General features: G+C 47.6%; 160 protein-coding genes, 4 tRNA genes and 3 pseudogenes (1 of these 167 cut by a window edge). 48 read left to right on the top strand and 119 right to left on the bottom strand.

The features are described from left to right. Together QM717_RS04380 and QM717_RS04375 are read left to right on the top strand one after the other, a co-directional pair. Positions 1–3,719, top strand: the 3' portion of a protein-coding gene (locus tag QM717_RS04380) for a choice-of-anchor D domain-containing protein (RefSeq protein WP_415035229.1). 4,621 nt of this gene lie to the left of the window's left edge; only the last 3,719 of its 8,340 coding nucleotides appear in the window; its start codon lies beyond the left edge, outside the window; its stop codon occupies positions 3,717–3,719. 212 nt (positions 3,720–3,931) lie between these two features. Next, a complete protein-coding gene (locus QM717_RS04375) occupies positions 3,932–6,529 on the top strand; it encodes a LamG-like jellyroll fold domain-containing protein (protein ID WP_415035227.1) in 2,598 nt (865 codons plus the stop codon). Positions 6,530–6,604: 75 nt separating this feature from the next. Here QM717_RS04375 and hisS read toward each other — a convergent pair. The 3 genes and pseudogenes from hisS to QM717_RS04360 form a co-directional block, all read right to left on the bottom strand. After that, a pseudogene (hisS, locus tag QM717_RS04370) lies at positions 6,605–7,976 on the bottom strand (histidine--tRNA ligase). A 124-nt stretch (positions 7,977–8,100) separates the two neighbouring features. Continuing rightward, on the bottom strand, positions 8,101–9,831 hold the full coding sequence (locus QM717_RS04365) for an MGH1-like glycoside hydrolase domain-containing protein (RefSeq protein ID WP_415036003.1): 1,731 nt from the start codon (positions 9,829–9,831) through the stop codon (positions 8,101–8,103). Then, positions 9,788–10,777, bottom strand: a complete 990-nt coding sequence (locus tag QM717_RS04360) for a hypothetical protein (RefSeq protein WP_415035225.1) — start codon at positions 10,775–10,777, stop codon at positions 9,788–9,790. The genes QM717_RS04365 and QM717_RS04360 overlap by 44 nt, the downstream gene beginning before the upstream one ends. Positions 10,778–10,861: 84 nt before the next feature. Between QM717_RS04360 and QM717_RS04355 the strand changes: the two genes are divergently transcribed. Both QM717_RS04355 and QM717_RS04350 read left to right on the top strand, forming a co-directional pair. Then, positions 10,862–12,103 carry an ABC transporter permease gene (locus QM717_RS04355; protein WP_415035223.1) on the top strand — a complete coding sequence of 414 codons (1,242 nt, stop codon included), beginning with the start codon at positions 10,862–10,864 and terminating at the stop codon, positions 12,101–12,103. 85 nt (positions 12,104–12,188) lie between these two features. Continuing rightward, positions 12,189–12,551: a four helix bundle protein gene (locus QM717_RS04350; protein WP_415035221.1), complete on the top strand. Its 363-nt coding sequence runs from the start codon at positions 12,189–12,191 to the stop codon at positions 12,549–12,551. Here QM717_RS04350 and prmC read toward each other — a convergent pair whose 3' ends face one another. Next, entirely contained in the window at positions 12,552–13,394 is an 843-nt protein-coding gene (gene prmC / locus QM717_RS04345) for a peptide chain release factor N(5)-glutamine methyltransferase (protein ID WP_415035219.1), read from the bottom strand. Between the two features lie 248 nt (positions 13,395–13,642). On the opposite strand from prmC, the gene ribD reads away from it, so the two are divergent. The 3 genes from ribD to QM717_RS04330 are packed head-to-tail and all read left to right on the top strand — an operon-like array spanning position 13,643 to position 15,932. After that, a complete protein-coding gene (gene ribD / locus QM717_RS04340) occupies positions 13,643–14,719 on the top strand; it encodes a bifunctional diaminohydroxyphosphoribosylaminopyrimidine deaminase/5-amino-6-(5-phosphoribosylamino)uracil reductase RibD (protein WP_415035217.1) in 1,077 nt (358 codons plus the stop codon). Beyond that, on the top strand, positions 14,712–15,314 hold the full coding sequence (locus QM717_RS04335) for an HAD family hydrolase (RefSeq protein ID WP_415035215.1): 603 nt from the start codon (positions 14,712–14,714) through the stop codon (positions 15,312–15,314). Before ribD ends, QM717_RS04335 begins: the two co-directional genes overlap by 8 nt. Positions 15,315–15,320: 6 nt before the next feature. Further along, the gene (locus QM717_RS04330) at positions 15,321–15,932 is read left to right on the top strand and encodes an IMPACT family protein (RefSeq protein ID WP_415035213.1); all 612 of its coding nucleotides are present in this window, start codon (positions 15,321–15,323) and stop codon (positions 15,930–15,932) included. A 5-nt stretch (positions 15,933–15,937) separates the two neighbouring features. On the opposite strand, the gene QM717_RS04325 is transcribed toward QM717_RS04330, so the two are convergent. Continuing rightward, a complete protein-coding gene (locus tag QM717_RS04325; RefSeq protein ID WP_415035211.1) occupies positions 15,938–16,351 on the bottom strand; it encodes an acyl-CoA thioesterase in 414 nt (137 codons plus the stop codon). 201 nt (positions 16,352–16,552) lie between these two features. Here QM717_RS04325 and dnaA point away from each other — a divergent pair, with 201 nt between their 5' ends. The 4 genes from dnaA (at position 16,553) to QM717_RS04305 (ending at position 19,784) form a co-directional block, all read left to right on the top strand. Continuing rightward, a complete protein-coding gene (gene dnaA, locus QM717_RS04320; RefSeq protein WP_415035209.1) occupies positions 16,553–17,980 on the top strand; it encodes a chromosomal replication initiator protein DnaA in 1,428 nt (475 codons plus the stop codon). A gap of 2 nt (positions 17,981–17,982) precedes the next feature. After that, positions 17,983–18,450, top strand: coding sequence for a low molecular weight protein-tyrosine-phosphatase (locus QM717_RS04315; protein WP_415035207.1), 468 nt, complete (start codon positions 17,983–17,985; stop codon positions 18,448–18,450). Beyond that, positions 18,447–19,184, top strand: coding sequence for an SAM-dependent methyltransferase (locus tag QM717_RS04310; protein WP_415035205.1), 738 nt, complete (start codon positions 18,447–18,449; stop codon positions 19,182–19,184). The genes QM717_RS04315 and QM717_RS04310 overlap by 4 nt, the downstream gene beginning before the upstream one ends. 129 nt (positions 19,185–19,313) lie before the next feature. Continuing rightward, entirely contained in the window at positions 19,314–19,784 is a 471-nt protein-coding gene (locus tag QM717_RS04305; RefSeq protein ID WP_415035203.1) for a hypothetical protein, read from the top strand. Positions 19,785–19,830: 46 nt separating this feature from the next. Here the strand turns inward: QM717_RS04305 and QM717_RS04300 are convergent, their stop codons facing one another. The 5 genes from QM717_RS04300 to dapF all read right to left on the bottom strand — a co-directional run bounded on the left by QM717_RS04300 (position 19,831) and on the right by dapF (position 23,850). Next, positions 19,831–20,370: a peptidoglycan-binding protein LysM gene (locus QM717_RS04300; RefSeq protein ID WP_415035201.1), complete on the bottom strand. Its 540-nt coding sequence runs from the start codon at positions 20,368–20,370 to the stop codon at positions 19,831–19,833. Between the two features lie 333 nt (positions 20,371–20,703). Next, on the bottom strand, positions 20,704–21,462 hold the full coding sequence (locus tag QM717_RS04295) for a DUF2279 domain-containing protein (RefSeq protein WP_415035199.1): 759 nt from the start codon (positions 21,460–21,462) through the stop codon (positions 20,704–20,706). A 31-nt stretch (positions 21,463–21,493) separates the two neighbouring features. Then, complete coding sequence (mltG, locus tag QM717_RS04290; protein ID WP_415035197.1) at positions 21,494–22,537, bottom strand: endolytic transglycosylase MltG; 1,044 nt, start codon at positions 22,535–22,537, stop codon at positions 21,494–21,496. Positions 22,538–22,543: 6 nt separating this feature from the next. Next, positions 22,544–23,074, bottom strand: a complete 531-nt coding sequence (locus QM717_RS04285) for a GNAT family N-acetyltransferase (protein WP_415035195.1) — start codon at positions 23,072–23,074, stop codon at positions 22,544–22,546. Then, positions 23,068–23,850 (bottom strand): diaminopimelate epimerase, encoded by a 783-nt coding sequence (gene dapF, locus QM717_RS04280; protein ID WP_415035193.1) that lies wholly within the window; start codon positions 23,848–23,850, stop codon positions 23,068–23,070. Before dapF ends, QM717_RS04285 begins: the two co-directional genes overlap by 7 nt. Before the next feature lie 209 nt (positions 23,851–24,059). On the opposite strand from dapF, the gene QM717_RS04275 reads away from it, so the two are divergent. The 3 genes from QM717_RS04275 to QM717_RS04265 all read left to right on the top strand — a co-directional run bounded on the left by QM717_RS04275 (position 24,060) and on the right by QM717_RS04265 (position 27,683). Next, positions 24,060–25,454 carry a trypsin-like peptidase domain-containing protein gene (locus tag QM717_RS04275; protein WP_415035191.1) on the top strand — a complete coding sequence of 465 codons (1,395 nt, stop codon included), beginning with the start codon at positions 24,060–24,062 and terminating at the stop codon, positions 25,452–25,454. Positions 25,455–25,627: 173 nt separating this feature from the next. Continuing rightward, positions 25,628–27,076: a glyceraldehyde-3-phosphate dehydrogenase gene (locus QM717_RS04270; RefSeq protein WP_415035189.1), complete on the top strand. Its 1,449-nt coding sequence runs from the start codon at positions 25,628–25,630 to the stop codon at positions 27,074–27,076. A 130-nt stretch (positions 27,077–27,206) separates the two neighbouring features. Further along, positions 27,207–27,683 carry a DinB family protein gene (locus QM717_RS04265; RefSeq protein WP_415035187.1) on the top strand — a complete coding sequence of 159 codons (477 nt, stop codon included), beginning with the start codon at positions 27,207–27,209 and terminating at the stop codon, positions 27,681–27,683. Here QM717_RS04265 and QM717_RS04260 read toward each other — a convergent pair. Beyond that, positions 27,670–28,362 (bottom strand): hypothetical protein, encoded by a 693-nt coding sequence (locus QM717_RS04260; protein WP_415035185.1) that lies wholly within the window; start codon positions 28,360–28,362, stop codon positions 27,670–27,672. The genes QM717_RS04265 and QM717_RS04260 overlap by 14 nt on opposite strands. A 10-nt stretch (positions 28,363–28,372) precedes the next feature. Further along, positions 28,373–29,788 carry an APC family permease gene (locus QM717_RS04255; protein WP_415035183.1) on the bottom strand — a complete coding sequence of 472 codons (1,416 nt, stop codon included), beginning with the start codon at positions 29,786–29,788 and terminating at the stop codon, positions 28,373–28,375. Between the two features lie 127 nt (positions 29,789–29,915). Between QM717_RS04255 and QM717_RS04250 the strand changes: the two genes are divergently transcribed. Genes QM717_RS04250 through QM717_RS04240 form a run of 3 tightly spaced genes read left to right on the top strand, consistent with a single transcriptional unit; the run spans position 29,916 to position 31,823 of the window. After that, positions 29,916–30,284: a nuclear transport factor 2 family protein gene (locus tag QM717_RS04250; protein ID WP_415035181.1), complete on the top strand. Its 369-nt coding sequence runs from the start codon at positions 29,916–29,918 to the stop codon at positions 30,282–30,284. Then, positions 30,284–30,625: a YciI family protein gene (locus QM717_RS04245; protein WP_415035179.1), complete on the top strand. Its 342-nt coding sequence runs from the start codon at positions 30,284–30,286 to the stop codon at positions 30,623–30,625. The genes QM717_RS04250 and QM717_RS04245 overlap by 1 nt, the downstream gene beginning before the upstream one ends. A 10-nt stretch (positions 30,626–30,635) precedes the next feature. Next, positions 30,636–31,823 carry a serine hydrolase domain-containing protein gene (locus QM717_RS04240; RefSeq protein WP_415035177.1) on the top strand — a complete coding sequence of 396 codons (1,188 nt, stop codon included), beginning with the start codon at positions 30,636–30,638 and terminating at the stop codon, positions 31,821–31,823. 54 nt (positions 31,824–31,877) lie between these two features. Here the strand turns inward: QM717_RS04240 and QM717_RS04235 are convergent, their stop codons facing one another. After that, complete coding sequence (locus QM717_RS04235) at positions 31,878–33,443, bottom strand: DUF4832 domain-containing protein (RefSeq protein WP_415035175.1); 1,566 nt, start codon at positions 33,441–33,443, stop codon at positions 31,878–31,880. Positions 33,444–33,847: 404 nt separating this feature from the next. Between QM717_RS04235 and QM717_RS04230 the strand changes: the two genes are divergently transcribed. After that, complete coding sequence (locus tag QM717_RS04230) at positions 33,848–34,516, top strand: hypothetical protein (RefSeq protein WP_415035173.1); 669 nt, start codon at positions 33,848–33,850, stop codon at positions 34,514–34,516. Between the two features lie 49 nt (positions 34,517–34,565). On the opposite strand, the gene QM717_RS04225 is transcribed toward QM717_RS04230, so the two are convergent. From QM717_RS04225 to QM717_RS04215, 3 genes are all read right to left on the bottom strand, one after another. Beyond that, a complete protein-coding gene (locus QM717_RS04225; protein WP_415035171.1) occupies positions 34,566–36,830 on the bottom strand; it encodes an aconitate hydratase in 2,265 nt (754 codons plus the stop codon). Positions 36,831–37,071: 241 nt separating this feature from the next. After that, positions 37,072–38,172: an acyltransferase family protein gene (locus QM717_RS04220; RefSeq protein WP_415035169.1), complete on the bottom strand. Its 1,101-nt coding sequence runs from the start codon at positions 38,170–38,172 to the stop codon at positions 37,072–37,074. Continuing rightward, on the bottom strand, positions 38,169–39,290 hold the full coding sequence (locus QM717_RS04215; RefSeq protein ID WP_415035167.1) for an acyltransferase family protein: 1,122 nt from the start codon (positions 39,288–39,290) through the stop codon (positions 38,169–38,171). Before QM717_RS04215 ends, QM717_RS04220 begins: the two co-directional genes overlap by 4 nt. A 63-nt stretch (positions 39,291–39,353) precedes the next feature. Here QM717_RS04215 and QM717_RS04210 point away from each other — a divergent pair, with 63 nt between their 5' ends. Then, positions 39,354–40,448, top strand: coding sequence for a hypothetical protein (locus tag QM717_RS04210; RefSeq protein ID WP_415035165.1), 1,095 nt, complete (start codon positions 39,354–39,356; stop codon positions 40,446–40,448). Positions 40,449–40,452: 4 nt separating this feature from the next. Then, complete coding sequence (locus QM717_RS04205; RefSeq protein WP_415035163.1) at positions 40,453–40,746, top strand: DUF1905 domain-containing protein; 294 nt, start codon at positions 40,453–40,455, stop codon at positions 40,744–40,746. 3 nt (positions 40,747–40,749) lie between these two features. Here QM717_RS04205 and QM717_RS04200 read toward each other — a convergent pair whose 3' ends face one another. Both QM717_RS04200 and QM717_RS04195 read right to left on the bottom strand, forming a co-directional pair. Beyond that, positions 40,750–41,451: a LytR/AlgR family response regulator transcription factor gene (locus QM717_RS04200; protein WP_415035161.1), complete on the bottom strand. Its 702-nt coding sequence runs from the start codon at positions 41,449–41,451 to the stop codon at positions 40,750–40,752. Between the two features lie 3 nt (positions 41,452–41,454). Beyond that, positions 41,455–42,498: a sensor histidine kinase gene (locus QM717_RS04195; protein WP_415035159.1), complete on the bottom strand. Its 1,044-nt coding sequence runs from the start codon at positions 42,496–42,498 to the stop codon at positions 41,455–41,457. Positions 42,499–42,692: 194 nt separating this feature from the next. Between QM717_RS04195 and QM717_RS04190 the strand changes: the two genes are divergently transcribed. Then, positions 42,693–43,919, top strand: a complete 1,227-nt coding sequence (locus tag QM717_RS04190; protein ID WP_415035157.1) for a T9SS type A sorting domain-containing protein — start codon at positions 42,693–42,695, stop codon at positions 43,917–43,919. A gap of 2 nt (positions 43,920–43,921) precedes the next feature. Here QM717_RS04190 and QM717_RS04185 read toward each other — a convergent pair whose 3' ends face one another. From QM717_RS04185 to QM717_RS04170, 4 genes are all read right to left on the bottom strand, one after another. Beyond that, positions 43,922–44,875 (bottom strand): AAA family ATPase, encoded by a 954-nt coding sequence (locus QM717_RS04185; protein WP_415035155.1) that lies wholly within the window; start codon positions 44,873–44,875, stop codon positions 43,922–43,924. A gap of 74 nt (positions 44,876–44,949) precedes the next feature. Beyond that, complete coding sequence (locus QM717_RS04180; protein WP_415036001.1) at positions 44,950–46,383, bottom strand: peptidylprolyl isomerase; 1,434 nt, start codon at positions 46,381–46,383, stop codon at positions 44,950–44,952. Continuing rightward, on the bottom strand, positions 46,346–47,194 hold the full coding sequence (locus QM717_RS04175) for a hypothetical protein (RefSeq protein ID WP_415035153.1): 849 nt from the start codon (positions 47,192–47,194) through the stop codon (positions 46,346–46,348). The genes QM717_RS04180 and QM717_RS04175 overlap by 38 nt, the downstream gene beginning before the upstream one ends. Next, positions 47,194–49,155, bottom strand: coding sequence for a peptidylprolyl isomerase (locus QM717_RS04170; protein WP_415035151.1), 1,962 nt, complete (start codon positions 49,153–49,155; stop codon positions 47,194–47,196). Before QM717_RS04170 ends, QM717_RS04175 begins: the two co-directional genes overlap by 1 nt. 490 nt (positions 49,156–49,645) lie before the next feature. On the opposite strand from QM717_RS04170, the gene QM717_RS04165 reads away from it, so the two are divergent. Then, complete coding sequence (locus tag QM717_RS04165) at positions 49,646–51,235, top strand: peptide chain release factor 3 (protein WP_415035149.1); 1,590 nt, start codon at positions 49,646–49,648, stop codon at positions 51,233–51,235. A 146-nt stretch (positions 51,236–51,381) separates the two neighbouring features. Next, positions 51,382–51,603 (top strand): hypothetical protein, encoded by a 222-nt coding sequence (locus QM717_RS04160; RefSeq protein WP_415035147.1) that lies wholly within the window; start codon positions 51,382–51,384, stop codon positions 51,601–51,603. 128 nt (positions 51,604–51,731) lie between these two features. On the opposite strand, the gene QM717_RS04155 is transcribed toward QM717_RS04160, so the two are convergent. The 7 genes from QM717_RS04155 to QM717_RS04125 all read right to left on the bottom strand — a co-directional run bounded on the left by QM717_RS04155 (position 51,732) and on the right by QM717_RS04125 (position 94,380). Further along, on the bottom strand, positions 51,732–57,101 hold the full coding sequence (locus tag QM717_RS04155; protein ID WP_415035145.1) for a MopE-related protein: 5,370 nt from the start codon (positions 57,099–57,101) through the stop codon (positions 51,732–51,734). 482 nt (positions 57,102–57,583) lie between these two features. Beyond that, positions 57,584–67,150, bottom strand: a complete 9,567-nt coding sequence (locus QM717_RS04150) for a GEVED domain-containing protein (RefSeq protein ID WP_415035143.1) — start codon at positions 67,148–67,150, stop codon at positions 57,584–57,586. Between the two features lie 412 nt (positions 67,151–67,562). Further along, positions 67,563–78,734 (bottom strand): GEVED domain-containing protein, encoded by an 11,172-nt coding sequence (locus QM717_RS04145; protein WP_415035141.1) that lies wholly within the window; start codon positions 78,732–78,734, stop codon positions 67,563–67,565. A 142-nt stretch (positions 78,735–78,876) separates the two neighbouring features. Continuing rightward, positions 78,877–84,255, bottom strand: coding sequence for a T9SS sorting signal type C domain-containing protein (locus QM717_RS04140; protein WP_415035139.1), 5,379 nt, complete (start codon positions 84,253–84,255; stop codon positions 78,877–78,879). 674 nt (positions 84,256–84,929) lie between these two features. Continuing rightward, positions 84,930–85,355, bottom strand: coding sequence for a hypothetical protein (locus tag QM717_RS04135; protein ID WP_415035137.1), 426 nt, complete (start codon positions 85,353–85,355; stop codon positions 84,930–84,932). Between the two features lie 123 nt (positions 85,356–85,478). Continuing rightward, the gene (locus tag QM717_RS04130; RefSeq protein WP_415035135.1) at positions 85,479–90,239 is read right to left on the bottom strand and encodes a T9SS sorting signal type C domain-containing protein; all 4,761 of its coding nucleotides are present in this window, start codon (positions 90,237–90,239) and stop codon (positions 85,479–85,481) included. A gap of 199 nt (positions 90,240–90,438) precedes the next feature. Then, positions 90,439–94,380 (bottom strand): T9SS sorting signal type C domain-containing protein, encoded by a 3,942-nt coding sequence (locus QM717_RS04125; protein WP_415035133.1) that lies wholly within the window; start codon positions 94,378–94,380, stop codon positions 90,439–90,441. Between the two features lie 208 nt (positions 94,381–94,588). Between QM717_RS04125 and QM717_RS04120 the strand changes: the two genes are divergently transcribed. Then, entirely contained in the window at positions 94,589–95,020 is a 432-nt protein-coding gene (locus tag QM717_RS04120) for a hypothetical protein (protein ID WP_415035131.1), read from the top strand. A 223-nt stretch (positions 95,021–95,243) separates the two neighbouring features. Here QM717_RS04120 and QM717_RS04115 read toward each other — a convergent pair whose 3' ends face one another. From QM717_RS04115 to QM717_RS03945, 35 genes are all read right to left on the bottom strand, one after another. Continuing rightward, positions 95,244–102,809, bottom strand: a complete 7,566-nt coding sequence (locus tag QM717_RS04115; RefSeq protein WP_415035129.1) for a BNR-repeat neuraminidase N-terminal domain-containing protein — start codon at positions 102,807–102,809, stop codon at positions 95,244–95,246. Between the two features lie 306 nt (positions 102,810–103,115). Next, a complete protein-coding gene (locus tag QM717_RS04110; RefSeq protein WP_415035127.1) occupies positions 103,116–104,468 on the bottom strand; it encodes a flavin monoamine oxidase family protein in 1,353 nt (450 codons plus the stop codon). Positions 104,469–104,577: 109 nt separating this feature from the next. Then, entirely contained in the window at positions 104,578–108,318 is a 3,741-nt protein-coding gene (locus QM717_RS04105; RefSeq protein WP_415035125.1) for a MopE-related protein, read from the bottom strand. Between the two features lie 144 nt (positions 108,319–108,462). After that, complete coding sequence (locus QM717_RS04100; RefSeq protein WP_415035123.1) at positions 108,463–110,115, bottom strand: T9SS type A sorting domain-containing protein; 1,653 nt, start codon at positions 110,113–110,115, stop codon at positions 108,463–108,465. 29 nt (positions 110,116–110,144) lie between these two features. Further along, the gene (locus QM717_RS04095) at positions 110,145–111,401 is read right to left on the bottom strand and encodes a tail fiber domain-containing protein (protein ID WP_415035122.1); all 1,257 of its coding nucleotides are present in this window, start codon (positions 111,399–111,401) and stop codon (positions 110,145–110,147) included. A gap of 338 nt (positions 111,402–111,739) precedes the next feature. Continuing rightward, positions 111,740–113,380 (bottom strand): helix-turn-helix domain-containing protein, encoded by a 1,641-nt coding sequence (locus QM717_RS04090; RefSeq protein ID WP_415035120.1) that lies wholly within the window; start codon positions 113,378–113,380, stop codon positions 111,740–111,742. A 208-nt stretch (positions 113,381–113,588) separates the two neighbouring features. Continuing rightward, entirely contained in the window at positions 113,589–113,900 is a 312-nt protein-coding gene (locus QM717_RS04085) for a DUF3467 domain-containing protein (RefSeq protein WP_415035118.1), read from the bottom strand. A gap of 1 nt (position 113,901) precedes the next feature. Beyond that, positions 113,902–118,206, bottom strand: coding sequence for a DNA-directed RNA polymerase subunit beta' (gene rpoC, locus QM717_RS04080; protein WP_415035116.1), 4,305 nt, complete (start codon positions 118,204–118,206; stop codon positions 113,902–113,904). A gap of 95 nt (positions 118,207–118,301) precedes the next feature. Then, positions 118,302–122,114 (bottom strand): DNA-directed RNA polymerase subunit beta, encoded by a 3,813-nt coding sequence (rpoB, locus tag QM717_RS04075; protein ID WP_415035114.1) that lies wholly within the window; start codon positions 122,112–122,114, stop codon positions 118,302–118,304. 245 nt (positions 122,115–122,359) lie between these two features. After that, complete coding sequence (rplL, locus tag QM717_RS04070) at positions 122,360–122,746, bottom strand: 50S ribosomal protein L7/L12 (RefSeq protein WP_415035112.1); 387 nt, start codon at positions 122,744–122,746, stop codon at positions 122,360–122,362. Between the two features lie 142 nt (positions 122,747–122,888). Beyond that, positions 122,889–123,404: a 50S ribosomal protein L10 gene (gene rplJ, locus QM717_RS04065; protein ID WP_415035110.1), complete on the bottom strand. Its 516-nt coding sequence runs from the start codon at positions 123,402–123,404 to the stop codon at positions 122,889–122,891. An 18-nt stretch (positions 123,405–123,422) separates the two neighbouring features. After that, positions 123,423–124,112 (bottom strand): 50S ribosomal protein L1, encoded by a 690-nt coding sequence (gene rplA / locus QM717_RS04060; protein WP_415035108.1) that lies wholly within the window; start codon positions 124,110–124,112, stop codon positions 123,423–123,425. 3 nt (positions 124,113–124,115) lie between these two features. Next, a complete protein-coding gene (gene rplK / locus QM717_RS04055; RefSeq protein ID WP_415035106.1) occupies positions 124,116–124,559 on the bottom strand; it encodes a 50S ribosomal protein L11 in 444 nt (147 codons plus the stop codon). A 69-nt stretch (positions 124,560–124,628) separates the two neighbouring features. Beyond that, the gene (gene nusG / locus QM717_RS04050) at positions 124,629–125,180 is read right to left on the bottom strand and encodes a transcription termination/antitermination protein NusG (protein WP_415035104.1); all 552 of its coding nucleotides are present in this window, start codon (positions 125,178–125,180) and stop codon (positions 124,629–124,631) included. Between the two features lie 5 nt (positions 125,181–125,185). Next, positions 125,186–125,383, bottom strand: coding sequence for a preprotein translocase subunit SecE (secE, locus tag QM717_RS04045; RefSeq protein ID WP_415035999.1), 198 nt, complete (start codon positions 125,381–125,383; stop codon positions 125,186–125,188). Between the two features lie 13 nt (positions 125,384–125,396). After that, positions 125,397–125,467, bottom strand: a tRNA-Trp gene (locus QM717_RS04040). Between the two features lie 59 nt (positions 125,468–125,526). After that, positions 125,527–126,720, bottom strand: coding sequence for an elongation factor Tu (tuf, locus tag QM717_RS04035; RefSeq protein ID WP_415035102.1), 1,194 nt, complete (start codon positions 126,718–126,720; stop codon positions 125,527–125,529). Positions 126,721–126,777: 57 nt separating this feature from the next. After that, positions 126,778–126,849, bottom strand: a tRNA-Thr gene (locus QM717_RS04030). 356 nt (positions 126,850–127,205) lie between these two features. Next, positions 127,206–127,286 (bottom strand) — tRNA-Tyr (locus tag QM717_RS04025). A gap of 44 nt (positions 127,287–127,330) precedes the next feature. Next, positions 127,331–127,404, bottom strand: a tRNA-Thr gene (locus tag QM717_RS04020). Between the two features lie 93 nt (positions 127,405–127,497). After that, the gene (gene hpf / locus QM717_RS04015; RefSeq protein ID WP_415035100.1) at positions 127,498–127,800 is read right to left on the bottom strand and encodes a ribosome hibernation-promoting factor, HPF/YfiA family; all 303 of its coding nucleotides are present in this window, start codon (positions 127,798–127,800) and stop codon (positions 127,498–127,500) included. Between the two features lie 31 nt (positions 127,801–127,831). Beyond that, entirely contained in the window at positions 127,832–128,725 is an 894-nt protein-coding gene (locus QM717_RS04010; RefSeq protein ID WP_415035098.1) for a tyrosine-type recombinase/integrase, read from the bottom strand. Positions 128,726–128,794: 69 nt separating this feature from the next. After that, entirely contained in the window at positions 128,795–128,989 is a 195-nt protein-coding gene (gene rpsU, locus QM717_RS04005) for a 30S ribosomal protein S21 (protein ID WP_415035096.1), read from the bottom strand. A 354-nt stretch (positions 128,990–129,343) separates the two neighbouring features. After that, positions 129,344–130,237, bottom strand: a complete 894-nt coding sequence (locus tag QM717_RS04000) for a hypothetical protein (RefSeq protein WP_415035094.1) — start codon at positions 130,235–130,237, stop codon at positions 129,344–129,346. Positions 130,238–130,257: 20 nt separating this feature from the next. After that, entirely contained in the window at positions 130,258–131,112 is an 855-nt protein-coding gene (locus tag QM717_RS03995) for a hypothetical protein (RefSeq protein WP_415035092.1), read from the bottom strand. A gap of 248 nt (positions 131,113–131,360) precedes the next feature. Beyond that, on the bottom strand, positions 131,361–132,503 hold the full coding sequence (locus QM717_RS03990) for an acyl-CoA dehydrogenase family protein (RefSeq protein ID WP_415035090.1): 1,143 nt from the start codon (positions 132,501–132,503) through the stop codon (positions 131,361–131,363). A gap of 16 nt (positions 132,504–132,519) precedes the next feature. Next, on the bottom strand, positions 132,520–133,392 hold the full coding sequence (locus tag QM717_RS03985) for a ComEA family DNA-binding protein (protein ID WP_415035088.1): 873 nt from the start codon (positions 133,390–133,392) through the stop codon (positions 132,520–132,522). A gap of 47 nt (positions 133,393–133,439) precedes the next feature. Further along, positions 133,440–133,667: a PspC domain-containing protein gene (locus QM717_RS03980; protein ID WP_415035086.1), complete on the bottom strand. Its 228-nt coding sequence runs from the start codon at positions 133,665–133,667 to the stop codon at positions 133,440–133,442. A 127-nt stretch (positions 133,668–133,794) separates the two neighbouring features. After that, positions 133,795–135,156: a pyridoxal-phosphate dependent enzyme gene (locus tag QM717_RS03975; RefSeq protein WP_415035084.1), complete on the bottom strand. Its 1,362-nt coding sequence runs from the start codon at positions 135,154–135,156 to the stop codon at positions 133,795–133,797. Positions 135,157–135,356: 200 nt separating this feature from the next. Then, positions 135,357–137,294, bottom strand: a complete 1,938-nt coding sequence (locus QM717_RS03970; RefSeq protein ID WP_415035082.1) for a putative porin — start codon at positions 137,292–137,294, stop codon at positions 135,357–135,359. A gap of 127 nt (positions 137,295–137,421) precedes the next feature. Beyond that, positions 137,422–138,759, bottom strand: coding sequence for a T9SS type A sorting domain-containing protein (locus QM717_RS03965; RefSeq protein WP_415035080.1), 1,338 nt, complete (start codon positions 138,757–138,759; stop codon positions 137,422–137,424). Between the two features lie 131 nt (positions 138,760–138,890). After that, positions 138,891–140,237 (bottom strand): hypothetical protein, encoded by a 1,347-nt coding sequence (locus QM717_RS03960; protein ID WP_415035078.1) that lies wholly within the window; start codon positions 140,235–140,237, stop codon positions 138,891–138,893. 33 nt (positions 140,238–140,270) lie between these two features. Then, positions 140,271–140,822, bottom strand: coding sequence for a hypothetical protein (locus QM717_RS03955; RefSeq protein ID WP_415035076.1), 552 nt, complete (start codon positions 140,820–140,822; stop codon positions 140,271–140,273). Between the two features lie 18 nt (positions 140,823–140,840). Then, the gene (locus QM717_RS03950) at positions 140,841–142,625 is read right to left on the bottom strand and encodes a SusD/RagB family nutrient-binding outer membrane lipoprotein (RefSeq protein WP_415035074.1); all 1,785 of its coding nucleotides are present in this window, start codon (positions 142,623–142,625) and stop codon (positions 140,841–140,843) included. A 6-nt stretch (positions 142,626–142,631) separates the two neighbouring features. Next, a complete protein-coding gene (locus QM717_RS03945) occupies positions 142,632–145,760 on the bottom strand; it encodes a SusC/RagA family TonB-linked outer membrane protein (RefSeq protein ID WP_415035997.1) in 3,129 nt (1,042 codons plus the stop codon). A gap of 238 nt (positions 145,761–145,998) precedes the next feature. Between QM717_RS03945 and QM717_RS03940 the strand changes: the two genes are divergently transcribed. After that, positions 145,999–146,643 (top strand): ribonuclease HII, encoded by a 645-nt coding sequence (locus tag QM717_RS03940; protein ID WP_415035072.1) that lies wholly within the window; start codon positions 145,999–146,001, stop codon positions 146,641–146,643. On the opposite strand, the gene lipB is transcribed toward QM717_RS03940, so the two are convergent. Both lipB and QM717_RS03930 read right to left on the bottom strand, forming a co-directional pair. Next, on the bottom strand, positions 146,561–147,310 hold the full coding sequence (gene lipB, locus QM717_RS03935; protein WP_415035070.1) for a lipoyl(octanoyl) transferase LipB: 750 nt from the start codon (positions 147,308–147,310) through the stop codon (positions 146,561–146,563). The genes QM717_RS03940 and lipB overlap by 83 nt on opposite strands. Before the next feature lie 60 nt (positions 147,311–147,370). Beyond that, on the bottom strand, positions 147,371–148,114 hold the full coding sequence (locus QM717_RS03930; RefSeq protein ID WP_415035068.1) for a hypothetical protein: 744 nt from the start codon (positions 148,112–148,114) through the stop codon (positions 147,371–147,373). Between the two features lie 165 nt (positions 148,115–148,279). Here QM717_RS03930 and lysS point away from each other — a divergent pair, with 165 nt between their 5' ends. Together lysS and QM717_RS03920 are read left to right on the top strand one after the other, a co-directional pair. Beyond that, positions 148,280–149,992: a lysine--tRNA ligase gene (gene lysS / locus QM717_RS03925; RefSeq protein ID WP_415035066.1), complete on the top strand. Its 1,713-nt coding sequence runs from the start codon at positions 148,280–148,282 to the stop codon at positions 149,990–149,992. 66 nt (positions 149,993–150,058) lie between these two features. Beyond that, positions 150,059–151,555, top strand: coding sequence for a hypothetical protein (locus tag QM717_RS03920; RefSeq protein ID WP_415035064.1), 1,497 nt, complete (start codon positions 150,059–150,061; stop codon positions 151,553–151,555). 31 nt (positions 151,556–151,586) lie between these two features. Here the strand turns inward: QM717_RS03920 and QM717_RS03915 are convergent, their stop codons facing one another. From QM717_RS03915 to QM717_RS03900, 4 genes are all read right to left on the bottom strand, one after another. Continuing rightward, positions 151,587–152,546, bottom strand: coding sequence for a transporter (locus tag QM717_RS03915; protein WP_415035062.1), 960 nt, complete (start codon positions 152,544–152,546; stop codon positions 151,587–151,589). Positions 152,547–152,549: 3 nt separating this feature from the next. Next, positions 152,550–153,602 carry a cytochrome-c peroxidase gene (locus tag QM717_RS03910; RefSeq protein ID WP_415035060.1) on the bottom strand — a complete coding sequence of 351 codons (1,053 nt, stop codon included), beginning with the start codon at positions 153,600–153,602 and terminating at the stop codon, positions 152,550–152,552. Between the two features lie 179 nt (positions 153,603–153,781). Next, the gene (locus QM717_RS03905) at positions 153,782–154,588 is read right to left on the bottom strand and encodes an MbnP family protein (RefSeq protein WP_415035058.1); all 807 of its coding nucleotides are present in this window, start codon (positions 154,586–154,588) and stop codon (positions 153,782–153,784) included. Positions 154,589–154,667: 79 nt separating this feature from the next. Then, positions 154,668–155,042: a hypothetical protein gene (locus tag QM717_RS03900; protein WP_415035056.1), complete on the bottom strand. Its 375-nt coding sequence runs from the start codon at positions 155,040–155,042 to the stop codon at positions 154,668–154,670. A 117-nt stretch (positions 155,043–155,159) separates the two neighbouring features. Between QM717_RS03900 and QM717_RS03895 the strand changes: the two genes are divergently transcribed. Both QM717_RS03895 and QM717_RS03890 read left to right on the top strand, forming a co-directional pair. Beyond that, positions 155,160–155,597 carry a hypothetical protein gene (locus QM717_RS03895; RefSeq protein WP_415035054.1) on the top strand — a complete coding sequence of 146 codons (438 nt, stop codon included), beginning with the start codon at positions 155,160–155,162 and terminating at the stop codon, positions 155,595–155,597. Positions 155,598–155,659: 62 nt separating this feature from the next. Continuing rightward, a complete protein-coding gene (locus QM717_RS03890) occupies positions 155,660–155,983 on the top strand; it encodes a hypothetical protein (protein ID WP_415035052.1) in 324 nt (107 codons plus the stop codon). A 48-nt stretch (positions 155,984–156,031) separates the two neighbouring features. Here the strand turns inward: QM717_RS03890 and hemL are convergent, their stop codons facing one another. The 4 genes from hemL to QM717_RS03870 form a co-directional block, all read right to left on the bottom strand. Then, positions 156,032–157,318: a glutamate-1-semialdehyde 2,1-aminomutase gene (hemL, locus tag QM717_RS03885; RefSeq protein ID WP_415035050.1), complete on the bottom strand. Its 1,287-nt coding sequence runs from the start codon at positions 157,316–157,318 to the stop codon at positions 156,032–156,034. Between the two features lies 1 nt (position 157,319). After that, positions 157,320–158,330 carry a glucosaminidase domain-containing protein gene (locus tag QM717_RS03880; protein ID WP_415035048.1) on the bottom strand — a complete coding sequence of 337 codons (1,011 nt, stop codon included), beginning with the start codon at positions 158,328–158,330 and terminating at the stop codon, positions 157,320–157,322. Next, positions 158,323–159,222: a 1-aminocyclopropane-1-carboxylate deaminase/D-cysteine desulfhydrase gene (locus QM717_RS03875; RefSeq protein ID WP_415035046.1), complete on the bottom strand. Its 900-nt coding sequence runs from the start codon at positions 159,220–159,222 to the stop codon at positions 158,323–158,325. Before QM717_RS03875 ends, QM717_RS03880 begins: the two co-directional genes overlap by 8 nt. Before the next feature lie 83 nt (positions 159,223–159,305). Further along, positions 159,306–161,141, bottom strand: a complete 1,836-nt coding sequence (locus QM717_RS03870) for a T9SS type A sorting domain-containing protein (RefSeq protein ID WP_415035045.1) — start codon at positions 161,139–161,141, stop codon at positions 159,306–159,308. A gap of 207 nt (positions 161,142–161,348) precedes the next feature. On the opposite strand from QM717_RS03870, the gene QM717_RS03865 reads away from it, so the two are divergent. Then, a complete protein-coding gene (locus QM717_RS03865) occupies positions 161,349–163,346 on the top strand; it encodes a hypothetical protein (protein ID WP_415035044.1) in 1,998 nt (665 codons plus the stop codon). Here the strand turns inward: QM717_RS03865 and QM717_RS03860 are convergent. Beyond that, positions 163,335–163,667 carry a hypothetical protein gene (locus tag QM717_RS03860; RefSeq protein WP_415035042.1) on the bottom strand — a complete coding sequence of 111 codons (333 nt, stop codon included), beginning with the start codon at positions 163,665–163,667 and terminating at the stop codon, positions 163,335–163,337. The genes QM717_RS03865 and QM717_RS03860 overlap by 12 nt on opposite strands. 27 nt (positions 163,668–163,694) lie before the next feature. On the opposite strand from QM717_RS03860, the gene QM717_RS03855 reads away from it, so the two are divergent. From QM717_RS03855 to QM717_RS03840, 4 genes are all read left to right on the top strand, one after another. Then, positions 163,695–163,871 carry a DUF5522 domain-containing protein gene (locus tag QM717_RS03855; RefSeq protein WP_415035040.1) on the top strand — a complete coding sequence of 59 codons (177 nt, stop codon included), beginning with the start codon at positions 163,695–163,697 and terminating at the stop codon, positions 163,869–163,871. 202 nt (positions 163,872–164,073) lie between these two features. Beyond that, on the top strand, positions 164,074–166,065 hold the full coding sequence (locus tag QM717_RS03850) for a urocanate hydratase (RefSeq protein WP_415035038.1): 1,992 nt from the start codon (positions 164,074–164,076) through the stop codon (positions 166,063–166,065). Then, the gene (locus tag QM717_RS03845) at positions 166,065–166,235 is read left to right on the top strand and encodes a hypothetical protein (protein WP_415035036.1); all 171 of its coding nucleotides are present in this window, start codon (positions 166,065–166,067) and stop codon (positions 166,233–166,235) included. The genes QM717_RS03850 and QM717_RS03845 overlap by 1 nt, the downstream gene beginning before the upstream one ends. Positions 166,236–166,255: 20 nt before the next feature. Continuing rightward, the gene (locus tag QM717_RS03840) at positions 166,256–166,792 is read left to right on the top strand and encodes a DUF4136 domain-containing protein (RefSeq protein ID WP_415035034.1); all 537 of its coding nucleotides are present in this window, start codon (positions 166,256–166,258) and stop codon (positions 166,790–166,792) included. 47 nt (positions 166,793–166,839) lie between these two features. Here the strand turns inward: QM717_RS03840 and QM717_RS03835 are convergent, their stop codons facing one another. From QM717_RS03835 to alaS, 33 genes and pseudogenes are all read right to left on the bottom strand, one after another. Beyond that, entirely contained in the window at positions 166,840–167,103 is a 264-nt protein-coding gene (locus QM717_RS03835) for a hypothetical protein (RefSeq protein WP_415035032.1), read from the bottom strand. A 40-nt stretch (positions 167,104–167,143) separates the two neighbouring features. Continuing rightward, positions 167,144–168,316, bottom strand: coding sequence for an MFS transporter (locus tag QM717_RS03830; RefSeq protein WP_415035030.1), 1,173 nt, complete (start codon positions 168,314–168,316; stop codon positions 167,144–167,146). Positions 168,317–168,322: 6 nt separating this feature from the next. Beyond that, positions 168,323–170,416, bottom strand: a complete 2,094-nt coding sequence (locus QM717_RS03825; RefSeq protein WP_415035028.1) for a thiamine pyrophosphate-dependent enzyme — start codon at positions 170,414–170,416, stop codon at positions 168,323–168,325. A 184-nt stretch (positions 170,417–170,600) separates the two neighbouring features. Further along, on the bottom strand, positions 170,601–171,671 hold the full coding sequence (locus tag QM717_RS03820; RefSeq protein ID WP_415035026.1) for a branched-chain amino acid aminotransferase: 1,071 nt from the start codon (positions 171,669–171,671) through the stop codon (positions 170,601–170,603). 11 nt (positions 171,672–171,682) lie between these two features. Next, positions 171,683–172,964 (bottom strand): annotated as a pseudogene (locus tag QM717_RS03815) (dihydrolipoamide acetyltransferase family protein). 53 nt (positions 172,965–173,017) lie between these two features. Then, positions 173,018–173,614, bottom strand: a complete 597-nt coding sequence (locus QM717_RS03810; RefSeq protein WP_415035024.1) for a transferase hexapeptide repeat family protein — start codon at positions 173,612–173,614, stop codon at positions 173,018–173,020. Positions 173,615–173,675: 61 nt separating this feature from the next. After that, the gene (locus QM717_RS03805) at positions 173,676–174,428 is read right to left on the bottom strand and encodes an enoyl-CoA hydratase/isomerase family protein (RefSeq protein ID WP_415035022.1); all 753 of its coding nucleotides are present in this window, start codon (positions 174,426–174,428) and stop codon (positions 173,676–173,678) included. Positions 174,429–174,490: 62 nt separating this feature from the next. Continuing rightward, positions 174,491–176,986, bottom strand: a complete 2,496-nt coding sequence (paaZ, locus tag QM717_RS03800; protein WP_415035020.1) for a phenylacetic acid degradation bifunctional protein PaaZ — start codon at positions 176,984–176,986, stop codon at positions 174,491–174,493. Positions 176,987–177,042: 56 nt separating this feature from the next. Continuing rightward, on the bottom strand, positions 177,043–178,245 hold the full coding sequence (gene pcaF / locus QM717_RS03795) for a 3-oxoadipyl-CoA thiolase (RefSeq protein WP_415035018.1): 1,203 nt from the start codon (positions 178,243–178,245) through the stop codon (positions 177,043–177,045). 100 nt (positions 178,246–178,345) lie between these two features. Then, positions 178,346–178,750, bottom strand: a complete 405-nt coding sequence (locus QM717_RS03790) for a hotdog fold thioesterase (protein ID WP_415035016.1) — start codon at positions 178,748–178,750, stop codon at positions 178,346–178,348. Continuing rightward, positions 178,747–179,901: a 3-hydroxyacyl-CoA dehydrogenase NAD-binding domain-containing protein gene (locus QM717_RS03785; RefSeq protein WP_415035014.1), complete on the bottom strand. Its 1,155-nt coding sequence runs from the start codon at positions 179,899–179,901 to the stop codon at positions 178,747–178,749. The genes QM717_RS03790 and QM717_RS03785 overlap by 4 nt, the downstream gene beginning before the upstream one ends. Next, positions 179,902–180,681: an enoyl-CoA hydratase-related protein gene (locus QM717_RS03780; protein ID WP_415035012.1), complete on the bottom strand. Its 780-nt coding sequence runs from the start codon at positions 180,679–180,681 to the stop codon at positions 179,902–179,904. Between the two features lie 13 nt (positions 180,682–180,694). After that, on the bottom strand, positions 180,695–181,195 hold the full coding sequence (gene paaD / locus QM717_RS03775; RefSeq protein ID WP_415035010.1) for a 1,2-phenylacetyl-CoA epoxidase subunit PaaD: 501 nt from the start codon (positions 181,193–181,195) through the stop codon (positions 180,695–180,697). Positions 181,196–181,397: 202 nt separating this feature from the next. Beyond that, complete coding sequence (paaC, locus tag QM717_RS03770) at positions 181,398–182,150, bottom strand: 1,2-phenylacetyl-CoA epoxidase subunit PaaC (protein ID WP_415035008.1); 753 nt, start codon at positions 182,148–182,150, stop codon at positions 181,398–181,400. A 56-nt stretch (positions 182,151–182,206) separates the two neighbouring features. After that, entirely contained in the window at positions 182,207–182,488 is a 282-nt protein-coding gene (gene paaB / locus QM717_RS03765; RefSeq protein ID WP_415035006.1) for a 1,2-phenylacetyl-CoA epoxidase subunit PaaB, read from the bottom strand. An 11-nt stretch (positions 182,489–182,499) separates the two neighbouring features. Beyond that, positions 182,500–183,444, bottom strand: a complete 945-nt coding sequence (gene paaA / locus QM717_RS03760) for a 1,2-phenylacetyl-CoA epoxidase subunit PaaA (RefSeq protein WP_415035004.1) — start codon at positions 183,442–183,444, stop codon at positions 182,500–182,502. A 127-nt stretch (positions 183,445–183,571) separates the two neighbouring features. Next, entirely contained in the window at positions 183,572–184,645 is a 1,074-nt protein-coding gene (gene paaE / locus QM717_RS03755) for a 1,2-phenylacetyl-CoA epoxidase subunit PaaE (protein ID WP_415035002.1), read from the bottom strand. 74 nt (positions 184,646–184,719) lie between these two features. Next, positions 184,720–185,298 (bottom strand): TetR/AcrR family transcriptional regulator, encoded by a 579-nt coding sequence (locus tag QM717_RS03750; protein WP_415035000.1) that lies wholly within the window; start codon positions 185,296–185,298, stop codon positions 184,720–184,722. Beyond that, positions 185,298–185,915 carry a DUF4230 domain-containing protein gene (locus QM717_RS03745; protein ID WP_415034998.1) on the bottom strand — a complete coding sequence of 206 codons (618 nt, stop codon included), beginning with the start codon at positions 185,913–185,915 and terminating at the stop codon, positions 185,298–185,300. The genes QM717_RS03750 and QM717_RS03745 overlap by 1 nt, the downstream gene beginning before the upstream one ends. A gap of 102 nt (positions 185,916–186,017) precedes the next feature. After that, positions 186,018–186,665, bottom strand: a complete 648-nt coding sequence (locus QM717_RS03740; RefSeq protein ID WP_415034996.1) for a response regulator — start codon at positions 186,663–186,665, stop codon at positions 186,018–186,020. Continuing rightward, a complete protein-coding gene (locus tag QM717_RS03735; RefSeq protein ID WP_415034994.1) occupies positions 186,662–188,596 on the bottom strand; it encodes a tetratricopeptide repeat protein in 1,935 nt (644 codons plus the stop codon). Before QM717_RS03735 ends, QM717_RS03740 begins: the two co-directional genes overlap by 4 nt. Positions 188,597–188,708: 112 nt before the next feature. Beyond that, complete coding sequence (locus QM717_RS03730; protein ID WP_415034992.1) at positions 188,709–189,206, bottom strand: hypothetical protein; 498 nt, start codon at positions 189,204–189,206, stop codon at positions 188,709–188,711. Between the two features lie 171 nt (positions 189,207–189,377). Beyond that, complete coding sequence (locus QM717_RS03725; RefSeq protein WP_415034990.1) at positions 189,378–190,025, bottom strand: response regulator; 648 nt, start codon at positions 190,023–190,025, stop codon at positions 189,378–189,380. Further along, a complete protein-coding gene (locus QM717_RS03720) occupies positions 190,018–191,949 on the bottom strand; it encodes a tetratricopeptide repeat protein (RefSeq protein WP_415034988.1) in 1,932 nt (643 codons plus the stop codon). The genes QM717_RS03725 and QM717_RS03720 overlap by 8 nt, the downstream gene beginning before the upstream one ends. Before the next feature lie 43 nt (positions 191,950–191,992). Further along, entirely contained in the window at positions 191,993–192,280 is a 288-nt protein-coding gene (locus tag QM717_RS03715) for a hypothetical protein (RefSeq protein WP_415034986.1), read from the bottom strand. Between the two features lie 107 nt (positions 192,281–192,387). Next, positions 192,388–192,927, bottom strand: coding sequence for a hypothetical protein (locus QM717_RS03710; RefSeq protein WP_415034984.1), 540 nt, complete (start codon positions 192,925–192,927; stop codon positions 192,388–192,390). A gap of 86 nt (positions 192,928–193,013) precedes the next feature. Continuing rightward, positions 193,014–193,961 (bottom strand): GSCFA domain-containing protein, encoded by a 948-nt coding sequence (locus tag QM717_RS03705; protein WP_415034982.1) that lies wholly within the window; start codon positions 193,959–193,961, stop codon positions 193,014–193,016. A 7-nt stretch (positions 193,962–193,968) separates the two neighbouring features. Next, a complete protein-coding gene (locus QM717_RS03700; protein ID WP_415034980.1) occupies positions 193,969–194,421 on the bottom strand; it encodes a hypothetical protein in 453 nt (150 codons plus the stop codon). 14 nt (positions 194,422–194,435) lie between these two features. Further along, entirely contained in the window at positions 194,436–195,197 is a 762-nt protein-coding gene (locus tag QM717_RS03695) for a hypothetical protein (protein WP_415034978.1), read from the bottom strand. An 11-nt stretch (positions 195,198–195,208) separates the two neighbouring features. Further along, positions 195,209–195,985, bottom strand: a complete 777-nt coding sequence (locus QM717_RS03690; RefSeq protein ID WP_415034976.1) for a hypothetical protein — start codon at positions 195,983–195,985, stop codon at positions 195,209–195,211. A gap of 3 nt (positions 195,986–195,988) precedes the next feature. Further along, positions 195,989–196,768, bottom strand: a complete 780-nt coding sequence (locus QM717_RS03685) for a hypothetical protein (protein ID WP_415034974.1) — start codon at positions 196,766–196,768, stop codon at positions 195,989–195,991. Positions 196,769–196,866: 98 nt separating this feature from the next. Then, a complete protein-coding gene (locus QM717_RS03680; RefSeq protein WP_415034972.1) occupies positions 196,867–197,610 on the bottom strand; it encodes a hypothetical protein in 744 nt (247 codons plus the stop codon). 81 nt (positions 197,611–197,691) lie between these two features. Further along, positions 197,692–200,319 (bottom strand): alanine--tRNA ligase, encoded by a 2,628-nt coding sequence (gene alaS, locus QM717_RS03675; protein ID WP_415034970.1) that lies wholly within the window; start codon positions 200,317–200,319, stop codon positions 197,692–197,694. A gap of 153 nt (positions 200,320–200,472) precedes the next feature. Between alaS and QM717_RS03670 the strand changes: the two genes are divergently transcribed. The 5 genes from QM717_RS03670 to QM717_RS03650 are packed head-to-tail and all read left to right on the top strand — an operon-like array spanning position 200,473 to position 203,665. After that, on the top strand, positions 200,473–201,450 hold the full coding sequence (locus QM717_RS03670; RefSeq protein WP_415034968.1) for a M23 family metallopeptidase: 978 nt from the start codon (positions 200,473–200,475) through the stop codon (positions 201,448–201,450). Further along, positions 201,450–201,782 (top strand): MerR family transcriptional regulator, encoded by a 333-nt coding sequence (locus QM717_RS03665; RefSeq protein WP_415034966.1) that lies wholly within the window; start codon positions 201,450–201,452, stop codon positions 201,780–201,782. The genes QM717_RS03670 and QM717_RS03665 overlap by 1 nt, the downstream gene beginning before the upstream one ends. A 58-nt stretch (positions 201,783–201,840) precedes the next feature. Then, entirely contained in the window at positions 201,841–202,428 is a 588-nt protein-coding gene (locus tag QM717_RS03660; protein ID WP_415034964.1) for a LemA family protein, read from the top strand. A 5-nt stretch (positions 202,429–202,433) separates the two neighbouring features. Further along, positions 202,434–202,871, top strand: a complete 438-nt coding sequence (locus QM717_RS03655) for a TPM domain-containing protein (RefSeq protein WP_415034962.1) — start codon at positions 202,434–202,436, stop codon at positions 202,869–202,871. Next, complete coding sequence (locus QM717_RS03650) at positions 202,868–203,665, top strand: TPM domain-containing protein (RefSeq protein ID WP_415035995.1); 798 nt, start codon at positions 202,868–202,870, stop codon at positions 203,663–203,665. Before QM717_RS03655 ends, QM717_RS03650 begins: the two co-directional genes overlap by 4 nt. Positions 203,666–203,766: 101 nt before the next feature. Here QM717_RS03650 and QM717_RS03645 read toward each other — a convergent pair whose 3' ends face one another. The 5 genes from QM717_RS03645 to QM717_RS03625 form a co-directional block, all read right to left on the bottom strand. Continuing rightward, positions 203,767–204,684 (bottom strand): hypothetical protein, encoded by a 918-nt coding sequence (locus QM717_RS03645; RefSeq protein WP_415034960.1) that lies wholly within the window; start codon positions 204,682–204,684, stop codon positions 203,767–203,769. A gap of 1 nt (position 204,685) precedes the next feature. Beyond that, positions 204,686–206,122, bottom strand: coding sequence for an MBOAT family O-acyltransferase (locus tag QM717_RS03640; protein ID WP_415034958.1), 1,437 nt, complete (start codon positions 206,120–206,122; stop codon positions 204,686–204,688). 32 nt (positions 206,123–206,154) lie between these two features. Then, positions 206,155–207,465 (bottom strand): ribosome biogenesis GTPase Der, encoded by a 1,311-nt coding sequence (gene der, locus QM717_RS03635; protein ID WP_415034956.1) that lies wholly within the window; start codon positions 207,463–207,465, stop codon positions 206,155–206,157. Positions 207,466–207,671: 206 nt separating this feature from the next. Beyond that, positions 207,672–208,151 carry a hypothetical protein gene (locus tag QM717_RS03630; RefSeq protein ID WP_415034954.1) on the bottom strand — a complete coding sequence of 160 codons (480 nt, stop codon included), beginning with the start codon at positions 208,149–208,151 and terminating at the stop codon, positions 207,672–207,674. A gap of 11 nt (positions 208,152–208,162) precedes the next feature. Further along, complete coding sequence (locus QM717_RS03625) at positions 208,163–209,257, bottom strand: hypothetical protein (protein ID WP_415034952.1); 1,095 nt, start codon at positions 209,255–209,257, stop codon at positions 208,163–208,165. A gap of 281 nt (positions 209,258–209,538) precedes the next feature. On the opposite strand from QM717_RS03625, the gene QM717_RS03620 reads away from it, so the two are divergent. Continuing rightward, on the top strand, positions 209,539–210,021 hold the full coding sequence (locus QM717_RS03620; protein WP_415034950.1) for a hypothetical protein: 483 nt from the start codon (positions 209,539–209,541) through the stop codon (positions 210,019–210,021). 144 nt (positions 210,022–210,165) lie between these two features. Here QM717_RS03620 and era read toward each other — a convergent pair whose 3' ends face one another. Beyond that, entirely contained in the window at positions 210,166–211,047 is an 882-nt protein-coding gene (era, locus tag QM717_RS03615) for a GTPase Era (RefSeq protein ID WP_415034948.1), read from the bottom strand. Positions 211,048–211,186: 139 nt separating this feature from the next. Between era and QM717_RS03610 the strand changes: the two genes are divergently transcribed. The 3 genes from QM717_RS03610 to QM717_RS03600 all read left to right on the top strand — a co-directional run bounded on the left by QM717_RS03610 (position 211,187) and on the right by QM717_RS03600 (position 216,707). Then, positions 211,187–213,007, top strand: a complete 1,821-nt coding sequence (locus tag QM717_RS03610; RefSeq protein WP_415034946.1) for a cytochrome-c peroxidase — start codon at positions 211,187–211,189, stop codon at positions 213,005–213,007. A 327-nt stretch (positions 213,008–213,334) separates the two neighbouring features. Further along, on the top strand, positions 213,335–215,752 hold the full coding sequence (locus QM717_RS03605) for an alkaline phosphatase PhoX (protein WP_415034944.1): 2,418 nt from the start codon (positions 213,335–213,337) through the stop codon (positions 215,750–215,752). Positions 215,753–215,810: 58 nt separating this feature from the next. Next, positions 215,811–216,707, top strand: a complete 897-nt coding sequence (locus QM717_RS03600; RefSeq protein ID WP_415034942.1) for a leucine-rich repeat domain-containing protein — start codon at positions 215,811–215,813, stop codon at positions 216,705–216,707. Between the two features lie 12 nt (positions 216,708–216,719). Here QM717_RS03600 and QM717_RS03595 read toward each other — a convergent pair whose 3' ends face one another. Then, positions 216,720–219,839, bottom strand: coding sequence for a gliding motility-associated C-terminal domain-containing protein (locus QM717_RS03595; RefSeq protein WP_415034940.1), 3,120 nt, complete (start codon positions 219,837–219,839; stop codon positions 216,720–216,722). Between the two features lie 501 nt (positions 219,840–220,340). Here QM717_RS03595 and QM717_RS03590 point away from each other — a divergent pair. From QM717_RS03590 to QM717_RS03575, 4 genes are all read left to right on the top strand, one after another. Further along, positions 220,341–221,066, top strand: coding sequence for a hypothetical protein (locus QM717_RS03590; protein WP_415034938.1), 726 nt, complete (start codon positions 220,341–220,343; stop codon positions 221,064–221,066). Positions 221,067–221,137: 71 nt separating this feature from the next. Further along, positions 221,138–221,590, top strand: coding sequence for a DUF6932 family protein (locus QM717_RS03585; RefSeq protein ID WP_415034936.1), 453 nt, complete (start codon positions 221,138–221,140; stop codon positions 221,588–221,590). A gap of 11 nt (positions 221,591–221,601) precedes the next feature. Beyond that, positions 221,602–222,855 (top strand): helix-turn-helix domain-containing protein, encoded by a 1,254-nt coding sequence (locus QM717_RS03580; protein WP_415034934.1) that lies wholly within the window; start codon positions 221,602–221,604, stop codon positions 222,853–222,855. Between the two features lie 10 nt (positions 222,856–222,865). Continuing rightward, positions 222,866–223,960 (top strand): beta family protein, encoded by a 1,095-nt coding sequence (locus QM717_RS03575; RefSeq protein ID WP_415034932.1) that lies wholly within the window; start codon positions 222,866–222,868, stop codon positions 223,958–223,960. On the opposite strand, the gene QM717_RS03570 is transcribed toward QM717_RS03575, so the two are convergent. The 4 genes from QM717_RS03570 to QM717_RS03555 all read right to left on the bottom strand — a co-directional run bounded on the left by QM717_RS03570 (position 223,914) and on the right by QM717_RS03555 (position 229,937). Continuing rightward, complete coding sequence (locus tag QM717_RS03570) at positions 223,914–224,498, bottom strand: sce7726 family protein (protein WP_415034930.1); 585 nt, start codon at positions 224,496–224,498, stop codon at positions 223,914–223,916. The genes QM717_RS03575 and QM717_RS03570 overlap by 47 nt on opposite strands. A 139-nt stretch (positions 224,499–224,637) precedes the next feature. After that, positions 224,638–225,012 carry a helix-turn-helix domain-containing protein gene (locus QM717_RS03565; protein ID WP_415034928.1) on the bottom strand — a complete coding sequence of 125 codons (375 nt, stop codon included), beginning with the start codon at positions 225,010–225,012 and terminating at the stop codon, positions 224,638–224,640. Positions 225,013–225,196: 184 nt separating this feature from the next. Then, a complete protein-coding gene (locus QM717_RS03560; protein WP_415034926.1) occupies positions 225,197–225,700 on the bottom strand; it encodes a hypothetical protein in 504 nt (167 codons plus the stop codon). A gap of 160 nt (positions 225,701–225,860) precedes the next feature. Next, complete coding sequence (locus QM717_RS03555) at positions 225,861–229,937, bottom strand: T9SS type B sorting domain-containing protein (RefSeq protein WP_415034924.1); 4,077 nt, start codon at positions 229,935–229,937, stop codon at positions 225,861–225,863. 339 nt (positions 229,938–230,276) lie between these two features. Here QM717_RS03555 and QM717_RS03550 point away from each other — a divergent pair. Beyond that, a pseudogene (locus QM717_RS03550) lies at positions 230,277–230,686 on the top strand (hypothetical protein); the annotation flags it as partial.

The following is a 230,686-nucleotide window of genomic DNA, read 5'->3' as shown; positions in this document are numbered from 1 at the left end:
GTGCGACTTGTAGCTATTGCTATGAAGACGGATACGGTTCTGCCTGCGATGCTTCGGTAACGCTGGAAGACGGTGAATACTGTGTGAACTACAAAATTACGGGCCCGGTTGCATCCGATCCTGAAAACATCCACGGCGACTTGGCCTGGTACGATGGTTTGGACCACACACCAAGCGACGTCAACGGAAGGATGGCCGTATTCAACGCGAGTTTCGCTGCGGGTACTTTCTACGAAACCAGGATCGACGGGGTGATCCCGAACGTACCGATCTCGTACAGCTTCTTTGTACTCAACATCATGAGACAAAGCAATTACAGCGGCAGTATCCGTCCGAACATCACGGTGGAGTTCGTCGATTTGAACAACAACTTGTTGTCTTCGTTCAACACCGGTTACATCGGAAGATGTACGATGGATCCGAACGACAACTCTTGTGCGACGACCAACTGGTTGCCATTCTCGACTTCGGTCAACTTAGGCAACGTGACTTCATTCATCATCCGATTCAAGAACAACTCGACCGGTGGTGGTGGTAATGACTTGGCCATCGACGACATCAAGATCGTACAGAATTACATCGATACGGACGGTGACGGCATTGCCAACATCTTCGACCTCGATGACGACAACGACGGTATTCCAGATGTGGAAGAAGCAGGCTTCAAACATTTCAGCAACTATTTGTCGAAAATGGATTTGAGCAGCCCATTGACCTGGAGCGATGCCAACGGCAACGGATTGAACGACATCATCGACAGCTACATCAGCGGTGGATCTTATTCGATTCCGGATACAGACTATGACGGTGTGCCGGATTACCTCGACCTCGATTCTGACAACGATTCATGGTTTGATGTGGACGAGGCGGGCATCTACAACGGTGATGGCGACATCAACGGCGACGGAAAAGGCGACCTCGTGGATACCGACCGTGACGGAATCCTCGACCTGTATGACAACAATACCGGTTTTGGAACCAATCCTAGGGCATTTGCGCAGGACACCAACAACGACAACACCCCGGATTATTTGCAGCTTGACTCGGATGGCGATGGTTATTTCGACATCTTCAACAGTTTGTATTTGAGCCTTGACGCCAACAACGACGGTATGATTGACGGTTCATCGGATATGGACAAAGACGGTATTACCGATACTTTCGACACCAATACTTCGGCGATTGGCTCGCCAAGGGATTTGAACAGAAAATTGTTCCTCGAATTCGACGGAAGAAACGATTACGGCAGCGGCACTGGTGTCATGGGTGGATTGTCTACCTTGACAATAATGGCCTGGGTAGACCTCAACAGCGCCTTTAATGGCGAGGGTGTGGTAATTGGCCAGGACAAATTCCAACTCAAGATCGACAGCAACAGAAACTTGCAAGTGACCATGAACGGAAGCAGCATAACCTACAGCAGTGTTGCCTTGAATACGGGCCAATGGTACCATGTGGGTGCTACATTGGGTGGCGGTTTGCTCAAATTGTACCTCAACGGGGTCAACGTGTCTACACATTCTGAATCAGGAAGCGTACAAGCCGATGCCTCGCTGTTGACCATCGGTAAAAACCCAACGGCCAATAACAATTATTTCAAAGGCAAAATCGACGAAGTACGTATTTTCAACAAGAACCTGACCGATGCGCAGTTCCAGAGAATCGTTTACCAAGAGATGCAAAACAACAGCTCACAGGTCAGGGGTGCCATCATCCCGAAAGATGTGGGATCGCTTCCATGGGCCAACGTATTGCGCTATTACAGAATGGATGCGTACAAAGACGACATCATCGACGACTTGACTACCGCCTCGATTGACGTGGCCACTGGTATGAGAATCTACAACAACAAAATCATCCAGGTACAGCAGGCCCCGATGCCATTCCAAACCGAAAGACCAGGAAACTTCGCAGTTGCGGTCAACAGCCCGACACGTGAAATCCGCGGACTCGACATCATGGACCAGGACTGGTCGATTGTAGAAGTGAGACACAACATCACCGAGACGGCCAACAATGTCGATTTGGGCATGTTCGTCAACCCGACCGCTACCATTTCGGCAACCAACGACATCAAGATCCAGAACGACTGGTACTTGAAACTCGACGGAAAAATTGACCTCGTGGGCAAATCGCAATTGGTGCAGACTGCGCAGAGCGACCTCGACCCGACCAGTGCCGGTTCACTCGAAAGAGACCAACAAGGACAATCGAACATCTACAATTACAATTATTGGTGTGCCCCTGTTGGAGCAATCAGTGCGACTACCAACAACAACAATTATACGGTAAACGGGGTCATGAAAGACGGAACTACGCCATCAAACGTACAGAACATCAACTTTGTCACAGGCTACAACGGTTCGGCTACCTCGCCTATCTCGATCGCGAACTACTGGATCTTCAAGTTCCAGAACACCTCGCCGGTCTATGCGAACTGGACATCGGTCGGTGCCAACGGCACTTTGCTCGCCGGACAAGGCTACACCATGAAAGGAAGCGGCGCGGCTACGGCTACCCAAAACTTCACGTTCTCTGGCAAGCCGCACAACGCGACCATCACCAGCCCGATTGCAGCCAACAACCTGAACCTGAGCGGAAACCCATATGCTTCGGCACTCGATTCGGATGCGTTCATCCTGGCCAACGCGGCTTCGACAACCGGCGCCCTGTATTTCTGGGAGCATTACAGCACCAACAACTCGCACGTTTTGGTGAATTACCAAGGAGGTTATGCCGTCAGAAACTTGACGGGTGGAACACCTCCGGTAGCTCCGGCCGGCATCAGCGGTGCAGGAACCAGTACGAGAATTCCGGGAAGATTCATCCCGGTTGGACAAGGATTCTTCGTCAACGGTAGCGCGACTGGTGGAACCATCACCTTCAACAACAGCCAACGTTTGTTCGTCAAGGAAGACAACGCGAGCTCGAACTTTATGTTCCGTGAGGCCAATACCAACAGCGGTGCGCCTTTGACCAGGGCTTCAGTGGCCGAATTCAACAACGAGGAGGATTATTTCGAAGCGGATACTTTTGCCAGAATCCGTCTCGGGTACACTTCGCCGGAGAATTTCCACAGACAATTGCTGCTCGGTTTTATGGACGAACACGCGACCAGCGGAATCGATGTGGGCTATGATGCGCCGCATATCGACAACCAACCGAGCGATATGTATTTCATCAACGGTGAAACCAAATTGAACATCCAAGGTGACGGTTTCTTCAACGTGAACAACATCTACCCGATCGGGGTCAAAGTGGCCGCAGCGGGAACCATCAAGTTCATGCTCGACAATACCGAAAGTTTCGAAGAATCGCAGGAAGTGTACATCTATGACAATGTAACCGATCTGTACCATTCGATCCGTGGCGAAGAGAAGTTCAGCATCGAGCTTCCGGCCGGCACCATCGACAACCGTTTCTCGTTGCGATTCACCGACGGCACTTCATTGCATACCGATGATTTCGTTGCCAACGCCAACATCAATGCTTTCTTCACCAGCGATGACCGCATGATTACGGTACTCAACGGCACCGATGCAGAAGTTGAAGAAGTAATGTTGTTCAACATGCTCGGCCAGGTCGTAACGACTTGGGACGTCACCGATGTCAACCAAAAGAAAATCCAGTTACCGGTCCAAACAATCAGCACCGGAACGTACATAGTGAAAGTGCACACCTCGAAAGGCGATTTATCTAGAAAGATCATTATCAAGTAACGCCCTTTTTCCCCAAAAAAGAAAGAAGCTTCCCCAACAGGAAGCTTTTTTTATTATAAGATTATTTTTACAAATTCGATAAAAAAGTGTATTTTAACGATGATTTATGCATTTTATCGATAAAAAACTTTTTTCTTTCGATTGATAATTCTACTTTTGAATCGTCAAACAAAAGGATTGAGAAAACTCAGTCTGCATAAACTGAATCAGTTATGAAGACCTTTACCCAAAATCTACTTTTCACTATTGCCATGCTGTGGATTACAGTTTCTGTTTCTGCCGCAAACAAGCCGCCGCTGGAGATTGAAAATCCCAACGCAAAACAAAGTTTGGTTTTGAATGGCCTGAACCAATATGCCGATGTGCCACAAATGCTCGGCGGACTCAGCCAAGCCACACTCATGGGTTGGATTCGGATCAACGCCGACCTGACCGCCACCAGTTTCATCATGGGCCAGGACAATTTCAACCTCAAGATCGTAGCCGATGCAAACGGCAAAACATTGGTGGCCACCGCAAAGAACCATAGCATTGCTTTTGACCAAGCCTTATCGGCAGACCGTTGGTACCACATCTGTGTGGTCTACAACCAATCAGCAACCGAGAAACTCAAGCTCTACGTCAACGGGCGACAGGAAGCGGCCGCTGCGCCCAATGTCTTAACGGGCGCCTTATCTGCGAGCGCGGCCAAATTTACGATGGGCAAAAATCCATTGTCCAATACCGATTATTTTAAAGGTGCGATGGACGAAGTGCGTGTCTTCAATACCGCGCTCACCGATGCCATGATCCAGAAAATGGTCTACCAGGAAATCAAGCCCAACGGCACCCGGATCCGTGGGGAAGTCGTACCACGTGATATCGAAGGAACCAACTGGAGTTCGCTACTGGCCTACTTCCGCATGGATGTTTCGGCCGACGACAAATTGTTCAACCGCGCATCAACGGCCCAGGCCCAATTGTACAATGCGCCGGTCTTCGAAACACAAATGGCGCCGATGCCATTCGAAACTTCGGCAGCAGGCCGCATCGATGCAGTCGTGGGACAGAATAACTTTGTCAACGGCCGCGACCTATCGACCTACAACTGGTCGATCATCCAGGTGCACCACAACATCAATATTCCTTCGAACCAGATCAACCTCGGGATGATCATCGACCCGGAGGTATCGGTGAACCTCACCAACGACAACAAACTCGAGAATACGTGGTACCTCAAACTCGACGGAAAACTCGACCTCAAGGGCAAATCCCAGTTGGTCCAGACGATCGATAGCGAACTTGACCCTACAAGTGCCGGCTATATCGAAAGGGACCAACAGGGCCAGTCCAACCTGTACAATTACAATTATTGGTGCTCGCCTGTGGGCAATACCAACACCAGTTCGAACAACAACAGTTACAGCGTCAACAGCATTTTGCGCGACGCCACCAATCCCGACAACCTGCTCAACATCAACTGGACCAACGACCTCAACGGGGCACCGACTTCACCGATTACGCTGAGCGGTTTCTGGATCTTCAAATTCCAGAATACGACCCCGATTTATGCCAACTGGACAGCGGTAGGTCCCAACGGAACCCTGCTCCCAGCCCAAGGGTTTACCCTCAAGGGATGCGGCGCATCGACTCCGAAACAGAATTTCGCTTTCGTCGGCAAACCCAATAACGGAACGATTACCTCGCCCATCGCGGCTGGGAACCTGAATTTATCGGGCAATCCGTATCCATCGGCACTCGATGCCAATGCGTTCATCATGGCCAACAATTCGGTGATCAATGGAAGTTTGTATTTCTGGGAACATTTCAGCACGAACAATTCGCACAACCTGGCCGATTATCAAGGCGGTTATGCCGTGCGGAACCTCGTTGGCGGAACTGCGCCGGTATCGCCCGTCGGAACGAGTATGACCGCGGCGAGTAAAAAAATTCCGGGCCGTTTCATTCCCGTTGGACAGGCATTCTTTGTCAATGCCAACACCGTCGGCGGAAGCCTGACGTTCAACAACGACCAAAGGGCTTTCATGAAAGAAGATGCCACGCATTCGAACGTGCTGTTCAAGAATGGCACCGACCCGATCTCCGAACAATACGACAACAGCAATGACCCGGTAGAAGACGACAATTTTGCGCGCATCCGATTGGGATTCAACGCCGGTTCATTCCACCGACAAGTCTTGTTGGGTTTCATGAACGAATTTGCGACCAGCGGCATGGACATGGGTTACGACGCACACAACATCGATACGCAGCCCAACGACTTGTACCTGATGAACCTCAACTACAAACTGATCATCGAAGGAGAAGGTTATTTCAACGCGAACAACATTTACAGACTCGGTGTGAAAACCCTGGGCGTGGGCAATGTCGAATTTATCCTGGACGATGTACAAAACTTCGACGAAGACCAACCAATCTATATTTACGACAACGTCACCAACCAATACCACAACCTGCGTTGGGCACCGTTCCAGATTTACCTGCCGCAAGGCACCTATACCGAACGTTTCTCGCTTCGCTTTACGGGCGCACCGCTCGGCACCGGGACTTTTACCGCACCGACCCACGACATTGCATTGACTTTTGCGACCAATGACAACATGCTTACGATCGAAAACGGCAAACCCGAGGTCAATGTACAATCGGTACAGATCTTCGACATGCTCGGCCAATCGTTGGCGCTGTGGGACGTTCATGCAAAAGACCAATCCAAGATGCAAATCCTTGTACCTCCTATCAGTACCGGAACCTATGTGGTGAAAGCGCTGACCACCCATGGCGATATCTCCAAAAAGATTATCATCAAGTAACCCTTTTTTCCCCAAGAAAAAGTAAAGGCTTCTCCGCGAAGAGAAGCCTTTTTTTATCGAACCAAACCAGCCCTACTATGCTAATCTGTCTATTAATTCTGCTAAATTCACTGAAGTCTGCTCGCCGGAAACCAAATCCTTCAGTCCAAATTGTGCCGCTGCCATCTCTGTTTCGCCGGCGATGACCGCATAGCGGATGCCGCGTTTCTCGGCGTGCATGAACTGTTTGCCGAGCTTGACGTTGTCCGGATACAGTTCGACCTTGATGCCTTTGTCTCGCAATTGGCCGATGGCTTTCATCGCATACAAGGCTTCTTTCTCGCCATAGTTCACAAATAGCGCTTTCGAGCTAGAAGTGACCGTTTCGGGAAACAAGCTGAGTTCTTTCGAGCACGAGGTAAATCCGGTCCAGGCCAAACGAAATCCCGACGCCGCTCAAATTCGGGCGTCCGAAAATTCCGGTCAGGTCGTCGTATCGTCCGCCGCCGCCAATCGAGCCCATGGACACTGTTGCCGGGGCCGCGACTTCGAAAATCGCACCGGTGTAATAGTTGAGCCCGCGCGCCAAGGTCACATCAAGGTCGAGATTCGAATCCTTGAGTCCCAAGGTCTGCACATGGTCACAAATGAAACGCAGTTCCCTGATGCCTTTTTTGCCTTCTTCCGAAGCTGAAAGCAATAGCGACAATTTTTCTATTTTTTCCGAAATCGTTCCGGTGAAGTTGAACAATGGCTGTACTTTTTCAATCGCTTCGGCCGAAATGCCTTTTTCGATCATTTCTTTCTTGACACCGTCTTCGCCGATTTTGTCGAGCTTGTCGAGTGCCACGGTAAAATCGATCAGTTTATCCGAAGCGCCGATGACTTCAGCGATTCCCGATAATATCTTGCGGTTGTTGATCTTGATCGTTGTGCCTTTGAGTCCGAGCTGGCTAAAGGTTGAATCGTACAATTGCACCAATTCGACTTCCTGCCACAGGCTTTGGGAACCGATGGCATCGGCATCGCATTGGTAGAATTCCCTGAATCGGCCTTTCGCGGGACGGTCGGCTCGCCAAACCGGTTGGATCTGGTAGCGTTTGAACGGAAATTCGATCTCATTTTGATGCTGTACCACATACCGGGCAAACGGAACGGTCAGGTCGTAACGCAACGCCTTTTCTGAAATCTGCGCGGCCAATTTTAAACTGTCGCGATTGACCAGGTGCTTTTCATCTGCCTTGTCCAAAAAATCACCGCTGTTCAATATCTTAAAAATCAACCGGTCGCCTTCTTCTCCATATTTTCCCATCAAGGTTTCCGAATTTTCAAATGACGGCGTTTCGATGGGAAGAAATCCGAATTTCTCGAAATTACCTTTCATGATGTCGATAATGAATTGCCTTTTTGCAACTTCTGTGGGCGAAAAGTCTCTCGTGCCTCTTGCGGTACTGGGTTTCTGGGCCATGTGTAATTTTAGATTTATGATTTCAGATTTCAGATTTTCGATTGGTTTCAATCTGAAATCTGAAATCTAAAATCTGAAATAATGTGCAAATATCTTGTTTTTTGGGCGAAGTTGAAAGCGCGAATCAATCCAATTTGATGATGCGTAAATAATCGATCATCGCCTGATTGATGGCACCGTTCATATTTTCCTGCCAATCGAGCTGGAGCGCTTGCTTCCCTTCGGGCAAATGAACTTTCACACTGTTCGAAAAACCCCAATTGCTCCACTCCTGCACCCCGCGTTGTGGAAAAACAAATGTTCCCAAATTTGAATTGCCCAAACTCAAATCGCGGATGGCACATTTATTCTCGGTGTTCGTCGGGCCGTTTCCGTTGGCGTAACGGAAATCGATCGCATAAGTCCCGCTTTGGGCGACGTCAATCGTAAAACGCATTGGTTCGGATTGGCCTTTGGACGATTTGGCGGTTTCGACAAACCCAGTTCCTGAAAAACCTTTGTAATCATAATTCGCTTTGGGAGCAAAATCTTCGGCTTCGTAAATGTGGGCCGATTCGGGTTTGAAAACCGCAATGGGTTCGCTCGCGAAAGAAGCCATGTTGCTTTTATCGATGGCAACGACTTGGTATTCGGCGTAATTTCCCATGGCAATGTCGTATGCATTGGCCGTTATTCGGGCAACGATTTTTCCATTTTGGATGACCGCATACGCGACCGCATTGGGAATACTGGCCCAGGAAATTTTATTGTTTTCCAAAGTGACCAAAGGCGTCGGGAGCGAAAAATAATTCTCCGTTTTGTTGATCGAAGAAGGTTTCAAATCATTGTTCAAAACGATGTCTATCTTGTGCTTCCCGGTTAAGCTGGCCAAGATTTCGGTTTGGGCCTTTTTGCCATCGACCGTGAACTTCTTGATCTGGTTTCCGTAACCCGACAGGCTGATGTCTAAAATGGCGTTGCGGTATTTGAAATTGTTTAGTCTGCGTTGGCCCGCCAATGGTTTGGGTACAAACGGATGGAAAACCAAACGGTCCGCCTGCAACTCGATCCCGAAAAGCAATTTGTGCACGAGTGCGATATTCCCGGAAAGGCTCCACAACATATTGCTCGAATTGATGACCGTACCCGCAAAATCGCCATTGCCCGCGACAAAATTTTCCTTGTTGGTCAAAAACAAAGCCGCCGGTCTGTAAATCGCCGCAATCGATTCCATCGCCGAAGCCTCATTGCCCGCCTTGGCCGAAGCCAGTGCCCAATAGGATTGCACGAACGGCCAGACTGCGTCGTTGTGGTACGGCGGCAGGCCCGGAATCTGCGGATAGATACACGGAATCCCATACGCCAACTGTGGTGATTGGGCAACAATCGAAGCCGCTTTTTCTGCATCAGCTATACCGAATAGAATACACAGTGCCTCGCCCAATGCCTCGGCACGCGGCGACAGCATTTTGTAATTCCTGCCGTACAAATATTGGCCGTAATAGCCTTTGTCGGTAATCCACAAATGGTCGTTGATGCCTTTCTTGATCGATTCGGCGGTGCGCTCGTGTTTGGCTGCGATGGCTTCGTGTCCCAAGGCACGCGCCATTTTAGACAAAACCATATTGGCTTGGTAATGCACGGCATTGGTCCCCAGGTTTTGCGATTCGAAGATATCGGCCGGCTGCATCCATTTGGGATAGGTTTGCTCGCGCCAATCTAGGAAAGACGACTCGCCGCGCATGAGGTTGGTTTCATCATCAAATGCCATCCAGTAATCGTCGTCGACCGAATTTTTGATAATTTCATAAGTACTTTCGAGCCACTTTTGGTCACCCGTCGCCTTGTAAACTTCCCAGGCTGCCGTGGCCCAAATCGCACGGTCGGTTGAACACGGATAAGCGCCGCCGGTTCCCGTATCCTGGATGATTCGCTTGTTTTCGTTGACCTTGCGCATCAAACTGTTCATCGCCACCTGCGGTTGCAAGTAAGCCATCGACAAGATGATGCTGTAACTGATGTCGCGTGTCCACACGCCCGCCCATTCTTTCCCGGTACGGAAAGTGCCGTCGGGTTCTACGGCGTTGATCATTTCTTTCGAGCGAAAGGTTGTAGATCGCATCGGCCAAAACGTGGTCTGATTGGTACTGTGGAAAAGCCGTGGTGTTTCGGGTCATTTTCCAGTTCCCGTCGGTGGTCTTTTGGTCCTTTTTGGAATTGAATACCAATTTCGTTTCATAAATGCCATCGCCATCCGGGTCTTTCATTTCGAGTTCGGGCTTCTGGTGCAAATTGTCGAAATCCCAAGTCAACGGTGCGGTGGCCCCGGCAATGTAGACGTGTTTGAAATCGGCCTTGAAAATCCGGTCGCCGTTGAAGGTCGTGAAATAGCCTTTGGATTTAATTTCGGCCAAAACGGGACGCAGGTCTAACCGCACTTTAAGCGGCGTATCCGATGGAATCGAAGTTTCATTTTTATCGGTCATTGTTAACGGCTGGCCGAATTGAATCAGCGGCGTTTCTGTTTTTCCGGAAAGGTTGAACCAATGGTTGAGGCCCGGTTTCATTTCATTGTCTTTCTGGTTGATGCTGAATTTGAACTCGACCAGCGAAGAAACCGATTCGTTTTTGGGGCTTTGGTAATTCGACACCAATTCAGTGGACGAAACTGCTTTGGCCGAGAATGCCCCTTGCTTGACGCCATCCGAAAAAATAGTGTAATCGCTGGTTTGGTGGATGATTGCGCCATTTTGTCCTTGCACAATAGCCGCGGAAGCGAAAACCAAAAACAGCAACGCCGCTTGAAAAAAGAAACCTTTCATTGGAATAGAATTAAGCTACAATAATACCGCTTTTTATGCAAAATTGCGGCAGTTTTGCTTACTTTAGCAGAACAAAAACCAGCCATGTTTAAATTGTTCAAAGAGAATATCCGGATTGCGATGGGTTCGATCAAGACCCAGTTGCTGCGTACCATTCTCACGGTTTTGATCATCGCCATCGGCATCACGGCATTGGTTTGCATCCTGACGGTCGTGGCGGCGCTCGAGCACACGATTTCGAGCGATTTTGCCTCGATGGGCTCGAATACCTTCCGGATCGAGCAATACGACATTTCCGAACGCATGCACGGCGGCAACCGCAAGAAGAAAATCAACCCGATTATTTCGTGGCCCGAAGCCGTGGCTTTCAAGGAAAAATTCCGTTACCCGTTTACGCATACTTCCTTGTCATTTACTGCCACCACCAAGGCCGAGGCCAAGTTTGAATCGAAAAAAACCGATCCGCAAATCACCGTCATGGGCGTCGATGAATATTTTTTGTTGAATTCGGGTTCAGAAACGACACAGGGCCGAAATTTCACCGCTTTCGACATCCAAAACAACGCTTATGTTTGCGTCGTCGGGTCTGATTTTGAAAAGGATTTGCTCAAGGATGTCAACCCGATCGACAAGATCATCTCGATCCGCGGCGCGCGTTTCAAGGTCATCGGCGTGCTCAAGGAAAAAGGCTCGACCTTTGGCAACAGCCAGGATTTGCGTGTGTTGATTCCAATCCAAGTCGCGCGTTCGCTGTTTACCGCACCCAACATCAACTACACGATCAGTTCGATGATCGAAAAAAAGGAATTGCTCGATTACGCCATCGACAACGCCATCGGCACGATGCGGCGCGTGCGCAAGTTGAGCCCGGTGCAGGAAAACAATTTCGGGATTTCGCGCAGCGACGACCTCATCAACAAGATCCTCGACATCACGCAGTACCTCGGCATTTCGGCCTGGGTCATCGGTATCATCACGATTTTCGGTTCCTCGATTGCATTGATGAATATCATGCTGGTTTCGGTCACCGAACGCACACGCGAAATTGGTGTCCGCAAAGCATTGGGCGCCAAACGCAGCACGATTGCGATGCAATTTTTCATCGAAACACTCGTCATTGGGCAAATGGGCGGATTGCTCGGGGTCATCCTCGGAATTTCGGCCGGTTTCGGCATTGCCTTCTTGCTGGAATTTAGTTTTGTGACTCCTTGGACCGCCATCATTTCTGCATTCGTAACGACGTTTATTGTGGCGATTGTTTCGGGTTCGTATCCGGCGGTGAAAGCGTCGAGGTTGGATCCGATCGAGGCTTTGCGGTATGAATGACGATAAAAATTTAAGATTTACGGCAGAAAATCTGTAATCCGATTTCATTTCAAGTTGCGAAATTAGCCTACCGCAATTATTCCGAATGATGAAAGTTCAAGATTTACCCGCCTACCGATCGGCCGCTAAATTGGCGCAATCCATTTTTGAGATTTCCAAACAGTTTCCGCAAGAGGAATTCGAAATCGTCACCAAACCCATGCGGCTTTCTTCGCGGAATGTCTGTGTGCATTTGTCTGAGGCGATGCACCGGACAAAATTCGTCAAGTATTACCAGACCACGCTCATCGACGCCAATTCTGCGAACGGCCAAACGTATACCTGGCTCGAGCTGGCGGCCAATTGCAACTACATCGATGCCGAAACTTTAGCGCCGATGCTCAACCGTTGTACCGCCATTGGAACCATGATCCAACACATGATGGACCATCCCGAACGGTTTAAATAATTAAATCCTGCCGAAAACCATCCGGTGGTTTCCGTAAATGTCTGCCCGCAATTCGAGTTGGGAGAAACCTTTCTGCTCGAGTAGATCCATCATTTCTTTGCCCAGGTATTGGTTGATTTCAAAGTACAGTTGGCCTTTGGGCGAAAGATTTTGAAGCGCGAGATCTGCAATTTTGCGGTAGAACAACAGCGCATCGTGGTCGTCGACGAATAATGCCAGGTGTGGTTCGTGCTCGAGTACGTTCTTTTTGATTTCTTCTTTTTCGAGGTTTCGCACATAAGGCGGGTTGGAAACAATGATGTCGAAAGTTTCTTCCAGATTTTCGGTCTGTAAAATATTTCTTTGAATGAAATTCACTTTTGTTTCATTGCGCTGGGCGTTGCGCTTTGCAGTTTCCAAAGCTTCTTCGGAGACATCGATGGCCGACACCTGCGCATCGGGTAAATTTTTGGCGAGCGAAATGGCGATGCAACCCGAACCGGTTCCGATGTCGAGTATTTTGACATTGCCATTGGGATTGTTCGACAAAATCCACTGTACGAGTTCCTCGGTTTCGGGACGTGGAATCAGTACGTTGGGGTTGACCTCGAATTCGAGTCCGAAGAATTCGGTTGTACCTATTATATATTGTATCGGGACGAACTGTTTGAGTTGTTCGAGAATTGGGTTCCAGGTTTCGATTTCTGTTTGCGAAAATTCGCGGTCGCGATCGAGCGCCAAATCGATGCGTTTCATTCCCGTTTGGTGTTCGAGAATCAGATAGAAAAAACTTTCCGCTTCGGCGGCATCGTAGAGCGGCGTAAGGGTTTGGATGAAATAATTCCTGTAATCTATAATCTTCATTTGAACTTCTTTGTTCGATGTTCGTTAATCATCATTCGTTATTCAAAAATGAATGTCAAATGTCGAACAACGAACACTGAATATTGAACAGATGCACTAGCCCGGATTGAAACGGAAATCCTTTTTGAAACGACGAAAGGAGTTTTAAAAAGATTGCAGTGGAAAGCCGGAAAAGCTCCTAAACAAAATTATATTTAAATGTCGAACATCGAACAACGAATAGCGAATTTTGAAGTATTTTTACACACATGAACCACCAACTGTATATGCAACGCTGCATCGAACTGGCCCAAAATGGGCTGGGGACGACTTATCCGAACCCGATGGTGGGCAGCGTGATCGTGCACAACGGCAAAATCATCGGCGAAGGCTGGCACCAAAAATCAGGCGAACCGCATGCCGAGGTCAATGCCGTAAACGCGGTCAAAGACAAATCGCTTTTGAAAGAAGCGACGATTTATGTGAGCCTCGAGCCTTGTTCGCATTTCGGCAAGACGCCTCCCTGTTGCGATTTGATCATCGCCCATCAAATCCCGAATGTCGTCGTGGGCTGTGTCGACCCGAATGAAAAAGTGGCCGGAAGCGGAATTGCCAAACTCAAGGCTTCGGGTAAAAATGTGATCGTCGGCGTTTTGGAAAAAGAATGCCGCGAACTCAACAAACGTTTTTTTACGTTCCATAACAGGAAACGGCCTTATATCATCTTGAAATGGGCCGAAAGTGCCGATGGATTGATTGCCCCGAAAAAAAGATATGAACAAAAACCGGTGTGGATTTCTGGTATTTATGCGCGCCAATTGGTGCACAAATGGCGTTCGAAAGAACAGGCAATTCTCGTGGGAACCCAGACTGTTGTTGACGACAACCCGAAATTGGACGTGCGCGATTGGAGTGGTCCAAATCCCGTCAGATTAGTTATTGACAAAAGCAACCGGATTTCGAAAGAAAGTTATATATTTGATAGTCAGGTACGAACCATCGTGTTTGGCGAGAACGATTTCGATTGGAAAAAAGACAATGTCGATTGGATTGCCATTGACTTTGCGGCCCAGAAGGTTACGGGTTTGAATCCAGTCGAGGTCACGGCTATTCCGCAGCAAATTGCGGATGTCCTTTACAGGCAAAACCTGCAATCGGTGATTGTGGAAGGCGGACGCCAAACACTACAGTCTTTCATCGATTCGGGATTGTGGGACGAGGCGCGGGTTTTCAAGAGCCCGATTGTTTTGGGCGACGGCATCCCGGCCCCGGATTTCAACGCCAATTGGCAGCACAGACAAACCATCGGCAGCGACGAACTTTTAATATTCAGGCAGTATGATTAACACAATTATCTTTGATTTTGGTGATGTATTTGTAAACCTCGAGAAGGAAAAGTCGCTCGACCAGTTCCGCAAACTCGGGCTCAACGGCCCGAATGATGAATTGCTCGCGCTCAACGACGAATTTGAAAGGGGCAGGATTTCCGAAAACCAATTCATGGATGGCTTCCGCAAGCATTTGCCCGAAGCCGACATCGAGGCGATCCGCGACGCATGGAATGCCATTATTGGTGAATTTCCGCTCGAGCGGCTTGAGTTCCTGCAATTGCTTTCACACAAATACCGCTTGTTTTTGTTGACCAATACCGACGCGATCCACATCCGCCAGTTCGAGGAATTGGTGGGAGAATCGTTTGCAAGCGCGTTCTATCAGTGCTTTGAGAAAGTCTACTATTCGTATGAAATGGGCATGCGCAAACCCGATTGCGAGATTTTCAACTACATTATAAGGAAGCATGATCTGTCGCCGCGCAAGACCTTGTTCGTCGATGACAAGAAGGAAAACTGCGATGCTGCGGCCGAATGCGGGTTACAAGTCTGGAATTTGCAGCCAGGTGTGGAAGATGTCGTACATTTGTTCGACAAAAAACTACTGTAACCGCATTTGAAACCTGAAGATACTTACCAAACCCTTTCCGAACCTTCCGATGAGATATTATACAAGGAGAAGAACAGCAAGTTTTTCGGCTATGCTTTTCCCGTGACTTCGGAGGATGAAATCAAGAACCATCTCGAGACATTGCGCAAACGCCATTTCGGCGCGGTACATTTTTGTTATGCCTGGCAGATGGGCACGACGAAAATTGCCTTTCGCGCCAACGACGACGGCGAACCATCGAATTCGGCCGGCATGCCCATTTACGGACAGATCCAATCGTTTGGGCTGACCAATATCCTGATTGTGGTCGTCCGGTTTTTCGGAGGCGTCAAGCTCGGCGTCGGCGGATTGATTACGGCTTACCGTACGGCGGCGCAAATGGCTTTGGAAAATGCCGCTATCGTCGAGCGCACCATCGATGTGCATTTCCTGGTTTTATTCGACTACAAAAACATGAACAAGGTCATGCGTGTGGTCAAGGAAAAGAACCTCGAGATCATCGGCCAGAAAATGGAGATGAGCTGCGAGATCGAAATCGCGACGCGTCAAAAAAATGCGGCGATGATCCAGGAAATTTTCGAGTCGATGTTTGAAGTTTCGATCCAACCCAAACCTTAAAATTTTTACGCTTCTTTTTCTATTTTTTCGAGTATCGATTTGATGTAATCCGGCGGTGGAATCGGACGCCCGGTTTGGAAATTGACAAAGACCAACATAATGTACATCGTCGTCAATAATTCACCCTGCTCATTGACGATTTCACAGTCGAATTCGATCTTGACAGAACTTTGACTTTTGAAGGTCGTCTTGACTGTTAATAACTCATCATAGCGCGCCGGTTTTTTGTAGTTCAAAGTCAGCGAGGCAATCGGCAATCCGACACCATTTTCTTCCATCCATTTGTAGGAAACGCCCTTTTCGCGCAACCATTCGACACGGCCAATTTCGAAGTACGGCAAGTAATTGCCGTGGTAAACGACCCCCATTTGGTCTGTCTCAGAATATCTTACGCGAACTTGAACTTCGGATGTTTTCATATGGTTTTTTAATTAGAAATTTAGTACATTGCAATAGGGTAAGAAATGTCGTCTTACAATAATAATTTTAAAAAATCAACTCGATTTTTATTTTTTTTTAACGATTTTTGTTCACATATTTGTTACCCCGAAAAACAAGCAAAAACCCACTGTTTTTCTTGTAAGAGAACCTTTAATAAAAACACTAATTTATTACAATTTATGAGCAAAACTGCGCAATCAGTATGGGAAAATTGTCTCTTATTCATAAAGGACAATATCCAGGATCAGGCTTACAAAACCTGGTTTGAACCGATTAAGTCTGTTGAGCTCACCGATAATGCTTTGTACATCCAAGTTCCTAGTAAATTTTTCTATGAATGGCTGGAAGAACATTACGTCAAATTGTTGAAAGTGGCGCTTACGAAAGAACTCGGAAAAAACGCAAAGTTACTCTATAAAATCAAGATGGAAAACACTTACGGCAACAAACAACCGTTCACCGAACAGTTGCCCAGTGCGCACCGCTCGCCTGTCAAGTCGCAGGAAGTCGATGCTCCATTCAAAAACCTAAGTCCGGAACTCAAGAATCCGTTTGTGATTCCCGGCATCCGGAACCTCAAAATCGAATCCCAGCTCAACGCGAATTACAGTTTCGACAATTTCCTCGAAGGCGATTCGAACCGACTCGCGCGCTCTGCCGGTATGGCCGTAGCCAACAAACCGGGCGGAACCTCGTTTAACCCATTGCTCATTTTCGGAGGCGTCGGTCTCGGAAAGACACATTTGGCGCACGCGATTGGGGTCGAAATCAAGGACAAATATCCCGAGAAAACCGTGCTGTACATTTCAGCCGAGATTTTCACGCAACAGTATATTGATTCGGTCAAGAAAAACAACCGCAACGATTTCATCCACTTCTATCAATTGATCGATGTGTTGATTATCGATGACGTGCAATTCCTTTCCGGAAAATCAGGAACACAGGATGTGTTTTTCCACATCTTCAATTACCTGCACCAAAACGGCAAACAGGTCATCCTGACTTCAGACAAGGCGCCGGTGGACATGCAGGACATCGAGCAACGTTTGCTCTCGCGTTTCAAATGGGGATTGTCTGCCGAATTGCACCAACCCGATTACGAAACGCGTATCTCGATCCTCAAGAACATCTTGTACCGCGACGGTGTGGACATGCCCGAGGAAATCATCGAATACGTCGCGCGCAACATCAAATCGAATGTTCGTGAGCTCGAGGGCGCGATTATCTCCTTGATTGCGCAGTCTTCTTTCAACAAAAAAGAAGTGACGATCGAGCTCGCCAAACACGTGGTCGAGAAATTCGTCAAGAATGTCAAACGCGAAATCTCGATCGATTACATCCAGAAAATCGTATCCGATTATTTCCAGTTGGACCTCGAAACCCTGCAATCGAAAACCAGAAAACGCCACGTGGTGCAGGCCAGACAATTGGCGATGTTCTTTGCGAAGAAATTCACGAAGGCTTCACTGGCCAACATCGGTTCGCAAATCGGGGACCGCGACCACGCTACGGTATTGCACGCTTGCAAGACCGTCGATAACCTCGTCGCCACCGACAAGCAGTTCAAGAAATTCGTTGAAGACATCAACAAGAAACTCTCGCTTTAACAATGCCTGTTAAGATTTTAATGGTTTGCCTGGGTAATATTTGTCGTTCGCCTTTGGCAGAAGGACTGTTGGCATCCAAACTTCCGAAAGACCAATTCCTCGTCGATTCGGCCGGAACCGGTCATTGGCATGTGGGCAAACAACCCGACAGCCGTTCGATCGATGTGGCCAAAAGAAATGGATTGGACATTTCGGGCCAACGCGGCAAATTGTTCTCTGTTTCCGATTTTGACGCTTTCGATTACATCTATGTGATGGACAGCACCAATTATGACGATGTGCTGCGTATGGCCAAATCCGACGAACACAAAGCCAAGGTCAAAATGATCCTCAACGAATTGTTTCCGGGTGAAAATGTAGACGTACCCGATCCTTATTATGGATTGGCGAACGGTTTCGACAACGTTTACCAAATGCTCAACGAAACCTGCGACATCATTGCCAAAAAATTGATGGCCCAACACCCATGAAAGCTTTAGGCAAACTCTACTTGATTCCGGTTCCGCTCTGCGACCCGAACGACAGCGAACTGGCCAAGCAAAACGCCGCGGAAGTCTTGCCGCAAACCATCCAACGCACGATTGGTTTTATCGACGATTATATCGTGGAGAACGAAAAAACCGCACGCCGTTTCATCAAGGCCATCGAACCGGCCAAAGTACAAGCAACATTACGGCTTTCTGCCTTAAACAAACACACTGAAACTTCCGAGTACAACGCGATGATCCAACCTTGCCTCGAAGGCAAAAACGTGGGACTGATGAGCGAAGCGGGTTGTCCTGGCGTGGCCGATCCGGGTGCGGCGATTGTCAAGCTCGCGCATGAAAAAGGGATCCAGGTCGTGCCGCTAGTCGGGCCATCCTCTATCCTATTGGCGGTAATGGGTTCAGGAATGAACGGGCAGAGTTTTGCATTCAATGGTTATTTGCCGATCGACAAAGGCGAAAAGAAGTCGGCCTTGAAAAATTTTGAAACACTTTCCCAAAATAAAAACCAGTCGCAGTTGTTTATAGAAACGCCGTACCGCAACAACAAACTATTGGAAGATTTACTGCAAACCTTGCAACCCAACACGCATTTGTGTGTCGCTGCCGACCTGACCTTGCCGACCGAATTCATCAAAACGTTGCGCGTGCAGGATTGGAAAAAAATCAAGGTGGATTTGCACAACAGGCCGGCGATTTTTATCATCCACAAGTTTTGATTCGAGGGCGCGTGAGCGATTGCAGCGGTATCCTTTTGCGGACGCAGTCCCGACTCTACGGGACGAAGCCGTAAAAGATAAAGCGAAAAGCGCGACCCGCAGGGGCACGCCCAATAAAAATTAATCAATATGACTCCGATTCCTTTTATAATGATTGGCGGACTGTTGGCCATTCTCATTTGGAGCACCAAACAAGCCCATGATCGGGCAAAATTTCAACTGGACCAATTTTACGAGCGGTGCAAAGACCAAATTCTCGCAGAAAAAAAATCGGTAGCCTGTTCGACCTACACGGTAGGGCTCAAAAATAGCCGTTATTTGTTCCGGCGCTGCGATTTGATTTTCCTCGAAAAGGGTTTGGTCATCTTGCCGTTTTATAGGATTGGAAAATATAAGGTGATGGATTATCCTATGAGCATCAGTGACAACAGCCTGACTGCGATTGGGGCGCTCAAAAAATTTGACCTGAATTCCGATTCCGGAAATGTCTTTTTTGAATTTGGAGAAGCAGGGTTTACAACAACTTGCGTAGGAATTACCCTCAAGGGACTGACGCCGGAGGAAAAGGAACTCATTAAAGTCCTAACCTTTCAAAAATAAAAAAACCTGCCATTGCTGACAGGTTTGTATCAATTTTGTTTCAAAATTATTTGGCCTTGGCAGAACTGTCGGCGATGATTCCCTGGGTTTCATACCCGCCGAACATTTTCATATAACTTTTGACCGAAGTGCCGTAATCGTCCTTGCATTTCTTTTCGCCATTGCTGCACAGAAATTTCTTGACCGAGCCGACACCGCCGAGGTGGGCCGCCGCAAGGATTCCCGACTCGGTGATCTTGACGCCGCTGATGATCCTGCCGGAATATTTCTTGATCTCGTCGCGCAATTCCCATTTGTTTTTGGACAACAGGGCCACGAACGCTTTTTCCTGCAATTTGGGACTGCGCAAAAAAGCGAGGCTGTCGTGGATGCCGATCGATTTTAAGGTTTCACGGCCGAATTGGTATTTCCCCAGATAACCGAGCGTGTTGACTTTATGGTATTTGCCTTGTGATTCCTTGAAAGCAAGTGCTTCTTTAAAACCGATAAAGAATTTACCGGTAAAAGGAACGTTGAGGCGGATGTAATCGTTTTGTTCTTTGGAAGGAAGCGAATAGGTGATTTGCTCATTCGAATGGGTCTGCAACCATTCTTGATTTTGGAGCCTTGAAGGCTTAAAACCCGAACTCAAATAAGCGACTGAAAAGAGAATTGCAATATAAAAACACCATTTTTTAATCATACTTTGGTTTTCTTCCGAACCTGTCACGTTGCGGAAATTTCTGCGGTGCAAATATACGACAAATAACTAGTTACTGAAAATCAATCAGTTAAAGTTTTCTAAAAATAAAGGTAGCGGAATTTTGCCTTGCCGTCACCGCGCAATTCAATAGTCGGCGCGGGGATTTTGACGGTATTGAAAACCGAAAAAAGGGTCTTCAACACGTGCGATTTGGTTTCGATTTTGGTCAGGTCGGCGTCAAAACTGAAGTAAAATTGGCGCGTTCTTTCCTTTTCTTTCGAGAAAAACGGTATTGACCAAAACATCCTCGCCGGTGATCATCCCTTCGCCTCCATAACCGATCGCGACATTGAGCCATTTGGGTACTTTGACACTGGTGTTTTTGAGAAACGAATGCACATTGGCAGACAGCCAATAAGTCTGTCCATTGTAGTCCTTGAGGATTTGTTCGGGCAAGTTTTCTCCGAGCACGTTCGGGCGCGCCGAAGCATATTCGGTCGTATGGAATGAAAATTTTGGCGTGATGCGCTGCTCTTTCCACAGCAATTCCTGGCCGACAAACAAAGCCGTCCCGCCAACATTGGCCGCCATATCACCATACGAAAATCCCCAGTTCGAAGAATAGCCGTCCATGATTTCGACCGCGCTCAAATAGAGCAAACCCAGTCCGGGGCCGTAAACCAATTGTTTGGTCCGCGTTTCGCCCGACCATTGCAAGGCTTCCTTGCCCAGTCTTCCGAGGTGGTAAGCCGAGAAAACATGTCCGGCCTTATCGACCTGCAGCCACTCGGCATTGTCGTTGACGGTATGGAAATCGGTTTTGTCGTAATCGGAATACCAAGACTGGTTGAGCAAAGCAATCGAGCCACCGGCCAAAACACCCATAGAAATGGTCACGCCCAAAGCACGGGGTTTGCTTAAGGTATCAGCCGGGGTTAGGAAACGGTTTAGCCCGCTTTGTGCAAAGGAAGTGGCCATTGCGAAAAGCAGGATCAAAACGAATATGGGTCTGTTTGGTCTCAAATAATTATCTGGTAATGCCCTGGCTGCTGATCCAGGCCACATATTTTTGTCGGTTGACTTCATGCTGCGCCGGCGTTACGGCAAATTCATGGTAGCCGAAATTGGTCACACTCGCGCAAAAATAAATGTAATTGTGCTTTTCCGGATTGAGTACGGCGTCGATTGCAGTGATATCAGGCATCGCAATCGGGCCCGGCGGCAAGGTCGCGTACATATAGGTATTGTAAGGCGAATCGGTCGCCAAATCCTTGTTCAACACGCGTTTGATGACCTGGTTCCAGTCGCCCGAATTTTTCTTGACCGCATAAATCACCGTCGGGTCGGCCTCGAGTTTCATGCCTTTGCCCAAACGGTTCAAATAAACACCGGCCACGCGCGGACGCTCGTCTTTCTTGACGGTTTCCTTGTGTACAATCGAAGCCAGGATGGTTGCCTGAATTGGAGTCAAATTTTGCGCTTCGGCTTTCTTGACGCGTTCCTCTGTCCAGAACTTGCGAAATTCCTTGGCCATGCGGTCACGGAATTTGTTGGCATTGGTGTCCCAGAAAAATTCGTACGAATTCGGGATGCACATCGCCAGTACGTTGTCTTCGGTAAATCCGTTTTCCTTGAGAAATTCAGGATCTTTGAAAGCGGTGAGCAGGCTCAGGCTGTCGGCTTCGATCTGGTGCGAAATCCTGCCACAGAAATCTTCCAATCTTTCCTGGTTGTTGAATGTCAAATCGACCGGCACATTCACACGCAAGGCATTGACAATATCATTGCTGTTCATGCCTTTCTTGAGCAAAAACCGGCCAGCTTTGTTGTCGCGTTGCGGATAGGATTTCTTTTCCGCCACACTTTCGAAACGCTCCATATTGTCGACATAACCGGCCATGATTTTCTTGACGGCTTCATAATCGGAGCCGCTCGGAATAGTTACGTAAGCTATACTATCAGTAAATTTGGTGTTGTCCGCGAAGATGTTGCGGTACATGATATAGCCATAAACAATAAGGCCGGTGACAATAACAACGGAAGCGATTCCGATAATTCTTTTAGCTTTCAATGCAATTTATTTTGGTTTGATTAACTGGAACAGCGCTTCATCCTTGTAGATTCCGCCAACGAGATTCCATTGTTTCTTGACGCCGATTTCCTGAAATCCAAAATTAGTAAAAAGCTTCAGACTGGCGCTATTTTGTGTATCAATATTCGCATAAAGTTGGTGAAGCTCCAATTTGGAAAAACAATACCGGATCAACAGTTCGAGGCTTTCCGAACCCACGCCCGAATTCCGGTCGGCTTCGTCCTTGATCAAAATCCCGATTCCGGCGCGGTTGTTCTTCGGATCGAAATCGAAAACATCGATCAACCCGATCGGCTGGAAACTGTTTTGGCGGCAAATCGCGAGTCGCAATTGCTTGGCCTCATAAATATCCTGACGCGCATTCTTTAAATATTCGCGGATCAAAAACCGGCTGTAAGGCGTTTGTGTATTGCTGACTTCCCAAATGTTCTCGTCATTCTCGATCGCGTAGACAAACTCGAGGTCTTCAGGCTCGAGCGCACGCAGGAAAATATGTTTGCCCGACAAGGTTAGCATTCTGCGGTTCCTTTAAAGACAAAATCGGCCGGGCCTTTGAGAAAAACGTCGGTGAATTTACCGTCTTTTTCATGAAACGAAACCACGAGTTTTCCGCCTTCGACATTTAAATTGACCGATTCGGCGTTGGTTTTCCCGATCGCTTTCATCGCAATCGCAGCGGCAGTCGCGCCGGTTCCGCAAGACAAAGTTTCGTCTTCCACGCCGCGTTCATAAGTGCGGATCGAAAATGTATCTTCATTTTCCTGGTGCACAAAATTGACATTGCTTCCGGCCTTGCCGTACAAATCACTGTAGCGGATTTTGGCGCCGAGCGTTTTGACATCGAGATGCGCCAAATCGTCTTCTATCTGCACATGGTGCGGCGAACCGGTATCGAGGAACACATATTCGGCGGTGATGTCAACCGTATCGACATCTTTCATGTGGAGTGACACATTGCCGTTGTCCAGAATCGTGGCGTCGTGCAAACCGTCGGCAGCAATAAAAGTCGTTTGCCTTTCGATCATGCCGAGGCTTTTGGCGAATGAAACGATACAACGTCCGCCATTGCCGCACATCGAACTCGGGTTGCCGTCGGAATTGTAATAGACCATCCGAAAATCGGTTTCGGTGTCGTTTTCAAGCAAAATCAAGCCATCCGCCCCGATGCCGAAGCGGCGGTCGCATAGTTTTTCGACGAGCGCGGTGTTGTCTTTGGGGAAAAATTGGTCGCGGTTGTCGATCATGACAAAGTCGTTCCCGGTGCCCTGGTATTTGTAAAAAGTAAATTCCATCAGTAAAAAAATGTATGCAAAGATACGAATAAAACCTTCAATTGCGTTCTGTTAAAATCGTTCGCAAGCCTTTGTGAACCAACGATTGCCAACAAAAAGTTAATCCCTGTTAAACGAGCGTTAAACTGCTTTTTCGAAAATTTTTGTTTGCTAATTTTACGCTACCAAAAATTATAACAGACATTGTTCAACCCAAAGTTAATTTAAAAATGAAGAATTTTTCGAGTTTATTTTTAGTGTCCTTGCTGAGTGGTGCAACAACGCTCGGTGCTTATAAATTGTTTATTGAAAATGACGGGCTTTCGTCTAAAAAAAATATCGTCACTGTTGCAGAACCCAATTATACCAAAAACGTCGGACTCGGTGCCGAATCGGTTGATTTTACCGAAGCCGCCGACAAGACCGTCCACTCGGTCGTCCACGTAAAAAACACTTCTTACCGTACGGTTTCCAACCCGATGCTCGAGTTTTTCTACGGCTACAAAGGCGGCCAGCAGCAAGAACAGGTCGGTACCGGATCGGGCGTCATCATTTCGGAAGACGGTTACATTGTGACCAACAACCATGTGGTCCAGGACGCCTCCGAGATCGAAATCACACTCAACAACAAGAAAACCTACAAGGCCAAATTGATCGGAACCGATTCTAAAATGGACATCGCGCTTCTCAAAATCGATGCCGATACCAAATTGGAATACACCGTTTTCGCCGATTCGGACAATGTAAAAGTCGGCGAATGGGTTTTGGCTGTCGGTAACCCGTACAATTTGACTTCGACCGTAACGGCTGGAATTGTTTCTGCGAAAGCGAGAAATTTAGATTCTTCCGGCATCCAATCGTTCATCCAAACCGATGCAGCCGTCAACCCAGGAAATTCAGGTGGTGCGCTCGTCAATACCAAAGGCGAACTCGTCGGTATCAACACGATGATTTCTTCGATGACCGGTTCGTATGTGGGTTATTCGTTTGCGGTTCCGTCGAACATCGCGCGTAAAATCATCGAGGACATCATGGAATACGGCAATGTCCAACGTGGAATTTTGGGCGTAGAAGGCGGCGAACTCAACAGCAAAGCCTCCAAAGAACTCGGCGTTGCGGAAACCCAAGGTTTTTACATCAACCGCGTGACCAAGAATTCGGGAGCCGAGAAATCGGGCTTGGCCAAAGGCGACATCATCGTGAAATTGGATGACAGAAGCATTTCGACCTATTCCGAATTGGCTGCATACATCAACACCAAACGTCCGAATGATAAAGTCCAGGTGACTTACATCCGTGGCGGTAAAACTTACGCGGTTCCGGTGACGCTGACCAAAAATGAATTCGTGAGCACCGAACTTAAGGGCATGCAATTGGAAAACATCGACGCTACGGACAAGAAAAAATTCCGCATCAATTATGGCGTGCGCATCCGCGAGATCAACAACGACAACCTCAAGCCGTATTACGATGAACTCATCAACAACATCATCCTTAGCGTCGACAATGTCAAGGCTACCGATGTCGAAACCGTTTCGAGAATCCTGGGCAATAAAGACGAGAACCAAAGCGTTAGTATCGAAATGATCAACAAAGCCGGACAACGCATCCGCATTATTATCTAAGCGTTTAAGTTAGTTATTATATTCAATCAAAGCCGCCTTTTTCGGGTGGCTTTTTTTATTTCGGGCACTTCAACGGATATTTGATAAAAAACAACGAAAACGTTTTCGTCAATTACTATTATTCAGTAGTTTTGCAGCAATTTTAAAATAACACACTTAAATATTTTAACCCAATGAGTAACACGATTTTATACGAAAAGGAGGTTTCTTCCCAAGCGGCGCGCAGAAGAGCGGGCGTTGAACTAATTAAAATCATCAGCGATTTATGGTATGACAAGTCCATCGAAATGGTTCTTTTCAGAAACCAATTGATCGACAGAAACGTGAGCGAGATCATCAACCTGCACGAATATGCGGGCGAATTCGTCGGCAAACCGATTTCTGTTTTTGATTCGGTCGAAATTGCACGTGCCATTTATTCATTGGATTTGCCACCGGCCAAACTCGATTTGGGCAAACTGACTTACGAATTCCGCCTCGACGACAACAAGCACGACGACGCCAAAAGATTCGTGATCGACAAATTGGCCAACGCCAAGGATTCGAAAAGCAACAAGCCGAAAGATGTCGTATTGTACGGATTCGGTCGTATCGGACGTTTGCTCGCGAGAGAATTGATGTCAAGAACCGGAAAAGGAACGCAATTGCGCCTTCGTGCCATCGTGACACGCGATAAAAACGATGCGGTTTCTCTCGAAAAAAGAGCGTCATTGTTGCGTTACGATTCAATCCACGGTGATTTCAACGGTTCGGTTGTAGCCGATGTGGAAAATCAAGCACTCATCATCAACGGAACTACGGTTCACGTCATCACTGCAAATGGCCCGGAAGACATCGATTACACCAAATATGGCATCGACGAAGCTTTGGTCATCGACAACACCGGTGCTTTCACTACTAAAGAAGCTTTGGAAAGACACTTGACTTCCAAAGGAACCGATAAAGTATTGCTCACCGCACCTGGAAAAGGCGTTCCGAACATCGTTCACGGCGTCAACCAAAACGAGCACAACCCGGACGAAGTGACGATTTTCTCTGCGGCTTCTTGTACAACCAATGCCATCACTCCGATTTTGAAAGCCGTAGAAGATACGTTGGGCGTGGTAAAAGGCCACCTCGAAACAATTCACGCGTATACGAATGACCAGAATTTGGTCGACAACATGCACAAGAAATACCGTCGTGGACGTGCCGCGGCATTGAACATGGTCATCACCGAAACCGGAGCCGGAAGCGCTGTGGCGAAAGCCTTGCCGTCTTTGGCTGGAAAGTTGACTTCGAATGCGATCCGTGTTCCTGTACCGAACGGTTCACTCGTGGTGTTGAACTTGGAAGTGGGCAAAGAAACTTCTGTCGAGGAAGTCAACGCCATCATGAAAAAATACGCACTCGAAGGCGAACTCGTGGAGCAGATCAAATATTCGTTGAACAACGAATTGGTTTCTTCGGACATCGTAGGCACTTCTGCCCCGTCGATCTACGACAGCAACGCGACGATTGTTTCGGGCGACGGCAAAAACATCGTGATGTATGTGTGGTACGACAACGAATACGGCTACAGTCATCAGGTCATCCGCCTTGCGAAATACATCGCCAAAGTAAGAAGATATACCTATTACTAGGATTTTTATACTTAACTGCAAAAAGCGCTTTTGGAAACAGAAGCGCTTTTTTGTTGTCTTAAAAATCAGTTAATGAGCGGAAAGTGCAAACCGATTTTCGTTACTTTTAAAAATTCATCAAAAAAGAAACATGAAAGAAACCGCCCGACTCCAAAAAATGTTTGCCGATCTGTATGCCGGCGACCCGTGGCTCGATGTCACGATTACCGGGACATTGTCCAACCTCAACGCCCAGCAGGCGACTTACCGCCCCGGTGAAAACTGGAATTCGATTTGGGAAATCACGAATCACCTGATCCTTTGGCGCGAAAATGTACTGGAACGCATCAAAGGCCAAACGATGGTTTCGCCCGAGGACAATTATTTTCGCCCCGTGGCCGATACTTCCGATCGCGCCTGGGAATCCACACTCCAACAATTACAAAATACGCAACAAGCATGGATCGCTTTTCTCGACCAGATGCGCGAAGAAAAAATGGAAAAGGTTTATTCGATCAACCACATGACCTACGCCGACCACATCCATGGGATCATCCAACACGATGCGTATCATTTGGGACAGATTGTGATGCTGGCCAAACACGCCTCAAAAATTAATCAATCTTAAGCCCGACCACCTTGTCGCTCCCTTTAAGGAAACGCGCCAACATGGTCAAATGCTGGCCGTTTTTAAGTTTGCCGAAAATCACCACTTCAAAAAGCGATTTGCCTTTGAATTCCCCAACGTGAAATCCCGTGAACTCTAGCGCAACGATATCCGCAAAAACCGATTCGTTCTTGGCCACCAACGCACCGACAAAATCAGTAACGAAAGCCTGTTTGGGAAAAGCGGTCGTGTCGACAAAATCATCATACATCTTGTCATATTGCTTGGTCTTTAGGTTCGAAAAGAAAGCCTTCGACACTTCTGCGTATTTTTCGACGGCCTTTAGATCCTCTTGTTTGTATCGGTATTCGACAGTACGGCTTTGGGATACTATCTGGACATCGATGACCTCGCGTTCTGCACGTTCTTCATCGCTCAGGTTGTCGTAGAGGATTTTGGCCGAGTACGAAGCCAACAGTTCCGGATTGTAACTGTTTTTGTCAATTTGAGGCACATTCTTCATCACGATTTTGAATGATTCCTTACTGCCTTTGTTGGTACTGGCAAAATTCGACGTGCCGACAGTCACGTCGGATGTTCCGGCATATTCAGCTATCGCAGTTGCCGCTTTGGATAAATTTTGGAATTCGGCGCAACCCCCCAATAAAGCCACGCAAAAAATAAACAGATACTTTTTCATTGCCTTCAATTTATCCGATTTGACGGGATTTGGTAAGGTAATACACCGGGATTCCGGCCAACATAATCGCTACGCCCCAACCGCACGTACTGGTCTTGAAAACCAACAACGCCACCGACAAAGCCGCCGCCAAAACAATATAGAGCATCGGCAGGAATGGATAACCAAAAGCCTTGTAAGGTCGTTCGGCATCGGGCATGGTTTGCCGCAATTTGAAGATGCCGTAAATCGTCAGGATATAGAAAATCAAAACGATGATGACGACGAAATCGAGCAAATCGCCGTATTTTCCGGTCAAGCACAAAGCCGATGCCCAGATGCATTGTGCCCACAATGCCCAGGCGGGCACGCCCGCTTCATTGAGATGCCCGGCTTTTTTGAAAAACAGTCCGTCATTGGCCATCGTGTAATAAACACGCGCACCGGCCATGATGAGTCCGTTGTTGCACGCGAAAGTCGAAATCATGATCATGACCGCGATGATGTAAGTCCCGATGCTTCCGAAAATATGTTGCGAAGCCACTACCGCTACCCGATCCGATTCGGCGGTTGCCATTTCGGTCAGCGGCACGACGGCGAGGTACATCAGATTGGCCAGAATATACAGGATGCTTACAATCAAAGTCCCGAGAAACAAACTCAATCCCACGTTGCGTTTCGGGTTCTTGATTTCGCCTGCGATAAATGTCACGCCGTTCCACGCATCGCTCGAAAATACCGAGCCGACCATTGCTGCAGCGATTCCGGCCACAATCGTCGATCCGCCGATGGTCATCCATTCGCCGGTATCCTTGACGAAATTGCGGTTGGCCCAAGCATCGGTCCAGTTGGCGTCCCAGATTTCGGCTTTGGCGCCGAGTATAAATCCGAAAACAATCAAACCCAGCAAGGATGCGATCTTGATGATCGACAGAAAAGTCTGCAAAGTCTTGCTGTTCTTTACGCCGCGGCTGTTGAAATACGACAGCAAAATAATGGTCACGATCGAAACGAGCTGCGCCGCATTGAGATTGAAGCTGCCCATTTCATACAATACATTTTGATCGCTGAACGGTTCGTACAAATAGGCGGCGAACTTGGAAAAAGCCACACCCACAGCGGCAATCGTACCGGTTTGAATCACAGCGAAAAAACTCCAGCCGTACAAAAAAGCGGTTAGTTTTCCATAGGCTTCCTTGAGGTAGACGTATTGTCCGCCCGCCTTGGGAAACATCGCACTGAGTTCCCCATAACTGACGGCGGCTATGATCGTGATCAGTCCGGTGATGACCCACATCGCAATGAGCATTCCGGCCGAGCCGACGTTGCGGATCATGTCGGAACTGACGATAAAAATACCCGAACCGATCATCGAGCCCACGACCAGCATGGTTCCGTCTAATAATCCGAGTTCGCGTTTGAAATGTTCGTTTTCGTGGTTTTCCATATTTTGGTTTGGTTAGTTGGTTTAAAGATAGAAAAAGTTTTAAAGTTTCAAAGTCGAAACACTAAATGGAATATTTGTAAATGAAAGTTTGGGAATTTGATTACTTTTAGGTTCCAAAATCGAAAATATGTCAGCCAATAAAAGAACCGTACAGCAATACATGGACGGGTTCAACACCACCGACCATCAAAAAATCCTCGACTGCCTGACCGACGATGTCGTTTGGGTCATGCCCGGCACCTACCACCATGAAGGCAAAGCGGCATTTGACAAGGAAATCGAAAACCCTAATTTCACCGGAACGCCCGTGATCAAAATTTTCAAGATGATCGAGGAAAATGACATCGTCGTAGCCGAAGGACATGTGACTTGTTCCTTCAAGAACGGCGACATCCTCGATGCGGTTTTCTGTGACGTGTTTGAAATGCGCGACGAAAAAATCAAGAAACTTACGAGTTACCTCATGCAAATATCCATCACCAACCCCACCGCATAATGAACGAATACATTTTAATTTTTAGGCACGAAGACGCGAGCAAATCCATCTCGCAGGAACAAATGCAGCAATGGATGCAGCAAACCATGGACTGGATCAACGACATCGCTGCACAGAACAAATTCAGCGACGGCAAAGGACTGCTGTTTGACGAGGCACGCGTCGTGCATGGCGGCGACAAACGCGTTTCCGAGAAGGCTTTTGGCAACCTGCACGAGACGATCGGCGGCTACATCATCGTGCGCGCCGAATCGATCGAGGAAGCCATTGAATTTGCCAAGGGAAGCCCGGTTTTACAAGGCCAGCACAACTCGGTCGAAGTGCGTCGTATTGCCCGATAAATTTACTGTTATGAAAAAAACCGCGCTTTTTTTTGCCTGCCTTCTCGCAGGGCCGATACTGGCGCAAAGACCTACCGCCGATCTCAAGAAATTGGACGGCAGCACCATCACGCCCAAACAAATTGACGGCATCGCCGAGAAATTGATTGTTTATGGTAAGGTCGATGGTTTGTGTATTTCGGTCATCAACGGCAACAAGGCTTACATCAAACCGTACGGGTTCAAGGACAAGGAAAAAGACCAATTGCTCGATCCCGAAACGGCATTCGAAGCCGGTTCTTTGAGCAAGGCGGTTTTCGCCTATCTTTCGATGAAACTCGTGGAGGAAAAAATACTCGATCTCGACAAACCGCTTTTCGAGTATCTGGGCGATATTTCACAATACCCCAATTGGTCTCCCTTGGCCGAAGATGAAAGTTGGAAATTGATCACGCCCCGCATGTGTTTGAGCCATACCTCAGGTTTGCCTTATTCGCGCTTCACCAATCCGCAAACCGGTGCCGAAGACCAAACCGCCGCGCTCAAATTGTATTACAAACCCGAGACAAAGTACGTCTATTCGAACGAAGGTTTTAAGTTGTTGCAGTTGACCGTCGAAAAGATTACGGGAAAAAATCTGGAGGAATTGGCCATTGAAAAAGTATTCAAGCCATTGGAAATGTTCCATTCGGGTTTTGTCTGGCATTCTGATTTTGATGAAAATTACGCCATGGGTTATGATGAAAAAGGCAAACCGATGGCCAAAAAGAAAACCTCGACGCCCAACGCCGCCAATTCCATGGTGACAACGGTTGCCGATTACACGCGCTTCATCCAAAAGATTTTGCTTCACCAAGGGCTTCACCCCAAAGTGCGCAACGAGATGATTGCGCCGCAGATTGCCATCAATTCGAAATACCAATTTCCATCGGACCATCCCGAAACAACCGAAGACAACAAAGACATCCAGTTGTCGTATGCATTGGGTTGGGGATTTTTCAAGAGCAAATTCGGACGGGCGTTTTTCATAGAAAGCCATGACGGTGCCTGGCGCCATTACAATGTCAACTTCCCAGACAAGAATACCGCAATCATCATCATGACCAACAGCACAAATGCCGAACAGATTTTCAAGGAATTGCTCGAAAAAATCATCGGCGATTATGAAACGCCTTGGCAATGGCAGGGCTACATTCCTTTCAATTACATCAAAAAATAGCATAAAAAAAACTCCCGGTTACCCAGGAGTTTATATGCTGTCGGTGCCGGTCGATTACCAGCTTCCGGTCGATTTGTAGACTTTTTTGGTATAGACTTGCCCATTGCAGGTGATCTTGATGATCCAATAGCCTTTCTTGAGGTGTGAAATATCCATCGTGGTGGCTTTCAAACGGCCGCTGGTGTTGTATACCGCAACCGAGTAGTTTCCAACGGTACAAGACAGGTTCGATACCTGGATGATATCGTTCGCGCCCAGGATGATTTCCACCGGCAGCGGATTCGTCGGCTGTGTCGGTTCTGTAACCGGCGGCGTTACCACTGTTCCGTTTCCTACCACATAGGTCTGGTTCAAATTGTTGTATCCTTTGGCTTCGTCCCAAAGCCCATTGTTGGCGCAACGGATCGAATAGACTGGGTTGGCTGCCATTGCCAGATCAGGGATATTGAGGTACAATTGATAGGTACCATCAGACAAACCAGTCAGCGTATGCACGATACGTGTTTCGGCGCCGGCCATCCATAATCTTACATTGGTATTCAATTGGAATTGCGTCTCTGTCCCGGTCGCCGTATTGCGGCAAACCAGGTAAGCCTTGCGGTCGTTGATGACGTTTCCGAAACCGACGTTGCGCAGGTTCAGGGTCAATACGCCTGCATTGATGCTCGAGTTGAGCAATTCAAAACGGTAACCCAATCTTCTTTTGACCTCATCGAGGCAACCGTTCGACTGCCAGTTGTTGGTCACCGTCTGGTTGTAATCGGCATTGAGGTAATTGAAGTGGAATTTGGCCATCGTGGCCACAGCATTTCCGCAAGCCGAAAATGTGGTCAGGCTGCAGGTTTCACCACCGTCGAAGGTGTATTTGCTTTGGTTTTCAAGATACGTGTAATCGGTGGTCGTGTTGATGTATGTTCCCCAGTCGTCTGCACTCGATAAGAAACAGTCGTTGTGCGCCGCTACTCTTGAACGGATGCTTCCGTCAAAAGCAGTTGCCGCAGTGACAGTAGCAGTCCCGGCGATCTGGCGTTGGATGGTCGGTGTACGGAAAGCGACCATACGGTTGGGTGCGAGTTCCATGATCTTGGTACCCACTTCTACACGGTCGGCAATTTGCGCCGCAGTCAGGTTGTCCTGCCCGAAGTTGTTCGAAGCGTACCATTCGCCATAGTTCCCAATGAATCCGGCCTCTACAGAGGAAATCACCGATTCATTGGCTTGCAAAACAGGTTTGAGTTGGGCAATGTGCGCGAGGATTTGCGACTTTTTGGCATCGGTGCCATCGGTATTGGTGTAATTGAATCGAACAATACATTTTACACCGGCATTTTTCAAGGCCGTAAAATCGGCTTGCATTTTGGTCAGGAAGTCTTGTGAAATAGCGGTGGTCTTGAACGCATCGAGGCGAAATTCGCGCCAGATGAGTGTCACTTTTTCATTCTTCCTAAAATTCGTGAGTTCTGTTTGGTTCAACGGCTGATACGAACCTGAGCCGCTTGATCTGTAGTGGTAAAATCCGCGTTCCGGATTGGCAAAAATTTCAGTACTTGCAGTGTACGTTTGAGTCTGAGAATGCGCCCCCACTGCAAATAGCAGCGCCATCATGAAATACTGTTTCATAATACTAGTAGGTTAAGATTTAATGTTTTAAAAAAAGATTTATGGCATAGTCAAGTTATAATGAGTAGGGGGTTTCTATTATAACTTGGGTGCAAATTACACGACTAAGTGCACATTTCATCGACGAAGCGTTGATTTTAACATTTAAATCGATGAAGTGCACAAAATTGATGTATTTCGTAGGAATTCGATTAAACATTTGTACATACAATTAACTCGTTTGATGGCAGTTAGTAATCAATTTAACAGGATTATTTTTCCCATAATTCACAACAATTTGTAAAAATGTCGACGAATGGTGTTAAAGCCGGTAAAAAGTTGTTACAGTTAGATTGAAAAAGGTTCTATAAAACCCAAAAATTAGAAATCTGTTGCGTATCTTTTGTCGGTAATTCTCTGACAAAGTGAAAAGTAACTTGATCGTTTTCTTATTGTTTCTCTCGCAAATCATGATTGCGCAATGCCGATGCGACAGTTTGCCCGACCTTCAGGAGCTTCTTTCCTGCAAACCGACCCTTTTTAAGAACGGCGCTAAAATTTACCGCCAATACGATTGCGATTCGTCGTGGCTGGTTTTTGAAAATCCGCAAAAAGTCAAGCGGTTACTGACCTCTGAATACGGCGGTGATTTGTATTTGGCGGGACGAATCGGATTTGTCGACTGGACCGAATACAACAGCACATTCCTCATGATCGAAAGCACGGTTTCAGGCTGCTGCCAACCACCAAACGGCATCCTATTCGACAAAAATACCGGAACCAGAAAAAAAGACCTCGGCCCGATTGTCTACCAAACAGAACACATGGATTACCCATTCGTGGTCACTTTGGACAATGGAAACCTGCAGTTCCTCCACCTCGATTCTGGCAAAACCTTTCGCGTCAAACTTCCCAGAAACCGAATTGCCAATACCTTGCGTTATGCGGCCGTCATATTTCCGGAACGACTGTTTATTGAAAGTAAACTTGAAAACGGCGTAGTGACCTTGATTTATGGCTACCAGACATCTGAAAAAGAAGAAGATTGGCAGCATGACCAAGTAATCGTTGACCTCAAGAAACACCTCAAATAAAAAACTCCCGATTAAATCGGGAGTTTCTCTATAAAAAATCTAAAAAGAATTACTTCGCTTCGGCTGCAATCAGGTTGAGTGCAGAACCAGCCACAAACCAACCGATCTGGCCTTCGTTGTAGGTATGGTTTGCGATGATGATATCGGTCGTACCATCGGCGTGGGTGAATTCCAAAGTCAACGGAACGCCCGGTGCAAAATCGGTCAGGTTCGTGAAGTTGATCGTGTCGTCTTCCTGGATTTTGTCATAATCGGCTTCATTGGCAAAAGTCAACGCCAACATTCCTTGTTTTTTCAAGTTCGTTTCGTGGATACGTGCGAACGATTTCACAAGAACGGCTTTCACACCGAGGAAACGCGGCTCCATCGCCGCATGCTCGCGCGATGAACCTTCGCCATAGTTGTGGTCGCCCACCACGATCGATGGAATGCCTGCTGCCTTGTAAGCACGTTGCACCGCCGGTACTGCATCATATTCACCTGTCAATTGGTTTTTCACCGAATTGGCTTTGTGGTTGAACGCATTGATCGCCCCGATGAGCATGTTGTTGGAAATGTTGTCCAAATGTCCGCGGAAACGCAACCAAGGACCGGCCATCGAAATGTGGTCGGTGGTACATTTTCCGAATGCTTTGATGAGCAACTTCGCTCCGGTAATGTTCTTTCTGTCCCAAGGTTGGAAAGGCGCGAGCAATTGCAAACGCTCCGAAGTCGGGCTTACCTGAACCTGAACACTCGAACCGTCGGCGGCAGGTGCCTGGAAACCGGCGTCCTCTACGGCAAATCCGCGTGGCGGCAATTCGTTTCCGGTTGGTTCGTCGAGTTTGACTTCCATGCCGTCTTCGTTGATTAAGGTATCGGTGAGTGGATTGAAGGATAAATCTCCGGCGATGGCCAAAGCCGTCACCAATTCCGGCGAACCTACGAACGCCAAAGTGTTCGGGTTACCATCGGCACGTTTAGAGAAGTTGCGGTTGAACGAGTGTACAATCGTGTTTCTTTCTTCCTTCTCGGCTCCTTCCCTGTCCCACATCCCGATGCAAGGTCCGCACGCATTGGCGAAAACCGTTGCACCGATCTTGTCGAACGTGTCGATGAATCCGTCCCTTTCAATCGTATATCTTACCTGCTCAGAACCCGGCGTAATCGTGAACTGTGCTTTAGTTTTGAGGTTTTTCTCGGCAACTTGTTTGGCCAGTGAAGCCGAACGGGCAATGTCTTCGTAAGATGAATTTGTACATGATCCGATGAGTCCGACCTCGATTTGCAAAGGCCAGTTGTTCTTGATCGCTTCTTCTTTCATTTTCGAAATCGGCGTAGCCAAATCTGGCGTAAACGGTCCGTTCAGGTGCGGTTCCAATTCCGACAAGTTGATTTCAATCACTTGGTCGAAATATTTTTCTGGCTCAGCGTATACTTCCGGGTCGCCTGTCAAATACGATTTGATTTGGTTCGCCGCATCGGCTACATCGGCACGGTCGGTCGAACGCAGGTAGCGGTCCATCGATTCGTCGTATCCGAAAGTCGAAGTCGTTGCCCCGATCTCGGCACCCATGTTACAGATGGTTCCTTTTCCGGTACACGACATTGCGGTCGCGCCTTCCCCGAAATATTCTACGATTGCTCCGGTTCCACCTTTAACCGTAAGAATTCCGGCAACTTTCAAGATGACATCTTTAGGAGCGGTCCAACCTGATAATTTTCCGGTCAATTTGACTCCGATCAGTTTTGGAAATTTCAATTCCCAAGCCATGCCCGACATCACGTCAACGGCATCGGCACCACCGACTCCGATGGCCACCATTCCGAGACCTCCGGCATTTACGGTGTGCGAATCCGTCCCGATCATCATTCCGCCCGGGAACGCATAATTCTCCAAAACCACCTGGTGGATGATTCCGGCTCCCGGCTTCCAGAAACCGATACCATATTTATTAGAAACCGAAGACAGGAAGTCGAACACTTCGCTGCTCTGTGTTTTGGCACGTGCCAAATCGGTGGTTGCGTCTACTTTTGCCTGGATCAGGTGGTCGCAATGAACGGTCGTTGGAACGGCCACTTTGGGCTTTCCGGCGTGCATGAATTGGAGTAAGGCCATTTGCGCAGTGGCGTCCTGGCAGGCTACACGATCGGGTGCAAAATCGACATAATCCTTGCCTCGTGTAAAAGCTTTGGAAGGCATGCCTTCCCAAAGGTGGTTGTATAAAATTTTCTCGGTCAGTGTAAGCGGTCGGCCAACGATTTGACGGGCTGCGTCCACGCGTGTCGTCATGTTGGCGTACACTTTTTTAATCATTTCAATATCAAAAGCCATAATCAATTTGGATTTGTTTGTTTTTTGTGATGCAAATTTACGCAATTCCGATAAGAGATGAAAGATTTTGAATAAAACTAACGATTCAGAAGATTATTATTCCCAAATCGGCATTTTTAGTGATTATTATTAAATACTTTTTGGAAATGACTTAAAATATTAAGCGATTGTTAATTTAAAGAAGTTTTTTTGCCAAATTCGAAATCGATATCGTTTGCGCGCGAATTAGAACGTTTCTAAATTAGCGTTGCGCTTGTGCGAGGAGCCGTTTTTCGACGAAATGATGCAGCAGCCAACCGAATAAAATCGAGCAGCAAACATAAACCGCCGACATTAAAATGACTGCACTCGGGTTACCGAAATCGACTTTGAGCAAGTATTCGGCCAGCAGCAAAACGATGCTGAAATGAACCAGGTAAATGCCATACGCCATCCGGCTCATCAAAGAAACGGGACGCTGCAAGAAAGCGGGTGCCGTTTGCCAACCCGACAGCAACGGAAGAAAACAGGCCAAAATCAAAGAAGTCAACGGCAAATAAAAGATGTTCCAAAACATCGGGTGGGTTTCAATAGGCAACTGTAAAATACTGATCCCGAATGCCAAAAATGCGATCCCGGCCAAACCGACAAACAACAAAGCCCATTTTGCCTTTTCCCATATCGCAGACCGCTGCATAAAAATCCAACTGAAAAGCGTCCCGATAAAAACCGAATCGAAACGGTAAATGGCGACAGTCTTGAGCGTCACGTCCCAATTGGTGATTTCATTCGTTTCATGCTGACTGTGGTACAGCCATTTGGTCCACAGAAAAACGAGAATCAATCCGATGGTTGCCATCAAAAACACCATCGGTTTTTGCTTTTGGGTAAAAATCCGCGACAGCGAAGTCATCAAAAGCACCAACATCAGCACGCCAAAAACAATCACGGGCAATCCCCAGGATTCGGGAAAAAAGGCCGGTATGGGCTGCGAAAAATTCTGCAGGAAAAAGAAAAAGGACCACACCTTGCCGATTTCATAATCCATCAGGTAGGCGATCCCGATATTGGCCAGCAAAACCAAAACATACAGCGGTACAATGCGCAGCAGTTTTCTTTTGACAAAACGGATTGCATCGGCCGCAGCAAAATTTTCTGCCATGAAAATACCATAAAATGAATTCCCAAGCAGGAAACCGCACAACACAAAAAAGATTTCAAGCGACACCAAACCCAGAATCGGCGCAAATTGTGCCATGCCCGGATGGGCGATTTGAAACGAATTGAGCACATTGGCCAGCAACAGCAACAAAATGGCCGCTGCCCGGTACAAGTCCAATCCAAAAATCCTATAGTCTGTCATAATTTTTCCTCCCTGATTTTCATGAGTGGTTTCTCGAAGAATTCATACAAACTCCAACTCAACACAAAGGTCAACGCCAAATAGAGCGCGGTAAAGGTATGCAATTGCCAGATGTCCATATAAGTCGAATCGATGAAATATTTCATCAGGTACAACACGAAACTGTAGTGCAGCAAATAGACCGAATACGAGATCGCACCGAGGAATTGAACGGGTTGGCGCAGTCGTTCGGGCCCCGATTTCCATTCGGAAAAGAATGGCAGCATCAAGGCAGAGGCGATTGAAATGAGCGGTAGGAAAAAAATATTCCAAAACACCGGGTATTCGGCGATCGGCAGTTTGATAAAACCGACCAAAACCGCCAATGTCGCCAAAATCAATTGACTCAAAACCAAAGCAATTTTGACACTTTTGATCCAAAACTTCAAGAAATTGTATTGGATCCAACTGGCCAAAATCCCAATCATCACGGCATCGATTCTATACAAAGCCACCGATCGCAGCGACACGTTCCAATCGGCCAAATTGTGGTTCCGGGTGTGCCAATTGTATTCGACCTTGGCCAACATCACCGCGGCAATCGACCCTAAAATGGTCCACAAAAACAATCGGTTGCGGTTGCCATTTTTGATGCGTGCCAAAACCAAAAATACAAACGGCAGCAGGAAATAAGGGATTTCCTTAATCGACATGCTCCAGGATTCAGGAAAAAACGGCAGCATCGGGTGGATGAAATTCTGCAAAAAGAAGAAATATTTCCAAGCATCGACGACTTCATAACCGAGGTAACTGAACACGGCAATGTTCAAAATGAGCACGAACAAATAATTCGGCATGATGCGGAACCAGCGTCGTCTGAGGAAAATCGAGGCGAGTTTGTAATTGTAATCGGGATTAAGGAATAATTTGAGCAAGGATTTGCCGATCAAAAATCCGCTCAGCACAAAAAACAATTCGACGCCGATGAAACCCGAAAAATTAATCGCCTTCGTGAGCAAATTGCTGTAATCTTGGTAAATCCACAAAATGTGCGCGCACAAAACCAAAAGGATCGCAAGCACGCGCATGAGGTCGAGCCCGAAGATTTTATTCTTTTCCTTCAACTGGTCGTCAATCATCAAAAAGTGTATTTTTGTTTTATGAGGAAACCAAAGATATACAAAATTTTAACAGTTTTACTTTTGCTGCTGATTATTGGCGGAAGCATCTGGTATGCGCTTTTGCCGACCCGCCACAAGGCGATTGTCAAGACTGAATTCCTGCTCCGGACCGGACTCGTGGACAACCAATGGGTCGTGGACAACGCGACACAGCAATACCAAATGATCTCGCCCGCTTTCCTCATCGACGGCATCTACAAATCGATGGAAGGCCCGAAAGCGTCCAATTATGTGCAATTGTCGCAGGATTCGACTTTGCTTTGGATTACTGGTTTTCAAGTCAAGGCTTTGGATTCCAAAACCAAGAAACCCATTTCGAACGATTTCATCTGCCACACCAATGTCGATTTCAACGATGTCAATTATTTCAACAATTTCCATCTGCAGAATCGGATCGGCAAGCAATATCCAAGGATGACTTCGCTTTCGCACGGACTCGAACATTTCCGTTTTCCCAAAGGTTACGGCGTCCCGATGAAAGGCAACGACTGGCTGTTTGTGACCACACAATCGCTCAACCACAACCTGCCCGATGCCAATTACCTGATCAAGCACGAAGTCACGATCGAATACCACAAAGCCGACCAGCGCACCAAGCCGCTCATGAGCCGTACGGTGTTTGTCCAATTGCCGTATGATAAAAACGATCCGTTCAAGGAACCGCTCGACCCGGCCTCGAACCAATGCGTGCCCGTGGAAACCAAAAACCACAGTTACGACGACGGAAACGGGAACATGCTCTCGGGACATTGGGTCATTCCGAGCGGCAAGAAAACCTACCGCAGTTCGATCGATGCGCAATTGCAAATGAAGGATAGTCTGCGTTTGCACGCCGCGGCTATCCATGTGCATCCGTTCGCGACTTCGATCACTTTGTTCGACAAGACGACAAACCAACCCATTTTCACGAGCAAGATCACCAACCACAAAGACAAAATCGGGCTTTCGGAAATTGAACCTTTCAGTTCCGAGAAAGGCATCTGGCTGTACAAAACCCACCAGTACGATTTGGTTCTCGAGACGAACAATACCACTGCCATCGAGCAGGACATGATGGGCAGCATGTTTTTGTTTTTCTACGACCAGGAACTCGACGATATCTTGAAACGACCATAAAATCTTGGAAGGAAAAATCAAATACGAATTCACCGCCGAAATCTGGAAACACGGCTTCGGATGGTATTTCGTTTCGCTTCCGATTGTGATGTCAGCCGAAATCAGACAGCATCTCCGATGGCAGGAAGAAGGCTGGGGAAGATTGAAAGCGACGGCACAAATCGGCACAACCCAATGGCAAACGGCCATCTGGTTCGACACCAAGAACAGCACCTACCTGCTTGCATTAAAAGCCGACATCCGGAAAAAAGAAAAACTTGAAATGGGTCAAAATAGCAACGTGACCATTTGGGTCTGAAATCTACTTGATGCCCAAAGTTTGGTGCACCCAATCTTTGTAACTACGCCCAATCGGGATTTCTTTTCCGGCAATTTCGACATCGTTGGCGTCGATGAAATCGATCTTGAGACGGTTCACGATAAACGAACGGTGGATGCGCAGAAATACCGAAGCCGGCAATTCATTTTCCAATTCGCTGATCGGGTAACGCGTCACGATGGTCTTGTGGTCGGTCACGATCTTGACATTTTCGCGTTGGCTTTCGATGTACAGGATCGTGTTGACCGGAATCCGTGCCTTCTTTTTGTTGACGGTAAAAAATAAATCCTGGTTTTCCTCGGATACCGAAACCGGTTGGACAACCACATTGAGTCGGTCAAACGCTTTGTTGACGGCCACTACAAAACGGCTGAACTCAATCGGCTTCAACAGATAATCGAGCACGCTGTGTTCGTAACTCTGGATCGCAAATTCGTGATAGGCCGAAGTGATGATGACCAATGGCGGCGACTTGATGGCCGAAAGGAAATCCAATCCCTTGAGTTTGGGCAGATGGATGTCGAGAAACATCAAATCGACCCGGGTCGTATTGAGCAATTCCATCGCGGCAAAGGCATCGCCCGCCACGCCCACCAGTTCCAGAAACGGCACCTGTGTCACAAAACCCTTCATGACATCGAGCGCGAGCGGCTCGTCTTCCACAATAATGCATTTGATAGTCATCGGCTACTGGTTTAGGTCTAAAAGGAGTTTGGCCTTAAAAGTACGGCCCGTTATTTCGGTTTGCAAATCAAAATCGGGATACAGGATTTCGAGCTGGCGGCGCAGGTTTTTGAGTCCGATGCCTTGTGGTTTTTCCTCGGTTTCGTATTCGAAAGAATTGTCGACCTTGAACACCAAACGGTTTTGCTCCAATTCGAGTTCGATCCGGATGAATGCCTGCGAAGTGGTTTCGCTCGCGCCGTGCTTGAACGCATTTTCGACCAGCGGAATCAAAATCAACGGGACGATTTGTGCGTCGGGCGGGTCGGCCTTGTAATCGAATTGAACTTCCAACCGCTTGTCGTAGCGTATTTTTTCGAGCTCGATGTAATCGTTGAGGAATTGGATTTCCCTTCCAATCGTAATTTTCCTGGCTTGCGCCTCATACAACACAAACCGCAGCAATTTGGACAACTTAACCACGACGCCCGAAGTATCATCTGATTTTTGGAGTGCCAACGCATAAATGCTGTTGAGCGTGTTGAACAGGAAATGTGGATTGATCTGCGCCTTGAGAAAATTGAGTTCGGTTTCGAGTTTTTCCTGCATCAAAGCCTTTTCCCGTTGGATGAGCCGGTTGTTGTTGCTGTGCATCTTGAGTGCCAAGGCCACGCCTGCAATGAAAATGATGTCCATGAACGCATTGATGAGTCCTTGGAATTCGAAAAAATAAGGCGGGATTTCGAGCTGGTACACCTCAGGAAAGAAATAATTCACGATGATCGACCGCGACAGAAAAGAAAACACGACCAAGATGACCGAACAACTGCCCACCAACATTGGCCGGTTCGATCTGCGGCCCGCATAGCGGTTGAACATGTAAAACAACAGGTACACCATCGGGATTTTGACCAAAACCACCAACAATGTTTCGGCCGTCGCCGCAGCGGTAAAGGCGTGCTGCACCGTAAAATGGTGTTGGATCATGACCCACTCGAATTCGGTGTAAATCTCGAAGGCCAGGTAAAGCGTCCAAAACAAGATGTGGTTGATGTGCCGTTGCTTCATGGGTTAAAGTTACATTTTTTGGCATCAAGTCCTTGCTTTGGCTACCAACGACCGTTTTTTGTTGACGAACTGCCCAAAATCGGTCTTGAAAACATTCATCTCCAAATATTGGTTTTCGGTGTACCGATTCTGGATGTGTGGCCAAAGCAGGTATTTTGCTTCTGATTAAACCCTAATTTCAAAAGAAAAACACCATGAAACACCCGTTACTTTTTCCGATTTTATTGTTTACCCTCATGGCCGGTGCACAAACCTGGACTACTGCAACCGACATGACCGAACCGGTCCGTGCCGGCAATACCGCATCATATGCCACCGCCGATGATGGATTTATGTTTGTCATTTCTGGCCGCAACGCCGCCGGATTGATCAACAAAAAAAACCAACGCTACCAGATCAGCACCAATACCTGGACCGACATGGCCGATCATCCGACGGGACGGCTCGGAGCCGCATCGACCACCGTAAAGGACAGTATTTATACCATCGGCGGATTGGTCACGACGCCCGGCACCTTGAACCGCCGCGTCTACAAATACAGCATCCACCAGAACAACTGGACCCAGATGGCCATGCTGCCGCAAGGACTCACCGATGCATTGGCCGTCACCTATCAGGACAGCCTCATTTATGTTGTCGGTGGCTATACCGGCCTGACTTTCCTGTACAATACCCACACCAACCAATGGCGTTATGCGACGCCCATCCTGCCTAGCGGCGATCTTGCCTGGGGTGGATTTGCGGTCAAGGACAACAAATTGGTCTATGTGTGCGGCACCGACGGATTCCTCTCTCCCAACTATTTCAATACGGTGATGGTGGGCACGATCGACCCGAATGATCGTGCCGTCATTACCTGGAGCGAAGGCACGCCGTTTCCGGGTTCGACACGCACTTTCTTCAATGCACATGCCTGGAAAGACGGCATTATCATGACCGGCGGAAGCACCGACAACACCTTCGACACCCATTCTACGGAATGCTACCATTACAACACCAACACCGACACCTGGACGCAATTGCCTTCCAAGCCGACTTCGTGGAATACGGGCAACAGCGCCAGTGTACTGGCGGGTGGAGAATGGAAACTGATTTGTTCTGCTGGATATGCGGGCGGTTATCTGACGCAGACCGAAATTTTTACCGAAGCAGACGGTTTGGGAATCGGTGAAAACAAAAGCTGCTCCATCCGGAATTTCCAAATCACCGCATCTGAGATCGTTTTTTGCTCCGCGCAGGATGAACCGGCAACAGCGACCATCCATGATTTGCACGGACGCATCATCCAAACGGTAACGGTCAATGGAACCAAAGGTGAAAACCGACTCAACATCCCAAACGACAGCCTACCCAAAGGCGTGTATTTGTGTACGCTCAAGCAAGGCCAAATTTCGGCTTCGAAAAAATGGCTGGTGAATTGACCCTAGAAAAGTGAAGTGATGATCTTCTCGATCGTGATTCCTTCGGCGTCGGCTTTATAGTTCTTTACCACACGATGACGAAGGATTCCGGTCGCGACCGCCTTGACATCCTCGATGTCCGGTGAGTATTTGCCATGGAATGCGGCATTGGCCTTGGCTGCCAAAATGAGGTTTTGCGAAGCCCTTGGCCCTGCACCCCAATCGATATAATTCTTGATGTATTCGTTCGACAAGGCGTTCTCCGGGCGTGTCTTGCTGACCAAAGTCACGGCATACTCGATTACATTATCGGCTACCGGCACACGGCGGATCAGGTGTTGGAAGTCAATGATTTCCTGGGCTGAAAACAACGGATTGATGACTGGCTTGTCATCTGAAGTCGTGCTTTTGACGACCTGTACTTCCTCTGCAAACGACGGATAGTCGAGCTTGATCGAAAACATGAAACGGTCGAGCTGGGCTTCAGGCAACGGATAGGTTCCCTCCTGTTCGATCGGGTTCTGTGTCGCCAAAACAAAGTAAGGCAAATCGAGTTTGTAATTGTGTCCGGCAATCGTCACGGCGCGTTCCTGCATCGCTTCGAGCAAGGCGGCCTGTGTCTTTGGCGGGGTACGGTTGATCTCGTCGGCCAGGATGATGTTCGAAAAAATCGGCCCTTTGATGAATTTGAAGTTGCGGCTTTCATCGAGAATTTCACTACCCAAAATATCCGAAGGCATCAAATCGGGGGTGAACTGGATGCGTTTGAAATCGAGTCCGAGCGCCTGTGCAATGGTGTTGACCATGAGTGTTTTCGCCAAGCCCGGGACGCCCACCAAGAGTGCGTGCCCGCCCGAGAAGATGCTCAGCAAAATCTGGTCGACGACTTCCTCCTGGCCAACGATGATTTTGGCGATTTCCTTTTTGAGTTCGGCCCTTTTTTGAACCAGGTTTTGTATTGCAGCTACGTCAGACATGTTGTCGATTTTAGATTTTTGGATTTTAGATTTCAGATTTAGCAATTCTAAAATCTGAAATCATAAATCTGAAATTATTTCTTAAGCCAGTTGTTCGTGAATTCGCAATTCTTGTATTCGCCGTTGATCTGGATGTAGGTTTCCTTGATTTTCTCATCAAACCATTTGCCGATGGCGTTGAACTGTTTTTCCTTGAGCGCGAGGTCCTTGATCTTGATGTAATCTTTGGAATAATCAGCGGTGTGCTGTTCGATTCGGTTGGTTACCGTAACGAGTTTGTATTTTTTTCTTCCGGCCTGGTCCACATCGATTTGCGGCACCGAAACTTCGCCTTCCTTGAGGTTGGAAACCTGCGAGTACAAGGTCGGATCCATTTTGGTCAATTCGAAATGCGTATCCTGTGTTTTTGGATTGACGAGCAAACCACCGTTGTTGCGGGTCTCCTTCTCATCCGATTCGGCACGTGCGGCATCGGCAAACGAAATTTCCTTGTTGATGATGCGGGTGCGGATTTGCTCGGCCTTGGCCTTGGCATCCTTGAGCGATTGGTCGGACACCTGTGGAATCAACAGGATGTGGCGCAAATCCACTTCCTGTCCACGGATTTTTTCTACATAAATGATGTGGTAACCGAAAGTGGTTTCAAACGGTTCGGAAATCTCGCCTTCCGCCAGACTGAACGCGACATCCTTGAATTCTTTGACGAATGGGGTTTTGCGGTTCATTTTGTAAAACCCGCCATTGACCCTCGAGCCCGGATCTTCGGAATACAGAACCGCCTTGGTGGCAAAGCTCGATCCCTGCTGTACTTCTTTTTTGAACTCCTTGAGGCGGTCGATTACTTTTTGTCTTTCGACATCGGTGATCTTGGGTTCGATGACGATTTGGGCCACTTCCATTTCGGCCCCGAAAACCGGGAGTTCGTTTTGTGGAATTTTCTTGAAGAAATTGCGGACTTCCTCTGGGGTGATTTCGACCCCGTCGACAATTTTCTTTTGCATCTCGGAGGTGAGTCGGTTCATCTTGATGATTTCAAACAAATCGGTACGGAAATCTTCCTCATTGGATTTCTTGAAATACTTGATGACCTTCTCCATCGAACCGATTTGCTCGACCATATAACTGATCTGCTCTTCCATTTTACCCTTGACCTCATCATCGGTTACGATGATACTGTCCTGTACGGCCTGGTGCGCATACAATCGGTCTTCGAGCAATTTGCCGAGCATCTGGCAACGCGAAATACCGGCAATCGAAGTGCCTTGGCTGCTCATTTCCAAAAAGGATTTGTCGATATCCGAATCGAGTACATTGTAATCACCGACCGTGGCGATGACTCCATCTATCTTTTGGCGCTTGTGGCTCGTCGTCATTTTCTCAGGCTTGGCCGCAACCGAATCCTTGATGATTTCCTGCGCCTGGACGAAAGTGGTGGCCAACATTAAAAGGCAAAGGGCAAACGCCATTTTTTTATTTATAAATTTCATACTTCTGGTCTTTAACGGCATCATCAATGATTTCCTTTTCAAATTTCTTAATTAATTCTAACTTCCTTTTGTTCAATATCACTTCCCTGAGCGTCGGCTTGAGGTAGTCAAATGGCGCCACCTGGTTTTTGTCGATTACCGCGCGGATTTTCACCAGATACATATCGAGCGAATCGGCTTTCTGGATGCTCTTGCCCGAAACAATATATTCGTCGCGGTTGTCGGGATTGATGAACGGCAGCTTGCTGTACACTTGGTTCATTTCAACCCAAATCGAGTCGTTGAACGCAAAGCTCTTGAGCTGCAGCGCATAGGTATCCCAAAATTTCTGATCCGATTTCCGGTAATCGAAGAACTTGCTTTTGATGGTTTCGTACCTCGGATTCTCTTTGGGCAGGTTGATGTAACGCAACCTGACCAAGGTGCCGTTGGTCCTAAAATTCTCTTTGTTGGCCTGGTAATACTGTTTCAATTCCGTTTCCGAAACCGCCGTATCTACCGAGCGTTGTACAATTTCCTCGAGGTATGCTTTGGTATACAAATCGATTTTGTACTGTTTGATCAGGTCGTCGAAATCGGCCTTGCGCGCATCGCTCAGGTTAACCTCGGCTTTGCTGATCAATAATTTTTGCGAGGCCCAGCGGTCGATAAAACCACGGACGATCGCGATGCTGTCTTCTTTCGAAGTCCCTTTCGGAACCAAATTTTTGATGTCGTCCTTAAACAGGTAGGCGTCATTTACTCTTGCAATCGCCTGCGGCTTGGCTTCCGGCTTGAAAAAATTACAGGAAAACAGTAATAGACACAACCCTATATAAGGCAGCTTCGACATTATTTTTGGAGTTCCTTTTTGACCCTTTCGAAAACTTCGGGATTGGTCTTGACGGTAAATTCCGTTTTGAGATCATCTACCCAACGCTGTTCGAGGTATTGCTGGTAATCGTTGATGCACTTGCCTTTGCATTCCTCGAGTGTTTTGATTCCGGCCGGCAAAACTTTGTTGACTTTGGTCACGAAATAATACTGTCCGTCTTTGGTGATTTCCGAAATGCCTTCCTTGAATTGGAGTCCTTTGGGCAAAGCGTCGTTGCCTTCCTCGAAAGTTCCGGCATTGGTCATTACCTCGACTTTGTCTTTGGTGTTGAGCTTTTCCTTGATCTGGTCTGGCGTGCTGCCTTTCTTGAGCATTTTTTGCACTTCCTTGATCATTTTCTCATTGGTCGAAGAAATGATCACCACATCGGCGCGGTTTTTCCACTGGTAGTTGGTTTTGCGCGTGTCGTAGAAATTCTTGAGCCCGATCGTGTCGGTTTTCGATTTTTCCCAGATTTCTTTCTCCATCAAATCGAACAGCAACAAACCGTCGCGGTATTCTTCCATCACGGCCGCAAATTCAGGGAATTCGGTTTCGAGGTGGTCGTTGTAATAAGCGTTGAGCTGTTCATCTACGAATTTCTCATACATCTTGTCGACCATTTTACCCACCGGGCGGATGCCGCTTCCAGCTTTTTGCTGGGTCGCGATGAATTTGAGGAAATCGGTTCCGGTGACGTCTTTGTCCTGGATCGTGAACAATTTGCCATCGAATGGTTTGGTATCTTTGGGCAAATCCCATTTGTTTTCGTAGAAATCGGCGGTCACGGCCTTGGCAGCCGCTGCATACAGTTTCTCGTTTCTCTTGATTGGGTATTTTTTTCTGAGTTTTTCGTTGAGCGAGTTCGTGATCAGACGCGAACGGTCGTCCTTGCCTACTTTATTCTCGAGTTCCGGCTTCATTTCGTCGAAAGTTTTGAGCGGGAATCTTTCGATCAGCTTGACGATGTGCCATCCGAATTTGGTTTGGAAAGGCTGCGATACCGGCTTGTCTTTGGTCAATGAAAAAGCCACATTCTCGAATTCTTCCGAGCTCAATTGGCCCGAACCGAAACGATTCAACTGTCCGCCTTTGGAAGACGACGATTTGTCTTCGGAAAACTGCTTGGCCAGGTCTTCGAATTTCTCGCCTTGCTGCAATTTCTTGTAGATTTCGTTGATGGTATTTTTGGCTTTGTCCTTGTCGGTATCTTCCGGTTTCGGGTTCAGGATCATGATGTGCGCGACCTGGATTTCGCCACGGTTGTCACGGACGTCGTCGACCTTGACGATGTGGTAACCAAAACGGGTGCGGATTGGATTCGAGATTTTGCCTTTCGGGGTTTTGAACGCCGCCGATTCGAAAGCATACACCATTCTAAACGATGAGAAATAACCCAAATCTCCTTTGTTTTCCTTGGCCGACGGGTCCTGCGAATTTTCCTGCGCCAGTTTACCGAAGTCCTCGCCTGCCATCACGCGTTTGCGCAAATCGACGATCTTGTTGTAGGCTTTGAGCGTATCCTCGGGCGAGGCATTCTCATCAACGGTAATCAAGATGTGTGATGCCTTGACTTCCTTGAGCGAACGTTGGTAAGCCTCGTCCACCAATTCCTTGGTCACCTTGGAATCGGTGACATAGTTTTTCGAAAGCTGGGTGCGGTAGGACTTCAACTCATTTTGGTAAGTCGTCCCGTTTTGCAATCCGAGTTTATTGGCTTTGTTGATTTTGAGTTTGTACCCGATGAACAATTCGAGGTACTGGGTGAGGTCTTTTTGCGATTCGTCCTTTACAAGGTCAAGGTTTTTATTGTAAACCCTGGCGAATTCGTCCGTATAATAAGGTTTGTTATCAATTGTAAATAATACTTCCTTTTTGACATTCTGTGCGTAAGTTACTGCCGAAAAAGAGAGTAATAATCCGAACAACAATTGTTTCATTTTCATTATTTTAATTCCAGTTTGATTAATAAAATTCGAAAAAATATAAGTGCGTTTTGGTTGTACTTGGTTAAAATTCAGCCAACAAAAATAACAATTCACGCTCACAAAGCAAGAATAGCCCATACTATTAACAAAAAATTATAAGCGCCCAATATTACGACATTTTCGGCTATAAAAACGGTAAAAAATAGGGTTTTATCATCCGTTGGATTCAATTGTGGATTTTTTACGGATTTTCATTTGGAAACGACTGCCCTAGCCCCGATTAAAGTGGAAATCCTTTTACAAAAAAGATTGCCCGAAGCGCAGCGAAGGGCAATTTCTTTTTGTAAAAGATTGCAGCGGAAAGCGGGAATAAGCTCCTGAAAATTTTAAAACAATTATAGGAATTAAGATAATTAAGCAGCACTTCATAAAACTTAATCCCTCAATGGTTCAAAGAAATAAAGGTAAAATGTACTACTTTTGCAGTCCATTTACAGAAATTATGAGTTTTTTAAAAGAAATCCAGCGCCGCCGAACCTTTGGAATCATCTCGCATCCCGATGCCGGAAAGACCACCTTAACCGAGAAATTGCTCCTCTTTGGAGGTGCGATCCAGGAAGCGGGCGCGGTCAAGAACAACAAGATCAAGAAAGGCGCGACCTCCGACTTTATGGAAATCGAGCGCCAGAGGGGAATTTCGGTATCGACCTCGGTGTTGGCCTTCAATTACAAGGACAAGAAAATCAACATTCTTGATACGCCCGGGCACAAGGATTTTGCCGAGGACACCTTCAGGACCTTGACCGCCGTGGACAGTGTGATCGTGGTCATCGACGTGGCGAAAGGGGTCGAGGAGCAAACCGAAAAGCTCGTTTCGGTGTGCCGCATGCGCAACATCCCGATGATTGTGTTCATCAACAAGCTCGACCGCGAAGGAAAAGACGCCTTCGATTTGATGGATGAAGTGGAACAAAAATTAGGTTTGAAAGTCACACCGCTGAGTTTCCCGATCGGGATGGGTTATGATTTCCAAGGGATTTACAACCTGTGGGAAAAGAACATCAACCTGTTCAGCGGGGACAGCCGAAAAAATATAGAAGAAACGATTGCGTTCGACGACGTGCAAAGTCCCGAACTCGAAAAAATCATCGGACAGAAACCTGCCGACAAATTGCGCGAAGAACTCGAACTCATCGATGAAGTCTATCCGAAATTCGACCAAAACGAATACCTCGCCGGCCATTTGCAACCCGTATTTTTTGGTTCGGCCTTGAACAATTTCGGCGTACGCGAATTGCTCGATTGCTTTATCGAAATCGCTCCGGAACCACGCGAAAAGGATTCCGATACGCGTACGGTCAAACCGGACGAAACCAAAATGTCGGGCTTCGTGTTCAAGATCCACGCGAACATGGACCCGAAACACCGCGACCGTCTGGCGTTCGTCAAAATCGTGTCGGGCACTTTTGAAAGAAACAAACCGTATCTGCATGTCCGTCAAGGGAAAAACCTCAAATTCTCGAGTCCGAACGCGTTCTTTGCCGAGAAAAAAGAGATCGTAGATATTTCGTATCCGGGCGACATCGTCGGTTTGCACGATACCGGAAACTTCAAGATCGGCGACACCTTGACCGAAGGCGAACAGATGAATTTCAAGGGAATCCCGAGCTTCTCGCCCGAGCATTTCCGTTACATCAACAACGCCGACCCGATGAAGGCCAAGCAGCTCGACAAAGGCATCGACCAATTGATGGACGAAGGTGTGGCGCAGTTGTTTACCTTGGAAATGAACAACCGAAAGGTCATCGGAACCGTGGGCGCGCTGCAGTACGAAGTCATCCAATACCGATTGGAGCACGAATACGGCGCCAAATGTACCTATGAAAATTTCCCTGTGCACAAGGCTTGTTGGGTCAAACCCGATGATCCAAAGAATGAAGAATTCAAGGAATTCAAGCGCATCAAGCAGAAGTTTTTGGCCACGGACAAGTACGGACAGCTCGTATTTTTGGCCGATTCCGACTTTACAATCCAGATGACACAGAGCAAATATCCGAGCGTAAAATTATTTTTTACCTCTGAGTTTGATTAAATTCGCATTTTGCGTATTTTTATTTTTTGGAAGCCGATTCTCAGTTGATTACAAAAGTTGCGTTTGTGTAATTTTTAGGTAAAAATCGAGATTGTTGTTTTCATTTTAGAAAATGATTGCTATCTTTACCCCCAATTCGACCCAAGATGAAACAAAATTTATTCAAATTATATCTGCTCAGTTTCTTTATTTTGTCTGATTTTATCATGTTTGCCCAAGGCCCTGGTGACGATGATGACGATGGAGGATTGGAGGACGATGATCCGCCGGCAACACCAATCAACAGCAAGCTGATCTGGTTGTTGGTTGTCGCTTTGCTTTATGCAGCTCATACCTATTACAGAAACAGACGCGCCAAAAAAGCGTAATTTTCAACATATCAAAAAAGCCTTCCCGAAACGGAAGGCTTTTTTATTTGCCTCACTTTCAAAAAAAGACAAGACATAAAAAAACCTTTCCGGTTAAGGAAAGGTTTTCTGTTTATAGGATTAAACGTTTATCGTTTCACGGTACGCAGTGTTTTCACCACCGATCCTTGGGTTACAATCACATTGTAAACTCCCGAAGGATATTGGGCGCCCACTTTTTCCATGTTCAGGTCTTCGGCTTTCACTTCTCTTGACTCGATCAGTTTGCCCAGCATATCGTATACTTTGAGTTGTACGCTTTCTTGGCTTGAAGAAGTCAGTTCGATATTGAAGTCGGACGTAAATGGATTCGGATAGGCCGATACCTTGAATACATTTTCGTTGGCCGTTTCCTCGATCATATTTCCATTGGCTCTTGCGGTTGCACCCGGAGAGGTGATTTCGCAAACATCACCGAATGGAGACCAAGTTCCAGCCGTCATCACCGCAACCCTAACGCTGTAGAGCGAGGCCGGAGTGAACGCTGCCGGTGGAATCGAGTTGAACAAGAAGTAGTTCGTGTTTCTGTCGATGGTCGCCGTTGCGTTGTCCAATTGTCTGACGATTTGGAAACGGTATTGGGTTGCACCCGAAACGCTGTTGGCCGCTACTCTCGTAGTTCCCAAAGCAACCGTTCCGCCGCAGTTGATCAATGATGGAACCGCCGGTGAAGTAATTTCACATGGCGAACCAAAACCGCCGAAGTCGCCTGTGGTTTTCACCGCCACTTCGATTCTGTAGATCGTTCCGTAGTTGTAACGGGTCAGCATTTGCAAGCTGAACCAGTTTTGTGTACGGTCGATGCTTTGAACCGCATTCGGCCCAGAAGGATCGGTCAGGTTGGTTACACGGAAACGGTATCCGGTAACACCCTGGATGCTGGTAGTGGCAATCAACGTATTGATTTGGTTCAATGTTACCCCACATTGTGATGGAGAAACCGAAGCCGCTCCGCCTTCAGCCAAGATGGCAGGAGTAGATACCTGGCAGGCAGGACCGTAATAGCCCAACCAAACCCCGTTGCGTTGCAATTGGATTTCGATGCTGTACGTACTTGCATAGGCATGTGAAGGGAATTGTGGCATCGTGAAATGTGGTACATTTTTCTCGATCACCTGAACTTCGGCACCAAGAGTAGCACGGATTCTGTAACCGGTGATGCTGTGACCGCCCACGGTTTGGATTCCGATCAATGATCCGATAGAAGCCAAGGTCGCTCCGCATGATCCAGGCAACAAAGTTGTAGTCAACAAATGTCCTTCATCGAGGTTGCCATCGCAGTTGTCATCGACGCCATTGTACAATACTTCTGCATGACCCGGGTTGATCGCTGCAACAGAGTCGTTGCAATCAAGCATGGTGTTGGCCGCCAAATATCCGGTTGGGATTGTAGCGCCGTAGCACACTACTTGGCTTACCCCATTGGAATACCCATCGCTGTCGGCATCAATATACAAGGTCGCGCTTTGGAAAGCCGCAGCATCGCTGTCGTTGCAATCGGTGTTGTTCAAGGAATATCCGGTTGGTGGCGTGTTGGCATCAACGGCACAAACGCTAACCAAATCACCTGTTCCATAAGTATCGTTATCGGCATCCACATAGAATGAGAATGTGGTGTGGATGGCGGCGTTGTTGTCGTCGCAATCGGTTCCGTCCAATGAATATCCGGCTGGTGGCGTGTTGGCATCAATAGCACAAACCGCTACCAAGCTTCCGGCTCCGTAAGAATCACCATCGACATCCGCATAGAATGGGAATGTCGCGTGGATGGCGGCGTTGTTGTCATTACAATCGGTTCCATCCAATGAATATCCGGCTGGCGGTGTATTGGCATCGACTGCACAAACTGGCACCAAAGCACCTGCTCCGAAGCTATCGCCATCAACATCTGCATAGAACGAGAATGTGGCGTGGATGGCGTTGTTGTTATCGTTGCAATCGGTGTTGTCGACTACATAACCTACAGGAGCACCTGTACAAGATACTTGGCTTACCGCAGCGTTTCCGAAACCATCGTTATCGAAATCCTGGTAGTAAGTCACATTTTGCAATACGCTTACATTTTGCACATTGTTGTTTACGCAAGTATTGCCATCCGTATATGTATAAGTAATCGCGTGCGGTCCTACACCTGCAGTGGCAGGGTTGAAACTTGCGGTTCCGTTGCCGTTATCGGTGATGCCGGCACCCGAGAATGTTCCGCCTGCGTGGTTACCGGTCAAGGTGACCGCCGAAGCATCTTCGCAATAAGAAGCAGCCAATCCTGTGAAATTAACGGTAGGCAATGCATTGATCACATAGTTTACCGCTGTACGGCAACCAGCCACCGAAGTACATTCTACATAATAAGTAGTAATGCCTGGTGTATTGGTATCGGCAAGGCCAGAGTTAACAACACCTACCGGGTTGAAAGAAGAACCTGTTCCGATGGCAGTACCACCTGAAGAAACAGTATACCATTCGAGTTGCCCCGGAATTCTATAAGTAACGGTCAAGCTGATGTAATCCAAATTGGCCGTTCTGTTACCAAAAGTACTTTGTGTAACGGTAGCCGCGAAAGCCACACCAAAGTTAGACGCATTGACATCGGCAGGAGTCAAACTTACATTCCACAAATCAGCAACACCGCCGTAGCTTGCAGTAGCGGTAGAGCTCGTAGACCAGTTGCCTCCGGCCGCTTTGTTGTCGCCGGCCGCCGATCCGCCTTTCACCAATCGGATGGAATTGTCCTGGGCTTCCCCTCCAACAATACCGCCGCTTCTGAATTTACCAACCGTAGCCGATACCCCTTCAACGATGGCATTGGCAGGAATCGCAAAGTTGTACCCTGTAATGATGAGGGTTTGCGAAGTCGTGTTACCAGAGGTCGAACCGGTGATCGTGGTATACGAAGTATTGTCTGTATAAACATTGTTCGTAGCACTCCAAGCCGTTCCAGTTCCTGAATTGCTGGCTGCAGTCGGGAAGTTGGCCCCGGCATCCACCGATGGGAACGATCCACAACCTGAAGCGTTGAAAGCTGCACTTGGTTGTCCTTGACAAATCACCACATCAGCAGCAACCGGTACCGGACGAATAGTCAACACTTTGTTTGAAGTGATATTTCCGCAAGGCGAATTTCCAAAAGCGGTCAACGTCAAAGTAACGCTTCCAGCCAAGATATCGGCAGCACTTGGATTGTAGGTAGCCCCATTCAAAGTATTGTCGCCAGCAAAAGTTCCTGTTCCGTTTGACGTCCAAGCCACAGCAGAATAGTTGGTCGCCGTTGCTGTAGAAGAAATGTTGGTTGCACCTGCATTCGAACACATCGAAAGTGCCGATCCTGCATTGGCCGTAGCCGCACCCAATACATTAATCGTGTACGTAGCCTGTGCCGCAGGACATGGGTTGTTGGTCACGGTCATGGTCAAGGTCACGGTATTTCCGGCGTCACCCGCAGCAGCGGTGTAAGTCGGCGAAGTGGTTGTACCACCAGCAGTAATCGATCCTGCCCCGTTTTCAGTCCATGAAATGGTTCCGTTGGATGCCGTAGCCCCAACTACTTGGTGGGTTTGGTTTTGACAAATCGTCACGCTTCCGCCTGCAGATGCAGTAGGAAGTTTTCTGATGGTCAATGTCTTGTTGTTTGACGCGTTGGCACAAGGGCTGTTTCCGGTAGCGGTCAAGGTAAGCGTTACGCTTCCGGCCAAAATATCGGCAGCACTCGGCTCATAGGTCGCCAAAGTGAGTGAAGTATCGTTGGTAAAAGTACCCGAACCGTTAGAAGTCCAAAGCACGCCTGCATTATTGGTTGAAGTAGCACCGGTAGTAATATTGACCGCTCCTGCATTTTCACAAGTCGAAACGGCGGTTCCTGCATTGGCAGTCGCAGCACCGTTTACCTGAATCGTGTAAGTAGCCTGGGCAGAAGTACATGGGCTGTTGGCAACCGTCATGGTCAGCGTAACTGTGTTTCCGGCATCGCCAGCAGCCGGCGTATAGGTCGGTGCAGTAGTGGTTCCGTTAGCCGTAATCGATCCCGCGCCGTTTTCAGTCCAAGAAATGGCTCCGTTTGATGAAGTCATTCCAGAAACCACATGGGGCTGGCCCACACAAATTGTCGCGCTTCCGCCTCCAGTGGCCGTTGGCTGTTGGAAGAAAGTCATGACCTTATTGGAAGTCGCATTCCCGCATGGTGAATTGCCTGAAGCAGTCAAAGTGAACGTAACCGTAGCCGCTTCGCCTACACCCGGTGTATAAGTAGCGCCATTGAGAGAACTCGCACTGTTGATGGTTCCTGTTCCGTTGGAAGTCCAAAGGACGCCAGAATTATTACCGGCGGTCGCCCCTGTTCCAATAGCAATATTTGTATTCGAGATACAAGCATTGAAAGCTGATCCGGCAGATGCCGTCGGAGCAACTACAATCGTGAGGTTAGCCCCATTATCCGATCCGGTAGCCGGTGGGAAATTGGAAACCACGCGGATCCTGTAGTTTGAACCTGCTCCCTGTCCTGCAGGGATGGTAGCCGAAATAGAACCAGCAGTAGTAGCCGTTGCGGTTCCGATCGCGGTCGGCGATGAGAAACTTCCCGCCGAGCTTGAAAGCTGGGCAGTAAAGACGTTTCCTGTCGCATATGTTCCTGTGATGGTATAAGGCACCGAAATGTTGCTTCCGGCGCAAATAGGTCCGGTCACCGTTCCCGTAGAAATCGTTCCTGTAAATCTTCTGAGTGCAATCAATATCGCACCGTTAGTGGTTGAAGCACCCAAATTAGAAGCGGCATTTCCGGTCGCTCCAGCGGTTGTTCTGGTTCCCCAAGAAGAAATGATTCCCGTATCGAGGTTGCTGTTGTCAAAATCTTCGTCATACAATTCGGTCCAGCTCGAAGGGTTTGTAGCCGAAACAACACCTCCATTGGTGTCATTGGCCATCATCCCGAAGAAAATAACCGCCGCATTGGCCGTCGAAGTCGTAATTCCGTTCGCATTGAGCTGGGAGTCAGCCGCAATGTTGTTGTAAGCGTTGCCTGGATCCACATCAAACGGACCGCCCGCTGCGCCATTCTCATTCAAGCCTCCGGCAATGTCTACTCCGGAAAAGGCAGAAATACCACCTTGCCCGTCGTCTGAATCACCATCTAAAGTAAAAGCAAAGCTGGTCGCCGCGACATCGGTAGCCGTAGCGATTTTGTACAAAATGGTACCGCGGTATCTGCTATTTCCCGAAGGGTTCATATTGCTTCCCGCGACAAATGTCCATCCGGAACTCGTGGCATCGTTAAAGGCAGAACCATCGGTCCCGCTTTGCATAATTTGCGCAAGCATCACATCACCAACAACAAGTCCCGCAGGTTTGTTAATGGTCACTGTAGTACTTGTGGTTGTAGCTGTAGATGAAGCCCTCAACGCAATCTGTGCGACTGCATGGTCCGTAAAAAACAAACTGGCGAGCAACATTACAAATACAACGAATTTCATTTTCCTTAATGAAAAGGAATTGGGCTCACGATCCTGGGAACTTTCCCACAACCTGCCGGTTCGTAGTAATGTAGTTTTCATATTCATAGGTATTTAATTTTGAGGATTACTCATTTATACGTTGCAAATAGGCACTTTCTCCTAATTAAATGTAAAGTAACTCCGTATTGAAATCTCAAAAAAAAATACTCGACCAAAAACCGTAAAACACGTTTAAACACTGGGCGTTAGCACTTTAACCCCCGAAAGATGCATTTCACCTATTCCGTTTGTTTTTTGGGGCTTCATGTCAAAAAATTGACTATATTATTAAGGAGTGGATTTTGCCAATCCTGTAAGAAAAACCTAGCTCAGTTGATGAAATTCGAAAAATACGACGCCTCAATCCGATCCCGCAGCGTGAAATTACATTGCACCAGCATACCAAATAAAAAAAGCCCCTCCGTTTCCGAAGGGGCTTTCTATTAAAGATAATTTAGGTTTTATCTCTTGATCACGCGAAGCGTCTTCACGACATTATCCTGCGTCACAATCACATTGTACACGCCCGATGGATAGTTCGATCCGATTTTCTCCACGCTCAGGTCCTCAAGCTTGACTTCCCTCGACTCGATCAACTTGCCGAGCATGTCGTACACCATCAACTGCACGTTGCCCTTGTTCGATGTCATGACATCGATGCCAAAGTCGGCAGTGAATGGGTTCGGCATCGCCTGGGCCCTGAACAGATCAGATGAGCTCTGTCCTGTTCCCGCAGCCACCTTGGCCGTTCCGCCTGGGGCCGTGATCTCGCAGGCATCACCGAACGGCGACCAGGTACCGGTAGTCATCACCGCAACACGTACGGTATACAGTGCGCCGGCCGTGAAGGCTGAAGACGGAACTGCATTGAAGACGAAGTAGTTGGTACTTCTGTCGATCGTGGTCGATGCGTTGTCTGACTGTCTGGTGATCTGGAAGCGGTACTGGGTAGCACCCGATACGCTCGTGGCGGCAATGGTCTGTGTTCCGGAAGTCGCAACACCACCACAGTTCACCAGTGAAGGCACCGCTGGGGATGAAACCTCACATGGAGATCCGTATCCGCCATAGGTTCCCGTGGTCTTCACGGCCACCTCGATGCGATAGGTCGTACCGTAGTTGTAACGGGTCAGCATCTGAAGGCTGAACCAGTTCTGCGTACGGTCGATCGTCTGCACCGCATTAGGGCCAGAGACGTCGGTCAGGTTGGTCACGCGGAAACGGTATCCGGTAACGCCCTGGATGCTCGTGGTCGCGATCAAGGTATTGATCTTAGGCAATGTGATGCCACACTGCGAAGGAGATACCGCCGCCGCTCCGCCTTCCTCGAGGATGGCTGGGGTAGACACGAAACAGTTCGGGCCGTAGTAGCCCAGCCACACGCCGTTGCGCTGCAGTTCGATCGCGATGGTATACGTGGTCGCATACGCATACGATGGGAACTGAGGCATGGTGAAGTGCGGCACGTTGGTCTCTATGGTCTGTACCTGTGCTCCGTTGGTCGCACGGATTCTCCATCTGGTGATGGTCGAGGCCGGTGCGATCGTCTGGATACCGATCAGTGAACCGATAGAGGTCAAGGTCGCCCCGCAAGAGGCCGCCAATAACTGGGTCACCAGTTGGTTGCCCTCGTCGAGGTTGCCGTCGCAGTTGTCGTCCACTCCGTTGTACAATACCTCGGCATGGCCTGGGTTGATCGCAGCAACGGCGTCGTTACAGTCGCCGCCTACGGCTGCATAGCCCGTAGGAGGTGTAGATGCGCTGGCAGCACACAATGATACAGGGGCTCCGGTTCCGTAGTGGTCACCGTCAACATCCACATAGAACGGATAGAATTGGTTCACCGTAATGGTAGTCGCAGCGCTGGTCGCTGGACATCCGGCCGATGAACTTACCGTGGCCGTATAAGAGGACGTCGTCGCCGGTTTGGCATAGACCGTAGCCGCCGGACCGCTCACGTATGGAACGGTTGCACCGGCGTCGGTGTAAAGTCCCGCCGCAGGAGACCAGGAAGGAATCAGCGAAGTCGTGAATCCGAATCTCATGTTAGGTCTTTGGTTACTAGCACCATTGACGCCATAAGTAGTTTGGCTATCAAATCCAGCAATACCTCCAGTCACGCTGTCTTTAGCACCATAATAAACCGTATTGGTTGCAGTAGTGGTGTTAAAGGTTGTTGTACCTGAACCGTTTCCTCCGTTTCCAGCATTGTGGACTGTTTCCACAACAAGGTTTGAAGTACCGTTCCAAGTATAAGGCGTAGTCAATGTAAAGGTTACCAAGCCTGTAGCAGAAGGAGTGTAGGTCGTAGGACCGTACACTGCCGTCGTTCCTGTAACAAATCCGGTCAAGGCAGTCAAGGCCGTGTTACCCATTCTGATGGTGAGGTTGGCACAAGCAGCGGCAGTAAATGCGCTGATGTTGAACGACACCGAGGTGATGTTTGAACCAGCAGCCAATCCCTGTGCAGTCAATTCAGATGCCGTGATGATCATCTGGTGTTTGGCTCCACCATAGAAACCACTGAACGGGTTTGGATAAGACAAGGTACCCTGTGAAGTAGTTCCCGCACCAAAAATTCCAGTTCCAGTCGTAGTACTCGACGTACCGATATTCAACGGAACAATATCACCGTTACAGATGGTAGTACTTGCCTGAGAAATCACAGGCGTCGCTGGCGTAGGATTTACTGTCAAGTTGAAAGCCGCAATGTTCTGACACAAGTCACCTGAAGATTGCACCCCAGTCAACGTATATGCAGTCGATGACGAAGCATTGAAAGTATAACCTGTAGCAGCCGTTCCGGTTACACCAGTTGAAGGCGTCCAGAAGTAGCTGTCGAAGTTGGCCAACGGCGAAGTGATGGTCACCAAGTTAGATGGCGTTCCTGAACAGATCGTTGCAGCCGCAGCACTGATGGTCAAAGCAGGCGGTGCAGTTACCGTAGCGGCAACTGTCGAACGTGCAGAAGAACACAATGTACCGTCGAAGATGATGTTCATACGGTTCACCGAAGTGGTTCCTGTTGTTGGAGCAACCGCATTCGACCATACTACAGTGTTTCCTGCAGTCGCTGTATAATACGTTTGCGAGTTGTTGATGTTGTCTGCTCCACTGTGTGAAATCTCAACAATTACGTTAGACGTACCGTTCCAGTCGAATGGCGTATTGAATGTAATTTTATTCAATCCCACTGCATGCGTATAGGTCGCAGGACCAAATACGGTTGGCAAACCAGTTACGAATGTTGTCGTTAATGTCGAACTCGCGGTAGTTCCCATTTTTACAATGAAGTTTGCGTTGTTCGCAGAATCTCCTAATGTTGAAATGTTCAAGGTAATCGATGTGATTTTTCCAGCAGTCAGACCCGCAGCAGTCAATTCTGCAGCAGTAAATACATGCTGGGCACGGTATTGCGGCCAACGGTTACAGAAAGCAGTCGGTTGTTCGGTTGCGACTGTCAAAGTCGTAGCTGTACCTACTTGTCCGTATCCTGCACCTCCTGCCGTTTCAGCCGCTACGTAGTAGTTGGTAGAAGCTGCAATCGAAGGTGTAGTGAAGTTGGTTCCTGTAAATAATGGCGCACCACCTGAAGCGGCGGCATACCATTTCAACACCGTTCCAGGCGAAGCAGTCGCGCTGAGTGCCACTGTACCGGTTCCACAACGGCTTCCAGGAGTGGTGGTCAATACCGCTGGCGTTACCACGTCGATTGTTTTAGACGCAGTATCTGCGAAAGCACCACCATTGGCACAAGTTACTCTCAAGTAATAAGTCTCAGGAGCAGTCAATACCGGTGTGGTATATGTTGGATTCGTAGCAGTCGCAATAGCACCACTTGAGTTGTACCACTGCAAGCTGATTCCATTTTGGTTTGTACTGTAGCCTGTTGCAGTCAAAACAACCGAACCGCTGGTACAAACGCTGTCCAAAGAAGCGCTGATGGTTCCGGCAACCGGAGTAGAACACTCTGGCAATGGAACGATATTTACATAGTAATCTTCGGCTTCACCGTCTGAGTCACTTGAAGCACCACAAGCTTGGGTAGCAGTCAAAACAGTGTCTTCACCACCTCTAACCCTCATTCTGGTTTTTCCAAGAACCGCTCCGGCTGGAATCGGAATAGCAATGACGCTGGTTCCGTTGGCCGTTGTTGCTCCTGCAGAAGCTGCAGTCGACAAGAACGCTTCCGAAGTATCGAAAACACCATTTTGGTTGAAATCCACCCAGATACCACAGTTGTTGGTCGTATCGTTACCAAAAGTAACCGAAACGTTTACCGTAGTCGAACGGGTAAAGTCAGGAATATTGACGTTTTCATAAACGGTATAGTAAGGAGACGGCAACGAACCTGTTGGGTTGTTCAAAGTTCCTACCGATACGTTGGCAATTTGATCCACAGTACCAGGTCCTGCGCCGTAAGTTGGCAAGCAGTAGTTGTTGATGGTCAATTGTCCTCCGTTAGAGTTCGAAGAACAGCCCACCGGTGAAGAAACAACAGCCCTGTAGTAACGTGCCGAGCTAACCGCAACGGTACCGCTGGTCACCACTGACAAAGTCGCGGTCGTAGCGTTGTTGTAGGTTACACCAGCAGGTGTACCGTTTACAACGTTGCTGTAAGGACCAGCCAATGCCGTAGCATATTGCCACTGGTAAGTTGGCGAACCTGCAGAAGTACCTACGGTAAAAGTAGCAGTGTTGCCACCGAAAACCGAAGTATTGGCCGGTTGTCCGGTAATAGCAGGTTGGTTGATGATCAATTGCGCGCCTTGTGACGGTACGTTGGCACATGGAGCCGTAGCATTGACCATTGCACGGTACAAGTAATTTGCTACTGGTGTAGCCGCAGTCGTATTGACGGTCAAATTCGCAGAAGAAGCGCCGGTGTAAGTAGCTCCGACTGGTGTGCCGTTTGCCACTGCGTTCCAGCTACCACCTCCGTTGGTTGACAATTGCCATTGGTATGATGCGATTCCACCTGAAGCACCTACGGTAAATACCGCAGAACCTCCTGTGTAACATACGGATTGTGCAGTAGGATCTGTATCGACAGAAGCCGATTCGATCACGAACAACGATGCAGGGTTAGACTCTGCCGTTCCGTTTCCGGTAACGATACATTTGTATCTCCAGGTGTTGTTAACCGAAGTTACGCCTGTCAATGTCAAAGTAGCCGTAGTAGTTCCTGAATACATGCCCGCATTAGAAAGGTTTTGCCAGTTGTCCCCACCTTGGTCTTCTTGCCATTGGTAAGTTTCAACATCTGGAGAACCTTCTACGGTGAATTGGGCCTCACCTGTTCCTGAATCACAGATCGTTACATTCGAAGGATGTGTTACAATACCAGTCTCACCCACGATCAAGATTGCAAGGTCAGAGATAACCGAGTTACAAACGCCGGTAACCACACACTGGAAGAAATAGTTGTTGAATGAAGCTGGTACATCGGTCAAGTTCAAGGTAGCCGTTGTAGCACCACTGAAATTGGTTCCGTCTACCACATCAGTAAACGTTTCACCGGTTTCGTCGGTATTGACTTGCCATTGGTAAGTCAAACCTGGGTTTCCAGTACCTGAAGCCACTACCGAGAACGAAGTGTTGCCCCCGATTGTCGTGGTTTGCGTTGGTGTACTTGAAACGATTTGAACCGGCTCGCTGATGGTAAGGTCATAGGTTTTAGCCGTGCTGCAACCTGTAACCCCATCGGTGACGGTGTAGGTGATGGTCACTGCACCAGTATCAACCGGAGTGACAACCCCAGATCCGCTTACTGTAGCGATGTCGATATCCGATGAACTCCAAACCCCTGTAGGCGTTACGTTAGACAAAGTCAACGTATCTGGCATACAGATGTTGGTTGCGTCTCCAGGTGCAGTAATGTCTGCCACTGTTGGCGCTGCATTAACCGTAAATGTACCGGTGCTTGCAGCCATCGTGTTCGGATCGGTCACCGTGATGAATCCGGTAGCGCCAACAGAAGCCGGAGCTACTGCCGTAATTTGTGTATTGCTGTCCACGTTGAAGCTCACAGCAGGTACACCGTTAAAGTCTACCCCTGTTACGTTGGCCAACATGGTACCAGTAATTACCACTGTTCTTCCGGCTGCGTCAGCATTTTGACAAACAGACATAGGAGCGAAACTGGTAATGGCCGGCGGAGCAGCGATCACGGAAATATCATCTACGAACAAATAGAATCTGTCCGCAATTGAATAGGCATTGAATCCGATGTAGTAAACGCCAGTTGCAGTAGGCGTGAAATCTACGGTATTCGTTACCGGAACAGAGAAGTTCACATTCGGATGGTCTGCAATTGCATTGGTCATCGCAGCGTTACCCGGAGAAGTGCCATAAGCTACCTTGAGTCTTTCCACAAAAGTAGTTCCGGTACCTCCGTAACGGTAAGAAATTCTATACGTTGTGTTGGCAGTCAAGTTCAATCCTCTGGTATACCACCAAGCATTGGCAGCGCTAGAAGAATTGTAAACATAGTTCAACGCATTGCTCAAGAAGCCATACGAAGCGCCATTGGTTGAACTGGTGATCCAGTTGTTTCCTGTACCTGCATTCTCGATAGTCGTACAAGTCGGAATAGCCGGAGCTGTTGTAGATTCAAAGTTCTGGGTGTATGGAACGTTGGTCGCATCACAAACTGTTGAGAACACATATCCGGTGCTCCAGTCGCTGAATACGCCAGTGCTGCACTCGCTTCTTACATACAAAGTGTATGAAGTCGCAGCAGTCAAACCAACCACATCATCGTTCAAATCACCTGTCAACGTCGAGCCTGATGCAGTTGCACCACCTGAACCTGGCGTTCCTGAAGTTCTCACTTCATATTGGTATCCTACTCCAGCCGCCGCAACAGATCCCCAAGAAACGGTAGCTGTTGTAGTAGTGAGCGCTGAAGCTCCCAATCCTGTCGGAGCGACACAAGTGTTCATTACAGTGAAAGAAGTCTCGTTGGCAGCACCACAAGTTGGCATACCGTTCGCATTTTTAGGAACTACATACCAATAGTAAGTGGTAAGGCTGCTCAAAGCCTGACCTGCAGTCAAAGTATACGAAGTCGAAGTGGCACCTGTTGTACTGGCCAACAAAGTAGTCGGACCTGAAGTAGTACCCAAATAGATATCGTAACCTTCCGCATAAGATACCTGAGCCCATGACAAGGTAGGTGTAGTGCTTACCCCAGTCGCCGCGTTAGACGGCGAAGAATTCGTCGTACAAGTCGGGATCGGGTTGAAGAAGCAAATAGAGAATTGGCTGTTGCTCACCGGAGCGCCGCTCACCCCAGAAGGATGACGGTATACCCTGATGTAATACTCCTGACCTGCAGTTGTAGTCAAAACCACTTGCTCGGTCACGCCTGTACTTCCGCCGTTCACACAACCAATCGGTGTCAACACCAAGTCGTTGCCGCCACAAGTTCCAGAAGCGATCGTATAGCCTTGCAAAGCCACGTCGAATCCAGGAACCGCTGTAACGGTAGCCCCGTGCGTGCTTGAAGTAGCAGTAAACTTGAACCAAACGTCGTTTACAGTAGCCGCACCACTACAAGTTGGTGTAGTCACCCCATTTGAAGTCGTGTTGGTCGCATTCAAAATGCTGGTTGTACTGGTCACCGCCGTATCATTGTATGGTGTACAAGTTGTAGATGGTGTCAAGGTAATAGCCCCACAAGGATTGTCGTTTGCCGGTGGAGGCACCACAAGGCTCACGCAGATGGAGAAGTCAGGCACACCACCAGAAGTAGTATTACCAGTTGCAGGAGCTGCTGTGTTGGCTCCCGTACCTGCATGATAAACCCTTACATAGTAAGTAGTGTTGGCCAACAATCCTGCTGCTGTCAGCGTTTCTGTAAATCCTTCAGCAGTCGCGTTCACGCAACTGATGCTGGTCGTACCTGCATCGCTGAACAATTGAACTACCGCATTGTATCCGCCACCGCCCAACAATTTGATGGTGTGGTCGGCCACGAAGTTGCCTGTGGTAAACTTGAACCATACGTCGTCGTCAGGTGTACCTGGCGTACCCGCGGTACAAGCCGTGATACCCGCCGAAGCAGTTGCCCCGTTTGACGTATAGTACGTTCCGCAATAAGTTGTACATGGAGAAGAATTGACGCCCAAGGTGATCGCACCTGCCGGCTCATCATTCAACAAAGTTGGCGCAGAACCTGCCCCGCTGTAGTTGCCCGGTGTGAACGTATACTTGACGTTACAGTCCAGGAAGCGGTCGAGGTTGTTTTTGGCCACGTTCGAGAAGTTTTGAACATTGTCAACCTGTTGTGATTGGAGTTGAACTACTGTCGGGCTGGCGCTTACAGTTGCTCCGTTCAATCCAATCGTATAACCGTAACCATAATTTGCGGTACCGTTGAACAATTCCATCGTTCCATAAACATATTCAACAACTCCAGTAGTTTCGTAAAGCTTAACCTGGAAATTGAGGTTTGGACCTGCGTTGTTGAACGTTTCCGAACCAATCCATTCTACCGTAAATACGCGGTTTGGAGATGATCCTGTAGTCAAATATTTAATAGAAGCCTGCAAACCTGCGAGTGTACCCGGGTTTCCAGCAGTTACCAAATCTTCATAGAATGGCGCCAAGGTCAAATAAGTTCCTGACGATGTAGCTGTGAATGTATTGTTCTCATAATTGTACGGAGCAGTCGTATTTCCGATAGATGAAGTTCCTGTATTAAACGTAACAAAACCGTTGGTAGAAACCAATACGTTCTGGTAAGTTCCTCCTTTGTAACTGAAGTTGAACCCAATCGGCACGTTATTACTCATGTTGTCATCGGTATTGTTTCCGTTTCTCCAACTTGAGATTGAGCTACCGGTTGCGGCAATTGACGTAAATGTCGCAGCCGTTTTGGCAATATCAAACGAACAGTTGACACTGCTCGCCGTCGCTACGTTGGTGTAATCGAATGCACCGCCGTTGGTACAAGTCACTTTGGCCCTGTAGTATCTGGTAGCCGAAAGTGTTGGTGGTTGATAAGTCGCGCTCGTAGCACCTGAACCGCCTACGGCATTGGCCCATGGATCACCTACTCCATTATCATCTGATTCTTCCCATTGGAAAGCAATGTTGGCTACACCTGTCGAATAACCTGTTATGCTGATGGCTCCTGGTGCAGAACCCGAACAAAAACCAATAGCCGAAGGAATAGTTCCCGGTGTAGGCGTACCTGCACAAGAAGGTGGCGGAGACCAAGTGAAAGTCAAGCCTGATGCCGGCAAGATGGTATTCAACGTGGTCATCGTGGCACTGTTAGAAGTACCCGCAGTCGAAGAAGCCCAGTTTGTCGTTGTCGTTCGGTTGTTGTAATCGGCAGCCGAACCACCTCTCAAACCTGTTTGGAGCGTGTAAGAAGTCGTGCTGGTCGCCGTACAAGTTCCGTAACGGATTTGAACCTGGTTGGTTCCTTCATACAAACGAATCTGAAAATTCATCACGTCACCCGAAATGGCGCCAAGGCTGTACCTTCTGGCGTTGTTCCATTGTATAACGAGTACACGGTTTGGCGAACTTCCCTCAATCCCTGAAACTACAGTAGATGAGTTGCTGATCAAGTCGCGGGCAAAAGCCGCAACCGCACCGTTATAGGCCGTTGCATCTGACAATGGCGTGTACAGCGTAGTAGAAGAAACCGTTGTTCCAAAAGTCAGATACCCGTTCGAATTGACACTGACAGAGGTGAAGTTGCCTCCATTGTAAACAAAGGTAAATGGAATACTTACGCTTGCCACATTGTCATCCCAGCCCGAAGCATGAACGGTTGCCGGAGATCCACCCAACGGAACATAGGTTGCTGTGGATTGTGCAAATGTGTAACCTGAAATCTGAGCTTGTAAATTGCCTCCAGCCAAGAGGCCAATCAGCAACAACAAACTCGTCAGCCACGTCGTTCGTGACCTTTTCCAGGGAATGGTTGGCGGCGAGCCAATGACATCCCCCACATCTTTTTTGAGCCAGGTATCCCTACCATTTCTCAAAGAATTGTAGTTTATAATCATAAATTAAAAAATTGGGTTAAAATAAGTTACTGAATGTAGAAAAATTTTATTTAAGACTTTCTTAACACATAAAACTAATCGTTAAAGTGTTGTGTTTTATCGATAAAAAGCGTTAAAATTAACAGGTTTTTATTACATATATATTTAAAAAATAAGCGAAACCCTTAGCAAACAGTAAACTGTACCCAATATTATTACATTTTAGAAAGGCTTGATAGCCAATTTTTAATCCATAAAACCAGGCAGAACAAAAACAAAAGCCGGTTTTAATTTGATTCATTCGGATTGTCTGAAAAAGAATTCTCCAAACAACAATATAAAATTCTTGTCCATTGCATCTGAAACAATCGCTGTTGCACAAAAAAAGCCCCTCCGTTTCCGAAGGGGCTTTCTATTAAAGATAATTTAGATTTTATCTCTTGATCACGCGAAGCGTCTTCACGACATTATCCTGCGTCACAATCACATTGTAGACACCCGATGGATAGTTCGATCCGATTTTCTCCACGCTCAGGTCCTCGAGCTTGACTTCCCTCGACTCGATCAACTTGCCGAGCATGTCGTACACCATCAACTGCACGTTGCCCTTGTTTGATGTCGTGACATCGATGCCAAAGTCGGCAGTGAATGGGTTCGGCATCGCCTGGGCCCTGAACAGATCAGATGAGGTCTGTCCTGTTCCCGCAGCCACCTTGGCCGTTCCGCCTGGGGCCGTGATCTCGCAGGCATCACCGAACGGCGACCAGGTACCGGTAGTCATCACCGCAACTCGTACGGTATACAGTGCGCCGGCCGTGAAGGCTGAAGACGGAACTGCATTGAAGACGAAGTAGTTGGTACTTCTGTCGATCGTGGTCGATGCGTTGTCTGACTGTCTGGTGATCTGGAAGCGGTACTGGGTAGCACCCGATACGCTCGTGGCGGCAATGGTCTGTGTTCCGGAAGTCGCAACACCACCACAGTTCACCAGTGAAGGCACCGCTGGGGATGAAACCTCACATGGAGATCCGTATCCGCCATAGGTTCCCGTGGTCTTCACGGCCACCTCGATGCGATAGGTCGTACCGTAGTTGTAACGGGTCAGCATCTGAAGGCTGAACCAGTTCTGCGTACGGTCGATCGTCTGCACCGCGTTAGGGCCAGAGACGTCGGTCAGGTTGGTCACGCGGAAACGGTATCCGGTAACGCCCTGGATGCTCGTGGTCGCGATCAAGGTATTGATCTTAGGCAATGTGATGCCACACTGCGAAGGAGATACCGCCGCCGCTCCGCCTTCCTCGAGGATGGCTGGGGTAGACACGAAACAGTTCGGGCCGTAGTAGCCCAGCCACACGCCGTTGCGCTGCAGTTCGATCGCGATGGTATACGTGGTCGCATACGCATACGATGGGAACTGAGGCATGGTGAAGTGCGGCACGTTGGTCTCTATGGTCTGTACCTGTGCTCCGTTGGTCGCACGGATTCTCCATCTGGTGATGGTCGAGGCCGGTGCGATCGTCTGGATACCGATCAGTGAACCGATAGAGGTCAAGGTCGCCCCGCAAGAGGCCGCCAATAACTGGGTCACCAGTTGGTTGCCCTCGTCGAGGTTGCCGTCGCAGTTGTCGTCCACTCCGTTGTACAATACCTCGGCATGGCCTGGGTTGATCGCAGCAACGGCGTCGTTACAGTCGCCGCCTACGGCTGCATAGCCCGTCGGAGGTGTAGATGCGCTGGCAGCACACAATGATACAGGGGCTCCGGTTCCGTAGTGGTCACCGTCAACATCCACGTAGAACGGATAGAATTGGTTCACCGTAATGGTAGTCGCAGCGCTGGTCGCTGGACATCCGGCCGATGAACTTACCGTGGCCGTATAAGAGGACGTCGTCGCCGGTTTGGCATAGACCGTAGCCGCCGGGCCGCTCACGTATGGAACGGTTGCACCGGCGTCGGTGTAAAGTCCCGCCGCAGGAGACCAGGAAGGAATCAGCGAAGCGGTGAATCCTAAACGGATGTTCGGTCTTAGGTTGCTCGCACCGGTATTGGTGTATGGAGCAGCTCCGTCAAATCCTGAGATTCCTCCAGCCACACTGTCTTTGGCGCCGTAGAAAACCGTATTGGTCGCGGTAGTTGTTGTCAAAGCCCTGGTGCCTGAACCGTTACCGCTGTTGCCTGCGTTGTGGATCGTCTCGACGATGATGTTTGAAGTTCCGTTCCAAGTGAAAGGCGTAGTCAGCGTAAAGTTAACCACACCGGTAGCGGTAGGCGTAAATGTAGTAGGGCCGTACACTGCAGTAGTTCCCGTCACAAATCCGGTCAAGGCGTTGAGTGCAGTATTACCCATTCTGATGGTAAAGTTCGTACAAGCCGCATTGACAAATGCACTGATGTTGAATCCGACAGAAGTAATGCTACTTCCAGCCACCAATCCCTGTGCAGTCAATTCAGATGCCGTGATGATCATCTGGTGTTTGGCTCCACCATACCAGGCGCTGAATGGGTTCGGGAAAGAAGTCGTTCCCGGAGCCGTAGTTCCAGTTCCAAAGGTAACTGCTGCAGAGGTTGTGCTTGATGTTCCGATGTTCAACGGCACAATGTCACCATTACAGATGGTAGTGCTAGCCTGAGAAATTACAGGCGTCACAGGCGTAGGATTAACCGTAACATTGAATGTCGCCGAGTTCGTACACTGACTACCCGAAGATTGTGAGACATTCAACGTGTAGTTGGTGCTTACCGAAGGATTGAAAGTAAATCCTGTAGCAGCGGTTCCGCTCACACCAGTGGCCGGGGTCCATACATAAGTATCATAATCTGCAACGTTAGAAGTCACATTGACTACAGGTGTAGAACTTCCTGAACAGATTGTAGCAGCAGATGAACTGAGCGTGAATGCCGGAGCAGTATTAACTGTCGCAGTCACCATGGTTCTTGCCGAGGTACATCCGTTGGAGAATACCCAACTGTAAAGACCCATCCAGTAATTCTGGTCGAAACCATTTCCTGTGATGCTTGCTACGGCAGAAGTAACCGGATATACCGCACCTGTCGTATTCCTATTGATACCGCCTGTAGGCAATGTATCGGTGTACAGGTTGTAAGTACCTGGCGTCAATGGTGTATTCAACACAATGACCTGAGGTGTTGCACCACCACTCACATTTGTGGTATAATTGGTCGTTGAAACAACCGTACCTGTCGTAGAGGTTCCTTGTCTTACGGTAATCACACCATTTTGACCAGAAGTCGATGGATAGATGGTTACCGATTGAATGGTCGTTGCAGCCAAAACATTAAAGTTGATGTTCCAAGCCACCGTTTGTGAACCAATCGTACCGCCTTGAGCCGTTGGCGAAGCAGGGCCCATCGTCACGCTACCGCCTCCTGTTGAAGCGTCAACATAGTAGTTGGTAGTGGTTGAAATAGACGGTGTCGTGAAGTTGGCACCCGTGAACAATGAAGCACCACCTGATGAAGCCGCATACCAGTTCAGGGTCGTACCTGCCGATCCGGTTGCACTCAAGGCTACAGTTCCAGTTCCACAACGTGCACCCGGAGTAATACCGGTCACCGATGGATTATTGACCGTAATCGTCACTGGAGCAGTATCCGAGAAACCACCACCGTTGGTACAAGTCACCCTCAAGAAATAAGAAGTAGTGGTTGTCAAGGTTGGTGTGGTAAAGGTCGGATTGGTTGCCCCGCTGATCGGTCCATTGCCATCATGCCATTGGATGGTTACCCCAGTTACCCCTGGCGCATAACCTGTAGCAGTCAAGACGCTGGTTCCTGAAAGACACAATTGCGATTGAGAAGCCGAGATGGTTCCAGCAACCGGGTTTCCGGTACAGGCTGGTTTAACCAAAACGGTGAAGGAATAATCTTCCACTTCCCCTCTTCCCGATCCAAACGGACCGCAAGGGTTTGCCGGACTACCCGTATTGAAATCCATCAAGATACGCATTCTGGTGGTACCCGGAAGGGCTCCAGCCGGAACGGTAAAGGTTCCATTGTGCGGCGTAGTGCTGGTGAAAGTACTCGTATTGTACATTCTTTCCGAAGCATCAAAAACCAAATCCTGGTTCCAGTCTACCCAGATGGCCACCCCTACAGAAGTTCCTACCAGAACTGCGCTGAAGTTGATCGGATCGCCTTGGTACTGGGAAGCACCTTGTGCAATGAAGTTTCCATAACCCGAGGTCGAGAAACCGGTTGTTGGATTGCTGATGTTAGACACTCCACCGGTTGTTGAGAAACCGTTGAAATAAGAAGATGTGCTTGTAGCAGCCACTGGTGTACAGTAGTTTACAATTGTCAATTGTGCGCTGGCCGAAGTCACCGAACATCCCACCGGGGAAGAAACGATCGCCCTGTAGTAACGGGCAGTACTTGCCGCAGCAGCGGTTGTAGTGACTACACCAAGGGTCGCAGTATTGGTTCCTGTATAAGTAACCCCCGCTGGCGTACCGTTGGCAACAGCCGTCCAAGGACCACCGGTTGCCGTAGCATATTCCCATGCATAAGCTGGTGCACCAATCGTATTGGCCGAAACCGTAAAACTGGTTGAAGCTCCTGCATTCACCGAAGCGTTGGCTGGCGGTGTCGTGATGCTTGGCGTATTGATCATCATTTGTGCAGGTCCCGAAGTAGCAGGTCCACAAGGCGCCGCACTGTTCACAATAGTGCGGTAGAAGTACGTACCCGCTGTTGGCGTTGCCGCTGTAGTGGTTACGTTCAGAGTTGCCGTAGCCGCACCTGTATAGCTCGCTCCTACTGGCGTACCATTGGCTACTGTGTTCCAAGGGCCAGATGCCGAAGTCGAATATTGCCAAACATAAGAAGCAATATCCCCTGAAGCAGCGACATTAAAGCTAGTCGAACCACCTGTGTAACAAACATATTGTGCGGTTGGATCGGTATCAATAGTAGCAGCCGACACGACGTTCAAAGTCGCCGGGTTGGATTCTGCCGTACCATTACCGGTCACGATCACTTTGTATCTCCAGTTGTCGTTGGCAGAAGTCACGCCGGTCAACGTCAAAGTAGCCGTGTCCACACCTGAATAGATTCCGCCGTTGGAAAGGTTTTGCCAGTTGTCACCACCTTGGTCTTCTTGCCATTGGTAGGTTTCCACATCTGGCGATCCAACTACCGTAAAGCTCGCAACAGCGGCACCATTGTCGCATACCGTTGGCGGCTGCGGATGCTCGATGATTCCTGTTTCCCCAACGATCAAGATCGCAAGGTCAGAAATTACTGTGTTACAAGCCCCAGTAACGATACACTGGAAGAAATAGTTGTTGAAAGAAGCTGGCACATCGGTCAAGCTCAAGGTAGCCGTATTGGCACCACTGAACACACCTCCGTCAACCACATCGTCGAAAGTTTCACCGGTTTCATCAGTGTTGACTTGCCATTGGTAAGTCAGGCCCGGTGTTCCCGTACCCGTAGCCACAACTACAAACGAAGTATTGCCGCCGATAGTGGTGGTTTGTGTAGGTGTACTTGAAGTAATTTCTACCGGAGCATTTACCGCCACCTCATGGGTTTTAACGGTAGAACATCCATCGGCAGTGACGGTGTAAGAAATGGTAACCGTTCCTTCGGCAACCGGAGTCACGATACCTGAAGGGCTAACCGTTGCAATCTCAACATCCGAAGAACTCCAAACTCCCGTAGGGGTAGGATTGGAAAGCGTAATCGTGTTGGTATTTGGCAAACATACCGAAGAATCGCCAGTGATGTCCGCTACCGTCGGGTTTCCGAGGGTAACAGATACGTTCTGGGTCGAGCTACAATTCGCTGTATTGGTTGCTGTCGCGGTGTAAGTTGCCGGCGCAGTCAATTTAGCATAAACCGTATTGGTTACCGTACCGGTGTAAGCGATTGTAGCCGCCGCATCGGTATACAAATTGGCAGTTGGAGACCAAGTGATTGTAGCCGGAGTAGCCGGTACAAATGAATATGTGGTTCCACTTGGAAGATTAGTCTCGGTTACAGTCGTATTCTCGGTAGTTGTAGAAGAAGTCGAAGCACTTGGCGGAGAAGCCGGCGTCATACTTCTGTAAGTACCTACAGCACCAGAGTAGCCCACTGAAGCACCTGCAGTCAACGTAGCACTCCTAGGTCCGTAAATGAATTCGATTCCTCCGGTGGCTTCATACAATCTTAATTGCATCGAAAGGGTCGGAGAAGTTGTCGAACCGGTAGAACCTACGTGCATGTCTGTCCATTGGACCGTCAAAACGCGGTTTCCGGCTGAACCTGTAGTCAGGTATTGCAATGAGCCGCCTACCGTATTGTTGTCATCCCAGAATGGCGCAATGATGTTGGCTCTTGTGGCCAATGCATTCGTAGATGGTAGCCATCCTGACTCTGTATTGTTGACATAAGACAAAGTACTGCCCAATTCGATGAATCCATTCGAAGAAGCGGCAAATACCGTATATGGATTACCGTTGTAATTGAATGTAAATCCGATTGGAAGGTTTCCTTGTGCAAAATCGTCACCGATTGCCGTGGTAGCCGTTCCCGAAATCGGGGTATATGTACCAGCGCTTCCGGTAAATGCATAGTTAGGGAAAGCCACCGAAGGCGTTGCTGCCGTCAAGGTGCTCACTTGTCCTGAACAAATGGTTGCAGGTGTAGCCGTTGCCGATGTAATTGTCGGAGCCGCCACAACGCTCACCAAAACCGAAGCCGTGTTCGTACACAAGCTTCCGCTGGTTTGGCTGGCTGTCAAAATGTAATTGGTTGAAACCGAAGGACTGAAGGTATAACCTGTAGCCGCAGTTCCGCTTACGCCCGTGGATGGCGACCAAGAATACGTATCAAAATCAGCAACGTTCGAAGTGATGGTCACCAATGAACTTGAACCTCCCGCACAAGCATTGGCCGTAGAAGTACTCAAAGTCAATGCCGGAGCCGGGTTTATCGTAGCCACAATTGGCTGACGTGAGCCCACACAAGCAGAAACACCATTAAACGTGATGTTCAAACGTTTGTTCGACAATGATCCGGTTGTACCAATGGTACCCGTAGTACTGTAAATAACGGTATTTCCGGCAGTTGCAGTATAATAGGTAACCGAGTTGTTGGTGGCATTGGCACCCGCGTGCGAAACGTCAACCACCAAATTAGACACCCCATCCCAGTTGTACGGTGTTGTCAAGTTGATTGTGTTGATTCCAACCGCATGCGTATAAGTGACTGGACCATATACCTGGGTCAAACCAGTAATGTAAGTCGTGGTCAAGGTGGTACTGGCCACAGTTCCCATCGAAACGATGAAGTTCGAATTCGTAGCCGCATCACCCAAAGTAGTGATGTTGAACGCAATCGAATTGATCTGGCCGCCATAAATACCCGCAGCATTCAATTCGGCTGGTGTAAATACGTACTGTCCTTTGTAGTTTGTCCATCTGTTGCAGAAAGCCGTTGGCTGCTCTGTCGCACTGGTCAATGTCGTGTCACCACCAACAGTAAGCGAATAAGACGTTGGAGGCGTACTGGCCGCAACATAGAACGTGGTCGTTCCAGTGATGCTTGGTGTTACAAATGGTGAACCCGTTGCCAATGAAGTACCGCCCGAAGCGTTTGCATACCACATTACTGTATCAGCCCCAGCAGCAGTAGCCTGTAAAGAGACCGTACCTGCCCCACATCTTGTGCCTGGCGTGGTTGAAACCAGCGTCGGGCTATTGACCGTGAAAGAAATAACGTTAGAATAACTCACCAAAGCACCGTTCACACATTCTACTTTCAAACGGTAAGAAGTGTTGGCCGTTACCGTTGGGCTAAGGTTCGTGTAAGCGCCAGATGGTGATCCGATATCTACTGGTGAGGCAAATCCTGGATCAGCAGATGACTGCCACAGGTAAGTAGTTCCTGAACCAGATGAAAAACCAGTCGCAGTAATTGTAGGAGTACCTGTTACACAGAATGAAGTTGGGCCAGAAGAAATGGTTCCTGCTACCGCTGTTGTACATCCAATAGCAGCTCCGGCAAATTCATCCGCCCCGATATCAGGGGTAGTAGCATTACGCGCATCTCCATCAAAGTCATCGGTTACAATGGCTATGCTGGCTCCGCCGCCTTCGGCATAAGTCGGAGTGCTGGTATTGATGTGAAGAAAAGTAGCATCCGAACCGGTTGTACTCACGAAAGTAGGCAATTCGGTCACTGAAGCCTGATCGCGGGTTACCATCCTGATCTTGAAGGCCGCCAATGTCTGGTCAGAATTGGTTCCGTCAAAATAAATCAGGTTATTGGCTCCCGGCGTACCTGCATAAAGCAAGTTTCTATTCGAAGCACTATCATAGGTACCCAAAGTTGTGGACGAACGTTGGTAAGCGATCGCTTTACCGGTTCCGTTTGGCGTCGATTGGTTGCTGAAAATGTTATTTCTCAGATTAACCGTACTGCCTGTATTGGCATACACCGCAGCCGAACCAAAGTTTGTTCCTCCAGCACCCGTAACGTGAATCGTATTGTTGTAGGCATTAAATGTTCCTGTGGTTCCTGAAAAATTCAAACCAACAACAGACGCGGCTGGTGCTGTAAGACCAGAGGCTGTAGCCGTAAGACCACCAACGAGATTGTTGTAAATATTGTTGGTCGTTCCAGATTCAACCGAAATACCATTTACAATTGATCCGGCACCCGTAGAAGCGGTCAAACCGTATACTTTATTTTTGAAAATATTGGTCGGTGCACCCAGCAGGCTTCGGATTCCATAAACCGTAGCGCTACCAGTTGTGGCGTTCGAATAGTTCAAATTGTAAAACGTATTGCCACTAATGTTCTTAACAGCCGATGCAGTGGTATTCGTGTAAAAACCTGCAACCATGTTACTTGTCGCTGCAGCGGTATTGTTAACCGACATCGACAAATTGTAAATCTGATTGTTGGTCAAATTCTCTACGGTTGGCGAACCGAAGTTGTAGTAACCATACAAAATGGAAGCACTTGTACCGCCCGAACCGGTCGCCGTAATTGCATTGTCGAAAACCTGGTTGCCCGACACCGTTGCCTGTGTTGTTGTTGCGCGCAAACAGTGCATCGTAGCGATAGCTGTAAAAATCGTATTGCCGCGTACAATGTTATTGTTCATGGTCAATGTGGTAGGCGTACCCGATTCGTAGATTCCCGTAAAAGTACTTGTTCCCGTACTTGCAGCAGCACCTATAGAAATCGAATTGGCTGTTGCGCTACCGATGTTGTTATTGCTGACTGTTCGGGCTGTTGGCGAACCTGAAAAATAGATTCCATATACTACATAACCGATTGTCGCTCCACCCGTTGCGGTAATCGAAGCCACAGTGTTGTTTCGCACATCGAGTGATCCAGCCGATGCACCTACAATACCGGTTACCCAACCACCCGATGTAGTAGAGGTTACAGTAATCGATCCGTTGCCCGTTGAAGAACCAATCGTGTTTCCGGTAACTGTTCCTACATTGACCGTTCCGGCTGTAATGTTGATTCCACTAAAAATTCCAGGAGAAGTGGTGGTTCCGCTGGAAGTGGTCAAGGCGATGTTGCGCACCACGTTATTTTGCACATTAGAAACGGTTCCGGTACCTGCGCTCAAGGTAATACCCCTGAACAAAGTGGCTACAGTTCCGCCCATTGTATAGGCAGTACTTCCCGCACTGGCAGCCGTACCTCCGATAAAGTTTCCAGAAATGGTATATCCACTTCCGCCGCTTCCGTTGGTAATGTTAATTGCTGTATGCGTGTTGCCAGTGGTATAAGTGCGTGATGCCGTTTGATAAACGCTATTTCCAGTGATGGTCCAACCGGCATTACCCGAAGCCACCAAAATACCATTGGTCGCATTGCCGGCACTAAAGAAATTGTAGATGTTACAATTCGTTACCGTGTTGTTGTCATTGTAAGTTCCAGCATTGGTAGTGGTTCCGGCAGAATAAATTCCGTTGGCCGGCGTGGCACTGCTGTCCTTGATGTCGCAATTCTCGATCGAGTTGTTGTCGTTACCTCCTGTTCCTGTAGTCGTACCAAAGACAATGGTTCCGCTGGTTACAGAAGTGTTGGCACTCTGGATCGAGCAATACTTGATGACGTTGTTTGATGCATCATTGACGAATTGCACCGCATAACTGGTACCTGCATTCGTATTGGCAATGACCAAATCCATCGGTCCGGTCTGGTTGACACGTCCGTCTATGGTAACCTTACTTGAATTGTTTAAGTTGAGCGTGCCAGTGGCATTGTTGCTCGTAATAGACAATCCGGATACGATTGGATACACTTTTACATTGAACGTACCCACCGAAGCAGTGTTAGAACCTACAATAGGGTAAGTTTCTGGTGTAGCTGGATAACCCGTAGCCAAACGCAGTTCAATGTTGCCGGCCAATCCGTTTGAATTGATGGCGGCAAACGCCTGCGTCAAGTTGTCGTAATCTCCGCCTGTCCCAATGGTTTTAAGACCGGAAAGGGTTCCTGCTGTGGTCGATGCCGAAGCAGAGGTAGCCGCACTCGGCACTTCCGCTATTGCGTTCACCCGCCAGAAATAATTCGTTCCCACCGACAATCCGGTGGCGTTGTAAGTAATCGCATTGGCTGCCGTTGTGGTAATCAAAGTGTAGTTGATCCCATCGGTAGACCTGTAAATCGAAAAACCAGTTTCATTGGCCGAATTATCAGCCCAGTTCAAGGTCATTCCCGTAGCCGTGATTGCCGTGAAGTTCAATCCTGATGGTGCTGTAGGAGTTGTCGGTGTAAAAGTATAAACCCTTCTGCTTCCATTGGTCAAGGAACCAATATCAGAAAGCAATGGCGAACCTGTGGTAGTTCCGCTTCCTGCCGCAAAAGTAGTAGTTGCTAATGTGGCATTCGGAACAAATGTTGGAGATGCCCCAATCACAACATGTCCTGCAGTCGTGGCTGTATTGCTCGATGCAATATAAACGCCTCTTGCAGCAGTACTCGAGTTGGCATTGTAGATGGCGCCGTAAACATAATCGATTGCATTACTGCCCTCGCTCAACCAAGCCTGCATGTTGCCTGCGTTGGTAAGGCTAAACGACCATCCAACATAAAACGCGGTCCATTCAATGACCAACTTTCTGTTCGGAGCTGTCCCGATTACTTTCATCAACATTCCGTTATTGACTTCATTGTCTCCCGAAAAGGCGGCCAATGTATTGACACCTGAGGAATAAGAAGTAATACCTGTTGTTCCAATGGCCGTATCACCTGCAGAAGTATGCAGCTTCACCTGACCATTTGAGTTGGCACTAAAATGGGTATATCGCACCCCCATAAACCAAAAATCGAAACCAATCGGCTGCACCGTAGTGGATGCCGAATCGTTGTTACCGGTCATAATTGAAGTGGCACCGGTTGTCAAATCTTCCAAGCTACCGGTAGTAGACGTGGAAAACACATAATTGGCTATGCTTTGTGCTTTGACCAGTTGACTCGTCGTCAACGATAAAAACACAATCATACAAGCAAGCCAACGCGTCAGCTTGCTTCTCCAGGAGCCCCCAGGCGGTGAGCCAGTGAGGTCTCCTACGTCATTTTTGAGCAAAGTATCCCTACTACCGCCCAAAGAATTGTAGTTTATAATCATAAATCAAAAATTGGTTAAATAAATAAAAAAGGAATATTATCTTAATTGGGATAAGGCGACATGGCCGCTAAAGGAAATGACTCCAGAGGAAAAAAAACCTCCTTTCTTACGGAAAGGAGGTTAGTCAAATTTCCGCTGAAATTTAATAAACTATTTTCTTCGTTACGATTACGTTGTCAGTCGAGGTGATTTGAACCAAGAGCACTTGTTGGGCAGCCAACAGATTGGATATTTCCGTTTTGCTGCTGTTGATGTTGTCTTTGGTCAGGATTTCGCGTCCTCTCAAATCAAAAACCTTAACCGATTTCATCGTGATGTTCGAAGTCTCCACATGGATGGTTTGTTTGTCTTTGTAAACTACAACCGCATTTTCGTCAAATGTTGGGTTGGTTACCGCCAAAGTGCTTCCCGAGAAACGCAATGCGAAACGGGTGTTGACTGTACCGGTTTCGGTAGTAAATGTATAAGCACCCTGCTTGAGGTCATGGACTACATTGAGGAGTTTGTCTTCAAGATAAACCGCTTCGGTGGTAAACAATCCATCGAGATCGGCGATGGCGATTTGGAAGGTACCAGCAATGTTGCTCCTGTAACCCAATGGGATTTCTTCGGTATCATTGAACGGCAATGCCCTTCCTTGGATCGTCAATTTCGTATTGTCCACAATCGAGTACAAGGCAATAACATTACCCGCCTCAACGAGTTCCCCATCAAAACCAGGGTCGATGTTATTGGTTGCATTTTGGATGTATCCGACGAGCGCTTGCTTGTAAGCCCCTTGCTCGTTTTTCATTTCGAGCCATACACGGTGTCTTTCCATTCCGTCCTCGGTAGACACGGCATTGTTGTTTGCGGCACCTTGACCCATTCTGTAGAAACGATCATTGTTACCCGCTACACGCATCGAGTTTTTGAAGGTAACGTTACCGCTGGCTGCCACCTTGACCATGAAGGATTGTCCGGCAGCGATATTTCCGTTTGGCGCCAAGTTGTTGCAAGTTGGGCAACCTGCCGAAGCAGCCGGGCTTCCAGTTCCTACCCCACCTGAATAGTTCCAGCTTGCATAGTCATCCTGCGTATACTGTAAGGCGGTAATTGGTGTGTTGTGTGTCCAGAAATACAAAGTCGTTCCTGAACCCAAGGCTGCCGTATTGGAAACATCCGAAATAAACAAGTTGGCACTGATCGCACTCGGATAAGGGTTCCCGATACAATCCAAATCTTGGGTTGGGCTGTTGCGACCCACCGATACTACAATATTTCCGTTGTTTGGTGTACCACCGCCGTGGACCACGCCATCATAACCAAAGAAAGTACTGAATGGTTGCGGGGTAGCCGTAAAACTTTGCGGAGCACGAATGATGTAGCCTCGACCCACCGTCATTGTGGTACTTCCAGGTGCCGCAACCGATGTCCATTGGTAGGTACCGGTATTGAACCAGAAATATTTATCTGCTAAAGTACCCAATGATACTTTGGACAGGATTTGCGCATTGACCGGCGAAGACCAATAGGTATAATCGTAAATGCGCATTGGCGTCGTGATTCTTCTGTAAATCATGTCTCCTGAATTCGGCACGGCGCTGTTTACTTGAAGCAAGCTGGCATCATCCTGGAAAATCAGGTTGGCAGCAGCGTTGATTGTCACTGCATTCTGTACAGTGAAAGTAACCCCTGAATTGACGGTTACCGTACCGGCCTGAACATCAACCGAACATGCGCTCATGTTGGCCGTCATCGTATAGTTTCCGGTGAAAATAACCTGTGTATTGATGTTTGGCAAACCGTTGGACCAAACCGAACCATTGTAAGTCGTCGATGGAACAGTGATCGTATGCACTTGCGAATAAGCATTGGCGCAACCACCTACACTGATAACCGCCCTGTAATAACGGGTCGCTGTAAGTGTTCCAATGGTAGCTGATGGCAAAGTAGTAAGACCTGCAGTACCCGGAATATTGGTGACTCCAACCGTAAAGGCGGCATCGCTGGCATATTGCCAATAAAGCACGCTCCCTACCACAGTTCCCGTTGTAATGACGATATCGGCTGCCGCTCCCCCACCGCAAACGGTCTGGCTGGTTACTGGCATCGTACCACCGCTGATTGGCGTAACGGTAATGGTCGCGTTTGTACTGGTTGTACAACCCAATCCGCTTTGTGCACTGGCGGTATAAACTGTCGTTGTCGAAGGCAAGGCATATACGGTTAATGCTCCCGTTCCTGCTACGTATTCTGTCCCTGGCGTCGCTGCTGCCGTGGTGTACAAACCAGTCACCGGAGACCAGGTGATTGAAGTGGTCGCACTTCCTGAAATCACAAAGTTATCGATACCCCAACCCCAATCCCAGGTTGCGTCGTATTTGAATCTCACGTAAGCAGTCGCATAAGTTGTATAAGGAGTCAAATCAAGAACCGAATTGACCCAGTTGGTTTCGGTACCCAAATCACCGGTATTGCCATAAACCTGTAACGTTGTCCATGGCCCTGCGATGTTGTTGGCAATCTGAACCGTTCCGCCTTCGGGACCATTGAAATAATTATAAAACTGCCAGAAACTCAACGAAGCCGTGGTATAACCCGTAAGGTTGATTGGCGGTGAAGTCAATGTAGTAGCCGTAGTCGTTCCAATTCCCGGCGCATCACTTTCGGTGAACGCAAACTGGGAATTGTCGTTACTGTGCAGCGCGGTAATAAACGGAAAATATCCGTCAGGCGCCAATACCCAGTCGGCTGATGCTGGGTTACCACCTGATGTAGCATTGGTCGTTGTCCAACCAGGTGCCGTTCCATTGAAGTTTTCGCTGTAAATCGATACCCCAGAAACGATACCGCCACTGGCCGTCAATTGTTGCGCCACCTGCCCTTGGCATACGGTTGCCGATGCCGGCGTAATCGTAATTGGTGTAGGCGGTTGGTTAACGGTAATGGTAATTGAAACCGTAGTGGTTTGGAATGTGGTCGTGTTGAAACCAGTCAACACATAAGTATTGGTCGAAGTCGGCGTAAAGGTATAGTTTGGCGCTGTACCTGAAATTCCACCATTTGGTGACCAAGAATATACGTTGTAATTCGACAAAACTGACGTAATGGTAACCGGTACCGAATCTCCACTACAAATCGGCGGAGGCGTTGCACTCAATGTCAATGCCGGTGGTGCAGTGGTCACGAAGATGCTGTAATCCTCAAAAGCCATGTACGGGCCTGTTCTACAAGGTGTCAATGCTGGCGGGAAAATCACCCCGTCGTCAATTCCTCCAATTCTCAATCGGTGTTGTCCAAGAATCGCAGCACCAGGTACTGTAAAGCTTAAGTTCAAGGTTGCTGGGTTGGTGCCAAGGGAAACGCCCGAAGCCACTTCTTCACCTGCATCGACAAAGTCACCGTCATTGTTCCAGTCTACCCAAATTTTGGTCTCATAGGTAAAACCAGTTCTGTAGGTAATCGAAACCGGAACAACAGCACCTTGGTAAACCGTCGTCGACAAATTGGAATAGTTGCCATAGTTTCCTGGCTCAATGCCTGTGTTGTTGTTGATCGTACCCATGGTCACGTTCGTGATACCATTCGGATCTTGAGAACCCGTTCCGGCCGGGGTACAATAGGTCACTGACGGCACACTTGCCGTAGTAAATGTTCCCATCACCGACCAACCGCTATAATCCCCACTTCCACAGTTGGAACGAACCCAGAAGTAATAAGTGGTTGCTGGTGTCAATGAAGCCAAGTTCGCGATTACGGTTCCAGCCCCCACAGAACCCGTAGGTGTGGTGCTTCCCGTAGGCGGTGTTGATGATGTACTTACATAATAGTTGTAGCCGCTTCCCGGAGCCAAAACTGGCGCCGTCCAGTTGATGGTAGCCGAAGTACCCGTCAAGGCACCTGCGTTCAAGGCCGTTGGAGCAATACAAGTAGATTCTCTCAAATCGATATCATCCAGTAAGAGCGTAGCATTGCCCGCAAGACTGTAATCATTGAAACCAATGTAATAAACACCCGTAGAGGCCGGCACGAAATTGATTACGTTGGTAAAAGGACCGTCCTTGACCGTTGGATGGTCCGCCAGAGATGTACTCGTTGCGGCCACATAAGGCGCAGAATACATACGCACGGACATACTTTGCTCGGTGGTAGGGAATTCGTTGGATGCACCATATTTATAAGACAGTCGGTAGGAAACTCCCCCGGTAAGTTGGATTCCTTCTATGAAATAAGTCGTATTGTTGTCAAAAGAACCTCCGGTGGTACATTGTGCATGTCGCGTGAGGAATCCATAAGGTCCTGGCGACGGGATAGCCGTATTGGTCACCCATCTTCCCAAAGGCGCCACTTCCCCGGTCAAATCCTCTACCTTGTTACAAGGCGGAATGGCAGGAATAACAAAACCTGATTCAAAATTCTGCGTATAAGGCAACGGTGCGTATGGTGTACACAATGTGGTAAAACTACCCGCAGCACTCCATCCACTCAAGCCGCCACAATCTGAACGCACATAAATATAATATAAGGTATTGGCTGTTAAAGCCGAAACCGGTGTAGTAAGAACACCTGCCCCTACTGTACCGGTCGCTACCGTACCCGCTACCGGATAGGTCATGTTGATGTTGTTCGGTGCCGTTGTCGTCACCAAATATTGGTATCCATTGGCAGGAACCGGGTTTGGTGCCACCCAGGTAATCGTTGCCGAATCATACGAAATCAAAACCGGCGTAGCTCTGGCCGTACGTGGTGCAAAACAAGTCGGAGGTGTCCAGGTCAATCTGGTCACAGCCGTGATACAGGCCGCAGCAAATCTTGTCGTTACCGTCTGCGTGTTGAGTGTTCCTCTGGCAAAAACCGGGCTGGCCGTAGCCCATGCCCCGCTTACCGTATAGTTTTTATTGTTGAAGTCTGTGTTGTTTTCACCACGAAGCCCGACCTGCCCGGTTTGCGCAACGGTCTGTGTCGCATTCGTACCTGAAATATTGTACTTGATATCAATAACACCTGGATCGGTTACGTTAGCCGGATCCGATTCATGCAAGATGATCTGCATGTTGATTGGCGTATTGGCAATGGTCGATCGGTATGCCGTCCATTGCACTGTAAAAGTTCGGTTGCCGACCGCCCCTTGGGTTTGACGCAAAACGTCAACGCCGGCACCTTTTAAATCTTTCGCATAAGCGGCAATCACCCCTTCATAATTATTGATTGGTGCCGAAATCGGCGTCCAGTCACCTGTTGGAGCCCCGGCAGCAGCAGCCGCTGGCGCAGAACCGAAAGTGATGAATCCGTTGAAGGAAATGTAACAAGTCGTATAGACTTTGCCATTGAAATTGAAATTGAACCCAAGCGGGATGGCGCCCGAAACAGCATTGTCTAACGTTGCCGCTACGTTGGTTCCAAAAACACCTGTTGCAGCAGGTGTCACAATCGCCGTGTAGGTTTGTCCCACCCCGGTTCCTGTCGGAACGTACGAACTCACTTGTGCCTGGAGGCCAAAACCGGCCATGCAAAACAAGGCGAGCAATATGCTCTTCAAATGAAACAATCGGGGATTACTTTTTTCTGCGGGACTACAAAAAGGAGTAAGTAATTTTGAATTCATAACTTTTTTATTTTTTTGGTGGTATGTTGTGGTATTATATAGGTTGAAAAAGCGGTCTAAAATCGACTGGTCTTCAATTCTTAATGCAAATTTAATGGTGGAAATTTGGCATTGTGGCGCATAAATTTACATTAAAACTTTGTATCTCATAATTAATACTCTTAAAATGTGCATTTTGTCGATTAAAAGTAAATTTCATCGGTAAAATACATATTTTACCAAAGTTCTCCTTATCCGAAAAACGAATGGCAAAAGCGAGTTATGGTATGCAATCAATGAGTTACCCCACTCAAAATTAATAAATTTTTAATGCAAGCATAATGAAAGGTAATAAATTTATTAACAGTAAGTTGCAATTGGAAGAAATGCCAAACTCTTGTAAGAAATCGCATCACAAAAAGGAGCGCCTGGCCAAATAAAATAAAAATAAAAAAGCCCCCCGGGGACCAACCGGAAGGCTTTTTATCCTAATCTAACTAATATAAAATAAAAAAATTTATGCTATCGTGCTTTGGTAATTGGCGGCCTTCTTCAAAAACGCCTTGATCAACAAACGATTTGGAGCAATTCCGGCATTGATCATTTGCTTTTTGCTGCTCACGGCACCGTCATTTGAAATGGTCGCCTTTGGCGTTTGCTTTCGAACCCATGAACCATGAAACCATGTTCATATTTGAGTTAGACTCAGCCCCTACAGTTGCAACAGCCGCAGTAGTATCAGCCGCAACAGTGATTTCAAAATCAACAGAAACCGATGGAGTCGTTTCAACTGACTGAGCAGACATGCCTACACTTGACAAGAACAAAACGAATAAAGCAACGAGCATTACTTTAGAAGTAGCTTTTTGATTTGCAGTATTTGGAGTCAAGTTTTTCATGGTTTCAGCGTTGTTGTTTTTTGCTTTCTGATTACATGTCAAAACTATAGCATCCCCAACCGCCCATAAAATATTTTCGTTGAAGTCAACCAAAAGTCGTTGAAGCGCAAAAAAGCGGTATTTTTTTGCAGTTCGGCTAAAAAAAGTGCATTTCAAGGAGTAAAATTGGGCTCTTAATCGGTTAAATACACGACGAAAAACACCTCTTTCCACCCAATCACAACCAAAAAAGCCCGTAACACAAGGAAACGGGCTTTTTTTACTATAATAAAATAAGTGCTAGTTCACTATTTTGCGTGTCACTTCTTTACCGCCTTCCGAAACGATCTTCACAATCAACACCTGGTTGGCGGTCCCTGCAAACAATTTGGTCTCGGATGCACGTACTTTGTCTTTCGAGGTGATCAATCTGCCACGGATGTCAAATACTTTTACCTGATCCATTGTCACCCTTCCCGTATTGACCACAATCTCCTGTCCTGATTTGTAAACCACCACTTGGTTGGCATCCCATACCGGATTGTTCACGCCCAACATATTTTGGTAAACCAATTCGAAACGGCCATTAAAGCTGCCGGCCTCAGAAGCAAATGTATAATTGCCCAATCGCAGGTCATGGATTGACCCATCATTGTTGTCCTTCAGGAAGATGGGCTGCGACACATCGGCAAACAAACCGTCGGCATGATCGAGCCCGATTGTATATGTTCCAGCATCGATGGCCTTGAATCCCAACGGCACCACATCGGTATTGGCAAAAGGCAAGGCGCGTCCTTGGATGGCATATTCGTTTTCCCCGATCATCGAAGTCAACGCCAATTGGCTGTCGTTAAAATACAAACCATCGATTGTTGCATCCACGTCCTGGGTCGCCCCGGTCATGTACGAAACCATCGTCTGGCTGAAAATCCCCGATGCATTGGTCAGGTTGAGCCAAATGCGGTTGCGCTCGATCTGGTTCGTACGGAAGAACTGTCCGTTGGAATCCGTACGCATACTGTTGTTGAACGACAGCGTACCCGAAGTCGATCTGGCGATGAAACCTTGACCCGGCATAATCGTTCCGTCCGGGGTCAACAACATAGGGTCGCCACCTCCATTCGAAGAAGTACCGACTCCTCCCGCAGTCGTATAAGTTGCGTAAGAAGTAGTCTGGTCGTTGTTGGTTTTTCTCCAAAAGTAGAGCGCCTCAGTCAGGCTGTTTTCACTGATGAACAAATCAGCATCAATCGCCGAGGCGTATGGATTACCGACAGCATTATACGTATTGTTGGCCACCGCAATATCCACATCCCCATTATTCAATACGCCGCTGAACGTTCCGTTCCAGACAGTAGGTGTCGTCGGATGCGTATTCGGCATACGGATTAGGTAACCCGTTCCTTCTGCAAAACTGGTCGAAGAAGGCACGACGGTATTGTACAAATCAGTCGATGGATTGTAGATGTAGAAACGGTTCGTATTGGTCGCTGGCGAGAAACCCAACAGGTTTTGCCCTGCTACTGGTGATGACCATAAAATGTAATCGAGACGCATGAGCGGGTTGGTCGTTTTCTTGACCACCGCATTGATCGTATTGTCCACATCATTGACCTGGATCAGGTTGGCATTGTTCTCAACCGTAAGCACGGCCGTTCCCTGTCCATTGATTACATCCTCTACCGTAAGGCTCGAACCCGATTGCACCGTTAAGGTAGTTCCGGTTTCCATCGTCAAAGTATTGGCAAAAGCCGCAGCCGACACGATCGGTTGGTTGGTCACCGCCGAAATCGTCACATGGATGTCTGTTGTCGGTACCACACCACAAGACCAGTTGGCCGCATCGGTCCAAGAGGTGCTGTTGGCTCCGGTCCAAACCGAATTGATATTGGCAGTAATGGTCGCCGCCGCAGAATAGACTGCTGGACAAGTACCGCTGGCAATCACCGCACGATATGAAGTGGTTGCGGTAAGGTTCGAATAATTTTGTGTCGTTGTTGTATTATTAATAGGTGTACCTGCTGTTGCGAAATTGTCCAAAGAAGATTGCCAGCCTGTAATCGTACCGGTGTATCCAGACAAGGTCAAGCTGCCACCGTTGTTGCCATAGCAAACCGTCGCACTTCCGTTGACGCTGCCTCCAACGGCCACATTGTCCACATTGACTACCGCTACCGAAGAATTCGCCGATCCGCACACACCGCTGGTGACCACCGCACGGTAATAAGTCGTTGCCGCAAGGTTAACGTAGCTCAAGGTCGTAGAAGTGTTCGGAATATCGAGTACCCCAACGCTGAAATCGCTCACATCCGAAGATTGCCATTTGGTCACATTGCCCACATGGCCGCTCAACGTGAGGCTACCACCATTGGCTGCCGCACAAACAGTAGTGCTTCCAGAAACGGTTCCGCCCACAGAAGCCGGATCCACCATTACCGTCACTACCGACGAGGTCGCCGAAGTACAAACCCCACTGGTTACCACTGCACGATAGTAACGTGTCGCAGTCAAATTACCGATGGTCGCGCCAGACAACGTGTTGGCAGTTTGTCCTCCTATATTATTAAAGGTGTTGTTGTCGGTGGAAGATTGCCACTGGATGGTTCCGGTGCTTGTACCAATGGTGATGTTGGCCGGTTGTGAACCCGAACAGATCACCTGGTTTCCAGAAACTGCTCCCGCCACCGAAGTCGGATTCACCGTGACGGTCACCACTGCCGAATTCGCCGCAGCACAAACGCCGCTCGTTACTACCGCACGGTAATAACGCGTCGCAGTCAGGTTGCCCATCGCAGACCCTGGTAAAGTATTGCCCGTTTGTCCCCCTATATTATTAAAGGTGTTGTTGTCTGTTGAAGATTGCCATTGGATGCTTCCGGTGCTGCTACCGATAGTAAGGTCGGCCGGTTGCGAACCTGAACAGATGGTTTGGTTGGCCGAAACAGCACCCGCCGCCGAAGTCGCACTCACCGTTACGGTCACCACTGCCGAATTCGCCGCAGCACAAACGCCGCTCGTTACTACCGCACGGTAATAACGCGTAGCGGTCAAGTTGCCGATGGTCGCACCGGACAAAGTATTGGTCGTCTGGCCTCCTATATTATTAAAGGTGTTGTTATCGGTGGAAGATTGCCACTGAATGGTTCCTGTACTGGCTCCAATCGTAATGTTGGCCGGTTGCGAACCTGAACAGATGGCCTGGTTGGCCGAAACCGCCCCTGCTACCGAAGTCGGATTCACCGTGACGGTCACCACAGCCGAATTCGCTGCAGCACAAACGCCGCTGGTTACGACTGCACGATAGTAACGCGTCGCGGTCAGGTTGCCGATGGTTGCGCCGGACAAAGTATTGGTCGTTTGTCCTGCTATATTATTAAAGGTGTTGTTGTCTGTCGAAGATTGCCACTGGATGGTTCCCGTACTGGCTCCAATCGTAATGTTGGCCGGCTGTGATCCCGAACAGATGGTCTGGTTGGCCGAAACAGCCCCCGCCACCGAAGTCGGGTTGACCGTTACCGTAGTGGTTGCGGTCGTGGTACAGCCGTAGCTGTTGGTTGCCGTTACCGTATAAGAGGTTGTAACGGTTGGTGCAACATTGGTCGGATTTTGCACATTCGATGTAAATCCTGCCGGGGTTGAAGTCCATGTATAGGTTGGTGCGACCGGAGTGGTTCCGCTGATCGTTACGTTATCGATCGCCCAATACCAATCGTAAGTCGCATTGTATTCAAAACGAACATAGACGGTGGCTTGCCCCAAATAGCCGTTCAATGAAAAAGTGCCTAGTGCAAAGTTGTTGCGCGCTCCTTGGGTCGACTCATAGGTTTCGAGTGTATCCCAGTTGGTTCCATCTGTTGAAACACGTACCCTGGCGGTTTCGCCGTCGTTGTATCTGAAGTAGTGGTAGAAATTCAAAGAAGCCGAAGCCAAGCCAACCGTACTGAACGAAGGCGATTGCAAAATGGTTGCCGTAGTTGTGTTGTTGCCTTGCGCATCACTATTCGACAAATAAAATTGCGTCGCATCGTTACTGCTGATTGCTTGTGAGGGATTATAATTGTTCGGGCGTAAAGTCCATGCAGCATTGACCACCGTTCCACCGGTACTGTTGTTTACCTTGATCCAGTTGTTGGTCGCCGCGTTAAAATTCTGCGTCAAAATCGTCGTTGGTGTAGTCACATTGGAATTAGCCGAAGCAGTCAGGTTGACCGTTGAACCCGTACAGATTACATTGGCACTTGGTGTTGCCGTTACTGCTGACGGACTCGGATTGAATGTCAAACTGGCCGCACTGGTTCCATAACCATAATCGTTACTAACCTGAACAGTACCCGCCGTCGTTCCGGGAGCAATGGTCGCCGTGATGGAAGTCGCGCTGTTTACCGTAAAGGAAGATACCGCCGTTCCATTGATCGACACACCGGTGGCTCCGGTAAAATTGGTTCCTGTAATCGTAATATTGGTTCCCGTACAAACCGGACCCGCAGGCGTAAAGCTCGTCACCAATGGTGTCGGGTTACCCGTTAATACCGCATTGTCGATATACAACACTCGGCTGTTGCTGTTGGCATCATTGACTTTGTACAATTCGATGATGACTGCCGCCTGGTTGCTTAGTGATTCCGGAAATACAATACTACTTACCGTTCCATTGGTTGTGCCTGGCGTAAAAGTAGACACCAAGGTAACCCAGTTGACCCCGTTATCGGCCGAACCGCGGATCAAAAAAGTACCGATGGTTGTCGCATCTGCCCTACCGCAAAGCGAAAACACCATGTTTCCGTATCCGGTAGTATTGACATTGAAACGATAGTAATCGCCCGTATCCCAGTTTTCAGCCGAACGCAAACGCAAGTTCAAACAGGGGTTGGTGGTCGAGTATCCGGCATTGGTCACACCATTGGCCGTAAAGGTCGGGGTTCCTACCGCAGTTTCCGAAGTTACGTTGGTAGAATTTTCAAAATCAAAACGAAAAATTTGTGAAAATGAAGATTGTGAAAACAAAACAAAAGCGCAAACGAACATCACTTTTGTAAAAAAAGAAAGTAGAGTTTTTCTCATAGAGCAGGTCCTTTTAGATAAGTTTGATTGGAACTGCAGGCAAATCTAATCGCAATTGTCTGAGCATTAAGAATATTGTCGTTTAAATACACATATATCCGACAAATGAAACGAAACACCCATTCAGGCAGCGCGGATCAAATAAAAAAAGCCTTCCCGTTGTCCGGAAAGGCTTTGATTATAAAATATTGGGATAACTTTAGTTCATTACTTTTTTGGTCACTTCCTTGTTGTCGCTTGAAATGACTTTCACGAGCAATACCTGATTCGAAGTCCCGACGAACAATTTGGTTTCAATGCCATTGATGTTTTGTTTTTCGGCCAACAAACGACCGCGCAAATCATACACCTTAACCGCCGCCATATTCACATTTCCTGAATTGACGATCAAATCCTGACCTTGTTTGAAAACGACCACCTGGTTGGCATTCCAAACCGGATTGCTGAGGCCAAGCGTCGTATGGTAAACAATCTCAAAACGGCCGTTGAACACACCGGCTTCCGAAGCAAAAGTATAATTGCCCGCACGAAGATCGTGTTCGGTATTGTTCAGGTTGTCCTTGAGGATGATTTCCTGTGCAGGATTTTCAAACAATCCGTCCACGTGATCGAGACCGATGGTGTACGTTCCCGCAGTCAAGACTTTGAAGCCCATCGGGACGACATCGGCTGTGGTAAATGGCAATGCACGTCCTTGGACTGCATATTCTGTTGCGTCGATTAATGATGTCAATGCCACTTGGCTGTCGTTGAAATACAATCCGTCGATGGCTGCGTCAACACCTTGGGTCGCGCCAGTCATGTAAGACACCATCGTCTGGCTGAACACGCCTTCGGTATTGGTCAGGTTGACCCAAAGGCGGTTGCGTTCTACTTCGGCGGTTCTCAAGAATTGACCCGCATTGTTTCCGGTTCTCATTCCGTTGTTGAAAGACAAAGTTCCTGAAGTTGAACGCGCGATAAAGCCCTGCCCTACCTGAATGGTTCCGTTTGGCGTCAGGTTCAATGGATCGCCTGCATTGGCACTCGTTCCAGCCCCACCGGCCAAAGTATAGGTCGCATAAGAAGTCGTTGCGGCATTGTTGGTTTTTCTCCAGAAATACAAGGCTTCGGTCAGGCTGTTTCCGGTGATGAACGCATCTGCGCTGATGGTCGATGGATAAGGGTTACCCACCGCATTGTAGGTGTTGTTGGTCACCGTGATGTCCACATCACCATTGTTCATTTCACCTGTAAATTCCCCTCCCCAAACCGTCGGAGTAGTCGGATGGTTGTCCGGCATACGAATCAAATAACCCGTTCCTTCTGCAAAATCAGTAGTCGAAGGCGTAACCGAATTATACAAATCGGTTCCCGGATTGTAAACATAAAAACGAGTGGTTACCGTATTGGGTGAAAAATCCAACAGGTTTTGGTCGGCTACCGGTGAAGACCACAACGTATAGTCGAGACGCATCAACGAAGCACTGTTGCGCTGAACAATTGCCACACCACTGTTATCCACATCATTGACCTGGATGACATTCGCATCTACCTCAATGGTCATCGAAGCTGTCGCGTCGATTGAAATCGCATCGGTCACCGTCAAATCGTAACCGGTTTCTACAGTCAAGGCCGCACCTGCTGCCAAAGTCAGGCTGTTGATGGTGACATCACTCGAAATAACCGGGTTGTTGGTCACGTCTGTAATCGTAATATCCTGAGCAAAGCCCGGTACTGCATTACAGCTCCAGTTGCCCGCGGTGTTCCAATCGCTGTCGATTGCCCCGGTCCATGAATTCTGTTGAACCGTAAGCAATGCCACCGATGAATAAACCGGTGAACAAACGCCATTGGACAATTCCACTCTATAATAAGTATTCTGTGCGACATTGGTGTAATTGTAATTGTCAACGGTCACGGCAATATCTGTAACGTTGGCGCTGAAATCACTGGTTGTTGAAGACTGCCATTTCACGATGGTTCCGCTGTGGCCAGTCAAAGTAAGCGTACCCGAGTTTCCGCCCACGCAAACCGTAGCGCTTCCGCCCAAGGTTCCGCCTACCGGAGCCGCATCGATGGTTACCGAAGCACTGCCTGTCATGGCCAAAACCACATTACAGGTCCCATTTGAATTGTGTGCTTCTACCGTATAGTTTCCGGAAACGGTTTGATTCCCGAAATTCAACGCGCTGCCTGTTCCCGCCACTGGCGAACCTACATCTGAACCATTGCGTTTCAATTGATAGGTCATGATGCTTTGCGAACCGGACAATCCCACGGCAACACCCGAAGCTGTTGAGCAAGCGGTTCCGCCACCGGTAACGGTGAATAGTTGTGGATTGATACAGGTTACGTTTCCGTTTACAGTAATATTATCCAATCTAAGATCTCCAGTATTACTGCCTCCCCAACCATAAATTCTAAAGGTAACGGTTCCTGTCAAATTGCTGAATGGAATTCCTCCCAAAGTTACAGACTTATTAGCCGAACTGGTTCCAACAGAAAATGGTGCTGTCAAATCAGCCGCATAACCATCCACACTTGAACGTACAGTAGCATTTTGAGCCCCTGCCGCACTACGCAAATGATCAAAGGTAATTGAACTCAAATCCAGATATGATCCTGTTGCCGGAGTAATAGCCACTTGCACATAACGTGTTGCGCTAAAAGCTGTACCCCAACTTGTTCCTCCAACACTGTAAGAAGTACCACTATTATTGTTACAGGTTTCTCCGGTTACGCTTGCGTTGGTAAAACTAACATTAGAAACGACGCTGCTTGCCGCCAAAGCTCCTGCTGAACATGCCGTTCCTGTAAAAGTATAAACACCTAATGCCACTGGCGCAAGGTTAATTGTAATATTCCCACTCGTAGCCGGGGTCAATGCACCCGAAGCAACTGAAAGTGTATATGTTCCAATGGCGTCAAATTGCGCAGTGCTGAAACTAGCCACACCTGCCACTGCCGCTACAGTTAAAGTCCCTGAAAGTGTTCCTGGACCTGATGCTTTAGAAATGGTAACATTTCCTGTGTAATTGGTATCCACACTGTTGTCTGCTCTCCTGGCTTCTACAGTGAACGTACTGATTGCCGTGTTGATATTTCCACTTGGTGGTACGCCTACAAATTCTAAATGATTGGCAACCTGTAATGTTGTAAATGTAGTAAGCGCTCCATAAGTGTAAGTTGTACCATTATATACGTAAGCTTTGAATGAATAACCCGTTCCCGGAGTCAAACTAGACAACGGCAATGTATAAGCACCCGTTGCTACGCCAGCTACGGGAGTAGTTGTAACTCCTGTCCCGCCATTCAGGGGATCGGCATTGGTTGCTGTAAGGGAATAGACAAATCCTTTTTGTGTTGTGGATGGACAAACCCCCAAGGCCGTCACGTTTCCGTTCAATGTGGCAATGGTGTTGTTGATTGCGCTGGCCGCAGCGGAAGAAACTGTTTGTGTAACAGGCGTAGTCCCCGTTCCAGTCAATCCACTTGTAGGAGAATTACTGCCACCTGTTGTGCTACTGACGGTAATAGTCGCCGATTTCGCTCCGGCACTTGACGGCGTAAAAGTTACATTATAAGTTACCGTTCCGCCTGAAGCTGCAACCGAAGTATTAGAAAGGCCACTCACCACAAATTGCGGATCATTAGAAATAACCGTCAATCCGTCTGCTTGTGCAGCACCCGAATTCGTAATCGTATATTGTACCGGAGTTGCCGAAACTGTCGGACAAACAGTACCGTGGTCAGTAGGTGTTCCAGTAATCGCCAATAACGGTGTTGCCGGAGCATTGATGGTAAACGTTTGTGTATTTGAAGCAGACGGCGCACCCGTATTGGTCACGCCTACGTTGGCAGTTCCCGGTGAAGCAATATCCGTGTTGGGAATGGTAGCTGTTAATTGTGTCGCATTTACAAATGTTGTTGAACGGTTCGATCCATTCCAAGTGACCGTTGAAGTCCCTGAAATAAAATTGGTTCCGTTTACAGTTAATGCAAATCCTGCTCCTCCTGCCGTAGCTGAAGATGGAGAAATGGAAGTTGTGGTTGGCGTTGGCACTGCAGCAGCAGCGGTTACTGTAATCGTTGAGCCGTTCAGCCATCTCACTGTTGTACCTGCTGCACCAGTTCCTGATGGAATTAAATAAAGTACCAAAGATGTTCCTGCCGCAACATTAACCGTCCCTGTAAAAGTATTTGAAGCAGTATTTGTTCCAGCAGAGCCGAATGTAGTTACTGCCCCGCCATTATTACTATATTGAACCGTAAATGTCCCACTTCCGGAGCTTAAAGTAGTATCCCACTTAACCGCATTAAGCGAAAAAGTATGCGTAGCATCGGCTGTAATGGTTACACTGTAAAATTTGTTTGCCGTAAATGAAGCCGCAGCGCTGGCGGTATTAAAACCGCTTCCGCTTAAACCGTTGTTAGCACTTCCACAGCTTACACCTGAGCCTCTCGACCAGTTGGAAAAAGTAACACCAGTTGGTGGTGTTGTCCAAGTTGCTGTTGGAGTCGCCGGACAAGTAATAGTAGCTCCCCCACCAACAGTAACAACCGTTTGTCCTGTCATCTCGGAAACATTGCATACCAATGCCAGCACTAAAAGAAATGACGCTTTTGTAAAATTGCTCTTTGGTCCAAGCAACATTTTAAGTAGTAGTTTTTTCATAAGTGGTATTGTATTTAGTCAGATTCTTGCGGTTTGGGATTCTGATTCAAACAGCGCAAGCAAACAAAATTACATAAAATCTACTCTTTTAAAAGCACTTAACGAATTATTGCGAATTTTTTAATAATAGCTTTAAACTGTCAAGAAAAAAAGAAAAACTGCAGTATTTGTTATTCATTTTCCAATAAAAAACCTTTCGAAACAATTTTACTGCAACCTCAGCAATGGACGAATGATTTGATTTTAAACCACTTAAGAAAGGCATTCCTTACACCAAATCGCAAATCGCCCCAAAGCAAAAAGCCCCTCCGTTTCCGGAAGGGCTTTTCTATTGATTATTCCAATGGTTATCGCTTGATCACGCGAAGCGTCTTGACCACATTATCCTGGCTTACAATCACATTGTAAACACCCGATGGATAATTGGCTCCAATTTTCTCGACGCTCAAATCTTCGAGTTTAACCTCTCTCGATTCGATCAGTTTGCCGAGCATATCGTAAACCTGCAACTGTACATTGCCTTTGGCAGAAGTCGTCACGTCAACCCCAAAGTCGGCCGTGAATGGGTTTGGATAAGCTTGTGCCTTGAACAAATCGCTTGAAGTTTGGGCAGCACCCGTAGCGATTCCTTTGGCCGTTCCGCCTGGAGCAGTAATCTCACAAGCATCCCCGAAAGGCGACCAAGTACCGGTCGTCATCACAGCCACACGGACGGTATACAAAGCACCCGCCGTGAAAGCAGTAGACGGAACCGCGTTGAAGATGAAGTAGTTGGTACTTCTGTCGATTGTCGCGCTCGCGTTATCAGACTGTCTCGTGATCTGGAAACGGTATTGGGTCGCTCCAGAAATACTTGGCACAGAAATCGTCTGGGTTCCTGAAGTAGCCACCCCACCACAGTTGGTCAATGAAGGTACAGCCGGCGACATGATTTCGCAAGGCGCGCCATAACCACCATAAGTTCCTGTAGTCTTGACTGCCACCTCGATACGGTAAGTCGTTCCGTAGTTGTAACGGGTCAGCATTTGCAGGCTGAACCAGTTTTGAACACGGTCGATGGTCTGCACCTGATTCGGGCCAGAAACATCGGTCAAGTTGGTGATGCGGAAACGGTATCCGGTAACACCCGCAATACTGGTAGTCGCAATAAGCGTATTGATCTTAGGCAAGGTCAATCCGCATTGTGATGGAGAAACCGAAGCGGCTCCGCCTTCTTCCAAGATCGCCGGAGTCGACACGAAACATGGTGTTCCCCAGCTTGCCTGCCAGATGCCTGCGCGCTGCAATTGGATCTCTACGGTATAAGTCGTCGCATAAGCATACGATGGGAATTGCGGCATGGTGAAGTGCGGTACATTTTTCTCGATGACCTGTACTTGCGCACCGTTGGTCACACGGATTCTGTATCCGGTGATTGGGTGTCCGCCTACGGTCTGGATTCCGATCAAGGATCCGATCGAAGTCAGCGTAACGCCGCAAGACGAAGACAACAAGGTCGTGGTTACTGTTCCGGTTTCGTCGATCGCGTTGTCGCAGTCGTCGTCTACGCCGTTGTAAGGAATTTCAACTGCATTCGGGTGGATCGCAGCCACCGAATCGTTGCAGTCAATGGCGGTAAGCGAGGCCACAAATCCAGCAGGAACCGTCGCGCCGTAGCATACCGTTTGTGAAGCACCCGAAGTGTATCCGTCGCTATCTGCATCTACATAAAGCGTAGCACTTTGGTAAACCGAATTGTCGCTGTCGTTGCAATCGGTGTTGTTCAACGAGTAACCGGTTGGTGGCGTAGTGGCATTGGCTGCACAAACGCTCACGAGGCTTCCCGCGCCATAGGTATCGTTATCCGCATCCACATAGAATGGGAACGATTGGTGCAAGGCGTTGTTGGTATCGTCGCAATCTTCACCGTTTGAAGTCGCAGTATAACCTACCGGAATGGTTGCTCCATAACAAACCGACTGTTGGGCTCCCACGGTATATCCGTCGCCATCGGCATCTACGTACAGCATGGCGCTTTGGTAAATGGCGATGTTGTTGTCGTTGCAATCTTCACCGTTTGATGTCACGGAATAACCTGTTGGCGTAGTCGCGCCGTAGCAAACCGTTTGCTGGGCACCTACGGTATAACCATCACCATCGGCATCCACATAGAACAAGCCGTTTTGGTAAATCGCTACGTTGTTGTCGTTGCAATCGGTATTGTTCAACGAATAACCTACCGGTGGTGTGTTGGCATCGACCGCGCAAACCTGAACAAGGCTTCCTGTTCCGTAAGTGTCGTGATCGGCATCCACATAGAATGGGAACGTTTGGTGGATGGTGTTGTTGTTGTCGTCGCAATCGGTGTTGTTCAACACATAACCTGCCGGTGCAATACCGGTACAAACCACTTGTGAAACTGCTGGGTTACCAAAAGTATCCCCATCAGCATCGGCATAGTATGTCACGTTGGTATTGATCGTGAACGTAGTGGCTGTACGACAGTTCGGATTCAAAGAACAAGCTGCATAATAAGTCGTGGTTCCTGCGGTATTGGTATCAGCCAATCCTGAGTTGGCCACACCTACCGGGTTGAATGAAGCTCCCGATCCAATTGGTGATCCACCACTGGCTGCGGTATACCAATCGATGGTACCAGTACCCGGCAACATGATTTGTGCTCCGGCCGGTGGCGTGATGGTCCATCCGAATGAACCGATGTAAGTTCCCGAAGAAGAACCATAATTGGTTGAAATCAAAGTATAAGTAACGCCTTGGGTAAGGGTTGCCGTCATGATTGGCTCATTCGAACCACCATCGTCATCCCCTTTGATCCAAGTACCGCCGCCAGAACAGTTGCCTGGAACGAATGCGCCGGTCACGATATAACCCATACCATCAAACGAGGAACTGTTGTTCATGGTGAACGTATAGTTTCCGGTAGCCGAAACTTGGAAGTTCGTCGCTACATAGTTTCTCGTGATCGTAGTATCGAATGAGCAAGTCGTGGTATTCGAAATCGAAGTGGTCGGTCTGAGCGCAATTGGCGTCGCTGCCCAGGTTCCCGAAATTGTCGTTCCCGAATTTATAAATCCATTGCAAGATCCAGAAGCGGTCAAGTTGCCCGTTCCGCCTTGGCAAATCGTCACACCAGTAGTTGCCGGTGGCGCAGGATTTACAGTCAAGGCTACTGCATTCGAAGTCACCGAACAAGGAGCCGCAGTGCTGACCACCACATCATAGTTGCCCGCATTGGCTTCTACCGGATTGGTAATGGTCAATGTGGCTGTATCTGCACCGCTGAATGGCGCAGTGTTCGACAAGTTCACCCCGTTTCTTCTCCATTGGTAAGTCGCAGCGCCTGTAGCAGCAACACTGATTGTTGCCACGCCAACGCCTGAGCATTGTGCGGCTGGTGCCGCCGGCTGTGTAGTGATTACAGGCAATGGATTTACATTCACCGTGATCGAAGCTGTAGCGGTTTGCAAACAAGCGTCGGTTACAGTCAAATCGTAAGTGGTCGTAGTAGCAGGCGTTACCGCGAAAGAAGCAGCCGTGCTGACTTCCGTGGCGCCCACTTTCCATGAATAGACATATCCGCTACCGCCAGTCAATACGGTCGTAGCCAAGGTAACCGAAGTACCTTCGCAAACCGGTGTGTTTGGCGTAGCCGATGACGAAATCGTCAAGGCGCTTCCGATTTGAAGTACGGCAGCCGTACGTCCTGATGGACAAGCGCCGTTGATTACTTCGGCATAATACGTATGCGATCCCGGGGTATTGCTGTCTGGCACTGCCGGATCAACACCGATTGGATTGAATGGTGAACCAGTTCCCACTTGCGTTCCTCCTGTAGAAGCAGTAAACCAACGCACATTGGCAGGATCTGGATACGTATAATTTACCGTTACCGAGGCTACTGCTGTTCCTGTTGGGAAAGTAGCATCGGCACCCGAAGTGACATCGTTGGTATCATCCCAGTACAGCAAGTTCACGGTACCGCCGGCTGGAGTCGCCGTGATGCCTGTAGTAGCCGTACGGGTATAATTGAAAGTACCGGCCGAGTTGGCAGATCCTGTTCCTGATGCCGCAGCATTGACCAAAGCACCGCTGAGTCCGAGTTTGATGTCGGATCTCCACGAACCGCCGTTGGCCGTAAGGTTGTTGTAAGCAATGGTTACCCCTGTCACAGTAGCTCCCGCAGGCAAGGCATTCATCGTCGCGCTGGCCACGATATTTCCTGGTGCCGACTGGGTTTCGACCGGCTGTCCCGCCACATCAAAATTGATGACTTGGCTACCAGTTGTCGTAGGTGCACCCACTGCAGTACTGGTCAATCCTTGTCCTGAAGGAATCGTACCACCCAAGCACATGCTGTAACCTGTAGTAGTCGGTGCCACCGGTGTAGCAGTTACAGCTACCACCACTGATGAAACCACCGAAGTACATCCGTTGGAAGTCACGGTCAAATTATAAGTACCTGCATTGGCCGCAGTCACGTTGGCAATCGATGGATTCTGGTCGGTCGAGGCAAAACTGTTCGGACCGGTCCATGAGAAACCTGTTCCGAAGTTTGTGCCGCCCGTCAGGTTCAAGGTATTGCCTGAACAAACCGGTGAGTTGCTGCCCGCAGTCGCACTTGGTGTTGGGAAAGCACTAACAGTTCCCGATGGAGCCGTTACGGTTGGCGTACCGCCTCCGGCAGAAAGCGCTACTGCAGTAAATTCGGCATCGAGTGCAGGACCTGTAACGGTTCCGGCCAAGTTGTACACCAACCAGAAATAGTTGGTTCCTTCCGAAAGCGTCACCGTTCCTGAAGGCGTTACCACAATGTTTGAAGTGGTCAGTCCGGTTGTGGCCGCGATGATTGGCGTTGCCGTACTGAACGTTGCGCTGGTTCCTGTATAATAGATGCGGTATGTCGCTACATCCGAAAGGTTGCTCGTTCCGTTTCCGTTGATGGTAAGGCTGGTCAAGGTCAGTGGAGATACCGCATTGGTCGTTACCACTTCCATTCGCAATACCGGTACATTCGTAGCCGAAGTACAGACCGAACCGGTCAACTGGGCTGACGTACTCGAAGTGTAAACCATTACCGGCGCAGAAGTAAAGTTGCCTGCATCGGCACCGATATCTACCGGTGTCAAGCCAGAACGCGTTTGTCCGTCGAAATCATCGGTAACCGCAGCGATTGAAGCTCCGGCTCCTTCTGCAGGAGTCGTAATCGAAGGATTGATGTGCAAATCTGGAGTCGCTGGATTCACAAACTGCGGATCGGAATTGAAACTCAGTGCATCCTGCCCGACATTGGTTTTCCAGTTCGCAAAACTCGTCACATCGAGTGAATTGAAGAACCCGAAAACACTTCCGGTTCCGGTTCCGAAATAGACGTTGTTGTTGATGGTCAATCCCGATGGGTTGGCCGTCGTTCCGCCCACGCGTACGATGTAGTTCTTACCTGTAGCGCCGCTGTTCGAACGGTTGTTGACAAAAATATTGTTGCGGAATGCTCTTGTACTTGAAGTGACTGTACTTTGGAACGCATATGAGTTTCCGGTACCGGCCGTTGGCGATCCACCGATGTAGACACTGTTGTGGTAGAAGTTGTCGGTTCCTGAAGTTTCGACAATTCCGTTGACCTGAACCGCATTGGCTACGCCTGTACCCAAAGCAATCATGTTGTTTTTGTAGGTCGTCGTTCCACCTGCCACACGGATACCGCTGACTTCAGCCGTCGCGCTGGTTGAAGCAGCCGAAAGGCTATGGATAAAGTTTCTTTCTACGGTGTTCGTCAAACCCACGACATACATCCCCAAAACCACGCTGGCTGCGGAAGCATTGGTATTCGACAAATTGGATACCGTACTTTGTGAAATGGTACTGTTCTGTGTATTGGTCACCCCGATACCGATCATCGAAGCGCCCGATGTGGTTCCCGTACCAATATTGGTCGTCAGGTTTCTGACCGTGTTCGAAGTTGCCGACATCGGCGCATTGAGTGTACTCAAACCTACGAGCTGCGAAGAAGTACTTGTTGCCGACAATTGGATTGAATTGGCAACGGTTCCACCGATCGTATTCGAATTGGCCGTCCAGGCAACAGAAGACAAGGTATTGGCCCTCAACGGACACAAAATTGTCGTTCCAGACCCTGTGTTGGTCGCCGAAATACCGCCAATGATGTTGTTGTTGGAAGTCCAGATGTTCGAGCTGAAATTGTAGATGCCGTACACGTCGGTTGAACTGGTCGTGTTGGTCGAATAGACCAGCGAACCGGTCGCCGATTGGCTTCCGATGGTATTGCCGTTGGTAACGCCTACTCCTTCCTGGAAAAACAACGCCGCGAAAGGTGTACTCGATGTCGTCCCTGATCCCGTTACACCCGTCACACTGATTCCCGCAATGGTGTTGTTCGAAATCGTGGTTACATCTGATGAACTGCTAGAGATTCCATTGAAATGGATCCCGATGAAACGCGCACCGCTTCCTGCACCCGTCAACGTATAAGTTCCCGTTTGTGTATCCGATGCAAATCCGATGGTGTTGCCCGTAATGGTAAATCCTTGGGCGCCTTGCGTTGCCGTGGTAGGTGTAATCCAGATCGGCGTGTGCTGCGAACCTGTTGTCCAGGTGCGCGATGCCGTTTGGTAAAATTTGTTGTTCGTAATCGACCAACCATTACAACCACCCGCGGTATGGATCCCGGCGCTGCTTACTGCCGCCCCGAAGAAATCGTAGATATTGTTGTTGTTGATGATAATCCCACTGTTTCCGATGGCCTTGGTCGTAGTCGAACCGTTGCCATAAATCGCTTTCGAAGGCAAGTTGGCACCTGCTGGTCCGATGTTGCAATTCGAAATCGTGTTGTTGTCGTTTCCGTTGGCCGTTGTACCATCGGTACTGAAGAAAATCGTTCCGCCATTGGTACCCACCGCCATTGACGATGAACCCAGAATGGTACAGTTGGTAACGGTGTTGCTGGTTGCCCCTCCGATGAATTTAATCGTCGAAGTACCCGACGTGGCCGAGTTGCTCGTGTTGGAAATCGTCAGCGAGTTGCCGCCGGTATTCAAACCGTTGATCGTTACGTTGTCGGCTCCGTTGAAAAGGATCATTTCGGTCGCCATGCTCCCGGTTACCGTTCTTGCACCTGTCGGCGTGATGGTCATTACCGTGTATGAAGCCGATCCTGCACCACTCGCATTCAGCGAAGCAATCGCCGTCTCTGTCGTATTGCCCGAAATTTCAATGTTAATCGAACCGGTATGCGTTCCTGCATTGACAGCATCGAACGCTCCTTTCAAAGTAGTATACGACGCAATCGCCGTTCCGCCCGTCGAAGTCACAAAAACCGGATTGGTTCCCGTTACGGTAAATGTCGCCTTGTAGTTGGCGCTTCCGTTGCTTGAGAAATGCGTTCCGCTTCCGCAGCCCGTGTAGGTCGATTCGGAATACACCTCGAGCGTATAACTGCCCGGCGCAAGCGAAGCAATCAGGTTGGTTGCCCCTGATGTCCCCTGCCAAATCTGGTCTCCTGGATTGGCCATGTTCGAATCGAAAGGCAAAGCGATCGAAACAAAGGAACCTGGCGTGTTTCCTGTTTTGTAGACCCTGTAATAGAAAGTACTGCCTGTGATGTCACAGCCACCATTCTTGTAAGTCTTGTTCTGACCTCCTTTGACAACCAAGGTATTGGTTCCAAAGGCAAAGGAGCCCAGATTGCTTCCCTGAAAATCAGGGTTGCCTGTAGTGGCCTGCATGTCATAATAGGCATTGGCGCCGCCATTGATGCTTAGAATGGCATAACTTTCAAAGATACCGCTCGATTGTGCATGGACCAGACCGGTCAAAAACACCATCAGCAGCGGCAACAGTAACCCGACCTTTTTGGGGACAAGATTACAACCAGCAAAATTGAGTATAACTCGCTGCATAAATTAAAAGAATTAATGATTAATAATGAAATTGAGACTCGTGGTATTTTATGACATCGCAAGAATGAACGCACTTATATTCCGAATTTATAATTTATTGTGCAGTACATTTTGCTAAATCACAAAAAGCCAAGCAATTTAGAGCTATTTTAATATTGTATTTAAAGTTTTCTTAACCTATTCGACAAAAAGCAAAAAAGTCCGACGAAATACCTAGTTTATAAGAAATAGAATACTAAAAAAATCAAAACTTAACGTTTGTTGAATGATTCTGAGCCCTTTATTCGTACGAGTTTTTGCACTAAATCAAATCAGTTCCGCCGCCGATTCGCCTGTTTGGATTGCACCTTCCATAAAACCTTGCCAATCAGCGAGATGTTCCCCGGCAAAATGGGTGTGCAAAAACGCCTGAGCGAGCTTGGGCCTCAAACCAAACCACTGTCCCGGCCCGTACAGCGCATAAGCACCCTGCGAATAATCGTTGTTTCCCCAGTAAAAGTTTTCCTGCCTCAACAACAGCGATTTGATCTCCCCAAAATGCGGCTCCAAGGTCCTGCTGATTTCTCCCGCATTCCAGGCAGCGCTTTGATTCGCAACTACCGCAGCCTTGTCGCCAATCGAATACGAAATCAAAACGCCTTTCTCCGAAAGTTGGTTCTTGGTCGCGTGGTAGAAATAATGCGGCAACTGGTCGGTGACCAAATCAAAACTTTCGGCTTGCCAGAAGCGCTTGCCGAACAACATCGCGTGTTTGTTGATGCGTGCGTATTGCAAAGCATGGATCGCTTCGACTTTTTCAGGCGGCAATTCGGGTTGCCAATCGATTTTCTTGATCGCGAAAGTCGGCAGCGTACAGATGATTTTGTCCGCCTCGAACATCTTGCCGTTGTCGCAAAACACCTGTACCTTGTCTTTCTGCTGCACGATGCGGCCCACCTTGTGCTGCAACAGTATATTTTGCAAACCGATTTTTTCGGCGAGTTTCTTGGCCAACATCCCGTTGCCCCCGGCAATCTTGAGATCCATTTCGTTCTTTTCGCTGCTTTCGGCATATTCGGCCAAGGCGGCAAAAGCCGAAACATGACGGATGCTTTCCCCGAAATCGGTGCTGTCGGTGAGTTCGCGCAGATCGAGGTCACGGCCTTCGCATCCGTTGTTCACGAGAAAATGCCACCAGTCGTATTGGTCGAGCTTCCGCTTGTCGTCTTCCGAAAACTGCTGGTAGTCTTCGATGATTTTCTTGAATTTGCGTTGCCAATCGTCCGAATAACCCCATTTTCCTGCCGCTGCATATTCGTCTTTGTAGATCAGGTGCGAATCCATCTGGTTGTTTTGCAATTCCAGTTGGAATTCACCGCACAATTCGCGCATCCGCGTATGCGACTCGCCTACCCATTCGCCGCCCAACTCGATGACCAATCCATGGTCGATCGGAAACGAAAAGACACGCCCGCCAAAACGGTTCTGGCTTTCAAGAATTGTAAAATCAATCCCTTTCTGTTTGAGCTTATGGGCGGCCGCGAGCCCGGCCAATCCCGCACCGATAATGATGACTTTGGTTTTCTTGGTCGAAATGGGCTGGGCCAACAACGCAGGCGACAGCCAAATTCCGGCCGCCGTCAAAGCGCCTTGCTGGAGGAAAGTTCTTCTGCTGCTCATAAGGATTTTTTTGATTAAACCAAAGCTAATCAATATTTTAAACCATTGTACGGGCGCAAAATAAAAAACCCCACCGTTTCCGATGGGGCTTTCAAAACGTTTTGATTTGCTATCTTTTGACGATGCGCATGGTTTTCACTGCCCCGCCTTGCGTCACAATCAAATTGTACACGCCCGACGGATATTGGCCTCCCATACGGATTTCGTCCTTGCTATTGGCTGTTTGGGTTTCCATCAATCTTCCGAGCATGTCGTAGATTTTAACCTGCATCGGCATTGGGCTTTCGGAAGTAATCCCGATGCCAAAATCTGCCACGAATGGATTCGGCGAAACCGAAACCTTGATCGCAGCCGAAATGTCCTGGCTTGTTTTCGCAGCCGGCGTTCCCGGAGAAGTCACCTCGCAAATATCGCCATAAGGCGACCACGAACCGTTGGTCATCACGGCCACGCGTACATTGTACAACACGCCAGGCGAAAAGGCAGCCGGCGGAATCGAGTTGAAAATAAAATAGTTCGTATTGCGGTCCATCGTGGTCGTCGCATTGTCGGATTGGCGCGAAATCTGGAAACGATACTGCGAGGCACCCGAAACGCTAGTCGCCGCAACAGCCGTGGTTCCCGAAGCAATCGTGGCTCCGCAGCTCAACAAAGACGGTGGCGGTGGTGAGGTGATTTCGCACGGACTGCCATAACCGCCATAGTTACCGGTGGTTTTTACCGCGACTTCGATCCGGTAAGTCGTTCCATAATTGTAATGTGCGAGCATTTGCAGACGGAACCAGTTTTGGGCGCGGTCGAGCGTCTGTACGACATCTGGATCTTGTGGATTGGTCAGGTTGGTCACGCGGAAACGGTATCCGGTAACGCCCGCGATGCTCGATGTCGCGATCAAGGTGCTGATGCTCGGTAAAGTGATGCCGCATTGCGAAGGCGAAATCGAGGCCGCGCCACCTTCCTGTAAAATGGCCGGGGTCGAAATTTGGCAAACCGGGCCATAATAACCGAGCCAGATGCCATTGCGCTGCAATTGGATGTCTACGTCATAAGTCGTGGCATAGGCATAATTCGGGAATTGCGTAATGGTAAAGTGCGGCACGATCTTGTCGATGGTTTGTACCTGCGCCCCATTGGTAATCCTGATCCGATAACCTGTAATGTTGTGTCCGCCTACGGTCTGGATGCCGACCAGCGAACCGATGGCCGTCAGGGTCGTGTTGCAAACATTCGACAACAAGGAAGTCGTCAACGGCGATTGCTCGTCCATGAAACCGTCGCAGTTGTCGTCGACTCCATTGTAAAGGATTTCCGTACGCGAAGGATTGATCGCCGCGATACTGTCGTTGCAGTCAATCGCTGTGAGTCCTGTCACATAACCCACAGGCATCGTCAATCCGTAGCAAACCTCAGCCGTTACACCCGAAGTGTAGCCGTCGCTATCGGCATCGGTGTAAAAAGTTCCGGTACGCCAAACCGCGGCATTGTTGTCGTTGCAATCCTCGCCGTTGGTCGTGGTCGAATAGCCCAGCGGTGTGTTCAATCCGTAGCAAACCGTTGCCTGTCCGTTGGTATACCCATCGCCATCGGCATCGATGTAGAAGATTCCGGTTCTGTAAATCAATCCGTTGGTGTCGTCGCAATCGTCCGAAGTCAACACATAACCGGTGGGCTGTGTACAGGCATTCGAAGTCGAATTCGGGTTTCCGTGTCCGTCGCCATCGGCATCGGCATACCACAACTGCGGCGTATTGACGGTAATCGTTACACTCGCACAGGCACCCGGCGTGATGCATCCACCTTCACCCCTGACAAAATAGGTAGTGGTTGCTGTTGGAGACACGTTAATGGAAGTCCCGCTTCCGACAGAGGTGCCGCCGCAAGAACCGGAATACCATTGCCAATTTTCGGCGCTGTTCAAAGATCCAGAAGCGATGCTCAAGGTCGTTGCCTGTGTCCCGCAATTCGTAGTCGAGGAGGCGTTAATCGTGGCCACTGTCGGATCGGTACAAACCGATTGGCCCGTGCCCAGGGTCAGGATGCCGAGCGCCACAGGTACATCGGCTGTAGAGGTAATGGCGCCCGAAGCGATGGTACCTCCGAGCGAAGTCGCTGTAGAAAGCAAGGCCGGTGCGTATCCGATCACGTCGGTTGCCGAAAGATTGCTGTCCGATAACGACACCGTACCGACGGACAATAAGTTCGCCGCATTCGAAGTCACCGATGTTTCCCAATAATGACTCGTCCTGATGTCCGAAATCGTTCCATCGCCTGTGCTGTTGGCATTGGTTTCCACGACAACGGCACGCAGCACCACACTGCCCGAACTGCCCGTCGTTACACCGTTGAACGAAAGTGCTCTCGACACCGAACCGCCAATCGGCCACAGGTAATCTCCCGCGCTGGTGTTGGCTGGAATGGTTTGCTCAAAAATGCCTGTACAGTAAGACGAGGACAATTCTTGCAGGGTATTGCTTGCTGCGCCACCAGTGACCCTGATCGGCGCACCTGGATTAAACAACTTGCCTTTCCTGAATGCAATACCGCCCGTGGATATTCCTGTTCCGATGGTAGCCGTTCCGTTGAGACGGTTCATCGTGAGGCTGGCCAATACAGGCGTACTTGAAAAAACCAGTGTACCGCCCAAATCGCCAGAACCATTGATCTGTAAAATCGCGCCTGAATTACCCACTAATCTTGAATTTCCAGCAGCCACCGCACCATCGATGGTAAGCGTCTGTACCGATCCGGTCGTGATTTGAAGCGAGGCCGTACTGGCTTGGGAAAGTGTCCCGCCAATACGCAACGAACTGAGCATCGTAAATGCATTGCTCGTGCGGTTATTGGTGAAATTGCGAATGGTATTCGAACCGCCCGCATTGGTGTTGCCCAAATCGAAATACATACTCGCGGCCCCCGATCCTCCGATGGTCAGATCCGAAGTGCTGCCTCCGGTAATGCTGCCGTTGATGTTTCCTGAAACTGCACCGTTCAAGGTCAGTGTGCTGTTGCCGATTGAAAATTCCCCGGCCGTCAGTGTAAATGCTCCGGCCACGGTCAGGTTGTGTCCCGTTCCGAGCCCGACACTACAGAGGTTGCGCGTCATCGTAAAATTATTGATCGTGAGCGGCCAGGTATTGCTGATGAACGGACTCAAGTCGGTATTGGTCCACGAACCGCCCAAACTGAGTGAACTGCCCGAGGACAGTGTCATCTTTCCGCTGTTCCGTGTAATGCCATTTCCAGCCGAGGAACTCCCTACCGTGAGTAGGAAATTGCCGACCACCAAATTATTGGCCGTGAGCGTCAGTTGATTGTTCACCGTGATGTTGGTCAGCATTGTTTTGTTTCCGGATCCCGCAATATTGAGGTTGTAGAAAGGCTGGGACGACGACAAGTTTTGTGCGCCGCCGGTAAGCCCGACCGTTCCGGTGCCGTTGACCGTTCCGCCCGTGATCGAAACCACGCCCGTTCCACCCGAAGTGATGTTGAGCGTCCCGTTGACGGTCAATGTGCCGGCCGTCATGTTCAACGAGGTGACCGTTAGCGTCGAACCTGAATTGATGATCAAGGTACCGGCCGAAATGTTGAGCGCACCCGCATTGGCATTCGAGGCAACCGTAATGGTTCGGCCGCTGCAGCTCATACTAACGGTATGCCCTGTCGTGCTTGGGATAGACAAGGCCGAAGATCCGGCGCAACTGGCTGTTGACCAGGAGGCACCCGCTCCCCAATTGTTGCTGGCGATGGGATAATAGGTTTGGGAAAAGCCCTTCAGGCTGCATAAAAACAACAAAATTGTTGCATACCGGGCCAAGTTTCGCATGGCCCGTGTGGTGAGTTTGTTTTGCATAGGGTGTTTGACTTTGTATGTGAATGAATGTGGTATTAAAAAAGCAATATAGTATTCGGACAGCGATATTTCTATTCTTATCGGCAAAACGAAATAAAAGCCGTTGAATGCAACTTTTCTGATATTTTTTTAACAATTATCTGTTTATCTTTTGACAATTTTTCGGGTGGCCGTTTGCTGGTTTTGTCCCTTTATCTCAACCGAATAGATGCCGCTTGCCAATGCCGAAATATCGATTGTGTTTTGATTGGCGCTGAATTGTACCAATTGCCCGAACACCGAATACAGGTTGATGCTTTCTATTTCGTAATCAGTATCGACATGGAGTTTGTTCTCCACCGGATTGGGGTATAATTTAATTGCCGATTGGCTAAAACCTGTTACACCGAGCGGCTGTGTGTACGTAAAGGTCAAATACGGGTCGTTGGCATCCCAACCATCGGCGATAAGATATTCACCTGCGAAAAAATCTCCCTGCGGCATAAATCCGATGGAAAAATAATTGGCAGCCAAACTGCTGGCGATGTCGCTTTGCAGCGTGACCGACGTCAACGTATGGGCTTTCCATCCGATGGAATTAATGGCCGCCGTGACAAAAGGCCCGTAACCGAATTGCCCGATGGCGTCATACAAAGTGGCTCCTGTTGCCGTCACGGGATCTAAGGTTAGTTTGGAGAACACCAATTCATGCCCGTTCGCCGGCGCGTAATCTTCAGAACCGCCAGAGATGTAGAAATTGACCGTTACGCCGTTGGCAATAACCGCGTCCTCCGGCAATGAGGCTGTGTTGAATCTGGCCCAACCCCTTAAAAAGTCTTCAACGCCGTTGTTGTCGTTGAACCTTCCAAAACCGATGGTTGCAGTTTCCTTCAGATAGTCGGAAGAAAATACGCTGCCCGTATGGTAATTGGCCGCCGTTGGATACACCGTTACCGTCGGATCGACCGTGATGGGAAAAACCCGGTCAGGACTCAACAGCCAATTGGCTTTGATCTTTGTGGCGATCGTCAAGGTGTTTCCTTGTGCCGATACGGTCATCAAGGTGTTGTCGCAACGCAGTTTGATGCCCGTGGCGTCATAGGAGAATGGATTGCCGTATAGGTAAATGGGCTGCTGCTTGTCATCTTGGATCAAAAGTCCGTTTTCAGTATTCAGATACGACCAATTGGCGGGCATTTTTACTTTTTCGGTAAAAACAAAATAACTCGCGTTGGCAGGCGCATCGGCAATTGCATTGGTATGGGTGAGAATGTAATTGAGTTTGCGTTTCCCATTCAATACGACGAATTCTGCGTTGATCGCTTCATACAGACCGTTGTAATACCCTTTGTTGTCTTGTGCCGTGAACGCGACATTGGCGCTTTGCCGTTCGTTTACCTTCAGGCCGTCGACTTCCCAATGTATCGCCGTTTCCAGGAATTCCGACACCTCGCCCTCTTTGGTTTTATTTTTTACACCGTGGTGTGCAGTGGTGCCAAAGTATGATTCCATCAGATTCTCTATATTGGCGTGGGCGTACCCGCTGACCGCAGCAGGCCGTATCGTGTTATCGATGTCCGAAAAAACACCCGAATGCTCGTAATGGATCGGACCCGACGCGATGGCTGCCGTATAAGAGCCGTCCTGATTCAGGAAATGCTTGGAAAACAAATCCCGCTTTTGGATCAACTCGTTTTCGTGCCGATCGTAGATTGGGCTTCTCGATGTCGTTTGCGCAAAATTCAACCCGCTGAACGCCAACGCTGAGGCAAGAAACAAACGGCATGATTTGGTGGATTTCGTAATTTTTTCAATCATTGGTGACGGCTTTTAGGTAGGGTGAAAATTTATTTTTCCAGTTTCTTTTCCAGTTCGGTGACACGGGCGTCCAATTCCTTGATCGCTTCCAATAAAACTGGGATCAATTGGCTGTAATTGACTACTTTGTATTTCGTCGCATTGGTATCGGTAAAGTCAAATTGGGCTTCGCTGATCATGTCGGGAAACAACTTTTCGACTTCCTGGGCGATTACGCCGTATTCTTTTCTGTTGTGTGGCGTCGAGACCAATTGGCCGTCCTTGTCGGTGTATTTCACTTCGAAATTGATGTCGTATGAATTCCCTGAAAGTGCTTTGAGTTTTTCTGTTGCGTTGGTGATCTTCCGGATGTTCGATTTCAGACGCTCATCCGACGGCACATAGAATCCAGTCGTCGAAAAGGTATAACCGTTGAAATAGCCCGCATAACCCGTATTGGCATAACCCGCCAAGATCTCTCCCCAGATACCGACAAATCCCCTACCGTACGTTCCGATTCCGTTGCCCGTTCCCAGCGCATTGTAATTTTCTCCCCACAGGCCATATCCCAGCCTGTAATTGGTTTCGCCGACCACGCCATTGAATCCTCTGCCCCAAACGCCGTGGCCGCCGTTGGTTCTCGCATTGACGCCGTAAACGGCTGCCCGAGAAGTCGATGCGGCATCAGTTTGGCCGACCACGCCGAATCCTGCACCGCCAGCCAATCCCAAAATCCCGGCAGTAGTATTGTTGGCACTGTTGCTGCGCCCCTGGATTGTGGAAAACGCATTGTTACCCGTGAAGCTGTTGGTGGCACGGATCGTTGTACCGGTGCTGTTCTGATCGGCATAAATGGCATAAGAGTCTGCGATGTTGGTGTTCAATCGCAAGGCAATGGTATTGGCGCCGGAATTGGTAATTTCGACCGGCCCGCTGTCGGCGGTGATTTGGCGTCCGGCACCGGGACCTCCTTCATCGTATGCCTTGTCCAACGTATTGTGTGTGGTCGTGCCTTCTGCCGCCATCCGTACCCAAATGCTCCCGTTCCAGTAGTAATAGCCAGGCGTTACATCATTGATGGATTGCGTATTGTAGACGATTGTACCTGGAAAAAGGGCCGTTCCGTCGGGATTGACCACTGGTGCGCTCAGGGTGGTGCTGGTCAATGCGACTTGCGGCGTCAGGAAACCGTTGGTCGCCGAATTGACCTCTAAGGCCGCCCTCGGATTTACGGTCCCGATTCCCACTTGGGAAAAAGCCATGGGAGCTACCGAAGAAAAAAGCAGGAGTAATGTTTTCTTAACCATTTCTTTTTTTTTGACAATGGACTTATTCACAGACATCTTTTGACGTCGGCATCCAAACTTACCGGCAAGAAACTAAAAAAAAAACAGTGGCGGAAAAAGTCGTCTATCCGTATTCCGCAATTTGGATAGATTGTATTTTTTTTAATGCTGATTATCAGCAATTTAAAAAAAAATAAGTATGATCACACTTGTTGATTCGCGTGCGCCCGACGAAAGAAGAAAGGGGATTTCGTTACTATTTAAATGGTAATTTTGTTAAATATTTTCCATTTTTAACGCAAAGTTCAAAGTTCCTTTGTATAATTCCAAATGAAGGAATGAATGCCCAAACATAAAATCTACGACTGGTCGTAGGTCTCCTGTAAATCAGCTCCTTTATTTTTTTCGAAATAATGGATGAATTCCGAAGGCGATACACCGACGGTATTCTTGAATACGGTTCCAAATTTGGAATGTGAAGAAAAACCGGCTTCTTCTGCCAGGACATTTATTTTGTATTGTCGGTAAAGCGGATTGTCGTTTATTTTTTGTACGATGTAATTGATCCGCAAATCATTGATGTACTTGTTGAAATCCTTGCCTTTGTGCTTTTTGATGATGTAGGATAGGTATCTGGTGTTGCTCTCGATTTCGGCCGCAACAAAAGACAGCGATACTTTTCGCTCGAGATAGAGTTTTTTTTCTTCGAAATGGTGCAGCTTTTCGATTAGATTTTTCTCGGCTTCGGCGGGCATGAAGATTTTCTCCCCTTCTTTTTCATCATTGGTTACGGTCTGATCCGTTGTCTGCAATACGTCGTTGAAATCGTCGTGCCGTTCTTTCAGTTTTTCCAATATGGACTCGATTTTTTTGATTTGGTTTTGCTTTTTTCGTTTATAATGGAAGAAAAAAGACGCGCCCAAAACCATCAAAACGATACTAGACGATATATACATCAACGTTTTTCGCATGGCATCGTCCAAAAATTTCTTCTTCTGGCTGGTAACGGTGCTTGTCAGTGCGGTATCCACAGCTTTCCTGTCGCTACTGTTGATGCTGTCGTTCAATGCGGTGAATAGCCCGAGATATTTTTTCGAATTTTCTGTCTTGTTCAATTCTAGATAGGACTTCGATAGCGTCTCGAAAAGATCCCGCCTGATTTGTGGAAAGCTCGCCTGTTTTTCCAGTCCCATTCCCAATTCGGCATATTTGATTGCCTTATCATACTGCTTTTCCTTGTAATAAAAGAAACCCAGTTGGCTCAGCAACACGACGCGTTCCACCAAAAGCGTCGGTTTTCCGTTGTGAATCTCGAGCGCCCTCAAGTAGTAATCTTCTGCCAACCTGGCTTTTTGCAATTTGGAATGCTCGTTGGCCAAAATCATGTACGAATAGGAAATGAGACTGTATTTGCTGGATACATCGGCACTATTTTGTTCGGTGATCTGTTCGGCCTGCGCAATGCTTTTATTGATGTTCGAAAAGATGGAGTCCTCAATAGCCTCGCCTTTGATGTAACTTCCCGCCCGGTTGCTGTAAATCAAGCTCATGGCATAGTGCCTCTTGTTCCCGACGGCGATTCTTTTGGCATATTTCAAAGCTTGGAGCAGTTCCTCCCCGCCTTTGTCCAAAAGCCCCAATTCTGAATACGCACAACCCTTCAATCGGTGGATGTGAGAAAGTTTGGCGTAATCTTCAATCTCAATTCCTGTTTTGAGATAGACGTCGTCGAGCGTAATCACTTTCTTATAATTGCCCGTATTGAAATAAATGATGGCCAGGGTGTGGCCTACTTTTGTAATACCCTGCTTGTAACCGATGCGCTCGCATTCTTGTTCGATCTTTTCCAATAATGGGATGGCTTGCTCCGGATCGCCGGTGTTGACGTAAAGATTGGCCCGTTCAAATTCTTTGTCTATTTGATCGGTCGTTGCCGGCCTTTGTGCCGATACGAAACCGGAGCACAAAAGCAACAAAAAATAAACGCGCTTTGCAAGCATATCAATTCAAAATTACCGTCTATAAATGCTCAAAATGGTGTTCGAAATCCAAACCGGCGGAACGCCAAATTCCATCTCCCTTATTGTGAATAATCTTAATAATGTTCCAAATATACAAAACCAGACGGTAATCGCGTAATGCTCGACATTTCAAAAAAAAAGCGAAACGGGCAAAAAAAAAGCCCCCCATTGCTGAGAGGCTTTCTATTTAGGCTTGTCCTGCAGGACCAAAGTTCAAAGGAATGGGCGGCTGCTCACTGTCTTTGATTTCGCCGTGGGCGGATTCAAATCTATGGACATTCTCTCCCAAGGCTTTGACCAATCTCTTGGCGTGCTGCGGGGTCAATACGATGCGCGATTTCACCTTTGCCTTGGGCGTGCCAGGCATGATGCATACAAAATCCATCACAAACTCCGAAGCCGAATGGTTGATGATCGCGAGGTTGGAATAGATTCCTTCTGCGGTCGCCTCATCGAGCTCGATGTTGATTTGTCCGGGTTGTTGTTTTTGCTCGCTCATCTTAGTAGATGTATTCTTCTTTGTTCGCCATCATTTCGTTGTAGTCTTCTTTCGATCCTACAATCGTTTGGTCGTATTCTCTCATACCGGTTCCGGCAGGGATTCTGTGACCTACGATTACGTTTTCCTTCAAACCTTCGAGCGTATCGAGTTTGCCCGCTACTGCAGCCTCGTTCAATACTTTCGTGGTTTCCTGGAACGACGCAGCCGAAATGAACGACTTGGTTTGCAATGACGCTCTCGTGATCCCTTGCAATACCGGTGTAGCCGTTGCGGTGATGACATCGCGGGCCACGATCAGGTTCTTGTCGGTACGTTTCAAGAGCGAGTTCTCATCGCGCAACTGACGCGGCGTAATGATCTGTCCAGCCTTGATGTTCTCTGAATCGCCGGCATCTTCCACGACTTTCATGCCATAGAGTTTGTCGTTCTCGAGGATGAAATCTTTGGTGTGGATCAATTGTTCTTCGAGGAACAACGTATCTCCCGGATCTTCGACGCGTACTTTACGCATCATCTGACGGATGACCACCTCAAAGTGCTTGTCGTTGATTTTAACCCCCTGCAAACGGTATACTTCCTGGATCTCGTTGACCAAGTACTGTTGTACCGCCGACGGGCCTTGGATTCTCAAAATATCTTCTGGCGTGATGGCTCCATCAGACAATGGTGCACCCGCACGTACGAAGTCATTCTCCTGTACCAAAATCTGGCTTGACAACTTCACGAGGTATTTCTTGATCTCGCCGAATTTAGATTCGATGATGATCTCGCGGTTACCACGCTTGATTTTTCCAAACGTCACTACACCGTCGATTTCAGAAACGACCGCTGGGTTCGATGGGTTACGCGCTTCGAGAAGCTCCGTAATACGTGGCAAACCTCCGGTGATATCGCCCGCTTTAGACGAACGACGTGGGATTTTCACGAGTACTTTACCGGCCTTGATCTTCTCGCCGTTTTCTACCATCAAGTGCGCCCCAACCGGCAAGTTGTACGAACGGATGAGTTCGCCTTCTTTTCCGTATACGAGGAGCGTCGGGATGAGTTTCTTGTTACGGGCTTCAGAGATTACTTTTTCCTGGAAACCGGTTTGTTCGTCGATCTCGACCTGGAACGTTTGTCCTTGCTCGAGATCTTCGTATTCGATCTTACCGGTGAATTCAGAAACGATAACCCCGTTATATGGATCCCATTTACAGATTACGGTGCCTTTGGAAACGACGTCGCCGTCTTTTACAAAAATGCTCGATCCGTAAGGGATGTTGTGCGTATTGAGTGTGATGCCTGTTTTTTGGTCGATGAGTTTCAATTCGGTTGAACGTGAAACCACGATATCGACTGTATTGCCTTCGGTATCTTCGCCTTTTACGGTTTTCAAGTCTTCGATTTCGAGACGTCCGTCGAAACGGGTCACGATGCTCGATTCCTCAGAAATGTTACCCGCAGTACCACCCACGTGGAAGGTACGGAGCGTCAACTGTGTACCCGGCTCACCGATCGACTGTGCAGCGATTACACCGACAGCCTCACCTCTTTGCGTCATTTTTCCGGTCGCCAAGTTACGGCCGTAGCATTTCGCACAGATGCCTTTCAAGGCTTCACAAGTCAATGGCGAACGCACTTCGACTGCTTCAATTGGAGACGCTTCGATGTTGCGCATGATCGCCTCGGTGATTTGTTGTCCGGCGTGAACCAAGATTTCAGTAGTCAATGGGTTGATGACATCCTGCAACGCGACGCGTCCGAGGATTCTTTCGCCCAAACCTTCTACGATTTCTTCGTTTTTCTTGAGTGCCGACACTTCGATTCCGCGCAAAGTACCACAATCGTCGATGTTGACGATTACGTCTTGCGAAACGTCGTGGAGACGACGGGTCAAGTAACCCGCATCCGCCGTTTTCAAAGCCGTATCGGCAAGACCTTTACGGGCACCGTGCGTCGAGATGAAGTATTCGAGGATCGAAAGACCTTCCTTAAAGTTGGAAAGGATCGGGTTCTCGATAATTTCACCACCACCGGCAGTTGATTTTTTCGGCTTGGCCATGAGTCCACGCATACCGGTCAACTGACGGATCTGTTCTTTCGAACCACGCGCCCCAGAGTCGAGCATCATGTACACCGAGTTGAATCCTTGTTGGTCTTCGCGGATGTTTTTCATCGCGAGTTCCGTAAGCATCGCATTCGTAGATGTCCAAACGTCGATGACCTGGTTGTAACGCTCGTTGTTCGTGATCAGACCCATATTGTAGTTCATCGTGATGCCTTCTACTTGTTCGTTGGCGTCGGCGATGAGTTCTTCTTTTCTTTCCGGGATGATGATATCGCCCAATGAGAACGACAATCCGCCCTTGAAAGCGAAACGGTACCCCATGTCCTTCATCGAATCGAGGAACGCAGCCGTCGTCGGAACGTCGGTTACGGCCAAAATTTTACCGATGATGTCACGCAACGATTTCTTGGTCAAGACTTCGTTGATGTAACCGGCAGCTTCCGGAACTACTTCGTTAAACAAGACACGTCCGGCAGTCGTTTGGATGATTTTCCAAACGAGTTCGCCGTTTTCGTTGAAATCCTTCGCGCGGATTTTGACGCGTGCATTGAGTTCCAAACGGTTTTCGTTCAAGGCGATGTTGACTTCCTCCGCAGAGTAGAATGTCAAACCTTCACCCAAAATTTTATGATCCGGCACCGACAATCTTTCCTTGGTCATGTAGTACAGACCGAGTACCATGTCCTGTGATGGAACCGTGATCGGCGCACCGTTGGCAGGGTTCAAGATGTTGTGCGACGCAAGCATCAACAATTGTGCTTCGAGGATCGCTTCCGGGCCGAGTGGCAAGTGAACCGCCATCTGGTCACCGTCGAAATCCGCGTTGAACGCCGTACACACGAGTGGGTGCAATTGGATCGCTTTTCCTTCGATGAGTTTTGGCTGGAACGCTTGGATACCCAAACGGTGCAAGGTAGGCGCACGGTTCAGCAATACCGGATGTCCTTTGATGACATTTTCCAAGATATCCCAAACCACTGGCTCTTTCTTGTCAATAATTTTCTTGGCCGATTTGACCGTTTTGACGATTCCGCGCTCGATGAGTTTACGGATGACAAACGGTTTGTACAATTCAGCCGCCATGTCTTTTGGCAAACCGCACTCGTACAATTTGAGTTCAGGTCCGACGACGATTACCGAACGCGCCGAATAATCGACACGTTTACCGAGCAAGTTCTGACGGAAACGACCTTGTTTACCTTTCAATGAATCAGACAATGATTTCAATGGACGGTTAGACTCAGTCTTCACGGCAGATGCCTTACGTGTGTTGTCGAACAATGAATCGACGGATTCCTGCAACATACGTTTTTCGTTGCGCAAGATCACTTCTGGCGCTTTGATTTCCATCAAACGCTTGAGACGGTTGTTGCGGATAATCACACGACGGTACAAATCGTTCAAATCGGAAGTTGCGAAACGTCCACCATCGAGCGGCACCAATGGACGCAATTCAGGCGGGATCACCGGAACGACTTTCATGATCATCCACTCCGGACGGTTTTCGCGGTTTTCGTTTGATTCGCGGAATGATTCCACGACTTGCAAACGCTTGAGCGCTTCGGTCTTACGTTGTTTTGATGTTTCGTTGTTCGCCGAGTGACGCAAATCGTATGACAAGGCATCGAGGTCGATTCTCGCGAGCAAATCCATGATACATTCGGCACCCATTTTGGCGATGAATTTATTAGGATCGAAATCATCCAAATATTGGTTTTCCTGTGGAAGGCTATCGAGAATATTCAGGTATTCTTCCTCAGTCAAAAAGTCTAATCTTTCAATCGGTTCGCCGTCTGAATTTTTGGCGATACCCGGTTGGATTACTACGTATCTTTCGTAGTAAATGATCATGTCTAATTTCTTAGACGGCAATCCGAGGATGTAACCGATTTTGTTCGGCAACGAACGGAAGTACCAGATGTGCGCGATCGGCACCACCAAATTGATGTGTCCGACACGGTCACGACGTACTTTCTTTTCGGTCACTTCCACCCCGCAACGGTCGCAAATGATGCCTTTGTAGCGGATTCTTTTGTATTTCCCACAGGCACATTCGAAATCCTTTACAGGGCCGAAGATGCGCTCGCAGAACAATCCGTCGCGCTCGGGCTTGTGGGTTCTGTAATTGATGGTTTCCGGCTTCAACACCTCACCTCTTGACTCGGCCAAAATCGATTCCGGCGAAGCCAAACCGATTGAGATTTTGTCAAACCTTTTTACAGGGTTTTTGTCTTTATTTCTGTTATTCATCATAGTCATAACTATTGAATTTTTTTGTAAGTTGAATTTAGCGAACGGTTTCAGTTGGGTTTACAGCCAACGGTGGTCGGCTGTAAACTTCGCTGTTACTATTCTTCCAAACGAATGTCGAGGCCGAGACCTTTCAATTCGTGCATCAATACATTGAATGATTCCGGCAAGCCTGGTTCTGGCATGGTTTCACCCTTAACGATCGCCTCGTACGTTTTCGCACGACCGATCACGTCATCCGACTTCACGGTCAGGATTTCACGAAGCGTAGACGATGCGCCATAAGCCTCGAGTGCCCAAACCTCCATCTCTCCGAAACGCTGTCCACCGAACTGTGCTTTACCACCGAGCGGTTGCTGCGTGATGAGCGAGTATGGTCCGATTGAACGGGCGTGCATCTTGTCGTCGACCATGTGTCCGAGTTTGAGCATATAGATCACCCCAACAGTTGCCGGCTGGTGGAAACGCTCTCCGGTTCCGCCATCGTACAGGTACGTATGTCCGAAACGTGGAATTCCTGCTTCGTCGGTCAATTTGTTGATCTGATCCAAAGTCGCTCCGTCGAAGATTGGCGTGGCGAACTTCTTGCCGAGGTTCATCCCTGCCCATCCGAGTACGGTTTCGTAGATCTGACCGATGTTCATACGCGAAGGTACACCCAGCGGGTTGAGTACGATATCGACCGGCGTTCCGTCTTCGAGGAATGGCATGTCTTCGTGGCGAACGATACGGGCAACGATACCTTTGTTACCGTGACGTCCCGCCATCTTGTCTCCTACTTTCAATTTACGTTTCTTGGCAATGTATACTTTTGCCAATTTCAAGATTCCTGCAGGCAATTCGTCCCCTACAGTGATCGTGAATTTCTCACGACGCAAAGCCCCCTGCAAGTCATTCAATTTGATCTTGTAGTTGTGGATCAAGTCGTTGACCATTTTGTTGGTCGCGTCATCGGCAACCCACTGGCCTTTGCTCAAGTGTGCGAAATCTTCTACGGCGTGGAGCATTTTCTGGGTGTATTTCTTTCCTTTCGGCAAGACTTCTTCACCCAAATCGTTCATGACGCCTTGTGAAGTTTTTCCGTTCACGATCAGGAACAATTTCTCTACGAGTTTGTCTTTTAATTCGACAAATTTCGTTTCGAATTCCATTTCGAGTGCGCCCAAATCGTCTTTGTCTTTGGTACGCTTGCGCTTATCTTTTACCGCTCTTGCGAATAATTTTTTGTCGAGTACTACCCCGTGCAACGATGGAGAAGCTTTCAATGAAGCGTCTTTTACATCACCGGCTTTGTCACCGAAGATCGCACGCAAGAGTTTCTCTTCCGGAGTCGGATCGGATTCTCCTTTTGGCGTGATCTTACCGATCAAAATGTCGCCAGGCTTCACTTCGGCACCGATACGGATCATACCGTTTTCATCCAAATCTTTGGTCGCTTCTTCCGAAACGTTCGGGATGTCGTTGGTCAATTCCTCGTTACCCAATTTGGTATCGCGCACCTCGAGTGAATAATCATCGACGTGGATTGACGTAAAGATATCATCGCGCACGACTTTTTCAGAGATTACGATCGCATCCTCGAAGTTGTAACCTTTCCAAGGCATGAACGCCACTTTGAGGTTACGTCCGAGTGCCAATTCGCCGTTTTGTGTCGCGTATCCTTCAGACAAAACTTGTCCTGGAATCACGCGGTCGCCTTTGCGGACGATCGGCTTGAGGTTGATCGATGTACTCTGGTTCGTCTTTCTGAATTTGATCAGGTTGTATGTTTTTTCATCGGCATCGAATGAAACCATTCTTTCTTCTTCCGAACGGTCGTATTTGATGGTGATGATGTTGGCATCTACGTATTCTACGGTTCCATGACCTTCGGCATTGATCAAGACTCTTGAATCAGAAGCTACTTGTCTTTCGAGACCGGTTCCAACGATTGGTGCTTCAGGACGCAACAATGGTACGGCCTGACGCATCATGTTCGATCCCATCAAGGCACGGTTAGCATCGTCATGCTCCAAGAATGGAATCAGTGATGCAGAAATCGAAGCGATCTGGTTCGGTGCCACGTCGGTGTAGTGTACCACGTTTGGCTCCACCACCGGGAAGTCACCTTCTTCACGTGCAATAACACGCTCGGCAGTGATGGTTCCGTCGTTGTCCATTTCGATGTTCGCCTGCGCGATCATCTTGCCTTCTTCTTCCTCTGCAGAAAGATAGATCGGCTCGGCATTCAAATCGACTTTACCGTTTTTGACTTCGCGGTAAGGCGTTTCGATGAAGCCCATTCCATTCACCTTGGCGTAAACCCCAAGAGATGAAATCAAACCGATGTTTGGTCCTTCCGGTGTTTCAATCGGACACAAACGACCGTAGTGCGTGTAGTGAACGTCACGAACCTCGAAACCGGCTCTTTCACGCGAAAGACCGCCTGGTCCGAGTGCAGAGAGACGACGCTTGTGCGTGATTTCTGCCAATGGGTTCGTCTGGTCCATGAACTGAGACAACTGATTGGTTCCGAAGAACGAGTTGATAACCGAAGACAAAGTCTTGGCGTTGATCAAATCGATCGGGGTAAAGACCTCATTGTCGCGGACGTTCATACGCTCACGGATGGTTCTGGCCATACGCGCCAAACCTACGCCGAACTGCTGTGACAATTGCTCGCCTACGGTTCTTACACGACGGTTCGACAAGTGGTCGATGTCATCGATCTCCGCTTTAGAGTTGATGAGCTCGATCAAATACTTGACGATGGTGATGATGTCTTCTTTGGTCAAGACCTGCTTGTCCATAGGGATATCGAGATCCAATTTCTTGTTCATTCTGTAACGACCTACCTCACCTAAGTTGTAACGTTGGTCAGAGAAGAACAATTTATCGATGATGCCACGCGCCGTTTCTTCATCAGGCGGTTCGGCATTTCTTAATTGTCTGTAGATGTGCTCGACCGCTTCTTTTTCGGAGTTGGTCGGGTCTTTTTGCAAGGTGTTGTGAATAATGGCGTAATCAGCCTGGTTGTTATTCTCCTTGTGCAACAAGATCGATTTTACATTCGACTCGATGATTTCTTCCACGTTATCCTTGTCGATAATCGTGTCACGGTCGAGGATGATCTCGTTACGTTCGATAGAAACTACCTCGCCTGTATCCTCGTCGACGAAATCTTCGTGCCAAGTGTTGAGTACACGTGCCGCGAGTTTACGGCCGATGTATTTTTTCAATCCGGTTTTCGAAACTTTGATTTCTTCTGCGAGGTCAAAGATTTCAAGGATGTCCTTGTCTCTTTCGAATCCGATGGCGCGGAACAAAGTCGTTACCGGTAATTTTTTCTTACGATCGATGTAAGCGTACATGACGCTGTTGATATCGGTCGCGAATTCAATCCATGATCCTTTGAACGGGATGACACGGGCTGAGTATAATTTGGTTCCATTGGCATGGAAGGATTGTCCGAAGAAAACGCCTGGTGAACGGTGCAATTGCGACACGACCACACGCTCGGCTCCGTTGATCACGAAGGTTCCGCTTGGGGTCATGTAAGGAATCGTACCGAGGTACACATCCTGTACAATGGTTTCAAAGTCCTCATGCTCTGGATCGGTACAGTACAATTTGAGACGTGCTTTGAGCGGCACACTGTAGGTCAATCCTCTTTCAATACATTCTTGAATGGTGTAACGTGGCGGGTCAACAAAGTAATCAAGGAATTCCAGTACGAAGTTGTTTCTGGTATCGGTGATTGGAAAGTTTTCCATGAAGGTGTTGTATAAACCTTCGTTGCCTCTTTCGTCGGATTTGGTTTCCAGTTGGAAGAAATCCTTGAACGACTTCACCTGTACATCCAGGAAATCCGGGTAGTCCGGAATATTTTTAGTCGAGGCAAAATTCAATCTTTCGGTTTGATTTGTAATCATCAATGGACAAAATTTTGATTAAAAAAAAGTAGTTTGTTGTGTAAAACACTGCTTTCTTTCGATAACCCGTACCTCTTTAAAAATGAACCAAGCTCGCTCATTTCTGTCTTCGTAGGGGTTAAACTTTTGGGCTGTTTAAGCCATTTTATAATAAAATTGGGAATAGAATTTTATTATACGAAAAATGGTTTAGGCCGTTGGACGCGTGTCCAAGGCCTAAACCTAGTTTTTGTAACCTAGTAAAATTACTTAAGCTCAACTACAGCTCCAGCTTCTTCCAAAGATTTTTTCAAGCCTTCAGCTTCGTCTTTAGATACTGCTTCTTTCACGTTTGCAGGAGCGCCGTCAACTAAATCTTTAGCTTCTTTCAAGCCCAATCCAGTCAATTCTTTAACAGCTTTAACGACTGCCAATTTAGAAGCACCAGCATCTTTCAATACTACAGTGAATTCAGTTTGCTCAGCAGCAGCAGCACCACCATCGGCACCAGCACCACCAGCAGCAGGACCAGCAACTACAGCAGCCGCTGCAGGCTCGATACCATACTCATCTTTCAAAATTGTTGCAAGTTCGTTAACTTCTTTTACTGTCAAGTTAACCAATTGTTCTGCGAATTGTTTCAAATCTGCCATTTTTTCTATCGTTTTAAATAGTTTGTAAAATATAATTTATTAATAGTGCGCGAAGGCCGGGGTTGTCTCTAAGTTTAAAAGTTTAGGGATTAAAGTGTGATTGAGAAATCTTTTAATCTTTAAATCCTTTAATCTTTCAATCTTATCTTTCAGACAAAGTTTTAACGAGTCCTGCAATTGTGCTGCCACCCGATTTAAGGGCAGAAACAACATTTTTAGCTGGAGATTGCAACAAGCCGATGATTTCTCCGATCACTTCGTCTTTCGACTTGAGTGCGATCAAGGCATCAAGTTGGTTGTCTCCGATGAAAACCGCTTGGTGGATGAAAGCACCCTTCAAGATTGGTTTATCAGCTTTTTTGCGGAATTCTTTGATGATCTTTGCAGGCGCGTTTCCGTTCTCTGCGATCAGGATCGAAGTATTTCCTTTCAACGTCGATGGCAAATCGCCGTAGTCGTTGTCAGAAGCTTCCATTGCTTTTTCGAGCAAGGTATTTTTCACTACCGCCAATTCGATACCTGCCTTGAAGCAAGTTCTTCTGAGGTTAGAAGTAGTTTCTGCATCCAATCCGGAAATATCTGCAATGTAGACTACGTTGGAATTACCCAAACGCTCGGTCAACTCTGCAATCACTTGTGATTTTTCTTCTCTTGTCATGATTTAATGTATAACTACTTAGACCGCTTTAGTATCCAAAGGAATCGCAGGGCTCATTGTACTAGACAAGTGGATGCTCTTGATGTAAGTTCCTTTGGCCGCAGTTGGCTTCAGTTTAATTAATGTTTGAATAATTTCGTGGGCGTTTTCGGTGATCTTGTCTGCCTCGAAAGAAATTCTTCCGATACCCGCGTGAACGATACCTGTTTTGTCCACTTTAAAGTCGATTTTACCGGCTTTTACTTCAGCTACAGCTTTCGCCACATCCATAGTAACAGTTCCCGTTTTAGGGTTTGGCATGAGTCCACGTGGTCCGAGTACACGGCCCAAAGGTCCCAATTTACCCATTACAGCCGGCATGGTGATGATCACATCGATATCGGTCCAACCGTCTTTGATTTTTTGGAGGTAGTCATCCAAACCTACGTGGTCTGCACCCGCAGCTTTGGCTTCTGCTTCTTTATCTGGAGTAACGAGAGCCAAAACTCTTACGTCTTTACCTGTACCGTGTGGCAAGGTTACCACTCCACGTACCATTTGGTTCGCTTTTCTTGGATCAACACCCAAACGAACTGCGATGTCTACTGACTCGTCAAATTTCGCAGAAGCAACCGTTTTGATGAGTGCAGATGCATCTTTCAAAGTGTACAGTTTGTTCTTCTCGATTTTTGAAGCCGCTTCTTTCTGTTTTTTAGTCAACTTTGCCATTTCTTACTTTTTAAGCGGAGAATCTCCAGTTACAGTTATACCCATAGATCTTGCTGTACCTGCGATCATGCTCATGGCAGACTCAACAGTGAATGCGTTCAAATCAGCCATCTTGTCGTCGGCGATTGTCTTGATTTGTTCCCAGGTTACGCTGGCAACTTTTTTACGGTTTGGTTCACCTGAACCACCTTTGAGCTTCGCAGCTTCCATTAATTGAACGGCAGCTGGTGGAGTTTTTACGACGAAATCGAATGATTTGTCTTTGTACACAGTGATTTGAACTGGGCACACTTTGCCGGCTTTATCCTGGGTTCTGGCGTTAAATTGCTTACAGAATTCCATGATGTTCACACCAGCAGCTCCAAGAGCAGGTCCAACCGGTGGCGACGGGTTCGCAGCACCTCCCTTTACTTGTAGTTTAACTACTTTACTAATCTCTTTAGCCATTGTGAATTTTAAAATTTGCAGCGGTCTGTGGAAGCAGACGTTTGCGGTTAATTATAATAGTGTAACAAATTATACTTTTTCAACCTGCATAAAGCTCAGTTCCAATGGTGTTTTTCTTCCGAAGATTTTCACCATGACTTCGAGCTTACGCTTCTCCTCATTGATTTTCTCAACTGTTCCGTTGAACCCGTTGAAAGGACCATCAATAACCTTGATTGTTTCGCCCACATTGAACGGAATCGCATGCGTATCGGTTTTGACCGCGAGCTCATCCACTTTTCCTAACATCCTGTTTACCTCAGACATTCGCAAAGGCACCGGATCGCCGCCTTTTACTTCGCCCAAGAAACCGATTACACCTGTGATCGACTTGATGATATGCGGAATTTCTCCGGCAAGGTTGGCCTCCATCATCACGTAGCCCGGGAAATAGACTTTGTCTTTGGTGATTTTCTTGCCTTCGCGTACCTGCACCACTTTTTCAGTCGGCACCAACACCTGCGCAACATAATCACTCATTCCCAAACGGTTGATTTCCGTTTCGATGTAAGCTTTCACTTTGTTTTCCTGGCCACTGACGGCGCGGACAACATACCATTTTTTCACATTAGTGTCTGCCATGGTCATTACGATTTAATCCAGGTGAAGAAACCAGCCAATGCCTTGGCGCAAACTTCGTCAACACCCCATGTAGCGAGTGCAAACAAAACTGAAAAAACAGCAACTACAATAGTGAGGCGTTGTACTTCTGCCCATTCTGGCCAAGTTGTATTGTCCTTCAATTCGGCGAATGCCTCTGATATATAATTGAATACTTTCATTATCATTTTGTTTTTGCACGGGCAGAGGGATTCGAACCCCCATCAACGGTTTTGGAGACCGCTATTCTACCCTTGAACTATGCCCGTCTATTAAAAACCAGCAACACATTAAAGTGCTGCTGGTTTTATCAATATTCGTATAAAAATTATTCTACGATTTCAGTAACCTGACCTGCACCTACAGTACGTCCACCTTCACGGATAGCGAAACGAAGACCTACGTTCATTGCGATTGGGCTCAACAAAGCCACATCGATAGTCAAGTTGTCCCCAGGCATAACCATCTCTACACCAGCCGGCAAAGAGATAACTCCTGTTACGTCAGTTGTACGTACGTAGAACTGTGGACGGTAGTTGTTGTGGAATGGTGTGTGACGACCACCTTCTTCTTTTTTCAAGATGTAAACCTCAGCCTTGAATTTAGCGTGCGGCTTAACAGATCCTGGCTTGATGATAACCATACCTCTTTTGATATCAGCTTTATCGATACCTCTCAAAAGAAGACCTACGTTATCTCCAGCTTCTCCACGGTCAAGGATTTTACGGAACATCTCAACTCCAGTGATGGTAGAAGTCAATTTGTCTGCACCCATACCGATGATTTCAACTGCATCACCTGTGTTGGCAACACCTGTTTCGATACGACCTGTAGCAACAGTTCCACGACCTGTGATCGTAAATACGTCTTCAACTGGCATCAAGAAAGGTTTCGCAACGTCACGTACCGGCTCTTCAATCCAAGAGTCAACAGCTTCCATCAATTCAAGGATTTTAGGAACCCAGTTCGGGTCAGCGTTCAATCCACCCAAAGCAGAACCTTGGATAACTGGACCATTGTCTCCATCGTATTCGTAGAATGACAACAAGTCACGGATTTCCATTTCAACGAGCTCTAACAATTCAGCATCGTCAACCATATCCACTTTGTTCATGAAAACAACGATACGTGGAATACCTACCTGACGACCCAAAAGGATGTGCTCACGTGTTTGTGGCATCGGACCATCTGTAGCAGCAACTACCAAGATAGCACCGTCCATCTGAGCAGCACCAGTAACCATGTTCTTTACGTAATCCGCGTGACCTGGACAGTCAACGTGCGCATAGTGACGGTTAGCTGTTTCGTACTCAACGTGTGAAGTATTGATGGTAATACCTCTTTCTTTTTCTTCTGGTGCGTTATCAATCTGGTCGAAAGATTTAGCAGCAGTCTTAGAAAAACCAGCCTCTGCCAAAACTTTAGTGATCGCAGCAGTCAAAGTAGTTTTTCCGTGGTCAACGTGACCAATCGTACCGATATTCAAGTGCGGTTTGGAACGATTAAAATTCTCTTTTGCCATTTTACTTAATTTTTAATCTTAGTTATATATTAGTGTTCAAAATTCAATACACTGTTGAGCCAATGACGGGATTTGAACCCGTGACCTCTTCCTTACCAAGGAAGCACTCTACCCCTGAGCTACACCGGCAAGGTTTAAACTCCAATTTCAAACGCTCGACAAGTGGAAGCTGTCTCGAATTTGAAATTTGGAGTTCCGGAGCTTTCGCCGGCAACTTGTAACAGTTGCGTTTGAGAAGTTTCCGTTTACTTTTAGACTTGAGCAGCCGCTCGCGTCTTGTCTTTTTTGATTTTGTCGACCTTCGGGTTATGAGCCCGACGATTTGCAAAACCTTTATTTAATCTTGCGATTTTAAAACACTTTCAAAATTTCGAAAAAGGATTACAAGCAAAGCTTGTGATCCGCAAGGGTGAACCCTTGCAATAATTTTTGATTTCTCGAATTTCTGAAAGCGAGCTTTCAAAATTCGCTCGATCAAAAATTAGTGGGGAGAGCAGGATTCGAACCTGCGAAGGTCTCCCAGCAGATTTACAGTCTGCCCTCGTTGGCCGCTTGAGTATCTCCCCTAACCTTTTTATTTCCAATACTGTAAGAACAAATGCTCTTTTTGAGCCGATAGAGGGACTCGAACCCACGACCTGCTGATTACAAATCAGCTGCTCTAGCCAGCTGAGCTACACCGGCATTGTACATAAAAAAAGTCCGCTATTTCTAACGGACTGCAAATGTATAGCATTTTGTTGTTGAATCAAAACAATTTTTAAAAATTTTTTCTCTTTAAATATGTGCCCTGATTTTTTCCTTTCTTTTCATTAATAAACGCTCCGCCGATTCGGCGCATTGGTCCACCGCTTCTTCAAAACTTTTGCATTGTTTCTTGACAAGGAAGTCGTCTCCCGGAACATGAATCTTAATCTCTACAATCTTGTTTTCCTTCTCGCTCGTGTTGTCCACCTTCAGAAAAACCTCAGATGACACTATTTTATCGTAATACTTCTCCAATTTGTCCATTCTTCCTTGGATAAAATCCACTAGCTTTCTGTCGACAGTAAAGTTTACTGCATGAACGTTTACCTTCATAATCTAAATTTTTAAGGATTAAACTTTGGAATTACCGTTGGTTTCGCGGATGCGCATTCCCATAAACCTGCCGGAGTTCTGATAAGCTGCTATGGGTATATATTTGTGTAGATGCCAAACTCGAATGTCCCAGTAATTCCTTTACTGAATTAATATCTGCCCCGTTGTTCAGGAGGTGCGTCGCAAAAGTGTGCCTTAAAATATGGGGGCTCTTTTTGACCTTCTCGGAGACATTACTAAAGTAGTGATTTATTAAATGATACACAAACGAATCGTTCAATTTAACGCCTTTTAAAGTCAAGAAAAAAAAGCCCGGATCTTTAACCACTTCTAAGCGTGACCGTTCAGAAAGATAGACTTGGATTTGTTGGGAAATAATTGGCAAAACCGGGACAATGCGTTCCTTGTTTCGCTTTCCGAGAACCTTGAGCGTGCCGTTTGAGCCAAAACTCGACAATTGCAAATGAATCAATTCGGTGCGCCGGATGCCCGTTGTATAAAACAAATCGATGATCAACTTGTCGCGCAAACCTTCAAAACCTTCGGGATACTGGATTTGATTGAGCACCAAATCGAGCTCCTTTTCCGAGAACGGAATCTGCAATTTCTTGGCCGTCTTCAAAGACTTGTGCTTGAGCAACGGATTGGCCTCGACCTGCTTGGTCTTCATCAGGAATTTATAAAAAGACCGCAACGAAGAAATCTTGCGGTTGACCGACGTATTCGAAATTCCGGCTTCGACGAGCGAAACGATCCAACTGCGGATCTGCCCATAATTGACCACATACAAATCCCCTGAATCGAACGCCGACACCAGAAAGTCCTGGAACGCCGACACGTCGTTCAGATACGCCGTCACCGTATGCAACGAGTAATTTTTCTCGAGCTGCAGATAATCCTGGTATGCCTGTTTGCCGTAGTCCATAAAAAAACCGTCAGTCCCAAAGATAAGAATCTTTGCCGACTGACGGTATATTTTTAAAGCGAAGAAATATTATCCTTCCAAGCTATCCTTCAATTGTTGGATGTAAGCCGCTTTCTGGATTTTCATCCTGTGCGTTACCGAAGGTTTCACAAACGCTTGACGCGCACGAAGTTGACGAACAGTTCCTGTCTTGTCAAATTTTCTCTTATAACGCTTAAGCGCTCTATCGATATTTTCTCCGTCTTTAATTGGTATAATCAACATAATATGGACACCTCCTTTCGTTAAGGCCGCAAAGATAAGTGAAAAAAGAACAAAGAACCAAGAGCAAAGACAAAAAAATTACAATTATATGGTTTTGACATTGTTTGTCTTGCAGCAAAGCGATCTTGGCTCTAGCAGCGTAGCGGTCTTTAGCGGAGCATCTTTTCTGGGCGTGCCGGCGGTTCAACATTTTTCTCTCATTGAAATTTACTGGCCGCCGTCGGGCTTTCCGCGGTGCACGGCACCTTGCTTCACTCCCTCACGCAAACCTTTGCGCTTTCATCCCTTTCTGTCTTGCAGCGCAGCGGTCTTGGCTCTAGCAGCGCAGCGGTCTTTCAGCAGAGCAGTCTATTTCTACTCGAAATAAAAAGTCGTCACCGTCGTATTCTCGGTATTTTCACCTGTAGCCATCGTTTGGGTCCGCTTGAAATAATACGGCGCTTCCGACAAGGTGAATTCGTAAACCGCCTCCTGCGTATCGGTCTGCCTTAAGTTGGGCGACAACCTAAAGCCTTCGATGAGATTCGCGTAACATTCGGCCTGGTAGACCATCAGGTTTTTCTTGCTGCCCATCGTATTGACGTTCAATTTGAAAAAATTATCCCTGATGTCCGAATAAGCCACCGGAATCGTCGTCCCGTCGTTTTTGTGGATGGCCGTCAAATTATTCGCGGTATCGTATTCAAAAGTATGCGGATCATCGGCTGCGCCATCGGTATCCAAATCCACACCTGCCCTGACCACATTGCCCTGGGCATCGAAATCCAAAATAATGCGGTGGGACAAGACGACCCCAAATTCCCCATAAGGCCGATCGGCCCTTTCAAAATACACCTGGTCGTCGGACGCATAGGTAAAGCGGTAATACAAATGGTTTCCATTAAACGCCCAATTGACGCCCGTGAGCCGGTTTTGCCCATCGTAGAAAAAATCGCGCACATCGTTCTCGTAGCTTCTCTTGGCCAGATGCCCATTTTCATAAAAATACCGTTGCTGCAATACTTGGCCTTGGCTTACCCCATCTACAAAATTCTCGACCGTTTCCGAAAAGAACTTCTGGTCCAGCAGGTTGGCCGTCGTAAAACTGCCTGAAGTTGTTCCGGTAGTTTCATCGGTGTTTGTACTTTCAATCGTGTAATAATCAAAAACAGGATTGTTGTTGAGTTGGAACGGTTCGGTCGCAGCATCGTCATCGTTACTGCAGGAAACAAAATTCAGGGCAAGCGCAAACAGAATGATTTTTTTCATATTTAAAAAAGTTAATGGGTTTATTGGTTAAAAAAGAATTCGATGACGGTTTCATTTTCGACACCGTCTGCCAATGGGGTCAGCGTCGTCTTTTTCTGGTAATAGATACTCGTTGGCGAAACCACATAATCCGAATCCGGATCATTGGCCAGCACATGCATCGAATGCCCCAAATTGTCCGGCCAATCCGTACCGACGTATTGTTCGGCACAAAGCACGCGGCGCGTTTCTATCCCATAGGTCTTATTGTCGAGCTTGTTGAAGTTGTCATAGAGCGTCGAATAGCTGAAGTTTTGCTCCGAACCATCCCAAAGTTGGATCTTAACCAAATCGCCATCGGAATAGGTAAATCTGTTGACGTGGTCCATCATCCCATCCAGATTGGAATCAGGCCCGGCCTTGACCACATTGTCGCCTTCAAATTCCAGGATATTGCGGTAAACGATCTGCGCCTCGGGATCGGTGTAAAAACCATCCAATCGCTCCGCATAAGTCACCTTGTAAGAAGCATGCACGAACCGGTAGTTGACTTGCTGCAACACACCGTCTTCCAAAACCATTTTCTGGGCGCCGATGAGCTGCAACTGATTATTGTAATACAAACGCGTATCCGGTGTCGCAGTAAGCTTCATGTTGGTGTCGTAAAAATAACGTTGTGTCGTTACGCCATCTTGTGTCACCGAAAAACGCTTGCCATCGAGCAGGTTTTCGGTATACGAATAATTGTCCGGGGAAGGGCTTCCGTCGGCCAGTGTCGTGGTGGATGTCAGGGTAAAATGACTAAAGTCGGGGATTGTGTAAGGCGTGGGATCATCGTCCGAACACGAAAAAAAAAGCATAGCGATTCCTGCCAAAGAAAAGAGTTTGGTTGTCATAGAATTAAAATAAATTGGTTGGTAATAGGATAACGAAATTTATTTTAACATATTGTTTTTTGTAATCCAAATCCTCAAAAAAAGAAAGAGCTTCGACTGAAGCTCTTCATGCAACACTAATAGTATATAAGTCCCGAAATCACTAATAGTGCATTTTCATAGTGTTCTTATAACAACCCAGGGCGATTTCCCCCTACCTTGAAAATAAAAAAAAGCTCCCGGATTTGGAAGCTTTTTTATATCTCGAATTATTCTTTGAGTAAATTTCTGGAAATGACCAACTTTTGAATTTCGGTGGTTCCTTCGCCGATGGTACACAATTTCGAATCCCTGAAGAATTTCTCCACCGGGAAATCTTTGGTGTAACCGTATCCGCCGTGGATCTGGATCGCATCGCTCGATACTTTGACGCACACCTCCGACGCATACATCTTGGCCATCGCCCCGAGTTTGGTCATCGGTTGGTGTTCTTGCTTGAGGTAAGCCGCCTTGTGGAGCAACAATTCCGACGCTTCGATTTCGGTCGCCATGTCGGCCAATTTGAAGGCAATACCCTGGAATTCACTGATTGGTTGCCCGAACTGGTGTCTTTCCTTGGAATATTTCAACGCGGCTTCATAAGCGCCTTTGGCAATACCGAGTGCCAATGCACCAATGGAAATCCTTCCGCCGTCGAGCACTTTCATCGCCTGGATAAAACCTTGTCCCACTTCGCCCAGACGGTTGGCATCCGGAACACGGCAATCCGAAAAAATCAATTCGGCAGTTTCCGAAGCACGCATGCCCAATTTATTTTCTTTCTTCCCTGATGAAAATCCCGGCGTTCCTTTTTCGATAACAAAAGCGGTCATTCCTTTGGAATCCCCTTTTTCACCGGTACGAACAATGACCACAGCGATATCGCCAGAAATGGCATGCGTGATGAAATTTTTGGCCCCGTTGATGATCCAATCATTTCCGTCCTTGACGGCAGTAGTATTCATTCCGCCCGCATCCGAACCGGTATTGTGCTCGGTAAGACCCCAGGCGCCGATGTGCTCGGCCGTGGCCAATTTGGGAATCCATTTTTTCTTTTGCTCCTCGTTTCCGAAAGTCAGGATGTGGTTCGTGCAAAGCGAGTTGTGCGCCGCCACCGACAGACCGATCGAAGGATCGACTTTTGAAATTTCTTCTACAACGGTGATGTATTCGTGATAGCCTAAACCAGAGCCGCCGAGTTCTTCAGGAACCAGCACGCCCATAAACCCCATTTCCCCCAATTTTTTAAACAACGGAACCGGAAAAGTCTGCGCTTCATCCCATTCCATAATATTCGGTCGGATATGCTGCTCGGCAAAATCCCTGATCGATTGCGCAATCATCGATTGCGTTTCATTGTATCCAAAGTTCATTTTATCGGTTATTTTTTTAGAATTCCAAATATAAGGCAATTATATTCATTTTATCAACAGGAAAGCCCGAAATTTTTAGCAAATCCTCAGACGACTTTAGGAGCCCATTCATGCTTCGATAGGTCACAATGGACTTGGCCAGTGCGTAACGGAAATAAGGAAATTGCGCCAATTCTTTGACCGATGCCTCATTGATGTTGATTTTTCTTACCTGCTGCGGATGTTCGACCTTGAAGGATTGCCGCAGCCGGCCTATGACCTCGGGCGACAATCCCCAAATGTCCTGCATCTGTTCCATACTGACAAACCCGCCAAGCTTTTCTTTTTCCTTGAGGATGCGTTCCGACAATCCGTCGCCGATGCCATAGATTTTCTTCAAATCGTCCTGTGTGGCCGTGTTGATATCGAGAACGGCCAGTTTGGGTTTTTCGTATTGGGAAATCGGATAATGGGCCGTCTTCCTGTTTTGGACCCAATCCGGAAATTTGAAATAAGGTGCGATTTGCCGCAACAGCGAATCGGAAACACCGGTAACTTTTTGGAATTCCTGCGCCGAGTTCACATAGCGGTCCGTGTTTCTAAATGCCAGTAGCCGGTCGATTTCCTGGACCGACATGCCCAGTTTGTACCCTTTGAAATCGGTGATGAAATTGGGATTGAACGGATAGATTTTGGGCTTTTTTTCGCGACGGGAAACTTTACCCATCGAGTCGATGGCAGATTGCACGGCGAGCCACCGCTGTTTTTTCGGGTCGGGTTTTTCAATGGCGCTGAAATCGGCGAAATGGTAAACCAATTGCAAAGCGACAATCAACAGGAACAATACAGCCAACCCGTTGCGTTGGGATTTGGTATAGTTGAAATACGGTCTTAATTTTTCGGGAAACATGATTTTGGCGTGTAAAGAAGGAAATGGCTTAGAAAAAAGAAGAAAATCTAAAGGTCGAAAACGGAACTCCGTTTGGCCCTGACAAGGTCTTTGAGCCGAATCCAGAAAGCGAGCGTGAGGTAAACCCCAAACCACAATCCGGCGGTCACAAACGAGATGTAGATGAAAAACAACCGCACATTGTTGGCGCGCATCCCGAGCTTGTCGGCCAGCCGCGAGCACACGTGAAAACCGTATTCCTCGAGGCCATATTTGAGCCGAATAACAAAAGGCATGTTCTTATTTTCCATTGCGCTAAGATAGGCATTAATGGTTAGAGTGCGCGGTAGGTTTTCTGTAAATATTCCTAAAAAAAAGCCCCAATTGTTCGAATTGGGGCTTGTGATTTGAAATCGAAACTTATTATTTTATCGAACCGATGATGTCGTATTTGGTGATGATATGGTGCTTGCCATTGCCCAAATCAACCAAAACCGCCTGGTTGTCCTTGGTGATGAGCTTGGACACTTCCTCGATCGAAGTTCCGACTTTGACAATCGGGTACGGCTTGCCCATGACATCCTTGATTGGTTTTTCGGCTACGTTCTTATCGGAAACATAACTCTGGAACAAATCGGACTCGTCTACCGATCCAACAAAACCGCTCGTATCGATGACCGGGATTTGCGAGATCTTGTATTTGCGCATACGCTCGATCGCGTGCGACACCAATTCCTCGGTACGTACGATCACGAGTGGTTTGTCGAGGTGGTCTTTGATCACATCTTCGGCCTTGGTGATTTCCTCGTCTAGGAAACCGCGTTCGCGCATCCAATCGTCATTGAACATTTTGCCCACGTAACGGCTGCCCGAATCGTGGAACAACACCACCACCACATCGTCCGGCTTGAAATGTTCCTTGAGTTGCAACAGCCCCTTGACGGCAGAACCCGCAGAGTTGCCGACAAAAATCCCTTCTTCGAGCGCGAGCCTTCGTTGGTAGATCGCTGCGTCCTTGTCGGTCACTTTGGTGAAGCCATCGATGAGAGAAAAGTCGACGTTCTTGGGCAGGATGTCCTCGCCGATGCCTTCGGTAATGTACGAATAAATTTCGTTCTCGTCGAAGATGCCGGTTTCGTGGTATTTCTTGAACACCGAACCATAGGTATCGATACCCCAGCACTTGATGTTCGGGTTTTTCTCCTTGAGGTATTTGGCTACGCCCGAAATGGTTCCTCCGGTGCCGACACCTACCACAAAATGGGTAATCTTGCCTTCGGTTTGTTCCCAGATTTCGGGACCGGTCTGTTCGTAATGCGCCAACGAATTGGACAGGTTGTCGTATTGGTTCACGTACCAAGAGTTGGGCGTTTCTTCACCGAGTCTTTTCGAAACCGAATAGTACGAACGCGGATCGGTCGGTTCTACATCGGTGGGACAAACGACCACCTTGGCGCCCACGGCACGCAGGATGTCCATTTTTTCCTTGGATTGTTTGTCGGTGATGACACAGATGAGTTTGTAGCCTTTGACGATCGCGGCCAGTGCCAAGCCCATTCCGGTATTTCCCGAAGTTCCTTCGATGATGGTACCGCCCGGTTTGAGGCGGCCGTCGGCTTCGGCATCTTCGACCATCTTGACAGCCATACGGTCCTTGACCGAATTGCCCGGGTTGAAGGTTTCTACTTTGGCCAGTACGAGCGCATCGACCTCCTTGGTCACTTTGTTGAGTTTGACCAAAGGCGTATTGCCGATGGTGCCCAATATATTTTCAGAATAATTCATTAGCGCAATGTGTTTTTTGGATATTTCTAATTTTCTGGGGACAAATATAGGAATTTGATATTCAAACGAAAGCAATGTTTAACGCAAATGTTGGTTCGCGTGAGCGATGGAAACGGCATCCTTTTGTGCAGTCCCGACACTTCGGGACGGAGCAAAAGATAAAGTGGACAGCGCGACCCGCAGGGACACGTCCAAAAAAATTACTTAAAGAAAGTCCACACCAAACCGAAGCGGATGATGAAATCGCGGTACGGGTAATTGGGCGCCGAATAGAATTCGTTGGTGCCCGACCAGGCCGAATTGAAATGCTCGGCTTTGATGAAAATGCGCGTTTGGCGGATGCGTGCGTTGAGGAAGAAATCGAGCATCGGGAATTCACCGATTTCGCGTTGGTCCTGTACGAAGAATTCGGCCAAAACCGGATTGTAGTCGTTGGCGTAGTATTTCGTGAAATAATTGAGCACTACGCCGGTTTGCAGGTAGAGCGCGCGTTTGAAAAAATGGTCGCTGAAATAGAGCGTGTTTCGCGTGACGAATTCAGGCACGTTGAGGATGTTGTTGTCTTGGTCTACTTTCTGGTACAGGAAGGTGTTGTCGAGCGCAAATTTCCAGAACTTGAATTCCTTGCTGAGTTTGACCGATAGGTATTTGATCGATTTGTCGTATTGTTTGGGCGTAACCAGTTGCACGGTATCGTTTTCGAAATCGTTGCTGAAATACAGCATGTCGCTTATGTTGGAGAGCTGGAACGAAGCGTTGGCCCATTTGGTCTCGGCATTGATTTCAATATTGTTGATCTTTTCGTTCTTGAAATTGTTGCGCCAGATGTAATTGTCGTAGCTGCTTTGGTGCAGGTTGTAGATGTGGTTGGGAAGTTTGTTGATTTTCTGGTAGCGCAACGACGCCTTGATGTTTTCGTTGAGCGTGTAATGGACCGTACCGTCGATGTTGGTCAAGGACTGGTCGGTGATGGAATTCGAATACAATACTTTGGCGTTCCAGTTGTTTTTACGGTATTCGTATTGGCCGCCCACAGAATTGATTTTATCGCTGAGCGATGGCGGGACAACCCCATCGGGGAAAATAAAAACGGTGTTGTAATAATAGTTGTAACGGAAGTCTTCAATGAAAAACTGGAATTTCCCGAGTGTACTGTTTTCATAAGCCGCCCCGATCTTATTGTACATTTTATTGTAGCGCACCTGGTCTTTGATTTTTCCTGCCGAAGTCGGCCCAAAACGATTCACGTACAAATCGCCGATTTGTGAGGAAATGCCGGTCTGGCTGTATTCGAAAAACTTGCGTTCGTAATTGAATTGGTGCGTCAGGTAAAGGTTGTTGCTTCCGTGTTCGGGATTGATTCGAAACGCATGGTCGACAAAAAACCGGTTGCCGCGCAGAAAAGTCCTTGCGTCTTTGAGAAACACTTCGAGCCGTTGGCGTTCTTTGAAGTCTTCGTCCTTGCCTTCGAAATCGGCGCGAGTGGTGATACCGCCATTCTCCCCGTTATCAAAATCCTGGCCGGTAAAATGGGCATTGACCACATACCTTTCGCTCTTGGTTTTGTAACTCGTGGTGAACCTGAAATTCCCCGAGCTTGTAAGTTGGTTGATGTATTTTCCGAGCGAACGGAGTCCTTTGTAGGCGATGGAAAAATTGAGCCTTTCGGAAGTATTGAGCGTCGCCAAGGCATCGACACTCTGGCCTTGTTCCATGACGGTCTTGAAATACAGTTCGGTTATGGGCGTTGCCACAGAATAGTATTTGATGTCCTTTACATCGAGGTAATTGATGTGCTTGGCCTGGTAGCCGAATTCCGGATAGGGTGAAAACCCATTGAGTCCGTATTGCAAAGCGTTGTATGGTTGGCCCTCATTGACAAACGGCAACAACCCGAAATTGTCTTTGCGCAGGTAGTTGTATTCGTATTCGTCCTTGATGGTCAGCGAGGTGTCGACATAAGTCGTGTCGCGTTCGAGCGTGATGATGCGGTAAGAAGTAATCGGTGCTTTTTGGGCGAGCTCTTTGGCTTTTTGCTCCTCGGTTTTACGGAGGCTTTTCTGCTTTTCTGTAGTGGGTTCCTGTGAAAAAACAAAAAGCGAAAACAGTAAGAATATAGCCGAAAATACAACTCTCATAGTAAGTAATAAAGGACAAAAATAACCATTTGTTTGTAAATAGCGTACAAATTATGATTTTATAAAACGAGACCATAAAAAAAGGGCCACCCGAATGGATGGCCCTTTTGGTCAGAAAAATTTCTGATTATTGTTTTACCACTTTGAGGGTAGAAGTACCTTCGTTGTTAGAAACTTTTACCATGTAAACACCTGCGTTCAAAGAACCCATGTTTACAGTAGCAGCATTTACAGAACCGAAGTTGTAGTTTGCTACTTGCTTACCAAGGATGTCGAAAATCGCTACAGAGCTGATGTTCTTACCGTTGATGTTCAAGTCACCTGAAGTTGGGTTAGGAGAAGCCGTGAAAGCTTTTGTTTCTTGGAAGTTTTGAGTTCCCAAAAGTTCGCGGAGGTCATTGATCCAACGGTAGATACCACCTTCAACAGCCGAAGCAGTAAATCCAGAAGCCAAACCGTGTGAGAAGTCGAAGAATTCAACTGCGCTTACGGCGTCGATAGCCTCACCCAAGTCGATCCAAGTCAAACCGTCATCACCACTGATTGAAGCTCCTCTGTTACCATCGATCAAGTCTTCACCAATGTTAACCAAAACACCAGTTTCACCACCTACGTAAGTAACATCTCCGCTTCTGATGGTTCCTTCTGGCAAGTCCATGGTCCAGTTTTGACCACCATCAACAGATCTGTATTGTGACCAGTCTCTGAACACCATGATTCCTTTGTCCATATCGTCAAAAGAGAAAGCAGCACCCAAGTCAGCATCGCCAAAATCCTGGCAAGGCGTTTGGAAAGCTTCCCAGTTCAAACCGTTGTTGTCTGATCTAAAGATTCTTCCTTTGTTGGTACCGAACCAGATTCTAGATCCGGCAGTCTCATAAATTCTTGTGTATCCGTACTCACCAGTCAATGGCACAGGAATGTTTGAAGATGGAACACGAGTCCAAGTTACACCACCGTTTGAAGTAGTATACAACTCGAAGTATCCACCAGCAGGGTCTCCACCGCAAACACCAACGTTAGCATCCCACATGTGGACGAAGTTCGTGAAAGAGTCTGTACCGGTGTTGAAAGAAGCAGAAGCTTGCTTGGTCCAAGTAGCACCACCATCGGCTGTTTTCCAGATACCTCCTTGTACAGTTGGTGTATTCGGGAAAGCCGCAGTCCATGCCGTTGAAGAAGAAATTGGGCTCAATGAACCAATCCCAAGGTTAGTTGAACCTACGTTGATGGCACCGTTGGTCCAAGTATTTCCAGCATCACCTGATTTTGCCCAAACTCTAAATTGAGCAGCACCACCTGATCCGTCATAACCTGTAACCCAAACATCCGCCTCGTTAACGTAACGAATCTCGTTAACACCAGTAGATGCTGTTGCAAAACCTGTTGATTCCTCCTCCCAATACACTTGCGCCTGGGCAGAGTAACCTAAAACCATAATAGGTAATAGTAATAATTTTTTCATAATAAATTAATTTATAGTTAAAGATTCACAAATATAAAAATATATTTCAGACAACACATAAAATTGCCTTCAAATAAAGCTAAAAAAATAGTTAAAAAAGCCCTCTCGAATGAAAGGGCTTTTTATATATCTTAAAGTCCTTCCGCTTCAACGGAATAAACAACAGAATTTCCAGTACCTGTCTTTTCTACTTTCAGAATGGTTTTTGGAGCACTGCTCAAAGTAACGTCATCATAGATACCATCATAGAAACCAGTTGATCCGTCAGGATATTTCCATACGATTCTGTATCGCAAGTCAGCTCCGCTACTCAAAACGTTAAGCGGTGACAATCTGATGAAGTAAGTACCTTCCTGCGAAGACAATCCATCAGAAATACTTCCAGGAGAGTTCCGGAAACTGTGCCCAATGTAAGCCGAACCAGTTGGTTCAGGAGCGGTATCTCCAAATGAAGCTACAATCTCAGAACTACCTGACAAAGCCGCTGCCGGCGCCAAGTTTACTTTGAATTGTGTCCCATTTGATAAAATTTCAGTTACATAAGTTCCCGCAGCAGCAAACCTACCAGGGCCGTTAGAAACGGTAACAATCATACCCAACTGCAAACCAGCCGTAGACGCTACAGTAATAAGGTTACCCGGACTGCTCGAGGCACCAGTCATGGTCAAATCTACACCCGAAGCAGTAATGACGCTGTTTGCGCCCAATGCAGATAGAGGCGCTCTGCTGATTCTGAACTGACTGTCACTCAAGATTGAAGTAATCGTTGTATAGGGCAAGAAGTGACCTGGTCCAGAAGATACATTCACAATAGCACCTACTTGTAAACTGGCTGTTGAACTTCCGCTGGCCAAAGTAACCGTGTTGGTAGGATTGGTAATCGGTCCGCCGCTCACAACTGTCGCTCCTGGTGGTAAAGTATGCGAATAAGATCCTGGTCGGTCCACATAAACCCTCATGTTGTTTCTGCTGGTCGATGGATTGAACCAAGCTACACGCACCTGGAGCCTATTGATGTCGTCAGACGGTGTTGCGGTGTTTCCGGTATTGAATATGATTTTGTTCGAATCAATCAAATAGTGTTTGCCCGGCTCTACCGTTTTGAGTGCAATACCACTGATGTAAAGTTCCATAGTACTATCGAAAACAGCACCGCCGGAAGCCAAGATTTTTTCAGAAGCGGTAGTATCGCCCGGCAATACGTCTACTGAAGTCCTGGTTCTTCCGCCCGATTTGTTCATTGTAGTCACTTCTACCGTAACCGTATCAGCAAATGTACGCTTGACGTCCACAGTAAAAGGAATTTCCTGACTGGTGAGTACCGCAGTCAATGCAGGGTCTACAGAAATTTCACCATGGATTACTTCAATAGCCTGGTTTCCAATCGGAGTTCCAGAATATTTCTCTTCATCCGATTCACAGCTTGCAAAAAAAGCGACAAGACCTGCAAGAAATAATATATTTTTTAATTTTTTCATATCAAATAAGTTTTAAATGTCTATGCTTCCATCTTATGGATTCGCTTCATGGTTGTTGTATGGAACTTCAGCATCCAATGGAATTGGGGTGTTAAACAAACGGGTGTTGAATTTATACCCTTGCTCCATAGAAGCTGTAATTTGGTTGATACGTGCCAAATTCATATAACCTGCCTTGTGTCCGGAAGCATCATAAGAATAGGCAAAAAACGTATACACGTCTCCATCCTGAAGATCAGACACGTTAAGACCAAGTGCAGTCGCTACCATTTGTGGTGTAATTCTCAAATTGTATGGAAAAGTAGTGATGCTTTGCATATATACGTAGTCCCCTGTCAAGAACTGGCTAGGGTCTCTTCTTCTTACATAAAGATCGTACTTGACCACATTCCCCGAAGGATTCGACAAGATTCCAGTAAACGCAGTGGTTGACAATTCGTCAAAATCCATTTCCCTGGTTTCAATATCCAGTTTCATATATTGACCTGCTACTTTTTCCGGCAGCGGGTTTGTAGAGTCATCTTCGCAGGAAGACACACCAAAGGCCATCAAAAAAGCGATCGGCAATAAAAAAAGTTTTTTCATAATCACTATTTTTTCTTATTAATGTAATTCAAATCCGCCTAAGTCCCAAAATACTCTTTTGGTTCTCACATTGCTCGGCGCATTAGGGTTGTTGTTCACGCTGGCTCCAGCATACAAAGCTGTTGAGAAGTAAGCACCTGGGTTTTCTTCCACCGTAGGTTGGAAGTTATCAGGATAACCTGTTCTTCTGTAATTGTTGTATGGTTCGATACCATTACCCCATGCAGCAATGTAATACTCCTTGATAATGATTTGAAGTTTATCGGCTTCACTAGAAGCATCGTATCTTTCCAACACATAAGCGACATAAGTATCCGTCAAGGTGTTTATTTGTGCCTGTGTATTTGGCGTATCAGGCATACCTGGCGCATACTGCGGCAACAAAGTAGTAGTTTTGGTGACCGACTGACGGATTGCTTGCTCTAATTCTACCTTTGCATCTCCGGCCATTCCCAATTTAAGAATCGCCTCGGCTTTGAGGAAGTGTACATACGAAGACAATACCATCGGCATGATACCCGCTCCAAGACCACCTCTTAAACCTGCGTTGACAAAACTATTTACCTGAACCGGCGCTCCAATCAAACCACCTGCAGGATATACCCCGACAATAGTACGCAAATCGTCATCCAACGGAATACCCGAAGCATCCCCATGGTCACGACCCAATAAACTTCTACCATTAGTTTGACTGTCATCCACCCTTGGCACCGAAGTACAGTAAGCAGCTCTGACCCCTAAGTTATAAAATGAAGAATATTGATCCTGTGAATAATGTGCCGGACGCGACAATGATTTACACGGAACTGCTTGTGCATTTTGCAAAACTTGGTTCGTAATATCTTTCTGTTTGAAGAAATAATAACGGAATCTTGGATCTACAACATTTTGCAGTGTAGTTCCCACTTCTCTAACTTTCTCTTCATTAACAGCCCAAAAGAAATAGTTCGCGATATAAGCACCTGAACCCAATTCATAATGATCATTGTATTGTGGATGTCTTGAGTTCGGAACATCACGCTCGGTTCCATATTTGAAAGCGAAGTCCTTTGCAGAATCATTGATCAAATCATTTTCAGCCATCAACGCCGCCAATTCAGTATTGATATTGATTCCACCGAAACCAGTAGCCAACCTGGCTGTACAAAGCATTTTAAATTTAAGCGTCTTGGCCAATGTTATCCATTTCGCAGGATCTTTAGCGTTGATGGTACCAGTACCAAAGTACAAATCACGTGCAGCCAAAGCCCCGTTAGAATTGTCGGACATGCCCAAAAGTTCAATAGCGTCGTTCAATTCATTATAAACTCCCGCATATACCGCTTCACTGCTGTCGTATTTAGGTGTAAGGTTGGCGTTACCCTGAAGTGCTTCAGAGTAAGGAATGCTTCCATACATATCAGTCAAGGTCAAGAGAACGTAACATCTGATGATTTTAGAAGCACCCAAAATGAAATTCTGACCATTTTCAGTTGCTTTTGGCTCCATTACCTTGATCGAGTTCAGCATCAGGTAAGCAGTCGTCCAGTTGTTATCGAAATCTACCGGTGCAAATGAGTTGTCGTAAGAAGTTCCGTTGGTCATTGCCATCTGTCTGGTCATACGCTGGGTAAAACCATTCGCAGAATTCACGAAATCTGGCAACGTCAATTGTACATTGTTGAATACATACACCGGATCCAATTTGTCGGCCGGCAAAGTACTCGGGTTGTCCGTTTGATCTAAATCGAAAGTTTCACAGCTTCCCAAAGCCAGGACAGCCAATAGAAGAAACGATTTAAATATATTTTTTTTCATTTTCATTTTTTCTTAGAAAGTTAAGTTAATATTAAAACCATAACGCTTAGATGTTGGCCCTGTCAAATAATCAAAGCCCTGTCCGTTACCAACACCCAAACTCATTACTTCTGGGTCAAAGTTCAACTCATCTGGGAAGTTAAACGCTTTGTACCAAAGGTTCTGGCCTACGATAGAGAGTGAAATTTTACCAAAAGGGGTTTTCTCCAACAGCTTTTTAGGAAGACTGTAAGACAAAGAAACTTCTCTCAATCTCAAGTTCGTTGCGTCGTATACCGATTGCTCATCGATGAAGAATCCAGAGTTGTTGAATCCGTATTCTGTAGCACCGATCTGGATCTCGTTGATGTTTCCGTTGGCATTCACCCCTGGAAGTACATACGTTCCGTTTTTATCGATTCCTGTATCTACAACACCTCTAGACATCAAAGCGTTGGCAGTGTTAGAGTAAATATCTCCTCCTTTTTGGAATTCAAATTGGAATTGGAAAGTAACTCCTTTGTAAGAAAACTCATTAATCACTGTTGACTTCCAATCTGCATTCGGGTCACCGATTTCTTTCAAGTCGTCATCTACTACATAGTTACCGTCGGCACCTACGATATAGTTTCCGTTTCCGTCTCTTTTAATCGTGCTACCCATGATGACACCGTAAGGTCTTCCTGGTACCGCAAAGTTACCACGGTTGGTGAATCCTGCAATACCAAGCATTTCAACACCTGGACCCAATTCTTCTACAATGTTTCTGTTTTTGGTCATCGTTCCCGAAAGGTTCCAAGAGAAACCATCCGTTTGAGATCTAATCACACCCAAATTCACACCGAGTTCATAACCCTTGTTGCTGATTTCAGAAACGTTTTGTGTTTGTGAACTGTATCCGCTTTCTGGAGCCAAATCAGCAAAAATGATCAAGTCTTTTGAACGCTTGTCATACAATGACAAATCGATTCCTAATCTGTTGTCGAGGAATTTAGCCTCTATACCGAATTCTACCTCTTTGTAAAGTTCTGGCTTGAGGTTCGGGTTACCCAATTGTGCACTTGGCCCAATAATATTAACCGTTTCTCCTTCGATTGGCTGGAAAGAGCTCGTTTGCTGGAACAATCCAATATTCGTTTGATAAGGCGAAGGGAAACCTGCTGAAGATCCATAACCTACACGCAATTTCGCATAATTGATCCATCTTTTGTTTTTCAAAGCTGAAAACGCATCTGTTGGTACAAACGAGAGTGAAGCTGACGGGTAAAACAATGAACGGTTGTCCTCAGTCAAAGACGAGAACCAGTCATTTCTTCCTTGCAAGTTCAAGAAAAGGAATTTCTTGAAAGCAAGCGTCATACTGGCATAGGCACCCACGACATTCTGGCTTTGACGCTCAGAATACCCCAAGTGGTCCTGGAAGTTTTGGTGCTCCTGGAAATCGTAAACGAATTGGTTGAAGCTTTCCAAAGCATTGTATTTGTATGATTCCATACGCGAGTTGATACCCGCTGTTCCATCCAATACCCAAATTTCATCCTTATCAAGATTCTTGTTGAAGTTGTAGCTGAACGTATGGTCAAAAATAGTATTCTCGTTGTTGGTGGTTCTCATGTAACCACGTGAAGTTTGCACACCTCCCTTATTGATGTAATACAGTTTTCTCTGGGTATAGTTGTCAAAACCTAAACGGTAAGAAACATTAGACCATGAGTTCAATTCATACATCGCAGTGAAGTTCGCATAGAAACGTCTAACCGATTCGTCATCGCTGGCGTTTTTGAGCAACCAACGCGGGTTGGTGATGTCCCTTCTGTAGTACACCGATTCGTGTGTTTTAGGATCTTCATACGGCAACCCGAACAAGTCGAAGTTTCTTGGTGTATAAAGAATAGTAGAGAAAATAGACGGCGTAACCGCGCCCGAACCATATCCATAACCAGTCAATGGCGCGCTTTTATCTGTCTTCACAAAGTTCAATGAAGTAGACAAAGTCAAACCGTTTGACAATTTGGTAGAACCTCCTGAACTCAAGTTCAAACGTCTGTATTGGTTGTTGTCGATAAATCCTTGGTCATCGGTATTACCCACGCTTAAGTTATAGCTGGTTTTGTCTGCTCTTCCGCTGATGCTGATCGAAGTTGTGTTCACATAGCCAGTTTTGAAGAAAGGCTTCACGTTGTTTTGCGGCGCCCACGCCACCTTGATTGGCTTATTCTCCTCGTCGAAGAATTGTGGGAAGATATCACTTCCGTAGTAAGCCAACGGATGATCTACGGTTCCGTCGAGACCAATTCCACCTTCGCCCCTTGCATCAAAGCTTGGTCCCCAGTTTCCGAATGTTGTACGGTATTCATTGTTGTTACCCACACCCCATTTGTTTTGAAAATCAGGAAGGTTGGCAATTTCTGTCATGTACATGGACTGCGCCACGTTGACTTCCATTTTCTTGTTGACATCTTTTGTATTTCCGGTTTTGGTAGTAACCAAGACCACCCCTTTTGAACCCGCAGATCCATAAAGCGTAGTTGCACTCAAACCTTTCAAGATACTGATCGATTCGATGTTGTTCGGATCCAAGTCAAGGAAACGGCTCGAAGCATTGGTTGCACCTTCTACGAAGTTACCATCGGTGTTGGTATCAGAGTTGAACGGAATACCATCAACGATAAACAACGGTTGGTTACTTCCTGTAATCGAAGAATAACCACGGATGATGATGTTGGTACCCGAACCTGACAAACCACTGGTCTGTTGAATGTTTACCCCAGGCGCTTTACCTGTCAAAGCCCTTACCACATCGGTTGAAGGCTTAGAAGCAAATTCTTCAGATTTGATGGTGGTCACGGCATAACCAAGCGCTTTTTTCTCTTTCTTGATCCCTTGACCTGTGACAACTACTTCCCCGATAACCTGTGCATCGGATTTCATTTCCACATTAATTTTGCTTGTAGCACCTACAGGCATACTGATGTCCGTATATCCAACGAAAGAGAAAACCAGGACATCTCCTGCTTTTGCCTTAATGGAATAGTTACCATCAAAATCTGTCTGCACACCTGCTTTTGTGTTTTTATTAACGACATTTACAGTAGGCATGGGTAGACCGCTCTCTGTAACTGTACCGGTAATCGTTTTCTCCTGTGCAAAAGAAAACTGCATTGAGAACGCTAGCAATAGCGCAAAAATCCACTTGAACTTAGATCTCATATTAAATTTATTTGAGTTAGTTATTTCGCAAACTTCTTAATAATTTCTTAATTAACCAAATTAATATATCCACGAAGCCGTGTTAAAAATTAATTTCTGTTAATATTATCTTATAGCAACTTTCAATAGAAGATGATGGTTCGTTGCAAAAGGTTGGACAGAATTTTACTATTTTTGTAAAAATTTTTAAATGCTCATTTCCAGGTTTTCAGATTTTGCTTTCGAAGCCGGCACAGATGAAGCCGGGCGTGGTTGCCTTGCAGGCCCGGTAACGGCCGCAGCGGTCATCCTGCACGATGAATTCGAGCATGAATTGCTCAACGACTCCAAGCAACTCACCGAAAAAAACCGCGAAATCCTCAGGCCCATCATAGAAGAAAAAGCACTTTGCTTTGCCGTCACGCATTTGGAACCGATCCTAATTGATGAAATCAACATTTTGAATGCCTCGATCAGGGCCATGCAGGAATCGATACAAAAACTGCACACCGCTCCTTTATATATTATCGTGGACGGAAATCGTTTCAAACCCATCAACAACATCCCTTACAGTTGCATCGTCAAAGGCGATTCCAAATACCGAAGCATTGCCGCAGCGTCCATCCTGGCCAAGACCTACCGCGACGCCTACATGGAAAAGATCCACGAGGAATTCCCGATGTACAACTGGAAAAAAAACAAAGGATATCCTACCGAAGAGCACCGCGAAGCCATCCGCAAATACGGAACGACCAAATACCATCGCATGAGCTTTAGGCTTTTACCGGATCAGCTTTCGCTGGATTTTGAAGAAGATTGGAGTATTCCTGGAGTTCGGCTGAAAATAACGCCGTGAAGTGTTTCTTGATTTTTTGCTTGACTTCTTCCATATCGACAGTCGGGACGCCAAGCTCTACATTGAGTGAAGTAACCGCTTTACCGCGAATCCCACACGGAATCATGTTGTCAAAATAGCCCAGGTCGACATTGACATTGAGCGCAAACCCATGCATGGTCACCCAACGCGAGGCACGCACGCCCATCGCACAAATCTTGCGTGCAAATGGCGTCCCGACGTCAAGCCAAACACCGGTTTCGCCTGCACTTCTGGTGCCGGTGATACCGTAATCGGCCAGCGTCAAAATAATGACTTCCTCCAGAAAACGCAAATATTTATGGATGTCGGTAAAGAAATTATCCAGATCCAAAATCGGATAACCAACGATTTGACCAGGCCCGTGATAAGTAATGTCGCCACCACGATTGACTTTGTAGAACGTTGCGCCTTTTTCGGCCAACTGCTTTTCACTGATGAGCAGATTGTCGAAATCGCCGCTTTTCCCCAAAGTATACACATGCGGATGCTCTACAAAAAGAAAGTGGTTCGGGGTCTCGAGATCGGTTTCCTCCCTCCTGTTCTTGATTTTCAGATTGAGGATTTCATCGAAAAGCGTTTCCTGAAAATCCCAGGTTTCTTTGTAGTCTTTTAAACCAAGGTCTTGAAGCCGGACAATTTTATTCATGGCAGTTGAGTCGAATTTGGACACACAAAGATACAAAGCTTTATGCCAACTAAATCTTAATTATTTCTTGTCGAGCACCACCTCGAAACTCGTCTTGTCGGGCTGCTCCAGGTATTCGGTCAGTGAGAACGGAATCGTAACGGTTTTGCGGTCGTCGCTGTAAAGCGCATTGGGGTTCGAAACCGACTTTACCTTGCGCGGAAAATGGTATTTGATGGTGTATTTCGACGCGGCAAACATCATTTTCATCATACCTGTCGAATCCTTGGACTGCTCCTGCAATTTCGGGTCGATGATCCGCACATTGCGCTTAAAAACTTTCCCGTCGTAGGCGTATTTCAATTCGGTATTCTCGGTGGACATCATCTTTCCAAACGGATTGTCGGGCTGCGATTTCTTGCTCAGCGATTGCATGGTCTGCATCGCCTCCATCATGTCCTGCAATTCCGACGCTTTCTTGAAATCGGTAAACACCGCCATCTTGAACGTTTTTTCTATCGAATTCATTTTGACGTTCATCGCAATCGGTTCGAGTTTCTTTAATCGTTCCTGTTCGGCCAACGGCAATTTCGCGATGCTGTCTTTTCTTTCCTCAAACAATTGCTTGAAGGTAATCGTCGAATCGATGTTTTCTTTTTGGGCGTCTCCCAATTTATCGCCCATCATGCTCATCAGTTCCGAAGCGTCGATGTCGTAAGAGATTTTGCCACTGCCGTCTTCCTTGAGGTAAATGTTCTCGGTAATCTGGCAACTGGTAAAAAACAAGGAAATAAAAACAATTGATAAGGCGTACTGGATTTTCATGATTTTCATTTGAATTGATTAAGCCAAAGATAACGATTCTATCAAAGTTTTGTTACGCCTGTTGGACAGAACCGCAACAACCTGACCCAGCAAAACTTTGACCCACTGTAGCTTTGAAACTTTGAAACTTCTCAATATCTTTGCGCCTTTAAATTTTACCTTACAATGGCACTATCCGAACAGGAATTACTCCGCAGAAAATCACTGGCCGAGTTGCGTAACTTGGGCATTGAGCCGTATCCGGCAAACGAATTTACCACAACCGCCTACAGCGCAGACATTCTCAAGAATTTTGCGCAATACGAAGGTAAGGAAGTCGTTCTTGCGGGTCGTTTGATGTCATTCCGCGACATGGGCAACGCCTCTTTCGCCGAACTCAAGGATGCCGAAGGCCGCATCCAGATTTATGTTTCACGCGATGACATTTCCAACGATGAAGCCAAGACGATGTACAAGGTCGTGTTCAAGAAATTGCTCGACATCGGCGATTTTATCGGGATTCGCGGAACGGTTTTCAAAACCAAAGTAGGCGAAATCTCGGTACATGTTTACGGCTTGACCGTTTTGTCCAAAGCCTTGAAACCATTGCCGGTCGTCAAAACCGACGCCGATGGCAAAGTGCACGATGCGTTTTCGGATGCCGAACAAAGATACCGCCGCCGTTATGTCGATTTGACCGTCAACGACCATGTCAAAGACACCTTCATCAAACGCACCAAATTGTTCAATGCAATGCGCAGTTTCTTCAACGATAAAGGTTATCTCGAGGTCGAAACGCCAATCCTGCAACCGATTCCGGGTGGCGCGGCCGCACGTCCGTTTGTGACACACCACAACTCGCTCGATATTCCATTGTACATGCGAATCGCGAACGAATTGTATCTGAAAAGACTCATCGTCGGCGGATTCGACGGTGTGTACGAATTCTCGAAAAACTTCCGCAACGAAGGCATGGACCGTACGCACAACCCCGAGTTCACCGCGATGGAAATCTATGTCGCGTATAAGGATTACAACTGGATGATGGATTTCTGCGAACGTTTGCTTGAACATTGCGCGATTGCCGTCAACGGCACTTCCGAGGCGACTTTCGGCGAACATACTGTCAATTTCAAAGCGCCATACGCCAGGATTTCGATGACCGATGCCATCATCAAATACACCGGTTTTGACATTTCAGGCAAAACCGAACAGGAATTGTTCGACGCCGCAAAAGGCATGGGCATCGAGGTCGATTCAACTATGGGCAAAGGCAAATTGATCGATGAGATTTTCGGCGCCAAGTGCGAAGGCAATTTCATCCAACCGACCTTTATCACCGATTATCCAAAAGAAATGTCGCCGCTCTGCAAATCGCACCGCGACAACCCGGAACTTACCGAGCGTTTTGAGTTGATGGTGTGCGGCAAGGAAATCGCCAACGCCTATTCGGAACTCAACGACCCGATCGACCAACGCGAGCGTTTCGAACACCAATTGCTGTTGTCTGAAAAAGGCGATGACGAGGCCGGTGCGTTCATCGACGAGGATTTCCTGCGCGCGCTCGAATACGGCATGCCGCCAACTTCGGGAATGGGCATCGGAATGGACCGTTTGATCATGTTCCTGACCAACAATGCCTCGATCCAGGAAGTGTTGTTCTTCCCGCAAATGCGTCCGGAGAAAAAACAAGTCCAGTTGGAATTGACCGAAGACGAAAAAGTGATCATCGGCATGCTCCAATCCGACGACAACCAAAAAATGGATTTGGGCGTACTCAAAGTTTCCGCTGCGTTGAGCGGCAAGAAATGGGACGCCGCAATGAAAGGTTTGTCCAAGCACGGACTCGTAAAAGTAACCGTCGATGGCGACATCAAAACCGTCGAGTACATCGGATAATAAAAATTAAACAATCGAAAATCTGCTCTGAACGGGCAGATTTTTTTTACCTTCAAAAGAAAAACAATGAAAGCAAACACCCTGAAAATAAGCCTGTTGCTCTTGATCAGTTCGGCGCTGAACGCCCAAACCTTTGACTGGAGTGGCAAAAAAACCAAAATCACCGAAGATTCGGAATACCAAACCCAAAGTGTTTTGCTCGGCGACAAACTTTACAATGTCAAGACGAGGTACAACGAAAAAGTCTACAACACCGACGTTTATGTGGACCGCTATGACCTCAAGGACAATTTCGACAAGTCCGAACGCAATCTTTCGGTCGAACAACCCGCGATGGGGCTCAACCTGTCGACTTTCAACAGCATTTTCCCTTATTCTGAAAAGGAATTTGTGGCTTTCTACAGCCTCTACAACAAAACCTCGCGCGAAAACGAACTGTATGTCGAAAAGGACGACATCGATTCAGGCAGTAAAACCAAAGTTGAAATGGTGGCAAAAGTCCCAGGCAAAAGCGGTACGAATCCCGGCAATTTCTATGTCGCGCAATCGGCCAACCGGAAGTTTTATGCGATTGTCGCCCAACCGTTGTACGACAAAAAAATCAACGAAAAAATCACACTGGTTTTGCTCGACGCCAATTTCAAGGAAGTCAAAAAACTCGAATACGAATTCCCGTTTTCGTCCAAGCAATCGGGCGACCAGACGATTTTCGTTTCGGATAACGGCCAGGTATTCCTGATCAAGAACATCGATTTGCCCAAGATGAAACCGTATCTGTCGGCCTATTTTTGGAACACATCGGCCAACACTGTATCAGAAGAAAGTCTCAAACTCGAAAACGATTTGCAGATCAATGCCATCAAAGGCCAGTTCTTAAATAATGAGTTGTATTTGAATGGAACCACCGATGCCGCCGAACGTTACGCAGTGACTTGGGGCCAAGCCTCGCCTGCCGTGGGCATTTTTGCCGCCAAATTTACCGCCGACGGAAAACTGGTTTACGCCAAAAACAACCCGGTCGAGAAATACAAAAACCTCGTGACTTCGGAAGCAATCATCGACGCAGACAAGATTTGGGTCATCTACGACCAGAAATACAAGGCCAAGCGCCGACAACCTGCCGACAAAAACGACCCGCTCAATTACAAATACGATTATGTCTACGATTCGGCTGGAACCGTCGTTTTGATGATCGACAACGCCACCGGAAAAATGGACTGGATCTCGAACATCAAAAACAACGAACGCACGACCGAAAACGACAACGGCGCGTTCAATGCGGCCATGGTTTTCCTCAAAAACGGCAAATTGTCGGTGATTTACAACGATACGCGCAATTTTGGAAAAGCATTGTTGCCCGATTTGCGCCGCGTTCCTGTGATCGAAATGTTTGACCGCTCGGGCAAATCTGAGAAAAAAGACATCGCCAATCCCGGCATCGCCGAGTCGAAGGAAAACTGTTTCGAACTCGACCCGTCTTTTAAAATCCAGCAATCACCGGGCGTCTATATCGTACGCACCCGTTGCAAAGGCGACGCGCGCTACGGCTACCTCAAATTCTAAACAAAAGGAACTCTTGATCGAGTTCCTTTTTTTATAAACTGTAATTGAGATTGATGCTCCAACGGTAATTCGATTCGACATTGCCATTGGACAGGTTCTGGTTGATCGGCAACATCGCGTTGATGCCAACCGAGAGGTTTTTTCGTCCGGCTTCCAATCCGAATTTCCCGAACACAATGTCGCCTGCCGAATCGGGAACGGTTTGCCGGTATTGGCGGTTAGATTCAAAAACTTCCCCAGCGATGCCGAGCTGCGGCACGAGCTTGACCGATTGGCGTTCCATCAGGTAAAAGAACGTCGCGCCATAATTGAGCTGGTCGCCAAACTGGTACAACTTGTCGTTTTCGGTCTTGAAGGTATAATTGCCCATCACATTGAGCCCGATATTGTCTTTCTTGAGCACATATTCGGCGGCCAAAAGGTAATCCCAACTGCCCGTGCCGACCTGGAATCCCGGATTCACGCTGCCTTTGTTGTTCTCTGCGTCGAACTTGCCTGTTGGCGCCTTGACACCGCCGCCGAGTTGGAGTTTGTGTGTAAATACCGTACTGTCTTTCATGGTTTCATACAGATTGTACATCGCCAAAACCGTGACGTCACCGAGTCCGTCAATGTGTTCATCGCCCGTGCTGCGTTTGCGCGTGTGGAAATGATACGGCACCAGAACCGACAACTGTACTTTGCGGATGATCGGGATGCGCGCCCAAACCTGAACCGTGTTGAAATCTTCATCGACCCAAGGCGAATTGTTGAAAATCCCGTCGCGGCTCGTATAGCTCTGGTAGAAATAGCGCACCCCGACAAAATTGTTGTGGAACATCGAACTGAACCCCATGCTGCCACCGTTGGCCGAGCAGCCACAGGCATCACAATCATCGTCTTCCTCGAGCAGCATTTTTTGGAAATGGAATCTGGATAGTGAATCTTTTTCAGTATGGGCAAAAGTGATTTGGAAAACGAAAAGTGTAAAAAGCAAAAAATATTTTTTCATAATCTAGTATTCTGAAAACCGACTGTCATTCAAATAGTCGTTGTCGGTTAGGGTTTTGAGAAAAGCGATGAGTTGTGTTTTTTCGGCGGACGAAAGCGCAATGCCCAACGTCCCGTTTTGGTTTAAAATGGGATCGAGCGTAGCGGAATTTTGTACGCCGTCGCTGTAATGATTGAGCACCGCTTCCAAGGTTCCGAAACGTCCGTCGTGCATGTAGGGTGCGGTTTTTTCGACATTGCGCAAACTCGGCACCTTGAATTTATAGCGGTCACTTTCGAGTTCGGTCACGCGGTGACGGCCTACATCATTGAGTTGTGGGTTGACCGCCAAGCCATTGTTGCGGAACGAATCGTCGGTAAACAAATCGGTGGCGTGACAGGTCGCGCATTTTTGGTTGAACACGGCATAGCCCTGCAATTCCGTTTGATTTAAATTCCCTCCGTTTTCATTGCGGCGGTATTTGTCGAATTTAGAATTCGACGACACCATCATCACCATGAATTGCCCAAGCGCCTTGAGCATGTTTTCGGAATTAATCGGTTTATTCGGAAAAGCCAAGCCAAACAGCCTGCGGTATTCCGGATCGGAATTGAGCAGCGCGACGATCGTTCCCAGATTGCCATCCATCTCAATGGCACTGGTAAGTGGAATGATGGGTTGCAGGTCGAGATGGTCCGAAGCGCCATCGTACATGAAAATGTTCTGGAACGCGAGGTTCTGGACCGAAGGCGTGTTGCGCGTGCCATTGGCGCCATTGACGCCTTGGCTGAACGTGTGGCCGTGGTGCGTAAATGCCGAGGATTGTTCGTGGCAGAATCCGCACGAAATTGTGCCGTCGGAGGACAGGCGGCCGTCGTAGAACAATTTCTTGCCGAGTGCGAAACCCATTTGCGTGGGCGGATTGGTTTCGAGGTCGTAGGCCAAGGCCGGGAAGTTCGACGGAATGTTGAATGCCAACGGAACGTCGATGTATGCCGAATCGTTGGAAACGGTATCCGAATCGGAGCAACCCAGCAGCAGTGCAAACGCGAGCGTGATGAAATAACTGATTTTCATTTTTGAAAAGTTCAATTGAAAGACAAAACCTGTCGCCTAGCCCCGATAGTAGCGTAAATCCTTTTTTATGGATTCGCTGAAACGCAGTGGAAGCAAATCCATAAGCGTAGCGAAAAAAGATTGCAGCGAATAGCGGGACGAATCTTGTTTTGGAAACAGGTGTTGTGCTCCTCAAAAAATTAATCGTTGTGCACGTGCGCGACATGGAACATCGCATTGAGGTTTTGCGTAATGAGCGGTAAGGCCGCCCCGCCCATGATCATCGCGCCCATGCCGCCCATGTTGTGGTCGGTGAGTTTGATTTTGTTGCCGCCATCGATGATTTGGGACAAATCGGCCACGACGTGGATTTCAGGCGTGATGGCGCTGCGAACGAGCGCTTTTTGCGGCAAATCGAGCGTAACTTCGGTGTAATTGTAATCGCTTCCGGTTTTGCCCGTATGAACCATGAAATCGGTTTCGGTGGTTACCGATGGCGAGGTGAATTGGCCTTCGAACGCGAGGAATTTGTAGCCCGCAGACCAGCTCCAGAGCATTTCTTCGGCATCGGCATGCGCGAGGAAATCGCCTTGGCCGTCGGCGCCGAGTTCCCATTGCGCCTGGTCTACGCCAATCCCGAATTTGATTTTGGTGTAGTTGGCTGCGGGGATGTTTTGAAGGTTCAGCATCAGGCTGTTTTCGTCGGCTTCGTTGATGATGAAATAGCTTTGGCTTTTCGGGTAAGTAAACGCCACCCCGTTTTCATCGATCAGGACGATGTTGCTGACGATGTATTTGACGGTGCTGATTTTGAGCACTTCGGCATTCGAGGTCGTGTTGGGCTGGGTGCCGAGGATCAGGTCGTTGCCCGCATAGGAATTGTCGTATTCGACCTTGAGGTTTCCGGTTCCCGTGGTGTTGGTGATGGCGTTGTCGTCGTCGCTGTTGCAAGAAGTCAATAGCATTGTGGCTGCCGCAAGGGCAAAAAAGTTTTTGATGTTTTTCATGATGTTTATTTCTTAAAAGATTGCGTAAAATCGTTGCCGCAACTGACAAAATCAGCCGGGCATTGTGTAAAATCTGGATTTAAGAAATAACCGCGGGTGGATGGAAACAGGAATCTGTGGAAAGGTTTGCGTATAAATTGCGGTACGCTGCATTGAGTTCGACCGGTGCCGGGAATTCAGCGGCCGCGACAGGGTAATCGTTGGGGATCGTGAAGAACAAATCGTTGGTTTCTGAAACTGTGTGCTTTTTGTCGGAAGAAATCGGCTTTTCGTTTTCGGAGGCTTTGGCGAGTTCTTTCATGAGGTAACATTTTCCGTTACAGCCCATTACCGGTTTGTCTTTGTTTTCGCACAATTCGTTGGCGATGTAGTCGTAATTGAAAATGTATTCAAATACCGGAACGATCGGTTTGAGCAGCATGGTGAAGCACAGAATGAATACGATTTTTTTCACGATGCAAATTTAAGTAACAAATTTTTAAGTTTTTTGCCGATGGAGAACAAAAAATTTTTAGCTTTAAACTTTCTAAAAACAAATACGTCTTAGACACTTAATTTTAAAAAAGATACGATGAAAAATTTAATTGTTGCCGCATTATTGATGTTCGGAATGACATCATTTGCCCAGGAAGGTAAACCCATGAAAACTGTAGACCAGCGCGAGCAATTGACTACAGAGCAACGCAATGAAATGCAACTCAAAAGAATGGCCGCCGAATTGAATTTGGACGCCAACCAACAGCAGGAAATGCTGCGCATCATCCAGGACCGTTCGACCAAACGCGAAATGGCACAAAAGGAAAGAGCCGAGAAAAAGCAAAACGGTGAAAAGCCCACAGCCGAAGACCTCCAGAAAAGACGCGCCGAAATGCAGGAGTACAACGAAGCCGAAAAGGCCAAAATCAAGAAACTCCTGACCACTGAGCAATTCACGAAATGGGAGCAGATGAATGCCGAGCGCAAACAGAAAATGACCCAGTCGGCGGCAGGGAAAACGCAGCAAAAATAATTTGGCCGTTAATCAAAAAAAAGTTAGATTTGGCTTGCTAAAAATCATTTAAAAACTATACAATGAAAAAATTAATTGCTGTCGTAACGATGCTGTTGGCCTTTTCCATTTCGGCAAACGCACAAGACAAAAAAGCGGCCGTTGAAGCTGCTGCACAAAAAGACGTTGCCGCGTTGATCGAAAAAGTAACAATCGACCAAAGCCTCAAACAAGACATGTACACGCTGATGGTCATGAAACACGAACAATTGGCACAGGCTAAAACGCAAGCGGATAAAAATAAGGTTTACGCAGCCATGGAACAAAAAATCATGTCTGGAATGGACAAAGAACAACAAAAGATCTTGTCGAACAATCCAGCGTTGCTCAAGCAATTGACACACTAATTGCTTTAGAGACATACAATAAAAAAGCCCGCAATAAGCGGGCTTTTTTTATAGTGTTTGCGATACTTTATCTATCGCCCGTATGGTAAAATCGAGGTCTTCATAAGTCAACGCGTCGGTGATGAACCAAGTTTCATAAGCCGAAGGCGCAATGTAAACGCCTTCTTGCAACAAACCGTGGAAGAATTTGCGGAAATGATCGTTATCGCCTTTGGCCGCGCTTTGGAAATCGGTCACAGGCGAAGCGTCAAAATGAACCGAAATCATCGATCCGACCCTGTTGATGGTAAAAATTACATTGTTTTTCTGCAATACTTCGCGGATGCCTTGCTCCAAATAAGCGGTTTTATCTTCGAGTCTTTGGAAAACACCTGTATCTTCATTAAGGGATTGCAACATCGCCAATCCGGCAGCCATCGCCAACGGATTTCCCGACAAAGTCCCGGCTTGATACACCGGCCCAACAGGCGCCAGGTAATTCATGATTTCATGGCGTGCCGCAAAAGCACCAACGGGCAATCCGCCACCGATTACTTTTCCGAAAGTCACAATATCCGCCTTGACATTGTAGAGTTCCTGCGCGCCGCCTTTGGCCAGACGAAATCCGGTCATCACTTCGTCAAAAATAAGCAAGATGCCATTGGCGTCGCAAAGTTGCCTTAAACCGCGTAAAAAATCGTTTTGCGGTGGCACGCAACCCATATTTCCCGCAACAGGCTCGATGATGATCGCGGCAATTTCATTTGGATTGGCTTCGATCAATGCTGCCACGTTTTCGAGGTCGTTGTATCGGGCCAACAAAGTGTCTTTGGCCGTGCCTTGCGTAACACCCGGACTATTCGGTGTCCCGAAAGTCACCGCGCCGCTTCCGGCCTGGATCAGGAAGGCGTCGGAATGCCCGTGGTAGCAGCCCGAAAATTTGATAATCTTGTCTCTTTTGGTAAAACCGCGCGCGAGGCGAACGGCACTCATACAGGCTTCAGTCCCCGAATTGACAAAACGGATCTTATCGATGTTGGGCACCATTGAAACGGCGAGTTTGGCGATTTCGGTTTCGAGTTCGGTCGGCATCCCGAAAGAGGTCCCGAGCTTGGCTTTTTCGATGACGGCCTGAACAACCGGTTCATAAGCATGACCCAAAACCATCGGCCCCCACGAATTGATGTAATCGACGAAACGATTGTCGTCTTCATCATAAAGATAGGCCCCTTTGGCGCTTTTGGCGAAAATCGGTGTCCCGCCCACAGCCTTGAAAGCCCGAACCGGCGAGTTGACGCCTCCGGGTATGACTTGTTCAGCATCGGCGAAAAGCCGGCTGCTTCTTTGGTATAACATATTATTTTACTTTGAGATTCTGCCCTATCGAAATGGCATTGTCGATGATGTTGTTTTTCCTGCGGAGTTCGTCCACGGAAATATTGAATTTTTTGGAAATCGAATACAAGGTATCGCCTTGCATCACTTGGTACATATCGGCATCGGCGATCGCTGAGTTCTTGTTTACTTCCAAAATAGAAGGTTCTTTTCCCGTCGGCACGAATTCGGTTCCGAGCACCTGTGCATCGTATTTAGCGAGCTGGTATCGGTCGATGATGCCGATTAATTTTTCAGGATACTTTGGATCGGTCGCATAACCTGCTGCCTTGAGCCCTTTGGCCCAGGAAATGTAATCGCCCTTTTCAAGCAAAAACAATCCGGCATAACGCGTTCGTGTTGTCAAAAACAATGAATGGTCGCGGTACGACTCACTTGGTTGCTCATATTGGCGGAAACATTCCTGTTCTTCATCGTCATCATAACGCACGCTTGGCCCGGTCCATTCCTTGTGGCATTTGATCCCGAAATGGTTGTTGGCCAGGATGCTGAGCGGTCCGGTTCCTGCACCCGATTCCAAGATGCCCTGCCCGAGTGTGATACTGGCCGGGATACCGTATTGCGCCATGTTGTTCTGCGCGATGTCTTTGTATTGGTTGATGTAATCCATGACCATCGCGGTGGTTACTTTGACGCGTGTGGTCGCCTCGAGGATTTCTTCCTTCGAATACACCGTAGAATTGCCGGTAGACTTACCACTTTCTTTGGCTGCTTCGTAATTTTCTTCAATCTTTTTGATGTCGGAATTTGAATTCGAAGACTGCCCTTTGGATTGAACCGGTTTGTTTTGCGTCACGGTCCGCGTACCCGTCGTTGGCTTTTTATACGGCTTCTTGGCTGGTGTCTTGCTTCGGCTCGTAACGGCGGTATTCGTTTTTTTCTGTACTGGTCTTGAAGTCCTGACGACCGGTTGGCTTGAGTGGCACGCTGCCATCAGCAGGACAATCATCAAAAGCAATAATTTCTTAATCATGTGTATGCAGTAATGGTAAGTTTTTATTTTTCAATTTCAGGTTCATGCCATCGATGCCTTGCAGCCCGCCGGTATGAATGGCCAAAATCTTTGATCCCGCAGGAAAATAACCTTTCTTCATCAGGTCTATAACGCCAAAAACCATCTTTCCAGTATAAACCGGATCGAGCGGAATCCCCGTATCCTTGTAAAATTGGTTGATGAACCGGATCAACGGCTCGTCTATTTTAGCATAACCTCCAAAATGATAGTCGGTTAGCAATTCCCAATTCGGGTTCCGGGCAAATTTACAAATTTCTTCTCTTAAAAAATTCCCTTTCAAAGCGGGAAATCCTAACACGTTTTGAACAGTTTGGGCAGCATTGATGATTCCAGAGATTGTACCGCCGGTTCCTACGGCACAGCAGATGTAATCAAAATCGGAGTCGGTATCGGTTAAGATTTCTTCACAACCCTTGACCGCCAGCGCATTGGTTCCGCCTTCGGGAAGCAGGTAAAAATCACCGAATTGCTGTTGCAGCCTTGTGGTGAATTCCGTCAGGTCTTTCAATCGGTAGTCTTCGCGTGAGACAAAATGAAGCACCATTCCACAATCGGCTGCCAATTGCAAGGTCGGATTGTCCTTTATTTTACCGTCCAATTCTTCCCCACGAACCACACCGATTGTCCGAAATCCTTGTGCTTTGCCGGCAGCGGCTACTGCAGCGATGTGGTTGGAAAAAGCACCGCCGAAAGTCAGGAGCGTCGTTTGGTCTTGTTTTTGGGCTTCCAACAGGTTGTATTTCAGTTTCCGGAATTTGTTACCAGACACCAAAGGATGGATCAAGTCTTCGCGCTTGATGTACAAGGCGGCGCCATTGATCGAAAGCACATATTGGTTGACGGTTTCCAAATTGATTTTTGTCCAAAATTACGGCAATTCAACGCATAAAAAAAGCAGCCTTTCGACTGCTTCGCTTATATAAGAATGTTTTGTTATTTGCTTTTGAAAACACTGATTTTCTTGCCAAACTGCTGGCTGTCGGTGGTCATGATTTTTACGATGTAGACCGCCTCGGCTATACCCGCTGTCGAAAATTCGTAAGTGTCTTTGGCACCCAGTTTCGTTTTGTTGAAAATCTGCTTTCCGGCGATATCATAAAGCGTCACCGACTTGATGTCCATGTGCTTCGGATTAGAAATGGTCAACAATCCACGGTCGTTGTTTTGGAAAACCCCAAATGCGTCGGCAGCCAATTCGGGCACGCCCAAAGAAGAACCGTCAACAAAAGTCACCTCGTATTGATCGTTTACCGTTCCTGCTGCAATATTGAATTCGTAGTCGGCATTTTTGATGTCGTGGTACACATCGGTCAGTTTGTCGTGCAGGTACACATTTTCGGCCTCCTCGAAGTTGATCATCTCGGCTACCCTCATGCGGAACGATGCCGGAACATTAGACTTGAAACCTACCGGGATTTTTTTGTTGATATCGAAATCGACGACAGAAATCACATAAGGATTGGCATCGATGACGAAATACATGTCGATATCGGTTTGGTCCGGGGATTTGGCATCCATCGCAGGCTCGGCACCGTCAGAGGCACCATCCATAAAAACGAGCGCGGTTTGTTTCACACCGGTATTGTTGAGCAACGTATTGAAACGGATTTGCGGCACTTCAGCCGTGCTGACCGTGGTGTAATCGAACCCTGAAACCGATTGAATCTCCGGCAAGAAAGCAGGATTCGCGAAATTAGCATTCCGGTTAAAATCAGAATAAAAACCTTCCTTGATGTATACACGGTAATTGTTGCTCATCGTCACGTTTCCTCCCGCAGCCCCTTCAATCATGAACCCTTGCCCAATTGGACAGAAGCGTCTTTGGTACATCGTACCGCTACCAACTGCACCCAGTTGTGTCCCAGCACCATCGTAGGCATAAAATGTCGGCGGAACGTAAACCCCCATATTTCCATAAGGCGCCACCGTTGTTCCTCCAAGCGGGGAATAACTGCCGTAACCTCCTTTATAAGAAGCAATCAAATGCGAGTTGGTCGTCGGGTCCTGCTCCCAGAAATAAGCGACCTGCGTCGTATTGGTTGCCGCAAGCAAGAACGCCTTAAGGTCGATGGCAGACGGATACGGATTTCCGGTCAAGGTGCGCATACCCGGACCAACGGTAATGGTGATGTTGCCATCGTTTGGCTTGCCCCTGAAGTCGTAACGTTGCGCACTTCCAGGGTTATTGGTTTGTCCGGCATCCGAAAAAGTAGCATCGGTACCTGAACTTCCTTTCATTGTAAATCCTTGTCCGGCAGCAATCGTCGGAGTAGCACCGCTAGCCGAAACCCATTGCGCATAGGTACTTGAAGAAAGAAATTTGAAAATCCAGCGGTCGGCAATGGCAAACGGGGAAGCCGTTCCATCAAAAACGCCCGCACCAAGCAAGGTGGCCGGTGTACTGGCCGTAACCGTGGTCGGTCGGTTCAGGAAAGCCACGCTAAAGTTTTCATTTCCGGTGGCTGCAGATGCATTTCCGACCGGTGAACACCAATAGTTGTAGGCAAAATTGTTGACCGTCCCTTCCTGAAAAACAGAAAGCTTCCCGGCTCCCTTATTGGCCGAAGTGCTACCTGTTCCTTGCAAGAGTTGCGATTCGTTGCGCAGGTAAATATTTCCGTTCGATTGCAAATCAATATCTTGTTTGACAAAAACCATTTGGTCGTTGACATATACATAACTGTTTGGACTCACAAATACTTGTGCAAAAATCGTCGTTGATGACAAAGCCATCAGCAAACAGAAACTTAAAGTAGAGAATTTCTTCATAACCAGTTGCGTTTAAACGGTATAAAAGTAGAAAAAATATCAAAGCCGCATTCTAAAAAGCAGTAATTATTCTATAAAATACGCAAAATATGTCGTTCGTCCATTTAAACTGTCGTTCGTCGGAAATATAGTAAGAATACAGACACATTTTAGTAGATTTAACTTAAATACCTCTTTTAATTTACTCATTTTCAAACAGACAGGACCATGAAGAAGAATTACCCTAAAATTTTTATGGCTATAGCAATCATGCTGGCCGGAAGTGCGTCTGCCCAAGTCGGGATCAGCACTGCAACCCCAAATGGTGCCTTGGACATCACCTCAACCAATGACGGTTTGTTGGTGCCAAGAATTGCACTGACCAATACCACAACCGCAACGGTGGTCACTCCGACAACCTCGGAGTTGGTCTACAACACGGCGACCATCAATGATGTCACACCTGGTTTTTACTATTGGGACGGCGCCAAATGGGTACGCTTGCAAGCCGGAAAAACCGCTTGGGAATTGACCGGAAACAGCGGAACCGTAGCCGGAACCAATTTTATAGGCACTACCGACGCCGTTGATTTGCGTTTCAAAACCGCTGGCGCCGATCGTTGGAACATTTCCAATGCCAACAACGGCCAATTGCAATCCTATTCATTAGGTACTGCCGCCTTGCCTACCTATTCTTTCCAAGGCGATCCCAATACAGGTGCCTTTAGTTCGGGTGCAGATGCATTCGATTTTACAACAGGCGGTACAGCAAGATTCCGTATCCCGAATGCCAACCAGGTTCATGCCTTGGCCTTGGGTACCGCGGCCTTGCCTTTCTACTCTTTTCAAGCCGACCCCAACACTGGCATTTTCAGCCCAACCGCTGACATGCTCGCCTATACAACCGGTGGCGCCGAAAGGATGCGCATCAACACCACCGGACAGGTTTTCATCAATTCACTGACTACTATCGCTGGCGACCGCTTTAGTGTATTCAACACAGCCGCCACTGATTATGCCGTCAATGGCTATTCCTCTGGAACTGGTGTAGGGGTTTACGGTGGAAATACCGGAACCGGTTATGGCGTTTATGGTGCCAACGGAAGTACCGGAATCGGCGTACTCGGAGAAAATATTAGCAACGGAGCTGGCGTTTATGGCATTACAGCAGGAGCAACCAGCGCCGGTGTATTTGGTGTGGCCAATGCGGCAAACGGAAGTGCCACTTATGGACAAACAACCGGAGCTGCAGCCAATGGCGTTGAAGGATTTGCTTCTGGCGCAAGCGGAACCGGCGTTTACGGATCAGCCTCCGGAAATCTCGCTGTTGGCACATTCGGGATCACCAATGTCGCCAACGGAAGCGGTGTCTGGGGCTACAACCTCCACGCCAGCGGAACCGGATTGCTCGGCAGCGGAAACAACCAATCCGCCAATTATTTAACCGCAGGTTCGGGCGGTGCTTTCACAGGCACCATCACCGGATCGGTATCGTATAGTAAAAATGCCGTCAGTACAGGCGTAGTCGGTGCCGGAAACAACCTTGCTGCCACCACCATCACCCAAGGCAGCGGCGGGGCTTTCAACGGCAACCAATGGGGCGTTTTCGCCAATGCGGCGCTTTCTGGATCCGGAGCCACCGACCGTGCGGCTTTCGTAGGAAATTACAATGACAACGCCACTGCATCCACCGTTTATGTGGGTGCGAGAATCGGCGGTGTACATTATAAAGTATTGGGACCGGGTGCCGCTTCGGTATCGACAACGATGCCAACCCGCGACGGCGAACGCGTACTTTTCGCGCCCGAATCGCCCGAAAACTGGTTCTTCGACATCGGCGAAGCGACTCTGGTAGACGGCAAGGCAACCGTGACCATCGACCCATTGTTCGTAGACTGTATGTCCGACTCTAAACCATTCAAGGTATTCGTGCAAGGTGGCGAGGACACTTACGGTTCGATCCGTGTGACAAGAGATCAAAACGGCAAAACGTTTATCCTCGAAGATATGGGCGGCGCGAGCAGCGGAACAGTGCAATACAGCATCTACGCAATCTGGAAACAAAAAGAAAACCTGCGTTTCCCGAAATACCAGCCGTCTTTCCAAACCATCGAAAACGAATCGGCTACGACGCGTCAAAAAGAGATGCCTAAAGCCCGAAAAGCCGAAGTCACCACTTCCAAAAAACCACAGTCACAACCGCAAACGCTGACTTCAGCGCAATAAATACTTCCTAAAATTCCAGAAAGACCTCGATTGCAAAAAGTCGGGGTCTTTTTCGTTGGCATAAGCCTCGCGTTCAAAACTGATGTTGCGGTAGGCCAAACGTTTGTTGCGGTATTGCACCAACCGAAACAAATATTCCAATCCATACCAAATGAAAAACGGCACAACCAAAAGCTCCAACTGCTGCCGGATGTGGATTTTCTCATGCCGCAACAAAACTTCAAAATCCAAATCATTTTTTCCACGCAGAATCACAAACGGAAACACCGTCAAACCGCGGAAACCTTTCGGGATTAAATATTTGGAAACAATCAAAAACATTCGCGTTATCTTACTATTTTTGTAGCAATGAACGAGCAAAATAAGGAAAATAAACCAATCGAAGGCGAAGATTTTTATTACACGCCCGAAGGCTACAAATGCTTTACCGAAAAATACCACCTCAAACGTGGCTATTGCTGCCGAAGCGGTTGTCGGCATTGCCCTTACGGCTTCGACAAACGAACTGGGGAAATTAGAAAATGAGGCAATTGGTCAATTAGAAAATTTGGGCGTTGCCTGCGGCCGCGCTTTCCGCGGTGCACGGCACCTGGCTGCACCCGAGGCAAAGCCGAACTGAGCGAAGCTAATCGCTAACGCGGTCGTCCAACAACGAAGATACTAACATTAACGAACAACAATCCAAAGCGCAGTGTGTCCAAAGCCAAGGCGTGTCAACAAAAACAATATGACTTTCAAAGAACAAATCCAACAAGGAATTCCAACCGTACTCCCGAATCCCAAACCGTACGAGCCCAACATCAACCATGCACCGAAAAGAAAGGAAATCCTTTCTGCAGACGAAAAGAAACTCGCATTGCGCAATGCACTGCGCTATTTCGACCCGAAAGACCATGCGGTGTTGGCCCCCGAATTCCTCGACGAACTCAACACTTACGGCCGCATCTACATGTACCGCCTGCGCCCCGACTATGAAATGAAGGCGCGCCCGATTTCGGATTATCCCGGAAAATCTGAACAAGCCAAGGCGATCATGCTCATGATCCAGAACAACCTCGATTATGCCGTCGCCCAACACCCGCACGAACTCATTACGTATGGCGGGAACGGCGCCGTCTTCCAAAACTGGGCGCAATATCTTTTGACCATGAAGTATCTGTCCGAAATGACCGACGAGCAAACGCTCACGATTTATTCAGGCCATCCGATGGGATTGTATCCGTCACACAAGGATGCGCCGCGCGTGGTCGTGACCAACGGCATGATGATCCCGAACTATTCCAAACCCGATGACTGGGAAAAATTCAACGCGCTCGGAGTGACCCAATACGGCCAGATGACCGCCGGAAGTTACATGTACATCGGGCCGCAAGGCATCGTACACGGAACAACGATTACGGTTTTGAACGGTTTCCGTAAAATCAAAACCAATCCCGAAGGCAATTTATTTGTGACTTCGGGACTCGGCGGTATGAGCGGTGCGCAACCTAAAGCGGGCAACATCGCGGGCTGCATCACGGTTTGCGCCGAAGTCAACCCCAAAATCACGCACATCCGTCATTCACAAGGTTGGATCAACGAAGTCATTGAAAACATAGACCAATTGGTGAGTCGCGTCCGCCAAGCCAAACAAAACAAGGAAACCGTTTCGATCGCCTACCTCGGCAACGTCGTTGACGTCTGGGAACGATTCGACGAGGAAAACCTCTACATCGATTTGGGTTCTGACCAAACATCGCTACACAACCCATGGGCGGGCGGTTATTATCCGGCGGGAATTTCTTTTGAGGATTCGAACAAGATGATGGCCGAAAATCCAGAATTGTTCAAGCAAAAAGTACAGGAATCGCTGCGCCGTCAAACCGACGCAATCAACAAACACACCGCCAAAGGCACTTATTTCTTCGATTACGGAAACGCTTTCTTGCTAGAAGCCTCGCGCGCCGGCGCCGACATCATGGCCGCCAATGGTATCGATTTCCGTTACCCGAGCTACGTGCAGGACATCATGGGACCGATGTGTTTCGATTACGGATTCGGGCCGTTCCGTTGGGTTTGCACCTCGGGAAAACCCGAAGATTTGCAAAAAACGGATGATATCGCATGCGCGGTTCTAGAAAAATTGGCCAAAACCGCTCCGGAAGAAATCCAACAGCAGATGCAGGACAACATCCGTTGGATCAAAGGTGCACAACAAAACAAATTGGTCGTAGGCTCGCAAGCCCGAATCTTATACGCCGATGCAGAAGGTCGTATCAAGATCGCCCAAGCGTTCAACCAGGCGATTGCCAAAGGTGAAATCGGCTATGTCGTTTTGGGTCGCGACCACCACGATGTTTCGGGCACGGATTCGCCTTACCGTGAGACATCCAACATCTATGACGGCTCTCGTTTTACTGCCGATATGGCCATCCAAAATGTCATCGGGGACGGCTTCCGCGGGGCGACCTGGATCAGCATCCACAACGGTGGTGGCGTGGGCTGGGGCGAGGTTATCAACGGCGGATTTGGTATGGTTCTTGATGGTTCCGAGGCCGCTTTGAGACGACTGGAATCGATGCTTTTTTGGGACGTGAACAACGGAATTTCCAGAAGAAGCTGGGCCAGAAACGACGGAGCGATATTCGCCATAAAAAGAGCGATGGCCACGCAGCCTTTACTCCGAGTGACCATCCCGAATCTAGTAGACGACACTATTTTAGACAACTTGACCACCTGATGAAAAAAGCCAGCAGCATAGAATTGATGATTATGGGGATTTGTTTGATCCCATTGGCCATCTTTACGGACAATTGGATTGCCCAAGCTGCTGCGCTCGTCGTATCGATTGCCCTGAACATTGCAGCCGTCGTCAAAAGCTTTAAAGAGAAAAACGAAGAACAATCTTAAATCTCAAAAAATCAATTGCTATGAAGACTTTGAAATTTTTACCTGTACTGCTGCTGTTCGTGCTGGGCTCTTGTTGCTCGGTCAGGGTGGCTTCCGATTACGACAAGAACGTCGAATTCGGTCAATTCAAAACCTATGCTTTCTACAAAAACGGCATCGATAAAGTCGAAATCTCCGACCTCGACAAGAAGCGTATTTTACGCGCAATCGACGAAACCATGGCCGCCAAAGGTTTTACCAAAAGCGACAATCCCGATTTGCTTGTCAACTTTTTCACCAAGGCACGCGAACAAGTCAGCGTGAACCAATTCAACGCCGGTTGGGGTTATGGCTGGGGCTGGGGTTGGAACCCGTACTTCTGGGGTGGCAATACTTCGGTTTCAACAAGCACTGAAGGCACACTTTACATCGACCTGATCGACGCCAAGAAAAAGGAAATGATCTGGCAAGGCGAAGGTGTCGGTTACCTGACGCAGGATTCCGAAAAGAAAGACGAAGTGATCAAGAATTTCGTCGCGAAGATTTTGGAACAATATCCGCCGCAGAAAAAACAATAACCTGAATTAAATCCTAAAAACCGCAACGTTAAGCTGCGGTTTTTTATTTATTGGTATTTGGAAATCTCCTCCTTTGAAATGCAATGCCCCAAATGCAGGGCTTTCTCGTTTTCCTCGGCGCTTCCGTCTACAAAATAAATCGGGATCGAGGCCGTGCTTTTGCGCTGCAAAATCGCAGCCGCGGTTTGTCGGCCGTGCGATGGTTTGTCGGCATAGTTGATGAAAATCTGATCGGGTAAGATTTCTCCCGCCTTCTTGTAAGCCAATCCTCCATCGGCGGTAAAAGTGGCCTCTGGAAAATAATGTTTCAATGATTGTGCAACCGAAAAATCAACAACAAGAATGTTCATTTCAATGACTGGATAATGTGTTTTTTTTCAAAAAAAAGGCAGTGCCGACAAACAGACCTATCAGACTCAAAACAATACCGCTCCCCATCAATTCTGCCGTTTCCCGACCCGCATCGTGTAACAGGTAAATCGGGTAAAAATAACCCAGTATCTTAGACGGCACCATCGACAGTGCCGTGACGATGGCCAGGTATTTTGGATGGGCATATCGGGTGATGATGGAATACATAATGGGTTGGATGTGAAGTTCCGACAGGGCCAACATCAACATCACCAAAAAGTAGTCGAGCAGTGAAAACTGTGGCGAACCGGACTGTCCCGATAAAAATAGAAAAGCCAATGCCCCAAACAAAAAACCAATGGCAAGCTTGATCCACGGACTGTATGATTTGAACATCCAAATCAGGCCAAAAACCAAGCACAACGGAATCAACACGACGACAGAGCCACTCCCGACAAGTCCCGTCAATTCTGGGTAACTGCCCAGCAATTTTTCTTGCATCGGATAGAAACTTTCGGTGGCAAATTCATAAATGATCCAATACAGGGAAACAATAAAAATACTGCCCCCGACAATCAAAAATGCTTTAGCTTTTTTGAAATCCTCCACAACAGCCGCCTCTTGTGGCTTGACAAAAAATGCCAAGATCGCCGAGGCCAACAACAATGTTCCTGCGCAAACGAATCCGAGGATAAAACTTCCGTACCCTACCAAAGTTGAAATCAAAAAACCTCCCGCAAAAGCAGCAATATTGACCAGTGCATAGAGAAAAGCAAACTGTGCATCGAGCGATTGCTTCTGATCGAGATGGTATTTGCCAAATTGCGCGAGAAAATTGCAATCGAACAACCCAAGCCCGATGCTCAACAGAGCCAAACCAACGTACAGACTTTGCATGGCAGGAATGCAAAGCGCAAATGCCCCCAAAGCCATCGCAGCCGCTCCAATAATCATGGCTTTTCTACTGCCCAACAGCAAATCGCCCAACAAGGCGCCGGGCAAGTAACTCAAGGTGAAGGCCAACATCAGGTAACCATAAATTTCGACCGATTTTTGTTCCCCAAGCTGCAAAATCCCATTGACCATGTACAACACCAACACACCCCTGACACCATAGAATCCGGCCCTTTCGAGCACACGGCAAAAAATCAAAAGTAGCGTTTGTGGGCTCATCGGGTGTCAGTAGCGGAGCAATTCCTCCATTTTGGTTTTCACTTTTTCCGAAGACGGAATCATCGTCGCTTCCAAAGTCGAATTGAGCGGAATCGCCGGCATATTTTCTGACCCGATGACCATTACGGGCGCATCAAGGTATTTGAAGCACTTTTCCTGGATCATTCCGGCCAGGCTTCGCGCAAAGGAATTATTGACCGGTTCTTCGGTCACGACCAAACATTTTTTAGCCTTCTTCACCGAATTGATGATGGTTTCCTCGTCGAGCGGATACAACGTCCTTAAATCGACGATTTCTACTTTGTCTTTCATCTGTGCCGAAGCATTCAAAGCCCAATGTACGCCCATTCCATAGGTGATGACCGAAATCGTTTCTTCCTCATCCTGTTTCCAGATTTCCTGAACGACATTGGCTTTCCCGAATGGCAACACATAATCTTCAGACGGTTCGTTGACGCGCGCCGCCTCGGTTCCTTTGACTTTCGACCAATACAATCCTTTGTGCTCCAGAATGACCACTGGATTCGGGTCGTGGTAAGCCGATTTCAAAAGCCCTTTCAAATCGGCACCGTTGCTCGGGTAAGCGATTTTGATGCCGCGGATATTGGTCAAAACGCTTTCCACCGAAGATGAATGGTACGGCCCGCCCGATCCATACGCGCCGATCGGCACACGCAAAATCATCGACACCGGCCATTTGCCATTGGTCAGGTAACATGAACGCGACACTTCGGTAAACAATTGGTTCAAGCCCGGCCAGATGTAATCGGCGAATTGGACTTCGACAATCGGTTTCAACCCGACCGCGGACATGCCCACCGTCGAACCGACGATAAAGGCTTCCTGGATCGGCGTATTGAAAACTCTTTCGTCACCGAATTTTTGCGCCAGGGTCGCCGCTTCTCTAAAAACACCGCCCAAGCGCCCGCCCACGTCTTGTCCATAGAGCAAACATTCTTTGTTGTCGCGCATCAATTCCTCAACGGCAAACAAGGCGCAATCCACCATGACGACTTTGTCTTCTCGTTCGGGACTTCTCTCGCCTTTTTCTTCGAGAATCGGTGTCGGCGCAAAATCGTGCGTAAACAAATCTTCCGGTCGCGGATCTTCGGCTTGTAAGGCTTTATCGTAATCGGCTTTGACTTTGGCCAAAGCGTCTTTTTCAATTTTTATAATTTCTTCAGAAGTGAATCCGGCATCAACCAACTGTTTCTTCAACACCGGATACGGATCGCGCGACTGCGCTTCGGCCAAATCGTCGCGGTACCATTCCATACGAACCCCGGAAGTGTGATGGTTTAAGAGCGGCACTTTCGCATGCACCAAAAACGGACGCCTTTCTTCTCGCATCGTTTTCAAAACCTTTTGAATTGTTAGATAACTTTCGGTAAAATCGGCCCCGTCAATCGAAATGGCTTCGATGCCGTGAAACCCTTTGGCATATTCAAACGCATTCTGTGCACGTGTTTCTTTGGCATTGGCCGAAATGTCCCAGCCGTTGTCCTGTACGAGATACAGAATCGGCAGTTGCTTCAAAGCCGCCATTTGGAACGCTTCGGCAATTTCACCTTCGGTTACCGATGCGTCGCCCAAGGAGCAAACCACAATCGGCTTTTGCTTCGCCAGTTCGCCTTTCAGGCTCGGGTCTTGGTTTTTATCCTCGATGCCAACGTTCTCTTTGTACCAAAATCCCATCGCCGCGCCCGTCGCCGGAATCGCCTGCATTCCAGTTGCAGATGATTGGTGTGGAATCTTCGGTTTATCGGCATCGCGCAAACTCGGGTGGCAATAGTACGTGCGCCCGCCCGAAAACGGGTCGTCGCGCTTGGCCATCAATTGCAGCATCAAATCGTATGGCTGCATCCCGATGCCGAGCAGCATCGCATCGTCTCGGTAATACGGGAATGCAAAATCCTGCGGCAACAGTTGCATCGCCGTTGCAATTTGGATCGCTTCGTGCCCGCGCGAGGTCGCATGCACGTATTTCGACACGACTTTAAAGTTTTCCTCGTACCACTGGGCCATCTCTTTGGCTGTCGCCATTGTGGTGAATGCTTGTTTGAGAATGATTTTGTTTAAGGTTTTTTCAGCTACTTCCATCTTATTCTGTTGGCCACGAATTCACAAATTTTCCCTTGATTCGTGCATTCGTGGCTATTTTATTTGGGCAGACATTTCACGCTGTCCGCTGTATCTTTTTTTACTTCGTCAGTTCGGCCTTTGGCCTCGGGTCGTTCCTCAAAAAAGGATGCCGCTGCCATCGTGTCTGCATCCTATCCTAAAATTACGCTTTGACTGTTGAATCGACAGCCACAATCCAACCAAATTTATCCTCCATTTTCTGCATCTTGATCGCATCGAGCGTAGATTTTACATCCTTGCCCACCGGCGCTTCTGCAGGGAATTTGATCTTCAAATCCTTGTACCCGATTTCTTCCACGGGTGCAATCGATACGGCGGTTCCCGCACCGAAGGCTTCTTCCAAAGTCCCATTTTCAAAAGCCTCGACGATTTCTTTCATCGAAACGGGTCTTTCGGTCACGTCAAATCCTTTGTCGCGCAACAAATCGATCACGCTCAATCTTGTGATTCCGTTGAGTACCGAACCACCCAGATTTGGTGTAATAAATTTCCCGGCTATCTTAAAGAAAATGTTCATCGTGCCCACTTCCTGTACGTATTCGAAATCGCGTGCATCGAGCCACAATACCTGGTCGTAACCTTTCGACTTCGCGATCTCTGTCGGACGGATGGCTGCGGCGTAATTTCCGGCCGCCTTGGCTTCCCCGGTTCCGCCGTTGGCCGCGCGAATGTATTGGGTTTCCGCCCACAACTTGATCGGCTTCGAGAAAAACGGACCGCTCGGCGAGGCGAAAATGATGAACTTGTATTTGGTCGCCGCGCGCATCCCGATAAACGCTTCATCGGCATACATGAACGGGCGCAAGTACAAGGCCGTTCCTTCATTGCTCGGAATCCATTCTTTGTCTACTGCAACGAGTCTTTTCAAGCCTTCGACGAACAATTCTTCTGGAAATGCAGGCATTCCCATACGGTCGGCGCTGAAATTCAAGCGTTTGGCATTCTGCTCGGGACGGAACAACAACGGCGTATCGTCTTTGCCCAAAGTCGCTTTCAAACCTTCGAAAATCGCTTGTCCGTAGTGCAAAGCCATCGCAGCAGGGTGTGTCGCAATGGTCGCCAACGGTTCGATTCTCGGGTTCTTCCATTGGCCATCTTCATAATCGCAAATAAACATATGGTCGGTGAAAACGGTTCCCATGACACTGGTGTTCAGGTCGATGTGCTGCTCACGGCCGCTGTGGCTGATGGTTTCTGTGATGTGGTGTAACATAATTTGGTATTTTAAAATGTGGTAGTCGTGTCAAATTGTTCTAAATAATCGCCCACTTTACGCAGGAATGATCCGCCCAAAAAACCGTCGACGACGCGGTGGTCGAACGACAACGACAGGAACATCATGCTGCGGATGGCGATTTCGTCACCGTTTTCGGTTTCGATGACTTCGGGTCTTTTCTTGATGATGCCGAGCGCCAAAATGGCCACTTCGGGCTGGTTAATGATCGGTGTGCCCATCAGGCTGCCAAACGTCCCGACATTAGAAATCGTAAAGGTCGATCCTTGGATTTCATCGGGTTTGAGTTTATTGTTGCGCGAACTGTCGGCCAAGTGGTTGACCGTTTTGGCGAGTTCGAGCAAGTTCTTTTCATCGGCATTGCGAACGACCGGCACAATCAGGTTGCCACTTGGTAAAGCGGTTGCCATACCGATATTAATGTCTTTGTGCACAATAATGTTCTTGCCGTCGACCGATACATTGATCATCGGATAATCGACGATTGCTTTGGCCACCGCATCGACAAAAATCGGCGTAAACGTCAGTTTTTCGTTGTGTTTTTCGAAAAACGTGTCTTTGTTTTGGTTTCTCCAGTTCACGAGATTCGTCACATCGATTTCGAGGTAAGAAGTCACGTGCGGCGAAGTCTGTTTTGAATAGACCATGTGGTCGGCGATCATCTTGCGCATACGGTCCATTTCGACGATGCGGTCCTTGCCTTCGACAAAATTGATCTTGGGTTTCGGAAAATCGGAAGCGGGCTGCGCAGCCTGAGTCGCCGGACGGCTTGGCAACGGATATTTTCTATTCTTCAAATAATTGAAAACGTCGCTTTTCTGGATCCTGCCGTCTGCCCCAGAGCCCGGAATCGATTGCACTTCTTTCGAGCGACAGGTTTTCTTTTTGCGCTATGGAAATAATGAGCGGCGACAAAAACGCATCAGGATTGCTTTTGGCATTTAACTTTACCGATTGGGCTTCTGTTTCCTGCTTCCTGTTTTCTGCTTTCTGTTCTACCTTGATTGCCGACTGTTGGACGCCGGCCGTTTCACCAGACGCTTCAATCAACGCCAACACCTCGCCCACTTTGACAATATCATCCTTGCCAAAACGGATTTCGGTAATCACGCCCGAAACCGGAGCCGGTACATCATTGTCTACCTTGTCGGTTGCGACTTCGACAATCGTTTCTTCGGCCACGACCGTATCACCGACGTTCTTGAGCCAGTTGATGATGGTTGCTTCGGTGATGCTTTCGCCCATTTTGGGCATTTTAAATTCTGTTATCATAATGCCTGAGTAGCTGAGTGCCTGAGTGCCTGAGCAATCGTCGAATCAGCACTTTATTTCTTTCTAAATTCTTCTAAGGTTTGGTAAAAGGCTTCCTGCGTTGGACGGTCTTTTGGAATTTCACGCAATGGTTCAACCAATTTCCAAGTATCGTACATTTCCTTGGGCAATTGCTGGTACAATCCCGTTCCTTTGGTTTTCCACGCAATCATATCGTCAGAAACCTGTTTGACGATTTGCGCCGGATTGCCCACGACCATTGATCTGGTCGGAATCTTCATTTCGGCTTTGACGAAACTGAGTGCGCCGATGATGCATTCGTCTCCGATTTCAGCGTCGTCCATGATTACGGCATTCATTCCGATCAGGCAATTTCTGCCAAGGTTTGCACCGTGAATAATCGCACCGTGCCCGACATGCGCACCTTCCTTCAAAACGATGTCCTTGCCCGGAAACATATGAATCGTGCAATTTTCCTGTACATTGCAACCGTCCTCGATGATGATGCCGCCCCAATCGCCGCGGATCGCCGCACCAGGCCCGACATAAACGTCCTTGCCGATAATCACATTACCGGTAACGGCCGCCTGCGGGTGGATGAAGGCACTTTCGTGGATGACGGGAATGAAACCCTTGAATTCGTAAACCATATTATCCTTTGGTCACGAATTCACGAATTTTATTTTCAATTCGAGAATTCGTGGCTATCTTTTATTTAAATTTTTCGAGTGTCTTCTTTGTAAAATCGCTCAGCACCAATCGACCTGAAATCGCGGCGCGTTCTGCGAGTAAATTGTCCCAATCGCCGGTGCCTTTCCAGAAGATTTGCTTCATTTCGCGCATGGCTTCCGGGTTATAGGTACACAGATGCTTGGCGAATGCTTCAATTTTCGTGTCCATTTCTTCGATGCTTTCGAACACTTCTGCAAACAAACCTTTGCTTCTCGCCCATTCGGCTTCGTAGAAATTGTTCGCGTCGATGGCGATTTGTGAGGTCGCCGACACGCCCATTTTGCGTTCAATCGCTGGGGAAACCACAAATGGCCCGATCCCAACGTTGAGTTCGCTTAATTTGATGGCCGCGAATTTCGTCGCCATGCAATAATCGGTGGCCGCAGCAATGCCCACGCCTCCGCCGACGGTTTTGCCCTGGATGCGCCCGATGATGAATTTCGGGCATTTGCGCATCGCGTTGATCACGTTGGCGAATCCCGAGAAAAATACTTTTCCCGTAGCCGCGTCGTTGATCGTAATCAGTTCCTTGAAACTCGCTCCGGCGCAAAACGTGCGGTCGCCGCCACTTTTTAAAATGATGACTTGCACATCGGGATTGTTTCCAGCGTCGGTAATGGCTTGTGCCAATTGCGCGAGAATGGTTCCGGGCAATGAATTTTGCTCCGGGTGGAAAAACTCGATTGTGGCAATGTTTTCGTTTACATTCTGTTTTACGTATGCTTCTGTCATATTTTTTTCATTGGCCACGAATGCTCGAATTAGAAAATAAAATTCGTGCATTCGTGGCTATTTTATAAAATTCCAAATTGCTTGAAATGGTGGTTAAAATGTTTCGTATTCAACAAATCCCATTCGAATTTGTCCATCAGGCCAAAGACGACATTTTTAGTGCGTGCTTCGGGATTTTCCTTGAAATAGTTTTCGTAAGCCTGAATCGATTCGATGAGCTTTTGCTTGGCCATTTCCAAATCGGCGTGTTGCAAATCCTCATTTTGACCTTGTTTCATGAGCGGATGTTTGTGCTCTTTAGGGAACGATCGGTGGTTGAAAATCGTCTCGCGGTATTTCGGCAAATGTTCTTCCGGTGTCGCGATCTCATAATCCTGGATTTCACCCGTCGCATAACGGAACTGCATTTCCATGTGCTCGACCATGTGCTGCGGTGTCATCGTACCCCAATTGGCTTGGTGGTTGACCGTTAATTTGGCCAGGTATTGATTGATGTTCGATGTATTGATTTCCTGGAACGGTGAACGCTTTTGTACCATCGTCAAGATTGTGGCCACGGCGGTCAGTTCGTCATTCGAATCGAACACTTCGACAAACCATTTGACGATACCCGATGGCATTTGCTCGCCCACGTGGTCGCGTTCGATTTTTTGTTTGCACGTCAAGCGGACATACATCGTATCGTTGTGGTAAATCGGACGCAGGAAACGGCATTCTTCCAAACCATAATTCGCAGCAACGGGGCCTTTGTTCGGCCATACGAACAAACCTGCCGCGGCGGCCAAAATAAAATAACCGTGCGCCGTGCGTTTTTCGAAGATGCTGCCTTTTAAAGACGTGATATCGGTATGCGCGTAGAAATGGTCCCACGTGAGGTTCGCGAAGTTGATGATGTCGGTATCGGTGACCGTGCGTTTGTGCGTCTTGAGCGACATGCCCGGCTCGATGTCGTCCCAGTAATATTGGAACGGATGCTGCTGGGCTTCTTTGTAAGCGGAGTTTGGTTGGTAGATTCCGGTGATTTCAGTGAGTGTCGTCGGCGAACCTTGCACCGCGCAACGCTGCATGTAATGTTTGATGCCGCGCACGCCGCCCATTTCCTCGCCGCCCCCGGCACGTCCCGGACCGCCGTGAACGAGCAATGGCAATGGCGAACCGTGTCCGGTGCTTTGTTTGGCATTTTCGCGGTTCAATACGAGGATTCTTCCGTGGTGCGAAGCCGCATTAACGACATAATCTTTCGCAATGGTATCGGAATTGGTCACAATCGACGAAACGAGCGAGCCTTTGCCCATCTTGGCCAAATCGACGGCTTCTTCAATGTTTTTATAAGGCATGATCGTCGCAACCGGGCCAAAAGCTTCGGTTTCGTGGACGAGTGTATTTTTGAACGGGTTGTCTTCTCTTAAAACCATTGGGCTGATGAATGCGCCTTTTGAGGCATCGGCACCGACGGTCGTGATTTTATCATAATCGCCGTAGACGATGGCCGCCGTTTTGGCGATTTCTCTTGTACGCATCTTGACTTCGTCGACTTGGTCGGTTGAAACCAGCGACCCCATACGGACTTCCTTGAGTCTTGGGTCGCCAATCGTGACTTTATCCAATGCTTTTCCGAGCGCGATTTGCACGTCTTCGACCAAACTTTCCGGAACGATGATGCGTCGGATCGCGGTGCATTTCTGCCCGCATTTGACCGTCATTTCCGAACGGACTTGGTTGACAAACAAATCGAATTCAGGGGTGCCCGGCTTGGCATCTTCACCCAAAATCGAACAGTTCAGTGAATCGGCTTCCATATTAAACGGCACCGATTCGGAGATGATTTTCGGATGCGATTTTAATTTTCTTCCCGTATCTGCTGAGCCTGTAAAAGTCACGACGTCCTGCGATTCGACATAATTGAGCATGTCGTTGGCCGAACCGCAGATGAGCTGCAACGCGCCTTCAGGTAAAATCCCCGAAGCGATGATTTCTTTCACGACCGCTTCGGTCAAATACGAAGTCGATGTCGCCGGTTTGACAATGGCCGGCATTCCTGCCATCCAGTTGACCGCACATTTCTCTAACATGCCCCAGATCGGGAAGTTGAATGCGTTGATGTGAACGGCCACACCGGGTTTTGGAACTAATATATGGTGTGCCATGAAACGGCCGCCGCGCGACAAATCGATCGGGTCGCCTTCGACGTCATAGGGTTGGTTCGGGAATAATTTCCGGAGCGAGGCATTGGCGAACAGGTTTCCGAATCCGCCTTCGATGTCAATCCAAGAATCGATACGTGTCGCGCCAGTCCTGTAACTGATTTCGTAAAATTGTTCCTTCTTTTTGGTCAGGTACAACGCCAATTTCTTGATCATGTTGCCGCGTTCCTGAAAGGTCATCTTGCGCAACTTTTCGCCGCCTTTGGTGCGTCCGTAGTGCAGAATTTCTTCAAAGTTTAACCCTTCGGTTGAAGCATGGCCGATGATTTCGCCGGTCACCGAATCGAACAGCGGCACGCCTTCACCTTGGCCTTCTATCCAATGTCCGTTGACGTAATTTCCTAGTTTGCTCATAATTTATTTTTTAACCGCAAAGCCCACAAAGGCTTCGCAAAGTTTCTCAAGTTTTTTTAAGCACGCTCGATGATGACCGCGTAGCCTTGGCCGACGCCGATACACATCGTGATGAGCGCGTATTTTTTTCCTGTCAATTGCAATTCCAGTGCAGCCGAATAAGCGATTCTTGCACCGGTCACGCCTAATGGATGCCCGATCGCAATCGCGCCGCCGTTCGGGTTGATGCGCGCATCGTTGTCTTTTAATCCCAATGCGCGGATACAGGCGATGCTTTGCGCGGCGAACGCTTCGTTGAGTTCGATGATGTCGATTTGGTCCAAGGTCAAATTGGCTTTGGCGAGCGCTTTTTTCGTCGCCTCCACCGGACCGATGCCCATAATCCGCGGTTCAACGCCAACGACTGCCGAACTCACGATTCGGGCCAATGGTTTCAAATTGTATTTCTTCACCGCATTTTCTGATGCTACCAAAACGGCCGCTGCGCCGTCATTCAATCCCGAGGCGTTTCCAGCGGTAACGGTTCCTTCTTTGCGAAACGCACCGCGCAGTTTGGACAAACCTTCCATCGAAGTATTGGGTTTGATGAATTCGTCTTTGGCGAAAACAATCGGGTCGCCTTTGCGCTGCGGGATTTCAACCGCAACGATTTCTTTTGCGAGCCTTCCCGAAGCTTGCGCCTGAGCCGCCTTTTGCTGACTGTGCAAAGCGAATTGGTCTTGATCCTCACGCGAAATATGGTATTGATCGACGAGATTTTCCGCCGTTTCACCCATCGCATCCACGCCGTACATTTGCTGCATTTTCGGGTTGATGAAACGCCATCCAAAGCTCGAATCGTACATTTTCGAATCGGTGCCGTAAGCCGATGACGGCTTGGAAACGACCAACGGGCCACGCGTCATGTTTTCGACTCCGCCAGCGATGAACAAATCGCCATCGCCTGCCTTGATCGCGCGGTTGGCATGGATCACGGCCGACAAGCCCGAACTGCACAAACGGTTGACCGTTTCACCCGGAACGGTTTGCGGCAAACCCGCGAGCAATAAGGACATTCTCGCTACGTTTCGGTTGTCTTCCCCGGCCTGGTTCGCGCATCCGATGATGACATCGTCATACGCTTCTTGTGGGATTTCAGGATGTTTTTCGGCCAAGGTCTTGATGACCAAAGCGCCCAAATCGTCTGGGCGTACGGCCGCTAAAGTGCCTTGGTAATTGCCGATGGGCGTACGGACGCCGTCTATGATGTATGCTTCCATTTTTTTAATTAATAATTAATAATGAATAATTAACTATGCATTTTGGGCGTAAAAAATGCGCTCAGCAAGTAATTATTAATTATTAATTGTTCATTGTTAATTATTTCCATTCGCGCTCGCTGCGGTAAACCGTTCCCTTGAATAGTGCCACGAGCGTGTCTTGTTTCTTTATCTTAATGCTGTAAAAGCCAAATTTATTTTTAACCGAATTCTCGAAAGCGGTCGCCGTGATCACATCGCCTTCCTTCAAAGATTCGATGTGGTTGATGGCCGTATCGATGCTGACCGATTGCTTGCCATGCGAATTCGACGCAAAGGCGAGCGCGCTATCGGCAATCGCATACGTAATCGCACCGTGGGCAATCCCGAAACCGTTGAGCATGTCCTTGCGGACGGTCATCGACAAGGTGCAATTGCCTTCTGAAATTTCTTCCACGACAATCCCAAGCCATTGGCTAAAGGCATCGTTGTCGAACATTTTATGGACAATTTCGTTTGGTGTCATGAAAAAAAAGTTTCGTTTTTGGCGTTCATCTTCCGGAGCAACGGGCTGCAGCGGTAGCGGTCTTCGTGGTATTCCTCATACAGCAAATCGAGTGTCGTCACGACCCAGTCGGTACCGATTTCGTCGGCCCAGGCGAGCAATCCCTTCGGATAATTAACCCCTTTGGTCATCGCATTGTCGATGTCTTTGGCCGAAGCAATCCCGAGGAACAAGGCATCGGCGGCTTCGTTGATCAGCATCGCCAGAATACGTCCGAAAATGTACTTGACCAATGCATCGTCCTTTTTGGGTGCCGGTACACTGTCGGCTTTGTAATCGTAGAATCCGCGGCCGGTTTTGCGACCGAGCCAACCCGCTTCTACCAAGCGCTTCTGGGTCAAGGACGGTTTGTATCTCGGGTCGTAATAAAATGAGGTAAACACGGTTTCGGTCACGGTATAATTGACATCGTGCCCGATGAAATCCATGAGTTCAAACGGTCCCATACGGAAATTCCCGATCGTTTTCATCGCCCAGTCGATCGTCGCGAAATCGGCTTTGCCTTCTTCATAAATGCGCAATGCCTCGCCATAAAACGGACGCGCGACGCGGTTGACGATAAAACCCGGCGTGTCTTTGGCCACAGCCACGGTCTTTTTCCAACCCGATAGGATCTTGACCGATTTTTTCAACACGCCTGGGCTGGTCTGCACGGCCGGAATTACTTCCACCAATTGCATCAGCGGTGCGGGATTGAAAAAATGGATCCCGATGACACGGTCGGATTTTTTGACCGATGCCGCAATCGACGCAATCGAAAGCGAAGACGTATTCGAGGCCAAAATGGTGTTTTCGGAAACGATGGCTTCGAGTTCGGAAAACAATTTGCGTTTGATGTCGAGGTTTTCGACGATGGCTTCGATGATCAAATCGGCGTCGGACAATTCTTCTAAAGCGTTGACATATGCAATGCTGCTGCCAATTCTTTCTTTCTCGGAAGCATCGATCTTGCCTTTCTCGACAAGCATCGAGAGGGTTTTCTCAAGACCGGCCTGGCTTTTCGAAAGCGCTTCCCGGTTGGTGTCGTATATTTTGACGGAACTACCGGCGGTGGCCGCTACTTGTGCGATGCCGCTGCCCATGGTTCCGGATCCTATAACCGCTACATTCATTTAATTTCCTTTAAAAATGGGTTGTCTTTTTTCGACGAATGCATTGACGCCTTCATTGTAATCGTGCGATTCGCTGGCCTGGATTTGCAGATCCGATTCCATCGCGAGTTGCTGCTGCAGGTTGTTGGTCATCGATTCGTTGAGCAATTTTTTGGTCAAGGCCAAGGCTTTCGTCGGCATGTTGGCCAAGGTCGTGGCAAGTTTACCGACTTCTGATTCGAAACTTTCCGCCGAAAATGTTTTGTAGATCATGCCCATCTGCACGGCTTCGGCTGCCGAAATCTTGTCGCCGAGCATCATGACGGCCATCGCTTTCTGGAAACCAATTAGTCGCGGCAAAAAGAAAGTTCCCGCGCTGTCCGGTACGAGCCCGATTTTACTGAACGCTTGTATGAACGCGGCATTTTCAGAAGCCACAACGATGTCACAAGCCAGCGCGATATTCGCCCCTGCTCCAGCAGCTACACCATTAACGGCGCCTACAACTGGCTTTTCAATGGTTCTGATTCTTTCGATAATCGGGTTGTAATGTTCTTCGAGGATTTTACGGAAGCCCGGCATCAGTTCGGGGGTGGTGACTTCTTTCAAATCCTGTCCGGCGCAAAAGGCTTTCCCAGCTCCGGTGATGACGATTGCACGGATGCTGGCATCGTTGGCACACTGATCCAATTTGGATTGCAGTTCGAGCGCCATTTCGCGGTTGAAGCTGTTGAACACTTCTGGTCGGTTGAGCGTGAGGTAACCGATTTGGTTTTCTATTTTGAGTAAGATTGAACTCATATTCTTGGTTTGGTTATTTTAAACATTTGAAATAATCGAACGGTTCCTGGCAATCCTGGCACTGGAAAAACGCCTTGCAGGCCGTTGAGCCGAACTGGCTGATCATTTTGGTATTATGCGATCCGCATTGCGGACATGGGACGATTTTTTTGTTGCCGAGCAGCGCCTCAATATCGGCTTCGGGTTCGAGCGGTGCGGCGATGCCATAATCTTCGAGCGCTTTCCTGCCTTTTGGCGTAATCCAGTCGGTGGTCCAGGCCGGAGACAATACAAGTTTAATCTTGGCTTCGATGCCTTTCTCGGCGAATGCTTTCTTGATGTCGTCGCCGATGACGTCCATCGCGGGACAGCCTGAATAGGTGGGCGTAATCGAAACCTCAACGACATTCCCATTCTTTTCTGCCGAACGCACCACGCCCATTTCCATGATCGAAAGCACCGGAATTTCGGGATCGGAAACCGATTCGAGGATTTCGGTGAATGCTGGGTCGATATGTGGATGCGTTGTTGTCATTTTTTTAAACCGCAAAGTGAACTAAGTTTTGCAAAGCGCACAAAGCTTGATTGATATGGTTAACCCTAGCCCTGATTACTTCACTTAATTTTTTATTTTCATAGGAGTTCAGTGAACTTTGTTTGCAATGGAAATCCTTTTTTGAAGCTTGTAAAGCGAGAAAAAGATTGCAGTGGAAAGCAGGTTCCCGGCTCCTAAAAATCTACCAGCTCATGTTCGGATAGGTGCGTTGCATGAACTGCAAGTCGGCCAAAAGATACCCCATGTGTTCGCTGTGGATGCCTTGTTTGCCGCCTTTTTGGAAATATTTCATATCCGGGATTTCGAGCGTCGCCTCGGTCAGGATTTCGCCGACTTTGGCGTAGAACGGTTCTTTTAATTTCGTTGCATCGACGCCAATTCCTTGAGCAACCATTGCTTGGTCGGCATCGGTTTGGTGGAACAATTCGTCGGTGAACGTCCAGAGGTCGTTGATGGCGTTTTGCATTCGTTGTTTGCTTTCCTGGGTTCCGTCGCCGAGTCTTTTGACCCAATCCGACGAGAAACGCTGGTGGTAGCTGACTTCCTTGATGCTTTTCTTGGCAATCGCGGCAAGCGTTTCGTCTGAACTGAACTGCAATTGTTGCAGCAACAACAGGTGGAACACATCGTATAAAAACTGGCGTCCAATCGAATAGGCGAAATCGGTATTGGGTTGTTCGACCAATAAAACGTTTTTGTATTCGCGTTCGCTTCTGAGGAATGCGATCGTGTCTTCGGTCGCGTCGCCGCCGAGCTGCTGTGCGGCATATTGGTAATAGCTGCGCGTTTGGCCGAGCAAATCGAGCGCGATATTGGTCATCGCGATGTCGACTTCAAGATTCGGTCCGTGGCCGCAGAGTTCGCCGAGGCGTTGGCCCAGGATCAATGCGTTGTCGGCGATGCCGTAGATGTATTGGACTAAATTGTTTTGCATAAATTTTAGCTTTAGAAGCAAGTCTTGGTTCTTGGCTCTTGATTCTATTTTCTAATTTACATGTGTTTTAATTCCTCCGGCAATTCATAAAAAGTCGGATGACGGTAGGCTTTGTCTTTGGCGGGTTCGAAAAATTCCCCGTTGTTTTCAGGGTTCGACGCCGTAATCGCGGACGAAGGGACGACCCAAATGCTCACGCCTTCCATTCTTCTGGTGTAGACGTCGCGTGCATTTTCGAGCGCCATCGTCGCATCGGAGGCGTGCAAACTTCCGCAGTGGCGGTGTTCGAGTCCGTTTTTACTTCTGACAAATACTTCCCAAAGTGGCCAGTTTTTCATGGTTTTTATTTTTAAACGGTTGCTGTTTCTTGTTTTTCGGCGTAGGCCATTGCGGCTTCGCGTACCCATTCGCCTTTGGTCCACGCATTCTTGCGCGCATCCATGCGGACTTTGTTGCACGGGCCGTGTCCTTTGACGACCTGCCAGAATTCTTCCCAGTCCATGTCGCCGTAGTCGTAGCTTTTGCGTTCTTCGTTCCATTTCAGATCAGGATCCGGAATCGTGAGTCCGAGGATGTCGGCTTGCGGAACGGTCTGGTCCACGAACTGTTGGCGCAATTCATCATTGGTTTTGCGTTTGAGTTTCCATTTCATCGACTGTTCGGTATGCACCGATTCGGCATCGGTCGGGCCCAACATCATCATCGACGGCCACCACCAGCGATTGAGCGCGTCCTGCGCCATCGCTTTTTGTTCGGGCGTTCCGTTGCACAGCGTCAGCATGATTTCAAACCCTTGGCGTTGGTGGAAACTTTCTTCCTTGCACACGCGCACCATCGCACGGGCGTATGGTCCGTAAGAGGTTGCTGTCAATGGTACTTGGTTGATGATCGCCGCGCCATCCACGAGCCAACCGATGGCGCCCATATCGGCCCAGGTCACGGTCGGATAATTGAAAATCGACGAATATTTCGCCTCGCCCGAATGCAGTTGGTCGTACAATTCCTCACGCGAAACCCCAAGCGTTTCGCAAGCGCTGTACAAATACAAACCGTGGCCGGCTTCGTCCTGGACTTTGGCCAGAAGCGCTACTTTTCGCCTGAGCGACGGCGCACGCGTGATCCAGTTTCCTTCGGGCAACATGCCGACGATCTCGGAATGTGCGTGCTGCGAAATCTGGCGGATGTGCGTCTTGCGGTATTTCTCGGGCATCCAGTCTTTGGGCTCGATCTTTTGGTCGTTGGCGATTTTTCTTTCGAATTCCGCTTCGAGTTGTTGCAATTCCAATTCAGACATATTACTGTTCTTTATTGTTATTATTTGTTTTCATCGTAGCGGGAACAGGACTCGATACTTCCTATTTTCCGCAATTAGTCTTGCAGCGCAGCGGTCTTTGCTCTAGCAGCGCAGCGGTCTTTCTTCTTTAAGCGCCAAAATCGACGACGACCTTTTCAGAAGTCGGCACGGCCTGGCAACTCAATATGTAATTCTTCGCAACCTCGTTTTCGTCGAGCGCGTAATTGATTTTCATTTCTACGGTTCCGTCGATGACTTTGCATCGACACGTACTGCACACGCCGCCTTTGCACGCAAATGGCAAATCGGCACCGGCTGCGAGCGCTCCGTCCAATATGTTGTCGAAATCGTCGTCCATGATGAAATGGAACTCCTTGCCGCCATCGATGATGGTGACTTCGGTACCTTCGACTTTCTTTTCTAAAATGTGTTTGGTTCTTTCTTTGTCGGCTTCGGAATTGCCCGTGTTGAACAATTCGAAGTGGATTTTTTCCTTTGAGAGTCCTGCCTTCACGAGTTCATCGCGAATCAGGAAAATCATCGCTTCCGGCCCGCAGATGAAACATTCGTCTACTGAAGCGACATCGATGATTTTATCGGTCAACACCCGCAATTTCTCCTCGGTGAAACGGCCGTTGAGCAATTCGATGTTGCGGTGTTCCTTGGTCAGGAAGTGGAAAATCTCGAGCCGGCCGAAATATTTGTTCTTGAGCTGCTCGATTTCCTCTTTAAAGATAATCGATTTGACGCTGCGGTTCAAATAAAACAACTGGAATTTGCTTTTGGGCTCGAGCGCGAGGTGCGTTTTGATGATCGACAGGATCGGCGTAATGCCACTACCGGCTGCAAAGACGATGTAATTCTTGGCTTTGTCCGGTTCGATTGCAGTGTTGAACACGCCATTGGGCGGCATCAGGTCGACAAAGTCTCCTTTTTTTAAATTTTCGTGGACGAAAGACGAGAACAATCCGCCGTTGATTTTCTTGACGGCGACTTTCCACTGGTCCTCGACCGGGCTCGAACACAACGAGTACGAACGGCGCACATCCTGGCCGTCGATGAACGCACGCAACGTTAAATGCTGGCCGTGGGCGTATTTGAATTCGTGCTTCATTTCTTCGGGAATATCGAACGAAATGACCGAACAGTCTTTGGTTTCTTTGTAGATGTCGTTGACCTTAATCTGATGGAACTTTGCCATTGTCACTAAATTATTACAGACTAACAATTGTTAGTTTACTATGCAAATTTAGTAATAATTTCTTAATGATAAAGTTAAATTATGCCCTCGAGCAAAACTTTTTTGAGGTTCGTTTTCAGTACGTTAGCATTAAAATCTTTCTTTTTGCCGTACCACAAATAGAGCGTCCGTATCGTGGACAAAATCGAAAAAATGATGACTTCGGCGTGGTAATTCTTGATTTCACCGTCGGCGATTCCCTTCTTGACGATATCGCGGAAAATGGCTTCGTATTCTTCGCGCATCTGTAAAAAATATTGCAATTCGGCTTCGGGCAAATGCATCCAGTCGTTGTTGAGCGAGGCCAATGCATCGGGATTTCTGACCGTGATGTCGATGTGGAGCTGGATGACCTTGTCGATTTTCTCGACCGAAGTTTCCTCGGAGGCGGCTATCGTACGGATCGTTTCGGTGTATTCTTCGGCAATCGAAATGATCATGAGCACCAAAATTTCCTGTTTCGATTTGATGTGGTTGTACAGGCTCGCGGCCTTGATGTCCATCGCCTGCGCCAGATCGCGCATCGTCACTGCGCTGTAGCCTTTTTCCTTGAACAATTGCGCGGCAATCGTGACGATTTCAGATTTGCGGTCGGAAGGTTTGGGCTGCAGCATTACAATAAAACGGTGTTGATGGTTTGGTCGTTGACGGCTTTTCCGTTGTATTGTAACGTCCAGCCCATGGTGTTGGTCAGGATTAAAATTTTCGACAATTCGCTAATGAGCCGGTTTTGCGCGTTCGATTTGAGCGAAGATTGCTCCATTTTCTTGGCCAGATTGGTTCGTACGGATTTATTGATTTTGTTGTAATCTTCGCCAGTGAATTGGTTCAGTTTGCTTTGCGTGACATCGTAAAACTGGATGTCGGGGCTGATTTTGATTTCTTCTTTGGGAATATTTAAAATCGTGATCGTTTTGTTTTTTTCGTCGATGTCGTATTTCATCTGGCGCAAATCATAGGAAACGGTCACATCGACATTGACGACAATCAGCGCTTTTTTGTCGAACGAGATCAGGTCCATGAAATATTTGTCCTGGTCTTTGTACGTCAGCACCTGCGAGAAATGGCCTTCGGTGACAATCAATTTGCCCACGTTGACGATTTGCTGCTGGATCAGGTTCGTATTGTAATCGATTGTTCCGTCGTTCTGTTTCTTGAACTCGCAATACTTGAACAGCAGCAGCGCACCGACGACAGCAAATATTAAATAGAGGATTCTTTTGCGGAGCATTTTTCTTTTTTGATAAAGCTACGAAAATTGACCAAGGTTAAAAAGAGAAGGCCACGAATTCACGAATTTTAAATCCAAATTGGTGAATTCGTGGCCATACAATCAAATAAGGTTGTTGTTCCTCGCCTTCTGCACCGCCTCGAGTTTGTTGTGTACCTGCAATTTGGTGTAAATGTTCTCGATGTGGCGACGGATTGTACTCGGCGACAGGAACAGGTTATCGGCAATGACCGTGTACGTCAATCCCTTGCTCAATTGCTCGAGCACGTCGATTTCGCGTGGCGTGAGCTTGATTTGTTCTTCTTCGGATTGGGTAGAGAAATCGATCGGGTTGCGCAACAGTTTGAGCGTCTTGAACGCAATCGACGGGTTCATCGCCGCGCCCCCGTTGAGCGTTTCGACAATGCCGTCGTACAATTCCTTGGGGTTCACATCCTTGAGCAGGTAACCGTCGGCTCCAGCCTTGATCGCATTGAAGATGTTCTCGTCGTTGTCGAACACCGTGAGCATGATGATCTTGATGTGCGGATAGCGCGATTTGACCATTTGCGTGGCTTCGATGCCATTCATTTCGGGCATTTCGATGTCCATCAAAATGAGGTCGATGTTGTGGCTCAGTTCCAATTTGGTGAGCAGTTCCTTGCCGTCGTTCGCGCAGAATTTGCATTTGAGGTCATCAAAAAAGCTCAGTTTTTCAAGGATGGTTTTCTGCAGGAAAATATTGTCGTCTACGATTGCGAGTTTTTTCATTTTTTGGGAATTGAGAATTGGATCATCGTGCCTTTTCCGATTTCGGATTGGAGTTCGTAAGTGCCGCCGATGTCCTTGATGCGCTTTTTCATGTTCAATAAACCGTTGCCCGAATCGGCGTTTTCGGTGTCGAAGCCGTTGCCGTCGTCGGAAATCTTGATTTTGACGAGGTTGCTTTCGGAAGCAATTTGGATGGCAATCTGGCTGGCCTCGGCATATTTGATGGCATTGTTGACCGCTTCCTGTATCGTCCGGTAGAGGTTCATGCCGACAATCGACGTGAGTTCCATCTTGCTCAAATCGTCGGCTATTTCAAATTTAAAATTGATGTCTTCTTTCGCTTTCTTGGCCTTTTCGATGAAATTCATGATGCGCAGTTCCAAATCCTTGAACGTGATTGCATTGGAATTCATCGCCCAGATCGTATCGCGCAGTTCCACGATCGTCGACTTGGTGAAATTGCTGATGCGGTCGAGTTTGTTGCCCAAGTTTTGATTTTCAACATTAAAGCCATATTTGATGTTGTCGACCGACGAAATGATGAACGTGAGCTGCGCCCCGATGTTGTCGTGCAAATCGCGCGAAATGCTGAGCCGTTGTTCCTGCAGTTTGTTCTGCGTCTCGATTTTGGAAATGGCGAGTTTGAGTTCGTGTTCCTGTTCCTGCTGACGGTTTTTGAGCCGTTGCTGTCGGTAAATCAAATAGCCGATGAGTGCGATAAATACGGCAAAAATCGAAACGAGCAGCAACAACACATTTTTTTGGCGTGTTTCGGCTTGTTGTTGCAGCAGCAGTTTCTCCTTCTTTTCCGTCTGGTATTTGGTTTCGAGTTCGTTCGAGATCTTGAGAACACTTTCATTGAGGTTGTGTTCGGCATGGCGCAAATACTTATCCGTGTAATAATTGACGCTGTCTACCTTGCCCAAACTCGCGTAGACCGGAATGAGTTGGATGTAGGCGTTGCCCATTTTCTCACGGATGCTGTCCTGGGTAAACACCTTCAAACTTTCGAGCAATAGCGGCTTGGCCTTGGCAAATTGTCCGAGGTTGTTGTAGTTGATGGCCAACGTGAGTTGCGAACTCGCTACATCGGCGGTCTGGTTGATCTGCTGCCGGATCGCGAGCGATTTGGTGATGTAATCGATGGCCATTTTGGGCTTTTTCCGATACGTATAAATGAGCCCAAGGTTGTTGTAGGCGGTAGTCAATGCGGGGTAATTCTGTACTTTTTCGGCCAGTTTGGCGGCGCGTTCGAATTCGACGAAAGCCTTGATCGTATCGTTCTGCGAGAAATACACATTCCCGATGCCGACAATGGTATTGGCCAACATCGATTCCTGTTTGGTTTCGGTCAGGTATTTTTCGGAGCGGCGCAAATATTCGAGCGCCTTGGGGTAATTCTTGAGTCCGTGATAGACCGCCGCGATATTGGTTTCGAGCGTCCCGACGACCTGTGCGTTCTTGGCCTTTTCATAATATTTCAGCGAGCGCAGGTAATAGTCCATCGATTTCTCGAGTTCAAATTGCTTGAGGTATACATTCCCGATTTTGAAGTCGAGCGACGCAATGCCTTCTTCGTCCTTTATTTTTTTTCGGATGCCGTAGGATTCGTGCAAAACCTTCATGGCCCGGTCGTAATCACCCTTGACATACAATATCGCGCCGTAATCGCTGAGCGCCTGCGCGATCATTTTAGGATCTTTCAATTCCTTGGCGAGCCCAATCGATTGTTTGCCGTACCCCATCGCCGAATCGATCGAAACCATATTGTAATACCAGGCCAGGTCGGCGACCAGTTTTGCCTTTTGGATTTTCGCCGGATTTTTTCGGAGTTCAGTCTTGAGGCTGTCGATGAGCTGCTGCGCCGGGTTCTGCGAAAAACCAACCCAGGAGAGCATCAGCAAAACAATCAGGAAAATACGCTTATTCATGTAAGACATTGGGTTTGAAAGCTAAAAATAAACAATTCCACGCAGAATCAAAAAAATACGGCCGAAGCCGTATTTTCTAAAGTAAACGTAAACCTAAACCAAAAAATAAATATTAGCGTTTCACTTTAAAGCTTCCTTCGGTAATGGTCACCTCGCTCGATGGCGATTCCTCATTTTCAGGAGCAACAGCCGTGAAAGTTCCTTTGATGAAAGTCTCGGTCACCTCGGTCACTTCCACAGTCCCTGTTCCCCTTACCGATGTATACGATTTGAACGGGAAAGTCGTCATGTAATTGACATAGCCATTGCTCAGGTTGCCGCCCACGTTGTACGTGCCCACGTTGTCGAAATTCTGCACCTGGATCTGGATCGAGCTGCCGCTGTCGGTGCTGCTCTGGATTTGCAACACATTCGAGTTGATCGTGGCCGATGGCGCAAAATAAGCCGAATTCGAATAATTCGAGCCGTTGACTTTGGCCGTCATAAAATAATCGCCCGCAACTGGTGTTGGCGTCACGGCGTTGTTGTTGTCGTCGTCCTTGTTGCACGATGCCAGTGCGAATACCGCACTCAATAAAATCATTTTGGTAATGTTGTTAAGGGTCTTCATGATAGATTAAGTTTGAGTTAATGATATCGCAAAGTTGCAGGAGATGCGTTTGCGGAACAATAGGGCAAGTGACCTATATTGTTTGGATTCTATCGTGAAGTGTTGTTTTTATTGGATTTCGACTCTTGCTTTGTCATTTCTCCCTGCGGTCGAAATGACAAAAAGAAAACTTCAAATCAGTTTATTGTCGCGCGCCTTCTGGATCGCCTCAAGCTTGTTGTGCACCTGCAGTTTGGTGTAAATGTTCTCGATGTGTTTGCGCACCGTCCCGGGTGAAACGAACAGGTTTTTGGCGATTGCATCATATTTGAGCCCTTTGCTGAGCTGTTCGAGCACTTCGGTTTCGCGCGTGGTGAGTTTGATGGAATCGGCATTTTCGGGCGTTTCGAAAGTAATCGGGTTGCGGAACAATTTGAGCGTTTTGAGCGCAATTGACGGGGTCATCGTGGCACCGCCGCCCATCGTATCGAGAATGCCCTGCTGCAAATCCCTGGGACTGACTTCCTTTAACAGATAGCCATCGGCTCCGGCCTTGATCGATTTGAAGATGTTTTCGTCGTTGTCGAACACAGTAAGCATGATGATCTTGATCTGCGGAAATTTCTGCTTGATGACCGCCGTGGCTTCGATACCGTCCATCTTGGGCATTTCGATGTCCATCAGGATTAAATCGACGTTGTGGTTGGCTTCGAGTTTTTCGATTAAATCGATGCCGTTGACCGCAATCAATTTGATGTTGAAATCGTCAAAAAAAGACAACTTCTCCTGTGCCGATTTGATTAGAAACGTATTGTCGTCTGCGAGGGCGATCTTAATCATGCGTTGGTTTTTTGAATAGTAAGGTAATCGTCGTGCCGTGCGATGGTTCGGAATGCAGGTGAAAAACCCCGCCGATGTCCTCGATGCGTTTTTCCATATTGGCCAGTCCGTTGCCGCGTTGGACGGTTTGTTTGTCGAAACCGATGCCGTTGTCGCTGATCGTGGTCTTGATTTCATCGCCAATCAGCGTTACGCCAATCACAATCTGGTCGGCTTCGGAATATTTGACCGCATTGTGCACCGCTTCCTGGATCGTGCGGTAGAGGTTCATGCCTTCGATCGAACTCAGTTGCAGGTGACCGAGGTTTTCATCGACCGAAAATTGGAAGTCGATCGTATCGGCCGCATCTTTGGCTTTTTCGATGAAGTTCAGGATGCGCGCACGCAGGTCCTCGAAAGTAATGCTGTTGTGGTTCATCGCCCAGATCGTGTCGCGCAGTTCGAGCATCGTCGATTGGGTAAACTGGCTGATGTACTGCAATTTGTCGCTGAGTTTGTCGTTGGTGATCTCGAACGCATACTTGATGTTCTCGACCGACGAAATGATGAAAGTGAGCTGCGCCCCGATGTTGTCGTGCAGATCGCGCGAAATACTGAGCCGTTGCTCCTGCAATTTGTTCTGCGTTTCGATTTGCGCAATCGCCGTCTTGAGCTGGTGTTCCTGATGCAACTGCACATTCTTGAGTTTCTGTTGGCGAAACAGCAGCAGTACAATCAGGATCACAAACAGGGCCAGCAACGAAACGGCAATCAGTACGAAATTTTTCTGGCGCGCTTCGGCTTCCTTGGCCAACAACAGTTGTTCCTTTTTCTCGGTTTCGTATTTGGTCGCCATTTCGACGACGGCCTTCGTTTTTTCGTCCTTGAAAAGGCTGTCCTTTCCGGCGCTGTACAAATTGGAATAGCGCCAGGCTTCGCTGAAATTTCCAAGCATGGCATTGGCCTTCGATAAATTCTTGTAGGCCGCCACGATGTGCAAGGACGCGTTCGATTGTTTGGCGAATGCCATCGCTTTTTCGGAAATGGCGATGCTTTGGGCGTATTTTTTCTGGCGGATCAGCGAATGTGCATAACTGTTGGCGGTTTCCGCGACTTCAAATTTGTTGTTGGATTGTTCATGCAGCCGCATCGCATCGGTGTAATTCGCGTTGGCTTTTTCGAAATTCCGGAGGCTGTCGTAGACAATCGCGATGTTCGCTATCGGGTAACCCGTAAAGCGGTCGCCATCGATCTTGAGGTAGCCTTTTCGCGCGATTTCGGAATATTTGAGCGATTCGTCGTAGCGTTTGAAATTGATCAGGATCGAACCGAGATTGCCCGCCGAAACCGTTTTGCCAAAATCGTCATCCGTTTGCAGATAGGCTTCGTAGGCTTTCTGGTAATAACCGAGCGCCTTCTGGAATTCCTGCTGCGCTTTGTATACAATACCGATGTTCGTGTAGGTCATCGCCTGCTTGCCGGCCAATCCTTTTCTATCGTAATACGAAAGCGCCTTGAAATAATACTGCAATGCCTGCGGAAAGTTGGCCTGTTGGTCGTAAGCGATGCCGATGTTGTTGTAGGTATCGGCCATTCCAAGCGAATCCTTGACTTTCTGCCGAACCTGCAACGCCTTTCGGTGAAAAACCAAAGCCGAATCGAGCTGGCTTTTGTATTGGTACACATTCGCGATCGAATTGTACGCCAAGGCCACAAAAGAGTCGTTCTTGATTTCCTTGGCTTTGGCCAGCGACAAATTGGCATAATGCAACGATTGCTTGAGGTCGTTGTCGCTGTAATAATCGGCGAGCGCGTTCATCGCCGTGAACTGCTGTTTGCCGTTTCCGGTTTGGATGACCCGGCGCACGCTATCGAGCTTCGGGTTTTGGCCGAACGCGAACACGGCGCCGAAAAAGATCAAAAGGCAAACGAATCTGGTTTTCAAAAGGAAAGGGGTTAGGTCGATAAATATAGCAAAAAGCCCGAAGTTATTTTTGGAGGCCGTTGTTTTTTGACAGCAAATCAAAGAGTTCGTAGTTAAGCGTGAAAATCTCGCGGCTCAACACGGCGTTGTCCGACTTGAGTTTTTCGTTGAGCGCATCCGACAATTGGACCTTATGGCGTTGGCCCGATTGCCTGCGTGTGATTTCGGCGATGAAGATGTGCATCGATTCAATCTTGGCGCGAAATTGCCGTTTTTCCCTGTAAAACTGGATATTGAGGAAAACGATGACGCCCATCAGCAAAACGATAACGGTAACGAGAAATACAACCATATGACCAAGGGGTTAAATGTCAGCTTACAAATTTGACGGTTTCACAAACCAAAAAAAATACGACAGATGCCGTATTTTCTTCGCAAAAAAAACCAACCTAAAATAACTTAGCGAGGGAATGTGCCGCGGAAAGAACCTTCGGTAACCGTTTTGGATCCGCCGCTGCAGTTTTCGGTATCGATTCCGGTGAAGGAGAAAGTGCCTTCGACCTTAAGATTGTCGATGTAGGTTACGGTAATCGTACCACTGGCGCCTTCGCATTCCGCAGTCGAGTAAGCCACACCGCCAGAACCTGGCGTATAGTTCAGGAACGAATTGGTGGTGTTGTTTACTGAGTAAGTTCCGGTGGCGTTGATGCCGTATAACGCGATGGTGATGTTGTTGGCCGACATGTCGCCGCCCAAGATAGAAATCAATTGGTCTGGACCTGAACCGACTTTGGTGCATTGCGCCATGGAAGTCCCGAAGATAAAAGAACTAAAATCGGCGCCGTCAACTTTTCCGGTAACATACGAATCCGAATTGGGATTGTTTGTCACCGGCGGCGTGACATTGTTGTTGTTGTTGTCGTCGTCCTTGTTGCACGAGAGCATCAATAAGGCCAATGCGATAAAACTGAATTTGGTAAGGGTTTGGAGTGTCTTCATTTGATTTGATTTTTGAGTGAATTAATTTTACTCTGCAAATCTGGCCCAAATGAAAAAGGCAAACCATACGAAGAAATACGTATTTTTTAAAATCGCATGTGCGGGAATTGCTTTTGAAGCGCCGAAATCGACTGTTGGAGTTTGTTCAAAAACAATTGATGGCTTTCCGAATTAGGGTTGAACGGCCGATGCACCAGGCTTCTCCTGAGGCTTCCCACCTGCTCCATGATCGGATGCGCTTCCGATGAAAGCTGCGTCGTGGCAAACCGTTCCCAAATATAATCGACTGCCATGGTATTGGGATGGATCAGGTCTTCGGCATAAAAACGGTAATCGCGCAGTTCATCCATGACGATTTCGTAGCTCGGGAAATAATCGGCGCCGGATTGGGTTTCCAAAACCCCGTGCAAAGCCGCAATCAAATGGGATTTGCTGCGCTGGTTTCCGACAAAACCGTCTTTGAGGTGGCGCACAGGTGAAACCGTAAAAATAATTTGCGCTTCGGGATTGAGCCTGCGGATGGATTGGATGGTTTTGATCATTGACTCCCGAATCGTTTCCACCGAAAGCAATTCCTTGGTGAAATTCGCCTGCGGCACTTTATGGCAATTGGCGACCACCGCACCCGACGTCTTCTCGCGGTACACCCAGGCGGTTCCATAGGTAATGATCAGGTGCGTCGCCGATTGGATTTGCCGATGCGTTTCGCCAATGGCTTGATTGAGTTTTTGCAGCAATGTTTCCTTGTCGGGATGGCTCAAATCGGAGTGCGCATCGAAACAATGCCAACGTTCATTGTGAAAGAAAACATCCGAATCCGAAAAGGTTTTGTGCATTTCTGCAAAACCGATGAGCTTTTCGATGGCCATCGGATGAAACAAAATCCCAAACGGATTGACCGTATGCCGAAATTGGAAATAGTCGAATTTATCGGCCATGTTGACCGCAAAACAAGAACCCAAAGACACCACTTGGGAGCCGTAACCGATTTTTCGGGCGCTTTCTGCAATGGGTATCGGGGTGCTGAATTGCATGCAATAATTAGTAACGCACCGTTCTGGCGGTGATGTTCTCGTGGTATTTTTCGTAGAAGGTATCGAGCTTGTCCAAGTTGAGTTTGCCATCGGCATCCAATACTTTTTCATCGAGCAGCGCCTTGATCAGTTTTGCCATGTTCTTGGCTGAGTTCATGCCCAGACCGCTGGCCACAAGGCTTCGGTTTTTGGTTTCCACTTTCTTTTTGGCCGTCAGGAAATTGAGGATAAAAAAGTCGTCCTCGATGTATTGGTGCGTTTCGTTGTCGTCCAATTTATAGTACAAGATCTCGTCGCCTTCGAGCGAATAAAACGAATACTGACGTGCATTGATTTTTTTGTATTTGAGGATGGTCTTTCCGTCGAGCTGCACCTCGTCTTTTTTGTTGAGTTCGACTTCCTGTGCCTGCAATCCGATGGTGCTGGACAGTACAAACAATAGGGCGATTAATTTTTTCATCTGATGTGCTTTGGTTATTCGTAATAGTATTGCGTACTGATGCCGCCGTCGAGCGCACTGGTCGAAACACTCGAAACCGGGAAACGGCTGAGTTCGCTGTACTGGTAAGTGATCGCGCGCGGGTTGGTGGTCAAGGCGGTACTGAGCAAATTGCGGCGGATGCCATCGGTGTCGCCTTTGTAAATGAGCACCTCGTTGAGGCCGATGACGTTCTTGAGCGGATGGTTCCAGGTATCATATTCATAAGTCTCCTGGGAAACGACCGATGAACCGAGGTAGGTTTCCCTTCTCGAAACTTCACCGCTGTTGTTGAAGAATATCTTTCCGTTGAGATCGGGGCTGTTCTGCTGGGCTACCGTCCCGAAAAAAGACGCATACGAAACCGTTCCGTCGGCGTTGTGCGTATAGGCTTCGCGCGTTCCGTAATCTTCTGCATGCAGCAACGCCTGGTGTCCCGAGACTTTAAACGCGGCATTGTAGGTAAACAAATCGGTACGCGTCAAGGTTTCCCCCGAATAGTATTCGATTTTGGTGATCAGGTTTCCTGCATAGGTAAAAACCGCCGAACCGTTGTGCGAATCAGTGATGTTGTTGATTTTGTAACCATCGTAATGGAAATCGGTCGTGGTCATGATGTTGTCGTCATCGGTCTCGACGAGTTTCTTCAAGAGCGTGGTGTTCTGGATCGCATTCGGATCGTAAGGCGTGTTGTCGTCGCCGCTGTCGCAGGCCCACAACAAGGCGGAAAGGCTCAAAAAGCAAAATATCTTTTTCATGGCAAAACAATTTATTGGTAAAAATACTGAAAAACCAATACAGTACCATCGTTATCGAAGGTGGCTTGCGTTGGAAAATCGGACAGGTTGTAATTGTAACTGACCGTATCGGTATCGACGCTCGTCGATGGCGGAAAAGTGCTGGTCATCGTCAAATAATTGTGCGGTGCGATCAAATTGTTGTCGTACCAGGTCAATTTCTGGTAACCCACGATGCCGTTGTAAGGCGAATTCTTGTCGTCATAGGCAAAGGTTTGGATCTGGTCGATCGAATTGTCCGAAATATCGAACCGCTCGGTCTTGACCGGCAAACCATCCTCAAGATAGACTTTCATCTTCCTATACAGTGTGTTTTGCTGGTTGGTATCGCCAATATAAGTCGTGACCATTACCGTGTCATCGGCATCGTCATACACATAGGTTACACGCGAAGCGCCATCCGAAGTGCCGCTCAGGATCATGCGCACAATCAATCTTTCCTGCGAATCATAGGCAAAAAATTCTGTCGAAAAAACACTGTTGTCCGAATAATGCGTGATGCCCGTAATCAGGTTGCCGGTGTAGGTGTAAGTGTCATAAGTACCCGGCGTTCCCGATGTTTGCTTGACCAGGTAATTGCCCGAATATTCCAGTTCGGCTACATAGCCCAGACCACTGCCGCTGACCACTATTTTGGTCAACAAGGTTCCGTTCGGATTGATTGGGGTTTGCTGTGAATTGTTATTATCATCGCCCGAACACGAAATCAACAGCAATACAGCAGCAATTGCAAAAAATACTTTTTTCATGATTTACTCGTAATAATAATATCTAAAATTTCCGTTGGGCTGTCCGTTCTGGTTGACCTGGGTCGCTACGGTCGGGTAGCCATAGGCGTTGTACTCGAATTCGTATCCGTAAGAACTCGATTGCGACTGCGCCGTTTGGGTGATGTGGCTCAGGTTGTGTGCATTCCCGATATTGGTTGCCCCAAACGAACCATAGAAAAACGCCGCGAAAAAACCCGGAATGCTCTTGTTCGGGTTGTTCATGCTGTCGAATTCATATCCATAGGTAACATCGTAGGTTTCGGTCGGACTCGTTGCTACTTTCTTGATGACTTCGCCGTCTTCAAAATACACGTAATCGACCCTCGTAATATTCGCTGGCAGTTCTGCGCCCTCATAGATGGTTATCGTCACCTTGTCTTCGACATCGTCATACACGTAAACGAGTGAGCTCGTCGATCCGTTTGCGTTGTAAAACTGTCCATGGATGATCCTGTCCTGCGAATCGTATTCCAATACCCCGCTGTTGCGAAGCGAACCGCCAGCGGTGTAGTTTTGCCAACTGCCGATCAATCCCTGTGCATTGTAAGAATAGTTGACATAGTCACCCGAGGAATCGGTGATTTTTGACAATTGTGCCCCATTGTAGGTGTAAACCGACGTAGAACTACTGCCGCTGCTAAAAACCAGCACCGATTTGGTCAACCGGGTGCCGTTGGGATTGTTCTTTGAACTCGAATCATCATCGCTCGAGCACGAAATCAGCAGCAGAAACGCGCTAAAAGCAAATAGTAACTTTCTCATAGTGTTTGTTTTGGTGCCAGCAAATAAAACCAAAAAAAACGAACAAAAAAACTACTGCATAAAAAAGCCCGGATTTTAAAGTCCGGGCTTTTCGTTTATTATTCGTAATAGAAGTTGACGACGTACCCTGTGGGGTTACCGTCTTCATCCACTTGCCGCTGCTGTGTAGGATAGCCAAACGAATTGTAATCGTACTGATAAGCATAATAGTCGGTATAGGGCGAACTTCCCGTGACTTCAATTGTCATCGTCTGGATGTTGTGTGCCTTACCCATCGCACCGATCGAGAACCCATAATAAAAGTAAACGCCGTAATAGCCTGTTAAGGACAAATGGGAATTGTTTTGGCTATCGTGGGTCATGGTGTATGTAATCACATTGGATGAATTTGGAGAGGTTTTAACTTTTTTAACGATTTCACCACCATCATAATACAGCGTCACTACCGATTTGATATTCTCAGGAGTTTCCGCGCCTTCATAATCGGTAACCGTAACAGTATTGTCCGCATTATAGACATATACGTTCGAGTATCCCGAAGTGCTTCCGCGCACAAGTCGGTTTTGGTCATCGTACTCACAGATCATCTGGGAGGTTCCGTTGCCTACCGCAGTAATCAAATCGCCCGAATAGGCAAAAGCGGTGGTAATTCCACCGGATTGTGCCGTGCTCAGATGCGTGCCTTGGTAAAAATATTCGCTGGTGTAAATGTCGCCTTCGGGACCGATTGAAACGGCCTTTACCAAACGTGTTCCTTCGGTATTCATTCCCGGTGCAGACGTATCGTCATCCGAACAGGATACAAGTGTCATTGTGCAAAGCAAGTATAAAATCTTTTTCATAAGGGTTTGTTTTGGTTTCGACAAATAAAGTAAAAAAAAAAATGCAATAAAAAAAACCCGGATGATTGTCCGGGCTTGGTATTATTGGATAAAACCGATGGCTTTTTCGAGTGCTTCGGCGATTCCGTCCGGGTTTTTCCCGCCGGCCGTCGCAAAGAACGGTTGTCCGCCGCCGCCGCCCTGGATGTATTTGCCGAGTTCACGGACGACCTGTCCGGCATTGAGGTTCTTTTCGGCAACGAGTTCTTTCGAAATATAGCAAGTCAGCATCGGTTTGCCTTCTTCGGCCGTGGCCAGCAAAAGGAAGATATTTTGTCCGGTGCTGCCGATTTCATAGGCCAAATCCTTCGCGCCTTCGGGATTCAAATCGATTTGTTTGGCGAGGAATTTCACACCGTTGACTTCTTTAAGTTCCGACACCAATCCGGCTTTCATGTTTTTTACCTTGTCCTTCATCAAAGCCTCGATCTGCTTGGCCAGTTTGGCGTTTTCTTCCTGCAACGAAACGACCGCCTTCAAAGTATCCTGCGGATTTTTGAGCGCCGATTTGATTTCGTCGAGAGCCTTTTCCTGTGCCGCGAAATAGTCCTTTACCGCATCATTGGTGATCGCTTCTATACGACGGATTCCCGCTGCCACCGCACCTTCGCTGACAATCTTGAAATGCCAGATCTCGGCCGTGTTCGGTACGTGGATGCCACCGCACAATTCCATGCTGTCGCCGAATTTAATCGCGCGTACATTGTCGCCGTATTTCTCGCCGAACAATGCCATCGCGCCTTCCTCGATCGCCTGCGCAAATGGAATGCTGCGTCTTTCGACGAGCGGCAAATGTTCCTGGATGCGTTCGTTGACGAAATCTTCTACCTGTTTCAATTCGGCATCGCTGACTTTGGCGAAATGCGAGAAGTCGAAACGCAGGTAATTCGGATTCACGAGCGAGCCTTTCTGCTCGACATGCGTGCCCAAAATCGCGCGCAACGCCTGGTGCAGCAAGTGCGTCGCCGAATGGTTGCTCGCCGTATGGTCGCGCAAATCGCGGTTGACTTTACCCACAAAAGTCCCATTGACATTCTCGGGCAATTGCTTGGCGAAGTGCAAAATGAGGTTGTTTTCTTTTTTGGTGTCGATGATATCGATCGACTCGTTCGAATTCGACAGTGTTCCCTTATCGCCTACCTGACCGCCGCCTTCGGGGTAGAATGGCGTATTGTCGAGTACGATTTGGTACATCATGCCGTCTTTTTTAGAATCGACTTTTCTGTATCGCGTAATTTTGACTTCGTTTTCGAGTTGGTCATAGCCGACAAAAGTCTCGACATTGCCATCCACCAGAATCGTCCAGTCGTCGGTCGATACTTCGGATGCGGCACGCGATCTGGTTTTCTGCGCAAACATCGCTTTGTCGAAATCGGCTTCGTTATATGACATGTTTTTTTCCTTGAGGATCAAGGCGGTCAAATCTTTTGGAAACCCGAATGTATCGTAGAGTTCAAACGCTTTTTCGCCTGCCACTTCTTCGCCTTTGGTTTCCGAAATCACGTTGTCGAGCAATTGCAAGCCTTGGTCGAGCGTACGCAAAAACGATTGTTCTTCTTCGCGGATGACGTTCATCACAAGGTTTTTCTGCGCGACGATTTCGGGGAATGCCACGCCCATTTGCGAAGCCAATGTTTCCACCAATTGGTAGATGAACGCTTCTTTCGTATTGAGGAACGTAAATCCGTAACGGATCGCACGACGCAAAATCCTGCGAATGACGTAACCGGCACCCGTGTTCGACGGCAATTGTCCGTCGGCGATCGCGAATGCCACTGCACGCACGTGATCGGCGATGACGCGGATCGCAATATTGATTTTTTCTTCGGCCTCGTTCGAAGCTTTCATGGTGTATTTCGCGCCGGTAACGGCCTCGATTCTTTGGATCAGCGGCGTAAAGACATCGGTATCGTAATTCGACTGTACGCCTTGCAGCACCATGCACAAACGCTCGAATCCCATTCCGGTATCGACGTGCTGCGCGGGCAATTTTTCGAGCGAACCATCGGCTTTGCGGTTGAATTCCATGAAGACGTTGTTCCAGATTTCGACGACATGCGGATGATCGGCGTTGACCAATTCCTTGCCCGGTGTTTTGGCTTTCTCCTCAGCCGAACGGATGTCCACGTGGATTTCCGAACACGGCCCGCACGGTCCTTGGTCGCCCATTTCCCAGAAGTTGTCTTTCTTATTGCCGAGCAGGATTCTGTCTTCGGCAATCAAGGTTTTCCAGATGTCGTAAGCTTCCTGGTCGAACGGTACGTTTTCTTCTTCCGAACCTTCGAAAACGGTCACATACAGAATGTCCTTGTCGATTTTGTAAACTTCGGTCAACAATTCCCAAGCCCAGTGGATCGCTTCTTTCTTGAAGTAATCGCCAAAGCTCCAGTTTCCGAGCATTTCGAACATGGTGTGGTGGTAAGTATCGATACCGACTTCCTCCAAATCGTTGTGCTTTCCTGAAACGCGCAAACACTTTTGCGTATCGGCGATGCGCTTTGATTTGGGCGTACCGTTGCCGAGGAAAAACTCCTTGAACTGAGCCATTCCTGAGTTGTTGAACATCAGCGTCGGATCGTCTTTGAGCACGATCGGCGCCGAAGGAACGATCAAATGGCCTTTGCTTTGGAAAAAATCGAGAAACTGTTTTCTAATGTCTTGTGATTTCATTGTTTTGGTTTAATCGTGTAACCGTCGAATCGTTGAACCGTTGCCATCGATTAAACGATTAAACAAATCAACGATTCAACCTTTTGTAAAAACTTTTTGGTAAATTTGTTCACCTCCTGCTTTTTCACGTGCAAAAATAGGATTTTAAACATAATGAAGAAAGTAAAATACTATTACGATCCCGAAAATCTCGCGTACCGGAAAATCAAGGTAAAAAAGCGTACAAAATTTGCGTATGTGGCTTTGTTCCTGACGGCTTCGGCCTTGTTTGGCGTTTTGGCGTTCGTGGTTTTATTGAACACGCCTTTTTTCGAGACGCCGAAAGACCGTTTGCAGGCGCGTGAAATCGAAAATTTCAAACTGCGTTACGCGATTTTGAACAAGAAAATGGACCAGATCGATGAAGTCTTGGCCAGCATCGAGGAGCGCGACAACAATCTGTACCGCGTCTATTTCAACACTTCTCCCATTCCAATGGAACAACGCAAAGCCGGATTTGGTGGCATCAACCGGTACAAGGAACTCGAAGGTTATGACAATTCGGAACTCGTCATCAATACCTCCAAACGCGTCGACGTGATTTCAAAAGAATTGGTCATCCAATCGAAATCGCTCGATGAAATCTTGAAATTGGCCAAGGAAAAAGACAAATTGCTTGCAGCGATTCCAGCCATACAACCCGTTCGCAATGAAAATTTACGCGCCGTGGCCTCGGGTTTTGGCTACCGCACCGATCCATTTACCAAAGCGCGGAAGTTCCACGCCGGGATGGATTTTTCTGCCAAAACCGGAACACCTATCTTTGCTTCGGGTGACGGTGTCGTGGCACGGGCTGACAATACGGCATCCGGTTACGGCAACCACATTGTCATCCGTCATGGTTTTGGATATGAAACGTTGTACGGACATTTGAGTAAGTACAAGGTGCGCGCCGGGCAGCGCGTCAAACGCGGCGACATCATCGGTTATGTCGGCTCGACCGGAAGATCCGAAGCGCCACATTTGCATTACGAAGTGCACAAAAACGGGGAAGTCGTAAACCCCTTGAATTTTTATTACGGCAATATTTCGGCGGCAGAATACGTCGTTATTTCTAAATTAGCTAACCAGGAAAATCAATCACTCGACTGATGCACATCAATTTATCACCAGACAAAAGATATTTCAGCATAGGCGAAATCGCCAAGGCCTTCAATGTTAATGCTTCGCTCATTCGCTTTTGGGACAAGGAATTCGACATCCTCAAACCCAAGAAGAATGCCAAGGGCAACCGCATGTTCACGCCCGAGGACGTCAAGAACCTGCAACTCATTTACCACCTGGTCAAGGAACGCGGGTTTACGCTCGAGGGCGCCAAGACGCATTTGAAGGAAGGCCAGAAAAAAACGCTCGACAAATTCGAGATCATCAGCAAACTAGAGTCGATCAAGGCGCAACTGACCGATATTAAGAACGAACTGTAAATTTGGTACGCTTTATGCTAAGCCGTGCCGTCAAATAATCAATTTAAAACAAACAATCATGAGAAAATTTTTGCCTTGGATTATCATTGGTGGAGTCGTATTGATCCTGTTCTTTTGGATCAAGGGAATCAACAACACCGCCGTTCAACTGAATGCCAATATCGAAGAATCTTGGGGTAACGTACAGACGTCTTACCAAAGAAGGAATGACCTAATCGGAAACCTCGTCAATACCGTAAAAGGCTATGCCGAGCACGAAAAGTCAACCTTGACCGCGGTCATCGAAGCCCGTGCCAAAGCGACACAAGTGACCGTAGACCCATCGAACATCACGGCCGAGCAATTGGCAGCGTTCAATGCAGCACAAAGCGGCGTTTCTTCGTCCCTTTCGCGATTGTTGGTCAGCGTGGAGCAATATCCAAACATCAAGGCCGACCAGAGTTTCCTCAAATTGCAGGACGAATTGGCGAGCACCGAAAACCAGATCCTTACGGCGCGTACCCGTTTCAACGAGGCGGTTAAACCTTACAACATCCACATCGGAACCTTCCCGAATTCTATTTTCGCGGGCATGTTCGGATTCCAGAAAAAAGCATTCTTCGAAGCGGTGGCTGGCGCCGACAAACCGGTCGAAGTTAAATTCTAATCGAAATGTCTAAAGTCGAGGATTTTTTAACCGCAGCCGAGGAGCAGGAAGTGGTCGAGGCCATCCGTTTGGCCGAGCAGAACACTTCCGGTGAAATCCGCGTACACATTGAAAAAACGACTTCCATTGCCGCGTTCGACCGCGCGATGGAAGTTTTTCATTTACTCAAAATGGACAACACCAAATTGCAGAACGGCGTGCTCATTTACCTGGCCGTCGATGACCATTCGTTTGTCATCTGTGGCGACAAAGGCATCGACGCTGTCGTACCGAATGATTTCTGGGATTGCACGCGCGATGCGATGCAGGAGCAATTCAAAATCGGTAATTTCAAACAGGGATTGATCAACGGCATCACGCGCGCCGGTGAAAAACTGCAACACTATTTCCCTTGGGAACACGGCGACACCGACGAATTGTCCAACGAAATCTCCAAAGGCTGATGAGGGCATTCCAAAACATTTATAAAAAAACGGCGGTTGTCGTTTGTTTACTGTTGGTGCAACTGGGTTGGGCGCAATTCGACATTCCCGAAAAACCTTCGTTTCAGACTTCAGTCTATGATTATGCCAACCTGTTGAATCCATCCGAAAAGTCACAGCTCGAGCAGAAACTCATCCGTTATTCCGATTCGACCTCGACCCAAATGGTGGTCATCACGATCGAATCGCTCAAGAATGAAGAAGTCTTGAATCTGGCGACCAAATGGGGACACGCCTGGGGATTCGGACAAAAGGACAAGGACAACGGTGTCATTATTCTGGTGGCCAAAAACGAACGCAAGATTGCCATCGCACCGGGTTACGGGCTTGAAGACCGACTCACGGCTGGACAAGGCGGCGAAATCATCCGCAACATCATTACTCCAGAGTTCAAAGCGGGCAGCTATTACAACGGTCTCGACAAAGGAGCCGATGCGCTTTTCGATGTTTTCAAAGGCAAATACAAAGGCACCCGGCAGCAAGACCATGGCGGCGGCATTCCTGTCATTGTTTTCGTCATTATCTTCATCATCATTTTAGCCATCATCACGCGCAAACGCGGCGGCGGTGGCGGTTCCGGAAACCGTGGCGGCGGGTTTGACCTGGCCGACATGATCATCCTGAGCAGCCTCGGACGCGGCGGATTTGGCGGCGGTTCTTCGGGCGGCGGTTTCAGCGGTGGTGGAGGCGGCGGTTTCGGTGGCGGATTTGGCGGTGGCGGATTCAGCGGCGGCGGTTCGAGCGGAAGCTGGTAGAATTATTTCCATTCCCAAAATATATTGGCCACGGCACGAGCTGGCGACTGGCGAAGCAATTCATGAATTTTAAGATTATAATTTGTGGCTTTTGCTTTTGCTTATTTTTCCTGAAGAAACGCATTGACCATCTTCAAACATTTCCCAGCCGCTTCGTCGTTCAAGTGATCCGAATCGAAGAAATCTTCATCGCGGAAACGACGGTCCGAAAACAAATTGAGGTAACGCACATGGTCGTGCTCGGCAGCGAGCTGCTCACAGGTATCGAAAATCAAAGCCAGTTTTTTTGGATTGAGCAAACTGGTATAAACCCGTGATTGCGGCATGGAAACTATGACGACTTCGATGTTTCTTTGTTTGCATTGCTCGATCATTGCTTCGATTCGGGCCAAGTTGACCGCAAAATCAAGCGACCCATCTTCGTGGATTTCCGCTTTTTCCTCCGCATCTTTCGCCGGTGCAATACTGAGTTCTTTCAAAGTGGTGAATCCCCAACCGTTTTCCTTGGCATCCAAGACCGAACCGCGGATGCGGTATACCTGGTAAATGTCCCAGGTTTGCTTGAGGTTGCGCGTAAAGGCCAGGCTGTATTTTTTGGGATCCCAAGCCGAAACGGTCGGCACGTCGAGCTGCATGTAATTCTCGTAATAATACTTGCGGAACGTGTCTTCATGCGTATCATCCTTATGGCTCAGGCTGCTGTATTCGATGCAAAAAACCACCTGTTTGAGGTGATCCATCTTGTCAATGTACCGGTTGAACAACAGTTGATCAAAATAAATCGTCTGGCTGATGTTGGCCAGGTTGAATGCCTTCTTCGAAAAATAATCCGGATTGAGCCCGAACAAACTGTGCGAATTCCCGAGCAGCAATACTTCGACTTCACTGGCATGCCGTTCCATGTAATCGTATTTGAGCGTGTAATTGTTCGGAACCGAGCGGTAAAAAAACTCCACGGCACCCCAAACCAAAAGGATCGGGAACAGGAAAACCAAAAGCCGTATCGGTGTTTTTTTCATCTTAAAACTGGAAATAAATAAATTGCTGACCGCTGTTGCTGTAATAGAAAATCGCGAAAACAACCAGGTAATAAAAGCCCCAGCGCAGGACAACCGGTTTGGTCTGGAACAAATCGGCAATCGCGTAGGCATTTCTTCTGCCAAACCATTCCACGATCATAAAAGCCGCGATCAACAACAAAATCGCTACTGGGAAAACCGTCGGAAACGTAAACAAAGATTCATTGAAAATGCCTTTGATAAAGGAAAATGCATGCCCTACATCGTCGGCGCGAAAAAAGATCCGCGAAAAAACCGTGAGCATGAAGGTCGCGACCATCTGCCACACTTCCTTCAAATTGGGCCAAACGCGGTCGTAGGCCACAATTTCCATGTGTTTCCGGTGCTGTTCGCTGAGCAAAAGCGGCAGGAAATAACACGCATTGATGAGCGCCCAGCACAGGAATTTCCAACTTGCGCCGTGCCAAAATCCGCTGAGCAGGAAAATGATGAAGGTATTGCGGATTTGCTTGCCACGCGACACTTTCGATCCGCCCAGTGGAATGTAGACATAATCCTTGAACCAGGTCGTGAGTGAAATGTGCCAGCGCCGCCAGAATTCGGCGATGTCGCGCGCAAAATACGGAAAGGCGAAATTGCGCAACAGTTCGATGCCCATCAGTCGTGCCGTCCCGAGCGCGATATCGGTATAACCCGAAAAATCGCCGTACAATTGGAACGAAAACATAATGGCCCCAAAAACGAGCGTACTGCCCGACTGGTGTGCAGAATCGTTGAAAATCTGGTCTACGAAAACCCCGCAATTGTCGGCAATAACGACCTTTTTAAACAAACCCCACAGGATTTGCCGAAGTCCGTCGTTGAATTGCACCGAACTAAACACGCGCTTGGTTCGGATCTGAGGCAACAAATGCGTCGCGCGTTCAATCGGCCCGGCCACGAGCAACGGGAAAAAACTCACGAAGACCGAATAATTGACGAAGTTGCGTTCGGGTTTGACGCGGTCGCGGAAAATGTCCACGATATACGAAATCCCATGGAAGGTATAGAACGAAATCCCGACAGGAAGGATGATATTCAAGGTCGTGAAACTGCTTTGGATTCCCAGCAGCGAAAGCCCATCGGCAAACGACTCGACAAAGAAATTATAGTATTTGAAAATGCCGAGAAATCCGAGATTGATGACAATGCTTAGTGTCAGCCAGAACCTTTTGCGTTTCCGGCTTCCGGCATCGGCAATCATGATACCGGTGCAATAATCGAGCGCGGTCGAAAAGACGAGCAAAAACAGGAAACGCCAATCCCAACACGCATAAAAAAAATAACTCGACACGAGCAGCAAAAAATTCTGCCAGGCGAGTTTTTTTGGTGTAACGAACCAATACAGCACAAGGACTATGGGCAGGAAAACCGCAAAAGAGACCGTATTGAACAGCATACTTCTATTTTAAAACATAAACTTACAAAAGTTTATTTTTCCCTGATGTAAATATCAATCGGTACGCCCGAAAAATCCCAATTCTCGCGAATCTTGTTTTCGAGAAAGCGCTTGTACGGTTCCTTGACATACTGCGGCAAGTTGGCGAAAAACACGAACTGAGGCGTCGGAGTCGGCAACTGCATGCAATACTTGATTTTGATGTATTTCCCTTTGAGTGCCGGCGGCGGATGGCCTTCGATCACCTTGAGCATGTAATCATTGAATTTGGAAGTCGGAATTCTCTGCTTTCGGTTTTCATATACTTGTACCGATGCCTCGAGCGCCTTGAGCAAACGCTGTTTGGTGTGCGCCGATACGAACAAAATCGGCACATCGGTGAACGGTTCGATTTCCTTGCGGATCTTGGCCTCGTAATCGCGCGTCGACATCGTGTCTTTCTCGACCAGATCCCATTTGTTGACCAAGATGATCAAGCCCTTGCGGTTCTTTTCGGCGAGCCAGAAAATACTCTGGTCCTGCCCTTCGAAACCACGTGTCGCATCGATGATCAGGATACAGATGTCGGCATGCTCAATGGCACGCACCGATCGCATCACCGAATAAAATTCGAGGTCTTCCTTGACCTTGGCTTTTCTGCGGATTCCAGCGGTATCAACCAAATTAAATTCGAAACCGAAACGGTCGAATTTGGTATCGATCGCATCGCGCGTCGTTCCGGCGATATCGGTCACGATGTAACGGTCCTTGCCGATGAGCGCGTTGATAAAACTTGACTTCCCGGCATTCGGACGACCGACCACGGCAAAACGCGGCAGTTCGGTTTCCTCTTTGGTCGGTTCGGGTTTTTCAGGAAACGCTTCGATCAAAGCATCGAGCAATTCACCTGTTCCGCTGCCCGAAATACTTGCAAAAGTGTAATAGTCCCCGAGCCCGAGATTGTAGAATTCGACGGCATCTTTTTCACGATTTCCGTTGTCTACTTTATTCACGGCGAGCAAGACCGGCTTGGTCACTTTTCGCAGCAATTTGGCCACGGCATCGTCCATCGGCGTGATGCCTTCCTCGACATCGACAACAAAAATAATCACGTCGGCCTCATCGATTGCGAGCTCGACCTGCTTGCGGATTTCACCTTCGAAAACGTCGTCTGAGCCACGCACATAACCGCCGGTGTCGATTACCGAAAACTCCTTCCCGTTCCATTCGCTCTTTCCATAATTTCGGTCGCGCGTCACGCCCGAAACCGAATCGACAATCGCTTCCCTTCTTTGGATCAACCGGTTAAACAAGGTTGATTTTCCTACATTTGGCCTTCCTACAATGGCGACAATGTTGTTCATAGTGTTTTGAAATATTTACTCCGTAACAGTTCGGCCTAATGGCCTCGAGTGCGCAAAGGTAGTTTTTAAGTTGCAGAGTTCCAAAGTGCATGCGGTAAGTTTCTTTTTTTAAAGAGCCAAATGCAATCAAAAAAGTAAGGGCCGGACGAAAACCGCCGGCCCAAACTACCCAAACAAAACTAATTAACTCAATTTATGAATTCTCTTTATAACAAATGCCGTTCTTCATTTTTGGTCATCCCCAAAAACAAGACAAGACTCAGCATGATTAAAACCGTCAGTCGCACCAGGCTCAACATTTCCCACAGTTTTGCGCGTTTGACCAAACCGATGTCGATCGTTTGCGAATAAGCCGTCGTGGTCAACGCAATCAATTCGGGTACGAAAAATGCGAAAGTGACCACCAAAACAATGACATAGCCAATGGTCGCGATGAGGATGTTTTTCCTGCGTTTCCACTTCCAAGACAAGACCAGGCTGGTGGCAAAAAGCAACAACGTAATCGGATGGATCGGCTTCCAGAATGCCGTGGGGTTGAGCCCATATTCGCCCTGGAACATCGAGAGCGAAGCCGGTGGCGCCATCGTCCAGCGCGGGACCACGGCCAAATGTTCATAAACCGCCCCACCGATTACCACTGCAAATGACAGGCAGGCCAGTGCATAGATAAAATCCCTGTTATTCACAACACGCTTTATTAGTGGTTGTCGTACAAGATGTTGGCTGCCGAAACATAGGTGTTCGGATCGGTATTGAAATAACCATCCCAATCCCCTGCCGAAGGAACCGTTGCATTGCCATCGCCATTGGTATCACCGCCATGGGTATCGTCTTTGTAAGACGTCAGCACCGCCGTTCCGTACAAATTCACGGGACGGTTCGCCTGGAACGAAATCCCCGCAATCGCATGCGAAAATTTGACCACCACATTGGCATTGATGTTCAAGGTATTGTTGAGCGCGCCTTGGTTGAAATCATTGACCACATAAGGCACTTCGGTCACATCCCAATTGGTCACCCAATTGCTTTTGGCGCTGTCAAACAGGTAGATGCCGTTGCGTTTGTTTTTCTGCGCCGCATCGGCCGGGTTGTGGAACACATTGGTCGTGCTCAAGGTGTAATTGCAATCCATGTACAATGGGCGGTCGTTGTCGTAGAGCACATTGTTCGTGAAACGCGAAACGGTATTGTCCTGCATATGGTAACTGCCGTAGAAGGCGTAAGCGCTGGCCGTGTTTCCGCTGGCCGTATGCGCGATGGTACAATGGTCGAACTCGAAAACATTTCCGGCTACCGAAACCTGCACGGCCGTATAATAGCCGCCGCGGTTTCTTCCGGCATACAAAATATCACAGTATTTGAACAGGTGGTTCGCGCCGCCATTGAGGTAAATCCCGGTCCAATCGCCTTTTTGTGCGGTCGAACCCATCGCGTCGCCATTGGTATCGCCACAGCAACTGTCGTCGGCGATCGAGGTAAAAATGATGTGGCTGTTGGCCGTACCTTGTGCATTGATGCGCCCGTTGCCTGTGGTCATGATGCGCGCCTCATCGGTTTTGATGATGACGCCGGGTTCGATGGTCAGTTCGCTTTCGACGACTAAGTCTTCGCGGATGACGTAAACGTTTCCGGACTTCCAGGTAGTCGGTTGGGTAATGTCGTTGGTGACTTCGACCTTGTTGCACGGATTGCCGATCACGACCGGATCCAAGGCCGCATCGTCGTCAGAACAAGAAACAATACTTAGGGAAAGGGCAAAGAAAGCCCAGCAAGAAATTCTTGATTTTTGCATGATTGATTGATGATTTTGTCCCGCCGCGCACCGAAATGTGCTTTGGGTGATTTTCTCCGCTGCGCTCCGAACGATTCGGCTACGCCTCGGGTGATGATTATTTTGTTGGAGCAGTAGACGCCGCGATATATTTTCCGTTACAGTTTTGTTTTCATTTTTTTGAAATATTTTTTTCAATCCCAGTATTTACAAGGCTTTACAGACTTTAAAATTTCTTTAACCTTCTTTAACAAATATTACAGATACCGATTTCGTTTTGGAATAAACCAAAAAGCCGACCCATGAAGACCGAGAAAAAATTCCAACCGACGTTTGAAAAATCGACTCCCAAAACCACCGAACAAATCAAGGCCGCGATCCGTCAGGCCGATGCCAACCAGTCCGACTACCAGATCCGGAGCAACGGCGACCACATTTGGGTGGAAATCGAACCCGAGAAAAAACAATACTGGTCCCCGATGCTGCACCTGCGTTTGGTCAAGTCGGAGAATGAAACGCGAATCAAGGGGAAATTCGGTGAGAATCCGCTGTTGTGGCTCGTATTCCTTGGAGTGAAATTGTCGAGCATCGGGATTTTTGCGCTCTCAGGGATCATCGCCTACCTCAAATACCGGCTCGATTACAACTTTAACACCCAATTGTTTGTGATGTTCGGTATGGTCAGCGTGTGGTTTGCGATGTACCTCGCCTCGGAGCGTTACCGCCGCAAAGGCAAACAGCAGATTGCGGACTTGCGCGATTTTGTAGACGGAATTGCGGCGTAACGGGGTTCGCGTGAGGGATTGCAGCAAGGTGCCGCGCACCGCGTAAAGCCCGACCCGCAGGGGCACGCCAAAAAATAATAAAAAGCCACGAATGAACGAATTTTAAAACTATAATTCGTGCATTCGTGGCTAACTTTTTACGTTCTAATTCTGGTTGTAACCGAAACGGCGCAATTGGCGTTCGTTGCTGCGCCAGTTTTTGTTGACCTTGACGTACAACTCAATATGGATTTGCTTGCCGAAGAACTTCTCGAGATCGGCGCGCGATTCGACACCGACTTTCTTCAATGCCGTGCCTTTGTGCCCAATGATGATGCCTTTCTGCGTATCGCGCTCGACCATGATCACGGCGCGGATGCGGATGATGTTGTCGTCCTCGAGGAATTCCTCGGTCTCGACCTCAACGGCATACGGGATTTCCTTGTTGTAGTGGAGCAGGATTTTCTCGCGAATGGTCTCGTTGACGAAAAAGCGCTCGGGTTTATCGGTCAGTTGGTCTTTCGGATAGAAGGGCGGTGAAGCCGGAAGCAATTCGATGATTCTTGCGAAAACTTCAGGCACGTTGAAGTTTTGGAGTGCGGAAATCGGGAAAATCTCGGCATTCGGTACTTTTTCTTTCCAGAATTGCACCTGCTGTTCGAGCTGTTCCTGATTGGAATTGTCGATTTTGTTGAGCAGCAGCAGCACCGGAATCTTGGCGTGGATGATTTTCTTGAAGAAGTCCTCATCCTTGAGCGCCTGCTCCCCGATTTCGACCATGTAAATCAAAACGTCGGCGTCTTCGAATGCCGATTTGACGAAGTTCATCATCGATTCCTGCATTTCGTAGGCGGGCTTGATAATCCCGGGCGTATCCGACAATACGGCCTGAAAATCCTCGCCATTGACGATGCCCAGAATGCGGTGACGCGTCGTTTGCGCTTTCGAGGTAATGATCGACAAACGTTCGCCGACAAAGGCGTTCATAAGGGTTGATTTTCCGACATTGGGGTTTCCGATGATATTGACGAATCCTGCTTTGTGCATGCTTATTTTTTTGGCAAAGATAACGCATAATGTGCTGCAAACGCCAAAATGCGCTTCCAAATGCATTTAACGATTTCTTAATCGCGCGGTAAACTTCAGCTTTTTCAGCAGTGATAGGTTTGCGGTTTATTTTTTTACCATGACTCCAACTCTAAAAAGAATGATCGCACCGGCCTTCGGAATCGGTGCCGCGCTTGTATTTTCCCTGGCTTCCAAACCTACCGAAGACAAATCGGTTTTCATCGACCGCCAACTCCTATCGCTCGACCAACACATTACCGCACTCGAAAAAACAGCCTCGGCTTTCCATGCCGGAAAACTTCCGCCTGATTCGATCCAGTCGGCCGTGCGGCGCACGCGTTTGGCTTTTAAGAAAGTCGAATTTTTCCTCGCCTTCCAATACCCGGAATTCACCACCGAACATTTCAACGGTGCACCGTTGCTGCACCTGGAACGCGAAACCAACCAGCCCGTTGTCATCGAACCCGAAGGTTTGCAAGTACTCGACGAATTGGCTTTTTCGGAAAACCCGTCCGAAGAAAAAGCGACCATCGATGCGCTTTCCAAAAAACTACTCAACCATTACCGTTCGCTCTATTTGGGTTACCAGCAGAATAGGACTTCGGCCAAACCCGGAACCGAGGCGTTGCGGCTCGAACTGGTACGGATTTTCACGCTCGGTGTGACTGGCTTCGACACACCGGGTTCGCTCAATGTGCTCGAGGAAGCTAAGGTGGCGCTCGAAGGCATGCGGTCGTACGCCGCCGAAAATTTCAATACGCAACAAAATGTACGTTTGTTCGGATTGTTCGACGGGGCCATCGGAGCGGTTTCGGGAACCGATACTTTCGAGAATTTTGACCGTTTGGCTTTCTTGCGCAACCACATCGATCCGTTGTATGCCGAATTGGGCAAACTCGACGCGTCGGCCAGTGAAGCATTGCAATACACTTCGGCCTGGAACAGCAAAAGCCGGTCGGTTTTTTCGGATGACTTCCTGAATCCGTATTATTTCACCGAACTCCAACCCGAAGAAGACCATGCAGCACTGCGCGAATTGGGCAAGCAATTGTTTTATGACCCGATCGTGAGCGGACAAGGCGGCATGAGCTGCGCCAGTTGCCATGCGCCCGAGAAGGCGTTCGCCGATGCAAGCCCGAAGTCGCAAAGCAATCTGCCCGGAAAAACCTTGCTGCGCAATGCCCCGACTTTGATCAATGCCGTGTACGCCGACCGCTATTTTTATGACTTGCGCGCCTTTTCGCTCGAGCAGCAGGCCGAACATGTTATTTTCAGCCCCGAGGAATTCAACACGGCTTATGCTTCGATCCTTCAAAGATTATCGGCCAACCCGAAATATGTGGCCGGTTTCCAAAAGGCTTTCGGCAAGAAAACGATCACGCGCGAGGCTTTCTCGAAAGCGTTGGCCTCTTATGTGCTTTCGTTGCGTTCGTTCAACAGCCCATTCGACCGGTATGTGCGCCGGGAAACCGAGTCGCTTCCGCAAGAAGTCAAGAATGGGTTCAACCTGTTTGCGGGCAAGGCCAATTGTGCGACCTGTCATTTTACACCAACATTTTCGGGACTCGTTCCGCCTCTATACAGTGAAAATGAGAGTGAGATTTTGGGCGTATTTTCGAAGCCGGACCATCCAGAGCTCGACACCGACCCAGGACGCATCGGGAACCAGGTCAACTCCGAAAAAGCTTGGATTTATGCCCAGTCGTTCAAAACCACTACGCTCAGGAATGCGGGAAAGACGGCGCCTTACTTTCACAACGGCGCCTACCAAACCTTAGAAAAAGTCATCGATTTTTACAACGAAGGCGGTGGCCAGGGGCGCGGGCTCTCGGTAACCAACCAAACCCTGCCGCCAGACAAACTGAACCTGACCGACCAGGAAAAGAAAGAACTGATCGCTTTTATCCGTGCCCTAGACGATGTACCCGAACAAAAATAAATTCAATCGCAAAAGCCCCAATTCACGGGGCTTTTTTATTTAGAATCGTTTTATACTTCCAAAAATTAAACCTGACTTAACTTTTATCTTGAATGTAAAACCAACGTTAAGCCGATTGCCAATCGTCGATAAACCATCAATCGACGAATGACCGCCCAATATTAAGCAATCGTTTCAAGGCGGTTAATCCTGCGTAAAAGCCCCTTCCAACTGTAACTTCCCGAAAAAACCAGCCGCAACTTTTTGGTAATCCAAGCATAATTTACCGTTAAGCAAACGGCGTATCCCAGCGGATAATTTTGCATCAAATTTTAAAACACAACTAACATGAAAAAGCAATTACTCTGCCTTTCGGCCCTGTTGGCCCTGGGCGCAGCGAAAGCCCAAACCTTGGCACCGGTGACTTATCCGTTGGCCAAAGATTCGCATTGGAATTACCTCGACAACGGCTCTGACCAAGGCGCAACCGACTGGAAAACGATTTTAGGTTCCAACAACACCTGGCTTTCGGGCAAGGCGCCGCTGGGTTATGGCGACTCGGTGAACACCATTATTTCTTTCGGACCGAATTCGGCCGACAAATACATCACGTATTATTTCTTCCGCGATGTTGAAATCGATTTGGCGCAATTGGCCGATATGGTCGAATTCCGTCTCAAGCGCGATGACGGCGCTGTGGTGTATGTGAACGGCGTGGAAGTATTCCGCGACAACATGCCTGCGGGCGAAATCACTTACCTGACGCACTCGGCTTCGATTGTCGATGCCGCCGATGAAAACCGTTACTTCTCCTATTTTGTCCCGAAGACCGCTTTCGCACAAGGCGTCAACCGTGTGGCCGTGGAAATCCACAACCGCGACGGACAAAGTTCGGACATCCGTTTCGACATGGCCATCGACAATGCGCAACACCTCAACTACGATTGCGCCGATGACCATATTTCGTGCTTCACTTCGATCCAACCGACGGGGCAAACGCCAAAGATGATTATTCCGGAAGCGCACCGTTTCCAGATTCTGCTCAAGGAAGGCGACGCTTATATGACTGGAAATGGTAACATTCCGGGCAACCACGATTTCACGGGTTACATCCCGATTGACGGCAGCAGTACCAACGGGTATCTGTCGGTCAACCACGAAAATGGCCCGGGTGGTGTTTCAATAGTCGACATGCATTTTAATGAAACCACCAAAATTTGGGATGTTGAAAATACCCAGCCGGTCGACCTCTACAACAACGACCTGGTGTCGACCAACCGCAACTGCTCGGGTGGCGTGACCGCTTGGGGCACCATTATTACTGCCGAAGAAAACACTTCGGGTGGCGATGCCAATAGCGATGGCTATCAGGATTTGGGTTGGCTCGTCGAAATCGACCCTGCGACCAAAACGGTCAAGGAATACGGCAACGGCAAACAGGAAAAATTATGGGCGATGGGGCGTATGAACCACGAAAATGTGGCAGTTTCGAATGACGGCGCGGTCGCTTATTACGGCGAGGATGGCGGAACACACTGTGTCTACAAATTCGTTCCGACGACGCCGGGCAACCTGTCTTCGGGGAATGTTTACGTCCTCAAACTCGACCTTGGTTTGCAAAATGACGAACCGAACGCCAGTACGGGAACCTGGATCCAAGTGCCGAATGCGACGCCTGCCGATAGAAACAACCTGTCATCGGTAGCCGGAACTTTGGGCGGAACGAATTTCAACGGTGTGGAAGACTGCGAAATTGGGGTTTTGGACGGAAAAGTCTATTTCACCTCGAAAGGCAAAAACCGCATTTACCGTTTTGCCGACAATGGCATGACCGTATCTGAATTCGAAACCTATGCCGGGGGGATGTCCTACCCGATCACGACGGCCAATGGTACGGTAAGCGAACCTTGGGCCGATGGGAACGACAACCTGACTTTCGACGACAAGGGCAATCTTTGGGTGTGCCAGGACGGCGGTTTGAACTATATCTGGGTGATCCGTCCCGAGCACAGGCAGAATGTCCCGCAAATCAAATTGTTCGCTTCGATGCCCAACGGTTCCGAGCCGACGGGACTCACTTTCTCGCCGGATTACAAATTCGGTTTTGTATCGGTACAGCATCCAAACGGCAACAATGAGCCGCAAAAAGACGCGTTGTTTCAAGATGTAACCTTCAACGCTTCGGCTGCCTTGGTCTTTGCACGTGGAACCGAATTGGGCATCCAGGCACCGGTAACCGATTTTTCGGCCAACCACCTCACGGTACAGGAAGGCGAAACGGTCACTTTCGCCGATTTGAGCACCAACAATCCTTCATCGTGGAACTGGTCGTTCGAAGGCGGTACGCCGGCAACTTCTACCGAACAAAACCCGACGGTCACCTATGCTACGGCGGGAACCTATAACGTAACGCTGACTGCTGCCAATGTAGCCGGAAGCAGCCAGATGGTGGAAAAATCGGATTACATTATCGTGGAAGAAGCTTTGGGCGTGGCCGAGCCACTCAAGGGCAAACTCAGCGTCTACCCGAACCCGACGCAAGGTGTGGTCAACATTGACCTGGTCAATGACAAAGCCGAAAAAGTAGCGGTGAAAGTAACCGATATGCTGGGCCGCGCGGTAGCACACACGCTCGAAACGACGGCTTCCGGCCTGAATGAAAAACTCCGCCTCAACATCGAGGGCAATCCTGGCCAACAGGTCTTCCTGGTCCGCGTGACGGTCGGCAACCAATCGGCGAACTATAAAATCGTGAAAACGAACTAACTCCAATTTTTACAACAAAAAGGATCGGCTTCGTCGGTCCTTTTTTATATCCTTTATGATGAAAAAAACAGCTTTTTTGGTTTTGCTGCCCTGGGCTTTGTCTGCACAGATCAGCCCGTTGCGCGAGACCGTCCACTACAACATGATTTCTGCGATGGCACAGCCTGAAAACGTGGTCCAGCTCAACCTGCGCGACCGCCATCAGTTTTTCGTACCGCAGGAAGTGGGTCAGATGCGCCGCCTGAGGTTCTTTAACCTCATGGGCAACAACCTCGAACAACTCGACGCCTGCCTGTTTGGGTTGGCACAACTCGAAGACCTGAACCTGCAAGGCAATGCGCTCAAATACATTCCGGCCACTATCGGGAAACTGTCGCATCTGGACCGTCTGGATTTGCGGCTCAACGACATCTCGCAACTGCCCGAGCAGATGGCCAGCCTGCGCCGATTGCGGTATTTGCACTTGTCGGTCAATGCGCTGACGCGGCTTCCGGAAAATCTCGGGGATTGTCGCAAACTCTTGATTTTAGAGGCCGACAACAACCAGCTCAACCGCCTTCCTTCATCGATCGGCCAACTGAAAAGGCTTCAAACGCTCAATTTGGGCTACAACCAATTCTACGAATTCGACACCGATTGGACACGGCTGCAATCCCTGGAAACGCTGGATTTGCAATTCAACCTGCTGCGCGTGCTGCCACAAAACCTCGGCAGGCTCGGCAAGCTCAAGATCCTGATGCTCAACAACAACAAAATCAAGGAAATCCCCGATTCGGTTACCGCATTGGAACGGCTCGAACTGCTTTCGCTGGCCAACAACGAATTGGACCGACTGCCCATCGAAATCGGGAAGCTGCAAAACCTGCGCACCTTGTTGCTCAACGGTAATCCGTTACCCGAATCCGAAAAAACGCGAATCGTCAAGGCGTTGCCGCTTTGCAAAGTCTATTTTTAAAACCGGACGGGATTATTGCGCCCTGTTGATGTAGATCCAGCCGGTCTTGGTCTGCAAATCGGCGAAGTCGATCGAATAGTAATAAGTGCCGTCGGGCAACTCATCGCCGTTGTCGCTTTGGCCGTACCATTCTTTTTGGTAATTGGCCTTGGAATAGACATTGGTGCCGTATCGGTTGAAGATTTTCAACTGCGTCACATTGAATGCTTCGAGATCGAAATAATCGTTCAATCCGTCATTGCTTGGCGAAATTCCCTTTTGGATCATGCCGCCACAGGTGGTCGAGAGCACATTGATGGTTTCACTCGCGCTGCATCCGCCTTGCGTAATGACCAATTCGTAAATTCCCGGGCTGGTCACCACTACAGAAGAAGCGTTCCCAATTGGTGTTCCCGCTTGATTGAACCAAGCGTACGACGCAGTCGATGCATTGGCCTGAACCGCATTCAAGGTATAATTGAATCCGTTGCAACCTTCAGAAATGGTGAAATCTGGCGCTGCATTGACCACAATCGTTAACGTCGCTGCTGAAGCGCACTGTCCGGCAGTCGGGGTGAATGTATAGGTCGTCGTTGCCGTATTGTTGAGTGCAGGCGCCCAAGTTCCGGTGATGCTTTCATTGGAAGTGGTTGGCAATGGATCCAATGTACCGCCTGCACAAATCGGCGCTACGGCCGCAAACGTTGGTACAGTCGCTGGATTGACAGTGATGGTCAAGGTTGTTGTTGTGGCGCATTGGCCTATGGCCGGTGTAAAAGTATAAGTGGTCGTAGCGGTGTTGTTCAGCGCCGGTGACCAGGTTCCCGTAATGGCATTGTTGGAGGTCGTCGGCAATGGGCTCAACGTTCCTCCGGCACAAATCGCAGCAACAGCAGTGAAAGTCGGTACAGTCGTCGCGGGATTTACTGTGATTATCAAGGTAGCCGTAGTCGCGCATTGTCCCGTGGCCGGTGTAAACGTATAGGTGGTCGTCGCGGTATTGTTGAGCGCAGGTGCCCAAGTTCCGGTGATGCCGTTGTTAGATGTGGTCGGCAGTGGGCTCAAGGTTGCTCCGGCACAGATCGGCGCCACCGCATTAAAAGTTGGTATCGTGTTGTTTGAATTAACCGTAATGGTCAGGTTAGCCGTAGAGGCGCATTGTCCGGTCGTTGGTGTAAAGATATACGTCGTTGTCGCGGTATTGCTTAACGCGGGCGCCCAAGATCCGGTAATGCCGTTGATCGATGTGGTCGGCAGCGGATTCAGGGTTCCACCCGAACAAATCGGTGCCACGGCTGCAAACGTAGGTACGGTTGAAGAATTGACGGTGATGGTCAAGGTAGCCGTCGAAGCGCATTGCCCCGCCGTAGGTGTAAACGTATAGGTGGTCGTGGCGGTATTGTTCAAAGCCGGCGCCCAGCTTCCCGAAATGCCGTTATTGGATGTCGTCGGCAATGGATTCAAGGTTCCGCCCGAACAAATCGGATTGACGGCGTTGAAGGTTGGTATGGTTCCCGGAGGCGTGACCGTTACCGTCACCGTTTTTTGGTACAGACAAGTCACCGTTTCCTTGAGCGCGATGTCGTCCAGGGCAAAATCGTTTCCGCCGCTTGAAAAATTCCGGTCGTAGATGGCGATATTGGCCGTGGTGTTTGCCCCAGAATTCCAACTGTGGGAAACCTGTGTCCACAAACAGGTTGCGCCCGGGGCCGTTACAGGAGCACCCAGTGAAACGCCATTGATGGTCACTTCCAAACGAGCCGGGTTTTCAGGAGACACCGAAGCGACATAATACGAAAACGTATAGTCGGTATTCGGGGCCACCGGCACCGCGTTTTGGCTCCAGGTGATGATGTTGCCCGTCGGGTCGGTCGAACCGTCAAAAACCATCAGGTTCCCGGCACCCGAAGTATTGTCCCCGCAAGAGGAAAAAGCGTTAAACCATCCGTTCGGGTTGGTCACAATCGCATAAGCCGCCTGGACCCCAAACGGATTCGGGTCGGCCACAAAGGTATATTCGGTAGTGAATAAAGTATCGCCTTGTTCAAAATCGCCGTTCTGGATCAGGTTGGTCGGATCAGAAACCGTCCCCGAATTCACAGTATAAGTCGTCGTAACCGAAGGACTGACGGTTTGCGAGGCATTGTTCGGATTGACAATCGAGGGATCGGGCGGACTGGCCGTCCAAGTGTAAGAACCCGTGCCACCGGTTGCATTCAATACTGTCGAATCCCCGGCACAGATGCTCACGGGCGGACTCAATTGCAAATCATTGGCTGCTTCGAGTACGATACCGGTTTGGGTGTAGGTATGTCCGCCAGAATCGGAAACCGTGACGTTGTAGGTTCCTTCGCCCAGACCGGTAAAAATGCCATTGTTGTTGGTCTGGGTGGCGCTACCGGTCAAGCTGTAAGCCGTGTAAGGCAAAGTCCCGCCGGTAAGGTTGACCGTAATCGAGCCGTCGTTTCCGCTCGGGCAAGTCGGGTTGACAAAAGTATAGGAGCCTTCGAATTCGAGCCCACCTTCGGTGATTGAAACATCATCGATTGCAAAGTCATGCCCGATGGCCTCGCCATTGTTGGTTTTCAGACGCACCATCGCGTTGTTGGCTGTGGCCACGAACGAATAGGCCACATACACCCAGCCTTCCGATGGCAGCGGCGCCAAAAAGTTCTGATTGGCCGGATTGATATTATTGGCATTGACAAAGAAAATCCCGATGTTGGCCCGCGTCGCGTCATCGACTACCTGATTCGAAACCGATTTGATCCAAAAACCAAACGTATAGGTCGTGCCAGCCGTGAATCCGCCGATGGCGCCACCGGTATTTCCCGTGGTCCAGAAGAAACGGTTGGCCAGCGTCGCCCCGTCAAAAACGAGCATGTTCCCTGTTCCCGTGGTATGGTCACCGCCCGCGATGTAGGTCGAATTCATCAAGGCCGGATTGGTCGTACGGGCATAAGAACCGGGCGTACTGGTTCCGGTAAGCGGGTTGATCAACGTGTAATCGTGCACCATGAAGCCGTTGCCGCTTCCGCCGCTTTCAAAATCACCGTTGGTGAGAATTTGGGCATTCACTTGCGTGCTTGCGATCATCAACAAAAAGAACAGAAATGGGGATTTCCTAAAAAAGTATTGTAATGCTATTTTCATAAACTATAAAATATGGAGTCTATAAAAATAGTATTTGTTTTCTTACATATTTTAAAATTATTGATATAAAAACCATACAAGCTGATTTCCAATACAGAGCGCGCAACAATTGCATTATTGTTTCACTTGTCCCTGCCCTCTTCATCCCTGCTTTTTTTGGGCAATGTTGTAGTAATGTGCAGTTGTGCAAACGTTTTCGTTGGGGTATTTTCGCGCAACCCAACAAAGCTTTTACACCTAAGAGCGGAATGTCAAGATTTCTATCCGGATTAATTTTTGTCGGAACCTGCCCAAAGAATTTGGGAATGAGACTGGAAGATGATCATGAGGAAACACGGTATGGATACGGTATGGGTGTGGTACCGATACGGTTTGGCAGGATGGTGTTTTTTGAATGGATTTTTTCGTAAATTGGGCTTGTAAAGCAGCGCGGGGTTGCTGCCAAGTAAAGATAAGGATTTCCGTTACAGATAAATATTATATGCACTTAAATTTAGAATCATGGCCAAAAATACCGGACTTATCAAGTTTACGGGAAAGCTGGGCGGGCTTTCCGGAAGAGACACTCCATTTGGGAATATAATACAGACGCCGGGTGGCTTTAAGGGCGACCGTATCAAGACAGAGGCGCGTTATGAAAAGACACGGCAACTGTATACCGAATTTGGGCGGTGTGCTACCCTATCTTCGCTTTTTAAGAGAAACCTTGACTTTTATTTGAGACTACTGCCTGATCCTTATGTGTATAACCATATACAGAAGTGGCTGACGGCGGTTAAGGAATGCGACGTTGCCTCGCCCAAGGGTGAAAAGACAGTTGGCAAAGGTTTGCTGACGGAGGAAGGCAAAGCGTTGTTCACGCAATTTTCTTTTAACCGTGTGCGGCGGTTTGGCTTTGGTGGGACTACGGGTTATGGTGTTGGCCTTGCAAACGGGACGCTAACCTTCGCTTCATTTGATACTTCGCGGTTGACATTTCCGGCAGGAGCGAATTCTTTAGGGATGCAATTGATTTTAATGCGGGTTGATTTTGAGAATGCAGAATGTGTCATGACGACGAGTGAAATGGTAGTTTTGGAGAAGGGAGATATATTTTCAGGGGATTTGACAGGTGCCATTCCTAAAGGTGATGGTGTTTTGGTGGGGATTTTGTTTTTGGGGTTTCGTCGTGGTGAAGAACTTTGGAACAGGAGCACCCATAATGTTTTAGAAATTATTGCATGTTAAAATTTTAGTTATGAGGTATTTATATAAATTATTTATTGTAATTTTACCAACACAACAAAATAATTGTGTTTATGATTCCTGACTTTATTAATGTTAAAAACGCTCTTTGGCCTTTGTTGCCCCCTGGAATATGGGATGCCACATTACAGGAAGTCCAACATCGTTTCGTGAACAATCCTAAACGCTTAGAATTATTTGAGGGTATGAAACTCGGGATAGATAATATATTCAAAGCAGGAAGTCCTCAAGTATTTCTCGACGGCAGCTATGTGACCGGTAAGTTACTTCCAAATGACTATGAAATTTGCTGGGATGCTGCCTTTGTAGACCCCCGTATTTTGGACCCGGTTTTTATGAATTTTGACAATGAACGAGAAGCTCAAAAATTAAAATACAAAGGAGAGTATTTTCCAGCATTTTGGACAGAAGCTGGAAGTGGAAAGCCCTTTTTAGACTTCTTCCAACAAGATAAAGAAAGTGGTGAGAAAAAAGGGATTATAAGAATTGAAAACTATTTACTATAAAAAGAAGAAAAATGATAACTAACGACAGACAGTATAAAATAGTAAAATCTCAAGCAGAGGATTTTCAAAATGCGCTGGAGAGTTTATCCTTTAAGCTTCCTGAAAATGTTCATCCTCAATTAATAGATGCACATCGAAACGCGATTGAATCCAAGCTACAAGATTTGTTATTAAGCCTCAAAGAATATGAGGATCTTAAAGATGGCAAAACTGTAATCTCAGAAATTAATAGTTTAGAAGAATTGCCTCTAGCACTTATAAGATCAAGAATTGCCAACAACCTTACACAATCAGAGTTAGCGGACAAACTCGACATGAAAATGCAACAAATACAGAGGTATGAGGCAGAAAAATATGAGACTGCAAGTTTAAAAACACTTATCAAGATTGCGAATCAACTTAATATTGTTGTTAATGCAGATATTCAATTAAAAACTATAGATGCACCCGAGAGTTTAGACATTAAAAATTATCCTTTTAAACAAATGTTTCAAAGGAACTGGTTTGGTACTTTTTTGGGTTCATACAATGAGGCGGCAAAGCAAGCCCCACAACTATTGGCAAGTTTGTTTTCAACTGCTGGACTTGATGAATTTAAATATTCGTTAAATAAAAAAACTGTTCGAGGAAATTTTAATCAATTCGCACTTAATGCTTGGTACGCAAGGGTTCTACAACGAGCAAGGAGTCAAAAAGTTGAGGGTATTTTTAATAAAAACACAATAGATGAATTTTGGTTAAAATCACTTGCCGAATTAAGTCTTCAAAATGACGGCCCATATAAAGCCTCAGAGTTTCTAAGAAAAAGCGGTATTAAATTTATAGTTGAACCGGTTATTGATGGTACATTGCTTGATGGTGCTGCTTTATTAGATAATGATTATGTTCCTGTTGTTGCAATGACATTACGATATGATAGATTAGACAACTTTTGGTTTGTGTTGTTTCATGAAATTGGGCATATTTTACTTCATCTAAATGAAAACTTGAATGTAATTTTTGATGATTTAGATGTTAAACTAGAAGGCATAGAAAAAGAGGCCGACCTATTTGCCCTGAATGCATTAATTCCTGACGACATTTGGCGTAAATCTTTAGTCAGATTTAATCACTCAAAAGAAACAATTATTAATCAAGCGGAAATATTAAGTATTCACCCTGCATTACTAGCTGGACGTGTGAGGAAAGAAACTGGTAAGTATTTCTTATTTAATGATTTAATTGGACAAGGAGAAGTACGAAAATATTTCGAAAATCAAGCATAAAGTAGTTAACATGAAAAGCTCATTCTATTTACCAATATTAAAATCAAAGGAAGGAGAGTTTTTAGCTCTTTCTAAGTTAGATTTTTTTACAAGAAACAATATTTGCCCTCTTTTTGATTTAACGCCAATAGAGTTTGATAATCAATCAGGCAAAAAACCAAAAACTTTAGAAGATCACTTATTTAATTTTTGCCACAGGAAATTCTCAAAAAGATGGGGGAGCACAAATTGTTTTATTGACACGCATTTATTAAACAATTCAGAAGTAAATGGAGTTAGTTGTTTGGAGTATGTTTATGGGCAATTGGGGCAAGGGACTTTAATTCCAATAGTTCCAATACCTGTTGTTAGGCTAAAGCCTTCACAATTACAATTACAATCTTTAATCAGTATTATTTCACAATATAATATTGAGGAATTAGGTCTTCGAATAAACCTTGAGGATATTTCTTCAAATATGCAAGACAAAATAGATTTAATAATGAAACAGTTATCATTCGATGTCTCAAATGTTCATTTAATTTTTGATTTATGTGATTCCGATTTTACATACGTAGAAGACTTTGCTGATGCCATAGTCTCAATACTTGCAAATTTTCCACATCTGCAAAAATGGAAATCATTCTCCATATGTGGAGGAGCATTCCCTCCGACAGGACAAGTCGAAAAAGGCGAGAATTATATTATCCGAAACGATTGGAAGCTTTACAAACATATTATCGCTAAGCTCTCGCCCGAACCTTACAATAGACCAATTAACTTTGGAGACTATGGAGTAGTTTCACCTGGTTATTTTCAATATGATCCAGTGAAAATGTCGCGTAGCGCTAACATTCGTTATACACTAAACGAAAGTTGGTTCGTCATAAAAGGATCGGCACTAAAAAATTCTTCGGATTATGAGCAGTATGTAACACAAGCAGAAAAAATTACTTCACAAGCGTTTTTTTTGGGAGAAGGTTTTTCACTGGGTGACAAACGATTAAAAGACTGTTGTGAAGGATATGATACCGCAGGAAGCCCTACCGTTTGGAATTGGGCTGGAAATTGTCATCATTTTACAAAAGTTGTTTATGATTTGTTCTCCACCCCTCTCGTAGCTTAAGATACTTTAGGACTATTTCGGACAATTCATGGATAGTGCAAGTTTCGGCTAAGACATTGTACAAATGCTGCCTCGTATGATTACTTTTAATTTTGTAGTCAAATAATTCGATTAATATATTTGACGCTTCTGATTTCCAAAGAAGCTGTGCGATTGAAAAACTATTTCTCGTTTCACTTTGTGTAGCTTCTCTTTCACAACAAAATTCTAGATTAAAATTTTCGGATTTCCTGATTGTATAAATTCCCCATGAATCAGGAACAATCTGTGATGCTTTCACAATATGTTTGTCCGCAGCAATTAAATATGACTTTTCAAAAACTTCACTATAGGCTATAACTTGGGGAGTAAGACGTGTTAAGGTATCTTTTTCACTTTTAATTTCATATCCTATTAGCTTTCCATTTAACACTGCTATATCTGCACGAATCTCACCATTTTTTATTCCTAACTCATCTACTACAATAGTATTTTTATCTTCATGTGCATATTTTAAAACACTTTTATGAAAAGCCGATCTGATCGCAGAGTCTTTCATGATTTTAAATTTGATGCAAATTAAAGTAAAAAAAAATCAATAAATTTTAAAATAAGAAATTAATCGTTTAAGTCATCTATCTCATTTAAATTAGATGTGCACTTGAACCTGTATAAAAAAAGCCTCTTATGAGGCTTTTTTATTTTCTTTTAAGTTCTTCTATAAGACGTTCATAAAGTTTTCTATTCTCCTCTACCATTTCCATCAATTTATCTAATGGATTAAACGTGCATTGATTGTTTGTTATCGGGCCTGAACTATTGTCGTTATAGGTAGAAAAATAATTAAATATATTTTCTTCACTAAAATTCCTAATCGCCTCCACACTCACTTCCAAAGCCTTCGCGATTTCAATCAATTTCTCTTCATCTACATTCTCACTGTTTTCAATAGTCGAAACGGTTTGCTGGCTCACGCCGATAGCTAAGGCAAGGGCTTCCTGTTTCATGCCGCGCAGTTCGCGCAGGCGGGAGATGTTGCGGCCGATGTGGCGGGGTTTTGCGGTTGTGTTCATTTGATTTTCTTTTTTGGTGGTTATTGAATTTGTGTGGCGTGTAACGTTTTGCGCCTTGGTGCTTTACAAATGTATGAATTTTGGGTTTGGGTTGTTACCGGAAACGGGAAAGTTTTGAACGGGGTTTGAACAATTTTTGAGGTAGCTTTTATTTTATATTGCGTTAAGTGGTGCTACATGTGGATTATTTCATGTGTTCTAAAATAGAGCGTTCGTGTTCGGTAATTTTAATATTTTTCTGACCCTGAATAAATTCAAATAAGAGTTTCATTTCCTTAAAACTCCAATCTAAATCTTCGTTGACAATGATACTAAGATTATTAATTTTCAGGTTCAATTCGCAATTAAATTTATTTAATCTTCCCGGTGTATATTTTAATTTAATTTCAATATTCTCCAGTGCTGATTCAAGCGTTTCTATTTTAGAGCGATTGTAATAATTGATAATAACTTTATCTGAGTTGAAATAAAAATCCTTGAGATAATACTTGGTTTCTAATATCTTAATTAACACTCCAATTGCGCTTATTATCGAAGTGATTGTAACAATAAAGATTTTATGATGGCTTGATCTAAAAAAGGTGAAAATAGATGTGATTGCAACAACGACGAAATATATCGTCAGATAGAATTTGATTCTGTCAAAATATGATTTTTCGGGATGAGTAATTTCTAATTTATCGTTCATATATCCTTATGGAATGGCGTATTGAGAAGTTAATTAATGTAGCCTAATTTATATTTCTTTGGTGCGTAAACCTTATCTTTTTTTTACGCAAAGGCAAATGTTTGAATTTTGGGTTTAGGTTGTTACCGGAAACGGGAAAGTTATCCTCGAAATTTGTTAATTATCTTTTCAGTGCAAAATGCCCGCGGTATTCCGTACCGTCCGCCCTTGTGACCACAAACCAATAGTCGTTCGACGGAAGCTGCTGTCCGTTATAGGAACCGTCCCAAACATCTAGATAATTCATGGTTTGGAGCAACTTACCGTACCGGTCAAAAAGCTTTACCTTCAATTCCGGTTCGTTGGCAGAAAACTTGATTGCCCAGCCATCATTGTGGCCGTCTCCATTAGGTGTGAAAAATTTAGGATACATCAGGAGGAATACGTCTTCGTTCACAATACCACAGCCATTTTTGTCCCTAACTGAAATGGTGTAAGCACCAGCGGGTAGATTTGTAAAAACATTGCTTTCCTGATAGTGAATTCCGTCTATGGTGAATTCATATTGCCCATAACCAGTGGTTAATACGGTTATGGTATTATCTGAATCGGACCAATCATGAGTTTCAACATTGGTAATTGTGGCTACATTCGACAATACGACCGTAAAATTCTTGGTAGTTGAACAAACAACAGTCCCGTGATTTTGCGTTACAGTAACCGAATAATTTCCTGCTTGCGAAATGGTAATGGCCTGTGAAGTCTCGGTCGTTGACCAACTGTAGCTGTCAAATCCTGCACCTGCATCGATTGCGATCGTGTTGCCTTGACAGATGGGCACTAAACCTGGAATGGATAAATCAGGATTTCTTACCAAGGTTAAATCCAATTTTACAACTTGATGACAGCTGTTCGATGAAGTAATCCTGACGTAGATGGTGTTTATCCCGATACTCAATGGATAATTCACAGGATTTGCAATCCATTCGGCAACATTTTGGTTATGGGCGCCAGACAATGAGGTATAGTAAGCAAATGTGCAACCGGTGGTATTTGTAATAAGGTTTGCATTATAGCCGTTCAAATCGATCATTTCTACTCCGTCGTTCAGGTTGTCGCAAATGTTTTCCGAAAAATCGTTGGCGTTGAGGGTATTGATTAATTGTACAGTTATGGCAAGGCGATTGACACTTTCGCAACCATTCAACGTTTGGGTCGCATAATAAGTAGTGCCACCTGTCAATAAAGTACTATTGGGCAAAACCGTTGTGCCAGTTGCAGTCGCATACCAAAGCAGGTTACTTCCTGTGATTGCTAGGCTACCCAATGTTGCTCCTTCTGTTGAGCAAAATACCTGCAAAGCATTGACCGTTGTTGGCGTAGCAGTACTGTAAACATTGATTGCAATGGGAATCCTAAGACTTTCGCAGCCGCTGATGGTTTGGGAAGCATAATAAGCCGTCCCGTTGATCAGGACGGTATTGGCAGCCAATAAGTTTCCACCAGTTAAAGCATCATACCATCTGATGTTTTGTCCATTGATGACCAAAGATGCAAGGGTTGCATTTTGCTGGATGCAGAAATTTTGCGGTGAGGCTGCCACAGGCAAGGCTACTGCATTGATTACGACGGTTTGGTTTTGCGTCTCTATATTTCCGTTGCCATCATTATAACTCCAGTGAATGGTGTGGTTTCCCGGCAGAAAACCAGTCAGTGCATCAGATGTTGTGGCTGTGATGACACCCATGCAATTGTCAGTCGCCGTGGGTGCCGAAATGACTGTGTTGCAATCGCCTGTTATGATGGGCAATGGTGAAACGTCGGGTACAGGCTTTATGTTGTCGCCCACCACAACGTTTAACAAATTAACACCATCGCAGGAACCGGTGCCGGTGACTACACAAGAGTATTGTCCCGAGTTTACGGCAGCGGCATTGGGAATCGTTGGGTTTTGGAGACTGGAAGTGAATCCATTCGGCCCTGTCCAGGCGTAGCCAGTTCCTCCTGTGGCAGAAAGCTGGATTGTACTTCCGACGCATGTTGGCGTATTTGCCGTCAAGGATACCGATGATTGGCAGTCGAAAAATTTGTCCAAGAATGGATCGGGTTGGGCTATTGGAAATTGTTGAAATGCACCGAGGGTGCCGTGGCCGTTAGTCCCTTCGGCGAGGCCATTGACGTAAATTCCGCCAACATGGTCGAGTGCTATGTCAGTGCCGGAGTCTACATTGTTTCCACCAAAATAGGTCCCCCACACCCTTTGCCCGTTTTTATCGATTTTTGCAATGAAGCAATCTGTTCCAGGTCCATTCTTATTCTCTGCGTAACTTCCGGGCGTTGCAATATGGTCATTGCTTGACGTTGTTCCAAGCAAAAAAATGTCGTTATTGCTGTTGATATCGATCTTGTAGCCCGTCCCATATGATTCAAAGCTTGTACCTCCATAATAAGTACCCCATAAGAGAATACCGTTTTGATTGAATTTGGCGAGGTAGGCATCTGTTGAGCCTTCGTATGTTGTTTGATGTGCACCTGTAGTGGCTATAAATGCTGTGCTTGTCGTTTCACCGGATATATAGATATTGTCTTCCAAGTCTACCCTTACACTGTAGTTAAATTCATCTGAATATCCCCCATAATAAGTCCCCCATATACGTTGGCCGTTCGTATCAAACTTTGCAAGAAAAGAATCGCTTTCAATTCCTGGACCCGGTGCATCATTTACATTGAGCTGATGTGTCCCTGCGGTGGCAACAAAAGGATTGTCCTTGCTTGAGCCGCAAATAAAAACATTGGCATTACTGTCGGTGTCAATATCGGTAAAATAACCCAACCCATAGTAGGTACCCCATATGCGATTTCCAGCAGGTGTAAATTTGGCTACAAACCCTTCACCCCAAATATTGTAAGCCACGGGTGTTATGCGCATTTCCTTATAGGCTCCGGGAGTGGCGATTTCATTTGTGCTGTAGGTTGTGCCACAAATGAGTATGTTGTCGTTTACATCAATCGTGACGGAACTTGGCTGCTCTGATGCGTCACCGCCGAAATAAGTACCCCACATCCTTACTCCGTCCAAATTAAATTTAACGATAAAACAATCCCTTCGCGATATCGCGGGACCAGTTCCCGAATTGTAGCTGGTGTCGTGGGCTCCCGGTGTGGCAATGTTGCTTGCGCTTTGCGTCCAACCCAACACAACCAAGTCACTATCTTTAGCATAGACACTGCTCACCACATCATAATCATTGCCACCGTAATAAGTACCCCATTGCCGCGCTCCATTGGCGTCAAACTTTGTAACAAAACCATCGTAAATGCCTGCCACTGTTGCTTGAACGGCACCAGCCGTTGCAATGTTGCTCGGCTTTGCCGTGTCTCCTCCAAGATACACATTGTTGGACATGTCTGTACAAATGTGATAAGCGTGCCCCGTAAGTCCATTAATACCATTGCTATTAACGTGAAAATAGGTCCCCCATAATTTTATGGGTGTGGGATCGATGATGATCGTTTTATTCCTTAAGTCTTCTGCACTTTGGAATCCGTACACATTGTTTTTTATTTTTTTATACCGTACAGAAACTTCCTTCATGTCGGTGCCCGTTTCAACCCAACTTAGCGGCAACGTTTCATCCATTTGGCCAAATCGTACGTTGATCCTGATTTTATTGTCGATTAATGTGGTTTCGCCTCCTTTAAAACGCAAACTGATGTTATTGATATCGCCGCCGGGCTTTACAATGAAATTATATTCGACAGGCTTTGCAGGATCTTCGGGAATGAAAAACTGCACATCGATGTTGTCGTAGAGGTTTTTATAGGTAACTTTTTTAAAATTGTGAACGTTTAAAATTCCTTGCGGCGCGTGTGCCACATTGTAGAAATTGTCATAATCTTTTGATTTCCCTTCCGGAATTAATTGCACCACCGGATTGGCATTCTCGAATTCGACATCAATCCTGTGATACAATATTTCCGCCCCATCCAAATCCTCAATTGGTTGTTGTAGATTAAACTTTTGATGTGATGCCCCTTTGGTAATCTTGGCTTCATAAATGTCATAGGAGAACCCGCTTTTCCTTAGTTGGACATTTAAGCCGTTTGTATTGAGCAGGTACTTAACATTATTGTTTGGCTTTCCATTTTGATCGACTACCTGCCCTTTGTTTTCCATAAAACCAATGGAAAGATGGCCCGTTTGCGAAAAAAGCGGAAGTATGGTGAAATAAAAAAACAGAATGAATTTGCTTTTCATAACGTATAAAATGGAAATAAGATTTGGTTTGAAAAGATATGGGGCCGTATCCTATGCAGGTACAAGGATACAAATAATTTTTAAATAACAATCTGCTTTTTTACTCCCAAAAATATATTTTAAAGTATTTGTATAGAACTATTTAATTCTTATTTTTATAGAAATTTTTAGATTTTCGGCCAATTACCATTTTTGGACTTTTTTTACCCAGTTACTTTGTCGAGGTAGAGGGTACATTATTTTCGAACTGCTTATCAGCATATTACGATTTTACACGCCATGTAATTTATTTCCTTTCGCTGCCCCACAGCAAAACAAACAAACATTAAATTACTCTTTATGGCGACCCCTATTTCCTTGCCGCGGCGTGTATTTGCCGTGGGCACCCTCTGTATTATTTCGGCTTTCGGGTATTCCCAGGACGTGCTCTGGGAAAAATCGTATGGCGGCAGGCATGCCGAGTATCTCATGGATGCCGTGCCGACGGCGGACTATGGTTTCATTTTGGCGGGAAGCTCGCTTTCGGCCAAGACGGGCAACAAGACGAGCCTGAACGAGGGCGACCTCGACTATTGGGTGTGGAAGATGGACGAGAAGGGCGATCCCGAGTGGCAGCGCAGCTTCGGCGGGCCGGGCACCGACTTCCTGCAGGCCATCAGGCTGACCGTGGACGGCGGGTTCCTGCTTGCGGGCAATTCCGACTCTCCCAAGGGCAAGCAGAAGACGGGCGAGCCGAAAGGCGGGAACGA

This window comes from Flavobacterium sp. (assembly GCF_047602195.1).
Taxonomy (GTDB): Bacteria; Bacteroidota; Bacteroidia; order Flavobacteriales; family Flavobacteriaceae; genus Flavobacterium.
The sequence above is the reverse complement of the archived record's forward strand: the minus strand, read 5'-3'. Positions and strand labels throughout refer to the sequence as shown.

Bases quoted from the DNA above. Each gene is read 5' to 3' on its own strand.
- paaE (WP_415035002.1), bottom strand. From the start codon at position 184,645: ATGGCAAAGTTCCATCAGATTAAGGTCAACGACATCTACAAAGAAACC.
- QM717_RS03975 (WP_415035084.1), bottom strand. From the start codon at position 135,156: ATGAATTATTCTGAAAATATATTGGGCACCATCGGCAATACGCCTTTG.
- era (WP_415034948.1), bottom strand. From the start codon at position 211,047: ATGCACAAAGCAGGATTCGTCAATATCATCGGAAACCCCAATGTCGGA.
- QM717_RS04185 (WP_415035155.1), bottom strand. From the start codon at position 44,875: ATGTCTGACGTAGCTGCAATACAAAACCTGGTTCAAAAAAGGGCCGAA.
- rpoB (WP_415035114.1), bottom strand. From the start codon at position 122,114: ATGATTACAAATCAAACCGAAAGATTGAATTTTGCCTCGACTAAAAAT.
- QM717_RS03820 (WP_415035026.1), bottom strand. From the start codon at position 171,671: ATGTTACACCACATCACAGAAACCATCAGCCACAGCGGCCGTGAGCAG.
- QM717_RS03595 (WP_415034940.1), bottom strand. From the start codon at position 219,839: ATGAAAATAGCATTACAATACTTTTTTAGGAAATCCCCATTTCTGTTC.
- QM717_RS03920 (WP_415035064.1), top strand. From the start codon at position 150,059: ATGAAAGCAAACACCCTGAAAATAAGCCTGTTGCTCTTGATCAGTTCG.
- QM717_RS03690 (WP_415034976.1), bottom strand. From the start codon at position 195,985: ATGAAAAAAGTATTTTTTGCAATTGCTGCTGTATTGCTGTTGATTTCG.
- QM717_RS03725 (WP_415034990.1), bottom strand. From the start codon at position 190,025: ATGATTAAGATCGCCCTCGCAGACGACAATACGTTTCTAATCAAATCG.
- hemL (WP_415035050.1), bottom strand. From the start codon at position 157,318: ATGTTATACCAAAGAAGCAGCCGGCTTTTCGCCGATGCTGAACAAGTC.
- QM717_RS03825 (WP_415035028.1), bottom strand. From the start codon at position 170,416: ATGGAAGTAGCTGAAAAAACCTTAAACAAAATCATTCTCAAACAAGCA.
- QM717_RS03750 (WP_415035000.1), bottom strand. From the start codon at position 185,298: ATGCTGCAGCCCAAACCTTCCGACCGCAAATCTGAAATCGTCACGATT.
- paaD (WP_415035010.1), bottom strand. From the start codon at position 181,195: ATGACAACAACGCATCCACATATCGACCCAGCATTCACCGAAATCCTC.
- QM717_RS04375 (WP_415035227.1), top strand. From the start codon at position 3,932: ATGAAGACCTTTACCCAAAATCTACTTTTCACTATTGCCATGCTGTGG.
- QM717_RS04350 (WP_415035221.1), top strand. From the start codon at position 12,189: ATGATGAAAGTTCAAGATTTACCCGCCTACCGATCGGCCGCTAAATTG.
- QM717_RS03705 (WP_415034982.1), bottom strand. From the start codon at position 193,961: ATGCAATTCAGCACCCCGATACCCATTGCAGAAAGCGCCCGAAAAATC.
- QM717_RS03685 (WP_415034974.1), bottom strand. From the start codon at position 196,768: ATGAGAAAGTTACTATTTGCTTTTAGCGCGTTTCTGCTGCTGATTTCG.
- QM717_RS03560 (WP_415034926.1), bottom strand. From the start codon at position 225,700: ATGAACGATAAATTAGAAATTACTCATCCCGAAAAATCATATTTTGAC.
- QM717_RS03570 (WP_415034930.1), bottom strand. From the start codon at position 224,498: ATGAAAGACTCTGCGATCAGATCGGCTTTTCATAAAAGTGTTTTAAAA.
- paaC (WP_415035008.1), bottom strand. From the start codon at position 182,150: ATGCAAAACAATTTAGTCCAATACATCTACGGCATCGCCGACAACGCA.
- QM717_RS04240 (WP_415035177.1), top strand. From the start codon at position 30,636: ATGAAAAAAACCGCGCTTTTTTTTGCCTGCCTTCTCGCAGGGCCGATA.
- paaA (WP_415035004.1), bottom strand. From the start codon at position 183,444: ATGTCTGAATTGGAATTGCAACAACTCGAAGCGGAATTCGAAAGAAAA.
- QM717_RS04115 (WP_415035129.1), bottom strand. From the start codon at position 102,809: ATGCAGCGAGTTATACTCAATTTTGCTGGTTGTAATCTTGTCCCCAAA.
- rpoC (WP_415035116.1), bottom strand. From the start codon at position 118,206: ATGATGAATAACAGAAATAAAGACAAAAACCCTGTAAAAAGGTTTGAC.
- QM717_RS03655 (WP_415034962.1), top strand. From the start codon at position 202,434: ATGTCTAAAGTCGAGGATTTTTTAACCGCAGCCGAGGAGCAGGAAGTG.
- QM717_RS04085 (WP_415035118.1), bottom strand. From the start codon at position 113,900: ATGAGCGAGCAAAAACAACAACCCGGACAAATCAACATCGAGCTCGAT.
- paaZ (WP_415035020.1), bottom strand. From the start codon at position 176,986: ATGAGCAAACTAGGAAATTACGTCAACGGACATTGGATAGAAGGCCAA.
- QM717_RS03965 (WP_415035080.1), bottom strand. From the start codon at position 138,759: ATGAAAAAATTATTACTATTACCTATTATGGTTTTAGGTTACTCTGCC.
- QM717_RS04165 (WP_415035149.1), top strand. From the start codon at position 49,646: ATGAGTTTTTTAAAAGAAATCCAGCGCCGCCGAACCTTTGGAATCATC.
- hpf (WP_415035100.1), bottom strand. From the start codon at position 127,800: ATGAAGGTAAACGTTCATGCAGTAAACTTTACTGTCGACAGAAAGCTA.
- QM717_RS04315 (WP_415035207.1), top strand. From the start codon at position 17,983: ATGCCTGTTAAGATTTTAATGGTTTGCCTGGGTAATATTTGTCGTTCG.
- QM717_RS03790 (WP_415035016.1), bottom strand. From the start codon at position 178,750: ATGACACCAAACGAAATTGTCCATAAAATGTTCGACAACGATGCCTTT.
- QM717_RS04355 (WP_415035223.1), top strand. From the start codon at position 10,862: ATGTTTAAATTGTTCAAAGAGAATATCCGGATTGCGATGGGTTCGATC.
- QM717_RS04100 (WP_415035123.1), bottom strand. From the start codon at position 110,115: ATGATTGAAAAAATTACGAAATCCACCAAATCATGCCGTTTGTTTCTT.
- QM717_RS04200 (WP_415035161.1), bottom strand. From the start codon at position 41,451: ATGACTATCAAATGCATTATTGTGGAAGACGAGCCGCTCGCGCTCGAT.
- QM717_RS03890 (WP_415035052.1), top strand. From the start codon at position 155,660: ATGAAAAAATTAATTGCTGTCGTAACGATGCTGTTGGCCTTTTCCATT.
- QM717_RS03660 (WP_415034964.1), top strand. From the start codon at position 201,841: ATGAGAAAATTTTTGCCTTGGATTATCATTGGTGGAGTCGTATTGATC.
- QM717_RS03745 (WP_415034998.1), bottom strand. From the start codon at position 185,915: ATGCTCCGCAAAAGAATCCTCTATTTAATATTTGCTGTCGTCGGTGCG.
- QM717_RS03905 (WP_415035058.1), bottom strand. From the start codon at position 154,588: ATGAAAAACATCAAAAACTTTTTTGCCCTTGCGGCAGCCACAATGCTA.
- QM717_RS03945 (WP_415035997.1), bottom strand. From the start codon at position 145,760: ATGCAGTTTTCTTTTGCACAGGAGAAAACGATTACCGGTACAGTTACA.
- nusG (WP_415035104.1), bottom strand. From the start codon at position 125,180: ATGGCAGACACTAATGTGAAAAAATGGTATGTTGTCCGCGCCGTCAGT.
- QM717_RS03785 (WP_415035014.1), bottom strand. From the start codon at position 179,901: ATGAATGTAGCGGTTATAGGATCCGGAACCATGGGCAGCGGCATCGCA.
- QM717_RS04255 (WP_415035183.1), bottom strand. From the start codon at position 29,788: ATGGAAAACCACGAAAACGAACATTTCAAACGCGAACTCGGATTATTA.
- rplA (WP_415035108.1), bottom strand. From the start codon at position 124,112: ATGGCAAAGTTGACTAAAAAACAGAAAGAAGCGGCTTCAAAAATCGAG.
- QM717_RS04215 (WP_415035167.1), bottom strand. From the start codon at position 39,290: ATGATTGACGACCAGTTGAAGGAAAAGAATAAAATCTTCGGGCTCGAC.
- QM717_RS03665 (WP_415034966.1), top strand. From the start codon at position 201,450: ATGCACATCAATTTATCACCAGACAAAAGATATTTCAGCATAGGCGAA.
- QM717_RS04260 (WP_415035185.1), bottom strand. From the start codon at position 28,362: ATGAAAAAGTATCTGTTTATTTTTTGCGTGGCTTTATTGGGGGGTTGC.
- QM717_RS03555 (WP_415034924.1), bottom strand. From the start codon at position 229,937: ATGAAAAGCAAATTCATTCTGTTTTTTTATTTCACCATACTTCCGCTT.
- QM717_RS04095 (WP_415035122.1), bottom strand. From the start codon at position 111,401: ATGGTTAAGAAAACATTACTCCTGCTTTTTTCTTCGGTAGCTCCCATG.
- QM717_RS04155 (WP_415035145.1), bottom strand. From the start codon at position 57,101: ATGAAATTCGTTGTATTTGTAATGTTGCTCGCCAGTTTGTTTTTTACG.
- QM717_RS03585 (WP_415034936.1), top strand. From the start codon at position 221,138: ATGATTCCTGACTTTATTAATGTTAAAAACGCTCTTTGGCCTTTGTTG.
- QM717_RS04265 (WP_415035187.1), top strand. From the start codon at position 27,207: ATGAAAGAAACCGCCCGACTCCAAAAAATGTTTGCCGATCTGTATGCC.
- QM717_RS03740 (WP_415034996.1), bottom strand. From the start codon at position 186,665: ATGAAAAAACTCGCAATCGTAGACGACAATATTTTCCTGCAGAAAACC.
- prmC (WP_415035219.1), bottom strand. From the start codon at position 13,394: ATGAAGATTATAGATTACAGGAATTATTTCATCCAAACCCTTACGCCG.
- QM717_RS03580 (WP_415034934.1), top strand. From the start codon at position 221,602: ATGATAACTAACGACAGACAGTATAAAATAGTAAAATCTCAAGCAGAG.
- QM717_RS04110 (WP_415035127.1), bottom strand. From the start codon at position 104,468: ATGAGCAGCAGAAGAACTTTCCTCCAGCAAGGCGCTTTGACGGCGGCC.
- QM717_RS03645 (WP_415034960.1), bottom strand. From the start codon at position 204,684: ATGAAAAAAACACCGATACGGCTTTTGGTTTTCCTGTTCCCGATCCTT.
- QM717_RS04235 (WP_415035175.1), bottom strand. From the start codon at position 33,443: ATGAAACAGTATTTCATGATGGCGCTGCTATTTGCAGTGGGGGCGCAT.
- QM717_RS03995 (WP_415035092.1), bottom strand. From the start codon at position 131,112: ATGACAACCAAACTCTTTTCTTTGGCAGGAATCGCTATGCTTTTTTTT.
- QM717_RS03670 (WP_415034968.1), top strand. From the start codon at position 200,473: ATGAAGAAAGTAAAATACTATTACGATCCCGAAAATCTCGCGTACCGG.
- QM717_RS04270 (WP_415035189.1), top strand. From the start codon at position 25,628: ATGAGTAACACGATTTTATACGAAAAGGAGGTTTCTTCCCAAGCGGCG.
- QM717_RS03955 (WP_415035076.1), bottom strand. From the start codon at position 140,822: ATGAAAAAACTTTTTTTATTGCCGATCGCTTTTTTGATGGCCTTTGGT.
- QM717_RS04010 (WP_415035098.1), bottom strand. From the start codon at position 128,725: ATGGACTACGGCAAACAGGCATACCAGGATTATCTGCAGCTCGAGAAA.
- QM717_RS03870 (WP_415035045.1), bottom strand. From the start codon at position 161,141: ATGAAGAAATTCTCTACTTTAAGTTTCTGTTTGCTGATGGCTTTGTCA.
- QM717_RS03730 (WP_415034992.1), bottom strand. From the start codon at position 189,206: ATGAAGACCCTTAACAACATTACCAAAATGATTTTATTGAGTGCGGTA.
- QM717_RS04275 (WP_415035191.1), top strand. From the start codon at position 24,060: ATGAAGAATTTTTCGAGTTTATTTTTAGTGTCCTTGCTGAGTGGTGCA.
- QM717_RS03700 (WP_415034980.1), bottom strand. From the start codon at position 194,421: ATGAAAAAATTAATCGCCCTATTGTTTGTACTGTCCAGCACCATCGGA.
- QM717_RS04305 (WP_415035203.1), top strand. From the start codon at position 19,314: ATGACTCCGATTCCTTTTATAATGATTGGCGGACTGTTGGCCATTCTC.
- QM717_RS04090 (WP_415035120.1), bottom strand. From the start codon at position 113,380: ATGCTTGCAAAGCGCGTTTATTTTTTGTTGCTTTTGTGCTCCGGTTTC.
- QM717_RS03780 (WP_415035012.1), bottom strand. From the start codon at position 180,681: ATGAGTTCAATCTTACTCAAAATAGAAAACCAAATCGGTTACCTCACG.
- QM717_RS03805 (WP_415035022.1), bottom strand. From the start codon at position 174,428: ATGACAGAAGCATACGTAAAACAGAATGTAAACGAAAACATTGCCACA.
- QM717_RS04195 (WP_415035159.1), bottom strand. From the start codon at position 42,498: ATGAAGCAACGGCACATCAACCACATCTTGTTTTGGACGCTTTACCTG.
- ribD (WP_415035217.1), top strand. From the start codon at position 13,643: ATGAACCACCAACTGTATATGCAACGCTGCATCGAACTGGCCCAAAAT.
- QM717_RS04285 (WP_415035195.1), bottom strand. From the start codon at position 23,074: ATGCTAACCTTGTCGGGCAAACATATTTTCCTGCGTGCGCTCGAGCCT.
- QM717_RS04360 (WP_415035225.1), bottom strand. From the start codon at position 10,777: ATGAAAGGTTTCTTTTTTCAAGCGGCGTTGCTGTTTTTGGTTTTCGCT.
- QM717_RS03880 (WP_415035048.1), bottom strand. From the start codon at position 158,330: ATGATTAAGAAATTATTGCTTTTGATGATTGTCCTGCTGATGGCAGCG.
- QM717_RS03590 (WP_415034938.1), top strand. From the start codon at position 220,341: ATGGCCAAAAATACCGGACTTATCAAGTTTACGGGAAAGCTGGGCGGG.
- QM717_RS03865 (WP_415035044.1), top strand. From the start codon at position 161,349: ATGAAGAAGAATTACCCTAAAATTTTTATGGCTATAGCAATCATGCTG.
- QM717_RS03845 (WP_415035036.1), top strand. From the start codon at position 166,065: ATGAAAAAAGCCAGCAGCATAGAATTGATGATTATGGGGATTTGTTTG.
- QM717_RS03620 (WP_415034950.1), top strand. From the start codon at position 209,539: ATGAAGACCGAGAAAAAATTCCAACCGACGTTTGAAAAATCGACTCCC.
- QM717_RS03850 (WP_415035038.1), top strand. From the start codon at position 164,074: ATGACTTTCAAAGAACAAATCCAACAAGGAATTCCAACCGTACTCCCG.
- paaB (WP_415035006.1), bottom strand. From the start codon at position 182,488: ATGAAAAACTGGCCACTTTGGGAAGTATTTGTCAGAAGTAAAAACGGA.
- QM717_RS03575 (WP_415034932.1), top strand. From the start codon at position 222,866: ATGAAAAGCTCATTCTATTTACCAATATTAAAATCAAAGGAAGGAGAG.
- QM717_RS03860 (WP_415035042.1), bottom strand. From the start codon at position 163,667: ATGTTTTTGATTGTTTCCAAATATTTAATCCCGAAAGGTTTCCGCGGT.
- QM717_RS04250 (WP_415035181.1), top strand. From the start codon at position 29,916: ATGTCAGCCAATAAAAGAACCGTACAGCAATACATGGACGGGTTCAAC.
- tuf (WP_415035102.1), bottom strand. From the start codon at position 126,720: ATGGCAAAAGAGAATTTTAATCGTTCCAAACCGCACTTGAATATCGGT.
- QM717_RS04145 (WP_415035141.1), bottom strand. From the start codon at position 78,734: ATGATTATAAACTACAATTCTTTGGGCGGTAGTAGGGATACTTTGCTC.
- QM717_RS03695 (WP_415034978.1), bottom strand. From the start codon at position 195,197: ATGAAAAAGATATTTTGCTTTTTGAGCCTTTCCGCCTTGTTGTGGGCC.
- QM717_RS04000 (WP_415035094.1), bottom strand. From the start codon at position 130,237: ATGAAAAAAATCATTCTGTTTGCGCTTGCCCTGAATTTTGTTTCCTGC.
- QM717_RS03895 (WP_415035054.1), top strand. From the start codon at position 155,160: ATGAAAAATTTAATTGTTGCCGCATTATTGATGTTCGGAATGACATCA.
- QM717_RS03640 (WP_415034958.1), bottom strand. From the start codon at position 206,122: ATGCTGTTCAATACGGTCTCTTTTGCGGTTTTCCTGCCCATAGTCCTT.
- QM717_RS03985 (WP_415035088.1), bottom strand. From the start codon at position 133,392: ATGTTTCCCGAAAAATTAAGACCGTATTTCAACTATACCAAATCCCAA.
- lysS (WP_415035066.1), top strand. From the start codon at position 148,280: ATGGCACTATCCGAACAGGAATTACTCCGCAGAAAATCACTGGCCGAG.
- QM717_RS03960 (WP_415035078.1), bottom strand. From the start codon at position 140,237: ATGAAAAAATTAAAAAATATATTATTTCTTGCAGGTCTTGTCGCTTTT.
- QM717_RS03565 (WP_415034928.1), bottom strand. From the start codon at position 225,012: ATGAACACAACCGCAAAACCCCGCCACATCGGCCGCAACATCTCCCGC.
- alaS (WP_415034970.1), bottom strand. From the start codon at position 200,319: ATGAAATCACAAGACATTAGAAAACAGTTTCTCGATTTTTTCCAAAGC.
- QM717_RS03625 (WP_415034952.1), bottom strand. From the start codon at position 209,257: ATGCAAAAATCAAGAATTTCTTGCTGGGCTTTCTTTGCCCTTTCCCTA.
- dnaA (WP_415035209.1), top strand. From the start codon at position 16,553: ATGAGCAAAACTGCGCAATCAGTATGGGAAAATTGTCTCTTATTCATA.
- pcaF (WP_415035018.1), bottom strand. From the start codon at position 178,245: ATGGAAGCATACATCATAGACGGCGTCCGTACGCCCATCGGCAATTAC.
- QM717_RS03855 (WP_415035040.1), top strand. From the start codon at position 163,695: ATGAACGAGCAAAATAAGGAAAATAAACCAATCGAAGGCGAAGATTTT.
- QM717_RS03915 (WP_415035062.1), bottom strand. From the start codon at position 152,546: ATGAAAAAATATTTTTTGCTTTTTACACTTTTCGTTTTCCAAATCACT.
- QM717_RS04190 (WP_415035157.1), top strand. From the start codon at position 42,693: ATGAAACACCCGTTACTTTTTCCGATTTTATTGTTTACCCTCATGGCC.
- QM717_RS04175 (WP_415035153.1), bottom strand. From the start codon at position 47,194: ATGTCGAAGCTGCCTTATATAGGGTTGTGTCTATTACTGTTTTCCTGT.
- rplL (WP_415035112.1), bottom strand. From the start codon at position 122,746: ATGGCAGATTTGAAACAATTCGCAGAACAATTGGTTAACTTGACAGTA.
- QM717_RS03600 (WP_415034942.1), top strand. From the start codon at position 215,811: ATGAAAAAAACAGCTTTTTTGGTTTTGCTGCCCTGGGCTTTGTCTGCA.
- QM717_RS04170 (WP_415035151.1), bottom strand. From the start codon at position 49,155: ATGAAACAATTGTTGTTCGGATTATTACTCTCTTTTTCGGCAGTAACT.
- QM717_RS03840 (WP_415035034.1), top strand. From the start codon at position 166,256: ATGAAGACTTTGAAATTTTTACCTGTACTGCTGCTGTTCGTGCTGGGC.
- QM717_RS03950 (WP_415035074.1), bottom strand. From the start codon at position 142,625: ATGAAAATGAAAAAAAATATATTTAAATCGTTTCTTCTATTGGCTGTC.
- QM717_RS03680 (WP_415034972.1), bottom strand. From the start codon at position 197,610: ATGAAAAAGATTTTATACTTGCTTTGCACAATGACACTTGTATCCTGT.
- QM717_RS03970 (WP_415035082.1), bottom strand. From the start codon at position 137,294: ATGAGAGTTGTATTTTCGGCTATATTCTTACTGTTTTCGCTTTTTGTT.
- QM717_RS03710 (WP_415034984.1), bottom strand. From the start codon at position 192,927: ATGAAGACACTCCAAACCCTTACCAAATTCAGTTTTATCGCATTGGCC.
- QM717_RS03715 (WP_415034986.1), bottom strand. From the start codon at position 192,280: ATGGTTGTATTTCTCGTTACCGTTATCGTTTTGCTGATGGGCGTCATC.
- QM717_RS03605 (WP_415034944.1), top strand. From the start codon at position 213,335: ATGAAAAAGCAATTACTCTGCCTTTCGGCCCTGTTGGCCCTGGGCGCA.
- QM717_RS04225 (WP_415035171.1), bottom strand. From the start codon at position 36,830: ATGGCTTTTGATATTGAAATGATTAAAAAAGTGTACGCCAACATGACG.
- QM717_RS04160 (WP_415035147.1), top strand. From the start codon at position 51,382: ATGAAACAAAATTTATTCAAATTATATCTGCTCAGTTTCTTTATTTTG.
- der (WP_415034956.1), bottom strand. From the start codon at position 207,465: ATGAACAACATTGTCGCCATTGTAGGAAGGCCAAATGTAGGAAAATCA.
- QM717_RS03735 (WP_415034994.1), bottom strand. From the start codon at position 188,596: ATGAATAAGCGTATTTTCCTGATTGTTTTGCTGATGCTCTCCTGGGTT.
- QM717_RS04130 (WP_415035135.1), bottom strand. From the start codon at position 90,239: ATGAGAAAAACTCTACTTTCTTTTTTTACAAAAGTGATGTTCGTTTGC.
- rplK (WP_415035106.1), bottom strand. From the start codon at position 124,559: ATGGCTAAAGAGATTAGTAAAGTAGTTAAACTACAAGTAAAGGGAGGT.
- QM717_RS03930 (WP_415035068.1), bottom strand. From the start codon at position 148,114: ATGAAAATCCAGTACGCCTTATCAATTGTTTTTATTTCCTTGTTTTTT.
- QM717_RS03830 (WP_415035030.1), bottom strand. From the start codon at position 168,316: ATGAGCCCACAAACGCTACTTTTGATTTTTTGCCGTGTGCTCGAAAGG.
- QM717_RS04310 (WP_415035205.1), top strand. From the start codon at position 18,447: ATGAAAGCTTTAGGCAAACTCTACTTGATTCCGGTTCCGCTCTGCGAC.
- QM717_RS03810 (WP_415035024.1), bottom strand. From the start codon at position 173,614: ATGGTTTACGAATTCAAGGGTTTCATTCCCGTCATCCACGAAAGTGCC.
- QM717_RS04220 (WP_415035169.1), bottom strand. From the start codon at position 38,172: ATGACAGACTATAGGATTTTTGGATTGGACTTGTACCGGGCAGCGGCC.
- QM717_RS04105 (WP_415035125.1), bottom strand. From the start codon at position 108,318: ATGCAAAACAAACTCACCACACGGGCCATGCGAAACTTGGCCCGGTAT.
- QM717_RS04335 (WP_415035215.1), top strand. From the start codon at position 14,712: ATGATTAACACAATTATCTTTGATTTTGGTGATGTATTTGTAAACCTC.
- QM717_RS03610 (WP_415034946.1), top strand. From the start codon at position 211,187: ATGACTCCAACTCTAAAAAGAATGATCGCACCGGCCTTCGGAATCGGT.
- QM717_RS04180 (WP_415036001.1), bottom strand. From the start codon at position 46,383: ATGCCGTTAAAGACCAGAAGTATGAAATTTATAAATAAAAAAATGGCG.
- dapF (WP_415035193.1), bottom strand. From the start codon at position 23,850: ATGGAATTTACTTTTTACAAATACCAGGGCACCGGGAACGACTTTGTC.
- QM717_RS04245 (WP_415035179.1), top strand. From the start codon at position 30,284: ATGAACGAATACATTTTAATTTTTAGGCACGAAGACGCGAGCAAATCC.
- lipB (WP_415035070.1), bottom strand. From the start codon at position 147,310: ATGAATAAAATTGTCCGGCTTCAAGACCTTGGTTTAAAAGACTACAAA.
- rplJ (WP_415035110.1), bottom strand. From the start codon at position 123,404: ATGACAAGAGAAGAAAAATCACAAGTGATTGCAGAGTTGACCGAGCGT.
- rpsU (WP_415035096.1), bottom strand. From the start codon at position 128,989: ATGTTGATTATACCAATTAAAGACGGAGAAAATATCGATAGAGCGCTT.
- QM717_RS03940 (WP_415035072.1), top strand. From the start codon at position 145,999: ATGCTCATTTCCAGGTTTTCAGATTTTGCTTTCGAAGCCGGCACAGAT.
- QM717_RS03990 (WP_415035090.1), bottom strand. From the start codon at position 132,503: ATGAACTTTGGATACAATGAAACGCAATCGATGATTGCGCAATCGATC.
- QM717_RS04325 (WP_415035211.1), bottom strand. From the start codon at position 16,351: ATGAAAACATCCGAAGTTCAAGTTCGCGTAAGATATTCTGAGACAGAC.
- QM717_RS03910 (WP_415035060.1), bottom strand. From the start codon at position 153,602: ATGAAAATCAGTTATTTCATCACGCTCGCGTTTGCACTGCTGCTGGGT.
- QM717_RS04150 (WP_415035143.1), bottom strand. From the start codon at position 67,150: ATGATTATAAACTACAATTCTTTGAGAAATGGTAGGGATACCTGGCTC.
- QM717_RS03980 (WP_415035086.1), bottom strand. From the start codon at position 133,667: ATGCCTTTTGTTATTCGGCTCAAATATGGCCTCGAGGAATACGGTTTT.